At 40.9% G+C, this 230,686-nt stretch carries 193 protein-coding genes, 1 other RNA gene and 2 pseudogenes (1 of these 196 running past the window's edge); 125 read left to right on the top strand and 71 right to left on the bottom strand.

The window, feature by feature from the left end:
• Window positions 1-914: 914 nt before the first annotated feature.
• On the top strand, window positions 915-1,226 hold the full coding sequence (locus AC2CZC_RS20365; RefSeq protein WP_484583184.1) for a hypothetical protein: 312 nt from the start codon (window positions 915-917) through the stop codon (window positions 1,224-1,226).
• A 105-nt stretch (window positions 1,227-1,331) separates the two neighbouring features.
• On the opposite strand, the gene AC2CZC_RS20360 is transcribed toward AC2CZC_RS20365, so the two are convergent.
• Complete coding sequence (locus AC2CZC_RS20360) at window positions 1,332-1,802, bottom strand: DMT family transporter (protein WP_484583183.1); 471 nt, start codon at window positions 1,800-1,802, stop codon at window positions 1,332-1,334.
• Between the two features lie 298 nt (window positions 1,803-2,100).
• Between AC2CZC_RS20360 and AC2CZC_RS20355 the strand changes: the two genes are divergently transcribed.
• The 3 genes from AC2CZC_RS20355 to AC2CZC_RS20345 all read left to right on the top strand — a co-directional run bounded on the left by AC2CZC_RS20355 (window position 2,101) and on the right by AC2CZC_RS20345 (window position 5,162).
• Window positions 2,101-2,415 carry a hypothetical protein gene (locus AC2CZC_RS20355; RefSeq protein ID WP_484583182.1) on the top strand — a complete coding sequence of 105 codons (315 nt, stop codon included), beginning with the start codon at window positions 2,101-2,103 and terminating at the stop codon, window positions 2,413-2,415.
• Between the two features lie 1,007 nt (window positions 2,416-3,422).
• Window positions 3,423-4,151, top strand: a complete 729-nt coding sequence (locus tag AC2CZC_RS20350; protein ID WP_484583181.1) for an Ig-like domain-containing protein — start codon at window positions 3,423-3,425, stop codon at window positions 4,149-4,151.
• Window positions 4,152-4,412: 261 nt separating this feature from the next.
• Entirely contained in the window at window positions 4,413-5,162 is a 750-nt protein-coding gene (locus AC2CZC_RS20345) for an SDR family NAD(P)-dependent oxidoreductase (protein ID WP_484583180.1), read from the top strand.
• A 45-nt stretch (window positions 5,163-5,207) separates the two neighbouring features.
• Here AC2CZC_RS20345 and AC2CZC_RS20340 read toward each other — a convergent pair whose 3' ends face one another.
• On the bottom strand, window positions 5,208-6,188 hold the full coding sequence (locus AC2CZC_RS20340; protein ID WP_484583179.1) for an ATP-grasp domain-containing protein: 981 nt from the start codon (window positions 6,186-6,188) through the stop codon (window positions 5,208-5,210).
• On the bottom strand, window positions 6,188-6,532 hold the full coding sequence (locus AC2CZC_RS20335) for a MaoP family protein (RefSeq protein ID WP_484583178.1): 345 nt from the start codon (window positions 6,530-6,532) through the stop codon (window positions 6,188-6,190). Before AC2CZC_RS20335 ends, AC2CZC_RS20340 begins: the two co-directional genes overlap by 1 nt.
• 105 nt (window positions 6,533-6,637) lie before the next feature.
• Between AC2CZC_RS20335 and AC2CZC_RS20330 the strand changes: the two genes are divergently transcribed.
• Both AC2CZC_RS20330 and AC2CZC_RS20325 read left to right on the top strand, forming a co-directional pair.
• Window positions 6,638-7,510 (top strand): LysR family transcriptional regulator, encoded by an 873-nt coding sequence (locus tag AC2CZC_RS20330; protein ID WP_484583177.1) that lies wholly within the window; start codon window positions 6,638-6,640, stop codon window positions 7,508-7,510.
• Window positions 7,511-7,631: 121 nt separating this feature from the next.
• Window positions 7,632-8,138, top strand: coding sequence for a hypothetical protein (locus AC2CZC_RS20325; protein WP_484583176.1), 507 nt, complete (start codon window positions 7,632-7,634; stop codon window positions 8,136-8,138).
• A gap of 14 nt (window positions 8,139-8,152) precedes the next feature.
• Here AC2CZC_RS20325 and AC2CZC_RS20320 read toward each other — a convergent pair whose 3' ends face one another.
• Window positions 8,153-8,893 carry a spermidine synthase gene (locus tag AC2CZC_RS20320; RefSeq protein WP_484583175.1) on the bottom strand — a complete coding sequence of 247 codons (741 nt, stop codon included), beginning with the start codon at window positions 8,891-8,893 and terminating at the stop codon, window positions 8,153-8,155.
• Between the two features lie 164 nt (window positions 8,894-9,057).
• Between AC2CZC_RS20320 and AC2CZC_RS20315 the strand changes: the two genes are divergently transcribed.
• From AC2CZC_RS20315 to AC2CZC_RS20285, 7 genes are all read left to right on the top strand, one after another.
• Window positions 9,058-9,831, top strand: coding sequence for a substrate-binding periplasmic protein (locus AC2CZC_RS20315; protein WP_484583174.1), 774 nt, complete (start codon window positions 9,058-9,060; stop codon window positions 9,829-9,831).
• Between the two features lie 98 nt (window positions 9,832-9,929).
• Entirely contained in the window at window positions 9,930-11,438 is a 1,509-nt protein-coding gene (locus tag AC2CZC_RS20310) for a PAS domain-containing sensor histidine kinase (RefSeq protein WP_484583173.1), read from the top strand.
• The gene (locus AC2CZC_RS20305) at window positions 11,439-11,897 is read left to right on the top strand and encodes a response regulator (RefSeq protein WP_484583172.1); all 459 of its coding nucleotides are present in this window, start codon (window positions 11,439-11,441) and stop codon (window positions 11,895-11,897) included.
• A 123-nt stretch (window positions 11,898-12,020) separates the two neighbouring features.
• Window positions 12,021-12,677 carry an ABC transporter ATP-binding protein gene (locus AC2CZC_RS20300; protein ID WP_484583171.1) on the top strand — a complete coding sequence of 219 codons (657 nt, stop codon included), beginning with the start codon at window positions 12,021-12,023 and terminating at the stop codon, window positions 12,675-12,677.
• The gene (locus AC2CZC_RS20295; protein WP_484583170.1) at window positions 12,670-15,084 is read left to right on the top strand and encodes an ABC transporter permease; all 2,415 of its coding nucleotides are present in this window, start codon (window positions 12,670-12,672) and stop codon (window positions 15,082-15,084) included. Before AC2CZC_RS20300 ends, AC2CZC_RS20295 begins: the two co-directional genes overlap by 8 nt.
• Window positions 15,085-15,092: 8 nt before the next feature.
• Complete coding sequence (locus AC2CZC_RS20290) at window positions 15,093-16,169, top strand: lipocalin-like domain-containing protein (protein WP_484583169.1); 1,077 nt, start codon at window positions 15,093-15,095, stop codon at window positions 16,167-16,169.
• A gap of 158 nt (window positions 16,170-16,327) precedes the next feature.
• The gene (locus tag AC2CZC_RS20285; protein ID WP_046357933.1) at window positions 16,328-16,663 is read left to right on the top strand and encodes a zinc ribbon domain-containing protein YjdM; all 336 of its coding nucleotides are present in this window, start codon (window positions 16,328-16,330) and stop codon (window positions 16,661-16,663) included.
• A gap of 41 nt (window positions 16,664-16,704) precedes the next feature.
• Here AC2CZC_RS20285 and AC2CZC_RS20280 read toward each other — a convergent pair whose 3' ends face one another.
• Window positions 16,705-18,495 (bottom strand): two-component system response regulator, encoded by a 1,791-nt coding sequence (locus AC2CZC_RS20280; RefSeq protein ID WP_484583168.1) that lies wholly within the window; start codon window positions 18,493-18,495, stop codon window positions 16,705-16,707.
• A gap of 251 nt (window positions 18,496-18,746) precedes the next feature.
• Between AC2CZC_RS20280 and AC2CZC_RS20275 the strand changes: the two genes are divergently transcribed.
• From AC2CZC_RS20275 to AC2CZC_RS20245, 7 genes are all read left to right on the top strand, one after another.
• Window positions 18,747-19,370 carry a LysE family translocator gene (locus AC2CZC_RS20275; RefSeq protein WP_484583167.1) on the top strand — a complete coding sequence of 208 codons (624 nt, stop codon included), beginning with the start codon at window positions 18,747-18,749 and terminating at the stop codon, window positions 19,368-19,370.
• Window positions 19,367-19,840 carry a macro domain-containing protein gene (locus tag AC2CZC_RS20270; protein WP_484583166.1) on the top strand — a complete coding sequence of 158 codons (474 nt, stop codon included), beginning with the start codon at window positions 19,367-19,369 and terminating at the stop codon, window positions 19,838-19,840. Before AC2CZC_RS20275 ends, AC2CZC_RS20270 begins: the two co-directional genes overlap by 4 nt.
• A 122-nt stretch (window positions 19,841-19,962) precedes the next feature.
• Window positions 19,963-20,637 (top strand): response regulator, encoded by a 675-nt coding sequence (locus tag AC2CZC_RS20265; RefSeq protein WP_484583165.1) that lies wholly within the window; start codon window positions 19,963-19,965, stop codon window positions 20,635-20,637.
• Complete coding sequence (gene creC / locus AC2CZC_RS20260; protein ID WP_484583164.1) at window positions 20,634-22,079, top strand: two-component system sensor histidine kinase CreC; 1,446 nt, start codon at window positions 20,634-20,636, stop codon at window positions 22,077-22,079. Before AC2CZC_RS20265 ends, creC begins: the two co-directional genes overlap by 4 nt.
• 71 nt (window positions 22,080-22,150) lie before the next feature.
• Window positions 22,151-23,500 (top strand): cell envelope integrity protein CreD, encoded by a 1,350-nt coding sequence (gene creD, locus AC2CZC_RS20255; RefSeq protein WP_484583163.1) that lies wholly within the window; start codon window positions 22,151-22,153, stop codon window positions 23,498-23,500.
• A gap of 108 nt (window positions 23,501-23,608) precedes the next feature.
• On the top strand, window positions 23,609-24,241 hold the full coding sequence (locus AC2CZC_RS20250) for a LysE family translocator (RefSeq protein WP_484583162.1): 633 nt from the start codon (window positions 23,609-23,611) through the stop codon (window positions 24,239-24,241).
• 19 nt (window positions 24,242-24,260) lie between these two features.
• On the top strand, window positions 24,261-24,764 hold the full coding sequence (locus tag AC2CZC_RS20245) for a GNAT family N-acetyltransferase (protein ID WP_063363234.1): 504 nt from the start codon (window positions 24,261-24,263) through the stop codon (window positions 24,762-24,764).
• Between the two features lie 79 nt (window positions 24,765-24,843).
• Here the strand turns inward: AC2CZC_RS20245 and AC2CZC_RS20240 are convergent, their stop codons facing one another.
• Window positions 24,844-25,530 (bottom strand): tRNA (adenine(22)-N(1))-methyltransferase, encoded by a 687-nt coding sequence (locus AC2CZC_RS20240; RefSeq protein ID WP_484583161.1) that lies wholly within the window; start codon window positions 25,528-25,530, stop codon window positions 24,844-24,846.
• Window positions 25,531-26,136 carry a TetR/AcrR family transcriptional regulator gene (locus AC2CZC_RS20235; protein ID WP_484583160.1) on the bottom strand — a complete coding sequence of 202 codons (606 nt, stop codon included), beginning with the start codon at window positions 26,134-26,136 and terminating at the stop codon, window positions 25,531-25,533.
• Window positions 26,137-26,328: 192 nt separating this feature from the next.
• On the opposite strand from AC2CZC_RS20235, the gene AC2CZC_RS20230 reads away from it, so the two are divergent.
• The 3 genes from AC2CZC_RS20230 (at window position 26,329) to AC2CZC_RS20220 (ending at window position 28,240) form a co-directional block, all read left to right on the top strand.
• On the top strand, window positions 26,329-27,369 hold the full coding sequence (locus AC2CZC_RS20230; RefSeq protein WP_484584910.1) for an MBL fold metallo-hydrolase: 1,041 nt from the start codon (window positions 26,329-26,331) through the stop codon (window positions 27,367-27,369).
• 60 nt (window positions 27,370-27,429) lie between these two features.
• Window positions 27,430-27,792, top strand: a complete 363-nt coding sequence (locus AC2CZC_RS20225) for a nuclear transport factor 2 family protein (RefSeq protein WP_284018810.1) — start codon at window positions 27,430-27,432, stop codon at window positions 27,790-27,792.
• Between the two features lie 82 nt (window positions 27,793-27,874).
• On the top strand, window positions 27,875-28,240 hold the full coding sequence (locus tag AC2CZC_RS20220; RefSeq protein WP_484583159.1) for a hypothetical protein: 366 nt from the start codon (window positions 27,875-27,877) through the stop codon (window positions 28,238-28,240).
• 201 nt (window positions 28,241-28,441) lie between these two features.
• On the opposite strand, the gene AC2CZC_RS20215 is transcribed toward AC2CZC_RS20220, so the two are convergent.
• Window positions 28,442-28,771, bottom strand: coding sequence for a hypothetical protein (locus AC2CZC_RS20215; protein ID WP_484583158.1), 330 nt, complete (start codon window positions 28,769-28,771; stop codon window positions 28,442-28,444).
• Between the two features lie 271 nt (window positions 28,772-29,042).
• Here AC2CZC_RS20215 and AC2CZC_RS20210 point away from each other — a divergent pair, with 271 nt between their 5' ends.
• Together AC2CZC_RS20210 and AC2CZC_RS20205 are read left to right on the top strand one after the other, a co-directional pair.
• The gene (locus AC2CZC_RS20210) at window positions 29,043-29,963 is read left to right on the top strand and encodes a glycerophosphodiester phosphodiesterase family protein (protein ID WP_484583157.1); all 921 of its coding nucleotides are present in this window, start codon (window positions 29,043-29,045) and stop codon (window positions 29,961-29,963) included.
• Window positions 29,964-30,130: 167 nt separating this feature from the next.
• Window positions 30,131-30,874: a hypothetical protein gene (locus AC2CZC_RS20205; protein ID WP_484583156.1), complete on the top strand. Its 744-nt coding sequence runs from the start codon at window positions 30,131-30,133 to the stop codon at window positions 30,872-30,874.
• A 56-nt stretch (window positions 30,875-30,930) separates the two neighbouring features.
• On the opposite strand, the gene AC2CZC_RS20200 is transcribed toward AC2CZC_RS20205, so the two are convergent.
• Window positions 30,931-32,721, bottom strand: a complete 1,791-nt coding sequence (locus AC2CZC_RS20200; RefSeq protein ID WP_484583155.1) for a sulfite reductase subunit alpha — start codon at window positions 32,719-32,721, stop codon at window positions 30,931-30,933.
• 13 nt (window positions 32,722-32,734) lie between these two features.
• Window positions 32,735-38,164: a glutamate synthase-related protein gene (locus AC2CZC_RS20195; protein ID WP_484583154.1), complete on the bottom strand. Its 5,430-nt coding sequence runs from the start codon at window positions 38,162-38,164 to the stop codon at window positions 32,735-32,737.
• Window positions 38,165-38,713: 549 nt separating this feature from the next.
• On the opposite strand from AC2CZC_RS20195, the gene trpS reads away from it, so the two are divergent.
• Window positions 38,714-39,712: a tryptophan--tRNA ligase gene (gene trpS, locus AC2CZC_RS20190; protein WP_484583153.1), complete on the top strand. Its 999-nt coding sequence runs from the start codon at window positions 38,714-38,716 to the stop codon at window positions 39,710-39,712.
• A gap of 69 nt (window positions 39,713-39,781) precedes the next feature.
• Here the strand turns inward: trpS and vioE are convergent, their stop codons facing one another.
• The 6 genes from vioE to AC2CZC_RS20160 all read right to left on the bottom strand — a co-directional run bounded on the left by vioE (window position 39,782) and on the right by AC2CZC_RS20160 (window position 49,319).
• Entirely contained in the window at window positions 39,782-40,384 is a 603-nt protein-coding gene (gene vioE, locus AC2CZC_RS20185) for a violacein biosynthesis enzyme VioE (protein ID WP_484583152.1), read from the bottom strand.
• Between the two features lies 1 nt (window position 40,385).
• The gene (vioD, locus tag AC2CZC_RS20180; RefSeq protein WP_484583151.1) at window positions 40,386-41,522 is read right to left on the bottom strand and encodes a flavin-dependent violacein biosynthesis monooxygenase VioD; all 1,137 of its coding nucleotides are present in this window, start codon (window positions 41,520-41,522) and stop codon (window positions 40,386-40,388) included.
• A complete protein-coding gene (gene vioC / locus AC2CZC_RS20175; RefSeq protein WP_484583150.1) occupies window positions 41,522-42,811 on the bottom strand; it encodes an NADP-dependent violacein biosynthesis oxygenase VioC in 1,290 nt (429 codons plus the stop codon). The genes vioD and vioC overlap by 1 nt, the downstream gene beginning before the upstream one ends.
• Before the next feature lie 2 nt (window positions 42,812-42,813).
• Entirely contained in the window at window positions 42,814-45,849 is a 3,036-nt protein-coding gene (vioB, locus tag AC2CZC_RS20170; RefSeq protein ID WP_484583149.1) for an iminophenyl-pyruvate dimer synthase VioB, read from the bottom strand.
• A 52-nt stretch (window positions 45,850-45,901) separates the two neighbouring features.
• A complete protein-coding gene (gene vioA / locus AC2CZC_RS20165) occupies window positions 45,902-47,200 on the bottom strand; it encodes a flavin-dependent violacein biosynthesis tryptophan-2 monooxygenase VioA (protein ID WP_484583148.1) in 1,299 nt (432 codons plus the stop codon).
• Between the two features lie 736 nt (window positions 47,201-47,936).
• Window positions 47,937-49,319, bottom strand: a complete 1,383-nt coding sequence (locus AC2CZC_RS20160; RefSeq protein WP_484583147.1) for an MATE family efflux transporter — start codon at window positions 49,317-49,319, stop codon at window positions 47,937-47,939.
• A 287-nt stretch (window positions 49,320-49,606) separates the two neighbouring features.
• Here AC2CZC_RS20160 and AC2CZC_RS20155 point away from each other — a divergent pair, with 287 nt between their 5' ends.
• Both AC2CZC_RS20155 and AC2CZC_RS20150 read left to right on the top strand, forming a co-directional pair.
• On the top strand, window positions 49,607-50,002 hold the full coding sequence (locus AC2CZC_RS20155) for a MerC domain-containing protein (protein ID WP_484583146.1): 396 nt from the start codon (window positions 49,607-49,609) through the stop codon (window positions 50,000-50,002).
• A gap of 253 nt (window positions 50,003-50,255) precedes the next feature.
• Window positions 50,256-53,657, top strand: coding sequence for a hybrid sensor histidine kinase/response regulator (locus AC2CZC_RS20150; protein ID WP_484583145.1), 3,402 nt, complete (start codon window positions 50,256-50,258; stop codon window positions 53,655-53,657).
• Here the strand turns inward: AC2CZC_RS20150 and AC2CZC_RS20145 are convergent.
• Together AC2CZC_RS20145 and AC2CZC_RS20140 are read right to left on the bottom strand one after the other, a co-directional pair.
• Window positions 53,649-54,818, bottom strand: a complete 1,170-nt coding sequence (locus tag AC2CZC_RS20145) for a response regulator (RefSeq protein WP_484583144.1) — start codon at window positions 54,816-54,818, stop codon at window positions 53,649-53,651. The two genes, AC2CZC_RS20150 and AC2CZC_RS20145, sit on opposite strands and share 9 nt — an antisense overlap.
• A 253-nt stretch (window positions 54,819-55,071) precedes the next feature.
• A complete protein-coding gene (locus AC2CZC_RS20140; RefSeq protein ID WP_484583143.1) occupies window positions 55,072-56,613 on the bottom strand; it encodes a basic secretory protein-like protein in 1,542 nt (513 codons plus the stop codon).
• Between the two features lie 406 nt (window positions 56,614-57,019).
• On the opposite strand from AC2CZC_RS20140, the gene AC2CZC_RS20135 reads away from it, so the two are divergent.
• On the top strand, window positions 57,020-57,454 hold the full coding sequence (locus AC2CZC_RS20135; protein WP_484583142.1) for a GNAT family N-acetyltransferase: 435 nt from the start codon (window positions 57,020-57,022) through the stop codon (window positions 57,452-57,454).
• On the opposite strand, the gene AC2CZC_RS20130 is transcribed toward AC2CZC_RS20135, so the two are convergent.
• Window positions 57,449-58,345 carry a DMT family transporter gene (locus AC2CZC_RS20130; protein WP_484583141.1) on the bottom strand — a complete coding sequence of 299 codons (897 nt, stop codon included), beginning with the start codon at window positions 58,343-58,345 and terminating at the stop codon, window positions 57,449-57,451. The genes AC2CZC_RS20135 and AC2CZC_RS20130 overlap by 6 nt on opposite strands.
• Before the next feature lie 425 nt (window positions 58,346-58,770).
• Between AC2CZC_RS20130 and AC2CZC_RS20125 the strand changes: the two genes are divergently transcribed.
• Together AC2CZC_RS20125 and AC2CZC_RS20120 are read left to right on the top strand one after the other, a co-directional pair.
• Window positions 58,771-59,334: a lipid-binding SYLF domain-containing protein gene (locus tag AC2CZC_RS20125; protein ID WP_484583140.1), complete on the top strand. Its 564-nt coding sequence runs from the start codon at window positions 58,771-58,773 to the stop codon at window positions 59,332-59,334.
• Between the two features lie 149 nt (window positions 59,335-59,483).
• Window positions 59,484-60,407, top strand: a complete 924-nt coding sequence (locus AC2CZC_RS20120) for a GGDEF domain-containing response regulator (protein ID WP_063362661.1) — start codon at window positions 59,484-59,486, stop codon at window positions 60,405-60,407.
• 47 nt (window positions 60,408-60,454) lie between these two features.
• Here the strand turns inward: AC2CZC_RS20120 and AC2CZC_RS20115 are convergent, their stop codons facing one another.
• Window positions 60,455-61,708 (bottom strand): aromatic amino acid transport family protein, encoded by a 1,254-nt coding sequence (locus AC2CZC_RS20115; protein WP_063362660.1) that lies wholly within the window; start codon window positions 61,706-61,708, stop codon window positions 60,455-60,457.
• Between the two features lie 826 nt (window positions 61,709-62,534).
• On the opposite strand from AC2CZC_RS20115, the gene AC2CZC_RS20110 reads away from it, so the two are divergent.
• From AC2CZC_RS20110 to AC2CZC_RS20100, 3 genes are all read left to right on the top strand, one after another.
• The gene (locus AC2CZC_RS20110) at window positions 62,535-62,948 is read left to right on the top strand and encodes a flagellar basal body L-ring protein FlgH (RefSeq protein ID WP_063362659.1); all 414 of its coding nucleotides are present in this window, start codon (window positions 62,535-62,537) and stop codon (window positions 62,946-62,948) included.
• Between the two features lie 197 nt (window positions 62,949-63,145).
• Window positions 63,146-64,042: an alpha/beta fold hydrolase gene (locus AC2CZC_RS20105; protein ID WP_063362658.1), complete on the top strand. Its 897-nt coding sequence runs from the start codon at window positions 63,146-63,148 to the stop codon at window positions 64,040-64,042.
• Window positions 64,043-64,112: 70 nt separating this feature from the next.
• A complete protein-coding gene (locus AC2CZC_RS20100; RefSeq protein ID WP_063362657.1) occupies window positions 64,113-64,844 on the top strand; it encodes a DUF4097 family beta strand repeat-containing protein in 732 nt (243 codons plus the stop codon).
• A gap of 48 nt (window positions 64,845-64,892) precedes the next feature.
• Here AC2CZC_RS20100 and AC2CZC_RS20095 read toward each other — a convergent pair whose 3' ends face one another.
• Both AC2CZC_RS20095 and AC2CZC_RS20090 read right to left on the bottom strand, forming a co-directional pair.
• A complete protein-coding gene (locus AC2CZC_RS20095) occupies window positions 64,893-66,107 on the bottom strand; it encodes a M24 family metallopeptidase (RefSeq protein WP_484583139.1) in 1,215 nt (404 codons plus the stop codon).
• Window positions 66,108-66,138: 31 nt separating this feature from the next.
• Window positions 66,139-67,377 carry an NAD(P)/FAD-dependent oxidoreductase gene (locus AC2CZC_RS20090; RefSeq protein ID WP_484583138.1) on the bottom strand — a complete coding sequence of 413 codons (1,239 nt, stop codon included), beginning with the start codon at window positions 67,375-67,377 and terminating at the stop codon, window positions 66,139-66,141.
• Window positions 67,378-67,585: 208 nt separating this feature from the next.
• Between AC2CZC_RS20090 and AC2CZC_RS20085 the strand changes: the two genes are divergently transcribed.
• The 4 genes from AC2CZC_RS20085 to AC2CZC_RS20070 all read left to right on the top strand — a co-directional run bounded on the left by AC2CZC_RS20085 (window position 67,586) and on the right by AC2CZC_RS20070 (window position 71,850).
• Window positions 67,586-68,500 (top strand): dihydrodipicolinate synthase family protein, encoded by a 915-nt coding sequence (locus AC2CZC_RS20085; RefSeq protein WP_484583137.1) that lies wholly within the window; start codon window positions 67,586-67,588, stop codon window positions 68,498-68,500.
• A gap of 11 nt (window positions 68,501-68,511) precedes the next feature.
• Window positions 68,512-69,513 carry a 4-hydroxyproline epimerase gene (locus AC2CZC_RS20080; protein WP_063362653.1) on the top strand — a complete coding sequence of 334 codons (1,002 nt, stop codon included), beginning with the start codon at window positions 68,512-68,514 and terminating at the stop codon, window positions 69,511-69,513.
• A 33-nt stretch (window positions 69,514-69,546) separates the two neighbouring features.
• Window positions 69,547-71,052 (top strand): aldehyde dehydrogenase (NADP(+)), encoded by a 1,506-nt coding sequence (locus AC2CZC_RS20075; RefSeq protein ID WP_484583136.1) that lies wholly within the window; start codon window positions 69,547-69,549, stop codon window positions 71,050-71,052.
• 132 nt (window positions 71,053-71,184) lie between these two features.
• On the top strand, window positions 71,185-71,850 hold the full coding sequence (locus AC2CZC_RS20070; protein WP_063362651.1) for a GntR family transcriptional regulator: 666 nt from the start codon (window positions 71,185-71,187) through the stop codon (window positions 71,848-71,850).
• 76 nt (window positions 71,851-71,926) lie between these two features.
• On the opposite strand, the gene AC2CZC_RS20065 is transcribed toward AC2CZC_RS20070, so the two are convergent.
• Window positions 71,927-72,970 (bottom strand): type III polyketide synthase, encoded by a 1,044-nt coding sequence (locus AC2CZC_RS20065; protein ID WP_063362650.1) that lies wholly within the window; start codon window positions 72,968-72,970, stop codon window positions 71,927-71,929.
• 498 nt (window positions 72,971-73,468) lie between these two features.
• Between AC2CZC_RS20065 and AC2CZC_RS20060 the strand changes: the two genes are divergently transcribed.
• The 4 genes from AC2CZC_RS20060 to AC2CZC_RS20045 all read left to right on the top strand — a co-directional run bounded on the left by AC2CZC_RS20060 (window position 73,469) and on the right by AC2CZC_RS20045 (window position 80,027).
• On the top strand, window positions 73,469-76,045 hold the full coding sequence (locus AC2CZC_RS20060; protein ID WP_484583135.1) for a TonB-dependent receptor: 2,577 nt from the start codon (window positions 73,469-73,471) through the stop codon (window positions 76,043-76,045).
• A gap of 162 nt (window positions 76,046-76,207) precedes the next feature.
• Window positions 76,208-77,320 (top strand): response regulator, encoded by a 1,113-nt coding sequence (locus AC2CZC_RS20055; RefSeq protein ID WP_484583134.1) that lies wholly within the window; start codon window positions 76,208-76,210, stop codon window positions 77,318-77,320.
• Between the two features lie 249 nt (window positions 77,321-77,569).
• Complete coding sequence (locus AC2CZC_RS20050; RefSeq protein WP_063362647.1) at window positions 77,570-78,019, top strand: Hsp20 family protein; 450 nt, start codon at window positions 77,570-77,572, stop codon at window positions 78,017-78,019.
• A gap of 163 nt (window positions 78,020-78,182) precedes the next feature.
• Window positions 78,183-80,027 (top strand): peptide-N-glycosidase F-related protein, encoded by a 1,845-nt coding sequence (locus AC2CZC_RS20045; RefSeq protein WP_484583133.1) that lies wholly within the window; start codon window positions 78,183-78,185, stop codon window positions 80,025-80,027.
• A gap of 9 nt (window positions 80,028-80,036) precedes the next feature.
• Here the strand turns inward: AC2CZC_RS20045 and AC2CZC_RS20040 are convergent, their stop codons facing one another.
• Complete coding sequence (locus AC2CZC_RS20040; RefSeq protein WP_484583132.1) at window positions 80,037-80,618, bottom strand: FMN-binding negative transcriptional regulator; 582 nt, start codon at window positions 80,616-80,618, stop codon at window positions 80,037-80,039.
• On the bottom strand, window positions 80,615-81,190 hold the full coding sequence (locus tag AC2CZC_RS20035; RefSeq protein WP_484583131.1) for a GNAT family N-acetyltransferase: 576 nt from the start codon (window positions 81,188-81,190) through the stop codon (window positions 80,615-80,617). Before AC2CZC_RS20035 ends, AC2CZC_RS20040 begins: the two co-directional genes overlap by 4 nt.
• Window positions 81,191-81,353: 163 nt before the next feature.
• Between AC2CZC_RS20035 and pdxR the strand changes: the two genes are divergently transcribed.
• Window positions 81,354-82,790 carry a MocR-like pyridoxine biosynthesis transcription factor PdxR gene (gene pdxR / locus AC2CZC_RS20030; protein ID WP_484584909.1) on the top strand — a complete coding sequence of 479 codons (1,437 nt, stop codon included), beginning with the start codon at window positions 81,354-81,356 and terminating at the stop codon, window positions 82,788-82,790.
• 68 nt (window positions 82,791-82,858) lie between these two features.
• Here pdxR and AC2CZC_RS20025 read toward each other — a convergent pair whose 3' ends face one another.
• Window positions 82,859-83,053 carry a CVNH domain-containing protein gene (locus tag AC2CZC_RS20025; RefSeq protein WP_039609201.1) on the bottom strand — a complete coding sequence of 65 codons (195 nt, stop codon included), beginning with the start codon at window positions 83,051-83,053 and terminating at the stop codon, window positions 82,859-82,861.
• A 148-nt stretch (window positions 83,054-83,201) separates the two neighbouring features.
• Window positions 83,202-83,675, bottom strand: a complete 474-nt coding sequence (locus tag AC2CZC_RS20020; RefSeq protein WP_484583130.1) for a SixA phosphatase family protein — start codon at window positions 83,673-83,675, stop codon at window positions 83,202-83,204.
• 249 nt (window positions 83,676-83,924) lie between these two features.
• Between AC2CZC_RS20020 and AC2CZC_RS20015 the strand changes: the two genes are divergently transcribed.
• From AC2CZC_RS20015 to AC2CZC_RS19990, 6 genes are all read left to right on the top strand, one after another.
• Window positions 83,925-85,184, top strand: a complete 1,260-nt coding sequence (locus AC2CZC_RS20015; RefSeq protein WP_484583129.1) for an efflux RND transporter periplasmic adaptor subunit — start codon at window positions 83,925-83,927, stop codon at window positions 85,182-85,184.
• Between the two features lie 18 nt (window positions 85,185-85,202).
• Window positions 85,203-85,925: an ABC transporter ATP-binding protein gene (locus tag AC2CZC_RS20010; RefSeq protein WP_484583128.1), complete on the top strand. Its 723-nt coding sequence runs from the start codon at window positions 85,203-85,205 to the stop codon at window positions 85,923-85,925.
• Between the two features lies 1 nt (window position 85,926).
• Entirely contained in the window at window positions 85,927-87,240 is a 1,314-nt protein-coding gene (locus tag AC2CZC_RS20005; protein WP_484583127.1) for an ABC transporter permease, read from the top strand.
• Window positions 87,241-87,252: 12 nt separating this feature from the next.
• A complete protein-coding gene (locus AC2CZC_RS20000; RefSeq protein ID WP_484583126.1) occupies window positions 87,253-88,455 on the top strand; it encodes an ABC transporter permease in 1,203 nt (400 codons plus the stop codon).
• Window positions 88,456-88,516: 61 nt separating this feature from the next.
• Window positions 88,517-89,848 (top strand): sigma-54-dependent transcriptional regulator, encoded by a 1,332-nt coding sequence (locus tag AC2CZC_RS19995; protein ID WP_484583125.1) that lies wholly within the window; start codon window positions 88,517-88,519, stop codon window positions 89,846-89,848.
• A complete protein-coding gene (locus tag AC2CZC_RS19990) occupies window positions 89,848-91,140 on the top strand; it encodes a sensor histidine kinase (protein WP_484583124.1) in 1,293 nt (430 codons plus the stop codon). Before AC2CZC_RS19995 ends, AC2CZC_RS19990 begins: the two co-directional genes overlap by 1 nt.
• Here AC2CZC_RS19990 and AC2CZC_RS19985 read toward each other — a convergent pair.
• From AC2CZC_RS19985 to AC2CZC_RS19970, 4 genes are all read right to left on the bottom strand, one after another.
• Window positions 91,137-91,460, bottom strand: a complete 324-nt coding sequence (locus AC2CZC_RS19985) for a hypothetical protein (RefSeq protein ID WP_063362636.1) — start codon at window positions 91,458-91,460, stop codon at window positions 91,137-91,139. The genes AC2CZC_RS19990 and AC2CZC_RS19985 overlap by 4 nt on opposite strands.
• Before the next feature lie 179 nt (window positions 91,461-91,639).
• Window positions 91,640-92,284, bottom strand: a complete 645-nt coding sequence (locus tag AC2CZC_RS19980) for a 2OG-Fe(II) oxygenase (RefSeq protein ID WP_484583123.1) — start codon at window positions 92,282-92,284, stop codon at window positions 91,640-91,642.
• Between the two features lie 74 nt (window positions 92,285-92,358).
• Window positions 92,359-93,060, bottom strand: a complete 702-nt coding sequence (locus tag AC2CZC_RS19975) for a CTP synthase C-terminal region-related (seleno)protein (protein WP_484583122.1) — start codon at window positions 93,058-93,060, stop codon at window positions 92,359-92,361.
• 133 nt (window positions 93,061-93,193) lie between these two features.
• Window positions 93,194-93,670 carry a low molecular weight protein-tyrosine-phosphatase gene (locus AC2CZC_RS19970; protein WP_484583121.1) on the bottom strand — a complete coding sequence of 159 codons (477 nt, stop codon included), beginning with the start codon at window positions 93,668-93,670 and terminating at the stop codon, window positions 93,194-93,196.
• 266 nt (window positions 93,671-93,936) lie between these two features.
• Between AC2CZC_RS19970 and AC2CZC_RS19965 the strand changes: the two genes are divergently transcribed.
• Window positions 93,937-94,800, top strand: a complete 864-nt coding sequence (locus AC2CZC_RS19965) for a serine hydrolase domain-containing protein (RefSeq protein WP_484583120.1) — start codon at window positions 93,937-93,939, stop codon at window positions 94,798-94,800.
• Between the two features lie 52 nt (window positions 94,801-94,852).
• Here AC2CZC_RS19965 and AC2CZC_RS19960 read toward each other — a convergent pair whose 3' ends face one another.
• A complete protein-coding gene (locus AC2CZC_RS19960) occupies window positions 94,853-95,593 on the bottom strand; it encodes a carboxymuconolactone decarboxylase family protein (protein ID WP_484583119.1) in 741 nt (246 codons plus the stop codon).
• Between the two features lie 12 nt (window positions 95,594-95,605).
• On the bottom strand, window positions 95,606-96,379 hold the full coding sequence (locus tag AC2CZC_RS19955; protein ID WP_484583118.1) for an SDR family NAD(P)-dependent oxidoreductase: 774 nt from the start codon (window positions 96,377-96,379) through the stop codon (window positions 95,606-95,608).
• Between the two features lie 85 nt (window positions 96,380-96,464).
• On the opposite strand from AC2CZC_RS19955, the gene AC2CZC_RS19950 reads away from it, so the two are divergent.
• Window positions 96,465-97,382 (top strand): LysR family transcriptional regulator, encoded by a 918-nt coding sequence (locus AC2CZC_RS19950; RefSeq protein WP_484583117.1) that lies wholly within the window; start codon window positions 96,465-96,467, stop codon window positions 97,380-97,382.
• 153 nt (window positions 97,383-97,535) lie between these two features.
• Window positions 97,536-98,015: a hypothetical protein gene (locus AC2CZC_RS19945; protein ID WP_484583116.1), complete on the top strand. Its 480-nt coding sequence runs from the start codon at window positions 97,536-97,538 to the stop codon at window positions 98,013-98,015.
• Between the two features lie 47 nt (window positions 98,016-98,062).
• Here AC2CZC_RS19945 and AC2CZC_RS19940 read toward each other — a convergent pair whose 3' ends face one another.
• Window positions 98,063-98,536 carry a hypothetical protein gene (locus tag AC2CZC_RS19940; protein WP_484583115.1) on the bottom strand — a complete coding sequence of 158 codons (474 nt, stop codon included), beginning with the start codon at window positions 98,534-98,536 and terminating at the stop codon, window positions 98,063-98,065.
• Between the two features lie 167 nt (window positions 98,537-98,703).
• Here AC2CZC_RS19940 and AC2CZC_RS19935 point away from each other — a divergent pair, with 167 nt between their 5' ends.
• From AC2CZC_RS19935 to AC2CZC_RS19925, 3 genes are all read left to right on the top strand, one after another.
• Window positions 98,704-99,114, top strand: a complete 411-nt coding sequence (locus AC2CZC_RS19935) for a nucleotide triphosphate diphosphatase NUDT15 (RefSeq protein WP_484583114.1) — start codon at window positions 98,704-98,706, stop codon at window positions 99,112-99,114.
• A gap of 145 nt (window positions 99,115-99,259) precedes the next feature.
• Window positions 99,260-100,387 (top strand): YHYH protein, encoded by a 1,128-nt coding sequence (locus AC2CZC_RS19930; protein ID WP_484583113.1) that lies wholly within the window; start codon window positions 99,260-99,262, stop codon window positions 100,385-100,387.
• A gap of 65 nt (window positions 100,388-100,452) precedes the next feature.
• Window positions 100,453-100,914, top strand: a complete 462-nt coding sequence (locus AC2CZC_RS19925; protein WP_484583112.1) for a hypothetical protein — start codon at window positions 100,453-100,455, stop codon at window positions 100,912-100,914.
• Between the two features lie 26 nt (window positions 100,915-100,940).
• On the opposite strand, the gene AC2CZC_RS19920 is transcribed toward AC2CZC_RS19925, so the two are convergent.
• From AC2CZC_RS19920 to AC2CZC_RS19895, 6 genes are all read right to left on the bottom strand, one after another.
• Window positions 100,941-101,813, bottom strand: a complete 873-nt coding sequence (locus AC2CZC_RS19920) for a lipase secretion chaperone (protein WP_484583111.1) — start codon at window positions 101,811-101,813, stop codon at window positions 100,941-100,943.
• Entirely contained in the window at window positions 101,810-102,727 is a 918-nt protein-coding gene (locus tag AC2CZC_RS19915) for an esterase/lipase family protein (protein WP_484583110.1), read from the bottom strand. Before AC2CZC_RS19915 ends, AC2CZC_RS19920 begins: the two co-directional genes overlap by 4 nt.
• Before the next feature lie 255 nt (window positions 102,728-102,982).
• Window positions 102,983-103,414: a hypothetical protein gene (locus AC2CZC_RS19910; protein ID WP_484583109.1), complete on the bottom strand. Its 432-nt coding sequence runs from the start codon at window positions 103,412-103,414 to the stop codon at window positions 102,983-102,985.
• Window positions 103,415-103,512: 98 nt separating this feature from the next.
• Window positions 103,513-104,676: an NO-inducible flavohemoprotein gene (hmpA, locus tag AC2CZC_RS19905; protein WP_484583108.1), complete on the bottom strand. Its 1,164-nt coding sequence runs from the start codon at window positions 104,674-104,676 to the stop codon at window positions 103,513-103,515.
• Window positions 104,677-104,689: 13 nt separating this feature from the next.
• Window positions 104,690-105,898, bottom strand: coding sequence for an NnrS family protein (locus tag AC2CZC_RS19900; RefSeq protein WP_484584908.1), 1,209 nt, complete (start codon window positions 105,896-105,898; stop codon window positions 104,690-104,692).
• A 5-nt stretch (window positions 105,899-105,903) separates the two neighbouring features.
• Complete coding sequence (locus tag AC2CZC_RS19895; protein WP_484583107.1) at window positions 105,904-106,152, bottom strand: hypothetical protein; 249 nt, start codon at window positions 106,150-106,152, stop codon at window positions 105,904-105,906.
• Between the two features lie 162 nt (window positions 106,153-106,314).
• Between AC2CZC_RS19895 and norR the strand changes: the two genes are divergently transcribed.
• The 9 genes from norR to AC2CZC_RS19850 all read left to right on the top strand — a co-directional run bounded on the left by norR (window position 106,315) and on the right by AC2CZC_RS19850 (window position 117,959).
• Entirely contained in the window at window positions 106,315-107,886 is a 1,572-nt protein-coding gene (norR, locus tag AC2CZC_RS19890) for a nitric oxide reductase transcriptional regulator NorR (RefSeq protein ID WP_484583106.1), read from the top strand.
• A 213-nt stretch (window positions 107,887-108,099) separates the two neighbouring features.
• Complete coding sequence (bfr, locus tag AC2CZC_RS19885) at window positions 108,100-108,570, top strand: bacterioferritin (protein ID WP_063362616.1); 471 nt, start codon at window positions 108,100-108,102, stop codon at window positions 108,568-108,570.
• Window positions 108,571-108,573: 3 nt separating this feature from the next.
• Complete coding sequence (gene bfr / locus AC2CZC_RS19880) at window positions 108,574-109,065, top strand: bacterioferritin (RefSeq protein ID WP_484583105.1); 492 nt, start codon at window positions 108,574-108,576, stop codon at window positions 109,063-109,065.
• 189 nt (window positions 109,066-109,254) lie between these two features.
• Window positions 109,255-109,854 carry a TetR/AcrR family transcriptional regulator gene (locus tag AC2CZC_RS19875; RefSeq protein WP_484583104.1) on the top strand — a complete coding sequence of 200 codons (600 nt, stop codon included), beginning with the start codon at window positions 109,255-109,257 and terminating at the stop codon, window positions 109,852-109,854.
• Window positions 109,844-110,686, top strand: a complete 843-nt coding sequence (locus AC2CZC_RS19870) for an alpha/beta fold hydrolase (RefSeq protein WP_484583103.1) — start codon at window positions 109,844-109,846, stop codon at window positions 110,684-110,686. The genes AC2CZC_RS19875 and AC2CZC_RS19870 overlap by 11 nt, the downstream gene beginning before the upstream one ends.
• Before the next feature lie 74 nt (window positions 110,687-110,760).
• Entirely contained in the window at window positions 110,761-111,978 is a 1,218-nt protein-coding gene (locus AC2CZC_RS19865) for an ABC transporter substrate-binding protein (protein WP_484583102.1), read from the top strand.
• Entirely contained in the window at window positions 111,975-115,295 is a 3,321-nt protein-coding gene (locus AC2CZC_RS19860) for a response regulator (protein ID WP_484583101.1), read from the top strand. Before AC2CZC_RS19865 ends, AC2CZC_RS19860 begins: the two co-directional genes overlap by 4 nt.
• Before the next feature lie 68 nt (window positions 115,296-115,363).
• Window positions 115,364-117,532 carry an exonuclease domain-containing protein gene (locus AC2CZC_RS19855; RefSeq protein ID WP_484583100.1) on the top strand — a complete coding sequence of 723 codons (2,169 nt, stop codon included), beginning with the start codon at window positions 115,364-115,366 and terminating at the stop codon, window positions 117,530-117,532.
• Window positions 117,533-117,581: 49 nt separating this feature from the next.
• A complete protein-coding gene (locus tag AC2CZC_RS19850) occupies window positions 117,582-117,959 on the top strand; it encodes a DUF1294 domain-containing protein (RefSeq protein ID WP_484583099.1) in 378 nt (125 codons plus the stop codon).
• A gap of 97 nt (window positions 117,960-118,056) precedes the next feature.
• Here AC2CZC_RS19850 and AC2CZC_RS19845 read toward each other — a convergent pair whose 3' ends face one another.
• Window positions 118,057-120,171: a cation:dicarboxylate symporter family transporter gene (locus AC2CZC_RS19845; protein ID WP_484584907.1), complete on the bottom strand. Its 2,115-nt coding sequence runs from the start codon at window positions 120,169-120,171 to the stop codon at window positions 118,057-118,059.
• A 247-nt stretch (window positions 120,172-120,418) separates the two neighbouring features.
• Window positions 120,419-120,904 (bottom strand): aldolase/citrate lyase/malate synthase family protein, encoded by a 486-nt coding sequence (locus AC2CZC_RS19840; RefSeq protein ID WP_237136777.1) that lies wholly within the window; start codon window positions 120,902-120,904, stop codon window positions 120,419-120,421.
• Between the two features lie 265 nt (window positions 120,905-121,169).
• Here AC2CZC_RS19840 and AC2CZC_RS19835 point away from each other — a divergent pair, with 265 nt between their 5' ends.
• Complete coding sequence (locus tag AC2CZC_RS19835; protein ID WP_484583098.1) at window positions 121,170-122,672, top strand: DUF3612 domain-containing protein; 1,503 nt, start codon at window positions 121,170-121,172, stop codon at window positions 122,670-122,672.
• Between the two features lie 43 nt (window positions 122,673-122,715).
• Window positions 122,716-123,540, top strand: coding sequence for a substrate-binding periplasmic protein (locus AC2CZC_RS19830; RefSeq protein ID WP_484583097.1), 825 nt, complete (start codon window positions 122,716-122,718; stop codon window positions 123,538-123,540).
• 444 nt (window positions 123,541-123,984) lie between these two features.
• Here AC2CZC_RS19830 and AC2CZC_RS19825 read toward each other — a convergent pair whose 3' ends face one another.
• The 3 genes from AC2CZC_RS19825 to AC2CZC_RS19815 form a co-directional block, all read right to left on the bottom strand.
• On the bottom strand, window positions 123,985-124,554 hold the full coding sequence (locus AC2CZC_RS19825; protein WP_484583096.1) for a hypothetical protein: 570 nt from the start codon (window positions 124,552-124,554) through the stop codon (window positions 123,985-123,987).
• Window positions 124,555-124,574: 20 nt separating this feature from the next.
• The gene (locus tag AC2CZC_RS19820) at window positions 124,575-124,856 is read right to left on the bottom strand and encodes a helix-turn-helix domain-containing protein (RefSeq protein WP_284018887.1); all 282 of its coding nucleotides are present in this window, start codon (window positions 124,854-124,856) and stop codon (window positions 124,575-124,577) included.
• Between the two features lie 1,020 nt (window positions 124,857-125,876).
• On the bottom strand, window positions 125,877-127,445 hold the full coding sequence (locus AC2CZC_RS19815; RefSeq protein WP_484583095.1) for a hypothetical protein: 1,569 nt from the start codon (window positions 127,443-127,445) through the stop codon (window positions 125,877-125,879).
• 371 nt (window positions 127,446-127,816) lie between these two features.
• Between AC2CZC_RS19815 and AC2CZC_RS19810 the strand changes: the two genes are divergently transcribed.
• A complete protein-coding gene (locus AC2CZC_RS19810) occupies window positions 127,817-131,728 on the top strand; it encodes a hybrid sensor histidine kinase/response regulator transcription factor (RefSeq protein WP_484583094.1) in 3,912 nt (1,303 codons plus the stop codon).
• A gap of 53 nt (window positions 131,729-131,781) precedes the next feature.
• On the opposite strand, the gene AC2CZC_RS19805 is transcribed toward AC2CZC_RS19810, so the two are convergent.
• From AC2CZC_RS19805 to AC2CZC_RS19795, 3 genes are all read right to left on the bottom strand, one after another.
• Window positions 131,782-132,012: a hypothetical protein gene (locus AC2CZC_RS19805; protein WP_484583093.1), complete on the bottom strand. Its 231-nt coding sequence runs from the start codon at window positions 132,010-132,012 to the stop codon at window positions 131,782-131,784.
• A gap of 187 nt (window positions 132,013-132,199) precedes the next feature.
• Window positions 132,200-132,457 (bottom strand): hypothetical protein, encoded by a 258-nt coding sequence (locus tag AC2CZC_RS19800; protein ID WP_484583092.1) that lies wholly within the window; start codon window positions 132,455-132,457, stop codon window positions 132,200-132,202.
• Between the two features lie 369 nt (window positions 132,458-132,826).
• A complete protein-coding gene (locus AC2CZC_RS19795) occupies window positions 132,827-133,090 on the bottom strand; it encodes a helix-turn-helix domain-containing protein (protein WP_484583091.1) in 264 nt (87 codons plus the stop codon).
• A 234-nt stretch (window positions 133,091-133,324) separates the two neighbouring features.
• Here AC2CZC_RS19795 and AC2CZC_RS19790 point away from each other — a divergent pair, with 234 nt between their 5' ends.
• Window positions 133,325-133,597, top strand: coding sequence for a helix-turn-helix transcriptional regulator (locus AC2CZC_RS19790; protein ID WP_237136789.1), 273 nt, complete (start codon window positions 133,325-133,327; stop codon window positions 133,595-133,597).
• Window positions 133,598-133,931: 334 nt separating this feature from the next.
• Window positions 133,932-134,684, top strand: a complete 753-nt coding sequence (locus AC2CZC_RS19785; RefSeq protein WP_484583090.1) for a hypothetical protein — start codon at window positions 133,932-133,934, stop codon at window positions 134,682-134,684.
• A gap of 511 nt (window positions 134,685-135,195) precedes the next feature.
• Here AC2CZC_RS19785 and AC2CZC_RS19780 read toward each other — a convergent pair.
• The gene (locus AC2CZC_RS19780) at window positions 135,196-136,101 is read right to left on the bottom strand and encodes a DUF1444 family protein (protein ID WP_484583089.1); all 906 of its coding nucleotides are present in this window, start codon (window positions 136,099-136,101) and stop codon (window positions 135,196-135,198) included.
• Window positions 136,102-136,713: 612 nt separating this feature from the next.
• Between AC2CZC_RS19780 and AC2CZC_RS19775 the strand changes: the two genes are divergently transcribed.
• The gene (locus tag AC2CZC_RS19775) at window positions 136,714-138,093 is read left to right on the top strand and encodes a phosphoribosyltransferase (protein WP_484583088.1); all 1,380 of its coding nucleotides are present in this window, start codon (window positions 136,714-136,716) and stop codon (window positions 138,091-138,093) included.
• Between the two features lie 104 nt (window positions 138,094-138,197).
• Here AC2CZC_RS19775 and AC2CZC_RS19770 read toward each other — a convergent pair.
• Window positions 138,198-138,626, bottom strand: a pseudogene (locus tag AC2CZC_RS19770) (tyrosine-type recombinase/integrase); the annotation flags it as partial.
• Window positions 138,627-138,961: 335 nt separating this feature from the next.
• On the opposite strand from AC2CZC_RS19770, the gene AC2CZC_RS19765 reads away from it, so the two are divergent.
• From AC2CZC_RS19765 to AC2CZC_RS19720, 10 genes are all read left to right on the top strand, one after another.
• The gene (locus tag AC2CZC_RS19765; protein WP_484583087.1) at window positions 138,962-140,728 is read left to right on the top strand and encodes a MotA/TolQ/ExbB proton channel family protein; all 1,767 of its coding nucleotides are present in this window, start codon (window positions 138,962-138,964) and stop codon (window positions 140,726-140,728) included.
• Window positions 140,728-141,432 carry an OmpA family protein gene (locus AC2CZC_RS19760; protein ID WP_484583086.1) on the top strand — a complete coding sequence of 235 codons (705 nt, stop codon included), beginning with the start codon at window positions 140,728-140,730 and terminating at the stop codon, window positions 141,430-141,432. The genes AC2CZC_RS19765 and AC2CZC_RS19760 overlap by 1 nt, the downstream gene beginning before the upstream one ends.
• On the top strand, window positions 141,432-142,571 hold the full coding sequence (locus AC2CZC_RS19755) for an HNH endonuclease (RefSeq protein WP_484583085.1): 1,140 nt from the start codon (window positions 141,432-141,434) through the stop codon (window positions 142,569-142,571). The genes AC2CZC_RS19760 and AC2CZC_RS19755 overlap by 1 nt, the downstream gene beginning before the upstream one ends.
• Window positions 142,572-142,796: 225 nt before the next feature.
• Window positions 142,797-145,157: a type I restriction-modification system subunit M gene (locus AC2CZC_RS19750; RefSeq protein ID WP_211036028.1), complete on the top strand. Its 2,361-nt coding sequence runs from the start codon at window positions 142,797-142,799 to the stop codon at window positions 145,155-145,157.
• Window positions 145,157-146,512 carry a restriction endonuclease subunit S gene (locus tag AC2CZC_RS19745; protein ID WP_211036027.1) on the top strand — a complete coding sequence of 452 codons (1,356 nt, stop codon included), beginning with the start codon at window positions 145,157-145,159 and terminating at the stop codon, window positions 146,510-146,512. Before AC2CZC_RS19750 ends, AC2CZC_RS19745 begins: the two co-directional genes overlap by 1 nt.
• A complete protein-coding gene (locus AC2CZC_RS19740; RefSeq protein WP_211036025.1) occupies window positions 146,512-147,384 on the top strand; it encodes a DUF4145 domain-containing protein in 873 nt (290 codons plus the stop codon). The genes AC2CZC_RS19745 and AC2CZC_RS19740 overlap by 1 nt, the downstream gene beginning before the upstream one ends.
• 23 nt (window positions 147,385-147,407) lie before the next feature.
• Entirely contained in the window at window positions 147,408-150,680 is a 3,273-nt protein-coding gene (locus AC2CZC_RS19735) for a type I restriction endonuclease subunit R (protein WP_211036066.1), read from the top strand.
• Window positions 150,681-150,759: 79 nt separating this feature from the next.
• Complete coding sequence (locus tag AC2CZC_RS19730; protein ID WP_247686836.1) at window positions 150,760-153,378, top strand: McrB family protein; 2,619 nt, start codon at window positions 150,760-150,762, stop codon at window positions 153,376-153,378.
• Window positions 153,375-154,460 (top strand): 5-methylcytosine restriction system specificity protein McrC, encoded by a 1,086-nt coding sequence (locus tag AC2CZC_RS19725; protein WP_211036023.1) that lies wholly within the window; start codon window positions 153,375-153,377, stop codon window positions 154,458-154,460. Before AC2CZC_RS19730 ends, AC2CZC_RS19725 begins: the two co-directional genes overlap by 4 nt.
• A gap of 192 nt (window positions 154,461-154,652) precedes the next feature.
• On the top strand, window positions 154,653-155,897 hold the full coding sequence (locus AC2CZC_RS19720; protein ID WP_211036021.1) for a hypothetical protein: 1,245 nt from the start codon (window positions 154,653-154,655) through the stop codon (window positions 155,895-155,897).
• 384 nt (window positions 155,898-156,281) lie between these two features.
• Here AC2CZC_RS19720 and ssrA read toward each other — a convergent pair.
• The 3 genes from ssrA to AC2CZC_RS19705 form a co-directional block, all read right to left on the bottom strand.
• Window positions 156,282-156,639, bottom strand: a transfer-messenger RNA (tmRNA) gene (ssrA, locus tag AC2CZC_RS19715).
• 189 nt (window positions 156,640-156,828) lie between these two features.
• Window positions 156,829-157,485 (bottom strand): hypothetical protein, encoded by a 657-nt coding sequence (locus AC2CZC_RS19710; RefSeq protein WP_211036019.1) that lies wholly within the window; start codon window positions 157,483-157,485, stop codon window positions 156,829-156,831.
• A gap of 50 nt (window positions 157,486-157,535) precedes the next feature.
• Window positions 157,536-158,033, bottom strand: a complete 498-nt coding sequence (locus AC2CZC_RS19705) for a hypothetical protein (protein ID WP_211036017.1) — start codon at window positions 158,031-158,033, stop codon at window positions 157,536-157,538.
• Between the two features lie 217 nt (window positions 158,034-158,250).
• On the opposite strand from AC2CZC_RS19705, the gene AC2CZC_RS19700 reads away from it, so the two are divergent.
• The 3 genes from AC2CZC_RS19700 to AC2CZC_RS19690 all read left to right on the top strand — a co-directional run bounded on the left by AC2CZC_RS19700 (window position 158,251) and on the right by AC2CZC_RS19690 (window position 160,383).
• Complete coding sequence (locus AC2CZC_RS19700; protein ID WP_211036015.1) at window positions 158,251-159,168, top strand: ADP-ribosylglycohydrolase family protein; 918 nt, start codon at window positions 158,251-158,253, stop codon at window positions 159,166-159,168.
• Between the two features lie 335 nt (window positions 159,169-159,503).
• Entirely contained in the window at window positions 159,504-159,797 is a 294-nt protein-coding gene (locus AC2CZC_RS19695; protein ID WP_211036013.1) for a Bor family protein, read from the top strand.
• Window positions 159,798-160,005: 208 nt separating this feature from the next.
• Window positions 160,006-160,383, top strand: coding sequence for a hypothetical protein (locus tag AC2CZC_RS19690; RefSeq protein ID WP_211036004.1), 378 nt, complete (start codon window positions 160,006-160,008; stop codon window positions 160,381-160,383).
• A gap of 61 nt (window positions 160,384-160,444) precedes the next feature.
• On the opposite strand, the gene AC2CZC_RS19685 is transcribed toward AC2CZC_RS19690, so the two are convergent.
• Window positions 160,445-160,621, bottom strand: coding sequence for a hypothetical protein (locus tag AC2CZC_RS19685; protein ID WP_155731964.1), 177 nt, complete (start codon window positions 160,619-160,621; stop codon window positions 160,445-160,447).
• Between the two features lie 386 nt (window positions 160,622-161,007).
• Here AC2CZC_RS19685 and AC2CZC_RS19680 point away from each other — a divergent pair, with 386 nt between their 5' ends.
• The 18 genes from AC2CZC_RS19680 (at window position 161,008) to AC2CZC_RS19595 (ending at window position 184,508) form a co-directional block, all read left to right on the top strand.
• A complete protein-coding gene (locus tag AC2CZC_RS19680; RefSeq protein ID WP_211036002.1) occupies window positions 161,008-162,057 on the top strand; it encodes an energy transducer TonB in 1,050 nt (349 codons plus the stop codon).
• A gap of 191 nt (window positions 162,058-162,248) precedes the next feature.
• Entirely contained in the window at window positions 162,249-163,136 is an 888-nt protein-coding gene (locus tag AC2CZC_RS19675; RefSeq protein WP_211036000.1) for an ABC transporter six-transmembrane domain-containing protein, read from the top strand.
• The gene (locus AC2CZC_RS19670) at window positions 163,126-164,298 is read left to right on the top strand and encodes an efflux RND transporter periplasmic adaptor subunit (protein ID WP_211035998.1); all 1,173 of its coding nucleotides are present in this window, start codon (window positions 163,126-163,128) and stop codon (window positions 164,296-164,298) included. The genes AC2CZC_RS19675 and AC2CZC_RS19670 overlap by 11 nt, the downstream gene beginning before the upstream one ends.
• Window positions 164,282-167,374 carry an efflux RND transporter permease subunit gene (locus tag AC2CZC_RS19665; RefSeq protein WP_211035996.1) on the top strand — a complete coding sequence of 1,031 codons (3,093 nt, stop codon included), beginning with the start codon at window positions 164,282-164,284 and terminating at the stop codon, window positions 167,372-167,374. Before AC2CZC_RS19670 ends, AC2CZC_RS19665 begins: the two co-directional genes overlap by 17 nt.
• Window positions 167,375-167,455: 81 nt before the next feature.
• Window positions 167,456-168,355 carry a helix-turn-helix transcriptional regulator gene (locus tag AC2CZC_RS19660; protein ID WP_211035994.1) on the top strand — a complete coding sequence of 300 codons (900 nt, stop codon included), beginning with the start codon at window positions 167,456-167,458 and terminating at the stop codon, window positions 168,353-168,355.
• Window positions 168,356-168,447: 92 nt separating this feature from the next.
• Window positions 168,448-168,666 carry a DUF6500 family protein gene (locus tag AC2CZC_RS19655; RefSeq protein WP_211035992.1) on the top strand — a complete coding sequence of 73 codons (219 nt, stop codon included), beginning with the start codon at window positions 168,448-168,450 and terminating at the stop codon, window positions 168,664-168,666.
• Window positions 168,667-168,901: 235 nt separating this feature from the next.
• Window positions 168,902-171,088: an OsmC domain/YcaO domain-containing protein gene (locus tag AC2CZC_RS19650; RefSeq protein ID WP_063363021.1), complete on the top strand. Its 2,187-nt coding sequence runs from the start codon at window positions 168,902-168,904 to the stop codon at window positions 171,086-171,088.
• 196 nt (window positions 171,089-171,284) lie between these two features.
• Window positions 171,285-172,331, top strand: a complete 1,047-nt coding sequence (locus AC2CZC_RS19645; protein ID WP_484583084.1) for a S66 family peptidase — start codon at window positions 171,285-171,287, stop codon at window positions 172,329-172,331.
• Window positions 172,332-172,417: 86 nt separating this feature from the next.
• The gene (locus AC2CZC_RS19640; protein WP_211035987.1) at window positions 172,418-173,308 is read left to right on the top strand and encodes a helix-turn-helix domain-containing protein; all 891 of its coding nucleotides are present in this window, start codon (window positions 172,418-172,420) and stop codon (window positions 173,306-173,308) included.
• Window positions 173,309-173,414: 106 nt separating this feature from the next.
• Complete coding sequence (locus tag AC2CZC_RS19635; protein ID WP_211035978.1) at window positions 173,415-173,705, top strand: hypothetical protein; 291 nt, start codon at window positions 173,415-173,417, stop codon at window positions 173,703-173,705.
• A gap of 71 nt (window positions 173,706-173,776) precedes the next feature.
• Window positions 173,777-174,310: an RNA 2'-phosphotransferase gene (locus tag AC2CZC_RS19630; protein ID WP_211035976.1), complete on the top strand. Its 534-nt coding sequence runs from the start codon at window positions 173,777-173,779 to the stop codon at window positions 174,308-174,310.
• Between the two features lie 21 nt (window positions 174,311-174,331).
• On the top strand, window positions 174,332-174,964 hold the full coding sequence (locus tag AC2CZC_RS19625) for a Vat family streptogramin A O-acetyltransferase (RefSeq protein WP_211035975.1): 633 nt from the start codon (window positions 174,332-174,334) through the stop codon (window positions 174,962-174,964).
• Between the two features lie 3 nt (window positions 174,965-174,967).
• Window positions 174,968-175,387, top strand: coding sequence for a hypothetical protein (locus tag AC2CZC_RS19620; protein WP_211035973.1), 420 nt, complete (start codon window positions 174,968-174,970; stop codon window positions 175,385-175,387).
• 20 nt (window positions 175,388-175,407) lie between these two features.
• Window positions 175,408-175,512, top strand: coding sequence for an ATP-binding cassette domain-containing protein (locus AC2CZC_RS19615; RefSeq protein WP_211035970.1), 105 nt, complete (start codon window positions 175,408-175,410; stop codon window positions 175,510-175,512).
• 135 nt (window positions 175,513-175,647) lie between these two features.
• Window positions 175,648-182,190: a leucine-rich repeat domain-containing protein gene (locus AC2CZC_RS19610; protein ID WP_247686835.1), complete on the top strand. Its 6,543-nt coding sequence runs from the start codon at window positions 175,648-175,650 to the stop codon at window positions 182,188-182,190.
• A 140-nt stretch (window positions 182,191-182,330) separates the two neighbouring features.
• Window positions 182,331-182,894 (top strand): nucleoside/nucleotide kinase family protein, encoded by a 564-nt coding sequence (locus AC2CZC_RS19605; RefSeq protein ID WP_211035964.1) that lies wholly within the window; start codon window positions 182,331-182,333, stop codon window positions 182,892-182,894.
• Between the two features lie 244 nt (window positions 182,895-183,138).
• The gene (locus AC2CZC_RS19600) at window positions 183,139-183,741 is read left to right on the top strand and encodes a hypothetical protein (protein ID WP_484583083.1); all 603 of its coding nucleotides are present in this window, start codon (window positions 183,139-183,141) and stop codon (window positions 183,739-183,741) included.
• Window positions 183,742-183,902: 161 nt separating this feature from the next.
• Window positions 183,903-184,508, top strand: a complete 606-nt coding sequence (locus AC2CZC_RS19595) for a hypothetical protein (protein ID WP_484583082.1) — start codon at window positions 183,903-183,905, stop codon at window positions 184,506-184,508.
• Window positions 184,509-184,565: 57 nt separating this feature from the next.
• Here the strand turns inward: AC2CZC_RS19595 and AC2CZC_RS19590 are convergent, their stop codons facing one another.
• Both AC2CZC_RS19590 and AC2CZC_RS19585 read right to left on the bottom strand, forming a co-directional pair.
• Window positions 184,566-185,435 carry an RNA polymerase sigma factor gene (locus tag AC2CZC_RS19590; protein ID WP_484583081.1) on the bottom strand — a complete coding sequence of 290 codons (870 nt, stop codon included), beginning with the start codon at window positions 185,433-185,435 and terminating at the stop codon, window positions 184,566-184,568.
• 71 nt (window positions 185,436-185,506) lie between these two features.
• A complete protein-coding gene (locus tag AC2CZC_RS19585; RefSeq protein WP_484583080.1) occupies window positions 185,507-185,890 on the bottom strand; it encodes a YybH family protein in 384 nt (127 codons plus the stop codon).
• 404 nt (window positions 185,891-186,294) lie between these two features.
• Between AC2CZC_RS19585 and AC2CZC_RS19580 the strand changes: the two genes are divergently transcribed.
• Together AC2CZC_RS19580 and AC2CZC_RS19575 are read left to right on the top strand one after the other, a co-directional pair.
• On the top strand, window positions 186,295-190,104 hold the full coding sequence (locus AC2CZC_RS19580) for a hypothetical protein (protein WP_484583079.1): 3,810 nt from the start codon (window positions 186,295-186,297) through the stop codon (window positions 190,102-190,104).
• Window positions 190,105-190,282: 178 nt separating this feature from the next.
• Window positions 190,283-190,783 (top strand): GNAT family N-acetyltransferase, encoded by a 501-nt coding sequence (locus AC2CZC_RS19575; RefSeq protein WP_484583078.1) that lies wholly within the window; start codon window positions 190,283-190,285, stop codon window positions 190,781-190,783.
• Between the two features lie 73 nt (window positions 190,784-190,856).
• Here the strand turns inward: AC2CZC_RS19575 and AC2CZC_RS19570 are convergent, their stop codons facing one another.
• The 3 genes and pseudogenes from AC2CZC_RS19570 to AC2CZC_RS19560 all read right to left on the bottom strand — a co-directional run bounded on the left by AC2CZC_RS19570 (window position 190,857) and on the right by AC2CZC_RS19560 (window position 194,007).
• Window positions 190,857-192,608 carry an Ig-like domain-containing protein gene (locus AC2CZC_RS19570; protein ID WP_484583077.1) on the bottom strand — a complete coding sequence of 584 codons (1,752 nt, stop codon included), beginning with the start codon at window positions 192,606-192,608 and terminating at the stop codon, window positions 190,857-190,859.
• A 264-nt stretch (window positions 192,609-192,872) separates the two neighbouring features.
• On the bottom strand, window positions 192,873-193,415 hold the full coding sequence (locus AC2CZC_RS19565) for a redoxin domain-containing protein (protein ID WP_484583076.1): 543 nt from the start codon (window positions 193,413-193,415) through the stop codon (window positions 192,873-192,875).
• Between the two features lie 11 nt (window positions 193,416-193,426).
• Window positions 193,427-194,007: pseudogene (locus AC2CZC_RS19560) on the bottom strand (NAD(P)H-dependent oxidoreductase).
• 118 nt (window positions 194,008-194,125) lie between these two features.
• Here AC2CZC_RS19560 and AC2CZC_RS19555 point away from each other — a divergent pair.
• The 4 genes from AC2CZC_RS19555 to AC2CZC_RS19540 all read left to right on the top strand — a co-directional run bounded on the left by AC2CZC_RS19555 (window position 194,126) and on the right by AC2CZC_RS19540 (window position 196,744).
• Window positions 194,126-194,488 carry a winged helix-turn-helix transcriptional regulator gene (locus tag AC2CZC_RS19555; protein ID WP_484583075.1) on the top strand — a complete coding sequence of 121 codons (363 nt, stop codon included), beginning with the start codon at window positions 194,126-194,128 and terminating at the stop codon, window positions 194,486-194,488.
• Window positions 194,489-195,097: 609 nt separating this feature from the next.
• On the top strand, window positions 195,098-195,631 hold the full coding sequence (locus tag AC2CZC_RS19550; RefSeq protein WP_484583074.1) for a TSUP family transporter: 534 nt from the start codon (window positions 195,098-195,100) through the stop codon (window positions 195,629-195,631).
• Window positions 195,625-195,996 carry a TSUP family transporter gene (locus tag AC2CZC_RS19545; protein ID WP_484583073.1) on the top strand — a complete coding sequence of 124 codons (372 nt, stop codon included), beginning with the start codon at window positions 195,625-195,627 and terminating at the stop codon, window positions 195,994-195,996. Before AC2CZC_RS19550 ends, AC2CZC_RS19545 begins: the two co-directional genes overlap by 7 nt.
• A 532-nt stretch (window positions 195,997-196,528) precedes the next feature.
• Complete coding sequence (locus tag AC2CZC_RS19540; protein WP_211035948.1) at window positions 196,529-196,744, top strand: hypothetical protein; 216 nt, start codon at window positions 196,529-196,531, stop codon at window positions 196,742-196,744.
• Between the two features lie 41 nt (window positions 196,745-196,785).
• Here AC2CZC_RS19540 and AC2CZC_RS19535 read toward each other — a convergent pair whose 3' ends face one another.
• Window positions 196,786-198,093, bottom strand: coding sequence for a methyl-accepting chemotaxis protein (locus AC2CZC_RS19535; protein ID WP_484583072.1), 1,308 nt, complete (start codon window positions 198,091-198,093; stop codon window positions 196,786-196,788).
• 454 nt (window positions 198,094-198,547) lie between these two features.
• On the opposite strand from AC2CZC_RS19535, the gene AC2CZC_RS19530 reads away from it, so the two are divergent.
• Window positions 198,548-199,048 carry a hypothetical protein gene (locus AC2CZC_RS19530; RefSeq protein WP_211035944.1) on the top strand — a complete coding sequence of 167 codons (501 nt, stop codon included), beginning with the start codon at window positions 198,548-198,550 and terminating at the stop codon, window positions 199,046-199,048.
• A gap of 24 nt (window positions 199,049-199,072) precedes the next feature.
• Here AC2CZC_RS19530 and AC2CZC_RS19525 read toward each other — a convergent pair whose 3' ends face one another.
• On the bottom strand, window positions 199,073-199,969 hold the full coding sequence (locus AC2CZC_RS19525) for a LysR substrate-binding domain-containing protein (protein WP_484583071.1): 897 nt from the start codon (window positions 199,967-199,969) through the stop codon (window positions 199,073-199,075).
• A 152-nt stretch (window positions 199,970-200,121) separates the two neighbouring features.
• Here AC2CZC_RS19525 and AC2CZC_RS19520 point away from each other — a divergent pair, with 152 nt between their 5' ends.
• Window positions 200,122-200,886, top strand: a complete 765-nt coding sequence (locus AC2CZC_RS19520) for an isocitrate lyase/PEP mutase family protein (protein ID WP_484583070.1) — start codon at window positions 200,122-200,124, stop codon at window positions 200,884-200,886.
• 144 nt (window positions 200,887-201,030) lie between these two features.
• On the opposite strand, the gene AC2CZC_RS19515 is transcribed toward AC2CZC_RS19520, so the two are convergent.
• On the bottom strand, window positions 201,031-201,495 hold the full coding sequence (locus AC2CZC_RS19515; RefSeq protein ID WP_484583069.1) for a hypothetical protein: 465 nt from the start codon (window positions 201,493-201,495) through the stop codon (window positions 201,031-201,033).
• 665 nt (window positions 201,496-202,160) lie between these two features.
• On the opposite strand from AC2CZC_RS19515, the gene AC2CZC_RS19510 reads away from it, so the two are divergent.
• Window positions 202,161-203,792 carry a DUF342 domain-containing protein gene (locus tag AC2CZC_RS19510; RefSeq protein ID WP_484583068.1) on the top strand — a complete coding sequence of 544 codons (1,632 nt, stop codon included), beginning with the start codon at window positions 202,161-202,163 and terminating at the stop codon, window positions 203,790-203,792.
• Between the two features lie 57 nt (window positions 203,793-203,849).
• On the opposite strand, the gene rnt is transcribed toward AC2CZC_RS19510, so the two are convergent.
• Window positions 203,850-204,512, bottom strand: coding sequence for a ribonuclease T (rnt, locus tag AC2CZC_RS19505; RefSeq protein WP_484583067.1), 663 nt, complete (start codon window positions 204,510-204,512; stop codon window positions 203,850-203,852).
• Between the two features lie 228 nt (window positions 204,513-204,740).
• Between rnt and AC2CZC_RS19500 the strand changes: the two genes are divergently transcribed.
• Window positions 204,741-205,598 (top strand): flagellar protein MotY, encoded by an 858-nt coding sequence (locus AC2CZC_RS19500; RefSeq protein WP_484584906.1) that lies wholly within the window; start codon window positions 204,741-204,743, stop codon window positions 205,596-205,598.
• Window positions 205,599-205,631: 33 nt separating this feature from the next.
• On the opposite strand, the gene mnmC is transcribed toward AC2CZC_RS19500, so the two are convergent.
• The gene (gene mnmC, locus AC2CZC_RS19495) at window positions 205,632-207,614 is read right to left on the bottom strand and encodes a bifunctional tRNA (5-methylaminomethyl-2-thiouridine)(34)-methyltransferase MnmC2/FAD-dependent 5-carboxymethylaminomethyl-2-thiouridine(34) oxidoreductase MnmC1 (protein ID WP_211035938.1); all 1,983 of its coding nucleotides are present in this window, start codon (window positions 207,612-207,614) and stop codon (window positions 205,632-205,634) included.
• A 181-nt stretch (window positions 207,615-207,795) separates the two neighbouring features.
• Between mnmC and fabB the strand changes: the two genes are divergently transcribed.
• From fabB to AC2CZC_RS19480, 3 genes are all read left to right on the top strand, one after another.
• Complete coding sequence (gene fabB, locus AC2CZC_RS19490) at window positions 207,796-209,010, top strand: beta-ketoacyl-ACP synthase I (RefSeq protein WP_211035935.1); 1,215 nt, start codon at window positions 207,796-207,798, stop codon at window positions 209,008-209,010.
• Between the two features lie 212 nt (window positions 209,011-209,222).
• Window positions 209,223-209,660 carry a hypothetical protein gene (locus AC2CZC_RS19485; RefSeq protein WP_155731967.1) on the top strand — a complete coding sequence of 146 codons (438 nt, stop codon included), beginning with the start codon at window positions 209,223-209,225 and terminating at the stop codon, window positions 209,658-209,660.
• Window positions 209,661-209,680: 20 nt separating this feature from the next.
• Window positions 209,681-210,187, top strand: coding sequence for a hypothetical protein (locus AC2CZC_RS19480; protein ID WP_063363051.1), 507 nt, complete (start codon window positions 209,681-209,683; stop codon window positions 210,185-210,187).
• A 54-nt stretch (window positions 210,188-210,241) separates the two neighbouring features.
• Here AC2CZC_RS19480 and smpB read toward each other — a convergent pair whose 3' ends face one another.
• Complete coding sequence (gene smpB, locus AC2CZC_RS19475; protein ID WP_023401520.1) at window positions 210,242-210,721, bottom strand: SsrA-binding protein SmpB; 480 nt, start codon at window positions 210,719-210,721, stop codon at window positions 210,242-210,244.
• Window positions 210,722-210,862: 141 nt separating this feature from the next.
• Between smpB and AC2CZC_RS19470 the strand changes: the two genes are divergently transcribed.
• Both AC2CZC_RS19470 and AC2CZC_RS19465 read left to right on the top strand, forming a co-directional pair.
• On the top strand, window positions 210,863-211,297 hold the full coding sequence (locus tag AC2CZC_RS19470) for a type II toxin-antitoxin system RatA family toxin (RefSeq protein ID WP_211035934.1): 435 nt from the start codon (window positions 210,863-210,865) through the stop codon (window positions 211,295-211,297).
• Entirely contained in the window at window positions 211,298-211,612 is a 315-nt protein-coding gene (locus AC2CZC_RS19465) for an RnfH family protein (protein ID WP_211035932.1), read from the top strand.
• A gap of 57 nt (window positions 211,613-211,669) precedes the next feature.
• Here the strand turns inward: AC2CZC_RS19465 and AC2CZC_RS19460 are convergent, their stop codons facing one another.
• The 5 genes from AC2CZC_RS19460 to AC2CZC_RS19440 form a co-directional block, all read right to left on the bottom strand.
• Window positions 211,670-212,116 (bottom strand): DUF2069 domain-containing protein, encoded by a 447-nt coding sequence (locus tag AC2CZC_RS19460; protein WP_211035930.1) that lies wholly within the window; start codon window positions 212,114-212,116, stop codon window positions 211,670-211,672.
• Window positions 212,113-212,664, bottom strand: coding sequence for an NAD(P)H:quinone oxidoreductase (gene wrbA, locus AC2CZC_RS19455; RefSeq protein ID WP_211035928.1), 552 nt, complete (start codon window positions 212,662-212,664; stop codon window positions 212,113-212,115). Before wrbA ends, AC2CZC_RS19460 begins: the two co-directional genes overlap by 4 nt.
• A gap of 3 nt (window positions 212,665-212,667) precedes the next feature.
• Entirely contained in the window at window positions 212,668-213,015 is a 348-nt protein-coding gene (gene arsC, locus AC2CZC_RS19450; RefSeq protein WP_211035926.1) for an arsenate reductase (glutaredoxin), read from the bottom strand.
• Between the two features lie 122 nt (window positions 213,016-213,137).
• On the bottom strand, window positions 213,138-214,586 hold the full coding sequence (gene bepA / locus AC2CZC_RS19445; protein WP_211035925.1) for a beta-barrel assembly-enhancing protease: 1,449 nt from the start codon (window positions 214,584-214,586) through the stop codon (window positions 213,138-213,140).
• A gap of 1 nt (window position 214,587) precedes the next feature.
• Window positions 214,588-215,253 (bottom strand): hypothetical protein, encoded by a 666-nt coding sequence (locus tag AC2CZC_RS19440; RefSeq protein WP_211035923.1) that lies wholly within the window; start codon window positions 215,251-215,253, stop codon window positions 214,588-214,590.
• Between the two features lie 254 nt (window positions 215,254-215,507).
• Between AC2CZC_RS19440 and AC2CZC_RS19435 the strand changes: the two genes are divergently transcribed.
• From AC2CZC_RS19435 to AC2CZC_RS19425, 3 genes are all read left to right on the top strand, one after another.
• Window positions 215,508-215,756, top strand: coding sequence for a hypothetical protein (locus tag AC2CZC_RS19435; RefSeq protein WP_211035921.1), 249 nt, complete (start codon window positions 215,508-215,510; stop codon window positions 215,754-215,756).
• On the top strand, window positions 215,749-216,816 hold the full coding sequence (locus AC2CZC_RS19430; RefSeq protein ID WP_211035919.1) for an AI-2E family transporter: 1,068 nt from the start codon (window positions 215,749-215,751) through the stop codon (window positions 216,814-216,816). The genes AC2CZC_RS19435 and AC2CZC_RS19430 overlap by 8 nt, the downstream gene beginning before the upstream one ends.
• Before the next feature lie 149 nt (window positions 216,817-216,965).
• The gene (locus AC2CZC_RS19425; protein ID WP_484583066.1) at window positions 216,966-219,014 is read left to right on the top strand and encodes an aminotransferase class V-fold PLP-dependent enzyme; all 2,049 of its coding nucleotides are present in this window, start codon (window positions 216,966-216,968) and stop codon (window positions 219,012-219,014) included.
• A 17-nt stretch (window positions 219,015-219,031) separates the two neighbouring features.
• Here the strand turns inward: AC2CZC_RS19425 and AC2CZC_RS19420 are convergent, their stop codons facing one another.
• A complete protein-coding gene (locus AC2CZC_RS19420; protein ID WP_211035914.1) occupies window positions 219,032-220,093 on the bottom strand; it encodes a LacI family DNA-binding transcriptional regulator in 1,062 nt (353 codons plus the stop codon).
• A 368-nt stretch (window positions 220,094-220,461) separates the two neighbouring features.
• On the opposite strand from AC2CZC_RS19420, the gene pgi reads away from it, so the two are divergent.
• From pgi to AC2CZC_RS19390, 6 genes are all read left to right on the top strand, one after another.
• Complete coding sequence (pgi, locus tag AC2CZC_RS19415) at window positions 220,462-222,108, top strand: glucose-6-phosphate isomerase (RefSeq protein ID WP_484583065.1); 1,647 nt, start codon at window positions 220,462-220,464, stop codon at window positions 222,106-222,108.
• Window positions 222,109-222,423: 315 nt separating this feature from the next.
• Window positions 222,424-223,896 carry a glucose-6-phosphate dehydrogenase gene (zwf, locus tag AC2CZC_RS19410; protein WP_211035910.1) on the top strand — a complete coding sequence of 491 codons (1,473 nt, stop codon included), beginning with the start codon at window positions 222,424-222,426 and terminating at the stop codon, window positions 223,894-223,896.
• Window positions 223,896-224,606: a 6-phosphogluconolactonase gene (gene pgl / locus AC2CZC_RS19405; RefSeq protein WP_484583064.1), complete on the top strand. Its 711-nt coding sequence runs from the start codon at window positions 223,896-223,898 to the stop codon at window positions 224,604-224,606. The genes zwf and pgl overlap by 1 nt, the downstream gene beginning before the upstream one ends.
• A gap of 891 nt (window positions 224,607-225,497) precedes the next feature.
• Window positions 225,498-228,164: a TonB-dependent receptor gene (locus AC2CZC_RS19400; RefSeq protein ID WP_211035898.1), complete on the top strand. Its 2,667-nt coding sequence runs from the start codon at window positions 225,498-225,500 to the stop codon at window positions 228,162-228,164.
• 77 nt (window positions 228,165-228,241) lie between these two features.
• Entirely contained in the window at window positions 228,242-230,215 is a 1,974-nt protein-coding gene (locus AC2CZC_RS19395; protein ID WP_247686833.1) for a vanadium-dependent haloperoxidase, read from the top strand.
• 45 nt (window positions 230,216-230,260) lie between these two features.
• Window positions 230,261-230,686, top strand: the beginning of a protein-coding gene (locus tag AC2CZC_RS19390; protein ID WP_211035894.1) for a CRTAC1 family protein. 1,290 nt of this gene lie beyond the right edge of the window; only the first 426 of its 1,716 coding nucleotides appear in the window; the start codon lies at window positions 230,261-230,263; its stop codon lies off the right edge, out of view.

The following is a 230,686-nucleotide window of genomic DNA, read 5'->3' as shown; positions in this document are numbered from 1 at the left end:
AATAGTTGCTACTATATGTAATTATGAATCTCTTACAGGGGATGCACCATATGGCCTTCCGATTATAAGGCCTATAAGTGGTAAGGTGATCTGTAGAAGCCCAATTGTATATCCAGACCTAGACCGACCAGGAGAGTTTATCATATACATCTTAGCTAGTACTCGTTATATATATAACTGATAGATTATTTTTATAAAAATTGACTTTATTATTAAGGTGTAAAGTCAATTTTTCCGAGATTTTTTATAAATATCAGTATCATTAAGCTAAATCGTCAACTAATTTCTTTATAGCTTACTAAGGGCAAGAAAAACTTCCGTCATCATAAGAGTCAATTCGGCTATTCTTTTAATGTCCAATTTGAACTGTGTAATGCCAAAAAAATAAACTATTCAGTCAATTCCTTGGCAAACCAAGGGGTGATTGAAATATAAACATGGAAATTCCAGCTTCGAAACAAAGTTACGATAGTTAACCTTACACACAAAGTACTTTGGTCATACTCTTTGTATCAATTAATTCGATCCTCGCAATAAAAAACATTATAAAAAATAAAATTCTTCTTCGCGAGTGCTGTTTTTGTAAATTATTAAATTATAATTAAATGCTTTCAGATAGCATGTTCGAGGCTAAATCCCTGTAATAATGAGCGAGAATAAAAGGTTTAATATAACTTTTAAGTTGTTTTTAAATAAAGTGTTTTATTTTTATTTAGGTAGTTTTGTTGAGGTGATTGGTATGAACTTATTAATATTTGCTAAGTCTAGATTTTTCATTTTCTTATATATAAAAATGCGTTTGGGTGTCGTCTAGATTTAAATGTGATTATTCTAATAAATTGTAATTTTTATTTTGTTGACATTTATTTATTCTTAACCTATTGTGAATTTGATTTTTAATAAGGAGAATTAAAATGATAAAATCAAATAAACTAATCAAGATCCTTGCTGCATCATCTCTATTAACGGTGGCTTCTTTTTCTAGTAATGCGAGCACTGGCCTAGTTACAGAACCTACTAGTCCAACAGTTGAGAATATTTCTTCAACAAGAACAATAGTAGCTACTTTATGTACTTATGAATCTCTAACTGGATGGGGGCCGTGGGGTTTTCAGCGCACAATTCGTCGTGAAGGTAGGGCTATCTGCAAAGGTCCAATTAAGTTTAGGGATGGCGATTGGACTTACACATATGCTTTAGTCGATGTTGAGTATGTATATAACTAATAGTTTATATTAATAAAAAATTGACTTTATTTTATTGGGATAAAGTCAATTTTAACCTGTTCTATTTATACAGTAATATCAGTGTACTTTAAGCTAAATCCTCAATTAGCTCCTTTGTGGTTTGCTGAGTATGAGCAAGATCCCAACAACCATAAACACCACCCCAGCTAGCCTTTTAGCATTTAACTTAAACTGGGCCATACCAAAAAGGGCAAAGTGATCGATCAATGTCATTGCAATCAGTTGGCCAAGCAATACAAATGTAATGGCGTTGGCAACGCCAAACCTCGGAGCTACCCAAGTAATAGTCAAAATATAAAACATGACAAAACATCCCCCGAGATAAAAATACCAAGGTGTACCTTTTACAAAGAGTGATTTTGGTATGCCATTGCTACCAAATAAGTAGATAAGTGCAATACAAAACCCCACAAATAATAAAATCGTCGCAGCAAGCGCGGTGTTTTGTAACTTATTACCTAACCCGCCATTTAAAGCGGCCATGACTGGGATCCCAAGCCCAGCCACAAACATGATAAGCGCGTATATAGCAATACTATGTGAATTTTGCAGCATATTATAAACCTATAGATATATGTTGATGTGCAGACGTGTCTGCAGGTGAAGGCGTATTTACTTTTAAGAGAAACATAAGAGACTCCTTTTGGGAATTTTTTGTTAACATTTGTTTGTGTTTTTTGCTCCATTAATAGGCTTTAAGCAATGAATCGATCAAATATTCAGCGCACCTTTATTTATTTTATATGAAAATTTTAATTTAATTAAGTTTTGGTTAAGTTTTTGTGTTTATTTGGTTGACGTGGCGTGCTTCGTAAAATATCTTTAGGTTGGTTTTTTAATAAGGAGAATTAAAATGATAAAATCAAATAAAATAATTAAAACCCTAGCTGCAACATCTCTACTAACGGTCGCTTCTTTTTCTGGTAATGCATCTACAGGCCCAGCCATAGAGTCTACTAATCCAACGGCTGAAGTAGCTGCTTCATCAAGGTATGTAGTCGCGACTATGTGTGTATATGAGTCTATCAGAGGGGGCGGTCCAAAAGGTTTACAATTTGAGGTACGTCACGACGGTAGGTTTACGTGCCGAGGCCCAATTATGTATCCAAACGAATTTGGTGGTGCCCATGTCTATGCCTTAGTGAGTTCATATTATATATATAGATAAAATCTAATGTAATTTGATGTTGATTGGTTTTATTCTATGTTAATAAAGCCAATTTTTATGCTTTTTACTTATGATTTACCCTCACTTCTATCTTTTAAAACTGTATCTAAATAATTATTAGTCGTTTTTTATTACACCATAAAGACACCGTTTTTCGATTCAAATGCGTTTACCATATGGATAGTTGGAAGCCTGCTATTAAGAGTAAGAGAGTGTAAGGGTTTTTCCGTCAGCTGACTAATAGGCCTAGTAAAGGAATCATGCACGGGAGAACGTGTCTAAATGGAATATATTGCCTTAACCTGTCTAAAGGACAGTACCCGAAATCTTCAATACCTTCCCAGCCAAGGATCATAATAGAACATAATAAAGGGTAAGCGACCATTACTCAATGGGCGAATATCATCTATTGATTCAAGGTGTTTGGCTGAATGCTAGTAGATTCACTATTTTCTAGGATTTTAAAATTGGGGATAAGATCATATCTGACAATACAAAACTAGTTTCAATATGTGTTGGTTATAACCCATTCACGCCTCAACCCGTAGCCTGCGTTTATCAGGTTCTTAACTTATTAAACTTGTGTATTTTACTACTATTTTTTAGTGTGAACTTGGTCGTTCCTCGCGATGATTATGTATCCCTTTGATTATAAAATTAGACGGGATGGTCTGCATGGCTAAGTACCTCCGAGTTGAACTCGGGAGGCTATTGTCTTTCAAGATATAAACTATTGAGAAGGGGGGGAATGCTATCAATTTCCTTGAATTAAACGGCTTTTCATCGTCTTTAAAGTGGCCTTATCAAATTTATTATAAAACCAACAACACCGGTTTTTGGTGTGGCTGGCCTTTTTTGATAAGCAATATGAAGTATTCAGTATAGATTTTTCGTGTGTAAAAATATATTTTAATATGAATTTATTCATTATGAGAGTAGGTTTGCTACTTTTTCAATATGAATATTGTGTAGTTAACAATGAAAGATAAAGAAAAGGAAATTTTAAAATGAGGAAAACAACGTATAAGGCATTGGCTATTGCGCTGAGCACAGGTCTGCTTTCTAATTTTGTACAAGCTGCGCCAGTACTGAATAAAACAACTTATGAGTTCAATTCAGGCCTACAAATACAAGAAGAGTTCAATATATTTGGCAAAGATAATGTCACTGATCCAAATTACTCAAGCAACGAGCTTAGAATCCAATTGAATGCAGATAAGTCATACAATCAGATTGGTTTTTACGATCAAGTACGTACCGCTTATGGTCAAGCTGTTGCATATAATATTATAGATAGACGTTGGATAGAGTTTAAAGGCAAGCTCTTATATTATGCGGCGGTTTCAAACGGTACGAATAAGATAGAAACTATCCCGTTTCGCGTTATTAACCCTGCAGGCGAAACATCTGAATGGGGTGTGATCCGCATCAGTCTAGATGAAGCATTCAATATTGATTATGACTACTATCCAAGCGATGATAGCGCACAGACCTCAGCCAATCAGGCTATCACAATCACTGTGAAAGACAATGATGCAAACGTGCCATACTATTTTGGTGTTGAGGTCTATGCTTGGGCTGAAAATGGTCGTGTGACTGTAAATGATGATCACACCATCACGTATACACCCAAGGCTGGTTTTGTTGGCCAAGACTCGTTTAGATATCGAATTAAAGGCAATAACTTATATGATATTACCAGTGCACCCGCGACCGTAACTATTAATGTAAAATAAACTGAATATCATTAAAAAAGCACAGGTAAATACTTGTGCTTTTTCCTCTGACTTTAACTCTTTTGATTACCATATTATCGCCTTTTTCTTGTTTATTTATGATTGTTATGTCAATTTGTTTGAGAACAAGGACATGTTTTGAGTGCATGCCTACGCAAAGCATTGATGGCGCTTAGTATCTGTTTTATAAAAATGACTTTGATCTTTGCTACAGGAATTGCTCAAAGCCCACCAAAATAACAAAAAAGAGAAACTAACGTGGTGAAAAAAGCAATTATTATCGGTGCGACATCAGGGATTGGTAAAGCATTGGCGTTTAACATGGCACAACAAGGCTATATATTAGGGCTTACTGGTCGACGGGAAGCGTTGTTGGCTTCGTTACAGCAAACCATCACGAGTAAGACATATACGTGTGTAATGGATATTTCTACACCACATAATGCAGTTGAAAAGTTCGAGCAACTGATAGAAAACATGCAGGGCGTTGATTTAGTACTCATTAATGCAGGAACTGGGAGCTGTGAACCCGATTTCCCTCTGGAAGGTGAGCTAAATACGGTAGCTGTGAATGTATCAGGGTTTACCGCGATAGCAAATGCGGCCTATCACTACTTTACAAAGCAAGGACATGGACATATCACTGCTACCTCTTCGATTATGGCGCTGCGCGGCGGACCTTGCCCATCATACAATGCATCCAAAGCATATATGTCGAATTACTTAGAGGGATTATATTGTCGCGCTTACAAAGCAGGACTAGATATCAGTGTCACAGATATTCGGCCAGGGTTTGTTGATACGCAGATGGCTAAAGGTGATGGCATTTTTTGGCTCGCGCCAGTGGAGAAAGCCGCTGTGCAAATCTTAACGGCGATTGAGAAAAAAAAGCGAGTGGTTTACATTACAAAACGCTGGCGATTAATTGCAATCTTGATGCAAGTTTTGCCGTTTAGTGCCTTTGTGAAGTTGATGATGGGGACTAAGCAAAAAAGCACAAAGACATATTAAGTTTTTGCGCTTTAACCACTCTCACATCAATGGATGTTTACCAAATTAAACTTCGGCTTTAGGTTGTGTTTTGGATGGACTTTTCTTTGTCTCAACTTGCTTCGTATCCATCGGCATTTTGTCAAAAATACCAAGTCGAATACGAATAAAGTGGAAAATTTCTTTTGGTACATTAATATCCAATGCTGTTTCCAGCCCTTCAAAACCGGGAGAAGAGTTTGCTTCGCAAATCTTAAAGTGTTCTTGGTCAAACAACAAATCAATACCGGCTACATCTAAACCCAACACATTAGCTGTTTGTGTTGCTAACCATTCAATTTCTGGTGTGATTGGGTGAGGGCGACCCTTCGCACCTGCGCTGACATTAGCTTTGAAGTTTTCGCCATTGGAGTTTCGCTCCATACAGGCAACTGCGCGGCCACCGATAGTGAAGATGCGCAGATCTCTGCCATGACTGGCTTTCACAAATTGCTGCAAAATGATGTTGGCTTTAGGGTTGGTCGCCTCAATTAGTTGCATTAAGTCATCAAATTCGCCTTTTGACTTTGATAAAAATACACCACTGCCTTGAGAGCCAGATAGTGTTTTTACAACAACTGGAAAACCAATTTGTCTTTCAACCAAAGCAACATTGACCGGAAATTTAACCAGCATGGTGTCAGGCGTTGGCAGATTTTTTTGTGCCAAAATTTGTTGTGCAAACAGTTTATCTTTAACCGTCTCAATGGAGTTTGAGCTGTTGACACAATACACACCTAAGCGCTCTAAATGGCGAATAATAGCTAATGCAAAGTAGGTGGTGCCTGCGCCCATTCGCGGTAATACGAAGTCTGGGAGTTCATGTTTTTTACCGTCAATGAGGATACTTTTTTCATCATCACGGGTTACTGTTAAATCAAATTGATCTGGAGAAAATACTTCGAGCTCGATGTTTTCTTCTTTGGCAACTTCAACAAGCCTATGGATTTCATAGGCTTCTTGTCGAAGTAAGCTCGCATTTTCTTTGTAAATTATCCAGCCTCGCACTAATAACTTTCCTCTATTTCGTTATATGAATCTTGATTGTTTGATTTTGCAGTTGCGCTTAAAGTATGAATACTCCGCTTCTGCGTGAGTTTTTTGTATTTTTGCCACAGCAACTCGACTCTGGTGTCGCTTTCTTTGACGCCATCTACAGTCTTTAAAAATTGCTCTTCCACTTGGTTGGCTGGTGCTTGCAGCCTTTGTTCTAGTGCAAATAACCTGCGTCCAACCTGCGTGAGTAATTCAGATTCTTGAATCGTAAAGTGCCCACTGCGATTAAATCCATTTGGAAAATTGATATCATCATAGAAGTTACTTGATTTTAAAAAGCCGTGTAATAGTTCCATAACGCTATGCTCTTGTTGACAAACAATAGTATTTTCACGGAGTATGCGGCGCATTCTAGTTTGTGTACAACAATATAATTTTATCGTAACGATAAGAGGAAACCGGTGGATATTGAGCTTATAAAAACCTTCCTAGAGGTGAAGGATAGTCGTCACTTTGGCAAGGCTGCGGAAAATTTATATTTAACGCAAGCAGCTGTAAGTTCTAGAATAAGGCAGTTAGAGCAGTATTTTGGTGTGCAGTTGTTTGTACGAAATCGCAACAACATTCAACTGACTCCTGCCGGTGAACGGTTGGTAAGCCATGCTGAAACCATGCTACAAACACTGCGCATGGCCAAACAAGATGTGGCGTTGACTACGGAGCAATTAACGCAAATTAGTTTGGCGGGGACGCCAAACACTTGGGATACCTATATACATGATGCCATCTCAAAAATTTATGCCAGACATCCTAATTTAAGCTTGGTGGCTGAAATTCAATCTCGCGAGCAAATTACGCGTCATCTTCTTGAACGAACGCTCGATGTGGCGATTTTATTTGACCCTCCTAAAGTAGATGAGCTTAAAATTGAACACCTTCACACATTTGAGCTGGTGCCTGTGTCTACGTTTTCCGCTGAGGTTGAGAACCCCGAAGAAGTAAAACGCTACATCATGGTCGATTGGGGGACCAACTTTAATAGTTGGCATGCAAAAGCACTAAAAGATATCGCAACGCCCTCTGTACGTACGAGTACTGCGAGAATTGCACTTGATCTGATTTTGCAATGTGGAGGAAGCACTTATTTACCTGATGTGATTGTAGAGCCCTATATCGAGCAAAAGATGTTGTATCGCTTGGATGATTTACCAACATTCTCTAGAGAGCTGTTCGTTGCCTATCATAAAGAGAATGAAAATGCTGATAAGCTTCATGAGATCCGAAAAATGCTAGGAAAAGAAGAGCCTGAAGCTCCGTCGATTTTAACGCCTTAGATGCTGTTACAGCTCTGAGGTAAAACAAACGTATAATTTTCTCTGTTAGGCTTGTCAATCTTTGATAAATGGCTAAGATCCTGCGTTTGAATTGCCTTTAAACCTAACCGCTGAGCACAAGATGCCAAAATCGAGAACCAGTCAGTTGATTTACACTGTCGCATTAAATAGAGCTTTTTTATTATTCCCATTAGTTTTGATTTGTTTGCTAGTGACCAATATTACCGTAGAAGATTTACGCTTTTTATTTGGCCATATGGATGAACATGGCTATCAAAACATCATTGATAACGAAGCGACGATCACGATTTTACTGATTGGTTTTGGCGCAGTGATGGATGGCCGTAAAATCCTTTCAAAACGTGCTTGGGACAGTAAGCAAGATCCAAGTTTGGAGCAGCATAAGCTATTGAATGAAACCTCTGAGTATTACGGGTTTATGCTCATTGTGATCGGTATTTCGATAGAGATTGTTGACCAGCTAGCAAGTTACATGCGTAACTTTCAGGTTGAGTTACTCATGTTTGAAGCATGGTTCAGCATTGTATTGAACATAGTCGCAATTGGCGTGATGCTTAAAGCCGCTTATAAAATTGCAGTCATAGACAAGCAGGCACACCAGTTGTAATTAGGCTGTGCTAGTTAGTCATCAAGTAAGTATTTTAGACCATCTATTTTACTGGTGGTGAAAAATGCTTGCTGCTGCCAAATTGGATTAAGGGTTTGGTTTGTCCCGCCAACTATCCAAACAATATTGGCAAATTGTGTAGCCTTAAAGCCATAAATGGTTGTTTCAGGGAAAGTCTCGGTTAATACATCTGCCAGCTTACTTATCTGTGCGCGCTCGGTGAGTACCGTGTTAAGTGCTAGCCACCCTTGGTTGGTAAGTAGGCACTTTAGGTTTTGGTAAAAATCGGGTTCGAAAATAAACGGCAGTAGCGTTGTTGAATCAAATAAATCAACCTGTATTAAGTCAAAAGGCGTGAGGTCTTGTTGTTTAACGAACTCATAAGCATCTGTGCAGTGTATCGGGTTGTCACTGTTATTAGGGTTAAAAAACTGCTTGTATAGGTCTATTATTTGCTGGCTTTTTTCTACCGTTTCTATATGTGCTTTAGGGAATTTGTCATTGAGAAAGCGCAGCAACCCACCTCCGCCAAGCCCGAGTTCGAGTATCCGGTTGGTTTGTGAGAGTTCATAGGTTGGAATAGCCATAAATAACATATGGGGAAACACTAAGCTGTTTGGCTCTGATAAAGACATCGCAGATTGCATAATGCCATCAATGCTAAACCAACGCAGAGTTTCATTTTCAATGACTTGCACCTTTTGATTGTTGACTTCAATATCTAAAAGCGTTGTGGGTGTTAAAGTGTTACTCATAAGACCAGCAAGAAACAAAGCAGATAGTTTAGTTTAGCGTTTTATTTTATTTTTGTAATATAAATCATATAGATTGCCTTTGATAATGCGTGTGAATTTGCAGTAATAGTGTAGCCATATGTGTGTTGATCTTTTATGCAAAAACCGTCACACTCGGCACGTCTATGGCAAGAATAAAAAAAATGTTATTTCGCTTTTTTATCTATTTAAATATTTCAATCTTTAGTTTGGTCTGCTCATATGCTTACGCGAATGCCATCAGGTTTGTGGCTGAAGATTTACCACCGTATCACTATTTAAATGCACAAGGACAAGCAGATGGTGTTTTGGTTGAAATTGCCAGAGAGCTTCAGGCACATAGTGGGTTAGAAGCGAAGATTGACATATTGCCAATGGCCAGGGCATATCATGAATTGCAAACTAAACCAGATGTTGTGATGCTAGCTTGGCTAAAAACACCAAGTAGAGCCAAAAACTACCAATTTTTAGGGGTGATGTGTCAGACTTCTGCGTCATTAATGGGTCTAACTAGCAACCAAATACCTTTGTCTTCACTTGAGCAAGCAAAGCGGTATCGAGTGAGTACCATTAGGGGTTACTACAGTGAGCAATACCTCAAAAAAGCGGGCTTTTCTGAAGAGCATGATCTTGTATTGGCCTCGCACTATAAAAGCATGTGGCACATGCTGTATAAGGGTCGCACGGACTTTATATTAACAAACACCAGAACTTTGCAACGAGAGTTAGACGAGCTTGGGCTCGACCCTACATTGTTAGAGAGCAAACTGAGATTAGATGATTTCCCCTCAGAGCTGCACCTTGCAGCAAATTTACAGTTTTCTAAATCACAGGCTAAAAAGTTACAAGCGTCTTTGAATGCGATTAAAGCGTCGGGTCGTTATGATGAGATTGTTCGTAAATGGCGGTTGCTAGACTAGTCTCATCCTAGGGACTGATAATTAAAGAATAATCAGCGCGTGAGCACTTAGTTGACTACACTTTATTAACAAGCTCAACGTCAGGAAACGTTTAAAGCGTGACAAAATTAGGTGAGTTACAGTTAGACACTGTAATGGATGGGGTCATAGATGGAATTTTTATGACCAACAGGCAGGGAGAAATTCTAAGCTTTAATGCCGCTGCGACACACATATTTGGCTACAGTAAAGAAGAAGTACTAGGAAAGGGCATCACTTTTCTTATTCTTCAATCTGAGCAGGAAAAGTATTTTAAATATTTACATAATATCACGGACGAAAAAATTGCGGTTTTATACAGAAAGCCATGTCGTACTGGCATAGAGCTGATTGCCATCAAAAAAGACGCCACTGAGTTTCCCTTGGAGTTGTCTCTGAGTGTATTGCCTTGCAATGATATTGTGCTTTGCACTGTGCGAGATATTTCAGAGCGCAAGCAGGCAGACATGTCGATAAAGTCTTATGTAGAACACATAGAAACCATTATGGATACGGTTTTAGATGGCCTCATCACCATAGATATGAAAGGCGTGATCCATGGCTTTAATAGCGCTGCTGAAAATATTTTTGGTTACAGTGCCAGAGATGTGATTGGGCGAAATGTCAAAATGCTCATGCCAGAACCTTATCAATCTGAACATGATTCCTATTTAGATAATTATCATGCCACTGGAGATAAAAAAATTATTGGTATTGGGCGAGAAATAACCGGGCGGCGTAAAAGTGGTCACTTATTTCCGTTGGAGCTTGGTGTCAATGAGATGACTGTTCAAGGTAAAACCATGTTTGTGGGGACAGTACGAGACATATCTGAGCGAAAAGCAGCAGAATCAGCCATCGATTCTTACATTAGAAAACTCCAGATCAGTAACTCAGAGCTTGATCAATTTGCTTATATTGCTTCTCACGATTTAAAGGAGCCCCTTAGAGGGCTTGCGAACAATGCGCTTTTTTTAGAAGAGGATCATGCGGACACGTTAGACAGTGAAGGGTTGAGGAGAATTTCAAGAATTCGCTTTTTGTGTACGCGAATGGAAAAGTTGGTGGACAGTTTGCTGTATTACTCACGACTGGGGCGCCAAGATTTAGCGGTTGAAGAAGTGGATTTAAATGCATTGATAGACAATGTCGCTGAATTGACTTTACCTGAGGAAACAACACAAAGCGTCGATTTAGTGATCCCCACACCACTGCCACATATTACCTGCGACAAGCCTCGCGTATCTGAGTTATTTCGTAATCTTATTTCTAACGCGGTTAAATATAACCAGTCCGTACGTAAAAAAATCGAAATTGGTGTTAAAGCGAGTATGAATCCGCATACTCAGGTGCTAGAGCCGCAAGTTTTTTATGTAAAGGACAATGGCATTGGGATAGATACCTGTTTTTTTGAAGATATTTTTAGAATATTTAAACGGCTTAACGAAGAAGATGATGCCGTGCGTGGCACAGGCGTAGGCCTGACGTTTGTTAAAAAGATTATTGAAAGGCACAGTGGACATATTTGGGTCGAATCGGAACTTGGCCAAGGCAGTTGTTTTAACTTTACCTTAAAGCTAGGAGACTGAATGATGGATAAAGATTTAGGCCTGATTTTACTGGTTGATGACAACCCTGATGATTTTGAGGCGATACTGAGAAGTTTGCGAAAAAGCCACTTTATGAATCCAATTCAATGGTGTCAATCAGGGCAAGATGCAAAAGATTATTTATATAAAAGCGGAAAGTACAGCACGCATGAGCATTTAAAACGACCGGTATTGGCATTGGTTGATTTAAATATGCCGGGCTTGGATGGTAGGCAACTTTTGAGAGATCTCAAAGCGGATCCCAAAATGTGCTCAATCCCAATTGTGGTATTAACAACGTCGAGTGATCCTCAGGATATCGAATCTTGTTATGCTTTGGGCGCGGCGTCTTACATTCAAAAGCCCGTGGAATTTGATGATTTAGCAAACGCCTTTAAAGTCCTCAAAGACTACTGGTTTAAAGTTGCATTATTGCCCACTATCGATGGATATGATTAGCAGTTGTAATCGTGAGCTTTTTCAAAAAGTTATCTATATCATGTTACAAATTAAGCAGTGAGTTTGACTAGATCAAGCATGCCTTTGGAAGCATAATGAGTACGTTATTATCTAGAGGCTGATATGATCCAATTAAAAGATGTCGTATTTTCCAGAGCCGATGGTGAGGCTCAAAGGCGCATTATTGATAACGTGTCTATGACTATTCACGATGCACAACAGGTCGCATTAGTTGGGGACAGTGGTTCAGGTAAAACCACGTTACTAAATTTACTTGCAGGGCTATTGGTACCAGACAGTGGAGAAATTAATGTCAATGGTAGCGTCATTTCCGAATTTGATGAAAACCAATTGGCGCGCTATCGACGCCAAATCGGTGTCATATTCCAGCATTATCAATTATTAGAAGCACTTAATATCGCTGATAACATCACTTTTCAAGCGCGCCTAAATGGGTTACAAGTGACAAAACCTACGCTAACGGCGCTTGCAACTCGGCTTGGTATTGCACATAAGTTGTCGGCTTTTCCCAGTGAGCTCAGTGGCGGGGAGCAGCAGCGGGTAGGTATAGCCAGAGCCATAATCAATCAGCCAAAGGTTATTTTAGCTGATGAACCGACTGGTAATCTGGATAGTGAACGAAGTCAAGAGGTACTCGAACTGCTTCAAGCCTTATGTAAAGAGCACGAAATTAACTTAATTATGGTCACACATAGCGAAAGGTTAGCTGTGCAATTTGAAAGACAAATAAGGCTAAAAAGCGGACAGTTATATGACTGAGTTTAAGCTAATCTTCTTTGCTTTTTGCCAGTTTTATTTGAGGCATAAAGGCCTGCTGATATTATTTGTGCTCGGCTTTAGTCTAGGTACCGCTTTGATCAGTGCTATCTTTGGCCTTAACTTGGAGGCCTCAAAACGTTATTCAAATAGCAGTGCATTATTGGCAGTGCCAGTTACCCACTTTATCAAACCGAACCTTGGCACCGAGCGCTTACCTGTTGCTGTTAGGCAGCAGCTATCACGGCAAACTGAGACGCAATTTGAAGTGGTGCTTGAAGGCCGAGTACAGCTTGAGAGTGGCAAATGGCTCAATATTAAAGGGGTGAATTTATTACACTGGATCTCGCAATCAGGGACGGGCAAAAAAGAGTCTAATTATAGTGAGGTAGGAAGCCAAGCAAGCCCACTATTCGATACGATTTATTTGGACCCAAAGTTAATTGCACGGCTGGGTAGCAACACACTCAAATTAAATCACGTGAGTTATGCTGTTTCGCCTATTGAAGGTCTGGGCTTTCAAGCGCTGATGGACATCAGTTTGGCAGATAAATTGCTCAATGCGCAAGGTGAGGTGAGCTATCTAGAAGTATTTGATTTAGATGATGCTGCTGAGCTTGTTTTGACTGAATTATTAACAAGGCAAGCCCGAGTTGAGCGGGCAGATGCTCAGGCTTTCGATACACTCTCAGGGCCGTTTTTCTTTAACTTACAGGCCTTGGCGCTACTCGGCTATATCGTCGGGGCATTTTTAAGCTTTAATGCCATTAAATTGGCCTTTGCCTCTCGGGCCGCTCAACTCAAACAGTTATATTTATTAGGTTGCCAGCCAATTAGGCTAAAGCAAGCCATGTTCATTGAACTTGGCACTTTAGGATTATTATGTGCTTATTTTGGTGCGCTACTTGGCGTGACGCTTGCCAATATTCTGGTGGTCGATGTGACTCAAGTTCTGCGCAGTTTCTATCAATTGGATAGAAGTTTGACCGTTGAGTTAGACTGGACCATGGTGGCATTAGGATTTGCGCTTAATACAGCTGTTTTGTCGATCTTTTTCTTATCGAATCGTTTGTCTGAGGTGATAAAGCATAAGTTGTTTTTTTGGTTGTGCTTAGCTGCGCTTTGCATTGGCGCAGTATTGCTTGCCTTGCTGGCGCAAAGTAAGCTGTTGGCCTTACTACTTTGCGCGGTGATCTTGCTGATTTTCTTTTGTATCACGCCAGGCATTATCTCTAAGGTATTCTCTTGTCAGTGGCCGACGAACTCTGTACTGGTTTTATGGCTCAAAGCCGATAGTCAGGGTCAGATTAAATCGCTGTTGAGCGCCGTGCTTGCGACATTAATGGCCATGGGCGCAGCCATCGGTATGTTGGTGATGGTGAAAAGCTTTAGTCAGACATTGGATGGTCATTTAGAAAATCGTCTCAGTGCCGACCTTTATGTGCGCCCTGCAGCCGTGTCGAGCAGCATGCATCATACTCTTGAACAAATGGCAGAGATTGAACGCGTCGGGGTTTATTGGCAAGCTCGCAGTGAGGTTATTCGTGAAAAAGAGACTGTACCCATAAAACTGCTTAGTTTTGGACGCGATGCACACTTGCACCAGCAGGTTAAACTACTGGGCGGGAAAGCAGTCACAAGTGATCACTTGTCCAGTAAAACTGGCGCTATCGACCAGTGCTTAGTGAATGAACCAGGGTGGCGAATATATGGTTTAGATGTCGCTCAGGTTGTGCAAATTCAGCAGGGCTATAAGCAGTTTAGTTGTCAAATTACGGGAATTTTTTACGATTACGGAGAGCAAGAGGCAACACTACTTACCACAACCGGTGTGATTGAAAGCAGTGACTTTAATTATCAAGCGTTTGGTTTTTCTTTGACCTTAGCGCCTGATGTAGATATCAATGATATGACCAAGTACTTGGTAGAAAAGCTGTCCATAGAAAGCACCCAAATAAGCATAAATAAAGTATTTAAACAGTACGCAAAACAGCTGTTTGAGAATACTTTTAGTGTGACTCACGCCCTAAATCTGTTCATCATGTTAATTGCACTATTTGGCGTATGGGTGAGCTTTTTAACACTGGGTAGGCAGCAGCTTCAGCAAATGGCGACATTACAGACTTTAGGTGTAACGCGATTGCAGTTATTGGCAGCCAAGCTAGGCCAAACCTTAATTATATTGCTTGTTACCATCGCCTTGGCGATCCCATTGGGTATTCTTTTAGGGTGGGTGTTGTTGACATACGTGATGCCACTGGCATTTGGTTGGAGTATGGCCATGGTACTTGATTGGTGGGGGATATTGGTTTTTAGTTTAGTGGTGCTGGTGCTTGCCATGGTAGTAGGAACATTGCCAATATTACGGCTATTAAAGCGAAATGTTGCAGACAGTGTGGCTCAGTTGTAGAGAAGTGAATGAAAATACAAACGATAGTTCAATTATGCGTGTGGCTCTGTATCACCAGTTTATTGCAAGGGTGTAGCGAACCTGCCCAAAAGCTAGAATCAACCCATCCATTTTCGATGCAAAGTGGCGACCCTGTGAGTGCAGGCACGGTATTAACTTTTCCAGAAGATCATGGCGCACATCCTGCTCAGGGGATCGAGTGGTGGTACGTCACTGCAAACCTTAAAAGTGACAGCGGCCAAGATTTTGGAGTGCAATGGACCTTATTTCGCGTAAGCCGATCTGAACTGTCTGCGGATCCAACAGGACCTTGGTGGGATGGGCAATTTTATTTTGCGCATTTTGCAGTGCAAACCGATACACAACATGTCGCTTTTGAAAAATCAGGACGTGCTTCAGATGTGATTATTCAAGCATCGCCTTTTGAGGCAAGGCTGAAAAATTGGTCGATGCAAAGTACTGGGGACGCCTTTTTGCCGTTGAGTTTAAATGCCAGTCAAGATGGTTATCGTGTTGCGCTTAAAATGGATAATAGTCCCAGAGTACTGCATGGTGAACACGGTTTTAGCCAAAAAACGCAAGATGGCCATGCGTCCATGTATTACAGCTATCCATTTTTAGAGGTGAGTGGCGAGCTCGTTTTTGACCAAAAAGTGCATACTGTGTCGGGTCGAGCTTGGTTAGATAGGGAGTGGTCCGCTGCTTTTATTAACCCGAAGCAAACTGGGTGGGATTGGTTTAGTTTGCAGGGCGAGGACCCTCAAGATGGCGGCTTGATGGCATTTTGTATTTATGCTGCGGGTAAAGGGTATGAATACTGTAGTGCAACCTCTATTGACCCTGATGGCAAGACGCATGCATTTGGCAACGAGCAAGTAGAGCTGGTAGCAACCAAGCGCATAGAGTTGGAAGGCGTGGCTTACCCAATTGCATGGCAACTCTCTGTAGATGGTTTTGAACCTATTGAAATAAAAGCAGTAAATCCAGATTCGAGAAATAAACTCAGCATACCTTATTGGGAAGGTCGCGTAACGAGCTCAGGTGGTTACAGTGGTACAGGGTATGGCGAGCTGGTCGGGTATTAATGAATATGTGCAGCAATTCAGCTCGCCTTTTAGTTTGACCAATATCATTAAAATGCGTGTTTTAGCCTAAAAAATTGCATATTGCGGGGATTTTTCCTCGCGATGTCGGCGTCTAGGCATTATCATGCCCACAAAGAATGTTATATAGGCAGTAAAATATGTCGTGCCCTCCATGTCCAAAGTGTAATTCTGAGTATGTATATCAAGATCAAAGTCAGTTGATCTGTCCTGAGTGTGCATATGAGTGGGACCCGTCTGAGGTAGAAGAAGATGATACGCCGCAAGTCAAAGATGCCAACGGCACCTTGCTTGTGGATGGTGACAAAGTCACTGTAGTAAAAGATCTTAAAATTAAAGGTAGCTCACAAGTGATTAAGATTGGCACCAAAGCTTTGGTAAGACGTGTTCTAGATAAAAAAGACCACGAACTTGATTGCAAAGTAGACGGTGTAGGCGAAATGATGGTTACCGCAAAGTTTGTGAAAAAAGCCTAAATACATTATTAAAGAGCGCAGTTTGGCGCTCTTTACACAGTTTATAAGTTGTTATTCTTATCACTTGGCTGCTTAAGTGGTAATTCACTGTTTACCACAGATAAATGCCCTGAGCTTCGTTGCTCATCATCAAGTAACTGTTTTACTTTTTGCTCCGTCATGGGCTGATAAAACAAATACCCTTGCAAATAATGGATATTCAGCTCGTTACAGGCCGAGGTTTGTGGTGCTGTCTCTACGCCTTCGGCAACCATTTTAAAGTTAAGTTTGGAGAGCATGTAGGCCAACCCTTTGAGCATATCATGATTAGTTGAGTCCGGGTGTGAGATGCTTTGAATGATTGAGCGGTCAATTTTCACCATTTTGATGGGTGATTTCAGTAAATGGGGAAGTGATGAAAAGCCAGTGCCAAAATCGTCCAGCGCTAGATTCACCCCATGCTCTGACAGGGTGGTTAAAGTTTCATTGATGATGGAGCAATCTTGCAATAAGGCTGACTCTGTAAGCTCTAGGATCAATTTATTTGCTGGAATATTCAATTGGCTCAGTGCGTCAATTACCATATAGGAAAAGCCGCCAGTAGCAAGTTGATTTGCCGAGACATTTATCGCCAGCTTAAAGTCATAGCAGCCTGCTTTTAGCATATCCGCAAATTGCCCAAGGGCTGATTCTAGTACCCATTTACCGATTGATTGGATCAGATCTGTTTCTTCAGCGATAGGAATAAATTCATTTGGCAGTTGCGTCGTATGTGCAAAAGGCCAACGGATCAAAGCTTCTATGATCTCAATTTTTTCTGTTTTACTGTTGATGATGGGTTGGTAGTTGAGTTGAAAGTCTTGATTAAATGCAGCTTGCCTGAGCTCAGATTCTACCCTGTATTTGAGCAAAAACGTCTCTTGTACATTATCTTGAAAAATCTCAATATGCTCGCTATTTTGACGTTTGGCGCGATACATGGCGATATCAGCAAGTTTAATTAAATCTTGCGCGTGCTCGGCATTAATAGGGGCCAAAGCGATGCCAATGCTTGCAGTGCAATGGATGGCATGCCCATCTAACTCAAATGGGATTTCAAACGTACTTAAAATTCGTTTAGAAATGACTTTGGCTTGTGAAATACTGGTGAGCTCACCACAGGCAAAAGCAAATTCGTCACCACCTAAACGTGCCAACAACTCGTTCTCTCGCAGGATCTCTTTAATTCTGCCCGCAACGGCTATCAGCAGTCGGTCGCCAGCATCATGGCCAAAATGGTCATTAATGTGTTTAAACTTATCTAAGTCGAGCATCATCACCGCGACGATTTCTTCATTTCTCCTTGTACGGGACACTAGCAGGCGATTGAGCATCTCTTCAAAGTGAAAGCGATTGTGCAGTCCTGTGAGGGTATCTTTTTCGGCTAAATCTTTAATATGTTGATAGCTATCATGGAGTTGCTGCTCAAGCTCATGACGTTTTCTTGCTTGCAAGATAGAACGTGCAAGTTGTGAGCTGGTGATCTCATGTTTGAGTAAAAAGTCTTGCGCTCCGGCATTGATACAATCCAGTACAAGCTGTTGATCATAAAGATTACTGATCATCACAATGGCGGTATGCTTGAGGTGGTTGTCACCGCGCAGTTCAATGATGGCTTCAACACCATTGACCAAAGGCATATTAAAATCGAGCAAAATGACATCAAACTGCATGTCTTGGATTAATTGATAGGCTTCTACTAGGCTAGTTGCCTCTACGATATCGTAATGCTGTTGCTCGCCAGAGAGCGTCTTAATGACGGTTTTTCTGTCAATGGCATCATCATCGACGACAAGTAGCTTAGTATAAGTCATAAATATCTTTTCCCTGTTCAGTCCTTAACCAAATACAAATCAGTATTAATTACTATACTCACTCTTAACTCTAGTCCAAGGCTTGCAGAATTGTAGGGCTGCGCAAAATGTTTGGAATAAAAAATTCCTTAAAAATGATTTTTGTGGACACAATTGCTAAAGGTTGTCTTTTTTATATACAAACCTTGAACTAATGTGTATGAATATTAGGTAAATAGGTAAGTCGGCATTAACGAAAGGATTTAAAGAAGATGGAATACATCATCGCAGTGGCATTATTCGCCATTTCTACCTCAATTACACCAGGGCCAAATAATATTATGGTGATGACCAGCGGGGTAAATTTTGGTGTTAAAAAGACCTTGCCTCTGCTAGCCGGTATTTGTGTGGGCTTTAGCGTCATGCTGATGGTGGTAGGGCTTGGATTCGGTCGGATCTTTACGCTTTTCCCGAGTCTTCATTTCATCATCAAGTGTGTTGGTGTGCTTTATTTGTTGTATTTGGCATGGCTAATTGCCCGCACCGCGGCTGGTGAAATGGAACACAAAGCGCAAAGGCCCATGACATTTATCAATGGTGCGTTATTTCAATGGGTCAACGCTAAGGCGTGGGTTGTTGCAACAGGTGCCATTGCCGCTTTTACATCGGTGGGAGAAGGGTATATGGTGCAAAATATCACCATTGCATTGGTTTTTTTGGTGGCTGCATTTCCCTGTGTTGGCAGTTGGCTGTTATGTGGCACAGCGCTAAAGCGTGTGCTTAGCCAAAGTAGGGCAAGGCAAGTATTTAATTATGCCATGGCCGGATTGTTGGTGTTATCGGTTATGCCTGTGATTGGGGAAATAGTTACGCAAGTGGAGCAGCAGCTATTATGAGTATTGATGTCACCGTGGTACATGGCGATTTGTTGGAGCAAAAAGTGGATGCGATTGTAAATAGTTGGAATCGCAATATCATTCCTTGGTGGTTATTACTTCCGCAAGGCGTATCTGGGGCGATTAAGCGAAAAGCGGGGACTGTGCCTTTCAAAGAGGTTGCAAAATTTGGCGCTATTCCCCTTGGTGAAGCCAGGTTGACCTCTGCGGGCAGCTTGGATTACAAAGGTATTATTCATGTTGCCGGCATTAATTTATGCTGGTTTGCGACACAGTACTCAGTGACACAGTCTGTGAAAAGTGCCATCGCACTTGCAGAGCAGCAAGGCTACAAGCACATTGCGATGCCTTTGATTGGCGCCGGATCTGGTAATCGCTCTACACGATGGTCTTACCAATGTATTATGAATACACTTGAGCAGTTAGAGAGCCCTGTTGCAGTGAAGCTGGTGAAATTTACCGAAACTTGATTTGGGCTATAGGCATAACATCTGGTTTTTAATATGTTTTTTGTAGTTTATCATTTTACTCTCACCTATACTGTGCGCTTTAAACTCTAAGCATATTGACAGCCTGTTACAGCGGAGGCCTTTTGAATATAGTCATCATAGAAGATGAGCCAGCGATTGCAGATACATTAACACATGTACTTGAAATGGATGGTTTTCATGTCGTCTGGTTCAATACTGCGGGGGCCGGCCTTGCTCACCTAAAAACTAACCAGTCTGATTTGTTAATTCTAGATGTAGGCTTACCAGATGGTAATGGCTTTGAATTATGTAAACAGATCCGTGAATTTTCGGCACTGCCTATTATATTTTTAACGTCCCGTGCTGACGAAATTGACCGGGTTGTAGGGTTAGAGATTGGGGCCGATGATTATGTCACTAAGCCATTTAGTCCAAGAGAGATGCTCGCTCGAGTAAAGCTCAGACTCAAGCCTCGTCAGACATCATTACCCGCCGCGGCAAAGAAATTATCCAGCAGCTTAATATCTGAAAACTTCGATTTTTATAAAAATGGTGTTGGACTTGGTTTAACTGCGCTGGAGTTTAAGGTGTTGGACGCACTGGTACAGTCGTCACCGCGTATATTGAGCCGTCAACAATTGATGGATTTTGCCCAGATGCCAGCAGAAGAGGCTTATGAGCGTAATATCGATTCCCATATTAAAGCCATTCGTAACAAGCTTAAAGCGGTAGATATGAGCGAATACCTTAAAACCAAACGTGGATTTGGGTATTACTTCGAATACTCGGGGTCATGATGCAGCGATGGCCTAAAATCCCGCTTGGGATCAGATTATTTGTGCTCTATTTCGTTATTGTGATCATGACGACTTACTTCGTGAGCTCGACACTCATCAAAGAAATTAAGCCAACAGTTAGGCAGACCACAGAAGAAACCTTGGTAGATATGGCGAATTTGCTCGCGGTATTGGTTGCGGATGATTTGGCAAATGACACACTGCAAAACAGTAAGATAGCCGATTTACTCCAGCAGTTTGGCAATCGTAGTGTAGATGCGGCGATTTGGGGAGTTGATAAAAAGTCGATGACCCATCGTATTTATGTTACTGACAGTAATGGAATAGTCGTTGCGGACTCATGGCAACAAGATATTGGTAGCGACTTTTCTCGGTGGAATGATGTTTACCTGACTTTGCGAGGTGAATACGGCGCGCGTTCAACCGTCTCAGATCCCAATGATCCACGCTCAACAGTGATGCATGTGGCTGCCCCGGTTATCCATCAGGGTAAAACGATTGGCAGCTTGACGGTTGCTAAGGCAAATCGCTCTGTTCAGCCTTTTATAGACTTGTCTAAACAACGGGTTTTTAATTGGTTGGGCATAATGAGTGTGATGGTGTTGTTAGTTGGCGCTGTAGTGGCTTGGCGGATCAACTCCGCACTGAAAAAACTGTCTGTCTATGCTTATAAAATGGGACAGGGCGAAAAGGCGAGCAAGCCGGCATTTAGAGTATTTTACGAATATGCCCAGCTCAGTGATGCCCTCTCGGACATGCGCAACCAGCTAGATGGCAAAGATTATGTCGCCACGTATGTTGAAACATTAACTCACGAGCTAAAGAGCCCGCTCTCTGGGATTAAGGGCGCCAGTGAACTACTCCAAATGCCGCTTGAAGAGGACAAGCGACAAAGATTTGCAAGCAACATTGAGCGCGAGTCTGCGCGTATGCAATCTTTAATTGATAAATTATTGGTGTTGGCAAAGCTTGAAAAGCAACCGGAACTTGAGCAAACCAGTGATATTCGAAGTCGTGATTTAGTCAATTATGTAGCAGATATATTGAGCATCAAATTTGAACAAAAATCAGTGCAATATCAGTTTGACGACAGTCAAAATGTTGCCCTTGTGGGCGATGAGTTTTTACTGCGCCAAGCCTTATTGAATCTGTTTGATAATGCGTTAGATTTTATTGTCGAGGGTGGTGAACTCAGCGTGAACATTGAGCAGCGAGACAAGCATTGCTGCTTTGTGATTTTTAACCAAGGCGAACAAATACCCGAGTATGCATTACCTCGTTTAACAGAGCGGTTTTATTCACTGCCAAGAGCCAATGGCAATAAAAGCACAGGGCTTGGGCTGAATTTTGTTGAGCAAGTGGCCAAATTGCATTTTGGCTATCTAAATGTTTGTAATCAGCCAGAGGGCGTTGAAGTCACTCTCGCGATTAAATCTCCATAAAGACTCCATATTAACTCCACAGAGACACCAAACGAGATTGATACAGTGTTGGCAAACCTGAGGAGTTAATTATGAATAATCAAAATAAAGAAAAAATCGGAATTAAATTTGTCACGCTGATTGGGGTGATAATTTTTCTGATGATCCCCATCATGTTCATTGCCGATTTAATTGATGAACGAAGTTCAATACAGCAACAAGTGCAACAAGAAATTGCCAAAAGCAGCAGTGACGAGCAGCGTCTGATTGGCCCGTTTTTATATATAGAGTACGAGCGGGAAGTAACACGTAATCAGGAAACTAAAACCATTAAGAACAAAGCGTTTGTTCTGCCTGATACACTGAAAGTTCATGCAAAGTTAGATACGTTTGAGAAGTATCGTAGCATTTATAAAGCCACTTTATACCGCTCTATTAATACCATCTCCGGTGAGTTTTCAGTGGCGCATCTCAATGAGCTTGAGACAGACAAGGTGCTGTCAGTAAACTTGGTGTTTGGTATTCAAGATATTCGCGGTATAGGCCTTGATTCAGTGCTTAAAGTAGCGAACAAAGAAGTAGACATGTTGCCTGGCACCTTGCTGACCAGCATAAAAGAGGGAGTTCATGCGCCAATCTCTGTCTCTGCGTTATCACAAGAAACATTGGCTTTCTCTGCTGATTTACATTTACAAGGCATGATGCGTCTTGCTGTATCCCCGCTTGGCAGTGAAACACACGTAAGCATGTCAGCAAACTGGCCTCACCCTAGTTTTGAAGGAGAGTATTTACCACTGAGTTCAGACATCAGTGACGAAGCTTTTACAGCGCATTGGCAAGCTAGTTATTTTTCTACCAACATGCAAAGCATATTTACCAGTTGCGTGATGCGTAATGAATGTACAGAGCTTACGAACCGTACCATGGGCGTTGCCCTTGTTGACCCAGTTGATCATTATTTAAAAAGCCATCGTGCTATTAATTATGCACTTTTGGTCATTTTACTTGTAATGGCAAGCTTCTTTTTACTCGAATTGGTGCGCTCAGAGCCTATCCACCCTGTTCAATACGGTTTTGTTGGGTTCACCTTGGCCATTTTTTACTTGTTACTGATCTCACTGAGTGAGCATCTAGGTTTTGGCTTTGCGTATGTAATCTCTACATTGAGTGCAACAGGTTTGCTTGGCTGGTATGTAGCTGGAGTATTAAACAGTGCCAAATTAGGTGTGTACTTTAGCCTTGGCTTGACGATGTTATACAGCCTGCTGTATGGCATGTTAGGGGCGGAGGATTATGCACTGCTAATGGGTAGCTTGATGTGCTTTATAGTCTTGTCTTTGGTGATGATTTTAACTCGCAAAGTGAACTGGTATGGTTCGGCTCAGCAATCGGTCAGTAAAACTAGATGTGAAACCGATCATGCGCAGGCTTCTAAGACTTAACTCTACACATAAAATATAAAAATCAATCATTAAGACGTATTTATCTAAAGGGAGTACGTGTGGCAAACTTGTCGGTTTTTTGCAGTAATAACGATGGAGATTGTATTTATGCTAGAACTTTCAATTTTGCCACTTTTTGTGATGACCTGTTTAATGCTGGCTGTGTCACCTGGGCCCGATCTGGTGCTTATTTCTGCTTACGCGTCTGGGCAAGGTGTATTAGCAGGAGTGAGGATATCCATGGGTATTTTTTTAGCTGGCATTGTACAAACTCTTGCTGTCGCTTTGGGACTGGGTCAACTAATGCAACAGTTTCCTCCTTTGATCATGATTATAAAAATGCTGGGTGCGCTGTATTTGGCATGGCTCGGTGTGACTATGCTGCGCACATGGTGGGCGAATAATCAACAGCTTGAAAACTCGGCGCAAGTCCCGAGTCTATCGTCTAGTAATCTGGTTTTAAAAGGGTTTTTAAACAATTTGATGAACCCAAAAGCCATCTTATTTTTTAGCGTGTTCTTAGTACAATTTACCAATGATGCGCAGCCAATGAGTATGCAGATCATCACTTTAGGTGTGTTGCTATGTACGATTGTATTGCTGGTTAACTTTGTTTTTTCATTTATTTTCAGTAAGGTAGCAAAGGTATTTGCTAGAAAAATTAAGATCAGCCAACATTTTGATGGCATTTTAGGTGCGCTGTTTTTGGCGCTGGCAGCAAGGTTAGCGCTGTCAAAATAACATCACAACGGGATATGCAATGACAACAATTGAAACCTTGGACACTGAACGGCTCAGGCTAGTTGCGCCAAATGAAGCGTGCCTAGATGCCTATTTGCAGTTTTATACCGATGGTAGTGCATCAAAAATGTACGGCGGGCCGATTGAGCCAGCAAAAGTACTCGCTAGACTTAAAGCCGATCTGGGGTGTTGGGCTTTATATGGTTTTGGGGTGTGGGCTGTACAAGAGAAAGAAACTGGCCACTATATTGGCACGTGTGGTTTTTGGCGCGGATACAATTGGCCAACGGAGCTCACTTGGTGGTTACTGCCAGCGGGGCGAGGCAAAGGCTATGCCTTTGAAGCGTCTAAAGCGGCGATTAAATATGCTTATGATGTATTGGAGTTTACACAGGTTCAAACCTACATGAATGATGACAATACAGCCGCTCGGGCACTGGTTGAGCGTTTAGGAGGCGTGAAAACGGACAGACAATGTTTTCCCGATGGTTTACATCGCGATATTTTTACGATTAAAAAATAATAAGAATATTCCATTTTTGAGAAGGGCCGGTGGTTGCAATAAAACCATCGGCCATTTCGCCAGTGCAGCAAGCTCTGCACTAGTTTTTGGGCGTGACCTTCACACCTTCATACGCTGCAATAATATCTGACACGTCATTGTCACCGCGATTAATACGTTGGTAGTGAGCGATGGTTTTATTCAAATATGCTTTTGCATGTGCAGATGATTGCGCATCACTATATTGCCAGATTGCTTCACCTACAGGCGAGATAGAGTGTGTTGTAGCTGAATGGTCATTAGTGATTTTTAGTATTTCGTAATAACGCTTATTTTCACTAATTAATACCTCATCAATCAGATTCAAATTAAGGTGATTAAGCGCTTGTCTTAAGGTATAGAGATGATGGACTGGGCAGAGTAAAAACTCGATGTCAGAATTTGGGTTATTGGCGAGTATTTGTTTGATAAATCGACCACATAGGTCACCGCCAACACCGGCAATAATCACAAGATGCTTCCCTGGTTTTTCCTCAAGCGGGAGTTTTGCAACATCCATACAATGGGTTTGCCATTGAGTTTGCATGTGAGCGTAAAACTGTGCCAGTTTCGCGTCTAAGGCTTCCATTAAATGGGGGACAATATCAACAAAATGTACCTTTGCATCAAGGTTTTTATCAAGTAGATTGGCGCCCAGTAGGCCATGATCACAACAGCAGTCCCAAATATGTGTGTACTGGTTATCTACAAGCTGACTAATTTCTGCAAGTCGTTTACCTAACTTCATTTATCGCTCACTGTTAACTTGATAGCGGGCTAAAAACATATCGACGGTTTCTTCAATGACCTTGTCTTGGGTGATGTGAGCATCAAGCTTAAAACCATACAAGCGAGGGTAAAAAATAAAGGACTTTAACTGAAAGACAAATTGCTTGGCTGCGAAAGTAATATCATCGACTTCCAGTTGCTTTGCGGTTATTGCGTGGTCAATAAAGGTTTCGAAATAGCGCATACAGCCCACTTTGGTGTTATTTAAGTGTGCAGCCATATCTGGGTTTTGCAACAGCTCTAAAAATGCCACCCGCGCGATGCGCAAAAAGGGAGCAGAGGTTAACATGTCTGCCTCTGATTTTGCGATGTCGATAAGCTGATCGCGCATAGGTTTGTCATTCGTATAAACAAGCTCTTGGTCTTGGGTTACTTGGCTGAGCATGTTTTCAATCACGGCGTAAAGTAGTGCTTCTTTGCTATCAAAGTGGTTATATACAGTGCGTTTAGATACTTCTGCTGTTTGGGCAACCAAATCCATACTGGTTTGTTGCGCACCCTGTTCAGCAAATAAATGTTCTGCTGCATGAATGATTTGCAAGCGCTTTTTCTCTGATAGCTTCATCAATTAACTCCTCACTTTGATGGGGATAGTGTAGCTGAAATCAAAAAAACTTGCACTGTGTAGTTTACTTTTATTGATTATTGTGAAAAACTGCACCGTGTAGTTTACTTTTGGTGGTGGCGTATGAAAGCTAAATATAAAGTGTCTTTTGTAGCAGCACTATTATTTGGATTAACGGTCGGAGGATGTTCTATGGTGTCAAACTTAGACGCGCAAGTGAATGAAACGGGTTATCGCTCAACACAATTTAAAGAGGGGAAGTTTCACAACACCAGCGAAACCCAACCACCAAGTTTAAGTAAAACGCTGGGCATTTTTTGGCGCTTTATAACGGAATCAAAAGTATCGCCTGTGCCGAGCAAGCCATTACCCATGGTACAACAGACGCCATCTATGTTGGCACAGCTGTCGGACACACAAGTACATATGATCAAATTAGGTCACTCATCTATTTTGCTTAAAGTGTATGGCAAATATTGGTTGTTAGATCCGGTGTTTTCTAAACGCGCATCGCCATTTAGTTTTGCAGGGCCTGAGCGCTTTCAAGAAACGCCTATCTCTCTCGAAGACTTACCGCCTATTGAGCGCATTTTAATTTCTCATAATCACTACGATCATTTAGACAAAGACAGCGTGTTGGCTTTGATGGATAAAACGCAGGAAATTTTTGTTCCACTTGGCGTGGAAGGGGATCTTGCTCAGTGGGGAGTGGATAAAGCCAAGATTAAAGTATTTGACTGGTGGCAGGAGCATGTTGACAGTGAGGGTTTGGTCGCATTCGTACCGACACAGCATTTTTCTGGCAGGGGACTGGGCGATGGGAATAAAACGCTGTGGGGTTCATGGGTAATAAAAGCGGGTGAGCAAAGTCTTTATTTTAGCGGTGATTCTGGATATTTCGATGGCTTTAAAGACATAGGTCGACGCTATGGGCCATTTAATTACACTTTTATTGAAACTGGTGCTTATGACAAAGATTGGGCTGATATCCATATGACGCCCGAACAAAGCGTGCAAGCACATATTGATTTGAATGCAGAGGTCATGTTGCCCATTCATAATGGGACATTCGACTTGGCATTCCACGCTTGGTATGAGCCGTTAGAGCGTGTATCTAGAGCCGCTCAACAGCATCAAGTGACAATCAACACACCTATTGTTGGTGAAGTACTTACTGCTGGAGAGGCGCATAATAATGCCTTTTGGTGGAAATCTTTCATGTCTAACGGTTAACACTCGACATTTGTTTGTATAGTATACCGGTCCAAGTTAATAATAATTTGGACCTTCTTTATGCATACAGAAATAGAACAAGCCACCATTGCCATTGTCGACCGTCAACTTGAAGCCTATAACAATCAAGATATTGACGCTTTTGCAGCGACGTACAGCGATGACGTAGAAATTTATCAATCACAAACCTTGGTGTTCAAAGGCAAAGACGCCTTGATTGAACGCTATGGTAAAAAATTCGCTAGCCTAAGCTATTTGCACGCAACTTCATTAAAGCGCATTGTCCATGAGCACTTTTTGATTGATCATGAGTTGGCTGAGTCTTCGACATTACCAAGCAAAGAGGTAGACAACAGTATTAAAGTGATCGCAGCTTACGAAGTGCAAGACGGCCTTATTTGCAAAGTGACGTTTATGGGCTAATAACTTAGATGGTTTGTGACGTTTACAGAGTTTTTGATATTGATTATTATTATCAGTATCAAAAGCTAAGTTATGTTGGGTTATGAACTATCATCAGGTAATTGCTAAAGATGCATTTGAACAAGCATATGAGTCTGCCAGTGCGGAATTTGCAGTAAAAGCAATGATACTCAAGCATAGCCCCGCTAATATAGATAACCTTACAGATTACATTGAAGCTGGGCGTAAATTTATATCAGTGTGCTTAAGTGGCCACGATCCGTTACATACTGCACAATTACGTATGTGGTTTAGACGCAATTTGGTTTTAAATTCAAGCAGGGGCTCAGCAAATTTAAAGTTTAAACATATTTGCCGTGCAGAACTAAAGCGCTTAGATAAGCACTTAAAAGTCGTGTTTTCATACTATGGCAGTAATATTATCCCTTTGTTGCCGCAAGTGAAGTAATTTTGAGTACGATTGGCTATTGATCTTCTTAGCCGCTGCCGACAAGTCAAACTCGAGTTTCGCCAAATAGCTTCTATCGTATTGTTGCTTTCAGGCTTATTATGCTAAAGGGCGGGCAAGCCATCACCACATGCTCCTGTTTTGAACGTAAGCGTCACTTTTAGCGATTTAAAAGCATGTAAATATGCTCATTATTATGTATTAACTTTCAACTTTGGCCATGATGAACTGATTATTTTCTTCACGAAATAAGTAGAAAGTGAACGTATTATTTTGCTTTATTGACCCTGAGCTATAAATCATAAACGTCAGCGGAGAGTGTGTTAAATAGCGGTATTCAAATGGCGAGCCCCATTTGTCTAATGGTACGCTACTGAGTAGCTCGGGATGAAGTTCAGTCAGTGTTTTTAAAGAGTGCAAATTAGCTAAGTTATTGCCTGATTTGGTGTGATAAATAGTGAGCGCATCCGAAATTTTTAACACATTGGAGACGTCTTTGTTGGTTTGATTACTAAATAAGTTAGTAATCATTAGTAACAGCAAAATGAGTATCACTAAGGTGCTGTAAATCGTGTTTCTTTGTATTGTCATTGTTATAAGAAACAGTCTAAATAATAAGCGCGGCGGACATGCTTTTAAGTAAAATTCAGTAATATCATTAAGATGAATAAAAATAAAGCAAATGACGATATATTTAGGTAGTAACCAGCGACCATAGCGCTGTGATTAGAGGTTAGATAATTCCTTAAGCCTACTAACTTTGCTAAAATGCGAGGCTTAAAGGTTTATTTTTGAGGAATTCATGAAACATTGGGCTGTACGTTTATCCATTTTAATACTCATTATTTTAGCTGCAAGACAACCTGATCTTGAGCTACAAAACCCCGGAAAGGTTATCTCTTACAAAGGATTAGTACAACCTACTGACTACAGAGGTGTGACTAACGAAACTTGTACAGCAAGCAGGTTGACGTCTATTGAACATCCATTTATCGAAAATACGCTCCCCGCAATTGAGAAAGCATTTGAATTGGGGGCAGATACTGTGCACCTGAACGTACATGCGACAGCAGATAAAGAGCTGGCTATTTTTCATGATTGGACCCTAGGTTGCCGAACCAATGGCGAAGGGGTGACCTCAAAGCAAACTATGGAATACTTAAAAACCTTAGATGCAGGCTATGGTTACAGTGTCGGTGAAGAGGAAGTATACCCACTTAGAGGCAAAGGGGTTGGCCTCATTCCGTCATTAACTGAAGTACTGACACAATTCCCTGAAAAATCGTTTTTACTTAATGTGAAAACCGCAGGCCCAGAGTCAATAGAAGTCTTGGCAAGTCATTTAAGTAAGTTGACTACTGAGCAACGCAGCCGTATTAGCTTTATGGGTATTCAAAGTATATCAGAGGAGATTGTTGAGCAATTCCCTGAGCAAATGACTTACTCAAAAGAGGTCGGTAAACGCTGTCTTGTGAAGTACATTTTTATTGGTTGGTCGCGCTATTACCCGGGTTCGTGTAGTAATACAACCCTCGTTATCCCAGAGCAGTTTGGTAAGATTTTATGGGGATGGCCTGAGCAATTTGCAGCCCGAGCCCAGCAAAACGGCAGTGAAGTCTACCTTTATCAAACCAAGCAGCCTTACTCATCAGGCAGTGATTTAAGAGAGCAGGGAATTGGCCTGTTTACTGCAGATATGTATGGCTTATCTGGTCAAAAATGAGAACAAGATAATCGCATTTAATTAATAATACTAGATTAAATTTTTATTATAAATTATCGGGATATTAGAATATTAATATTCCGATTTTTTGTTTTTGATATTATTTTAGTCATTTTATTTGTGTTATAGTCGCCTTGATTATTCAACTATACATAAAAGGAATATGTATGAAACTCAGAAAAACACTGTCGGCTATCGCTTTACTTTTATCTGCATCTGGCGCTTCTGCACAAGATTATGTTGGTGGTTTAAGTATTGATACTGCGAGCTTAGTATGGTCATCAAGTAACAGTTACAGCAGTGGTCAGGTTGTTAGAGAGAGCAGTTCTGGAGATTTGTATCTAGCGAAGGTTAGTATTAATGCGAATGACAGTAATTTAACTCCTAGTGACGATTCGCGTTGGGTACTGTTGCTAAAAGGAGATGTTCACGCTGGTGATACAATTAAAGTGCCAGAGTCAGGCAAAGCGATATTTGTAACTAGCCAAGAGTATAGTGGCTTCAATGTTTATGGTAATGGTAAAGCAGATGAGTATTGTCAGACTGCTGCGGACGCTTCGCCAAATGTACCAAGTGGTGTATATACTGCGTGGAATATTTCAAATGCGGCTTCTCCGATTGCCACTTCTGCGGCGTATTATTTACTAGATGGCACTAAAGTTGTAAACCAAGGAAGTGATTTAAAGTTATATAGCTCTATTCTTCATCCAATTAACCTTGATGAGTCTTTGAGTCAAGTGAGTGCGAGTGTATGGACTGAAGCAGATTCTGCTTGGACTTGTAGAGTAGGTCCTGGTGAATATGCACCTAATATTGGTGGTGATTCTTCAAAGTCGGACAGAAATTGGGCTGCGGGATACAGCTCAAAAATGTGTTTCAATAAAGCGAGACTTTACTGCGCTCAAAAATAAAGAAGCGACGTATTGAGAGGTTGCTTAGCAACCTCTTCGCATTGATTTATCAAACCTTAGTACACGTCTCGCACATAACGTTTTTGTTTTTTAAGGCTTGCGACATATGCTTGCGCCTCTGCTTCATCAAAACTACCGTGCTTGGCAATGACATCATGCAAGGCCTTATCGACGTCTTTGGCCATTCTGAATGCATCACCACACACATAAAAATAAGCACCACGTTCTAACCAGCTAAAGAGCTCTGCGCCTTGTTCTTGCATTTTGTCTTGTACATAGACTTTTTGCGGCTGGTCTCGAGAGAATGCTAAATCTAAACGAGTAAGCAATCCACTTTGCTGCATTTGTTCTAGCTCTTCTTGGTATAAAAAGTCACATGATTTTTGTCTATCGCCAAAAAACAACCAGTTGTCACCAGAAGCTTCAGTGGCCGCGCGTTCTTCTAAAAAGCCCCTAAATGGCGCAATACCGGTTCCCGGACCGACCATGATGATCGGCGCTGAGTGATCTTCGGGTACTGAAAAGTGCTTGTTTGGCGCAAAGTAGCATTTCACCTTATCGCCGGGCTTACAGACGTCGGCCAAAAAGGTGGAACAGACTCCATTATGGGCGCGGTTTTCTTGCTCATAACGGACGCTGGCAATGGTTAAATGCACTTGATTTTCATGTTTTTTGATACTCGATGAGATTGAATAAGCTCTTGGCGCAAGTGGTTTAGATAAACGGATAAAGTCGCTTGCGGTGAATGCATTGGGCGCATAATTTCTTAGTAGATCAACACAATCTAGACCCCAGATAAAATCATTTAAGGCTTGAGCATCTTCTTCTAGTTTAGCGATAAATTGAGCATCACCACTACGAACAGCCACTTCAGCGACAAACTCTTTACTTGGTATTCTGATTTCTAAATGTTCACTAAAAATAGTTTGCAGTGCCAGCGTATGGCCATCGTGCTGCTCTTGCTGCTCAGGGCGCGCCCCAAGTAATGCGATGATTTCTTCAACCAAATCTGCACGATTAACAGGGATCAAATTAATGGCATCCCCTGCGTCATACACTTCCTTTGAATCAAGTAAAGAAAACTCGTAGTGGCATGTCTCTTTACCAGAGCCCGGCTTATTCAGTGTATACGCGTTGACCAATTCGGCTTCAAATGGGTTGTCTCGTGTGAATTTGGGTTTGGCTTTTTTAGTGGCCACAGGCGCACTAGTAGGAATAACTTCACTTTGCCCGTTACTGCCTTTTTGTGCAATGGTCGGCAAGGTTTCAGCAATCCACTCTTGCGCGGGCGACTCAAAGGCCACATCGCAATCGACTCTGTCTGCGATGCGTGTTGCGCCAAGCGCTTCAAGGCGCTCATCCCATTGAATACCAGCAAGGCAAAAATCATCGTAATTAGTATCACCAAGAGCCAGCACAGAGAAATAGGTGTTGTCGAAGCGAGGCGCTGTGTCACTAGATATATCATCCCACAGTGCCTGCGCGTTATCAGGCATCTCGCCTTCACCATATGTACTGGTAATAACCAGTAGCCGTTCAGCTTGGCTGAGCTGAGTCAATTCAGCATCATCCATATCAAGCACCACAGGAGAAAGACCGTGATTTTTGGCTATTTCAGCTGCTTCTTCGGCAACGCCCTCGGCGTTCCCTGTTTGAGAACCATAAATAATGGTGATGGGTTTAACCTGCTGTTGCGGCGCGCTGGTGGTTGATACATGCTCTTCTTTGACCAGCAAACGTGTATGCAGACCTGCTAAAAAGCCGCCTAGCCATTGTCTTTGATCGTCGTTAAATGGGATATCCTGTGGTAAAAACGGGACTTTTTTGTTGCTTTTAATGTGTTCCATAATCTTCTCCTACTTACGCAGCGTGTCTGACGGCTTCTGAAAGTACATGGCAATAATGTGTGGCGAGTAATTCATTTAAACTGCGATATTCAAGCAAGGCTTGTTGCACCGCTTTGTCTCTGTGAATGATCCACACACTTGTCCCAATCGCTGGTGAGTCACATACCTCTCTAAGAGAGAGGGCATCTTTGTAATCTTGCACACGTTTTTGCGCCAGCAAGCAACTAAGTGCTTGGTCGTCATAACTGGCAAGCGCTTCTTTGGCGTCTTTAGCTAATGCATCGATGAGCTTGTGATCTAACGTATCAAACAAATAATGTGCATTGACCTCTGTATAGCCTTGCGCATGTTGTTTTTGTACAAGTTGATCTGCCCTATGCAAAATGCCTGCGCTGCTGATATAGCGATAAACAAGCTCGGTATCACAGTCCCCATAATCGGGGAGTTCACCATCAAATAAGCTGATATTGGTGTCGTGATAGCCCTGATATGCATGCTTTATCGTTTTAACTGACTTTTCAGCCCAGCCTTGTGATAGTTCTTCCAACATGGCGCGTCTATTGAGCGTTTGCACAATGCGATCCGCACAGTGATACTGGAATAACGCATTCGGAATAAGCACATAAAAGTGTTGTTTGGTTGTTTGCCAATCATCTAAAAGCGCCTGAACTTTTAGGGAGCGTGTTGCTGTAACATGATCAGTTAAATGTTGTAATAGTGCTTGTTCTTGCCCTTTGCAAAGTGCATTGTCTTCTCCTAGGTGCAAAGCGGTGACTGAATCTTGGGAGCAGAGTTCACTTATTCGTCCTGACGGATCGTATTGATAAGCGGTGCCACCGCTCATACCGTTACCAAAGCCTTTGCCATATGCGCCAATATTCACAATGGCACCATTGGTCATATATTCGCAGCAAAAGTCGCCAACACCTTCAATCACAGCAACGGCTCCTGAGTTCCTAACACCAAATCTATCACCTGCTTGGCCGTTAACGTAAAGCTGTCCGCCCGTCGCACCAAATAAAGCAAAGTTTCCTATGAGGACATTTTCTTCTATAGAGTTATTAGCACTGGTAACGACGATCTGTCCGCCACTAGCCCCTTTTCCGACACCATCATTACAAGTCCCTATATGTTGCAGACACATACCTGAGTTATTAAAAGCACCGTAGCTTTGGCCCGCAGAACCGGTTGTATGCAGTTTAATGCTATTGGGTTTGAGCGTTTTACGACCATTTTCGAGGCGCATTATGGCGGGGTGGTTTTCAATGTCAGCATCCGATAAGCGGTAATTCAAAATACGCTCAATATCGATGGCCAATTGACCACCTACGGTTTTGTTGCAGTTGTTAAGCTTGACAGGTTCACTTTCAAACTGGGTGAGCTTAGTGTTAAGAAAATCACTTTTTAATTGCTGCAACCAAGCACTGTCGATGTCAAAGTTAGCTTCTAAATAAATTGGTGTAGTAATCTTTATTTCTTGGGCTGGCTTCAACATTGCTGCCATATCCAGCTTACCGACCATGGCTGGGTGAGATATCAAATGCAAAAGGTCTGAACGTCCTCGAACTTCAGCTAGAGAGCGATAACCAATCCTGGCTAAAATTTCGCGGACTTCGTGGGCTACATTCATAAAATACTGTGCAAGCGCTCTTGGGTCGCCTCGATACACTTCTGGATTTGTGGTCAATCCTGCAGGACATTTTAAATTACAGTTTTTGGCCATCACACACTTGAGCATCATCAAGGCGGTGGTACCAAATTCAAAGGAATCCCCTCCAAGCATCGCTGATTTCACCACGTCACTACCAGTTTGGTGTGCGTTAGAGCAGCGAAGCGTTATTTTGTCGCGTAGGCCATTTTCGGCCAGCGCTTGATGCACTTCTGCAATGCCAATGTCGGCAGCACGCCCCGTGTGTTTTAAACTGGTTACTTGCGCAGCCCCCGTGCCACCGGTATTACCTGCGACATTGATGACATCTGCGCCAGCCTTGGCGACACCCACAGCAATAGTACCAATTCCTTCAGAAGACACTAGCTTAACAATCACGCGTACGCGCGCGGCTTTTGCATCATGAATTAACTGGCCTAAGTCTTCGATTGAATAGGTATCATGATGCGGTGGAGGAGAGACGAGTTCGACGCCTGGCGTACCCCCTCTTGCTGCGGCGATAACTACGTTCACTTTTGGCGCGGGTAATTGTCCGCCTTCGCCAGGTTTTGCACCTTGACCAATTTTGATTTCGATTTCCTGTAGTGCAGGATCGGCAAGATAGCCAGTCCAAACACCGAAGCGCCCTGAGGCAAACTGCTTAATTTTACTGGCTTTGACCGTATTGTAGCGGCGCGAGTTTTCACCGCCTTCACCTGAGTTACTCATCGCACCTGCGATATTAGTACCTTGCGCAACAGCCTCGTGGGCCTTTTCTACCAAGGCGCCATGACTCATTGCGCCAGAGGCGAATGTCGCCGTGATTTCATGAGCGGGCTGCACATCAGTGAGAGAAATTTCATCTGCGCCGCTCACTAATTTGTTACACAACTTATCAAGCGTAGAGTTAGTTCGTGTTTCAATGAGTATTTTGTCATTGGCTGGCAGAACTTCATACACTTCTGCTTTGAATAGTTGATTGAGTGCCTCAGCCAGAAAGTTATTGGTATCTACATTATTGGCGCTGTGGCTCAATAGCCATTTGTGCTGTGCGATGGGTTCAACATTTAACCCTCTCACATGTACTTGGAAGGAGCCTGAAATCTCAATCAACTTGAGCGCATCAATGAAGGCTTGCGTGCTGTTAAGTTGGGTAAAGTCTAAGGGTAGGGCGAGCACGTCTCGCAGTGCTGCAGGCCGATGATGGCGTTCAACCAGTAAGTTGTGGCTAAACTCCCTGTAAGCTTGTGTTATCTTAAATTGAGCGATTTGCTCAGGCGTTCTGGCTTCGAAGCCTAAGTCTTTATAACCATCGTCCTCAGGCAAGATCACGCCTGTGTCTGTGGACTCCAGCTGTGATTCATCAATATATTGAATTTTCTCTTCTGTCATATTGATGTATTCACGTACGGCAGTTGTACCAAAACTGTGACCGGCTCCTTGCGCACGCTCTTTGAATAAACCGAGCACAGGTATTTGATCTTCAGCTTGCACTTCGAATACTTTTTTATGCCAGCTTACGGCACTTTCTACGAGGTCTTTAAAGCGCGCTCCGCCAACTGGTGAGTGAATATTCGGGAAAATGGCTTTGAGCAATGGGTCATGAGTATCTATGAAGTTGGCTTCAAAAAATTCACCGCCAATGTAGCTCTCAACGGTACACAAACCGAATTTACCCATGGTTTTCATCAAGGCTTTTTCTGCGGCTTTTTGATATCGAGCGAGTGCATCGAGTACCGCTTGTTCATTTTCGAATAGCTCAACGGCGCGATTGTAGACAGTAATAGGGCACACCGCGGATGCACCAAACCCAAGTAGGCAAGCAAGGTCATGGGTGCTGGCGGCTTGACCTGTATGGCAGACTAAACTGGTATTAAAACGCAGCCCTTCGGCGATTAGCTTTTGGTTAATGGTCGCAACAGCTAACAGTGCCGGAATAGCTGCCTGCTGATGGGTAACCTCTTGGTCACTCAAGATGATAATATCGCAGCCGTCCTGAGCTAATTGCTCGGCGCGACAAGCCAGAGTCTTGAGTGCATCAAGTAATTGTTGTTGATGGTCTGAATGCTCTGGGTCAACATTAAACAGCATAGGCAAAGTGCTCACCTTGAGTGCGGTTTGGGCACTGACCTTCGCCAAATCTTGAGGTTTTAAGAGTGGTGAATTGAGCACAATTTGGCGGTGACTTGTTGGGCTAATATTGGGTTTTGCTCCTAGTGCAACACGTAAAGTCATACCATCGACTTCGCGAATGCTGTCCAGTGGCGGGTTAGTCACTTGCGCAAAACGCTGACTGAAGTAACGTGATACTCCCCCCTCTTCACGAGTAAGTACGTTGGGCGCGAGGCCATAACCCATTGCTGATATTTTTTCAGAGCCATCTTGCAACATGGGATCAAGCATAAATTTAAAGCTTTCTTGGTTCATGCTATACGCAACATGTTGTGCTGCTATGTTGAGCTGAGTATTGTGAGTGACATCGCTTTGATTAACAGTGGGGAGCTCTGCCAGTGTGAGTCTTGCTTTGTTTAACATCGCCGCGTAATCGTGTTCAGCTGCGAGTTCTTCCATGATTTGTGCGGTGAGTTTTATCTCTTTTTTTTGATGGTCAAAGACAATCATGCCGCCAGCCTCAATACGGCCTCTGCGAATAATCTCCTCATCGGGAAAGTCAATTTGCCCAGCTTCACTCATTACTGCTAGATAGTCATGGGTTTCAACGCTGCGAAGTGGCCTCAACCCGAGTCTATCCAATCGTGCGCCAACTTTAACGCCGTCGCCAAAAATAAAGGCCGCTGGGCCGTCGTTTTTCTCTTCATATAGTGAAAAGTATTCAAGCATCGCGCGCACCGGCTTAGATAAGCTCTCATCGTTTTCCCAAGCCGGTGGCATCATAGCCAGTGCTGCTACATCAATCGGCATGTCGTCTTCGATAACGCGTCTTGCAAGGGTTTGGTCAAGCCTTGCTGAATCAGATTGACCAGCAGGGAATATCAAACGCTTGTTTTTATATTTAGCAATGGCGTTTTCACTGAGTCTATTTTTCCTGTCGGTATTTAACTCTCCATTGTGTGCCATACGTCTAAATGGCTGAGCAAACATGGGGTTAGGCGCAGTATTGGTTGAAAATCGAGTATGGAAAAATAACGTGTGAACTTGCTGTTCCGGATCACTGAGATCTTTGAAATAGGGGATCACTTCCCAGCTATTTAATCGACCCTTTAATACTTGTGTTTGTGAGCTCATTGATAGCGGATATAAACCACGAAGGTGCTCTGAGGTAAATGCATGCAGCTCAATCTCTTCCAGTGCTTGATGTATTAGCGACTCAAAGACTGGTTGGCTGCTGATATGAACGGGTCTTGAAAAAACAAATTGTCTTATAGCTAGCTGTGCTTTTTGGCTTTCAGGGTTGAGTACAGAGCTGTCTGTTGCAACATCTCGTGTTGTTATAATCTCTAGATTATGTTCAGTTAGAACACGGCTGATCAATGACAGTGCATCTTCACGATTGGTACTGTCATTGGGCAGAAAAAAGTTAGCGACGCCAAACGCACCTAATTCTAGATGTGGTTGTTTGGTCACTTTTCTAAAAAATGTGAGAGATAAATCAATATTTACACCAGCGCCATCGCCAATTCCTTCGGCATTCATACCACCTCTATGTGGGATCATACATAGTGCCTGATGTGCGTGTTGGATAAGTTGATGTGTTTTTAAGCTCTGCTTGTGAGTAATAAAGCCGACACCACAACTAGACTTATCGAGGTCTTTATCAAATAAATATCGTTTCATAGTGTACCCAATTCAGTAAAACGGGTGTGCTCATCTTGGTCATTAACTTTGAAAACGAGCTACACATTTTTTAAGCAGGCTTTCCAAGCTACTTCTTTGTGAATTTATATGCAAATGATAAATATTTGTATTCTCTTGTTGTTGAGTGTTTTTGTTTTTTTTGCACGGATTTTATAAGGATTTTTATGTGTAAGTGGCTAAATAGTTTCTATTTTTTGTGTTTTTGCCCATGATTTTAAAAAGAGTTGAATATTTTTCACGCTTGTGAATTTTTATTGTGTTAATCAGTTTCGCTTGAAGCTTTTTGAATCGCAGTAAAGGTAACGAAGGTGGGAGATTTGAGTTTAAAAAATAGTCTTGCTGAATTGCTTTCCCTGTGTTAGCTTAAACCCGTTATGAATACTTATAATTTTGAATTACTTATCAATTTATCTTGGTGGCGCTCTTAATAGAGCGGCGCTTGAATACGTGTGTTCAACTGCTGCCGAAAGGTGAAGGTTGATACATAAACTCTGTCTCTTTCGGTAGTAAATAAACAAGGAGACAGCTATGACACATACCATTCTTACTGGTGACAGACCAACCGGACCACTGCATTTAGGCCACTTTGTGGGTTCCTTACAGCATCGTGTATCTTTGCAAGAGCAGCACAATCAAACCATATTAATCGCTGACATGCAGGGATTGACTGATAATGGCCACAACCCTAAAAAAGTTGCAGACAACATCTTCAACGTCATGGCTGATTATTTGGCTGTGGGGATCTGCCCGACTAAAACGACGATTTGTTTGCAATCGGCATTACCTGCATTGGCTGAACTGGCTATGTATTATGCCAACCTCGTCAGTGTTGCGCGATTAGAGCGTAACCCCACAGTTAAAGCAGAAATCGCTAGCAAAGACTTTGGCGCTTCCATTCCGGCGGGCTTCTTAAATTACCCTATAAGCCAAGCCGCTGACATCACTGCATTTGACGCGACATTGGTACCTGTTGGTGAGGATCAATTGCCTATGATTGAATTGACCAATGAAATCGTGCGTAAGCTTAACCATGTTGCTGGTAAGCAAGTTTTAATCGAGGCCAAGCCGTTATTGAGTGAGGTATCCCGACTACCTGGAGTTGATGGTAAATCCAAAATGTCGAAATCTCTCGGTAATGTGATCACCTTTGGTAGTACTGATGATGACATAGTCAAAGCCGTGCGTGCTATGTATACAGATCCAAATCATATTCGTGTTGATGATCCGGGTCAGGTTGAGGGAAATGTTGTATTTACTTATTTGGATGCGTTTCACGAAGATAAAAGCTATGTAGCATCGCTTAAAGAGCATTATCGTCGAGGCGGATTGGGAGACAGTAAACTCAAAGGTGTATTGGCAGATTGTTTAGTGAATTTAATCACCCCAATTAGGGCTAGAAGAGCACAGTACATTACGGATCCTGCGCAGCTGAGAGCTGTATTATTGGCTGGCACAGAGCAGGCAAATCAAAAGTCACAACAAGTACTCGGGAGAGTGAAACAGGCGTTTGGTTTGAATATTATTTGAAGGATGATTATGTGACCGACCACCTATTAAATGTGGTCGGCACGCCTCATTCCCAATGCAGTTGGGTCATTACTCAGGTTGTTTTAATGGCACGTGTTGGAAGATTTCTGGGTCAATTTCACGGGTGTTGAAATTAGGAAAATCTCGAACGGAAGCCATTTTTTGAGGGTCACCTGTGACCATTCTCAATAGCTGATTGGTATCTGCTTTGAAGTAATATGTGGCAGGGCCTTTGCCATTCGGGCGTTGGAAATGCCAAATATCAGCCTCAAACCCCAGAACCTCGCAAGTTCCTTGGAACTGAGCATCACATAATTCCAGTACATCTTGCATTAGAATTAACTCGTGGCACGGGTCAACTTCGTCATTTAAGACTTGTTCTTTAAACGTGCTCTGCTTATCCATGTGCTCACGGCTATATGCCACTTTTGATTTGAAAGACTCATTGGTTGCAGGGTACATGATTTCAGACATCCACAATCTATGACCTGTTTTTTCTTCAGACCATGGATTGAAAAGGCCGTCGATTCTGCACACGTTGCGGGTATAGTCAAACCAGCAATAACCCGATGTAATGTGCTCGTCCGGTTGCATCGGCTGCCAGTAAGAAATGTAACTGGTGCTCCACTGCGTAGGTAGCTTTGGTCGCTGCTTTTGCTTTTGCAGGTCCATATTACTTCTCTCCACGAGCAAGCGCTCTTTCTAGTGCTTGGCCAAGTGCTGCTGGCAACGGCGGTAATTCGCTGCGGCGCTCTGCAAAGCTCTGGGCAATTTCTGGGGGAGATAAATGCATTCTGTCTTCGACAGTTTCAAACCACAAGCGGCTAATAGTGGCGTGTTGGTCAAATAAACGCATGATGGGCATGACATGTTGGTTAAAGTCAGTCAATGCTGCTTGCACATTGTCTGGGTTATCATACACGGCCTTTACTAAGATCTGTGCCCCAACCACAGCCATGGTGGTACCGTGACCGATTGAGAAGTGGCCTGATTGTAATGCGTCACCAAGTAGTGCGACATTACCATCAAACGCCTGTTCGTGGCTTAGAGTCATAAAGTTACGCCACTTTAAGCCTTCTTGTGCCATTACAGGGTTACCGTCTAAGTCATCTTCAAAAACTGATGCGATGAACTTTTCCGCATCTTGCGCTGACATTTCATCTAGGCCTGATTTTTGATAGGTTTCTTCGCTACATTCAACCACGAATGTGCTCATAGTACTTGAGTACTTGTAAGAGTGTGCGACAAAAATGCCTTTAGAATGAGATTTAAAAATCAGGTTCATGGCATCAAAAGTCTTAGTTGTGCCATACCACATGTAGCGGTTTTTACCGAACTCAATCTTTGGCTTTAGTGCATCACGGTAGTATGTGGTGGTGTGGTTGATACCATTTGAGACCACCACTAAATCATAGTCATTGCATAGCAGCTCAGCATCTTCAAGGGCTGGCTGTTCATAGTCAATGGTGATACCTAGGCTGACGCAAAGTTGTCTAAGCTCTCTGACCATAGACTTTCGCTCTGCACCACACAGTGTCACACCAGTACTTTTTAGCGCGCTTTGGTTGTGGTGAGTGAGTTTAAAGTCTTCTAAGTATTGCGCGTCAAGCGTTTCATGATTTGCTAAGTACGACAGCGGGTTCGCAGGGTGGTGCGGTGCACGTCCCGGTAATACCACGCCCCAGCCAACAACGTTTGCATCTGGATGATTCTTTTCAATGATGCGAATATCCCAATCTGGTTGTAATTTTTTAGTTTCACTTGCGAACATCAGGCCAGATGGGCCTGCACCAACGACTAAAATCTTCATTAATTCATTCTCCCTATTTTATACCAAACGTTTTGCTTTTCTTGCTTGTCTCTAAGTTCACTGTAACGCATTGAAGTGAAGTATAATTTTTCTGCCATATCTGGCGGGTAATGGTCTGGAAACTTTTGGTTCATGTAACGGGCAAAGCGTGCTCGCATGAAGAAGACTGGATCTGAGCAGCTAAGCACCTCGTAGTTTGCTCTGGCCATGTCTTGCATGGCATCGGCTTCAATTTTTCGAAGCTCTGTGAATTCACTCAGCACCTTGCCAAAGTCATCGCCATATTGCTCAAATAAAGTATCTAATACATATGCATCTTCAAGGGCCATATTCATACCTTGGCCCAAAAACGGTGCAGTGGCATGGGCTGAGTCACCAATCAGTAGCGCAGTGTTTTTATAGTGGAAGGTAGAAGAACGAACATTAATTAAGTCGTTGCTTGGCTTCACCATAAATTGCTCGAACATATCTTGGCGAATATCTTCTGGCACCATAGGGTAGTACTGATCGAAAAATGCACGCATTGCAGTGCTGTCATCACTGTGTAAGCTCACTTGCCCTGTATAAGGTAAGCACACAGCAAAACTAATACTGCCATCAGGTATAGTCGCTGCACGTCCAGCGAATTGACCGCCTGAGTCCATGCCAAAGAAGTAAAGTAGATCTTTGCGTAAGCCCACTTTTGAGGCATCAGGCACTACCAAAGTTTTGTAACCATGCTTAAAGAAAGACTGGTGGAACTCAAAGCGTCGACAGTTTGACTGCATCGCCTCTCGTACACATGAGCGCGCGCCATCTGCACCGATCAGTAAGTCGCCTTTATGAGTGACAAAGTTGTCATTACTGTCTTTGGTCATGACTGAGCTGTTGTCCAAGTTTACTTCAATACAACGCTGATCATAGTGGTAATGAACGCCTGCTTGCTCTGCGTATTTATTGAGTAAAACTTGAAATGCACTGCGACTTAATGACAGCGGTTTGAGCTTATCAAGCGGTGGCAGTTCACGTGTCTTAGGCTCACCTTTGATAAAAAATGACATACCAGATACTTCAACGCCACATGCTTGTAATTCCTCAACTGGGATCCCCGCAGCGACGACTGCTTCGATGCCTCTTACGGTCATACTCACCCCAATAGCACGTGAGCTAACTTGGTCAATATAGTCGGCTTGGCTTTGTAGGGGGTTTCCACGTTTTTCTATGATGTGTACATCGTATCCACGTTTTGCTAAGTATATGGCTGTCAGGCCACCGGCTAGACCGCCGCCAATGACGATTATTTTCTTCATGATTAAGCTTCCCTTGAAAGTTTGCCAGTTGCGATTTCATGCATCTGATTTTGAAAAAACTCTAATAACTCAATTTGTGTTGTTGGAGGTTTTGCACAGACCATAGCTCTGCCCATATCAGCAAGCTGTTTACACTGCTCTGATATAGCCATACACCCTTGCTCTAGGTCTGAAAATATATGTGTATTAATTGGTTCTGGTACGGGGGGGCCTGCATTTCGGCCCGGCGTACCTGATGGTAAGGTCATTAATAATACGGATAGTGGTCTTAAAATACCGGTCATTAAATCTATCGCACCATTCATTAAACGAGAGCGGCGCATACTACCCAGTGGTTTTATTGCAAAGTGCTGCATCATGAGCTGAAACATTAGTTCGTGGCAGCCTTTATAAAACTGCATAAGCTCTACGGCAGCCGGATCCGACACTAGGTTGCAACCCGTTCTTGGCTCAAACACCGGGTTTTTTAATACGGGGTAAGCTGGCTCGAATGGAATGTCGCTATTGGTTAAAGTCTTTGAGATGGCTCGAAGACGATTAAAGTGACTGACTTCAAATTGTGGTGAATCAGCAGCAACACCTTCACCTTGCTCGGTGACAAAATTAATGGCAAAAAGAGCCGTTTCTTTGTCGTATACCTCAAATTGATAACCCGGATATTCGCGATTGATAATTTCGTTTAAGAACAAGTGGTGCTCGCCACCGAGGTTGACCCGCTCTTTGCTGAATAAATCGGGTATCTCTTCAATGGCTTTGGTGATATCCGCGTAAAAATCTGCGATAGACTTCCCAACAGTTGGAAAAAATGCAGGCCATTCAAAGCGGACAAACTTTGCGATGATGTGTTCAGAGAAAGGCTCAAAAGAAAACTCAGTATCGAGACCAAACTTGTCTTTGGCTTCTTCCCCAAGTACGGGCTTACCTGGATAAAACGGCTCACCAAGTGCCATCAATAAGTTATTGACGACCAAATAATGGATCATCTCTTCATGGGCTATTTCGAGTAAAGCACCACGCCATCCGCTGTTTAAACGTCTATCTTCGCCACCGTTAACTAACTCAAGCTGCTGCTCGTTCCAGCGGCCCATCGATACCAAGTGTTCACCAATGGCATAGTTAGGTAACGAATAGGCACTGTAGATATATTGCAACATAATCGACAGTTCAAGATCAACGGCATCTTTTAACGCGTTAATCAGCTGTGCTTTGGTTTTTATATTGCCACTAATCTGTGCCTTTGCTTGCTCGGCAGGTAAAATTTGTGGCATAGCTGATTGTTCGACATTGCATAAGTACTTTAGAAATAGTTGCGCGTGCACCTCAGGCATTTCCCGTGTGCTTGGCATGTAAAAGCTTTTATCTCTGTTTTTAGGATCGCACATTTGCCACATTAAACGTGCATAGGTTTCACATTTGCATTTATCCGCCATACTAAATACGGCTTCGGTCATAAACGGGTAAAATAGTTCGTAGTACGCCATGACATGCTGATATAGGAAGTCGTAGTCAACTTGTTCTGTCGGTATATCCGCAAGTGCCCAAGCATCAGGGAGCACTCTCACTTGCACTGGACTGTAAAACTCACCTAAAAATAGCTCAGCGCCGCCTGCGGATAAACTCTCAACAATAATACTGCCATGGCCATCTTCGTTAGTATCAAGATAAGCAGAGCTGGTGACTGTGTCAGGTGCTAGCGAATGTGTTGTTAATTGAGATATTGACGCTGGCTTTCCGCGATAATAACTGCGCACACCTAACTCGATTATACTGGGCTCTTTGGTAACTGAGTTTGGGCTTTCCATGGCGATAATGTGTTGCTCAGCTTGGATATACCAATCGCTTTCATACCAAGTGTGACGTTCGGAACATAACTTTAACGATTGTTGCTCAAACTGGCTGTCAAACTCGGGGAGTGGGATGTCAATTACGCCTGAGTTAGTCATGTTATTAAGATAACTGTCTTTGGGTATGACGGCGATAACTTGACCATTATTTGACTTTAAATATAGGTCGCCAAGATCTACCTTTTCACTGAGTTTTGGTGGCATGCCATTTTTAACTGGCATGGTTTCTTCATATCGCTGGTGGGGCAAACTAATAGCGGTATTTAGGCTCAACCAGTTATCTCTTATTGATAACGCGATTGGTGCATATTGTTCGCTGTTATCTGGCCTTAAGACTCTGCCAGTAGGACAAGTGGCCATATCGTCGTCGTACCATAAACCAATGGTGCCGTGTAAGTCACAAAATACAGGCATATTAGGCGCTTTAGGTGGAGACAAGTTGCTTACGCAGTATTGAATAAGCAGGCCTTTTACCGCTGGGTCTTGCAGCTTATTTCTTAATTCAGTTAAAAATTCAGAGTCTAAACCAAGTTGGTTGAGTATAAAGTCTTTACTGTCTTTATTAACCGTGAATTGAAACAGCCTAGCTTCGCTCATTTCCTCATACAAAAAGTGGTTAATTGGCTCTTCAATATATCCACGATTAAGCCAGCGAACACCATGGGTGCAGTCTATATCCGCGGATAAAATATGGGCCGTATTGGCAGACGATTTAGGGTCAGTGATTGTAAGCTGACCTGCATAAATTAAGGCTGAATCTCGTCTAGTCGGATCGTTATCAACCCAACGTGCGCGATTAAATGAGGTTCTTAAATACTCGTTGTAATGCCCCCATAAAGACAGTTTATTACCCACAAGCTTGTCATCAGTGATGTATTCACCGGGACGTAACTGCACTGACGTAACTAGGGTATTTTCCCAGCTAAAGTGATTATTCCCGCGCATGTTATATCCTGCACTGAGGTTAAATTCACCTTCTTCGTCAAGTTTACCCTGAGCATTAAACTTGGGGCCAAGTGACTTTATATAGTCATGAAAGTCGCGTGGCGACTTAGACACATCAAAGGGTTTGCCATCCATGGTAGCCGTGTTATTCGATATATCTAACGTGTTGTTGATATTACGATTACCTGTTGGCACATTAACACGCGCAACCCCTTTAAAATGAACTCGGGGAAAGTCGAGAATACTCATTTATTTAAACTTCCTAGTTACTGGTCTTAATTATGTCTGTGTCTAATGACAGTTAAACGTGAGCAAGCTCACATTCTTTTTGTGCTTTGACTTGTCTTTGCTTCACTCTCTCAAGAAGCGTATTCGCCGCGCTGGTGCCGGCCATAATACCGCCTTCCATCCAACCGCAATGAGATGTGTAAGCATCTGATGCAGAGATGATGTGAGACTTTTTATGTGAGAGTGTTTTAGGGTGGTTGGGGCAAGACTCTTGCGAAAATTCAACGCCATGCACCCAGTGTTTATGAACATGGTTGCTCGGGTCTGGAAGTTGGCTCATATGACACTTTAATGCCTCGGCCATTAATTCTTTTACTGTTTGTAAGTAATGTGCTTCACCTTTTAATGTGGCGTCACGCCAAAAGTTGGCATAATCACTGTCGGTATAAAAAAATACATACTTGTTATCTTTAAAATACAGCTTTCGGATAGGGTTATTGGCTATCACCACATGATCCGCTAAATCCATATCTTGCCACCAAGGCGTATCGTAAAATAAGAAGCCTTTGAACAGCGGGATAGAGCCATAGGTATAGTTGCTCCAATCTTGCGGGAAACCGCAATTGAGCTTTTTCATCGCAGTCGGCGGAAAAGTTAAAATCATCTCGCCTTCATTGATAATCACTTCTTGCTGTTTTTCATTTTTTAATTTGAGTACAGGAGTTTCAGTATCAGCTTCGATGCTTGTTAATTCATGGTTAAAGTGAAATTCGACACCATGCGCAAGTGCTTGCTTATAAAGCTTCTCTGGTAATGCTGAAAACCCTTCTTTAAGGTTAAACCATTCATACCCAGCGTTTTCAGAAAACCCCTGGATCTCAGGGTGCTTTTCAATAATGTCGAAAGCAATATGTGGCGTAATATTAGGTAATGACAACGAATCATAACCGAGTGCATTGATCATCTCACGCGCTTGATTTCGGCCAACATAGATGGTTAAAAACTCTTCAAAGGAGTCATGCGCATGCTCGTCACACAAAGGTTTCAAATTTTTCAGAATGCTCTTTAAACTTTTATGCAATGCTTGTGGGCGCTTTAGTTGTGTAAAAGGGAATTTTTCATAGGCCAAGTTCAAGGATTTTACTTGCTCTTTGACATTATGATGAAGACCCGAGGAAAAGCGTCCAGCGCCGAGGTCTACATAAAGATCATTGACTTTTATCGCATGTGCGCGTCCACCGACACGATTTTTGTGTTCATAAACCCGAATGGTTTTCTTTTTACACTCATTTGATTTTGCTAACGTTAGCGCGCAAATGATGCCTGAAATGCCCGCCCCGATGATTGAGATTGTATTTTCTCTAACCGTCATGTTCCATGTTTCCTTGAGTTTTCCTAAAAACTTGTAGCTCTAAATGAAACTTCATTAATAATTAACATTATTTAAATATTAAAAATCATTGTTAAGCCGGTTTATTCACTGAAACACGAAAGTGTTAAATTCGTATTCCATAAAATCAATAGATTATGATTAATTAAACTCGCTGTAATTGCTGGGGAGAATGATATCACTATCGTTCGCAATAATTAACATTGATCACGAGAATGTTATTAAAATAATGATATTTTCGGTCTGTAATAATTTTTAAATTGTTTTGTTTATTGCAATTTGTGCATTTGCTTTATTGCGAAATTGGCTTTAATTTATTTTTTTAGAATAAAGCACTATGCCAGTTTCATGATTGGTACATGAATTTTTGTTTTCAATTTGGGGATAAATATGTAGGAAATGTGGAGGTGAAATTTCAACGCATTACACGAGTTGCTTTCTCCGGGTACAGAAAGTGTAAATAGGCTAATTGAAATATTGATTAAGCATATGAATCTTAATTGTTTTTTGTAAGTTCAGGAGGTGTTCAGTTATCTTGCAATGGTTCGCTTTGTGGGTGCGAGTATGACAAAAACTTGTGGCCGAAAGCTTGAATTTTACCGGTGAATTTGATTTTCATTTGTACCGATTACCTAAAGTGGTAAAACAATAGGTAAATCGGTATTTGTTTATTTGCAATGTAAAAACTAAGATGAATTTTTTATAACTTGGTATGGTTCTAATTCTTTTTCATTAGTCTTTTTAGTGTGTACAGTGAAAAAGCAAGTGCAAATAGTCCGCCAGTAGTATCTGCAATCGGGAAAGACCACCATAAAGCGTCGGGATTAAATGTATCTGGTAATATTGCCATCAATGGTAAAAGTACAATATAGGTACGTGCAGCATCCAACATAGTTGCAGGAAGTGCTCTGCCCATGCCTTGAAATAGCCCACTAGACATCATGCAAAATCCGGATAGGGCGAATGCACAAAATGAGATGAGAGCGATTTGCTTACCAAGTTCGATGACTTGCTGATCCTGAGTAAATAATGTAATAAGCCACTGTGCGTTAAACGCGAGTATAAAGGTAACGATAAGCCCCCAACCAAAGCTCACTGCACAGGCTACTATATAAGCTTTATATACGCGTTGATATTGGCCAGCACCATAATTGAAGCCTGCGAGTGTCTGCAAAGCAACCATCATGCCGATAATAGGCAGAAACAGAAACATATAGCTGCGTACTAATATCCCATGGGCTGTAATGAGCGGCTCGGAGTTGTTTGTAAATATGGTAGAGATTGAATATATCGTCGCAGCGAGGATAACTGAGAAACCGCCATGAGAGAGTAATACAGGTAAACCAAGACTTAAAATTTTGGTGTGTACCTTCAATGGACTAAATAGTTGCTGTTTGTCAAATTGGACTTTGCTCTCTCCTTTTATTTGTAGTTGAATCGCCATGATGAGAGCGATGCTGATAGCCGCGATAGTCGCCCACGCAGCGCCAGCTACTCCCCATTCGAATACAAATATAAAGACGGCATCGAGCACAATATTTAATACAGAGGCTGTTGTTAGCACTTGCATCATTGCTTTGGGGTTGCCAGAAGCCCGAAAGCCTTCTGTGATTTGATTGCAAACAAAGCCAACAACCCAAAATAATACAATGGGTGTGATGTAGCTGGTGGCTTGTGCTTTTAATGCTTCAGGCACCGCTAATAAGTTAAAAATGGCGTCTAGATTAAAATAGGTTAATGAACACAGCAGTAATGCAGACCCAACAGCGAGTAAAAAGGAGGCTGAGAATACTTGGTTTGCATCCTGTTGGCGCTTTGCGCCTAGGTATCTAGAGATCAGTGACGCCATACCACTACCGAGCATGGTGCTAATGGCGATTAATAGCATTTGGATTGGAAATACTGCCGAAACGGCACCCATTGCTTGCGTGCCGATACCTTGTGATATAAAGAGTGCATCCACAAAACTGTATAACCCGCTTATTAACATCCCTAAAATGGTAGGTATTGCCAAAAAGCAAAACTGTTTAAAAATGGGCGCAGTTAGCAACGGTGACTCTTGTTGTTGTGCTAACTCAATGTCTGCTGTGGTCGTACTCATAGATTATCCTTGTGAACTGTTGATTGCTTTCGCTAGTGTACTGAAAAAATTTTAATAAAGTTAATGGTTTGTATGATTAATTTTAATATTGTTGTTTTTGATTGTTTGGCTCAGGGTTATAAAAACGGATGACTGATAAAGCTTGATGATTATGCGGTGTACTTTTTATGACTATTTATCTAATACGCCGAGTTTAAGCCAATCTTGGCGTGAATATCAGTTGCTAATTAAAGCCCGTTTCTATATTTTATAGTGATGTTATATTGTATCTTTATTGAGAGGGTTAAATGCTAGGTAGTTTTCAACAAACTGGAGATAGAGTGTCTATAGGGCTTGCTTTTTTGTGTTTAGCTCACTGTCTCGTTTTACCTGTTGTTGTTTTAGCATTGCCGTTTGTAGCGACAAGTTTTTTGCAAGAGGAAGCTTTTCATCAAATGTTGCTTTTTGGAGTGTTAATTACCAGTATTGTCGCTTTATATAGTGGGTGTAAGTCCCATCAAAAGTGGAAAATATTTTATAGTGGTATTTTTGGGCTCGTTGTTTTGAGTGTTGCAGCATTTTTTGGACATGACTTACTCGGTGATGCTGGAGAGACTGTGTTGACTGTTGTAGGTAGTTTGGTTGTTGCATACAGTCACCTCATCAATATTAAGACATGTAGAAGTGATGAATGTCGCAGTTAAGTTATTTATTTTATCGTTGGGTTACTTGTCTTGGTATCCCAACTAACTCTTCAAGTTTGGTTGCATTCTCAAATATATAGTGACAAATATATAGTAAATAGGTGATTTAAACACTATGTACTATGCTCAATGCATAAGCAACTTTGTTGGAGTGTGCATTGGCTAAAACTTTCCCGCTTATTCAAGCCTTTACCTTGTTGGCTGCCACTATCGTAATGATATCAAAGTTCGCTATTGGTAATAGATAGTGCATTTGTTTAGCAAATTTGTTCGTATTCCTATCGCGCTTAAAATTTTTGTCGTGGTGGTATTTGGTTTACTCGCACAAGCGGCTACGCTGCAATTATTTACGCTCAAGCAAACGATCGATAATCATTTAGCGACACGTATTGATGAAGTCAGCAGTTTGTTTGTACAAGCAAAGTCAGCGATTGCATTTATGACGTCTGAAAACAGACAGGATGCAGTGGAAGAGTACTTGAGTTTAATGAAAACCCACTCGGATGTGGCCATTGCTTTGGTCTTTGACAGACAAGGTGCTGTAGAGACCAGTACGCATAATCATTATCAAGGCAGCTCAATTGAACAAGTTGTACATGACTTTGAGCTCTCTGATGATTACCTGCAACAAATATTAACGTCTAAAGTGGATTTTAAGGCGTACGATGAAAAATCAAAAAGGCTCGTATTAGCAGGCCCGGTTGCTCACCTGAAAACCAATAAAACTCAAAGACACTTGTTGATATTGGCTGATTATTCAAAAGCAGCAAGGTATATCCACAATTCTACGATGCACGCATTCACCCCATTGTTCGTTATTATGTTAATCACAGCATTATTGGTTGCAGTGATTTTTCATGTCTCAATTCAAAAGCGGTTACAGAAAATATTTCGTCATTTTGATACTTATAACTCTAAAGAAGGGGCAACTTTGATAGAGATAAATGGTATGGATGAGATCAGTGAGTTAGCGAGAAGGAGCAATCAATTATTTCAAGACCTTGCCAGTAGCCATGCGGCCACTAAAGAGCAAAAAGACTACTTTCAAGCTTTGTTTGAGGGTATCACTGATGCCGTTGTCATTGTGGATGAAAAAGGGCAGATTTTAGATATTAACCACATTGCGCTTGCCTATTTATCTGAACAGCCCGATAAATTTGCAAAGTTTAATGCGCATTTTAAGTTATCTCATTCTTGCGATGAATCTCAGCTCTTGAGTTTGTCGATTGAGGCTGAGAGAAACCGTGGACAGAGTAGTAAAAGCTTTTGGTTATATGAGGGGAAATGGCATGCAATTAACTTGTCAGTGACTAAGCTAAATATGAAAAAGCAGGTGCTGACGTGTTATTTGGTTGCTTTTGTCGATCAGCAAAAAGAGTTCGAGTTAAACCTACAGCTACAGCTAAGTGAGCGTAAGTTTTACTCTATAATAGAAAATATCCCTGAGAGTGTGTTTTTACTGCAAGAAAACGGCGAAATAGCATATTTAAACAGCCAACTGAAACAGTTTTTATCAATAGCAAAACCGATAAAAGAAGCTGCCCACTTATTCCAGGCATGTCCTAAAAATATTGCTGAATTTATTATGCAGCGGATGGAGTCTGTCATGCGTGGTGAAAGCTATATTCGAGAAGAAGTGCACTATAAGCACAAGGGAGAAACTTTTTACAGTGCAATTACGCTTTTCCCAATTGTGAAAAGATCGGATAGTAAATATGCCATGGCTGGCGTTATCTCGGATATAACAAATCAAAAACGCACGGATCATACACTACAGCAAACCCAAAAAAGATTGGCAGGACTTGTTAGGCATGCTCCACTGGCAATTATTGAATGGGATAAATCGTTAACCATTGTATTTTGTAATCAAGCCGCATCTACGTTATTTGGCGTAGAGCAAAGTCTCTTAATTGATAGCAACTTATCTGAAGTGGTGACATCTGAATTTAATACTGAACTGGAAAATTACCTAATAAGTACTATCTCAAATGAGCAATCAGCAAAGCAGCTTATAGCCATTACAGACGCACAAGGGCAGCAAAGAGTCACCGAATGGCAAAGCTTTATGGTGTTTGATAGTCCAAACGAAGCGCCCCGTTATGCCTCTTTGGTGTCTGATATCACGATGCTTCATGAAGTGATTGAATCATTGGAGTTAAAAGAAGCTGAAAAAGATGAAGTGCTACAGTCGATGGTGGATCCGGTGATCACCATCAATGATAAAGGGCAGGTTTTAACATTTAACAAAGCGGCGGAGGCTGCATTTCAATATCACGCTGATCATGTGATTGGAAAAAATGTGAAAATGTTGATGCCCGATGAGTTTGCGATGCATCACGATACTTTTATATCTAATTACATGACGACAGGGCATAAGCAAGTCATTGGTATTGGGCGACAGGTCTTTGGGCAGCGTGCCGATAGCAGTGTTTTTCCAATGCACCTATCTATCAGCGAGCTTCCTCTCATGCCAAATGGTGTAAGGCGGTTTATTGGTAACTGTGTTGATCTTACTAATATTAAAGAAAAAGAAGAGCAACTGAGGCGGTCAATGAAAATGGACGCACTCGGTAAACTGACCGGTGGAATTGCTCATGATTTTAACAACCTGATTGGTATTATGCTTGGTTACAGCGACATAATTTTAATGCAAGAGTCTTTAGATGAGGATATTCAAAGTCATGCTAAAGCAATTGTTAAAGCGGGGGAGCGGGCTACTAATTTGACGCAAAAGCTGCTGAATTTCTCAAGAAAAGAAAGTGAGCTCACAGAAATATTTTGTTTGAATAATGCATTATTGGATAGCCGCGAGTTATTAGAAAAATCACTTAAAGCGGATGTTAAATTAGATTTCTCTTTACATGAAGAATTGCCCAATGTCAGAGTTGATAAGCATGACTTTGATGACATGATATTGAATTTAGTTATAAACAGTGTGCACGCGATTGAAGAAGCAGGTATTGTGACGGTGGCGACGTCAATACACTGGTATCAAAATGACTTTATTAGTAGCTCCCCTAGCTTACATGTGAGGTGTGATGTTGCCGATACGGGAGTGGGCATTCCAAAAGAGTACTTAGATAGTATTTTCGATCCTTTCTTTTCTACAAAAGGGGACAAGGGTACTGGCTTAGGCTTGAGTCAGGTTTATGCATTTATCCAGCGTAGTAAAGGACAAGTTGAAGTGAAAACCAGCGACCAAGGGACGCAATTTTCAATTTACTTTCCTGTAATAGACTCAGAGATAAAGCAAAGCAAAGAAGTAAACATTGCATCAAATCAGGTAAGCCATAAGCTGAGTAAGATCTTGGTTGTTGATGATGAGTTGTCACTAGCAGATGTGGTTGCCAAACTGCTGCGCCAAGCTGGGCACCAAGTCGATATTTTTGAAAGTGGCACTGAAGCGCTTCAGGCCATGGAAGTGACACACTATGATTTACTTATTTCAGATGTGCTCATGCCTGAGTTAAATGGGTTTAGCTTGGCTAAAAGAGCTGCCGCAAAATATCCAGATATTAAAATTCAAATGATAAGTGGGTATGTGGATATTGAACAAGTAACGGACTTTAATCCAAATTTATATGAAAGCTTACTGCGAAAGCCGTTTCGCCCACAGGAGTTACTCAATAGAGTGGCACTGTTGAGCTCAAAATAGCTCAGGTTTTGTGGTGTTTAAATCGATATGCGTATCACTTTCAGGCGCGGATGTTTTTTCCATTGCAAAGTACTTGTCAGTTTGCTCAATGACACTCGTCAGGTTTGATTTAAGCAAGTCCATTTTTGGTTCGAGGGCACTGAGCTTTTTTGCTTCTTTGGCGATCAGGTTGGCAATAAAAAGCTCTTGTTCTTCGGTTAAGTCGAGAATATGAAAGCTCGATGATATTTGCTGATTTAGATCGTTCGTTACATCAAGAATTAAGCTTTTATATTCGTCAGAAATGTTTTGCAATGAGCTTATACCGCTAGAGATGTCTAACACAATTTGCTCCATCGCTTGCTGTCGACCCAAATCTAGCAGTTTAGACTCAACGCCTTCTATAATGGCGACGGAGATATCTTGTATTGCACCGCTTTCCTCAGGTGATTCAGGCATATTTTTAATTAAAAAAGACACATGTTTTTCATTGACAATCAAGCGTCTGCCAAAATGGTGTAAACGGCCTTTTGTGCATAGCAGCTCAAATATATTTTGTTCAATTGGACTAATTTGTGTACCAGCTGGACCGTAAAAATGCATTTTCTCTTGCTTTATCATGATACTGCTGAGCATGCCTAGTTGCTTCATCGTCGAAAAAAACTGATTCACGACTTGCTGTTGATCATTGCATTGATTAAGCAGTTTAAAAAACTGCATGACAAGGCTGTAGTGAGACGCCTGCTGCATTGATGACATTGCAAGGGTTATTGATTCTTGCTCACTGGCTTTGAGCAGGGTCTGAGATTGAATAAATTCACTGACTTTTTGAACTTTAGTGACCAGCTCTTTCATTTGAAAAGGCTTGGCAATGAAGTCATCTGCACCCACATCAAAGGCACGCAGTCTCATATCCAAGTTGTTGTATCCAGAGACTAAAAACACCGCGCAGTTAGTTGGTGATAGTTCGGTCTTAATTTTTTCGCATGCCGCTAAGCCATCTATACCAGGCATGCTGATATCCATTAAGACCACTTGAGGGGTAAAGTTGTCGAGTATGTCATAAGCTTCACTGGCTGATGCTGCCTGTTCACACACAAAGAAAGGTTTTAATGCCGCACTTATCATGTCTCTTACTGCTTGCTCATCGTCAACTATGAGCACCTTTGCTTTGTCTGTCATCGTACACCTACTCCTGCACTGAATTGTACTAGATAGTTAAACTTATTAACTCTCATCAGCATAGTGTACAACGGTATAATCTGCTAAGTATTCAGGATTGATTATTGGATTAAATATTTATGCTAGATATATAAAAGGCTGCGAGTTTTTGGTTAAAAGGTGCTTGAGGATATAAACAATTTACAAAAAGAGGTGGGCGGTGGGTTGGACTGTGTAAGGGAGTGAGCACATTCATGCTCACTCAAGTTGAAGCTTAGTATTCTAATTGGCCACCATTATTGATGAAAGTGGCGTATTCTTGCCAAAGGTCCTCTACACCTCTTCCTAAAATCTGTTGGAAAGCGGCATCAAAAGACCAGGTATAATTTCCCAAATCTTTTGCCGCTTTATTAAATTTGTATAGGAAGTCTGGATCGTGCGTTACACGGACATAGTTTAAAAAGAACCCTGTGGTGGTGTAACCACCTAGCCATTTTTTAGGGTCGTTCACATTAGGCGTGCGTGTTTTGTGAAGACCTTCTCCAATTCTGACTGCATCCGCAAGTCCTTCAGTATAAGCCCAATAAGCTTTACCATCTCCGTAATTATCATGAGTTAGCGGTGAATTGTTGTAACCGTGGGTGACTTCATGAGATAAAATACCATCAATCTCATTGCGGATCGCAGCGTCTGAATTACCGTTGTCACGGTAAATTTTCTCAAGGTGGCTCGTGCTCACGACTATGGTCATTTCACCAGAACCATCTTGGCCCATCTTGTATGCAACAAACTCATTACCCCAATGATCTTTTGCTCTGAGTTCGAATTGTAGGTTTCTGAAGCGATTGGACTCGACAGGATCGCGGTAAAGTATTTTTGCTACATCCACGCAGCGATTTGCCATATGGCCAGCAGGATCTGAGATGATACGTTTGAATAAAATAGCCCCTTGAGTTTGAGGGTCGACATCGACAAAGTTAACTTGTGGTTTTTTCCATTCACCTGTAGGAGGAGTGGTTGTTTCTTCCTTTATATTAATCGTGTAGCTGGTATTTGAGTAACCATATATTGAGACATATACGTCATTACCTTGTAATGTACATGATTCATTGGCATCGGGTGTGGTGCTGCTACAGTCAAATAACTGTGTTGTTGGCTGAGCTGTACGTCGCATATATAAATCGGCGTCTCCATTACCCGTTGTTGTCGCAATCACTTTGCCTGCAACATTAAATGGGCCAAAGTGCTGCCACTGGCCCGCGTTTAAACTATTGCTTTGCGAGATAGGTAAACTGCTCGGTGGGGTGATGTCGGCTGAAAACATTTCAATTTCAGCAAGCTGCAAAATATTAGCGCCCTTGGTTGATGAAATATCAACTTTTACAAACGAAAAGCTCTGTGGATTTGCAACGCTGAACTGCTTAGTTTGATGGCGAGCACTGAAAGATTGATTGTAACGTGTATCCAGTGTTGTCCAGTTTACACCATCATTAGACCCTTGTAATTGCCAATCTTGTGGATCACGATTTGGCGCATCATTGGCTGAAGTTAGCGTGTATGAAGTTATAGTTTGCGGTTGTGCAAATTGATAACTTATCCACCCTGAAGAGGTGAAAGTCAGCCACTTGCTGTACTTGTTATCATCAAATGCTTTAATTCGGCCTTCAAAGTCACCATTTTCGCCTGATGCACGAATGGCATTTGGATTATCTGAAGTGAGGTCTGTTTGTGCAATGGCTGCGGTCGATAATAATGCGCCAAGTAAACACGCGAGTTTGGTTTTATTTAAGGCATTGTGTGTAATTAGTGATTTCATGTGTATCCAACCTTGTATCGTTCCAATAAATGATTGTGGCTTGTTCCCTTATTAATTTTGACTCAAGTGATGTTTTTTATTTTTATGAACTCATTTCATGTCAAAAATAATTGGAACGGTTTAAATGATTGGTTGTATTTTAAACTTTGTCAAAGGTTTTTTTACGGTTTTGTAACTATTTGGTGTGTTGGTTGTTCAATTTGATCGAAATTTTTGAATTGTTTTTTACGGATTTAAGTCTACTTTTTGACTATTTTATTCATTCTCTATATATAAAAAAACACTATTTTTCAGGGCGATAAAATAGACAGTCATTTACAAGGAGAAAGGTAATTTATAAAATTGAATGAAAGAAATTAATTGTCATTTCATGCGTGTAAAGAAATGAAAATAGTGGGAGTATAAAATGAATTGGAGTATCGAACAGGGGAGCATTGACGAGGTCATTGAGATTGAAAATCAAGTGCCTGAGTTTGTAACCCCAAAAACACGAGCATTAATAGATGCGCGTTTGCAAAATAAAAAAACACTATTGCTTGTTGCCAAAGTAGATGGTCAGCCGGTCGCGTATAAGTTGGGTTTTGCTTTGGATGAAAAACATTTTTATAGTTGGCTAGGCGCAGTTATTCCTGAGTTTAGAGGTGCTGGGATCGCACAAGCCTTGTTGAATGAGCAGGAGCGATGGTGTACTTCACTGGGCTATGAAGCCATTAGTGTTAAATCAATGAATAGATTCAAGAATATGCTAATGATGCTTTTGAAAAACAATTATCAAATTGTCGCGTGCCACCCATTAGAAGATGGCACGGATAGCAAAATTCATTTTTTAAAGCAGCTATAGTTCATTGCCAGCGCGCTGAGGCTTTTTCGATGGCTTTGTGATAATTTTCTTTTCAAAATAGTAATTTATCAATAGTGCAAGACAAATAATGCCACTGCCAAGTGAGAGTGATAATAAATCGGCTTGGCGGTTCCAAATGAGTAGATTTACCAACACGCCTATGGGGATAAGCACATTATTCATTATGGCAAGAGAGCCAACAGAGACAAGCGTAGCGCCCTTATTCCATAAGAAATAACCTAGTCCTGATGCAATTAACCCGAGGTAAATGAGAATTCCCCATTGCAATTGAGTAGTTGGCAACTTTTCACTATTACCCAATATCATGTAACTTAAACCAGTAACGATAAGCGCGCCAAAAAAGAAAAAGCCAAAGCAAGTGTGTTGAGGGGGAAGCACGTTACCCTTGGGTAGCCTTTGATACAATACCTGACCTAGTGCAAAGCAAAAATTTGCCCCCTGTACCAACAGTAAACCAGTCCAAAAATCTTCGTTTACCTGTGCTTGGCGTATGGTTATAGCGCCCGCAGTTGCGAGCAATGCAACAAATAGATAGTGAAGATGCAGCCTTTTCTCTATCAAGTCATTGATAATGGTGATGTAAACCGGCGTCATAACGGTAAAGAGCAGGACCTCTGGCACACTTAAATATAAAAAGGAGTGATAATAAAAGCCATACATCAAACCAATTTGGATTGCGCCAATTACCATCAATTGCACCGCGACACGCGGGGTAACGCCAGAGGGCCTCGTAAAAGGCAAAAATATCAGTAAGGCGATAGCAACACGACTAAAAGCCGCAAACCAAGAGTCGACTTGACCGGCGAGATAGACCCCAATCAAACTAAATGAAAAGGCCCAAAGTAGAGTGACAAAAGAAAGGTATTGCATAGTATCCGGTTTGAGTTTTTGTCTATGGTAAAAGGTCATCAGGGATAAATCGAGCGATTAGCACAAAAAGTTAAAATTTATTGAGGACCCGTTTTGCACTTAGCCATACTGGTGCTGATTCATCGATAATAACGAACTAATTAACCGTTATAATATGATTTTAATTTACTACCTAGTCGCTACAATGAAGTTGTTTTCACATTTATCCCTTTCATGATTACCCATGATGTGTTAAAGGCCACCATTTATATGGTGGCCTTTTTATTTGCATGGTGAATTTATTGACTGCGCCTTTCTACGTTTTGCACTTTTTTAAATAATAACGGGTCTTTGTTCATCATACGCTAAACTTCAAACGTGTATCCTTTGCTTAAGTGGCATCGATAATGCTGATAGAAACTACCTGTCGTCGTGAGGAACAATATATGAAGCGGTTATTTGTTATGGGGTTGATATTGTCAATTACTTATCTGTTGGGCTGTGCCTCTATGGGGTCGGGGGATAATGCCCAAAAGCGTGCGCAAATAATAAAGATGAAAAACGACACTTTGTCGCAGCTCTATAAAGAAAAGCCAGATACTCGAGCGCAGTTACGTTCAGCTGTTGGTTACGCGGTGTTCTCAAATGCCAACATTAACTTACTATTGGTGTCTGCTGGCACAGGCTATGGGGTTGTTAAAAATAACCAAACAGGGCAATTCACATATATGAATATGGCCGAAGGCGGTGTGGGCTTAGGCCTTGGTGTTAAAGATTACCGTTTAATTTTGGTTTTTCATACTACAGAAGCGCTCAATGACTTTGTCAGTAATGGCTGGACTTTTGGCGGTAATGCTGATGCAGCTGCAAAAGCGTCAGATAAAGGAACAGCCATTCAAGGTGAGGTCTATTACGGTGGCATGTCGGTTTATACGCTGACGCAAAGTGGCTTGGCTTTACAGGCGACTGTTAAAGGCACTCGGTTTTGGCCAGATAGCTCTTTGAATTAACATCTTGTGCAAAGCGAGACTGCAAAAGTCATCTATAGCCCATTTGGCATAAACGTATTTTTTATAAGATTTCGCTTTTTGTTCTTGTGGGCTAAACAAGTATTCGCTATAAACAACGTAAGCATGTGTAAATATTTATAGAGGGTAACGTGTTTAAGGAAATTGACGACCTCAGTGATAGCTTAGTCTTGATCGTAGAGGACTCGGCATTAACGCAAAAAGTGCTTGGTGCTTGTTTGGATGGCTTATGCCGTGTAGATGCTGTAGACAGCGCTGAAGAGGCGATTAACTATTGTCTTAAATCACCCCCTGATTTGATCCTAATGGATTGGATCCTTGGCGGTATGACGGGGTTGGAAGCTTGTAAAAAAATCCAAGCGATGGATGAACTCAATGACATTCCTATCATATTTGTCACATCGAATACCAATGAAAATCAGCAAGAGTTATGTTGGGATGCGGGCGCAGTAGACTTTTTAGGCAAGCCTATTGTCGCGAGGACTCTGGTTAATCGTGTTAGAACTCACCTTAAGTATAAACGCCAAACTGATATCTTAAAGCAATACTCTTTCTTTGATGGTCTCACGGAAGTGTTTAATCGACGCTACTTTGATATGGAGTGTAAACGCTTATTTAGGCAAAACTTGCGGCAGCAACAGTGCTTAGCCGTAGTTATGCTTGATATTGACTACTTTAAGTTGTTCAACGATGAATATGGGCATTTGCAAGGGGATGATGCACTTAAAGAAGTGGCAAAAATTGCCGTTAAAATGGTAAATCGCCCTCTAGATAGCGTGTTTAGATATGGCGGTGAAGAATTCGCGGTTTTATTGCCCAATACCAGTGAGGATGGCGCTCTAAAGATAGCGCAGTCCATTGTACATGCGGTAAGAGGGCTTGAGATCCCACACGGTAAGTCAGAGTTTGACGTGGTCACCGTGAGCGCAGGTGTCGCTGTTGGCAAGTACGGTGTCTATGACAATGTTGAAGAGTTAATTCAAAAAGCAGATGAAGGCTTGTATATGGCCAAATCTAATGGCAGAGATCAGGCATTTTTATTTAATGAAAATTAAGGCGTAGAAGGTGCAATTCGCGTGATTGCACCTTCTAGATTGTGACTTTACATATTAAATAACAAGGCAGATACAGCGAGTAATCCAACGCTAAGCACGAAATAAGTACTTAATTTACCCTTGTACTTTTGCAGTGCTGGTACTTTGTAAATCGCAATGGTCGGCATAACAAAAAGGATTAACGCGATAATTGGACCTGATATTGCGCCCATCATATCTAAAATACTTGGGTTGATAACTGCACACACCCAAATAGAGATAAACATTAATACCACGCCAAGTTTGTCAGCTGTTTTATAGTTCATTGACGTCTGCTTAGTTACCAATCCATTAAAGCTCTCTCTCGCGCCTAAGAAGTGCCCTAGGAATGATGAGGTGATAGCAATGAAAGCGACGAGTGGCCCAAGTGTTTCAATGAATGGGTTGTTGTATACGTTTGCAAGATAAGATAGTACAGACACATTCGCTTCTTTCGCTTCGGCCATTTGCTCAGGTGTTAGTGAAAAAATACAAGAGAATACAAAAAGTAATACGAATGCGATGAGCATAAGTGCTGTGTTTCGCAAAATAGCTTCAGCCTTGACTGTTGCTTCTGATTTGTAGTGCCTACGCTGTGTATTGGCGAAGCTAGAAATTGCTGCAGCATGGCTGAATGAGAAGACAACAATAGGAACAGATAACCATAAAGTTTCTGTCAATGAGCCTACATCAGGTGTTGTAATAGTCGGTAATTGCCAGTTAGGTATTAAATATAAAGACAAAAATAACAAAACACCGACTAACGGGTAGACCAGAATTGCAAATGCTCTAAGTAGTAATTTTTCTCCGCCCAACATAATGGCAATCATACCCGCTACTAGCACACCAGACAGTAATACTCGTGGTAAAGACTCCATTTCTAGTTGGTTGACCATGAAGCTGTCTACAGTATTGGTCAGTCCCACACCATATATAAGTAAAATAGGGAAGATTGAGAAGAAATATAGGAGTGAAATCAAGCGACCACTGGTTGCGCCAAAGTGCTCTTCAACGACGTCGGTGAAGTCTGAATCACTCTTTTTTGAAGACAAGACAAATCGTGCAAGCCCTCTGTGTGCCAAATACGTCATGGGGAACGCAAGTACAGCCATGATCAATAGCGGCCAAAACCCACCTATACCGATATTAATAGGTAAAAATAAAATACCTGCACCAACTGCGGTACCAAAGAGGCTTAGCACCCAATTAGTGTCATGTTGGGTCCAGCCTGTATGGCTGGTGTTTACCGTGTTACCGGTATCTCCCGCTTGTGAATGACTCATACTTGTTGTCCTACGTTTTAATTTTAATCGCGCGGATGATATAGAAATTCACTTCTTGATGCATGTTTATTCGGTTTGTTTGGGTGTTTTTCATACAAAGCGAGGCTTTTGCGGTTAATAAGTATTCACAATGATAAAGTTGAATCTGCATTAGTTTGGCTTTGTGTACACTTGTATTGAAGTGTTGCGTTAAGGCACAGCAGCTTATTGTGTGTCTGGTTGAGTGAGTATTGCAGTTGTCGCTTGAACAATAAATGGTGACTAGGCTTGGGGTTTTGACACTGCCGATATAAAATCTTGGTGAATATTTATTTAGAGTTCAATTCTATTTAATAAAATCAGTAAGGTAGAACTTATATGAATATTTTTTATAAATGATGATTTAATTCATAACTTTTTCTTTTTACTAGCTTGGCACCTTAATCACCTTAATGTTAAGTGATATTATATAGCTCTATTCGATGTTATCTTTTTATCACTTTGATGGTTTTATAGGCGGTTATAACTTATGGTTTATTCTTTGTTTGTTTTATCATTTATTTGGTTTTGCTTTATTCTCTTTAAAAAAACAGGTGTGTTTTTTAAGTAATTTCATATATAAGTAATTGCAGTTATATGGGTTATTAAATTAAATAGCCTAATAATTAGCCTTCTCAGACAGCGTTCATAGCTTTGGAGACCTTGAATAGTCCTTTTGATGTTTTTTCAACCTCTTTGCTAGTTGTCAATTTCCTTGTTGCAAGTTTTACACTTTTACACATTCCCTGACTGATTCCTACACCGAGTTTAACTATGATTTACCCATCAAACATGATTGGGGAAAATAATGAAAAAGCTTTTAACAATGACAATAGTAGCGCTTTTGGCTAGTGGCTGTGCACATCACAATAACGTTAGACCTGCGCAAGATGGCAAGCATTATGTTAATTTGACCGCAGAAACAAGACAAAAAGCCGGAGAAGAAGCATTAGATCAAGCTAATTATTACTGCAGTGAAAATGGTGATACTCGTGCTTACATTATCAATGAAACCATCACTTACATGGGGTCAATGCCTGAGCAAGAATATTTAAAAAATCGCAATTTGGCTGAAGCTGTTGAAGTGGCAGGTGCGGGCATGTCCATTTTAGGCGGTGGTCATGTGGATGACGTAGGTACTGCCATGTGGATTGGTGGTGGCATTGCAGAAGACTCAATGGGTGAACCATATCAAATAAACTTATCTTTTAGTTGTAAGTGATAAGAGGTTTTTTCACTGTTTACTCTTAGTTCTATTATGTGTTTTTTTGAGCAAACGTTATTAAATAAAAAGTAACGTTTGCTTCTCAACTTATTTAATATACTCATATTAAATTCAAATACCTTTATTGCAAGTTATCTAATGCATTGTTATGTTCTATCTAAATTTATGGAATATTAAATTACAAGGCCATAACAATGATTAAAATAACAGCCTTTATCAGTCTTGCTATTTTACTACAGACATATTGTGCTTCTGCAAACATAGTCGCGCCCGCAGTGTCCAAGCATGTCGATGTTGGAGGGGTTAAGCTTTATATAGTTTGCTATGGCGAGGGCACTCCGAGTATTGTCGTCAATTCAGGATTTGGTGGAGCAGGGTCTCAAGGTGGTTGGGAGGAAGTTATCCGGCACATGAGCCCGTCAAACCAAATTTGCCTTTATGACCGCGCAAATTTAGGGAAAAGTGAGCCCTTTTCTGGCCATTATGACGTTGGAGTCATGGCTAAGCAATTAGGAATATTGCTCAAAAAAGCGCAGGTTCAAGCGCCACACATACTAGTTGGGCACTCTTATGGTTCCTATCCGATAAAATTATTTAACCACGCATTTCCAGAGCGTGTTGCGGCGATTTTACTGGTTGACCCGACTCAATACGGCATGTTCAATAATGCCATTGCTAAATGGGCACCAGAGCAAGACACTTATTCAGCCAGCTTTACTCAGCGCATGCAGGACGAGCTATCAGGGTGGCATAACCCAGATCAAAACCCAGAAAAAGTTGATTTGAAGGCCAGCGCTCAGTTAATAAAAGACAGTAGGGATTTTGGTGATACGCCGTATGTTTTACTGTGGTCTAAAAATGGTGTTTGGCGTGGTGGAGATGCCCCTGTTGACTGGCACCCAAAAGCTTGGCAAAGAATGAAGACAATGTACGCTGAGGCGATTGATAAGATGCATAGTTTGTCTTCGGATAAAAAAATTGTTTTTGCAAATACGCCACAGCACAACATTTTTCAATATGAACCGGAGTCAGTTGTTAAGGAGCTTCGATACTTACTTGATAAATTAAACCAAGCGCCTGAAAAAAACTGAACGTGCATTTAAACCTTTCTGTTATCTCTGGTCGTCAAAGTTTTTAAATAGAAAAAACAAGGACAACAAGATGAAAGCTTTAATGATGGCGGCTCTAGCAATATCTTCATTTTATGTTTCTGCAACTGCGTATTACTCCTCGGATTACAAATTTGTGAAAACAACCTCTTTAAGCTTACCTGCAAGCGAACTGGCACAGCTAAAAATTGATGCAGGGGCGGGTAGTTTGAAGTTGATTGGAGAACAGACAGATAAGATTAGTGTCACTGCTGAGATATATCAGCTAAGTGATGGAGGCGAGTATTGTTTAGATTTGACTGAGCAAGATAACAAAGCCTTGCTTAAAGCAAATGTTTGCCACCACAGGGAAAACGATACCTTGGTACACCTTTCAATCACTGTACCTCAAAACCTTGTGACTCATATTAAGGACGGCTCTGGGTCAATGAATGTCTCACATGCAAGTATTCAGCGCATAGATGATGGATCAGGCTCTATTATAATAAAGGACAACCTAATTTCGCTTGAGATAGATGATAATTCTGGCGGTATTGAGGTCTTGAGTGTGCAAGGTGAACTAGATATTGAGGATGGATCTGGAAAAATTCTTGTTGAGGACATCAAAGGCAATGTTCGGATAGAAGATGGATCTGGTAAGGTCGTTGTTGAAAATGTCACTGGAAAAGTCTCAGTCGATGATGGCTCAGGAAGTATCTCAGTGCGCAATGCGCAATCATTTGAATTAATAGATGACGGTTCTGGCAAGGTTAACTTGAGCAATATCCGCGACCAGCAAAATTAAGTCTTTGTAAACAACGCCGCAGACGAGATACTGCGGCGTTTTGTATTGCTACTTCTCTAGACCAAAAGGGTCATCAATACTATGACTTGGTTCCGTAAACCATTTAGGGCCTGACTCGGTGATGTAAAAATGATCCTCAAGGCGAATACCAAATTGGTCGGGAACAACCAGCATGGGTTCATTAGAAAAACACATACCTGGCGCAAGTGGTTGCGGGTTGTCTTTGACCAAATAAGGCAACTCATGGATATCTAGGCCGATCCCATGCCCTGTTCTATGTGGACAACCGGGCAGTTGATAATCTGGCCCCAAGTTTTGTTCAGCCAAGTAGGTTCTTGCAGCATAGTCTACATCACCACAGCTCGCGCCAATGTGCGCTGCATTGAAAGCGTGCAACTGAGCTTGCTTTTCATGGGCCCATATTGCGCGTTGATAATCTGTTGCTTCACCAAAGACATAAGTGCGGGTAATGTCACTTAGATAGCCATGTAACTTACAGCCTGTGTCTATCAATACAACATCGCCTTTTTTAAGTGTTTGGGGCGTCTTTACACCATGCGGAAATGATGTCGCTTTGCCAAATAACACAATACAGAAGTAATTGCCTGTAGCACCAACCTTTTTATGTGCTTGCTCTATAAATGCTTCCACTTCAGTGGTGGTGATACCTTCATGCAGTATGGAGGCAGCTGCTTTTTGCACAGCCAAGGTCATATCCATTGCGCGTTGAATTAAGGCAAGCTCATTGTCTGACTTATGCATGCGGCAATGGCCTGTAACACATTGCCCATTCATGATTTTTAAAGATGAGTTTGCTTTTTGAATGCCGTCGACAGTAAAAAAGGCCGTACTTTCATCGATTGCTAAGGTCGCAGAGTCTGGTAAGTCCAGTTCGGTTAACGCCTGTCCAAGTAACCGATATGGTGATTGCTCTTCTTGCCAAGCATATATTTTACCTTGGATGATTTGGTAATCACTGATGGTGCCTAATTCAAAAAATGGTGCAATGAAACATACATCGCCTTGAGCCGGAAGTATTGCACCAACAAGTCGCTCACTGGCCGACCAGCTTAAACCCGTAAAATACTTTAAGTTTGTGCCTGCATTTAGGTATAACGCATCAATATTCTGCGCGCGCATGAATGCTTGTGCTTTTTCCATCCTCTCACGATATTCATCTGCAGCAATGGGCTGTGCATCTTGGGTCATGTCTGTGAGGTTGGCAAGGGCCGCTTGTTTGGTTTGAAAACCGATACCTATCATAACTGTATCCTATTTTTTGTTTTATCAAGCATTACTGAAAACGCGCAATACTGTAGGGGGTAATATCAAATACTGTTGGCTGGTTTGCAACCAAGTTTGCGATGAGTTCACTGGTGATCGCGGCCTGTGTTAAACCCAAATGTTGATGGCCTAGTGCAAATAAAATATTGGGGTGCGTTGGCGCCTGACCTATCACAGGTAATGAGTCGGGTAGTGAAGGTCTGGGGCCCATCCAGTGCTCGCCTTGCTCTATATGGTTGAACTTTTTCAGCAGCGCTTGAGCGTGGGGCAGTAAAGATGCTGCACGCGCATAAAATGGCGGTCTGTGTAAGCCTGCAAATTCGACAGTGCCAGCTAACCTGAGACCTGCTTGCATCGGTGTCATAATGAATTGTCGATCTGCAGAGGCAACGGGCCGGCTAAGCACATGGTTACTAAGCATATTATGATAACCCCGCTCGGCTTCTATCGGTAACTTATAGCCTAATTGCTGGCAAAGTTGTTTGCTCCATGCACCAGCACAGATAATGACCTTGCTAACGTGTTTTGATTTTCCAAGAGAGTCTATGACACTCGCGTTATGTTCATGTTGTGCGACTTCTGCGACAGATTGCTGTACAAACTGACCACCTAAGCGAATAAACTCTTTATATATGTGCATTGATAGCTTTAATGGATCTGGCGTGTGTCCTACCTCTGTAAAGAGTAGGGCATAGCGTACTTTGTCACTTATTTGGGGCTCTAGCGCTGCGATAGCGGGTTTATCTAGCAGTTCAACTTTAACCCCGCTTGCACGATAAGTGTGCTGGATTTTTTTTATTGCATCTAAATCGTAATTTTCAAAGGTGAGCAAACTGCCTTTACAGATGATATGCGCATTAAAATTATCTCCTAAAAGGCGTTTGTATGCGTCAAGAGCGGCTTGGTTAAGGGCTTTTAGTGCTTTTGTGTGACGTGTGTAACGCGGTGTAGGCATATTTGCACAAAATCGGGCAAACCATGGCAAAGCTTGTAATAGATATCGCCAGTCAATTCTTAAAGGACTTAGCTTGTCGAGTAGCATACTAGGCAACTTTTTAAGTAGAGCGCGGTCGGCCAGTGGGAAAACTTGCTCAGTCGCAAAGTGACCAGCGTTTCCTTTTGAACATTGAGTGCCGATCCCTTTGGGATCAAACAGGGTCACTTGGTAGCCCAGCTGTTGTAGTTGCAGGGCATTACACAAACCTACGATACCTGCGCCTACGACTGCAATAGTTAAATCTTTCTTCATATTCTTTTCTCTATTTGCGATTGCATTTCTTTGATTTTTATCGGCTTAGTTTGGTTTTAAATGCTTTTTTATATTACTAATCAAGGTTTTACGTATTTTTCTTAGCGTTGATGAGAACCCATTTATACTTTTCAAAAATTGCATATTGATTATTGTATACAATATACCTATAGTAAAAAAAAGCAACAAACATAACAGAGGAAAAACAATGATCGTAGATTGGCAAGGGGTGTATCCCGCAGTAACCACACAGTTTAATGAAGATGAGTCAATTAACTTTGAAACAACCAAGGCCATGATCAACTCACTGATTGAAGAGGGCGTGCATGGCATTATTGTCCTCGGGACAGTCGGCGAAAATTGCGCATTACGTGCAGAGGAAAAGCGACAAGTTTTAAGTGCAGCGAAAGAGGTTGTGGCCGGTAGAGTGCCTTTACTTGCCGGCGTGGCTGAGACCACCACCGCATTGGCAGTTGAGTTTGTTCAAGACGCCGAGCAATTAGGTGCGGATGGCTTTATGGTGCTACCGGGAATGGTTTATCGCTCAACTGAGCGTGAAGCCATTTATCATTATCAGCAGGTTGCTCGAGCAACTTCCTTACCTATTATGATTTATAACAACCCAATTACGTATGGCGTCGATGTATCAATTGAAGGTATGCGCACGTTAGCGGCAGAGCCTAATATTGTCTCAGTTAAAGAGGCCACAGAAGATACACGCAGAATCAGTGAGTTAATCTCTGCATTTGGTGAGCGGTTCGTTATTTTTGGTGGCGTGGATGATGTTGCCCTAGAAAGTTTAATGTTGGGTGCAACTGGCTGGATCTCCGGTTTAACAAATGTGTTTCCTCGCGAGTCAGTGGCAATTTTTAAGTTGGCACAACAAGGTAGGTTTGCTGAAGCCACCGAGCTCTGGCGCTGGTTTTTACCGTTACTCCGCTTAGATACAGTGCCAACCTTAGTTCAGTGTATTAAATATGCTGAGCAACTTGCCGGGCGTGGGAGTGAAAAGACGCGTTCACCGCGTTTGAGTTTGACTGACAGTGAAAAAGCCTACGTGAGTCGATTGTATGATGAAGCGATGACTAATCGTATCGACCTCACTAAATACAATCTTGATTAAGGATGATTGCAATGAACAGGGGTACATTTTTTTGTATTGATGGCCACACCTGTGGCAACCCTGTGCGCCTTGTTACCAGTGGCCACCCAAACCTTCGGGGGGCCACAATGGCAGATAAAAGGCAGCACTTTTTATCCGAGTTTGATTGGATCAGAACCGCTTTGATGTTTGAGCCCAGAGGGCACGATATGATGTCTGGTGCTTTTTTATATCCTCCTTGCAGCGATGATGGTGATATCAGCATTTTGTTTATTGAAACTTCTGGGTGCTTGCCTATGTGTGGACACGGCACGATAGGCACTGTCACTTTTGCGTTGGAGCACGGCTTGCTGACACCGAAAGAGCCTGGGCTGGTCAAAATTGATACGCCTGCTGGTCGAGTCGATGCCAGATATGAACTGCATCAAGGCAAGGTGAAATCGGTGCAGTTGATCAATGTGCCGGCTTTTGTTGCTCATACTAATGTGCAAGTGGATATCGAGGAACTTGGCATGCTGACAGTCGACATTGCTTATGGCGGTAACTTTTACATTATTGTAGAGCCTCAGGGTAAGTTTAAAGGAATAGAACATACCGATGCTGATACGTTAATTAGGCTTGCTCGAGATATACGAGACGCAGTTAACGAACAAGTTGATTGTATTCACCCCGAGAACCCAAATGTTTTTGGTGCCACACATGTACTTTGGACAGGTAATTCGAAAAGTCCAAAAGCACATGCCGCCAATGCGGTTTTTTATGGAGACAAAGCCATCGATCGCTCCCCTTGTGGGACGGGTACAAGCGCACGTATGGCGCAGTTATTCAGTAAAGGGCAATTGGAGCTTCAAAAGGACTTTATTCACGAGAGCTATATAGGTAGTCAATTTATTGGTCGTGTAGAGGCGGTGACAGAAGTTGCTGGCAAAGCGGCAATCCGGCCAAGCATTCAAGGTTGGGCTGTGAGCACGGGTACCAATTGTATTACCGTGGATGACGATGATCCTTATGCATTCGGATTCCAAGTGATATAGCAACGCAATTCATATTAATAAACACAGGAGGTCATGATGGTATTTAGCGGATTGAGCTATATTGCAGGGGATTGGCAAAAGGGTTCGAGCAATGAGGTTTTTAAGGGGTTCTGCCCCGGAACAAATGAGTACTTACCGGCAGCATTTTATGAATCATGTGAGCAGCTTGTGCATCAAGCGGTAGTGTCCGCAGAAGCTGCATTTAAGCCATATCGCGCTATCTCCAATGCACAGCGCGGTGAGTTTTTAAATACAATTGCAGATGAGATTCTGGCATTGGGTGATGAACTTATCGAAGCCACCATGTTAGAAACAAATTTGCCTAGACAGCGGCTTGAAGGAGAGCGGGGACGTACAGTTAATCAGTTACGAGCGTTTGCTGAGGTGTTAAACCAAGATCTGAACCCACTGCATTTGAGCGTCAGTGAGGAGGCAGATGACAACAGGTTGCCTGTTGCCAAACCTCAAACTAGGCTAACCCATATTCCGATTGGCGTGGTTGCGGTATTTGGTGCATCAAATTTTCCTTATGCGTTTTCAACATTGGGCGGCGACACAGCAGCGGCGCTTGCGGCAGGTTGTCCTGTTGTTGTTAAAGCACATCCTGCGCATCCCGCAACCAATGAGCTGATGACGCGAGCCATTGATCGAGCAATTAAGCAATGCGGTATGCCAAGTGGACTATTCTCAATGCTGCAAGGGAGTCAACATTCACTCTCACATCAACTTGTGAGTGAGCCTCACGTCAAAGCTGTCGGCTTTACTGGATCGCTGGGTGCAGCCAGTGCTTTGCTAGACACAATCAATCAAAGAGTTGAGAAGATCCCTTTTTACGGTGAGCTTGGTAGCGTAAATCCACAAATTGTATTAAAGCAATATGCAGTTCAGCAAGGTGCTGTATTGGCAAAGCAATTGGTCAATTCAATGGCCATGGGTCACGGTCAGTTCTGTACAAGCCCTGGTGTGTGGTTGGTGCCGGATGACGCGCATCATTTTGAACAAGCCGCGACGGATGCTGTTAAGTCGAGTCCGTCAGACACCTTATTAACGCCGGGTATTCAAAAGGCATTTAAGCAAGCGACGGCATATTTAGAAGCGCACCCTGATGTTACCTTGTTAGCAAAAGGCCTTAAAAGTAAGAATTATCATGCTTGTGTGCAGTTATATGCCTGTGCCGCGAGAGACTTCATTGACGATACTCAGCTTCAAGAAGAAGTATTTGGTCCTTGTGCCATGTTAGTGAGATATCGCAATGATGAAGAACTCGAGCAGGTCGTAGATGTGCTTGCAGGTCAATTGACCGCCAGTGTCTATGGTGAGGCGAGCGAATTACAGCAAAAAAGCCACTTGATTGACGCGCTGAGCTACAAGGTTGGGCGAATTATTTACAACCAAGCTCCAACCGGGGTTGAAGTGTGTATGTCGATGAATCATGGAGGTCCATTTCCATCATCTACAGATGTGAAAAGTACGTCTGTAGGTACAAGGGCACTACTGAGGTTTTTAAGACCGCTTTGTGTGCAAGGGCAAAATCTTTAGGCAACTAGGTATCAAGCTCTGTGTCGTTATGGGCTTGATACTTATCAGACAAATATGGCTTTCATCTGGTCTGCGTGCATTTTCAATTTAGCCACGTATAATGTAACTCACTGTAAATTTATGATTAACCCCATGGCGATTGTACATAAAACTAGAACTCAACTTGTTGCCGAAGCGATCAGAGATAAGATTTTAAGCGGTGAAATTAAAGCTGGAGAGCCTTTGCGCCAAGCCGCATTAGCAGAAGAGCTTAATGTGAGCCGTATCCCCGTTCGCGAAGCTTTATTACAATTAGAAGCTGAAGGGTTAGTTAATTTTGAAGCGCATAAAGGGGCAACTGTGACAAGCCTCAGTGCGGAGCAAATAGACGAAATATTTGACCTGCGCGCTTTGCTTGAAGCTGAGCTGCTTAGCCACTCCATCACACACTTAACAAACCGAGATTTACTTGAAGCAGAAGCCATTTTAGCCGATCTGGAAGACGCCATTGCTGCTGGAGATTCGCAGTTGGCAACAGGCAAGCTCAATGCCGAGTTTCATGATAAGTTATACGCGCGTGCAAATAGACCTCAAACACGGGAGCTTGTTGCGGTATACAGTAAAAACTCAGAGCGCTATGTACGAATGCACATCTTACTTGCTGGTGGTATAAATACTGCACCTGAGGAGCATAGAAAGTTACTGCAGCTTTGCCGAGACAAAGACATTGTGGGTGCATGTGACTACTTAAAGCATCATATTTTAAGTGCCAAAGACGGTATTAAAGCATTGTTATTAAAACTCGAAGCAGATGCTTAGTCAGTTTGGCAAGCCATTTATCTCAGCTTGATGAGTAAAATGGCTCCTCCCATCATCTCTTCTTCGGTTGGCTTTATTACTGCCAGACCCCCACACTCATCTCAGATGTAAAACCCGGACCAAACGCGGCGAGTAAGCTGGTTTCTCCTTTTGTTGCATGTTCAAATGTACGCCTTAAAACATCGATAACCGCGACACTTGAGGTATTGCCAGTTTCTGCAAGGCAAGCCCGCGAATGCTTTACTTTGTCAGGTGCTAGGTCAAGACAGCGTTCTAGTTCATCTAAAATCCGTCTACCCCCAGTGTGAAATATCGTATTGTCTACATCATTGGCATCAATCTCTAATTTGTCTTTGCAAAAAGATTGAAGGTAGGGCGCAACGTGTGGAATTGAATGCATCACGTCTTTATCGAGCGAGAACTTAAAGCCTTTATCGGTGAGTTGATATTCAATATAGGGCATGGTGTCTTCAATTGTAACACTTTGATTGTGGGTTAGTCTGAGCCCAGATATCTGGTCGTCACCACGCATCACCACGGCTGCCGCACCATCTGCAAATAACGAGTTGCTGATAAAGTCCTGCAAGCGCCCCGCTTCTTTATGAAAACACAGAGACGAAGTTTCTACACAGACAATTAATACGTTTCTATCAGGGCGGTGTTCACAATACTCAAATGCACGTCCTATGGCTGATGCACCGGCAACACAGCCTAGTTGTGCAATTGGGATCTGTTTAGTATCGGGTCTAAGTGACAGACGGTTGATGAGATGCGCAGTGAGTGAAGGCATCATGAACCCTGTACATGAAGTCGCGATGACCATGTCAATCTCATCCATGCTGAGCCTTGCATTGTGAATCGCTTCTCGAGCGACGTTTTCAGCCATTTCAATGGCGGCATCCTGATACACTTTTGCACGTTCGCCAAAGTCTCCTTGCTTAACAACATCTGTCAGCGGCATGATCAGGTGCCTTTTTTTCACTTCAGCATTTTGGATCATGTCGAATGCGCGTTTTTTGTGTGGACTATTTGGATGACATAACTCAATAACAGTCATGATATCGTCGGCATTAACTTCATAGTTTGGATAGTAAGTTGCTGGTTTGCTTAGAGTTGTCATGAAATTTCTCTCCTTAATTGAATGACACTAAGCAAGACCTAACGTTGCTTTCTTTTATTTCACAAAATATTAAATTAATTTTTAAATTTGTTATTTTGTAATCATAAGTCATTGATATAAATAAATTAATATTTTTGATTTTTTTGTATTTTCAAACTCTAAGCTACAGACCCTCAGGTTGTTTGGATAGTGCGTCAGATAATTGCATTACTTGCATGTAAAAAGTCTTTAAATTGGTACTGGATAGCTAGAATAACATTGCTTTACAACCTAAAACGCATCTTTACGCATCTTTTCCTATCTTTTCATTAATCTTAAATGATTGAATTGTAAGTGGTTATTTTGATTTCAATTCTGTGTCTCAGCCTTTTTTCTTGGTTTTTGAAGTGTGGTGGGGTTTTATTGCGCTTTTATTAATTTTTCATTCATTTTTCTCGCTCTAATGTCCAGTTAAGCGCCATGGCAAGTTAAAAACAACATCTATTTAGGAAAGTATCTATGAGAAAAACCGCTATCAGTATTGCGATTGCAATGTCGACAGGAGGTGCAATAACGCCTGTATTTGCAAATGATCAAGCAACATCAATAGAAAAAATAGAAGTAACGGGATCGCGTATTAAACGCTCAGATATGGAGACAGCAAGTCCAGTTACATTTATTGGCGCTGATGCTATCCAAGCGAGTGGTGCCGTGAGCATTGATGATGTTTTGCAGGATATTACAGCCGCCGCTGGCGCTATGACTAATCCGGGTGTTAACAATGGCTCTGGCGGCAACGCAAGTATCAATCTGCGCGGTCTTGGCGCGCAACGTACTTTGGTGCTGGTGAATGGCCGTAGAATGATTAATTCGGGCACGGGGGCTGCATCAACAGTTGATTTAAATACGATTCCAGTTGCGATGATCAAGCATATTGAAGTCCTCAAAGATGGGGCATCGGCGGTGTATGGAACCGACGCGGTTGCAGGTGTGGTGAATATTATCCTTAAAGATGACTTTGAAGGGGCTGAGTTGAATGCGCAAACCGGTTTGTCTGGGGAAGGGGATGCGGAGCAGCATAATGTTGACCTGACGGTAGGTACCAGCTTTGATCGCGGTAACATGGTGTTCGGCATTCAATATATGGAGCGCGGATCGGCAAGCCAAGCTGATAGAGATTTTTCGTCTTGTCCAGTCAGTGAGGTCGATAACGGAAAGTCTCTGACCTGTGGCGGTTCAACCATTACCCCAAATGGTCATTTGTATCTTGAAAATGGCAAAGAATTACAAGGCGATACTGACGGAAACTACGCAGAGTACAACCCAGAGACCGATCCGTATAACTATGCATCTGACAGCTATTTATATACACCTATGCAAAGGCTTAATTTAACAGGTGTGCTCAATTATGAGCTTGGCAGTAACACGAATTTATTCACCGAAGCCATGTATTCAAAGCGTTGGTCGGAACAGCAAATGGCACCTCAGCCTGTGTGGTTTGATTTCACTTATACAGAAAGTATGGGTGATGATTTGATAGAGTATGGTGCTGAGTATGGCGATACAGTTCATTATCGCCGCCGTATGTCTGATACGGGAACTCGTGACTTTTCACAAGTTGTTGATACGGTAAGAACTGTGGTGGGTGTAGAAGGATATCTGGATAACGACTGGAGCTGGGATGTTGCAGTTAATTTTGGTCGTAATGACTCTGTTGATCAACTGTCTAATTTGCACAATATCGGCAGTTTGACCGAAGACATCGAGCTGGGTAAGTTTAACCCACTCGACCAGTCAGCGTGGTCGGCGGATAAAATGACTGATTATCTATACACTGAGCAAAATACAGGTGGTAGCCAGATGCTGAACTTCAGTGCGTCACTTGCCGGTGAGATTATGGCGCTGCCAGCGGGCTACTTGGGGTTTGCAACGGGTATTGAAAAAAGGACCGAAAAAGCCTGGTACGCACCCGACTCACTGACCTCACAAGGGCTGGCTAACGACCCAAAAGTTGAGCCGACCAGTGGCTCATATGATGTGAATGAAGCGTTTGTAGAGTTTGCTATTCCAGTGCTTGCTGATGTGGCTTTTGCGCAAAACTTAGATTTAAGTGCAGCTGTTAGAGCGTTTGATTACTCAAGCTTTGGTAGTGACTCAACATGGAAACTCGGTTTTACTTGGAAACTCAATGAACAGCTAATGTTTAGAGGTGTGAAATCAACCGCATTTCGCGCCCCGACGGTCGATGAGCTATACGGTGGTAAATCGCCATCCTTCGAGCAAATATCTCATCCTCACTTAGATAGCCAAGCTGAAGTAATTGTTGGGGGAAATGCGAACCTCACACCTGAAGAAGCGGATACATTAACATTTGGATTAGTATATGAACCAAGCTTTTTAGAGGGGTTGTCACTGACTTTAGATTATTACGATATCGCTATCACTAATGCGATCAGCGAAGTGAATAATCAATATATCATTGATAACTGTGTCAACAGCAGCGGGGATTTAATAAATCAAGATTCGGCTATGTGCTCTTCGGCAAATGTACAAATATCTAATGGCAAAGCGACATTTAACAACCAGTTGCAAAACATTGGCGATGAGACAACGCAAGGGTATGACATTAATGTTGCGTATGCGTTTGATGCTGCTGGGCTTGCGTGGAGAGCAGGGTGGGATACATCGATTTTAAAAGAGCGCACCATTACTATGGCTGGGGAAACCGTTGACTACACCGGTTTGATCACGTCAGGTTTAGGGGGATATGCAGACATAAAATCGAGTTTAAGTTTGTCTGTAAAAGCCGATACATGGGGTGCAAATTACAAGGTGAGATACTTATCGGGCATGGATAGCTTTAGCTGCTTAGATAACCTTACAAGTTGTTACGCACCAAGCACGCCAAGCGTGGTTTATCATGATATTTCTGGCAGTTATTTTGTCAGTGACACCATTAAGCTCACGGGCGGCATTAATAATTTGTTCGATAAGCAACCGCCTTATTATTCTGGTAACAATGACTCCAACACAGATCCATATACATACGATACTTTAGGGCGTTATGTGTATGCCGGACTGAACATTCAGTTTTAATTTTTAGATTCAAAAAAATTCGTTTTTCACACTCTCCTTAGAGAGACCAAAGGGTTTGCATGTGTTGCAGCCCTTTTTTTATTTAAAAAATTAAAGCTAAATACGGCACTGTTTCGTTTAACGTCTATAGTGTGAGATGAAAACAGATGAATGGGAGCTGGGATGAGCGTTCGTATTTTGGTCATTGATGATGACAAGACATACCGTACTTTACTTTCTCAGACGTTTGCGGATTATGAAGTGAGCGTCGCATCTAGCGGTGAAGAGGGGTTACAAAAAGCCATCGAATTGAAGCCGCATGTGATTTTACTCGATATCGTGATGGCAGGTATGGATGGATATGCTACCTGTTCAGAGCTGCGAAAAATAGAACACTTGCGACATACCCCCATTGTATTTATTTCTAACTTATCGTCCTCTGATTGTCGTCTAAAAGCGTTTGAAATTGGTGCCAATGACTATGTGTGTAAAACTACCCACCCTGATGAGCTTAAAGCCAAAGTAGTCGCTATTTTAGATGCTGATCATGACTATTTTGAAGCACATGCGGACATAGCACAAAAAGAGTCATTGTTATTAGATTTACAAAGACAAAATGCATGCATGAAGTCCATTGGCTTGTTTATGCAAGCAACCCATTATTGTAGTGATCTGGAAGTGCTACAAAAAATATTCATTAATACCCTAAACGCGCTTGGACTGCGTGCCATTATTCATTTCAAAAATCGCGCATTATTTCGCAGTACATCAGGCAGTGTTGCTAAATTAGAGCATGAAATGTTGTTGCACCACGAGGATTTTGAGCGTGTACATCAATTCGATCATGGTCCTATGGTGTTTAACTGGCGCAGTAGCATTTTGTTGGTGAAAAATGTCGGTGAGTTGAGTGATATTTGTGCCCATGTCATGGATGCGTTAGAGCTTGCTATCAGTAATTTAAATCGCAGAGCAGAGATGGTCGAGCAAATTCTATCAATAGAAAAAACCAATAAAGAAATTCTAGCAAGTTTAAAAGAAACGAAAAGCAAATCGAATACCACACTTAAGCAACAGCTATTTGATTCTGGGCTGATCTCACAGTTTGATCTACAAGACGAAAATGATCTTGACGAGCTTATCGCGAGCTCCAGTGATGAATTGGTAGGTATGGTTGAAGCGTTTGGTGATAATGCTGAGCGGATCAGCGCAATTTTAGGCAGTTTGAAAAAGCCCCCTCAAGAACTCAGATTCTTATTTAAAGAAAGTGCCAGCAATGCGGATACGACCCTGTTTTAGTTTTTATACTGCACTGTCATAAAAGTGGTGGTGCAGATAAAGATATGCTTTTTGATATACAAAACAGGGATTTATAAATTTATTTTGATTTTTTATAATAATTTTCTTGAAAACATTCCTCCTCGTCCATAGATAGAGTTATGAGGTCGCCGTAAGGGACTGAAATTAACTTAACACATTGTTTTATATGCCTATTAACTGCTTTTTAAAGAGTCAACAGGCTTAATATCGCTTTATGAGGATACCATTATGCGTACAGTAGATTTATCACCACTTTATCGTTCATTCATTGGCTTTGATCACCTAGCTACATTAATGGACTCGGCACAAAGAAGCTCAGAAAAACAGTCTGGTTTTCCACCTTATAATATTGAAGCTTTGGACGAAGATAAGTACCAAATTACTATGGCCGTTGCAGGATTCAGTGAGCAAGAGCTGTCACTAGAGTCAGAAAACAATACGCTCACAGTGAGAGGTGAGAAGCAGAATAAAGTCTCTGCTCAAGAGCGTAAATTCATTCATCAAGGCCTTGCTGAACGCAATTTTGAGCGCAAGTTTCAGCTCGGTGATCATATTAAAGTCATCGGCGCAGATTTAGAAAATGGCTTGTTAAAAATAGATTTAGAACGCGAAGTGCCAGAAGCCATGAAACCAAGAAAAATAGCCATTGGCTCAACGAAATTACTTGAAGAAGAATAACTAAACCCCTTATTTGCTTGTTATGTTGTTTCCAACCAGCCGCCGGTATGGCGGCTTTTTTGTGTTTAATAAAAATGCACTATTAAAAAGGAACAACGAGACTTTACATGTTTTGTCCATGTCCGTATGGTTGTGTTAATTTTATGTAACCAAGGAATGTGCGATGAAACTTACCTTTTTATTGCTGATGATATTTTTTTGCCCTAAGTTATTGGCAAATAGTGCATTAGCTACCACCCAGATACTGACAGAGTACACGTCATTTACACAGCATGGCGATCATAGCTTTGTGGTTGATTTATTATCCGCTGATCCCTCAGCAAAACACACCCTCGAAGTTGAACTTGGCTGCGCAGCGCAAGGTTGTAGCGATTGGGATTATACGGTGCGCTTTGAATGGCACCAAGGCGGAAACCGCTACGAGCTGGGGCGCTTAATTACCCCTTATGCTGGATATATGCAACGCGGCATGCATGGGTTTGACCGAAATTGGCGGCGCACTTTCTCTTTTGATGTTTCTCATTTGGCACCAGTGCTGACAGGTGAAGGCAGTTTAAATGTGCATTATGGTGGCTGGGGCGCTAAAAAGAGTGCTTTTGGTATTGCTGTCAAGCTGGTTTCACAGCCAAACTATCACACCAGAGCGGTTAAACGTATCATTCCACTTTATGAGTCCGGCTCTGAAGGCTGGCCATATAAAACAGCACAAGACTTTGCTGCTTTATTGCCAGCTAAAAACGTCGCCTTTGAAGCCGGTGAGCAATCTGCTGAGATTAAAATGATCGTCACAGCACACGGCCATGCTTTGTCCTATGACAACCCTGAAGGAAAAGCTGAGTTATGTGGTGAATGGTGCGATAGATATTTTACCTTGCATCAAGATGGAAACTTAGTGGTTCAGCAAAACCTGTGGCGTGATGATTGCGACCAAAGTGCCACTTTCCCACAAGGTGGCACTTATTTATTTGCGCGTGCAAATTGGTGTCCAGGAGAAGCCGTTACACCTTTTAGCTATCCTGTTGATATATCTAATGTGAATTCAGAGTTTGACTTGAACTGGCAGGCATATAGTTGGGCACCTTCTCAATATGGTAAAGATGCACCGAGATATATCGTTAATGCGGTTTTAGTCACCTATGGCGAGCAGACCGTTGAAGAAGATATCGCACTCACCACCATCGTTAAACCAAATGCTGCCATGCCAGATCGCATTGGTTTGTCATGTGGTGAGATAGAGGTTGAAGTAGCAAACCAAGGAAATACAAAAATCAATGAACTGTGGTTTGACTATGATGTTGAGGGACAGCAAGCGAATCAACATTACTGGCAGGGTGAAATTGCAGCAGGTGATAAGAAACGCATTACATTTAGCGCTGAATTTTTGGGGATTTTTAACACAGAGCAAGCGAAGTTGAATGTAACTGTGCGAAGTACAGATGATCAAAAAATCGCGAATAACAGCCAAACAGTTCGGTTTAATCGCCCGATTGCGATTGATTCCAGTGCGGTTTTACGGCTGCTGACAGGCAAGCAGGGCGACGAAACCCGTGTTTCTTTAATCGACCGCACTCAATCGACAGTAAAACACTGGGATGAATTTAAAGATGCCAGTTGGCATGAGCTGCCTTTGGATGTGCCGGTGGGTTGCTATACCTTGAAAATCCAAGACAGTGCGCAAGATGGCCTTGCATTTCCATTTTTTAATCAGCGCAAGGGTAAAGGCGAAATCGTGTTACATCACAGTCATGCCACTGAATCAGCCGTAACGGTATTACAGCCTGACTTTGGTCGTGAGCTAGCTATTCCTGTTACCGTCGGCTACGAAATGGGAGGCTGTGCTGCAACAGCTTGGCAAGCTGACATGGCGTACAATAAAAAAGGACAACAAGTCGCTTATAAAGGTGTGATCTATCAAGCTCGACATTGGAGTTACAATTTTGAGCCTGATAGAGCAGGACCTTACGACCCTTGGCAAGCAGTAAGCTATTGTGATGGTAGTGCACTCTAAAACACGGGGTTATTCGTAGTAGGAGCGCATTTCTGGGTTGGTGTTGCTTAACAGATCGGCAATGCCAGCCCGAGTTTCTGCTGTTTTATTCTGACTTAATTTAAAGTTGCCAGATAAAGCTTCAAGTTTTACCTCGAAAAACAATAAGCTTTTACACATGGATTTTAGTCGCTTTTCTGGCACAGCTGTTAATTGCCAAGGATTACGCTTATCTTCAAAGGCTTGCAGTATATGTCCCATTACCTCTAGTTGCTTGTCATAATCTTCGATAGAAATGAGCTTCCCTTGACCTTGCACTGTCACATAATCCCAAGTTGGTAAGCCAAGGCCCTCTACTTGGTTAGGAGAGAGGTAGGTATCCGGTCCTCTAAATACAATATCCACGGTGGTTCCGACAAAGTGCTTTATGGGGTTTGAACCCGTCGCATGGCCAAAGAGTGTTTTTGACCCTTTGCAAAGGCTAACGGGTATATGGCAAATATGTGTTTGATCCTCACTTTTACAAAAAAAAGTGGCTAAGGGGAAGCGCTGAATTACATCAAAAAGCGCGCTATCTTGTTGTTGAACATACTCTTTGAATGGGTATTTCATAGCCAAGACTCTAGACGCTGCTTAATGTCGGGCCACATATCATCTGTGATGCTAAAACGGGCTGTATTTCTAAAACTGCCATCTGGTAGTTTTCTATTTTTCAGATGGATAGCTTCAAAGTGTGCACCTAGTCGAGCAATTGCGCTGCGCGATTTGTGATTTAGCTCATGTGTTTGAAATTCAATTCTGACTAATCCTAGTGTTTCAAAAGCATGTTTTAATAATAAGTATTTTGCATGTGTATTGATGTGGCTGCGCTGCCAGTCTAAGCCGATAAATGTATGGCCAATTTCGGCTTGAAGGTTGTGGGGATCTAGTCTAAATATGCGTGTATTACCAGTCACTTGGTTAGTTGCAATATCAATAATGGCAAAGACGAGCTGCTCCTGTGGGTCAAATTGAGCGGTTTGCTCAAACCAGTCTTTTAATATCTCAGGGCTTTGACAATAGTTGGTCGGGACCCAGCGCCAAAGCACCTTGGCTTCACCAACTTTTTGTAATGCATCAAGGTGTGCATGGGATAGGGGTTCTAAGCGCACTTTGTTAGAGCACAGTGATATCGGTTTTAACATACATTTCTCCTTAGGCAATGACGATACATAGTTGCTATGAATTAAGATTACGCTTTTGTGGTCAGGTTTAAACAACCAGATCTTAAAAACTGCCTATACCAGCTTGCTAGCAGGCTGAGATTTTTATACGCTCAATAACACTTAATATTGCTGCGATAAAATGATGTTTACAGGGCGCCCATTAGATAAAAAAAATAAAGCAAAACATATTCAAATGGCAGAGCAAGTGCGCTCAGCAATTCAAAGTGGCCACATTAAGCCCGGTGAAAAGTTACCCTCAGCACGGGCTTTAGGTCAGCTTTTTTCTGTGAATCGTCATACCGTGATGAATGCATTGCAAAACTTGGTTGCTGAAGGGTGGTTGGTGTCTGAGTTACGAAAAGGCTATAAGGTTAATAGTCAATTGCCTATTGTGCACAGCACACAAGTCCATGAACAAAACGTGACATTTGAGCCTGTCACGCCACAATTTGCTGCGGTTATCCCTAAACATCCATCACCGCCTTTAGATGAATATACCTATAATTTTGCTGGTGGATTGCCGGATATAACGCAGTTTCCATTTGATGAGTTCAGGCGCAGTATCAATAAGGTGTGTCGTAGTAGCAATGCCCATGCACTTCATTATCAAAATGTGGCTGGAGAGCCCGAATTACGTGCACAATTAAAAGCATATTTACGCAAAGCGCGAGGATTACCTTGTGATGATGTACTGGTTTGTAATGGCTCACAGGAAGCCTTGTTTTTAACAGCGCAAGCGTTTTTGAACCCAGGTGAAGGGGTTGCAATGGAGTTAATTGGTTACCCGCCAGCAAGGCAAGCTTTTATGGCAGCAGGTGGCGTGATTTACGATATTAAACAAGATGAGCAGGGCTTGTGTGTTGAAGCCTTGGCGGAATGTTTTGCCAGCTCGGCTATTCGCTTATTGTATTTAACACCTTTGCATCAATATCCCACCACACTCACTATGTCGGTTGCGAGAAGAATGGCGATATATAAGTTATGTGTGCAGCACGGTGTTTTTATCATAGAAGATGATTATGATCATGAGTTTCACTACCGCTGTCCTCCACTTCAGCCAATGGCTGCGAATGACCCCGCACAAATTGTGGTTTATCTCTCGACCTTTTCAAAAATCATGTTCGCGGGCGCAAGGTTAGGCTATGTCACCGCAGCACCCGCTGTACTTGAACAGCTGGTAGGACTAAAAAGGCTGATAAATCATAAGAATGACGTTTTGATGCAGCTTGCTATCGCTGATTGGATGGCAACGGGCAACTTTGAAAGGCACTTGCGTCGAATGACTAAACTATATCAACAGCGTTGCGACTTGATGGCACAAAAACTCGGTGAACTCAAAGCACAAGGGTTTGACATTGAATTTAAACAACCAGATGGTGGGATGGCATTTTGGGTTGATTTAAAACGAGATCTATCAGACTTACCTGCCAAGCTTGAGGAAGCAAAGATATTTGCCCACACTGAACAGGCGTTTTGCCACACTAAAATAGAGAGAGAAACGCATATACGACTTGGCTTTGCAGGACAAGAACCAGAGAGAATAACAGCAGGACTTGATGCGATTTTTGCGTTACTTTGAAGGGAAAAAAGGGTCCATGCCTAGACCCGGTATCGACATAGAATTGCATGTGTTTATAAAAGGGAATACTACTTTCTATCTGGCGCCCATGTGAGCTTGCCATTGATATTTGCGATATCATACTTGAGTCTGCTTTCAACCCAGCTACCATCTTCTTTTTGACATAATGCGATGATATAGCAATCTTCCTCGCCGGGAATGCCCTCAAAATGGATATTACGGCAGCTCGATTTATAAGATCCCGGGGGTGAAATGAACGACATATCTCAAGTACTCCATTTTTCTGTATATAACGACGTCATTAAGTTGACTTAACGACGTCACAACGTGATGTGAGGATTATATTGAGGTTGTGCCTGTATAAACATTACACATTATTACACAGCAATTAGGTGCGGGTTTAGGTATTGCTTACTGATTTGAGCTATGTATCTTTAATTTAGCCATCTCATCTTCAAATGTTACAACAAATACCTTATCAAATTCATCTTCTGCTATTTCGACATCTCGACCTGTTAAAAGCTTCACTAGAACGGGTGTGGTATTGCTATGGCCCGCAACGATGATTGTTCCCGCCTGCTTCTTTAACATATGTGCAAATTCATCAAGCCTACCAGGGTTGTATAGTGAAATGTGTGTGTCAATTAAATCTGCAAGAGGTGCCAATGTTGCTTTAGTGCGATTGTAATTGGTTGAATAAAGTTTAGTGGGCTCATAAGGCAGCATCATTTGCGCAATGATTTGAGCGCGTTTAATTCCCTGCTGAGTTAAACTTGGATCGACACCTTTTTGTTTTTCGGCATGGCGAACCAGTATGATATTTTCCGGCATCGCTATGCTTGAAAAGCTCAGCAAAAAAACGATTATTATAATAAGAGTACGCATCGGGCTTCCTGTCAGTTTTTCTATCTACTACTATATCTTGTTCTCGTTATAACTGCACCTTTAGTAGCTTACATCGATTGCTGCGCCATAAATTTATCGTATTACACCAACCTGTCCGCTGCGGACACATTTTCTGTCCGCGGACGCTTTTAAATAACAATAAAAATAAAAAGTGTCTAATATTCAGTGGTTTAATTTTGGCATGCTATTGGTATCACTTGATCCACTAGGATAAAGCGAGAGGCTAAGATGATTAAAGATACCAGTGGACAGGATCAATATGTGCCAGAGCGCAGAGTATTTTTTCAGCGCAAGTCAGTGGGGGGAGCTGCGATATTAATCGTGCTCCTATTAACATTTTTGTGGGTATTTATGTCGCCACAAGCGCAGCGTTCTGTAGACAAAGGGTTACTTGATATTGCAACTGTTGAAGTCGGTAAATTAACACGAGAAATTGGTGCTCATGGGCGAATAGTTGCAGCACATGCACCAACTGTATATAGCCCGGAAGTCGGCGTGACGACTTTGCATGTCAGCGCTGGTGATAACGTTAAAGTGGGGCAGCTTGTTGCACACATACACAGTCCAGAGCTGAGCAGTGAACTCAAACAGCAAGAGTCTGAACTATCACGTCTTGAAAGTGAGTGGCAGAGACAGCAACTAGAAGCGCGTCGTCAAGCGCTGACACTTGAGAAGTCTCTTGATTTGGCAAAAGTGTCCCTTGAAGCTGCTGAACGTGAAAACCGCCGTGCTCAGCTGTCAATTCAATCTAGCTTAATTAGCCAGATTGACTTAGAGCAAGCGCAAGACGATTACGCAAAAGCAAAAGTTAACTTCTCACATGCGCAAAAAGAAGCGGAAATAGGCAGCGATACACTCAAGTTTGAACTGGCTTCTGCGAAGAGCCGTTTTGAGAGACAAGCGCTGGTGGTAGAGGAAATAAAACGACGCGTCAACAATTTACAAGTGCGTGCAACGGTGGATGGCATCGTAGGTAATTTGCTGGTGCAAAATAAAGCCGCAGTTAGCCAAAACCAATCATTGATGACATTAGTTGACCTGTCCGCTTATGAAGCCGAACTGAGAGTACCAGAAAGTTATGCCAATGAGCTGGGGCTAGAAATGGCCGTGCTGATGCGAGTTGGGGCAACAGAGTTTGTTGGTGAACTGAGTGCTATCTCGCCTGAAGTGAGCGACCGTGAAGTCACCGCCAGAGTTAAGTTCACCAATCAAGATATTACAGGCATTCGCCAAAACCAGCGTGTGCATGCCCGTATTCAATTAGAAAATAAAGAAAACGTACTGAAAGTCAGGCGTGGCCCATTTTTAAATAATGGCGGCTATTTCGCTTATCGATTGCGCGACAATTTTGCTCAAAAGGTTGAAATATCAACAGGTTCAAGCAGTTTAAAAGACATTGAGATCATCACTGGTCTACAAGAAGGTGACGAAATCATCATCTCTGGCTATGATGCGTTCAGCAATGCTGACTCAGTGCTAATTAGATAAAAATAAAGGAAACATATCATGCTACACATGCAAAATATTGGAAAGTTATACCAAACTGAAATGGTTCAAACACAGGCACTGAGAGAGTTTAATTTAACCGTTGAAGAAGGCGAGTTTATTGCAGTTACTGGGCCATCAGGCTCTGGTAAAACAACGTTTTTGAATATTGCTGGTCTCTTAGAGCCTTACTCATCAGGTCAATATATCTTAGATGGCATTGATATCGGTAAACTCAATGATAATCAACGCTCAGATTTACGTAATCAAAAAATAGGGTTTATTTTTCAGGGTTTTAATTTAATTCCCGATCTGGATTTATTTGAAAACATTGAAGTGCCTCTACGCTATCGCGGCATTAAAGCAAAAGAGCGCAAAAAGCGTGTTGAACAATGCCTTGAGCAAGTGGGTTTAGCAGGTCGAGCGCGTCACTTACCTCAGCAGCTCTCTGGTGGTCAACAGCAGCGTGTTGCAATTGCACGTGCACTGGCAGGAGAGCCGCGATTTTTACTCGCCGATGAACCAACTGGTAATCTTGATAGCTTAATGGCTAGACAAGTCATGACATTGCTTGAAGAGTTAAATCAATCCGGTACCACCATTGTGATGGTGACGCACGACCAAGAGCTTGCACGAAGAACACCGCGAAATATCCAGATTGTAGATGGGCAGGTTGCTGATTTTACACTTTATCAAGGTGGACATGTGGCTCGCGAGGCAATCAACAAAACGGTAGGGGCTTAATATGTTGCTACACTATTGCGATCTGGCTTGGCGAAATATCAAGCAAACGCCGTTTGTCAGCATGTTGATGATTATCGCTATTGGCATTGGTATCGGCGTGACTATGACGACACTCTCCGTTTATCACATGATGAGTGCAGACCCTATTGCACACAAAAGTGAAAAATTACACGCTGTACAATTGCAAGTACTAGATGACGGTTATACATGGCGGACAGAAGATGACGTGCCTTTGCAGTTAACTTATCCGGATGCCAAATATTTACTTGAAAACTCACCACTGGAAAAACGGGTTGCGATGGTCAAGTCCGGCGCTGCTGTGCACATTGACAGACCTGACAGTGTGCCCTTTATACAGGGGTTACGGGTAACCAGTCGCCACTTTTTTGAAATGTTTGATGTGCCTTTTTTGCACGGCAATGTATGGAATGAGTCTCAAAGTGAGCAAGCTGCACTGGTTGCTGTGATAAGTGAAGATCTCGCAAACAGGCTGTTTGGAAAAACAGATGTGCTTGGAGAGTCAATTTATTTAGGTGAGCGCCTACATGAAGTGGTTGGCGTAACAAAAGCTTTTCAGCCCACAGTTAAGTTCTACGATGTAAATAATGATCCTTTTGAAGCATCGGAGCAAGTATTTGTGCCTTTTACTCATATCGAAGCGTACAAGGTGCCAAGCTGGGGCAATACCAATGGCTGGAAAAGTGAGGATATTGATTCATTTGAGGACTTTTTAAACTCAGAAAACGTTTGGTTGCAATTTTGGGTTGAGTTTGATTCAGAATCGCAAAAACGCATGTATGGGCAATTCGTCATGGAGTATATGACGGAGCAGCAAAAGCTTGGTCGATTTAACAGAAAGGAACTTGATTACAATCTCAAGACGGTACCACAGTGGCTGGAATATAACCATGTAGTCAGCTCAGACAATAAAATCCTTGTCGGTTTGAGCTTTATGTTTTTGGCTGTGTGCGTCGCCAATATTTTAGGTCTGTTGCTGGCAAAATTTATGAAACGCGCACCGGATGCAGGGGTTAGACGTGCACTTGGTGCCAGTAAAACACAGATATTTAGTCAGCATTTAGTTGAGGTCGCATTACTTGGACTGCTTGGCTCGATTGTAGGGGTATTGCTGGCCCAAGTTGGCCTTGCTGGCATTCGAGGTACTATGAATGGGTATGACTTAATCGCGATAATGGATTGGAAAATGCTATTGATTGCTCCAGTTATTTCCATCTTAGCTTGCTTAATTGCAGGGTTATTTCCAGCTTGGGTGGTGTGTAAAACCTCTCCAGCAACACATTTAAAAGTACAGTAAAGGAGTGCGAATATGTCAGAAATTAAACCGATATTAAGTGCATTAAAGCGCTCTAAAACGGGGGCGATATTACTGGTATTGCAAATCGCGATTACCCTTGCTCTGGTCAGTAATGCCATGTCGATTGTGTTCGACAGATTGGAAAAGATGAATCAGCACACGGGTTACGATGAGCAAAGTATTATTTCATACCTTGTTGTGACGTATGATAAACGCATTGATAAGGCAAAGCAATTTGATGAAGATATTCAAAAATTAAAAGAACTACCGGGTGTGATAGAGGCGTTGGCGGTGAGTTCGGTGCCATTGACTCGAAGCGGCGGGGCATGGACGCTTAGTACGGATCCTGATGAACTCAAAGGCAAGTCTGTGGACTCAGGGTACCTATATGGCAATCATACCTTGGTCGGTGCGCTGGGCCTTGAGATAAACGAAGGCCGTAACTTTACCGAAAACGATGTTGTTTATGATAGAAAAAAAGAGTATCCAACCGTTGCAATTGTAAGTAGAACTGTGGCCAATGCGCTATTTGGGGAAGGCAAGGGTTTAAACGAGACTTTATATAGTGGTAACAATGCAGCGAAGGTGATTGGCATTATTGATACCATTAAAAGTCAGTGGCCTAAATCCAATATTGCCGACAATTTGGTACTTTTACCATTGCAAGATAGCACGGCATATCAAAAGTTCATTGTCAAAACAACAGAGCATCAACGCGCAGAAGTCATGAATAAGATTGAACCTCTGCTATTGGAATTAAGTCGTGGACGCGTGGTCATGGATGTTAAAACGTTGGATAAATCAAAAGCCGATACCTATGCCAGTGATAGGTTGATGATCAAGATGCTTATCTCGATAGTGGTCTTTTTAGGGGTCATTACGGCACTCGGTATTTTTGGCCTAACACATTTTAATATCAGCAAGCGCACCAAACAGATAGGCACAAGGCGTGCGTTAGGCGCTCGAAAATCAACCATCTTCAAGCATTTTTTATTGGAGAATGTAGTGGTGACTTCGCTTGGTATGCTGATAGGTGTAATAGGGGCATTGTTACTTGGACGAAAGTTAATGGGTATTTATGATGTGCCACCTCTGGAGAGTATGTCTATTTTATTAACTGCAATTGCGATGATAGTGATGAGCTTAATTGCTGTGCTTGTACCAGCTCAGCGTGCGGCGAACATTTCGCCAAGTGTCGCGACACGCAGTATTTAGAGTAAAGACGGAGCGATATTATGTTACACTCATTGGGGTGTAACATAATAAAAATAAGCACATGGATAAAATACTGATCATTGATGATAATCCTGCGGTTTTGCAGTCATTGTCACTACTTTTTGAATTACACGACTATCAAGTTGCGCTTGCTTCATCTCCTTTTGAAGCAGAGCAAATTGTGCGTTACCAGCGCATTGATTTAGCCATTCAAGACATGAACTTTTCTGCGGATACGACCTCAGGTGAAGAAGGCAAAGCGCTGTTTTATCAGCTTCGCGCTATCAATCCTAATTTGCCCATTATTTTATTAACTGCGTGGACAGAGCTGGAGATGGCTATTTCCTTAGTTAAGGCAGGCGCTGCTGACTATCTTGCAAAGCCTTGGAATGACGAAAAGCTGCTGATAAGCGTTGCTAACCTCATCGCACTTGGAAAAGCCAGCCAAGATAGTCAACAGCTGCACCGTCAAGAGCAAGAGCGATCAGACTTTAACGCAGATGCGCATCTATGCGGCTTAATTTATAAAAGCGTTGCGATGCAGCGCGCTGTTGAAATGGCACTGCAAGTGGCCAAGTCGGATGTATCGGTGCTTATTACGGGCGCAAATGGCAGTGGTAAAGAAAAGGTAGCCGAAATAATTCAGGCAAACTCTCGACTAGCCAATCAGCCTTTTATTCGCGTAAACGCTGGGGCTTTACCTGATAGCCTGATTGAAGCTGAATTATTTGGCGCAGAAGCGGGCGCTTATACGGGAGCGAATAAGCAGCGCATAGGTCGATTTGAAGCGGCCGATGGCGGTACGTTATTCCTAGATGAGATTGGTAACTTACCGCTCTCAGGTCAAATGAAGCTGCTTCGTGTGCTGCAAACCGGCGAGTTTGAGCGGCTTGGTTCGGTTGAAACACGCAAAGTAAATGTACGCGTTATATCGGCAACCAATGCGCAATTATTGAATGATATTGCCGCTGGGCGTTTTCGTGAAGATTTATATTATCGCTTAAATGTGATTGAAATTAACTTACCAAATTTAAAGCAAAGAACCGATGACATCCTTCCCTTGGTGCACCATTTTTTACCACAGAGGGCATTGTCATTGAGTGCAGAAAAAGCGCTTTGTGCGCACAGCTGGCCGGGAAATGTGAGAGAACTTGAAAATGCCTGTAAGCGTGCAGGTGTATTAAAGCCGCAAGGCGAGTTAGATGCGGTGGATTTTGGGCTTACTCAAGTTCAGACACAGACTGCGCAGATACATAATCACGAGCCTTCAAAGCAAGAATTACAGCAGGCAATGCATCAATGCGAAGGAGTGATAGCCAAGGTAGCGAGACAGTTTGGTATGAGTCGCCAAGCTTTATATCGGCGTTTGCAAAAGCACGGAATTGACTATTAATGGAAAATACCCAAAAGGTGTTAACTAAAAAAGCCTGTATTGCCATTGCCATAAGCACGCTATTGGCGAGCTTACCCGTGGCATTTTTTGTTTCTTGGTCAATGTGGTTTTTGACTGCTGTGTCTAGCTGGATACTTACCTGTGTATTGTTACGTTTATTTTTTAGCTCATTCTTGCAAGCACTCGATGCACTTCAGATTGGTCTTTTGAACTTTAAAGATGGTGACTTTTCAAATCAATTAGCTTACCAGTCAAAAGACAGCTTTGGGGACTTGTGTCGCTTATACAATGAAACCGCGAAGCAATTACGAAACGAAAAACAGTGGCTCTATCAACGAGAGATGATGTTGGACAAAATGCTGCAAAGTGCACCGCAAGCGCTGCTCTTAGTGGATGAAAATGAAACCGTGGTGTTTGCTAATCCTAGCGCTCAAAAGCTCATGGCGAGCTCAACAGCATTAGAGGGGAAGTCGATAAAAAGTCTTTGTCCAGAGACCCCGAGAGAGATCATTCATGCGATAGAGCAGGGGATCGATGGGTTAGTGAGTGTCACCCCTTCATCTGGCGAGGAGCAAATGTGGCACAGCACAGTGGGTAAGCTTTTATTAAATAATCAGCCCCATAATTTGTTTATTTTTAAGCATCTAACAAAAGAGTTAAACCGCCAAGAAGTGGCGGTATGGAAAAAGGTCATACGTGTTATCAGTCATGAGTTGAACAACTTTTTGGGGCCAATTTCATCCATGCTGCACAGTGGTAAAATTATTGCCAATAAGCTTGATGAAGCGCGACTCAATCGCGTGTTCAGCACGATTGATGAACGCATTGAGCACTTATGTGATTTTATCCAAGGCTATGGCACATTTGCAAAGTTGCCTGCGCCACAGATAAACCCCGTTGTACTCGCCCCTTTATTGGACGCACTGAAAATGCAGTGGTCCTTTACTGTGTCGTGTGATGTTGAGGTGATTTCAGCAGATAAAGGGCAGCTAGAGCAATTACTGATTAACTTATTAAAAAATGCCCATGAGTCTGGGACTGATATTGGCGCGATAGCACTGAGTGTTAATCCAACCAACGAAGGCATTAAAATTACGATATCAGATAGAGGCCCGGGCATGAGTGAAGCTGTGTTGACCAATGCACTGCTGCCGTTTTATTCAACCAAGTCCAGTGGAACGGGACTGGGATTGGCGTTATGCAGAGAAATTACCGATGCGCATAACGGCCAGATCTTTATCCGCAATAGAGCAAAAGGCGGACTCAAAGTTGAGGTTGTTTTTCCTTATTAAGATTGTGTACTTTTCTCAAGATTAGTTGCATCTAATGTTTCACATCCTCTACTTTGCTCAAGCCAAGAGAGTGTGTTTTGAGTCATAACAACGGTACCAGAAACCACAAGACTCGCAGCGGAGACGATGCCAGCACCGGCCATCACCATGGCACACGCTCTGCCTGAGCAATTTCCAAGCGAAGCCATTTGCTCTGTGCTTAAAACATGTTTGCGTTTAGTAATATGGCATTGCTCGTCATAATATTGCACCTCCTTTGATACGAATATACAGCCTGACAATAAACTTAACATCAGAATGGGTAGTAGCAATTTATACATGGTGTTTTCCTTAAATTTTTAGCCAAGATATATGTATTAGCTGCCATTTAAAAGTTAAATTTTGTAATGAAACGTTGAGGCATGGAATATGGCTAGATAGTGTACAGATATAGTGTGCAGAGATAGTGAACACTATCTTTGCACAGGATAAGAAGGTAGTTTGTTTTACTTATAACACGTTAACGTGGCGGGTCGATATGCGCAGCGGTACTGGCATTAACTCTAAACCACCCCGCAATTGAATATCTGGATTTATTGGCCGCTAACACTTCATGAGGAAATTCGTCACTTAAAAAAGTCACCAATGTACCTTGCTTTGGCAAAACACGGCACAGTTCTTTGTCATGATCTTCAGCTTGATAAATGACCAATTCGCCACCGTCATCATTACACCAGTCTTCATTAAGATAAAAGACCGTTGTGAGAACTCGGTTAGCTTTGCCTTTAAATGCATCGAGATGCTTCTTGTAAAAGGCACCTTGCTGATAATGTGCAAAGTGACTTTCATAGCTGAAGAGGCCCATGAATAAACGGCGGTTTAAGTAGTTTTTTAATTCATCCATCGCATCTAGGTAGCCGGCCTCTTGCGCATTGCCTCTTTCAAGCCAACGAATTTTATCTCGTCTGATCTGAGCATTTTTTTCGTGGTCACTTTGACGACCAATCCCTGCAGTTTGAAAAGTATCTTCTTCTAAACTTGCAATGCGTTCGTTGAGCGCTTGAATAATTTTGGGGTCAACGGCATTTTCGATAATGCTTAAGCCAGTTGAGCGCAAATCATCGGCTATTTGCGCATATATGTTTTCAATGTCAAAGTCAGACAATTCACACCTCCAGATAATGAGGTGGTTTTTTACCTAATCAAGCTTAAAAAGGCAAGCGTATCTTACCATTAGGCTTATAAACCTTGATTTTGCGCACAGGCATTAACAAATGCAGCAATAAGAGGAGAGCGTTTGTCACTTAATGCTGCGCGCTCAGGCTGGAAAAGTGTGGCAATAAAAAACGGGTGTATTGTCAATTCTACAGCGCGAACTTCAGTTGTATCGTCGTCTGCTGATGCAACTAAAGGGCCTTGAAGTAGGGCTTCACGAAAAGCTGTATTTAAACCGTAGCGACAGCGATACCCTTCATGAATACTTGGTGTGCCATAAATGCTAGCCAATTGACTGTGCTCAAATAGATTGATTTGCTCAGTTGTTTCAACTAATGCGCAGCTAAGTGGCGAGATGACTTGCCTGCTCGCATCTGGTTCCGACTCACCATGTGCAGCATCCGACCAACCAATGACATTTCTCGCGTATTCAACTACCACATGCTGAAAACCACCGCATGTACCAAGGAATGGTAGTAAGTTTTCTCTTGCATAGCGTATAGCCATAAGTGCGCCATCTGGATCGGCGTATGGGGTTTTAGGAACGCACCAAATGCCATCAAATTGCGATAGATCTGTGTCTTTAACCTTATCAGTACCAAGCCAAGTGGCTGTTACTTTGAGCTTGAGGTCCTCAGCTGCGATATCTAAAGAGAGTGGGATCCCTTGATGAGCAGGTACAGAAGGGTCAAAATCTCCAATTAAAACGAGGGATAGTTCTTTCATCTCTTTTCCTTAAGCTTGGGCTTATTTTTGGTATTTTTATTTTTGTGTATAGGCAAAATCATCCAGTTTTGCCTATCGATATTTTGGGTAATACAGTTTATTAGTCGTAAAGTTGTTATGTATGTAATCAGTATTATGATCTTAATAAACGCTGCACTATGCGCTCGCTGGCATTTTCTACCAAATCTAGTACTAACTCGAATCCATCACCTTGACCATAGTAAGGGTCGGGCACTTCTTGTTGTTCAGCGTTTGCATATTCTAAAAATAGATGTAACTTGTTTGTATGCTCTGAGGGACAAACAGCTTTTAAATCTGATAAGTTTTGCTTGTCGGCGCACAGGATAAGATCGAATGCTGCAAAGTCGTTTTGTGTAACTTGTCTAGAGTGAATGTTGGCAAAATTATAGCCTCGCTTTTCACCTGCTTGCACACTGCGTTTGTCTGGCGCATTGCCTTGGTGGTAATTGATGGTTCCAGCAGAGTCAATTTCAAGATTGAGATTATGTACATCCGCTTTGGCTTTTAAGACGGCTTCCATTGTTGGAGAGCGGCAAATATTTCCCATACAAACAACTAGGATATTTTGAACAGTACTATGTGTGGCCATGGTATTCGCCTATCAATATTGAGCTATCACTTTAAACAGACTAATAAACTAACATTCTCAACTGAGCAATAAAAGTAGGTGTGAGATAAATTCATCACAATACTAAATATTTAATATAATTATGGGTTTGTATTAAATTCTTGCGTGTTGGTGGTTGGTTTTTATACTTTGACCCTTGCATAAAACTAAATCTAGCACACTTAATTTATTTATCTTAAAAAAGTCATACATAATAATATGTTGTTTATTAATAGAGAAAAGCTTGGATGATTTACTGCGTTGTAGATAAAAACGGGGCCGCTTTGGAGCGTGGAGCTGGCATGGTGCCTTGGTGGAGCTTTACTAAAAGTGTCATTGCCACACTAGTAATGCGTTTAACTGCGACTGGGCAAATAAAATTGGATGACTTTTATCCGGACAAGCCTTTCACATATAAACAATTATTGAATCATAGTGCTGGCTTGGGAGATTACTCTTTTTTGCCTGAGTATCATCGTGCAGTTGCTAATAGTGACAAGCCTTGGCCGATAGAACTGCTGTTAGAAAAGGTTGATGTGGACGCACTACGGTATTCGCCTGGAGAGGGCTGGTGCTATTCGAATATTGGATATTTATTGTTACGCCAGCAATTAGAGCTACTTTATGATTTGGAGTTTGCGACATTAATTCATGATCTTTTAGTTAAAGATCTGGGTTTAAACAGTGCGCACGTCGTAAAAGATAAGCAGGCTTTTATGCTGCTAGAAGGCGGTGTTAATGGTTACGATCCCAACTGGTGTTACCATGGTTTGATAGCCGGTACGGTGAAAGATGCGGCATTGTTTTTACATTACTTACTCAATGGAGATATTGTGAGCACTCAAGCGCTTGCGCAAATGCAGTCTATGCAGCCATTGAATGTCGATGTGGGCAAGCGCCCTTGGACTCATCCGGCAATTGGGTTGGGGCTAATGTGCAATGATGATAATAGTCTCGATACTGTGGGGCATACAGGAATGGGGCCGGGGAGTGTCATTGCGGTGCATCACTTTAAGCAGCAGAGTCCTAAAACCATAGCCGTATTTACGCAAGGGCAAGATCAAGCAGAGGTTGAAAATAAAGCTGTGCAGCTTGCTATAAATGGGCTTTAAGTGAGTAACTCAAGTAACATGTGCCGCAGTAAATTAGTGCGACACATGGTTTTTATTCTGCATATGGGTTTTGCTTTTGTGACTCGGTATGTTGTTTAATTGCAAGAGCTAGATTGTAAGCACTTGGCATGCCGGAGTAATATTGGCTGATAGTCGCGATATCATAGAGCGTATTCACGGTTAAACCAACATGCAATGATGTACCAACATGAAAACTCAATTGGGGCTGGGCATTGCCAAGTGCAGTGAGGCAGCTGACTGTCACTAACTGCTTTTCTCTAATTGTGAGTGCTGGGTGGGAAAAAGCATCACCAAATAAAGGGTATGTTGTGGCGATTAGCTGAGGTGCAGCATCTCCAAACACAGCGTTTATGACTTGATAGCCTTTTGGGTCAAGCTTTTTATAGTATTTTTTCCCAACCGCATGGCGTATGTTCAATGTATCTTTTGGCAATTTTATCTGCGCTTTTTGTATTTTCTTCGGTAAACCCTCTATGATCGCTTCTATTTTTGGAAACCCCACATAACTGGTTAGCTGGGCAAGCAATGAAATTATTTGTTGAGGGGTCAAAGTTTTGGTGTTCAGTGCCGCTTGAATTGTTGTCACAGCGAGTTGCTTTTGATTAGCGCCGATTAATAATGCAATAGAGGCAAGAGACTGCTCTTTTTTTGACAATTGCGTATGTTTAAAGACATCTCGATACGCGCGTTGGCTGATATTATTCATGTTTTGCGCTTGTGCACTGGTTATCATGAATAGGAAAAAAAGCGTCATTAACAGTGGTTTTGTCATTAGAATATTCCTTTAACGTTGACCTGCAATGGCATAACCGCCATCGACAGTAATGGATTGACCCGTGATGTTCACAGCTGCATCGCTCAGTAAAAATGCGACAGTATTAGCAACGTCCAGGCAGGAACCTAAGCAACCTCTGGGGTGCTGGTTTGCAAACTTCTGAAGTACTGTCTCGTCATGATTAAATGCTTTTCGTGTCATTTGAGTATCAATACCTCCAGGGTTGATATTATTGATCCGTATCCCGTATTGACTTAACTCAAGAGCCGCTGGGCGAATAAAAGCGTCTAGTGCACCTTTACTCGCTGAGTAGCTGGTTGACCCGATCAGCCCACCATTTGCAAGCCAAGAAGAGGTATTGACGATAACGCCGCCATTTTGCTGCTCTTTAAAGTAGCGAGCTTGAGCTTGTACAGCGAGCCATATAGATTTGGTATTTGTGGTTAAAGTGCGGTCAAAGTCGGCTTCTGATTGATCTAGTAACGGAGCGAAATTTCCGATAGTGCCTACATTATTAAAAGCACCGTCAAACCGGCCATACTTTGCAACCGTTTGATCGATTGCTTGGTGGTGTACGTTGTGCTGATTAATATCGGCGACGAGATAACTTGCGTCATCCGTGTAGGGTTTGATCATCTCTAACGTTTGTAATAGCTCATTTTCACGTCTTGCCAAAATAGTCACTTTGGCGCCCAGTTTGGCAAGCAAAACCGCCGTTGCTTGTCCAATACCTGCACTTGCGCCAGTAACTAAAAATGCATGTTCTTTAATTCCTTCTAGCATGTTTTTACCTATTTGTTTGAAGTCGTATGCACTTTACAATAGATTGGTGTGAGGATAATCACCGTGTGATAAGGAAGAGAATTGCATGACACGCTATAATCAAGATGAAGGCTTACTGGGTCTTTACAGTACATTTGTGACCACAGCGCAAGCAGGTAGCTTTGTAACTGCAGCTCAGCTTTTAGAGTTATCGCCATCGACACTTGGGCGCAGGATAAAAAAGCTTGAATCTATATTAAAAACCCAGCTATTTACGCGTACAACAAGACAAGTCAATATCACAGAAGCTGGACAGCGATATTTTGAGGCTTACTCTGGTGTGCTGTCTCAATTGGACTCTATCGAGCAAGATATGGCGAGCGAAAATAGTGAGCCAAGAGGCACTTTGCGAGTCAGTATTCCCAATACATTTGGACGTTTGCATATCAGTCCATATTTGGGAGAATTTTTACGTTGTTATCCCAAACTTAAATTAGAGCTTATTCAAAAGGATAACTTTGAGGACTTAATGCAGCAGAATATTGATGTTGCAATAAGGATTGGAACCTTAAGTAACTCAAGTTTACGTGCTAAACGGATCGCCCCTAATATACGACGCTTGGTTGCCTCGCCTGATTATTTAGCACAAGCAGGCGTTCCTCAGTGGCCTGCCGATTTACAAAACCATCAATGTTTACATTTCTCGCATTTATCTCAAGGCAAAAAGTGGCAATTAACGAAAGACAAGGTCACGAGAAAAGTCGAGATTACACCCACACTCATGTGTGATGATGCGTCAGCATTATTGGCTGCGGCGGTAGATGGTTCTGGTATCGCACTGCTTGCAGACTTTATTACCTATTCCTATTTACAAAAAGGGACGCTCGTTGAAGTGTTACCGCAGTGGAAATTAAATCAATCTGATATTTATGCCGTTTATCCAAACACAGGGTTTCTCGCACAAAAATCACGCGTATTTATAGATTTCTTTGCGCAAAAAATTTCAGCAGCACTGTTGCTTTGAGTGAAAGTCTCTTTCAAATTTAGAGAAGTAGAAAACAAGCCATTAATAGCTTGTATGAATGGCAGGCGCGTTTTTTATTCACAATCAATATAAATTAATTGTAATTTTTATGTAATCATTGTGTTTTCTAGTAAAGGTTGAAATGAAGGAAACATGATGAAGCATATATTATTAGTATCAGGATTATTACTGTCTTTTGCAGCAAGTGCGCAAGTAAGAGTATCTGTTGATCCAACAGAATGTCAGCAGGTTGGGGGGTATGGAGAGATTGCTTTTGAAGAGGCGGGTGTGACAAACGACTCCTTGACTCATGATTTAACGATCCGATGTCCTATTCGCAACCAAGTCGGTTTAAAGTTTCAGGGGTTAGATATTTGGCACCAACCTCACCGTACGGTGTATTGTAGTTTAGTTCGCAGATATTGGTCACATTATGCAACTAAGCCCACTTTATTAAAGAAAGATTTTACCCTATCTAGCTATCCAGGGTTTTTATATCAGTCTGTCTCTGCAAGTACGATTGGTGACAGTAATAGAGATGTGGGCACAGCTTACAGTTTAGAATGTCGTTTAAGTAAAAAAGTGGGTAATCAACAAACTTATATAGGTGCGTATACGGTTAATTTTAGTTAATTAGATAGGCTGTGCTCGATTGTGGCACAGCCATTTTAATGTTTTACTCAATGAGATAAATATCTTGCATGTGTTGATTCTAATTCCACATATTGATCGATAATAACCAGACAGCGAATACTTTGGTTAAAGCGGACAAGCTCACATGCTAAGCAAGCAATACTCTTCAACCCATCCAAGGCTTTTTTTCTTATTTTTAATTCTCTTTGGCTTTGCACTAGTTTGATTAGCGTATCTGCTGCGGTTTCTAAAAAGCAATCATCATCAGAGTCGTCGAAGACGGGACAGTGATCAAAGCAGTAATTGCATACTTCCACCATACGGTTAATTGATACTCTATTTGCACTTGGTTGTTGTAATATTTTGAGACTAATTTTAAATGCATCATGATAGCAGTTAGCTGCTTTTTCTTGATGGCCAAACAGGTAAGCGGTTTGAGCACTGTCTATCAAACGATTGTATTTTATTGTTAATGAATTTGAGCTTGTAGATGAGACCAGTGTAAGTAATTGTGCAGACATGTTTATCCTTTATTCAATAAAGCAGTGAATTTGCCTCTCGTATCGATTTGTACAAATGATAATGAAAATAAGTATCACTTGCAAATGAGCGGGTTGGACATATTTGCCTTGCTTAACCTTTTCAGAAGTATAAAATCCAGCTCCACTCATTTATAAAAGGAAATCCCATGAGTAAAGTAGTCCGTGTCGGGGTTGGTGTTATCATCAAACGAGGTAATCAAGTTTTATTGGGTGAGCGCATTGGGGCTCATGGCGCAAATACTTGGGCAACACCAGGTGGTCATTTGGAATTTGGCGAAAGTATTGAGATTTGCGCAGCGCGTGAGGTACTTGAGGAGACCGGATTAACGGTTGTGGATGTCAAACAAGTTGGTTTCACTAATGATATTTTTGAGCATGAAGATAAACATTACATCACAATATTTGTCGAGGCGCGATGTGATGAAGGAGATGCGCAAATTTTAGAACCGCATAAATGTAAGCAGTGGCAGTGGTTCACATGGGATAATTTACCACAACCGTTATTTATTCCGATGGTGAATTTAATCAAAGAAAACCCCGAACTTTCAATTTCATAAAGTTAGTTTTTATTCCTTGAAAAAATAATTATAAATTATTTATTTTATTGCACAGTGTTTGCACAATCAGCTCCTATAGTTAAAAAAACAGCAATAGTTAACCATATTTGGTGACGACAGTTTCTTTCTCTATGGGAGTGTTGATATGAAGCAAGGTTCAATTGTTCATAACATATCTGTACTTACGGCAAGTGCGACTATGTTAATGTTGGCAGGGTGTGGCTCCAGTAGTAGTGATAACACACAAATTGAGTCAACTACACAGCAAAGTGTGAATAACACGACAGATACCAGTACATCTGGTAGCTCGAATAGCACTTCAGATACCAGCAGCAACACTTCAACATCAGACACGACAAGTGGTACCAGCACTGACAATTCAGGCGACACGAGTGGCAACACGGATAGTTCAGATGATGTTGATAATGGGACCGCTGCGACATCAGGTTCAACTGACGGTGTGTTATGTGATTATTTCTATAATGAGTTTAATGACTCTGCATCGGTCCAAGCGACAAGTAATGCAGATTGGAATTGCACAGGTAGTGCAAGAATATTAACAGCAAATGGTATTCCTGACCACCAAACAGGTACTTTCCCAAATCCAGGCAACCCTAATACGATCAGTGAAACGTCAGTGTCGGTCAGCTACTCGCTGACACCAACAAAAACTGAGACCACTTCAACGCTCGGTGGCCCAAGAGGTGCAACGGGTTATGTTTTGAATGGTGTAAAAATTGATGCCAATACAGCTGGCTCCTGTGATGACTCTGGCAATGATTGTTCACTAGTGGGGAATACAGGAAACTGGAGCATTGAGGCATTGGGTCAAACGAGCTTTGATTTTGGTACCGATGATAATAACGCTCATGTGCAACCGGATGGCTCATATCATTACCATGGTATGCCAGAAGGGGTTATAGCACTTCGCGGTGGTTCAGACACCACCATGACATTAATTGGTTGGGCGGCAGATGGCTTTCCAATTTATGCGCGATATGGTTATAGCGATGCTGATGATGCACAGTCCGCGCTCAAAGTGATCACAGGTAGCTATCAACTGGTTGAAAATGTCAGCAGCAATCGACCATCTACCTCAGTTTATGCGTTAGGCACCTTTGCACAAGATTGGGAATACGTAGCGGGTAGTGGAGATCTAGACGAGTGTAATGGGCGTTTTGGTGTAACACCTGAATTTCCTGAAGGCATTTATCATTACTATGCAACGGACAGTTATCCATATTTTCAGCGTTGTGTGAAAGGTGAAATATAAAAGAGGTAGATGTAATGACTTACTTTAAAAATCACTTTTGGTGTATTTGTTTTTTGGTGTTCAGCGTGTCTGCTAATGCACACCTTATGGTCGCTGAGCGTGGTACGCTTAACTTCGATGAAACAGGTGTTTATACCGTGATATCGCTATCGGCATCTAACTTTTTAGCGGCGGATACAGATAAAGATAGACACCTGTCTTTCACTGAGTTTAAGCAGGCAAAAGAGACTATTTTCAAGCAAGTACTGGCTGGCATTTATATGCAACAGGGTGAGCAAATCCAGTATTTGGAGGGATTGATGTTGTCTCCTCAAGCGTCTCACCATGGCAATGGCCGTGAGATAGACCAAATTATCGTTATGGGGAAGTTTATCAATGTGGATCACACAAAGAACCTGTCATTCCATAATGTTTTTTACGGTGATAATGCCCTTAGCTCTGTTGAAATAACAGCGAAATATAAACGGTTAGGACTGAAAAAAGCATTTGTTCTAACCTCGAAAAAACAAGGTGAGAGAGTATTTTAGCCTAACTTAATGGTGAGCAGATGCAATTATGGTGATTGAGCCTGCTCACCAGCCAAGATCACATCTAGACGCTTTAACTCATTGTTGTCGAATAAGTTATGTTTGAGAGTAGTGATTCTTTCATTGTGCTGTTCAAGTGGGGCTTGCGCCACAATCGCTTGGCGAGCTTGCTTGTAGTGTTTAATTCTGTCTAGCCATTGTTGTTGCTTAGATTGTAATGCAACAAGTCGCTGGGCCGCCTCATCACCAAAGTTTGCACTAAATTGGTTATGGTCCATTGCATGCCAATTGTTTTTGAGTTCAATGAAGCGCTGCGATGACTCAATTATCTGTCGCTGCGCGTCTGGCAGTTGAGAGGTATGTGCATCGAGTAGTGATTTGCGCATGTCATCACTGAGTGTTTTGTCAGAGAGAATGTGCCAACGTGCTAAAGTATGCACGTGCCAGCTGTTTTCATCTTGAAACCATGCATTGATAACCTGCTGAGAAAAGTATTTTTTTTGCAAGGCCGTTAAAGCATCAAAGCGTTCATGTATGTTTAAAAGTGGGTCTAATTCCGTGAGCGCCACTTTATAATGCATGTAATCATGGGCGAGTGACTGCAAGCAAGCTGGCAGCTGATGAATAAACTGAGGCCAGCTTTCAACTTGCTGTTTATGCTGCAAGGTAATTAACCAATCGTCAATGTATGCTTTGTGTGACTTTGTCACTGTGCTGCATATTGGTATGTGGTTTGAGCTAACAGGAACCTTGGTTGTTGCACGTGTTTTAGGTTTTTGAACAGTAGGATAGTGCAGTACGATTTGCTCAGCGCTTTGTGTGTTGGTATTGAAGTGCCACATAACTAAGGCGCATAGCGCCCCAGCAATCGTCAACGCTAACAGATGTTTTCCTTTCACAGGTTGAGCCCTTTTAAGCGAATGATATGTTGTCTGTATAAAGTTAACGGATCAGTTTCAAATAGATGGTGGATCCCTATGGTTTGATTGACTTGATCTAGATGGTTCATCTTAAAATCATTGCCTATGACTTGCCCTAAATTGCTCGAGCAGGCTGACACCAGTCCATCATTCGGCTCGTCAAAAACCTGTGAGATAAATGCCAAAGGGATATCGGCGGGGTCAAACACATTGGTCCATGCTTTAGCGCCACTCCAAGAAAAATAATAAACACCATTGTGCTCAAGTATGTTGCCTTGAGCACAATATTGGTTTGGTACGCCTTCAGGGTATTTTTGGTTAAATGCAAGGGTGCCTTCTGTGGTTAATGCTTCAAGTGCTTGTAAAGCATCTTTAGGTGCAGTGGCTTTTCCTGACAGCAGATCAATTAATCCGGCCAATGCATTGGCGAGCGATGCCAAAAACTGCTCAGAGAAAGAACCTCGGTCAACACCGCCTCTAACGACATCGGCAAATCGACTCCCCCAATTTACACCGCCAATACTGGTTACCGATGCAACCCACTGTGGTTTTACTGATGCCACATAGCGGATCGTTTGTGCACCTTGGCTGTGGCCGATTAAATTGACTTTGTCTTTACCCGTTAGTGCCCTGATCAAAGCGACTTGCTCAAGCAGTTGCTCACCTCTCAATTCTGAGTTATGAGCAGAGGAGACTTCTGCGACGAATACATTGCCACCTTCTTGTTGAATGATTGAGGGGACTCGATAAAAGTAATCAACACCGAGCAAGTTATCGAATCCAAATAAGCCATGTACCAGCACCACTGGGTATTCGAGGGTATCACGGCTATAAGCTAAGTGTGTAAAGCAAGACGTAAAGCCTAAAATGAGAATCAGAATGAACCTTTTCATGTATATGCTCCAATTGTTACAGTTTAGTAACATTAAAACTAGAGCAAGTACTTCAGAGATCAAGTGTGAAGGTTAAAAAATAGACAGAATATTGAGTTTGATGCGTATTTATATAAGCAGTTTTTACTTTAAGTTGTTGATATAAATTAGGTTAATAAAAGGGTAACTTCTGGTACATGCAATTATAGTTATAGGTGGTGATGAGCTTTGAACTGGGGGCAAACTGTCTTGATAGCAATTTGCCTGTCTGCATGATTAAGCATGTGTATTGGTACCATACTGATAGTGTTCAATTTTCTTAAGCAATGCTTCATGATTGTTCACCACATCAGAATTGGCCGGGTGCTGTGATTTTACATAAGCGAGGTCCTCACGCATTTGCTCTATCACGTTAAATGATTTGGTGTTAGCGTCATTTAACGTGGTACCGCCCAGTTGACCATCATGTTTAATAAGGCCATAACGACCGGTTAAAAATGCCATTTCACCCATGGTCAAATACCCTGATTGATAAAGTGTAGTTGCCGCCTCACTTTGCTCTTTTAAGGTCATATTGGTGAAATCAAATGCGCGTTCAGGGCGGTTTGTACTTGTTGATTGCGTTATTTGGTCGGTATTTTGTACGGGCGTTGTTAACGTACTTTGCCGTGTTGGCGCATATGTGTGTGCTGTATTTTGAATTTGCATATTCTGTCCTTGCATTTGCTTTGCTTTAAATTTAAGCAATTCACATTCCAAAAATATGAGGTGAATAAAAAAGAGCCGATTGGCTCTTTTTTAAAAGGTTATACTGCTTGGTGAGGGCCAAACACCTCGTAAAGAATACGGCTATCGTCAACACCCAAATCAATTAATTGGGTTTTTATAAACGCCATGAATGCGCTTGGCCCACAAAGGTAAAATTCACCGGTTTCTAATGGTAATTCAGAAGATATTTCAGCTAGATACATTCTACCCTCGCGGTGCTCGTTGGCATTATTCTCTATCCAATAATGGCTTTGCAGAGAGGAAATTTGCGGTTTGAAAGCTTCTACATTGTCATAAAATGCGTGCTCAGCATGCGTACGTGCCGCATGCAAGAACCAGCATGGTGTGTTTGATACGTTTGATTTGATTGTTTGCAGCATCGCCATCATTGGTGTGATCCCGACACCTGCACTGATCAATACCTTAGGTGCATCTGACGCTAACAGGACAAAATCACCAGCAGGAGGGTATGCGTCTATTTCGTCGCCTTCCTTAAGAGTGTGTAAATAGTTTGAAACCAGCCCCTCTTTTTTAACTGAAATACGATAATGATCGCTTTGACATGATTGCGACAATGAGTATTGTCTGATCTGACGATTTTCAGATCCTTGAATCTCACAATCAACGGCAAGGTATTGCCCCGCTTGATAGCTAGCCACAGGTCGTTTATCTAGGGGCGTTAGATAAAAACTCTTGATAACCTCTGACTCTTGTACAATCTTGGTAATTTCAAAGCGGCGACGACCGCGCCAGCCTCCAGATTTATGTTCATTATTTTGATAAATTGCTTCTTCTTGAGTGATGAATAAGTCAGCCAAAGCACCATAAGCTTGGGCCCAAGCATCAATGATCTCTGGTGTACATTCATTGGGAAACATTTCTTCTAATGTAGCCAATAGGTGGGTACCTACAATGGGGTAATGCTCAGGTAAAATGTTTAAACTGGCGTGTTTATGATTGATGCGCTCAATAGCCTGCGCCAATACCGCGGGATTATCTATGTAGGTTGCATAAGCCGCCAGTGCATTGAATAACGCAAACTGTTGTTTGCCAGTTTTTTGATTACTGATATTAAAGACATCTAATAACTCAGGGTTATGACTAAACATACGTTTATAAAAGTGATCAGTGACCGCAGGGCCAGCATTAGCAAGCAGAGGAATGGTGTCCTTGACCAGTTTAATTGTTTGAGTTGATAACATAGGTATTCTCCAATTAACCACGACGCCCGTCGAGGCGTTGTTTCATTAAAATAGGGGTGTAAATCGCAACGAAAATGGTAAATGCACCAGACCATAAAATAGCGCTGGCAAGCCAAGCATCGTGCGGGTTGATAAATAAGGGAAATAGACTTCTAAGCAGGGCTGATAGAGAACACAGTGCAAATGCGATACTCAGGAGCGGGTGTGCCTTGAGTGGTCTTGCGGTATGCCCCAGTGAAACTCTTGACATAATAGATAAAATCATCAGGCCCATTGCACCTATGGTGATTAAATGCAAAGCGTCTTTTGCTTGCCATGCAAAGTCCAAATAGGCACCACCAAACCCGACTAAGCCTATGCCCATCAAGCAATATGCGATATAGAGCGACCAAAGTAAGGGGACTTGCCAGATTGCGAATTTGAACCAGAACACGCTTCGAGCGATATGCAACAGGCCTGTTACTATGAGTAGGTAGCCTGGGTTTATAGGGCTATTAAATACATGGTGAGCAAAGAAACCGATAAGCCCTAATAAAGCACTCCAAAACAATGCTATGTTGAGCATAGGCGTTGTCGTTTGTGATTGCAGGTTTAGCCCTCTTGCAATAAAAAACGGTAATACGCGTCCTGCAATGATGCTGATTAAAAAAGTAAAACCAAGTACACCAATATGTGACAAAGTGAGTGCAAATAGGTAGCTGTGGGTTGCAACCAACCAGATAAAGGTCAAATTGACACTCGCCATAAGCGATAAAATTACGATAAATTGATAGTTATTTTTGCTCTTGGCTTGCACCAGTGTATTGGCCAGATGGGTAATGCTTAGCAACCAAAATAAGCATTGGCAGATAGCGAGCCAAATGTAAGGGCTATCGGACAACACAAAAATTAATCTTGCGGCTAACCACAGGCTGCACAGCAATAGCAGCTGAACGCCATTTATCGTTGGGATCTCCGTCCAGTTTTTTGAAGCGGTGAACAAAAAACCGATAGCGACGGCACTGGCAAAGCCAAATAACATTTCATGGGCGTGCCAAAGTGTCGCGGGTACTTGGCTTTGCCAAGAGAAAATGCCGGATAACACACCAGCCCAAATGAGCATGCTGATAACAGCCCAAGTCGCTGATAGCCAAAATAAGGGTCTAAACCCCAACATCAAAAAGGGCCAAGTAGATGGCTTTAACAGAATGGGTTTTGGTAGAGGCTCTTCAATTGGCAACATAGTCACTAGCGCACCTCCAAGCCTAAGCTGTACTGGCACAAGCACCGCACTACATAGCTAATTTTTAATAGAGTGGCGAACAACAAACTACCAATATGCGCGCTGACCTGTACTGGGATGGATAGCAGGTGAGAAAGTGGGTAACTGGCGATGATGGCGAGGCCAAAGCCGACTATACTGGCGACAAGTAGCCAATTCGAAGCGCTAAGTAAACGAGTAAAAACGCCCGTAAAGTTCTCTTGTTGTATTTGCATATGTACACCCACTTAGGTTGATTTCGTGTCATATACAGCGCACAAGGTGTGCCAACTTTTAAATTAAATAAAAACAAGTGGTTATGGTTTTTATAATTTACAATAGAGTCAATTTGACATATTTTAAATAAGGTCTTTTTGTATTCAATGGGTCAATATGACATGGATAAAAGAGAGTTATCCCAACTAATTACATTTAATCAATCACTTGCTGAGGCGTTGCCAAAAGATAACGAGGTTGATTTAGCGTCATATTGTGGCGCGGTGATGAATGCGCTTAAAGCCTTCATCGGTGCAGATGCGATAGCAGTACTTGGTCACGAGCAAGGGGCCTTGATTCCGCTGGCTGCAACAGGATTGGCGCCAGAAGTCATGGGGAGACGATTTCAATTATCAGAGCACCCAAGGCTTAAAGAAATAGCGCACAGCGCAACGGTACCGGTGATTTTTCCTGCTGATTGTCCACTGAGCGACCCCTATGATGGCATGTTGATTGCGGAAACGGGTGATTTACCCGTGCATGCCTGCATGGGCTTTGCAATGTACGAGCAAGATAAGTTATTGGGCGTGATCACATTTGATAGTTTAAGCCCGTATGCTTTCGATGGCTATGGTGCTTCTTTACTTACTATGGTGCAAGCATCGGTGTCTAGCCACTTTAGTGCAGTAGACAATATGCATAGATTGTCTAAGCGCGCCAAATCCGGGATTGCGATGTTAAATGAGCTGAGTCATCAGCAATACACCATGGTTGGTGAGTCTGTGCCGATGCAAAAGCTTAAGTCGGACATTAGCCTAGTTGCAAACTCTGATCTGAGTGTGCTTATTCAAGGAGAAACTGGCACAGGTAAAGAATTGGTAGCGCGGCAATTACATGCGCAATCTAATCGCAGTACCGGGCCATTTGTACAGGTAAACTGTGCATCTTTGCCTGACAATTTAGCAGAAAGTGAGTTTTTTGGTCATCGAAAAGGAGCGTTCACAGGTGCAGATAAGCACCGCGAAGGCAAGTTTTTGGTCGCCGATCAGGGCACGTTGTTTTTAGATGAAATTGGTGAATTACCGCTGCATATTCAAAGTAAATTACTGCGGGCATTGCAAAGCGGGGAGATCCAACCTGTAGGCAGCGATAAGCCGCATTTTGTGAATGTTCGGATTGTGGCTGCGACGAATAGAGACTTGCAAAAAGAAGTGGATGAGGGGCGGTTTCGCTCAGATCTGTATCATCGCTTAAGAGTTTTTCCGCTCCAGGTTCCAGCCCTTAAACACCGCAGCACAGATATCGTCCCACTCGCTGGCTATTTTGTAGAGCAGCTTCGTAAGAAGCTAGGAGTGTCTCAGCTTTTACTGGATGATGATTTGCTTGCAAGTTTAAAAGCTCATGACTGGCCGGGTAACGTTCGAGAATTGGAGCATGTATTAAGTCGCGCGGCGCTTAAAGCAAAGCATTCAAATTGGCAAAAAGACATTATCAAAATTATGCCTAGCCACTGTGAACTCAGTTTTGAATCTCCAAAGGGGGAGCTGGAAACACATACACGTGGTGCGCAGGAGATCATGTTACAGCCAATAAAAGAGGCCACAGAAGAATTTCAACGCAATCTTATTTTAAAAGCGCTTAACACCCATCAACTCAACTGGGCTGCGGCGGCCAGAGCACTTGATATCGACCGAGCAAATTTAGTCCGTTTAGCTAAGCGCTTAGGGGTCGAAACTGTAAAGAAAGTTAAGTAGCCAAGTTAGGTAATCGCAACGGCGTGTTTAAAGTGTTAATCGAGACCTTAATTCAATTGTTATTGGCAATGAAAATTGTTCTTAATTCTTTTATAAGTTATTTATTTTAAAAGGATATTAAAACTTTTTTGTTATTTTCATTTAGTCTTGCCAAGTACGAATATTGGACTAGTGTTAAATAGCGTCTAACTGATTTTGCCACTAGGGGGCCCTATGAAGGGTAGTAAGCAAGTAATTGTCACTTTGAATAAAATTTTGACACTCGAACTCACGTCGATTAACCAATATTTTTTACATGCACGCATGTACAAAAACTGGGGACTTGAAGAGTTAAACGAAAAAGCCTACAAAAAATCAATCAAGGATATGAAGCAAGCAGATGATCTGATTGAACGCATTTTATTTTTAGAAGGCTTACCGAATTTACAGCATCTCGAAAAGTTGCGCATTGGCGAGCACACCGAAGAAATGCTCAGCTGCGACCTTGCTTTTGAGCATGAGCAGTTACCAGCACTACGCGAAGCCATTGATTTGTGCGAGAAAGAGCAAGATTACGTCAGTAGAGAGTTACTCGAAGAAATCTTAGAGTATGAAGAAGAGTATGTGGACTGGCTCGAAACTCAAGACTTCTTAATTAAGAATACGGGTATTGAAAACTATCTTCAATCACAGATAGAGGATTAAAATATGCAAGGTTCCAACAAAGTTATCGACTTGCTAAATAAGCAACTCACCCTTGAACTCAGTTCAATGGATCAATATTTAGCACACTCCAAAATGTATGAAGATTGGGGCATGGCGCGTTTGCATGACAAATTGTCTCATGAATATGAAGAAGAGTTGGATCATGCTAAACGTATTACTGAGCGGATTTTATTTTTAGAGGGAACACCTGATACGGCTTCACGTGCGCCTATCAACGTAGGCAGTAATGTAAAAGAAATGCTCGAAAATGATTTAGCCGCCGAAGTGGTGGTGAAAGATCATCTGAAAAAGGTCATTGCCGTATGTGAAGAAGAGCAAGATTACGTAACAAGAGAAATCTTAGAAGCCTTGCTTGATGACACTGAAATGGATCACATTTACTGGCTAGAGCAGCACCTTGGCCTGATAGATTTAATCGGTATTCAAAATTACATCCAAAGCCAAATGAGTGGGGATGCAGGATCTGGCAGCTAACGTGGGTTAGCATGTTAAGCAAAGTAAAAGAGCGCTATATGCGCTCTTTTTTTGTGCCGTTAATTTTCTGTTTTTTAAGTGGTTTTAGAATAGATACACTAAACTGAGAAAAGACCACATTAAATAAACCTTGATCTCCCTAGAGTATCGATTAATATAAAACGAACGTTCGTTCTTTTTTTTGGTGTTGTGGGTAAAGGTAAACAAACTAAACAGCAAATTTTAGCCAAAGGCTTGGCATTGGCGTCTGAAACTGGCCTAAATGATCTGACAATTGGCATGTTGGCTACTGCATCAGGCATGTCTAAATCTGGGCTGTTTGGCCATTTTAACTCTAAAGAAACCATGCAGTTAAATGTGCTTGAATATGCATCTGATTTATTTAAAGAGCATGTCATTTTAGCCTGTGATAAAGATACGAGGGGCTTGGCAAAGTTAAACCAGCTTTGTCAAAACTGGCTTAATTGGTATAAGCCAGATGCGGCAACGTGTATTTTTATCAATGCGGCGGCGGAGTTTGATGACCAACCTGGCGCGCTTAGGGAGCACATCCAAGCCACTTTAAAAAACTGGTTAAGCTACTTACAACATATAGTCTCGCAAGCCATTCAAGATGGAGACTTTAATTCAGACACTTGTCCAAAACAGTTTGTGTTCGAACTGTATTCTTTATATCTCGGAAGTCAAAACCTGCGCTGGCTATCACTTGAAGATGATGAGCGTAGTCGTTTTCAAACTGGGTTTAATGCTTTGTTAGATAAATATGGAGCCAAAACGCATGAGCAGTAAAATATACTTTTCTGACAAGAATAAAAAATCTATGAGCTTCCATGTGACTAGAGGGGTGTCGAGTTTCATGGCCAAAGTTGCACCTAAGATGAGCTTAAACGCGACTCGAAAATTACTGTTAACACCAGCAGCTGGGCGCAAAGAGGTCGCAGTACCACAGCAGATGAGTCGCCGCAAACTAGAAACCCCCTATGGTGCCCTAAACTTAGTAGAGGGTGGAGAAGGTCCAAAACTTATTTTCACCCATGGTTGGTCTGGCGGCGTGAGTCAATTTTACCCATTGATGCAAAAAGTCATTGATGAAGGGTTTTCAGTGGTGGGCTTTGACCATTTTGGACATGGAAAAAGTGCTGGCAAGTTTGCAAATTTACCTCTGTTCATTAAAGGGCTCAAACATGTTTTGGCTGAGTATGAAGATGAACACGTTAAGGGCATAGTGAGTCATTCCATGGGCACAATTAGCGCAGTAAATGCAACTTGTGATGCCAAGCACGTCATGATTGCGCCTACATTTGATTTTTACAATTCATTTCAGGAGCGCATTTACTCGACTGGGATCACCGATAAACTGGTGGAGAGGCTACTTAATGAAGTAGAGACAGAGCATGGTATGGTTTTTAAGTCTCTACAAGCAGAAAATCACTTGGCTAAGCAATCTCAGCTTTTAATGGTTCATGACAAAGAAGATAAATACGCGCCATACCAGCATACTTTGGCGCAGGTTGAGAAACACAGCCATGCCAGTTTACACAGCACGCAAGGTCAAGGCCATGGTAGGGTCATTAACAGTCCACAGACTTGGCAAGCGATTAGACAATTAATTGATATTTAATACTTTGATGGAATTGTAATTCATAGGCAAGATAGACTAACTTTATAGTAGCTAAAAATAATTGATTAGTGCTTATGTTCAAATACTGTTGCGCCGTGCTCTTTGTCGTGTTGTCGACTTGCTTATTTGCAAAAGAAAAAAGCTTACCTGAATTACATATTTATCATGATTCAGACTACAGTACCCATCGACAGTCAGCTGTTGCGATAAAAATGGGTTTTTTGACTGCGTTAGATGAAGTAGACAACCAAGCGCAAGGTTTTAAAATTAAGCTGTTATCTCGAGACCATCGTGGTAACAGTAATCGCAGCTTTTTGAACTTCAAGCGCTTTTTAAAAGATCCATCTGGGCTGTTTGTGCTCGGTGGATTACATTCTCCCCCTTACATAAAATACCGTGAGTTTATCAATACTAATCAAATTCCATTGTTGGTACCTTGGGCGGCAGGTGGCCCCATTACACGGTATGATGAGGGCGAAAACTGGGTATTTCGCCTGTCAGTGGATGACACCAAAGCGGGTATCAAGCTTGTGGAGTTTGCTAATCAACGCGCGTGCAAAAACCCTCACCTTTTCTTAGAAAGAACGCCTTGGGGCAAATCAAATTACAAATCAATTGGTAAAGCTTTGGGTAACCCAGAGGTCACGGTGACTTGGTTTGATTGGGGTATGAAGGAAAGCAGTGCAAAAATTCATATCAGAGAAATGCTAGCAAAAGACAGTGATTGTATTTTGTTTGTTGGTAATGCCATTGAAGGCAAGCAGCTGGTCTCAGCCATGGCTGACTACCCAAAGGAACAACGAATTCCAATTATTAGTCACTGGGGTATCACGGGCGGGGACTTTTTTCAGCAGGCGAAAGTAGATCTTGCATCAGGCATAGATTTGCACTTTATTCAAAGCTGTTTCTCATTTCAGCGGCGCCCATTATCTGGGCAAGCAGATAAAGTGTGGAGCAATGCTAAACGCATGTTTCCTGATGAATTTGCAGAGCGTGATTTTTTATTTGCGCCTACCGGATTCATCCATGGTTATGATTTAGCAAAAGTTGCGTTAGCGGCCATCGAGCAAATAAAGCTAACCGGTGATATGTCCAAAGACAGAGTTGCATTTAGACGTGCCCTTGAGCAACTTGATAAGCCTGTTAAAGGGCTTATCAAAACTTACCAAAACCCTTATTCCAAATGGAGTAAACAAAATCCAGACGCCCATGAAGCTTTAGGGATAGATGATTTGTGCATGGCATATTTTGAGTCTAACGGCAGTACCAAAGTGCTGGTGGGTAATTCATGATCCGCTGGCTGAATAAAGTATTTAGTATGTCCTCAGACAGGGCTTTTTATGCCTTTTTGTTATGTAGCTTAGTTCTATCAATTCTTATTAGTTTGTCTTTGGTTGGTACTCGAGCGGATAGCTCAGTGAAAGAGCTTCAACTGCAAGCAAGACAAACCGAAGCAAAGTTGGCGGTCAGTAACCTTGGTCAGTTTGTATCAACACGTCTTATCTTATTAAAGGATTTAGCAAAAATCCCAATGCTTTCCAATGCAGTGATGGGCAGTGATATATCGCGCGCTTCACTGTCTGATTTTTTAAAAGATTATAAGGTGCTGGGCGGGCATGTACCTTTGCACCTGTACAATGTGCTTTCTGAGCCAGTATTTACAAATTCCCCTCTATACAGTGGAAAATTTAGTCGTGAACCGTGGCTGGATCAGATGCTATTGGGTGAGCTTGGGCAAGCGGTTGTCTTAAAACAAGAAGAACAACAGTTTAAGTTTATTTTGGCTGTGCCCATAGAATACAACGGTTTTACGGAAGGGGTACTGATCTCTGAATTTAAAACCGACCTAGCCTCGCTTTTGGCCATCGATATGAGGCAAAGTGAATTAGTGGTTGAACTTGCTGGTCAATGGGTTGAATACAGCAATGCAGAGGAGGGTCTAGAGTATTTACAGCTGTTCGAAAGCCGCTTACCAGACACAGATATAGAGATAAAATTTTCTATTGACCAACAGATTATTCAAAATAGCGTAAACACTTTTATTTTAGCCATCGCAAAAGCAGTTGTGATTAGTTTGTTATTGTCTTTCCTTTTGCTGTTTTTCTTTGGTCGTCAGCTATTGCTAAATCCATTTAAGCAATTACAGTTGTCCCAGAAAGAGACTCAAAAAAGTGAAGAACGATTTAAATTAGCAATTAAAGGCAGTAACGACGGGATTTGGGATTGGGACATAGAAAAGGGCAGCATGTTCTACTCACCCAGATTTCGAGAGCTTTTAGGCTATGGTGCTAATGATGTTAACGGGTTTCCTGATGTGTTTGATAGTTTAGAGCGAGCTATTCACCCAAAAGATAAAACCCATACATTCAGTGCTTTGAATACGCATTTGGAAAGCGGAGATGTGTTTGACGTTGAGTTTAGAATGCGTAATCACAACGGTGACTTTAGATTTTATCGTTCAAAAGGTTTGGCACTTCGTAATGAGCAAAATAAAGCAGTGCGTATGTCGGGCTCACTGACCGATATCACTGATCAAAAAATGTATCAAGAAGCGCTTAAAAAAGCGAAAGAGCATAATGATTTATTAGCTTATGCGATTGAGTCGTGTGATGTCGGTATTGTGATCACAGATGCTTATAAAAAAGACATGCCTTTGAGCTTTATCAACTCAGCCTTTAAGCGAATTACTGGATATGATGAATCAGTTATTGGTAAAAACTGCCGATTCTTACAAGGCGAGCAAACATCGAGTTCTGCTGTTGAGGCAATCCGTGAAGCGATAAAACTACAGCAACCGCACAGAGAAAAAATACTGAATTATCGCAAAGACGGTGAGCCATTTTGGAACAATATGCACATTGGTCCTGTGTTAGATGAAAACAAAAAATTGATCGCATATGTGGGCATTTTGCAAGATGTGACCGACCAAATTCGTCAACAAAAAGCTTTGGCTGATGCGAAAGTGCAAGCTGAGCAAGCGAGCGAAGCGAAAAGTGCTTTCTTGGCATCGATGAGTCACGAGATCCGAACCCCGATGAATGGGGTGCTGGGTATGCTTAACTTAATGATGAATAGTCCACTCGATGATGAACAAAAGCATCGTGCACGGCTTGCGATGAATAGTGCTAATTCGTTGCTTAACCTAATCAATGACATATTAGATTTCTCCAAAGTTGATGCTGGGAAACTAGAACTTGAGTTACTTGATTTTGATTTACGAGAGCTGTTTGGTGATTTCTCAGAATCCGCTGCATTGCAAGCTCAAAGCAAAGGCATCGAGCTCATTTTAGATATTGTAAAGGTCGACAGCTCAGTTGTGAAAGGCGACCCAAGCCGTTTGCGACAGGTGTTATCTAATCTTGTAGGTAATGCGATTAAATTTACTGATGAAGGCGAAATCATTATTCGCGCCGAACTTAATAAAGTAGACGACAAGCTTCGTTTAGACTGTTCTATTATTGACTCAGGTATAGGCATACCGTTATCAAAACAACATAAATTATTTGAAACCTTCTCACAAGTAGACTCATCTACTACAAGAAAATATGGCGGTACGGGTTTAGGTTTATCGATTGTTAAAAAGCTCTGTGAATTGATGGGCGGTAGTATTGGCGTGAAAAGTGAAGAGGGCTGTGGTAGTGAGTTTTACTTCTCTATTAGTTTAGGGATAGGAGAGCAAAATAACCGACCAATGCCAAAATTTGATATCAGCAAATTAGAGCTGTTAATCGTCGATGATAATCAAACAAACCGAACTGTACTTCGAGAACAATTGGAAATTTGGGGCGCCTCAGTTACAGAGGCTTCGTCTGCCATAGAAGCGCTTTCTCAATGCGAAACACGACTAAAAGACCCGAGTAAAACCTTATTTGATATTGCCTTATTAGACATGCAGATGCCTGTGATGGATGGCGCAAAGCTTGGTGCCGAGATGCAGGCTGATCCTAGGCTGAGCAGTATTAAGCTGATTATGATGACATCTATGGGACATCAAGGAGATGCGGCATATTTTGCAAAACGAGGGTTCTCTGGGTATTTCCCTAAACCTGCGACCACAACGGACTTACACAATGCATTATCGGTAGTTGGAGAAGATGGTGAAGCGCTTGCCAATGCAAAGCCGATTGTTACTTCTCATTACTTGAAATCGTTTAAAGATAATGATGCATCTGAGCCCGTTGTTTGGGATCCAAAACCCCGTTTATTGCTTGCTGAAGATAACCACGTAAATCAAATAGTCACAACAAGCATGCTGAAAAAGCTGGGTATTGAGTTTGTCGATGTTGTGACTAATGGCCAAGAAGCGATTAATACATTGCGTCACTGCCAACACTCAAAACCCTATGACTTGGTGCTTATGGACTGTCAAATGCCCGAAATGGATGGGTATGAAGCAACAGGTTTAATTAGACAAGGCCTAGCAGGGCATAGTAACCAAGAGATCAAAATTATTGCGCTTACTGCAAACGCAATGAGTGGCGATGAGAAAAAGTGCCGAGATGCCGGAATGGATGATTATTTAACAAAGCCAATTCAACCTGGGACATTATTACAGTGTCTCAAAGCGCATTTGAGTACACAAACTGCGCGCTCTGATGTAACAGAGTAAAAAATGAATGGCTATCTAGCGGGAATTTTGGCATATTTGAGTACTGTTTAAATATACAGGCTCTAATTTTGAAAACACTGCCCGAAAAATATTATCTCACGCACTTTTTTGAGCTGCTTGATTACTTAACGCAAACCAGCTGGGATTTGTTAAGTGATAAGCAGCGAGAGAAAATTAATGAGTTTAAGCGCCTTTCGCAAGATGCGCAGTGTTTATTAGTTCGGGTGATCAATCGAAAGCGTGATTTTGTGTGCGACTCTGATCTCGTTTACGAAGAAATCACAGACTATGATCAGGCTTATCAAACGCTAAAAACATGTGGCTGGATAAGTCATGCAATATCCAATTCAGAGCTTCAGGGCTTAATTTCAGAACTGAACAAAACCCAACTCATTGCACTTGTGAAAACTCATACTTTTGATGAACCACCTGTAAAATCCGCAAAAAAAGCACAGTGGCTTGACTATACGTTATCTCAGCTGGAAAATATCAACCCTGCATCAGCTGTCCTTCAAGAATATTTCTTTTCACCTTTCAAAGCGGATTTCTCCTATTTTTTGTTTTTATTTTTTGGAAAGTTAGGTGGTGCACTGTCGCAGTTTTCGATGCGAGATTTGGGGGTAATGCAAACGCAAAATCAAAGAGAGCAGGGCAATGCACATTTTGAGCACCGAGAAGAAGCACTCAGTGCTTACCAATATTGTAATTTGTACAGCGAGCTAAAATTATTGCCGTTTACTTCCTTGATAGAGAATGCGCGTAAATTAGTGTCAGGGGAATACACTTCCCCAGATGGCCAATTAGCAAAGGTAAAATACGACCATCTCTGCTATAAGTTAGCAAATTTAGTTGCCAGTGAAGATACAGATTTAAGCGATGCTTTACTGACGTTAAGTGCTCATCCTAAGGCGCAAGAAAAATATATCCGCCAACTGTACGCAAAAGGTCAGCATGACAAGTGTAAAGAGTTGATTGAGCAATTACTAGACGCGCCCGGTGACGAGCAACTGTTGTTTTTTGCTGAGGATTTCTACCGACTGAAATTTACCCAATCCCGTACTTCACTACTGACAGATATGTTAAGAGGCAGTGGTGCGCCGATCGCACTGGATGAAGCTTATGTTGGATACGTCGAACAAGGCCTAGTTGAGTATTATGGCCGTTTAGAGGTTCAAGCTTATCACTGTGAAAATAGGCTTTGGCGCACCTTATTTTGTTTAAGTTTTTGGCACGAGTTGTTTGAAGATTCAAGAAATGCGTTCTCAAATGAGTTTGAGCGCACACCCAAGTGCATTAAAGATAACTCGTTTTATCAAGTATTTGAGGTGGAAATAGAGCAGCGTTTAAGTACGTTTTCGAGTAACTCACAGTTATTAAATTGGTTAGTTAAGCAAGCGTCTGAAAAGTTTGGTTCTCACAATCGTTTGATGCATTGGCATCCTGATGGACTTGCTCAGCTTTTTGAATTTGCAAAACACGCGTCTCTTGATGCTGTGTGTAAGCATCTTCGTGCTATGAGTAAAGATTTCAATGGGCTCAAAGACGGCTACCCCGACCTGATGCTCTGCCAAAATTCAGTCAAGTTTGTTGAAGTGAAAGCGCCCGGCGATAGTCTACGTCGTAACCAACTGATCACGATTAAAAAACTGATTGAGTCTGGGTTTGATGTGTCCGTTCAAACCGTTCAGTGGCAAGTTCAGCCAGATCAACCTTATGTCATTGTAGATATAGAGACAACAGGAGGTAAAAAAGAGCATGATAAAATCACCGAGATTGCCATGATTAAAGTGCTCAATGGTAAAATTGTTGGACAATGGCATAGTCTGATTAACCCACAACGGCGGATCCCGCGTTACATCACTGAGCTTACAGGTATAGACAATGACATGGTGAGTGATGCCCCAATTTTTAGTGAAGTGATTGATGACATTGATGCTTTCAGCCAGCAGGCCATTTTTGTTGCGCACAATGTGAACTTTGATTTTGGCTTTATAAAAGCGGAATTTGCCCGCCAAGAGCGATACTTTAAACGTGCGAAGTTATGCACAGTCCAATTGGGACGAAAGTGGCTTCCTGGCCATGCCTCTTACTCGCTGGGTAAAATCTGTCAGGATTTAGGGATTGCATTAAACGGTCATCACCGAGCCTTAAACGACGCAATGGCAACCGTTGAGTTGTTTAACTTAATTAATCAAAAACGACTTAGTGATAATCCACAAGAGATAAAAGGCGGTTAATAAATGTCACTATTTGACTTTAGCTTGTGTAAGCAAAGAGAGGGATACATTGTTTAATACTTTAGTGATGTTTATCAGCAAGTGTGGGGTTGCAGTGTCTTTAGTTGCCCTTGTTATGCTATTTATGCCAATACTGGGGAATAACATGACCTTGCTATTGATTGTGATTGGTACACTTATATTGTTAAACATACTAATGTGTGCGGTTTTTTATAAAGATAAATCAAGTGCTAAGAAAGAGGCGCAAAGGGTACCAGAAAAGACACTCATTTTTTTGTCTGCATTAGCGCTGCATAGTACAACGCATTTAGTGATGCACTTTACCCGACATAAAACCAATAAAGTGTCGTTTCAAGTTAAACTGCTAATGGCGATTGCTATTCAATTTACGCTAAGTGTAGTTGGTTTTGTGCACATTTATGTTTGAAGCTAAGTGACCTGTTTAACTTGTATTCAATCATGCAATAAAACGCCAGTAAGGTGATAAACTTAACTGACTGGCGTTGTTTCTTATGAGCACTTTACTATTCAGTTAGCTCGTCAAGCAATGACCAACGGTGCTCTTTAACTTGTGTGCCTTTACCTAAGATCCAGTAATCATAATTGCTTTTTATGGTGCCTTTGCTTTGTTGAATAGACAGCCAGGTATTGACGTAATTAAGAATATCTACATTGCGTTTCGCTACCGCAAAGCCAACAGGATATTTTAGCTCCGCACCATTTGGCACAACCACACCGTATTCAGGATAGAACATGCTCCATGCGAAGCCGGCTTCAGCACTAATCACTAAGGCATCAAAGTCACCACTTTGTTCAAAAAAGGATTGGTGATTACCAAGTTGCTTGACCTTAATATGCTGATATTGTCTTGCCACATCACGCATTAGTGGCTGATACTCGACATGAGCAAGGCTAAGACCGTCTTTATTCAGTAGCTGATCTTTTGAAGCAAATTCTTTGAGCCTGTGATCTTTGGCAACCAAGGCTAATTGCAGCTCCATAACCGGATTGGTAAAGCGAACACGGCTTAAGTCCAAAACGCTCATTTCAAGGCCTGACATAGCGATGTCAAAGTATCCTTTGTTGAGATACTCAGCCAGTTGATGCTTTTTAAAAGGAATAAACTCAACCTTAACTTGTAAGTCAGACGCCAACTTATGTGCTAATCCAATATCGAAACCAACCAGCTCGCCTTTTTGATTGAAATAACTAAATGGCACGTTGTCGACTAGATAGCCGACCCGCAATAAATTGCGTTTTTGGATAATATCAATATTGGTGAGTGACAGTTCACCGCTTTGATATGCTTTTGGCACATGATTTAATACATCGCTTGGCACTTGATCTGACACCACCATGTTTGCAATTACATCGTCTGCGCCTTTGCTGCTTTTTGCCAAATAGTTATTGGCGGTAAAACTCAATACCATAAATGCAGGCAGGAACACTGAAAGCAGCGCTAGATAGTATAAAGAGCGGATGCGTTTGAGGTGCAACTGCTTTTTGTTGTAAAAAATACACAGCAGGGTAACCGCGAAGATATACACAACGGTAGTTGGAGAGACCACTTTAGCCGTTAAAACGGACATAGATAAATACAATTGATAGCTGTCCGCTGGGATTTTTAAACTATCAAGCATATAAGGAATCGCGATGTGGACGTTTGCAAAGTAACTCAGCATTGCTGAGAGTGTGACATTTGGAATTTGCTCTAATGAAATAGGGTTCCCAGTCAACCATGCTGCAAAGGTGACAAACATTAAGGTCGTGAGTTTCCCTAAACTTGGGAAGGTGTACGCAATAGGCACTAAGACCTCGGCAATATGATCAGACTCTTCATCGCTGCGTTTTATTTTTTGTAAGTGTGCTTTAATACCTTCAGTGATCACTGGCAGCACAATAAACACGTTACCTGTACTAAATGCCGTTATCCACGCATTGCGCATGACTTTTATCAGATCTCGATATTTCACGGGTGTGAGCGCTGCGACCAGCATAGGAAGCAGAGCAAACATGAGATAAAAGCCCAAGCAAATGACCAATACTAAGTATATTTGCAAGTTGCTAAGCTCTTCTTGACCGATAGTACCCGCAGTGCTGGCAGTCATAGAGAAGATCCCGATTGGAAAAAATTTGATGACCTTTTTCGACATCACAGTCAAGCCTTGACCGACCACCTCTAGTACATCTAATAATTGATTTTTTCTGCCATTAGGTATGAGCGCCAAACCTAATGCGATGCAAAATATGACCAATGCAGGCACGTTGCCATCTGCCATTGAAGCAAAGGGATTTGATGGAATATATTGCTGTACAAAGTTTACTTCAGGCGCTTGTGCGACGAGGGCAGGGGAGAAGAACGTACCCGCGTCATGGCTTGGTAAAGTTAAGGTAAAGCACCAAATAACGGCAAGGCCAATAACCCAAAGTGCAACCATGGTAATGGCGGCTTTGGCTAAGACCGTTTTGACCTGATCAGAACTGAATTTACCGAGTCCGACAACAAGACTGACTACGATATAAGGAAATATGGTGATTTGCATTAGGCTGACAAAGCCTTCGCCAATGGGTTTTAAAAATGCTACACGTTCACCAAAAATGAGCCCAGTGGCAATACCGAGGATCAATGCCCACAGCATCCAGTTCATGCTTTTAATCCAATCGAATACTCTATTCATTGTTACCCGCCGCAGTTAAATAGGTGCGCGATTATATTGAGGTTAGCTGAAATTAATCTGAATGCATGAAATGAAATAAAACAAATGCTTTGTAAGCTATGAAAAAATATAGATTTGATGTGAGTAAGTATTCACAAAAGGCCGCAAATTGTCGCCGCGGCCAGAGTAAAAATGCATGAAGAATAAATTGTGAAATTTACGGAAGGTTTTAGATTTCGTAATCTTCACCATTTTTGCTGCGATAGCACTTGCAGCGAGATTCATCGAGTAAAGTGTGCTGAACGCCATCGATAAAGCTCATCCATAACTTGGTATGCTGACGGTTTTGTGTATCAATGGAGCTAAACGGTGTTTCGTACTGTACATCATTAATATGGGCTTTGTCGTACTTGCCATTTTCTCCCGCGATGTTAAAGCTGAGCTCGATATGCAGGCCATCGTCTTTTTGCAGTAAAATAGTCGTGGGCTCTTCTTTATGACCACAAAGCGCTACAAATTGCTTGGTATTTTTCAATCCACAGTGTTGCCCATCTTCAAAAAAGACCATTAGGTGATTGTAATAAACAACATAAGCACTAACTTGTGTATGTGAACCAAACTCAAGCGGACAGTGTTGATCTAAAAATTGCTTTGCAATTACGAGCTTTTGACATTCTTCACTTAGCGGTGGTGTTGTTTGAAGTTGTGCTTTCATTGATGTATCCCCAGTTACCGAAATTAAATTGTTGTGAACGTTATGGCTGTCTCATAACGTGCGCTGATTAATTGACTACAATTTCAGTGTATAAAAAATTATCAATAAATTTCACAAAAAGAATTTTACAGTGTAAATTTTACAAAATCTGGTCTGACCTCTTGTTGTAAAATGGTCGAGTTTATGCTCTTTTATATCGTGCACATGTTCAAAAACAGTCGTCAATATTGATGAAAGTCGCTTAAATTAGAAGGGTTGGTATTAAATGAAAAAAACATCAGAGCTGATGCGTAAGTCTCACTTTCTTGGTACCAAGATCCGCAACTTACGAAAGCGTAATCATTTGACGCTTGAGGATCTCTCTGCTCGTTGTATTCGCGTAGACCCTCAAACCGCGCCTTCAGTTTCATATTTATCCATGATTGAGAGAGGGAAACGTACGCCAAGTAGTGAGATGTTAGAGAATTTTGCTGAAGTTTTTCAAAAGCCGCTAGCTTGGTTTTTAGATACGGACCCTGAGCCTGACGCAATTACCCCACAAAAAGGGCGCTCTGGTGGAATTGAGGGTATGGCACTAGAGCCTAATTTCCTATTTTCTAATGATATTTTACAAATAGCGATACCAGAGATGCTATCTCAGACGGGGATCAGTGGCAGACAGTTTGCGCATTTATTGATCCGAGCGCATCAAGAACATCATCAAAATCACTTTCCGGACCTTGAGCGTGCAGCAGATGAAGTGGGTGGTAAAAATCTATATTTAACGGTTGATGACCTTTTGCAATTGATAAAAAAACACGGTCTAGAGATTAAATGGTTTGATAAAGTACCTAACGAAGTGATGGATGATAGCGGCCATGTATTCAATCACCTCATTACATCTTATTTTAGCGAACCGAATGTGGTTCATCTGAATAGAGCGTTAGAGAAAAATCCGGCCCGATTAAAATACGACTTAGCCGTGCATATAGGACATAGTGTATTGCACGAGCTGGAAGGCTTGCGCTGCGTTTTACGTACAGGTGGGTTTAATACGGCAGTATTACCAGCTACTGACACCACGCCAAACGCACAAGATATTTTGACGGCTTGGCATGACTTTGAATCTAGCTTCTTTGCTGGGGCGCTGCTTTGCCCTAAGGTTGCGTATCGACAGTTATTAGATTCTTATGGTTATGAAATTGATATTCATCAGCAATTGAATATATCGCCATCAGTCGCCATGCGTCGCATGACAGTGGTGTCACCTTATCCACACTGGCATTATTTTGATGCTTACTTACCAGGCAAGTTAAAGGCGGTGTATCGAGGAAACGGTATTCCATTGCCTTGGGGGAATATGCGCAGTGTGGAAGACCCCTGTCAACACTGGGCTGTGTTTAGAAAGTTTGTCGCGCAATCTCATCACTCAAGTGCACAATTATCAATTCTAAACGTTAATGGTAAGCCTCACTTATATTGCTGCGAGTCTCTCAAGGTCAATGATCTGGTTGAAAATGCACATGTGTTGTGTGCAGGTATAGATTTGAACCCCGCGATAGACGCGCAAGGTATGAATGCTGACGAGGTTGTTCAAGAACTTCAGGCGTTGTGTATCAAGCAAGGAGGGGCGAGTGTGGTGCCATGGCATTTGAAAAAACAACTTATGAGCGTGGCAAAAATCCTCAATATTAACTGGATAGAGCGTGGCATTAATAATGATGTAAGGGTAATTTGCACACGAGGGACAGCATGTCCAAGGCAGCCAAGCTGTTATGAATCAAGTTAAGGTTTATAATGTAAAGTAGCATGTTTACAGGGTAACAATACGATTGATTAGAACAGTACTAGCAAGCGTTGGTAAAGGGTTACATATTGCGTGTGTATATACCTTTATTCTATTGATAGGGGGTTTAAGCTACGCCAAACCTCAATGCGAGCAGACCTTGAGAGTGAGCACCAGTGGTAATTGGCCACCATACTCTCAGCGTATTGATGGACAATATGTTGGTCTTGAAGTTGAGATTGTAGAGCTTGTATTACGTGAGGCAGGTTTTTGTTGGCAGTACGTGGAATTACCCTCCTCAAGTCGCGCATTTAAACAGTTTCAAGAGAACCAAGTAGATATTATTCCTGCGGCAAGCTTTACGCTGTCTAGGCGTAAATATGCTGAGTTCAGTCTACCTTATCGGCAGGAAGTGATGCAGTTGTTTGCGCATACCCAAAACATGCGTGAGTTTAGTACGCCAAAAAATGTAAGTACGCCCGCTTTGCTTTTGAACTTTGGTGATAACCTCATTGCTGTAAGTCGTGGCAGTGTGTATGGAGAGCACTTTGCTAATTTTCGCCGGTTATGTGAAGACTGCGTTGTTGAAACGAATTTTGCGGATGAGCGCTTTAATCTAGTTAAAAAAGAGCGCGTTGAGTATGCAGTGGAAGATTATTTAACGGGGGCGTATTTACTACAAAAACCTGAATACGAAGGTATGGTTAAGCCTACTTCGATACGAATATATGAAAACCCAATCCATTATATGTTGCGCCCAGGCATGTTGAGTGAAAAGCAGCTTCAACGACTCAATTTAGCAATTATAAAAAGCATTGAACAAATTGAGCGCCTCATTGATGACTATCAAAACCAATATGGATTAAAGTGATAACGCATTCAGAGGTTTGAGTAAAAAGAGTGCATGTGGAAAAACAAATTTGGTGACTTCAAGTTCATAAATTGCATCCTTTACAGGACACAAACTTATTTTCGGGATCTGTTGGAGTCTTTCAGTGCTAGGTAGTTGATATACTTAGCACTTAATTTTTATGGAGTACCAACACAGATTATTTTGGCTCTTCCGGTTGCGGTCCACTCGTACCACCACCGGCTGCCCCTACAACTTTTTTCGCATCAGAAAGTGAAAGCTCTTTAAGCTTTTTAACAACAAGTTTCATACTATTCCTCTATTGTAAAGTTAGTCTTAAACGATGACTGTATGTTGCCTTTTTAGGTCTATAAATTAAATTTTAATGATTACAGTAACTATTTAATCTAAGAAAACTTTAAATTGAGTAAGAGTTGTTCATTTTTTTGAGCGATTTAATCTTTCTTAAGTTGAATAGCTTCTGTTTTTCTTTGCCTTTTTTGATTTATTAACTGTAAACACCCAGTTGCCTTTAGCTGCTAAACTTAATACCAAAAAAGCTTCCAGAAGATGAATTAACGATAGTGTAGGACCATAAACATTATTTATAATAGGGGGTGATTGTATTATTGCAGCTGTATATAGAGATGCTTCTATAAAAGCGATAAAGCTAATTAAAGTTGCCAAGGCATAAAGAAATATGAGTCCTCCTTCTTGTCTCGTAAAGACATACTGAGACTGTATTTTTTTAAATACTTTAATTCTCGAACTTAAACTAGCCGCTATTAGCCTTCTTCCTAGTACAGGTATTAGGAATAAAATACTTGCAAATGTCACCCATAAATAATAGTAGTTACCTAAGCTGAAAGCGAAGTCTATAGTTAATGCATCTAGTGTTTCAATGACCAAGATCACGCTTATTAAATAACGGACATTTATACTTTTCCATGCCAATATAAGCGCGATGATATACAAAGGTACTAGCATGTATGCTATCGCATCATATATTTCAGAAAAATTTTCGTAGGCAAACATCAGGTATATCCTTAATCTCTCTAGTTTCTTTTATTTTCAGGTTGTTGACTATCGAGTAGTTGCTTCGTTTTTTCTTCTGGACTAAAACCACATATAAAGCATATTAAAAAGTAGCTCGTTAATGGTACAGGGGTTTTGCCTGTTTCCCAATTAGATATAGTTGCCTGATCTACTGCTGGAATAAGTTTTTGCCCTAACTGACTTTGGGTGAGGCCAGCATCTTTTCTCATCGATCTTATCGACTTGGCTGCCTCTCCCCATAAGCCATTAAACAATCCTAGTTGTCGAATCTTAAATTTCATATGTCCCAACATTACCTTTTCATAACAAATTTAACAAAAGCTATCACTTAAAACACTGTTATTGCAAGCATTTAGAGACGACTACTAGCCTATATTAATATAATCATGTTTTGACTTTTAAATTAAAGATTTTCTTAGATTTTGATGTATTTGTTATATTAAAATTTTCATTTACTTCTCTTATCATATCAAGGTGTTTTTTATAAATAAACCTTGCGGATGAAATTAATTAAAAATTTTATAGCTTCATTGGTAATGAAAAAGTCTTGATATTTTCCCTTCAGGTCTTATTTTTGTTATGAGAATTGGGGTTATGGATAGTTTTTTCTTGATTTAAGAGGCGCTATTTACTTAATTGGTCAGAGTGTTGCAGTAATGGGGGGATGTAAAACACAGAGGTGGGTAATTAGACTTCATTCTTAATCATACTATTGACTTGGTTTATAGCCTTAACTGGTTTTAATTTCATGAAAAAGTAGGTTTAATAGCGGTGTTGTTGATTTTTTGATGCGGTTTCACGTCTTCATGTGTCTGTAAACTTGTTTTCTGATGCAGAGTCAGTGCTATAACAATAAACTTTTCTTTAGAATGGCCCTGTTTTTTAAACGCAAATGTGAGAATGAGTTTATATGGAAAAAGCATTGTGTAATGATAAGTTTTGAGGTTTGTAACGTAACCAAATAGTTGTGTTCGCGTATAGCGAAAACTAGAGCAATAAAAAGAATTTAAAACCCTAGCTTTTGGTTCAGGTGACAAAAGTATCGAGCTATCTAGGGATAACGACAGGCCTTTCTATTCCACCAGATATTTACGTAAATCCTCTGTATTTAATTTTATCACAGTACGTTTCCCTAAGTTTTTTATTTTAAATTCTATCGTAGTTAAACATGTCAACTGACTAATGTAAATTGGTGTAAGGTGCCAGAAAAAGTGACCTGAATGTTTTATATAAGTATAAAACGGTGTAACACGCTATGCTTTACACCGTTTAAAGGGAGACTATATATGTTTTAGTTTTACTTAATTTGGTTTTTCACAGTTTTCCCATGTTTCACCATCGATGCTGCAGTGCATGATATATGTGCCGTCATCTTGATAAGTTTGACGAGTCCATGTGCCATCACTGTGTTTAGATGTTGTGACGCGATTGTCGCCAGAATCATCTGTAATACGCTTGTGCCAAGAGAAAAATGGGATAGTGACATCCTTATCAAATTCATACCCTGATTGCGCGAAGTAAAGTGCTAGAATTAATATATCTAATATGTCTGGCTTGTCATCTAAGTTGATCCAGTCGTCTAATTCAGTTTTTGTATTACTATCTTGTGTAAACTCAGCTAAATAATTGATTGGACCTTTACTGTAGTCGACCGATAAGCCTCGGTGAACGGCATCGCTAAAGTCGACATCGTTATCGCAAAGCTGGCTTTGTGAAGTCCGGTCAACAGATTTGTAGTTATCGAGTGAATAGGTAATTCCATCAATTGTAAAACTGAGCTTTTCTGAGTAATGGCAAAGACCGAGGTCTTCAGAACTATTTTTGACCATATCAACCGTTCGGCTATATGAATGGCCTTCTCCCCACGGGCTTTGCTCTATTTTACGATCGTAATGGACGAACAAAACATGCTCTAAATCTTCATCCATCCTTACAGTTTCATCTACGATGGCTTGATCGCCCTCGCCAAAAATAAGCACACGTCGATACCAAACTAGTTGGTTGCTTTGTGATTGTTCTGATGGCGTATCTTGATAATGAAGTACACGTATCTCATGGGCGTCTAGGTATTCTTTTGCTAACGCCAAGTGTTTTTCGATACTAGCTTGTAACCCTTTTACGATATCCTCGGCTAATTTTTGTAAGCTTTCATCACCATTTTCAATGTAATCGCTAAACAGCTGCTCTTCAGAGATATTGTAATGCTCGATAACTTGAGCAGTACTTTCTTGCATAACTATCTGTAGTTGCTCTTTAAGTTGATTGTTTGCAATGATTTCGGCACAAGTTGAATTATTAAATTCATCTGTTTTATCCAGCGATTGCCAAAGTACAGTCGTGAGCGGTGTGATGTGCAGCATCTCAGAGTCTTCAATACTGTTTAGCGTTGGAGGTAATACCATTTGATACGCTTTAGTGACCTCGCCTAAATCTTCATCAATCGCACCTACTGGAACGTCCACATACGTTGGTACGTACGCTGCACACTTTTCTTGCTCCTGTGTTAATTCAAGCTGATAACTCCCTTTATCTGTGGAGATTGCGAATGGCTCATCTTTATCTTGTTGTGCGTTGCTATTTAAGTCTAGCCATACCGTTGCCCCCGAAACGTAGCCATCAATAACTCTGCCGCGTCTAGCATATCGATTCTCTTCAGTTGTGACTGGCGGCTTTGTATTATCTACGTTGTTATTTGATTGGTCAGAGCCTGTATCGGCTTGGCTTGTGTTATCACTATTTGGTATGTTGTTTGATGTCTTGCTATCTAATTGTATAGATGGGCCGCTTGTACCGCCGTTTCCACCACATGCAGTGAAAAGAGAGCTACATAAAAGTGCTACTGTGAGTGATTTTAATTGAGGTGTAAACATGCATGTTCCTTGTTACGCAGGTTTATTAAGTAACTGCTTAATCATTTATTTTTAGTATTGCCTTGCAAAATTATCTGGTTCGCAACGCACTGATGAATGAGCATAATTTTACGTAATATGGGCGAGTTGGTGGTAGCTCAAAACAGACAAAAAAGTATAATTATCTGCCTAAATTTAGTGTTTAGATTCTTGTTTAACATTTATTATGTTGTTGCTATTATGTCAACTAGGAACAGGGGTTTGCAACCTGAAGTTATAAAAATAAGTATATATAACAATAATCTGTCATTATGATTTTCAATTATCTATTGCGTGTGTTCTTTATTTACTTAGTTATTATTAGCGCCTTTTTTTGTGCTAATAGCACCGCTGTGTCTAACTTATCATCCGTACTAGGTGTAGGGGATGGTTTACCCAGTAATCGTGTATTCGATATAGAGCGCGATGAGCTTGGGTATATGTGGTTGGCAACAGAGCAGGGCATTGCGCGTTTTGATGGCACGCAAGTAATACGTTTCTCCGTACATGAAACACCTGAGCTGAGCCTATCTCTGAAAGTTCGTGACTTATTATTTGATTCAAGTGGGCAGCTTTGGGTCGCTGGTAACCAGGGTTTGGAAGTACTTAAACCGCGTAGTGAGCGGTTTGAGTCAATAATGCCCTCCCAGAAAAGCGATGCATTTAATGTATACAGTTTATTTGAATCAAAAGACAAAGTGATTTGGGTCGGGACAAAAGAAGGGTTGTATAAAGCCTCCAATACAGTGCTTGCTCATGTAGAGCTAAAATTAAACGGATCTGCGATAGTCCCTCATGTTTTATCAATTGTTGATACCGAAGATGATAAGCTCTTGCTTGCTACCGATACAGGTATCATGTTGGTCGATAAAAATAGCTTCGGTGTCAAATATGTCACCGATGAAGCCGGAGAAATTGTTTTTGCAGATAAAATGTGGCGCTTAGCTGATGGTTCTATATGGCTTGCGATGCACGGGGTGGGACTTGCGACTTATGATCTGAATAACCACATTGCCAAATTGCGTTATGTAGATGAAAACGAATTTGATACCGTTGGCTATGTATTTGATTTATTACAAGGTGATGACCATATATTGGCTGCATCTTTAAATACGGGGTTGCTCAAATTAAAAGGAGGCGAAGTTGAGACAAGTAAAGGCTTGCCTCCTTTACTGACGTTATTTCAAGATAAGCAAGTCACTGTATTTGGCAGTTTTAGTGAAGGAGTGACGCTCGATACCGCCAATAAACAAGCGACAAAAAATAGTCTATTTGTTCACCCCAGTGAAACTGAACAATATGAAATCAACGATATTCTCGCCGTAAAGAGTGATTTGTGGCTTGCAGATCAACTGGCAGGGGTTTGTCGCTACTCAATTGAGGGAAATTTTAAGTCTTGCCTTGAAACGCAAGATTTATCAGCGCAGGCATTGGCGCTCTCGCCAGATGGAAGTGTTTGGGCAAGTTTGTATAAAAGTGTTGTACAAATTGACTCAACTTCAATGTCGGTGATTCAGCAGTTTGACTTAGCAAAATCTAAAGTACCTGATGCAATATACTCCATAGCGATTCAAAACGAGCATACATTATGGCTTGCTCATAGTTTTGACGGGTTGACACGATTGAATAGTATAACAAACCAAGTATCTCGTTTTCATACAGATAATTCAGCTTTGGTTAGTGATGAAGTGCACGATATTGTACTTTTCCAAGACACTTTATGGGTAGCAACCAGCAATGGCTTACAAGCTTTTGATATCGCCTCTGATAAGCTAGTTGAAAAAGAAGAGTATGCTCTAAATATTCAAAATGCCGTGTATGACCTTATTATTAGTCCAAGCGCCGATTTGTTTGTGCAGACTAACCTTGGCTTGCATGTGTTTGATTTAAATTCAAAGCGATGGCGTACCTTGCCTGATAGAATAAGTTCAATGACTGATACGAGCATCGCATTTGATAATAAAGGTGATGCTTGGTTTGCCAATAGCCATGGCATACTCAGCTGGTCTGCTCATACTAACCGAAATGAAATTCGCTATTTTGATAAGGGAGATGGGTTATATGCGCAAGGTTATTTAGCGAGTGCTGGGGCAGGTTTAAGTGAGCAAGTTGTCTTTGCAAGTGCTGATGGCTTAAGCATTTTAACCCCTGACCAGCTAACATTTTCGGATGCATCGCCAAAAGTCAGCGAATTTGAATTAACGCTACCCGATGGAAAGACATTAAAGTATTTTAATCAGTCTAGCTTAACCGCCTTACCTTATGACCATGCCAGTATGCGGTTTGTATTAGCAAACACAAATTTCTCAAGCCCATCTAAACAGCGATTTAAGTACAAGCTCGAGGGGGTTTCAAATACTTGGATTGAGCTAGGTAAGGGCCGTATCTTGATGATCCCCAAGCTTAAGCACGGTACATATAAATTATTACTACAAAGCACAGATAGTAATGGCAATTGGTCAGCAAAGACTGCGCAATTTTCATTTGTTATTCAAACACCTTGGTATGCAACTTATTGGGCATATTGTGCGTATTTGTGTCTGGTTGTGCTGGGTTTATTAGCGATTTATCGAGCCAGAATTAATGCACTTAGACGCATTCAGTTGGCGTTGGAAGCTGAAGTTGCCGCGCAAACGAAAGAGATCAGCCAGCAAAATACATTACTTACACAAAAAAGTGATGCATTGGCGTTGGCACAAGCGCAGCGAACGACACTTTTACGAACATTGTCACACGAACTCATGACACCTGTTTCACTCATTCAAGGTCCAGCAGAGCAATTGGTGAGGCTTCAACATGCTGATGAGCGTAGTCAGATGGCTAATATTGTGATAAGCAACGCCAAGAGACTTAAAATATTGATTGAGCAGTTGATGCAGGTGTCTAATTCCGAAAAACCGCTTTCTCAGATAGACAAGCGAACTGAGTTATCAACAATGCGTTTTAGCTTGTCTCAAATATGTGCCGAGCAGGTTGCTGCGTTTACTCCTTTGGCGGAAAAAAGACAAATAACACTTGTTGCTAATATTGATAAAGACATTGCAGTTGAAGCACTCGCCGATCAGCTCGAAAAATGCGTCAGCAATCTTATCAGTAACGCCATTAAATATAGCCATGCGGGCAGTGAAGTTTTGGTTGAGCTTCAAGTTTTGGAAGCTAAGCCTAATCAAAAGTGTTGCTTGCGAGTTAAAGATCAAGGAATTGGCATTGAGGAAGCAGAGCACAAAGCAATTTTTACACCTGAATATCGAACAAAAAGCGGGCGCGAAACAGGTGTAGGTTTAGGCATTGGTTTAAGTGTGGTCAAAGCGGTAGTGGATGAATTGGGCGGTGTTATCAATGTAAAGTCAGCATTAGGAAAAGGCAGTGAATTTTGCATTATTTTTGATACTTTACCTAGTAAAGAAGATTTAGCACCCCCAATATCAGCCACAAATACGCCAGCACAAACGAGCGAGAAAACGCTGCTGATTGTGGATGATACTCCTGACATGTTAGAGCTTTTAAACAGTGTGTTTGAGCCCCATTATAAAGTGGTGCAAGCGGTGGATGGCGTGCAAGGTGTTAATATAGCGACTGAAATACTACCTGATTTGATTATCTCAGATGTGATGATGCCGAACTTAGATGGATTTGGCTTGCTAAGCAGAGTTAAGCGTGATCCGCTAACCGCACATATCCCGGTAATTTTATTGACTGCAAACCTCAATGAACAAAAAGAGCTCGAAGGCTTGAGCCGCCAAGCGGATGACTATATTACCAAGCCGTTTAGTGTTAAAGCTTTAGAATTAAAAGTACGCAATGTCTTTTTAAATCAAGCCGCACATTTAGCTAAGTGGCATGCGCGCATCGATTACAAAGAGAGCAAAAGTACAGATTTACCCATGTTACCTAAACTTAAGTTTAAAGATGAGCCGCATATTTATGACTTTTTAGATAAGTTAGATAAAGTGATCCATCAGTGTTATCACCACCCAGATACAGCGGTTGCTCAGCTTGCAAAAGAAATGGCTTTGAGTGAGCGTCAATTGCATCGTAAGTTAACAGCGGTATTATCAATGGGCGCCAATGAATATTTACGCACTTATCGCTTGTATCAGGCCATTACGCCGCTGCTTCAGGGTAAAAGTGTTGCACAAGCTGCTGACTTGGTTGGGTTTAATTCCTCATCATATTTTAGTGCTTGCTTTAAGAAGCACTACGGCATGACAGCTAAAACGTATGTTCAGAAGCAAAGAGATAAACACAAAATAGCGATAGAGTGAGATCGCTTTTTAAAAGAGGTGTATGCACCTCTTTTTACTCGATTCAGCTACTGTTATAAGTATCTAACGTTAGAAATTCCGCCTTCCATCCGACATTCATACTGTAGCGTTCTGACATCTCTCTCATTGTATACAATTTCTTGCCAAATCGGGTGAAGAGAAGAGTACGGATCTTCACAGGTAAACATGATTACTGGCGAGTTAGCGGCACTTGCTTGGTGGCTCAAAGATACTACACATGTTAAAGCTATGGCAGCTCCCGAGATAATAGATGCTAATTTCATTTTACTTTCCTTATTGATTAGCGTTTATTTCCTTCTTACGACGTATGAAATTAGGAAAAAATAAATAGTTTGTACCCAAAATGAGATTTTTCATTTTAAAAGGCATCGGATGCGCATTTTCACCAAATGTGCTGGGTAAACGAAGCGCTACCCAACACAGAGCTAAATATCAATAGATTAAAAAACATTAGCGTAATGGGAGTTCTGTTACGTCGGGAGTGCCTCTATTCATATAGCAACTTCGCTTCATATAACTCATTTGAGCTTCGCCGACTGCCAAACCACGCCACAGCACTATGCCAGAGTTATCTATCCCCCCGCCAGTATAACAAGTGATCAAATACCCTTTTTCTGATGTAGTTGTTAGCTCATTGGACTTTGCAGAGTTTGAGTATGCTGTAGATATCGTTAGCGCTGCGCCTATAACGAAATAAGATAACTTCATATTATTTTCCTTATTGTTTATTAACTATCCTATATACAACGAGTATCAAGTAGAAAAAAACACCAAGAAGAGCAATAAAAGTAACATGAGTTACCTGTAGATTACTTACACTAAACTAGTTTAGTTAAACGGCTTGTAGTAATTAACTTATGATTTTATAGCTTATATTGCATAAATGATGCTAGTGGAATTGTTTAGAGGGGGAGTAAAATAAAAATTTTAATATTTATTGAGTTATAAAATAAGAAGGAGCTTATGGTAATCTTGCAGTGAAGAGGGTAATTTATCTAAAAAAAGTAATTATATGGTTTTGAAAATAAAATTGCGGCTTTTTATAAATTAAATAGTTCAATTTACAAGGTTTTGCCGCTACTTTATTTTTTTCTTTGTGTGATGAGCTCTTTTAACACTCCCATTAACCTGGTTCTGAATTTGATCGATCTGATTCACTAAAGATCGAGTATCGATTTTGCAAAATAAAAGCCATTTCAAGAAGTCCCTCATTTTGGGCTGACCCACGTCTAACTCATAGTTACTGACGGTTTCTCTTGAGATACCGAGCTTATCAGCCATCTCTTTTTGGGTTAAACCTGCATTGACTCTCATGCTTTTTAGGTCATCACCACTTATCACTTTCCTTATCCTCTTCCATTTTATTTCTTTCGGAGATTTTTCCGCATGCCAAGTTTCATAATATTAACATTGATTTTTCATAAGTAAATATTTGAATGTTTTATCGACTTAAACATCGCTTTGACAAAAAGCAAAAGCTGTATGTAAATCGATTAAACAGTAGGGATTAGAGATTGTAAGTACTAAGAATCAAATTTTGCTTTTTATCGACAGCCAATTCTATAAGGAAAATGTATGGTTAGTAGATTTATGAGACATGACGCAGTGAGACGCAGATTAGTCGTTAATAAGTTAATGTTAGAAATGCAGCATAACTTAAAATTCATTAGGAAACGTAATAACTTAACGCAAAAGCAGCTAGGCGATAAGCTTTGTGTCGACCAGGCGACAATCAGTAACTTTGAAAACGGAAAAACTTATATGACGATAGAGCTGGTTTATGAAATGTACTTAATATTTGGCAATGATTTTTCGTTGCCCTGTATCAAGTACCTAGGTGACAAATAACGAATATTGTTTGAATCGAGCTGGCTTGGAGGTCATGAAAGGGCTGTATGTTGAAGCTAATAACTTGCATGAGTACCTTATGATTGAGGGAGGTGTACGTGTTTAAAAGTAATTACTTTTAACATATACATACTGTATACAGGTGATAAAAGGTTTCACGATGGGTTGTATGAAACTTACTTAAGCTTCATTGCATAGCATCTTATGGAAAAATTAGAAATTAGCAATATAGATCATATTGACAGATGGTGACTTGGAAATATAGTAGGAACGCAGCGTCTGTTTATTGAGCAGTTTTGGCGCCGCTTCCACCCAAAATTATAAAGGAATTATTATGATTAATAAAATAGCTGTAATATCTGCTGTAGTCTCTATGTCAGCCGTTTCTAATGAAGTGATCTACGATGCAGATGCACAAGCAGGTATAACTACGCAATATACACATGGTCCAATTTCTGAAATTGAAGTACAAAGCCGCAGTGCATTGCACCTTTCAGCGCGGTTTTTTGTAACGGATGCTGATGTAAACTGCTCCAATGCGCAGGTAATAAATGAAAATACATGGCAAGTGTTGGCAGAGTTACCTGTACAAGGCAATACTGCTATTACTGGCACATTGCCAAGTGGTGTTGAGAGCATTCCCAAGTCTTTGCAAATCACTTGTCATAGTGACAGTAAAACCTATACGGTATATCACAAAATCCCTGCTGCACCGGCCATTAATTGGGAAAGTCAGGTGACAGTATCAGGTTGGGTAAATGGTAGTCATGCAGGGTATTATGACAATATAAATTATGTATCAGCCGCCTTCGTAAATAATAAAGCACCAGATGGACAGTGCACTTTCTCCAATTTAGTCGGGCAAGCCCCCAATGTTATTGAAAGCAAGCAAGGACTGGCTTTTAACAGTGCGCATTTTAGTACAGAAGGCGAAGCCTTGGCGGATGGACAATATGTATATAGATACGTTGTATCTGAAATTATTTGCAAAAATGCAGGTGGGACGACACGTGCTGTGGAAGCTTGGGACTTAGGTTATGATCATAACCCAGCGCCAGATAGAGATTATTCAGTGTATTCATACTAACTCCGTTAAGAAAGGCTAACCACTTAATTTTAGATGGTAAGTAGAGGTTTTTATAAAGCCTCTACTTTCTAATACAGGCTGAAATTGTAGAGGTCTTTGTGGTGTATCGAATTAAAAAAGTTTCATAGGGGTTTTGAACGGTGATTAAAGAGGTTGGGGGAGCTGCTCGGAAATAACCACAATATTAATACTCAGTGTTGGTATATTAGAGGGTGTTCAAAGGTTTATATGAGGGTCTAGCTAATACCCAAAAGTATTGCTCCAGAGTTTACTTGTAGGTAACTCTGGCTGGGTGTTGGTTCTTCATTGCGTGCAATACTCAAAAAGCGTAATACCAAAAAAACTGCCTGTCACTTAAGTACAAATTTGTGAACAGAGAACACCATTAGGAGATGCTTAAACACTTTAAACGACAATGGCTTATTGGCATGGCGTGTAGCTTGACTGTATTTGTAAATGTAAAAAAGCGAATGGCGCTATCAGTATCATTACAGGCACGCCATTTGTAAGCTTAAAACTGGATGCGTTTCAGCTCACCATCATGATATTCATACGCAAATGGTGACACGTTATATGATAGGTTTGGATACTCAGAGTAAGCAAGCATAGCAATTTGATAAAGGCCTGCTTCGTCATCCATAGGAACAACTAGAACACTGCTTCTATTGGGTAATACAACTGCGATAGGTCCCTTAAAGGTGGCTTTAACTTGTTGCTTAAAGTAATCACTAAATACTGCACTTGCTTCGTAGATTTCATCTGCAACAAACATATATAAATTGCTGCTTTCGTCTTTTTGATCAATCTTTTGAAATTTAGCATCTATCTTTTCTAAGTATGAATCTAAATTAGCTCGAGCAATCTGCTTTAATTGCTCTGGGGGTAAGTTGAATTCATCTAACTTTTCCTTACCAACATACTGAATACTTGTGGGGGTATCTATGGCTAACATCAGTACAAGTTCATCATTAATGGGTTCATAGTAAAAAGGAAAAGGAACATTTTTATCACCGGATTGATTAATTTTAGCGGTGAGCCCTTCAATATAAGAGGTCGGCTTTATGACAGGCTTTAATTGGCTAATTTGTAATTTAGACTCATCAGTTAATAAGTTAACACTTTTACTCGAATTGATATGATCTGCAAATATATCTGTAAGTAAACCTCTCTCCTGAGAGTACCTCAAATACGCATTGGTTAAATCTGTAGAGAGGGTGATGCCTTTGTCATAAGTGATCTCAAGTAATAAGTCACCGGTTACTTCGACTTTTGCATCTTTAAAGTGTTTTTGTGCCTCTTTCAAGTAGGCCTGTGTAAATGCCTGTTCAGATAGTAGTGAATTAGAGCTTGGTGACGAGAGGGCATAAAAAGAAGATGATAATCCCATCGCCACAGAGAAAAGTAGGGCTTTTTTCATTATTTAAATCCATATAAAAATACTTCTAGTACATAATATCGGTAATTGCCTTTAATGTCTTTAGTTATTGTTTTTATTATATTTTTAATAATCTAGTGAGGCGGGATAAGCTGGAGTAGTTACAAGCTTTTATGAAGTTGTCTGACAAACTTGGTCTGGTTTTGTCGGGGGAGCTGCTTACGACCCACCAATGCTTATTAACTTGAGTGTGATGGATAAAGCAAAAACAAAACAGCCAGTTAAAGAAGCTCTCTAACTGGCTGTTTTATAAAACTTAATGTGGTGGAGCTGGGGGGATTTGAACCCCCGTCCAGAAAGCGTCGATAATCGAACACCCATAAGAGAAACAATGACTTACCTATTTTTCAATAAGTTAGAATCTTATTGTTACCAGTTGATTCTAGCGATTGCTTACTAAAGTGGATGGAAATTGGATGTTATAAGCTAAGTTTACTTTATTTTATAGTATTACCCTCATTTATTTGTGGAATATAGTATTCTAATTCGGTGAGGTTTTGTTTTATTATTAAAAGTAGCTTAAATCACAAACTTTTGATGATTAGTCAACTGAGGGCTATATACACTTGAAAAATTTCAACAACGGAGATGAATTTGAAATACCCAATAGAGATTGAAAAGAGGCTTGTAGATATAGAAGATGTAATTTCAGCGTGGCCTACTAAAAAGAATATAGATGATGTAGTCACATGGATGCTCCAATTTGATAATGAAGACTTTGACCTTGCCTTTAGAATTATTAAAAATTTGAATGTTATTGGACCTGATGAACTAAATTCCGCTCTGGCGATATCTTACTCTAAACTGATGAGGAGAGCTAAAGCTAAAGGTATCAATATATCACTAAAAAATACTATGTTTGCAGCTGTCGGTGGAGCAAGCAAAAGTGGAGCAATGATTGCTTATAACTTTCGACTTATTAATGAATTGGCTTCTGCTAATTTTTTAGATGAAGAAACTATAAAATACATAGAGGAGGGGGAAGTAGAAAATCTGGTATTGGTAGACGATATTATTGCTACCGGAGACCAATCATCCGAAGAACTCAGAGAAGTGGCTGACTTAATGATACCTTTGGGTATCAAAAACATTTTTGTTTTAACTGCTGTGGGGATGAAAAAGGGCATTAAAAAAGTACAGGAGACAGAGTTAGCCGAAGTTTTCTCTGCTCTGGAATATGATGAAAAAGATACTTTGAAATCATACGATGCCAAGTTTTACGACGGTTTGTCTTATGAAGGTAGGAAAGATGTATTTGAGAAAATCTCTGGCTATGGAGGTTTGGGATATGGTGGAATCGGTGCTCTCATCACTTTCTATTACAATACCCCTAATTGCACGGTACCGTCAATCTGGGGGAATAGACATGGTTGGATTCCGCTATTTAACAGAGTTTCTGGAATAACAGGTATAGATAAACACTATCCAAAGTTAGCGAAGTATAAACCCGCTAAGAAACCACAGCAGGATAATCAAAACTCATTTACCATATTTGTTGAAAGTAAAACCGAAGAGCTGTTTTTTGACCTCCTTGCTGAGAAATATGATAACTTTGGATTTGACGTTTTTGATGCTATTTCCATTGGTCAGATGAGCACCGGAAAGCTACTAAACTCTCTAGGTAAACTAGCTAAACAGTATTTAGTCGCTCGTGTTGGAGATAAACGAATAAAGAGTTATATTGAAAACTTAAAAAAAGAAGTTGGAGAGGAACGTTATTTAGAAATTGAAGATATTATAGAGTATGCTGATATCAAAGCGATAATGGCTAGTGATGAGTTTGCAACATACTTCGGAAGAGGTGAGTTTGAATTCGACGAAAGTATATCTTCGAAACATATAGAGATAGGATTAATTAGAAGAACTCCTATAGCAAAAAGGGAGCGAAATCTTACTATTATTGTTGAACGATATCTTAATGAAAAGAAAATTAAGTCACTAATCGACATCATAAAAAGTAAAGCAAAGAAATAAAATTTAAAGATTGCTTTAAGGTTTATCTATGAAGCTAGTCAAGAATAAAATTTTAATTAATGAGCTTTCTCCTGAGCTCTAGTAGGCTAAACCTTACTCAGTTTTTACTTCGAATTTGCCAACGGATTCAACCTAACAGCATCCTCATAGTGGTTTGGGGCGAAGTGTGCATATACCATCGTTTGTTCGATTTTAGCGTGCCCTAAGACCTTCTGTAGTACCAAAATGTTGCCGCCGTTCATCATAAAGTGGCTTGCAAATGTATGTCTCATTACATGAGTGCATTGGCCGTCTGGTAGTTGTATTCCGGCTCTGTTAATAGCTCGCTCGAATGCCTTTCTACAATCTGTGAATAGTGGGCCTGTTTTTTTGGGTATCTCGTCGTACAGCGATTGACTGATTGGTACGCAGCGGTTCTTTTTGCCTTTGGTGTTTATGAAAGTAACTTTATAAGTATTACCTGATTTAATTACATGAGACCCATGTAAACCACATGTCTCTGATATTCTTGAGCCAGTGCTTAAACAGATTTTGTTGCAGGTGTTTGGTGCAGGTGATTGAGTGTCCCATAGCTTTCACATACCAATTTCATTCGTTCGGCGGAGGGAAGCGACTTTATGTAAAAGCCAAGTTGTAACTACCGATACACTCTGTTTTAAATTATACCTCCCCATATTTTCTATTTGGTTTATTTATTCTTAATTTCAATTAAATAATCAATTGATTCATGAGGTTGTGTTCTAGGTTCGGTTGATAATTATACTTTAACTCTACTGTAATATACTGTAATGTTTTTGAAACCCTGATTTGGGTAACATCCTGCGCATTTGGCTATAAATATTTTTATTTGAGTTGAAAAGGACCTTTTATGCAATCGGCAGTATCTAACAGTTTTATCGGCTCTAGCGCTGATTTAGTCACAGCTATTATTTGTGGTGTGCTTGCGGTTATTTTCTTTTTTGGCTTTTGGCATGCTAAAAATAAAAAATCCCCCGAGTTTGTTAACTATGTTCCTACTTTACTTACTACAATGGGTATTTTTGGTACGTTTCTGGGTATAGTTTTAGGTTTATTCCACTTTGATCATACGCAAATAGACTCAAGTATTACTGCATTACTAGATGGGCTGACAACCGCCTTTATTACCAGTTTGCTGGGGTTGTTGTTATCCATTATTTTTAAGTTCACCCAAACCACATTTTTTAAGCAAAGTGAGGTCGAAGCTGTATCGAACGCTTCGCCAGAGGCCATTTTAGCAGCCATCAAAGCGCAAACGGTTGCAACCAGCGAGCTAAAAGATGCACTAGTCGGAAATGAAGAAAGCACTTTGCTGGGCCAAATTAAATTATTGCGATCAGATGGCAACCATAATTTTATGCAAGCACAAGCATTGCAAAAAGAGCAATTTGAGGCACAGTCGCAAAGGCAAACAGAATTTGCAGATAAGCTTTGGATCAAACTGCAAGATTTTGCAGATACATTGTCTAAATCGGCTACAGAAGAAATTATTGCCGCTTTAAATAACGTGATTGCCGACTTTAACCAAAAGCTCACCGAGCAGTTTGGCGACAGCTTTAAACAGCTTAACGAGGCAGTCTTTAAACTCGTTGAGTGGCAAGAAAACTACCGTATTCAACTCGAAGAAATGAAAGCACAGTACAGCCACGGGGTTGAAGCCATTGTGAAAACCGAAGGATCAGTGGCAAGCATTAACGAGCACGCAAAATCAATTCCGCAGTCTATGGATACCCTTACAGATGTCATGGAAGTCAATCAGCATCAACTGGCTGAACTAGAAAGGCATTTAGCCGCGTTTGAGCAAATGCGCGACAAAGCTGTGGAAGCAGTGCCTCAAATACAGCAACATGTTCAACAAACCGTACAGGATATTGGGGCTGCGGTAGAAGAAGCAAGCATACATTACACATCATTATTAACGCATTCTGATGAATACATAAATAAACACATAAGCTGCTCAGAAGCGCTATTGGATAAGTTTGTTAGTACTACTGAGCAAGGTATTGACGCCGTTGGCAACAAACTGATCAGTAGCTCAGAAAATATGGGTAAAGCGCTGGATATTGCCAGCACAGAGTTTACACATTCAGCCTCCAGAACAAATGAAAGCTTGCAAACCAGCTCAGATCACTTAGCCGATGGCAGTGACAAGATGCAGCAGCACATTAAAGATGCGGTTTCTGATTTAAATAACAACATGCGTGACTTAATTGAAAAAGTGGTCGTTGAAGCGCGTACCATGACCACCACGTTTAAAGAGGCAAATTCGGAGCTTGCGCAAGGTACCAAACAAGCAAGGGATACCTTTGTTACAACCAATAATGAAGTCTCCGAACATATTAAACGCATTGTTGAGCAAGTAGCTCAAGAACAAATGCAACAAACCCAGCGCACGTTTGTGGCCATTGAAGAAGCCGCGAACCAACAACTCACTAAAACACATGAAACCGTTGAAAATCAGCTCAAAATGATTGACCAGTCGATGCAAGAAGAACTCACACGAGCACTGCAGTTGATGGCTAATTCGCTGGGCCAAATCTCTGGTAAATTTGCAGATGACTACCAAGTGCTAACACAGCAAATGAAGCGGGTAGTTGACCAAGGAGCGACGGTGTAATGGAGCATATTTTTGGTAAGCGCAAAGCGCCAGAAGAGGGCGGTGAGCATTGGCTGTCTATCTCTGACTTGATGGCAGGCTTAATGATGGTGTTTTTATTTATCGCCATTGTATTTATGCGCCACACTATGAAAGAAAATGAAAAAATAAAGAGTGTTGCGGTCGCTTATCAAGAAAATCAAGTCGCCATTTATGACTCGCTGATGAAAGAGTTTGAAAAAGACCTAGCAAAATGGGGCGCTGAGATCGACAAAGAAACACTGGCTTTTAATTTTCAATCACCAGATGTGTTGTTTGACGGCGGCGAAATTGACTTTAAACCACGATTTGCACGCATACTAGATGACTTTTTCCCGCGATATTTAAACGTACTCAAGCCATTTCGTAGTTCAATTGACGAAGTCAGGATTGAAGGCCACACCAGTAGCGAGTGGAACAAAGATAGCACCGAAGAAGAAGCTTATTTTAAAAATATGAAGCTGTCACAAGGCAGAACTCGGGCGGTTTTAGCCTATTTATACAACTTAGTGCCAGAAGAAACGGCTTGGATCAAACGCAATATTGCGGCGGTTGGCTTTTCTTCGTCGCGTTTAATTTTGACTGATAACGGCGAAGAAGATGCCGAGCAATCACGGCGAGTGAGCTTTAGGGCCATCACCAATGCACACATTCAGATTAAGCGCATTTTAGAGGCGCAAGAGTAATGGAAATTGAAATAGACCTCAGTGGGCTACAAGCAGCCGCAGCTAGAATGGGGGCGCCAGATAAACAGATTAAACTCGAATCAGGGCTGGGTCGATTAAATGAAATCGATAGTGGTCTTGGTAAAGGTCTGGTGTTAGGGGAAGATTTACAATTAACTGAAATTGATAACGATAATGGGGTTTTATCATATAAGGGTCGGCAAGTTTTACTCTACATACCTTTGCAAACACTACCCATTGAAGACGTAATAAAAAATGGAAAGTTAAAAAGAGCTAAACGTCTACACGTCGCTGAGTGTAGAACATTGGAAGCAATGAGGAACGATGGCCGTTATGATAGTTATTTTGTGACTAATGATATTAATGGAAAATATTTAGTTAAAGGAAAAAGCAAAATAACTAAAGGAGAAGTCGAAGGAATAGCAGAATTAGGTGTATGCATGAACTGTTTAGAGGTTCTTAATTATAAGGGCTATGCTGATAAAAATTATAATGAACGAAATGAAATTTTCCAAAGCCTAAGATTACCTGAATTGTTTTCAACCTATAGCTCTTACTTCAAATACTATCCTACACAGAAGACATCAATAGGTAGTTATACGCAAGACTGGAAACAAATATCTAGACAATATAGACAAACACAAAATTATACATGTGAGCAGTGCGGCGTTGACTTGAACCAATACAAGTGGCTTTTACAAACACATCATATTAATGGGGTAAAGACAGACAACTCCAGTAATAACTTGCGTGCACTGTGCTTAGATTGCCATAAAAAACAACCAAAGCATGAACATATGAATGTGACTCACAAAGACCAGCTTTTAATAAATCAACTCCGAAGAGAGCAACATAAATTTGACTGTAGTGAATACTCAGATGTCCTGCAATATGCAGACTCAGCATTAGAAGGATTATTGCTAAAGTGCAGAAAGCACAACTTACCCACGCCTGAGTTAGGTATTTGCATAAAACTTGGCAATGAGCTGATATCGATTGACCTCGCTTGGCCACGTAAAAAGTTTGCCGTGGTGATAGAGCACTCACAACTAGTAGCATTAAGAGCATTGGGTTGGGATGTATGGTTAGCCAGTGACGGGCTTGCCAACTTTTATGCGATGCAAAAATACATCCGGTAGGGCTCAATTTTGGGTAGCAAAAAGGGTATGATATTGCCATTAAAAACAGCTGGTTTGGTTTTCAGCCAGCAAACAAGGTCAATTGCCTAAGTGCGTAAAACCAAAATTAGATGGCATCTGTTGGAACGAATTAACAAATCGGTTGTGGCATATCAGTTAATGGAATCACGACCGGAAATAAATTAAAAGACATTGCTTAGCTGCAATGACTTGTTGGAAAAATAAATGACGAATAATAACTTCTCTCAAACCGCTGCTTTTCTCTGGTCAGTCGCTGACTTACTTCGCGGTGACTTTAAGCAATCACAATATGGTCGCGTTATTTTACCTTTTACGCTACTACGTCGCCTTGAATGTGTATTAGAAGAATCAAAAGACGCTGTTGTTGCACAGGCTGAAAAAATAAAGGCCATGAATCTGCCTGAAGACGCACAGGAAAAAATGTTGCTACGTGCGACTCAAACAGAAAAAAACAAAGGCGGTTTGTCATTCTTTAATACTTCGCCAATGAACCTCAGAAAAATGGGTCAGAGTGATATTAAAGACAACCTTGAAAACTACATTCAGTGCTTTTCAAAAGATGCCCGTGAAATCTTTGAACACTTTAAGTTTGATGAATTTGTTGGCCTGCTTGACGATGCTAACCTGCTTTATAAGGTGGTTGAAAAGTTTTCTAACACTGACTTAAGCCCTAAAGCGATTTCAAACCACGACATGGGTTTGGTGTTTGAAGAGTTAATCCGTCGATTTGCTGAAAGCTCAAACGAAACCGCAGGGGAGCACTTTACCCCACGTGATATCGTACGTTTAACTACGTCATTAGTCTTCATGGAAGACGATGACGCCCTAACCAAAGACGGGATTATCCGCACCATATACGATCCAACCGCAGGTACAGGCGGCTTCCTATCGTCAGGCATGGAATATGTGCATGAGCTAAACCCGAAAGCAGTGATGCGTGCCTTTGGTCAAGAGCTTAACCCAGAGTCATACGCTATCTGTAAAGCCGATATGTTGATTAAAGGGCAAGACGTCAGCCGCATTAAGTTGGGCAATACCCTATCAAACGATCAACTACCGATCGATCAATTCGATTATATGTTATCTAACCCACCATTTGGTGTGGATTGGAAAAAAATCGAAGGTGATATTAAAGATGAGCACATTCTAAAAGGCTTTGATGGTCGCTTTGGCGCAGGTCTTCCCCGTGTATCAGACGGCTCTTTACTATTTTTAATGCACTTAATCAGTAAGATGCGTGACACTACCTCTGTTGAAGGCAATATCAGTGATGGTGGGCGTATTGGTATTATCTTAAATGGCTCACCACTCTTTACAGGTGGAGCAGGCAGTGGCGAGAGCGAGATCCGCCGCCATATTTTAGAAGCCGACTTACTAGAAGCCATCATCGCCTTGCCAACCGATATGTTCTACAACACAGGCATCGCCACGTATGTTTGGGTGTTATCTAATAAAAAAGAGGCTGAGCGCAAAGGCAAGGTACAGTTAATAGATGGCTCTAATTTGTGCGGTAAAATGCGCAAATCACTTGGCTCTAAACGTAACTTGATGAGTGATGATGATATTAAAACCATCACCCGCGCTTTTGGTGACTTTGAGGTAATAGATGCTCGACCTGTTGATAAACCCGTCTCTTCACAAGGGCAAGAAAAGTCTAACCGTGGGCGTCAATCAATGACCCCTAAAACAGAAGCGCCGAAAACCTTTGCCAGCAAAATTTTCAATACCTACGAGTTTGGCTATCGCCGTTTAACCATCGAACGACCTCTACGTTTATCTGCACGAATCACCGACCAAAAGGTAGAGTCATTACGCTTTGCACCTAAACCGTTTAACGCAGTGATGAAGTCTGTTTATGACTTGTTTGAAACTACGTGGACTGAAGAAACATATGGTGATTTAAAGCCTTATGAAGATGAAGTACGCAGGCTGGTTAAATCCGACTTTCCAGAGCTGAAAGAAAAACAGATTAAAGATTTGATCAACAGTAAAATTTGGTTGTTCCAAAAGTCATTGATGGAAAAAGCCCAAAAACTTAAAACAGAAGTCGGCACAGAGCAGCATGATGATTTTAATCAGTTTGAACGCACCCTAAAAGCAGCCTTTAAAGCGACTGATGTTAAATTTGATGCCAAAGAGAAAAAACAATTCCTTGATGCAATAACTTGGAAGAACCAAGACGCCGAGCCAGTCATAAAAAAGGTAATGAAAGATGAAGCCGCTCCACTTTATGGTTCATTTGAATACAAAGGTAAAGTAGTTGAGTTCCAGCAAGATGGCGATCTGCGTGATAACGAGAATGTACCGCTTGACCCAAGTGTAACCACATCTGATTTAATCGAAACCTACTTTAACAAAGAAGTTGCTCCACACGTTGCTGATGCTTGGATTAATGCCACGAAGCGTGATGAAAAGGACGGTGAAATAGGTGTAGTGGGCTATGAAATACCTTTTAATCGCCATTTTTATGTTTACCAACCGCCTCGTGCACTGGAAAAAATTGACGAAGATTTAGACTCAATTAGTGTTGACATTATGAAGCTACTTCAAGAGGTGCATTCATAATGAGTAAATACAAGCCATATAAGGATTATAAAGTCTCGAATGTTGATTGGCTTGGTGATATCCCAAGTCACTGGATATGCACAAATTTAAAACGATATTGCAATGTAACTGACGGAAGTCACCATTCACCTAAAATTCAGGAGAATGGTTATCCATTTATTTCAGTAACTGACGTAGGTATCAACTCGATTAATTTTGAGGCAGCAAAGAAAATCTCAGAAAAAGACTATATTCGTTTGGTTAAAGAGGGCTGTAAACCAAAAATTGGTGACGTATTACTTACGAAAGACGGAACGATTGGAAGAGCGTGCATCGTTGACGGTGATATGCAAGATTTTGTTATCTTGTCTTCATTGGGTTTGCTCACTCCAAGTGATAGATTAGCTAACCGCTTCCTATACTATTATTTAGTTTCAGGTATCAATGTTGATCAGATGAATAGCATGATTCACGGTTCTGCCTTACGCAGAATGACAATCAGTAAAATTGATCAGTTGATAGTTACGTTCCCTCCTTTTAATGAACAAGAGCAAATCGCCAACTTCCTCGACCACGAAACCGCAAAAATCGATATCCTAATCGAAAAGCAGCAACAGCTTATTAAGCTGTTAAAAGAAAAGCGCCAAGCGGTGATCAGCCATGCCGTAACCAAGGGTTTAAATCTCGAAGCGCTGATGAAAGACTCTGGTGTGGAATGGTTAGGCGAAGTGCCTGAGCATTGGGATACATCAAAATTGAAGTACCTTACCACGCAAATAGTTGATGGAGCACATTTTACGCCTACATACGTAGACGATGGTATACCATTCCTTAGGGTTACTGATATTCATAAAAAAGAAATAGACCTTAACAATATTAAATTTATTCCTAAAACAGAACATGAAGAGCTTATTAAGAGGTGCAAACCAATAAGAGGCGATTTACTTCTATCAAAGAATGGCACAATAGGTGTTCCCAAAGTTGTAGATTGGGATTGGGATTTCAGTATCTTCGTCAGTCTGTGTCTAATTAAATTTAATAAAAAAATTGATGTTAATTATGCATATTACTTTTTTAAAACACATGAAATTCAAGAGCAAATATTCGGTCAAATAAAGCAGAGTACAGTTATCAATTTGCATTTAGATAAAATTGCGAAATTCGTATTTACAGTTCCACCTATAAATGAGCAAAAAGATATAGTTGAGTATTTAGATGAAATAATTGGGAAGTACGATCTACAAGTTATAAAAGCAGAGGAAATGAACGATTTACTCAGAGAACGCCGCACAGCGCTTATATCAGCGGCAGTCACAGGCAAAATTGATGTACGTAATTGGCAAATGCCTGAAGTGAGTGAAGAGGAAGTGGCGTAATGGATTTAAACTTATGGAAGGGAATTTCTAGTTTTGTTGCAATTGATAAATATCCGACACTACCTTGCCCATATTGCGCTGAAATAGGCTTGAAGTTAGAACAGTCGAGTATTCAAGCACGCGTTGTTACTGAAGGAAAGCTCCTTGAAGCGAGCAAGCGATATCAAAGGGACAAAGATGAAAGTGAAAAAAAGCGCAAAGAAAGGCATAGCAATACCGAAGAATCAGACCCATTTTTGGTCAAGCTAATTTTGGCCGCATTTGATTATTATTCAGAGGCTACCTCTCCAATTAACGGCGTGCCTCATCTTTTTAATAGTTTTTACCATTGCGAAAAATGTAATGGGAATGTATCAGCTTCAGGCGTATTGCTTAAGCCTAAAATGGGTTTAGAAGACAAGCCAAAACCTGATTTTGTTAAGGTTGAGCATTTTTCTCCAACAGTGCCAATTTTCAACCTTTCTGAAAATACACCTCATGAAGTAGGTAAAGAGTTATTTGATGCCTTTAAGCATTTCCATTTTGATACGCCTTCATCTGCGTCTAAATTAAGACGCGCTATAGAACGGTTTTGTGATGATATGAAGCTTGACGGAAAAGTGCTACATAGTCGGATAGATCAATTAAAAAAAACGTACCCTGAGGAAGCTAAACAATTACTTGCTCTCAAATTGATAGGTAATGAAGGAACTCATGGCTCTGGTGTAGATGAACTTGATTTGCTGTATGCATTTCAGATTTTTCAGGTGGTATTAGAGCTTTATGACCGTAAAGCTAGGCTCGACTCAATCCAAATTTGTTATAAAAAGTTAGCAGATAAATACGATAAGAAAAAGCAAAAACAACTAGTGCACAAAACTCCTGCGGTATAACTAAATAGTTAATGGAATTAATGATGAATGACGCAACCCAAGAAAAAATTTTTCAAAACGATATTATCACCCAAATGGTGGCAAATGGTTGGGTGCAAGGCCAACCTGAACACTATAATCGTGAGTCAGCCTTATATGAGCAAGATGTCCTCACTTTTGTAAAAGAAACACAACCGAAAGAGTGGCAAAAGTTTTGTAAGGTTTACCCGATTGATTCAGAGCGCCACTTTATTGATGCGCTCGTGGTACAGCTTAAAAAAGCGGATGTAAATGCAACTGATAAGGCATCACGCACTTATGGTACTTTAGGTGTACTGCGTCACGGCTTAAAAATACGTAATGCGCGTTTTTCATTATGCCAGTTTAAGCCAGAGCATGATTTAAACCCTGAAACCCTTGCCCGTTACCAGAAGAATATTTGCCGCATTGTACCTGAGCTTGTGTACAGCCCATATGCAACAAAAGAGCATTTAGCTGAGACTGGCAAAAAAGCTAAGGCATGGCGCATTGACTTGGTGCTGTTTGTTAATGGCTTGCCTGTATCAACTTTAGAGCTTAAGTCTGAATTTAAGCAAGCAGTTGAAAAAGCCATTAAGCAATATAAGCGCACTCGTTTACCAAAAGACCCTGCGACCAAGAAGCCAGAACCACTATTAACCTTTAAACGCGGTGCGTTAGTGCACTTTGCTGTAAGCCAATATGAAGTCTATATGGCAACTAAACTGGCAGGTGACGATACCTTCTTCTTACCGTTTAACAAAGGTACAAGCGAAGGTGGCGCGGGTAATGATATTTCAACGCGCTCTAATGAAAGGGATCTAAACCGCTATGCGACAGATTACTTGTGGAATGAGGTTTTAACGCCGGATAACTTACTCAATATAATTGGCCGCTTTATTCACTTACAGATTGAAGAGGTCGAGGATTGGGAAGGTCGCAAAACCAAAAAAGAAACCCTGATATTCCCGCGTTATCACCAATGGGATGTAGTGACTAAGTTGATTGGTGCTGCCATAGAAGAGGGCACGGGCAATAGATACCTTGTGCAACACAGTGCAGGGTCAGGTAAATCAAATTCGATTGCTTGGACAGCACATCAGCTTTCAACCTTGTATGATACAAACGGCAACAAGCAATTTCATTCAGTGATTGTGGTAACAGACAGAACAGTTCTTGATGATCAGCTACAAGATACCATTTATCAATTTGAACATGCTGATGGTGTGGTTCAAAAGATAAACACTAAGGAAGATAAAGGTCGTTCTAAATCTGAAAAGCTTGCTGAAGCTTTAGAGAATTCAGCGCCGATTATTATAGTAACTATTCAAACCTTCCCGTTTGTATTACGTGCAATTGAAAACTCTACCTCGCTCAAAGAGCGTAACTATGCGGTCATTGCTGATGAAGCGCACTCATCGCAAAGTGGCTCTACAGCGCGTCAGTTAAAAGAAGTATTAATGACTGATGAAGCGGATGATGATACAGAACTCAACTCTGAAGATATTCTAGATGCAACGATTGCCGCTCGCCGTGGTAGCGCCAACTTAAATTACTATGCCTTTACGGCAACACCCAAGGCTAAAACACTAGAGTTATTTGGTCGCAAACCCAACCCTGAGTTACCTGCATCTAAACAAAACAAGCCAGAAGCGTTTCATGTTTATTCAATGCGCCAAGCCATTGAAGAAGGCTTTATTCTTGATGTATTGAAAAACTACACCAATTACCAAGTCGCTTATCAATTAGCACAAAAAATAGAAGCGGCTGATCAAGAGGTAGATAGTAAAAAGGCCAAAGTAAAACTGAATCAATGGGTGCGCTTGCACGAATACAACATCTCACAAAAGGTGAAGGTGATTGTTGAGCATTTTAAAGACAACGTGATGGGCTTATTGGGCGGCCAAGCAAAAGCCATGGTTGTGACTAGCTCTCGTAAAGAAGCGGTGCGCTATAAACTAGCTTTTGATAAATATGTGACAGAAAACGGCTATCAGTCTATTCGCGCTTTGGTGGCGTTTTCAGGTGAAGTTGAATTTAGCAAAGATGATCCTGACTCTATTGCTTTGCTTGATCAAAAGTTCACTGAAAAAAGCATGAATCCAGATCTTAAGCAAGATATGCGAGAGGCGTTTGACACCGACAGCTATCAACTCATGCTAGTGGCTAATAAGTTTCAAACAGGATTTGATCAACCGAAGCTTTGCGCCATGTATGTGGATAAAAAACTGGGTGGTGTTGAGTGTGTTCAAACGCTATCTCGTTTAAACCGTACTTACCCTGGTAAAGCGCAGTGCGGCACGTTTGTACTCGACTTCTTCAATGACCCTCAAGATATTTTAGATGCCTTTCAGCCTTACTATCAAACAGCAGAACTCGCTGATGTAACAAACCCTGATGTGGTATTTGAGTTAGATGAAAAGCTACGCACCAGCGGCATATTCCTATGGAATGAAGTTGAACAATTCTGTGAAGCATTCTTCACTAAAAACAAATCAAATGCAGCTATCAGTAATATTTGCAAGCCTGCGGTAGACCGTTGGCAAAAACGCTATAGCTTAGCGGTAGACGCATATATTCAAGCCAAAGACATGTTTGAGCGCACCAAAAAAACAGGTGACGCAGTGCTGATTGCCAATGCTGAAAATAGCTTTAAAGAGTGTAAGCAAGAGAAAGATCGCCTTGAAATCTTCAAAAAGGATTTAGGTAGCTTTACTCGCTTTTACGAGTTTATGTCGCAGATAGTCGATTATGACGATAAAGAGCTAGAGAAGCTAAGCCTTTATGCAAGACATCTACGCCCGTTATTACGCGAAAAGGTGATTGAAGAAGATGATATCGACCTTGATAACGTAGTCATGAGTCATTACCGCTTATCTAAAATTCGCCAGCAAGATATTAAATTAAAAGAAGACAGTCCCGAATCCCAGCTTGAGCCAAGCAGTGATGTGGGTAGTGCAAAGGCGAAGGACAAAAAAGAAGAGTTTATGTCTAACATTCTTGCACGCCTGAATGAGGTGTTCATCACCGACAACCTCACTGACAAAGATATGATCAACTATGCATTCACCGTGCGCGACAAGCTCACTGAAAATGAGTCGGTAATGAAGCAAATAGCCAATAACTCCCGTGAGCAAGCCATGCTCGGCGACTTCCCTCAAGCCATTGATGACGCGATCTTGGACAGCAGTACTGCTCATCAAGAGCAAATGATGCAGTTGTTGTCTGACCCATCGAAAACAGCGCAGTTTGCACGGGTGGTGTTTGATATGTTGAGTGGGCCTTTAAAAACAACCTAAAGTGGTGCGAGATATATATTTTTAGCGATGTACAGCCCATTTATCGCTGCAGTATAAGAATGTGTTTAAGGATTAAATAATGATAAGTAAAGAACACCTGCGAACTATAGTGGAAAAGGCACTGCTAGAAAACGCGTTGCCTGTGAATCACTCTGTTTTAACGCCACATCTTGAAAATATATATACGGAGCTGAAAGGCATTATTGCTTTACCTTCTTGGGATAATAAAAAAGATACTTTGGCGCAGATCAGCGCGTTAATTTTGCAAATTAATTCAAATGATGGCTTTAATGAGCAGTTAAAAAGTAGCTTAATTGAATCTTTAAAGTTAAGTGTAACCGAAAGCAGACCTTGCTGGTTTGTGGGGGCGAGTTGGGGCAAGCAAAGCGTTGACCAAACCCAGCGATTTATTGAGCAAGGAATTTGGGAAAACGGCTATGAAGACAAGTACACTCAAGATGTAAAAAGCATCAAGGTGGGCGATAGAATCGCTATCAAGTCTGCGTATACAAGGCGTAAAGACTTACCTTTTGAATCTCGAGGTAACACGGTTTCTGTCATGGGGATCAAGGCCGTCGGGGTAGTGACGGGCAATAAAAAGGATGGACGGCAGCTTCAAGTCGATTGGCAAAAAACCTATTCACCAGCCAAAGAGTGGTATTTTTATACAGGCAGAACCACAGTATGGCGAGTAGAGCCGGGTGAGTGGATCACCGATGCGCTGATTAAGTTTACATTTGAAGGCGCTGAACAAAATTACAAAAAGTTTGCCAATCATGCCTCGTGGAAAGAACGGTTTGGCGACATACCCGAAGACGATATTAGATTTAAATGGACTGGTTTTTATGAGGCCATTGCCAATGAACTAAGTGGTTATAAAACCAATAGAGCAGCTTTAATTGATTGGATGATGACGGTTGCACAAAAATACGACCTATCTTATATCATGGGTAAAAACCTTGAAGATATTGACCCATTTACAGTTATAGGCATTTTCAATCGTAATATAAGACCTGACACCCGCAAAGAGATCGCTCACGAGCTTGCTGACTTTTTACAGCTAGATATACCGGTACCGGAGTCTTTTGAAGCGATCCCTGTATTGAATAATCAAAGGTCTTGGTTTTTTTCCTCTAAAGAAGAAAGAGGAGAAGAGGACATCAATAATCTTTGGGCTTTATTTGATGCTGCCAGAGATTTAGCGGATGAAAATAGTGAAGATGATTCGGTATTTGTGAATTTATACAACAAAGTGGCGGCCCAGCATGGCATACGCTGGAACTTGTCGATGGGATTGTATTGGATAAGGCCATGGAGCTTTCCGACGCTTGAAAAGCAAAGTAAAGCGTATTTGGCAACACTGTCTATTAAACCGCAAAGAAATGGCCCCGATAGAAGTTGCAGTGGTCGTGATTATTTGTCAATTAGAGAAGATTTACAAATCAGGTTTGCAGAGCCTGAATTTCCAGTGCATTCATTTCCTGAGCTGTCGCTTTTGGCTTCGCTAAAACCAATTCAAAAGAAAGAAAACACGCGTTTAACATGGAAAACAGAGGTATTGTCCCGAGTTAAAGACCTTTGTCATGAAAAGCGCAGCGCGTTTTTTTCACGCGTAGAGTTCAAAGCACGTTACCTAAAAGAGTTAGAGGCTTTATTCCCTGAAAACAACAGCGCTGAGTTTTCGATTGATAGCAATATGCAAAAGCTGCGTGATGAAGATGAGATCCGTTTTGTCACTGGTGGTAACTATGAGTGGTTGAGTTACGAAGAGTCTTTAGAAGATGATGAGCAGCAAGAAGCGTTTAAAGGAAAAGAATATACGGTAGAAAGCATCGTTGAGGAAGGCTGCTTTTTATCACAAGATGCGCTTGAAGACATGTTGTATTGCCTAAAAGAAAGAAAAAACCTCATTTTACAAGGGCCGCCGGGAACCGGAAAAACATGGCTTGGAAAGCGTTTAGGCTATGCGTTAATTGGACAGGAACAGCAAGATTTTATAAAAGCGGTGCAATTTCATCCAAATATCTCTTATGAAGATTTCATCATAGGTTGGCGACCAAATGAAGACGGTAATCTGTCGCTATGTGAAGGACCATTTTTAGAGTTTGTTAGGCTTGCGCAACAAAATGCTAAAAATAATTATGTTGTGGTAATAGAAGAAATTAACCGAGGCAATCCCGCGCAAATTTTTGGTGAAATGCTGACCTTACTGGAAGAAGGTAAACGCACACCGCGAGAAGCTTTGGAGTTGAGTTACCGTATTAAAGGTGACGAGCCTGTATATATCCCTGAAAACCTTTATGTGATTGGTACTATGAATGTGGCTGATAGATCCCTTGCCATGGTTGACTTAGCACTACGCAGGCGTTTTTCATTTATTGATCTTGAACCTACTTTTGGCAAGCCATGGCGTGACTGGGTGCACCAAGAAACAGACATTGACTTGACCAGCTTAGAAGCAATTGAACGCCGTATCAATGCGCTAAATAAAGTGATTGCTGCAGACGAGAGCTTGGGTGAGCAATTTAAAATAGGTCATAGCTATGTAACCCCAGCGCGCGGCCGTAAAATTGAAGATGTAGGTCGCTGGTTTAAATTAGTGGTAGAAACCCAGATATATCCAGTGTTGATTGAATATTGGTTTGATAAGCCAAGTAAAGCAAAGCAGCAAAAAGACGCGTTATTAAAACCGCTATGAGTATTGTAGAAACCGTTAAGTGCAATACGGCTGCGGGAATACCCGTCAGAAATTTATGGCTTTTGATGCTGTATGCGTCTGATTTTCGCTATTTGCTGCATCAAAAAGGTGACAAAGAAGACATTGATGAAGATGTTGCGAACTTGGTTGCAGAGGTGTTTTGTAGTGAGGTGAACACTAGGCTAAAACGCCAGTTAAGTCATGGCTATAAACGCACCTCAGGTGAATTGAATCGTGTTCGAGGTCGCATTAATACGCTAGAGACGTATTCAAAAGGTTTACTTAAAAAAGGTAAAGTGAGCTGTGCTTTTGAGACGTTATCTGTCGATACGGCCAGAAACCGTTTTATTTTGGGGGCGCTACAGCGTTTGCTTTGCTTGGTCTCAAGCAAACAGTTAAAGCAAAGTTGTGTAAGCCTTGTTAAGTCAATGAAGCAGCATGGCGTATCAGATAAGCTCGATAGACAATATCACCCTAAATATGAGCGGTTTGGCAAGCATGAGATGGCTGATCGCAAGGTATTACAGTTGGCTGCGCTGGCTTTTGATCTAGCGCTTATAAATGAGTCGGCGGCCAATCAACTTTACCCATCTCCAGACAAGCAAGCATATTGGGTAAGAAAGTTGTTTGAAAAAGCCGTAGCAGGCTTTTATACCGCTAAGCTAGGTAAGGGTTGGTCCGTTAGACGAGGTAAGCGCTTAAATTGGCGTATAGATGGTGCATCAGAGTTAATTGATAAACTTATGCCATCGATGCAAATAGATATGCAACTTGAAAACTTAGTGGCCCAGCGGCGGTTAATCATAGACACAAAATACACATCAATAACCACACATAATTATTATGGTGGAGAAATATTCAAAAGCGGTTATATCTATCAACTCTATACCTATTTAAGGTCACAAGAGTGTACCAATGATCCTTTATCTTTGACCTCATCGGGCATGCTATTACACCCTTCGATTGGTGAACATTATGATGAAGTTGTTAGCATACAGGGGCATGATATACGCTTTTGTACGGTTGATTTGACTGAGTCAGCCGCTGAAATAAATCGTCAGCTGATTGGGTTGTTGGGGTAGTTTGTAATTAGCCTGTTAAGTTTGAGGTCGGATGCTGTAGTAGCGAATGAGCTACGGTTGGTGATCATCAGGACGCTATCTTGGATCATGTGCAGTTAGGTGTTACGTGAATCAGACCTTATTGATAAAGCCTCGGCTTTATATAAATTTTTTACATTAACCAGAGCTTAAATGCGCTAGGAAGCCATAATAATGGGAAACAAGATTCAACTAAACTTAAAGAGCAAACTAATCATTGTCAGTATTCTAATGCTGGTGGTTATTTCTTGGTTGGATGTATTGGACAATTTGTCGAAAGACTTTTTGAACGACTCAATCACTCAGGCCGGGCTTACTTTTGCGAGTGCAAAGGCAATAAATGCTTCGGTTTCTGTTATGCAAAGCTTTAGCGTCGACTTTGGGGTGTCTATTTCACCTGGAGAGGTGTTAGATCCTGTTAACGATATGGTTGAAGACTTTTCTACGTTGATGAAGTACGCTTTGGGTTCTTTGTTACTTCAAAAGCTGTTAGTTGAAATAGTCTCCATGGGCTTTTTCAAAGTGTTGTTAACTTTAACAGCTGGGGTTTCAATACTTTATATCATTAATCCGGCATTACGGCTCAAAGCTTTTGTTTTCAAACTGCTAGTGACTTTTGTCGCACTGCGCTTTTTTGTTGTATTGCTAGTCATAATAAATAGTTTGGCTAGCCAGCTATTCTTGGATGACAAAATAGATAAAGATATCGTTGCGCTCAATGTATCGTCGTCTAACCTTTCTGAGCTGCAAGGGACTCCAAGTGGCCTGCCAGACCATATCCGTAGTGACCTAACAAGAGATGTACAAGAAAGGGAGGTTGAAGTAGGTAAACTAACCCGAGAAGCTTCAAGGCTGGACGCAGAAATAACCCAATCTAGAGAAGAATTAAATAAACTCGAAGCGCTATATGCAAAAGTGCCCGTAAAAGAAAAGTACCTCGTTAATACGCAGGAAGTTACAAGCCTTAAACGTGCTATGAATGATGCTGAAAATGATATTCGTAGGCTGCAAGATCACAGAGACAGAACACAAGATAAGCTTGAAGATATTAATGATGAAATTGAAGTACTTAGCAGACAGCTAAATGGGGAAACGTCATTCTTTGAAGATATTGGCAAGGCAGTGTCGGGGGCATCAGCGCAGTTTATCAAGTTTAAAAATAAGTTTTCTTATGATGTTTTAAAAAATACCATCGGCGATACGATTGATACTATGCTAGGCGCTATGATCCCGTTCATTTTAAAAACTCTATTATTACCGTTTTTGTTCATTGTTGGATTATTGAAGCTTTTCAAGGGGATTTGGGCCATTGATTTGGGAGCTGAAACTCGAAAAGTGAGTGATTCAATTAACGAGACTGTTAAAAGTCTAACTGAGAAAGAGAACGAGCAAGCTCAATTGCCCATCAGTAAAGAGTAAGAATCGAATTTTGAGGAGCCTCACAAAGGGGCTCATCATTCTTATGTTGGGATTTATTACAATTTGATGGGTGCTTTAAGTATTGATTGTGATGTCTAGCAAGGAGCTCTATTTACCTATCAAATTGACTAGTTAGCTTAGGGGGAAGTGGCTAGTTTGTATTTTTATGATGTGGTTTAGTTCCTTCTCAGTGAACTTGTATAGCCTCTCTGTAGTGGGTATTGGATGAGTGCACAGCCGGAGGTGGTTGGCCATTCTATTTCAAATAGGCCATTCAAAATACTTCAGTTTATGGGGGAGCTACAAGAATGTGGACACTTTATTTCAGACACAAAAAAGCCAGTTAAAGAAGTTCTCTAACTGGCTGTTTTATAACACTTAATGTGGTGGAGCTGGGGGGATTTGAACCCCCGTCCAGAAAGCGTCGACCCTCGGTCCTACATGTTTAGTATCGTCTATTGGTTAACCTTTAAATCTCGGACGAACACGATAAGTAAAGGCGAGGCCGCTTATATTTAGCCCTTCAACCCCGGCCAGGGTTTCCGTAGCGATCTTATGTAGGGTGACACTCCAAATCCAGAACCACAAGCATTTCTTGGAGGAGTGCTAGCGGGCTTATTATGCCGCTAGAGCGTAGTTATCGTCGTTTGCGATTACTTTAAATGCGGCTTTTTTACGAGGCCAACCGCCCCTCGACATGCACCTCAGGCTTCATGAATCCTGTCGAATCCTAATCAGCCCCTGAAATCTTTCATTCAGTACATAACAGTTTACTTTTAATTCTAAGTTAAGCTGTTATTTTCGGGCATTGTAGCCCTAATATATTGGCTTAGCAATAGTTTTTATGGCTTTTGTGTGACGCTCGCGGTTAGTTGCTGATTAACTAACCGCTTTGTTTGTAAAGTATCCTGAACTGTATCCGTTCATGCCATTAATGTAATGCATGCTGTTTAAACCGGCTATGCCAATCTACTTGGTTAAGTTGTGAAAGCTGCTCGTCGCTTAATATTTGTGCCAGTTGCTCGGTTTTTATTTGGTTAAGGCGCTGCATTTGTGCGGTAAAGTCTGCAAATGTGGGGTAAGCGTCGGTATCAGCAATGACATAAGCGGCTTCTACAAAGTTGTCTCGCAAAATTGAGAACACCTGCTGTTGCTGGCTTTGTGTCAATGGATTGCTTTTGGCTAAATGCTCGACCATCATGGTGGCTTTTTTGTCTGAGTCGGTGTGTAAAGTGGGTAAATACTTTTCTTGCCACTGGGTTCTGCCTGCTAAAAACTCTTTTTCTACTCTGTCTTCATCTGAAGGTGGTGCTTGGTTTGTGTTTGGCTTTTTAGTTTTAGTGATTTTTTGGTCAGTAAAAGCGTGTTGTGATTGCTCAAGTGTAAGTAGACGGCTTTGTATATCTGCTAGCTCTGCATCTAAATTTGATTCGGATGGGCTCTGCTTTTGTGATTTAAATGCTAACTGCGTCTCAAGGTTTGCGATCCGCTCGGAGAGGGCGGTTAACTCAAGCTGGGCTGCAATATTTGCGAGCAGCAAGATAAAAGTGAGTAGAATAAACAAATACTGGGTTTTGGTGTATGTCATGTTTGCTTCCTAATAGGTATCAGCCCAATTGAGCTGATACCTGAATGGGGTTATTTACCGTAGCCTTCCTCTTTTTGATAGGTATACCCACCGGAGTGTGTTGCATTAAGCATCTCAGTTACACTGGTAGTATAAAAGTGATTAATGAGTTCGCTGTGATAGCCGCGATAGATAGTTTTGGCTTGAGATCGAGTGGTATAGCCCTCAGTGCTTTCATATTCATAGCCTAAAGACTTGATATTTAATGCCTCATTGAGATCTGATGTATAAAAGTGATTGCCCCCAGGGCCTGCATTGGGGTTGTGCATACGATAAAATGCTTTATCAGCATCGTTGTCATCATAGCTGACTAAAACAACAGCAATACCCTCATAAGTAAATCCGCCTGAGTGTGTCGCGTTAAGCATGTCTGTCACATTGGTTGTATAGAAGTGATTTCCATGTTTGTAGGCTCGATATAATGTTTTGTCAGCAGCGAGAGTCGACAAGCTGGTTGTGGCTAACAGGGCGCTTAGTAATAAAGCAACTTTTTTGGTTTTTCTGTTCATCTTCATTCCTTGTATTTATCTAATTAGGGGTCAAACCTAAAACGATAATAACATTTAAAATACACTTAATAACATTAAATTTACATTTGGGTGGGGGTTGGGTATTTAAGTCATTGAAGGGTCTAGAGGTTTTAAAGTGCTTTCATTCAGTATTCAGCTAAAATTAGGTATTAATTTTAATTGTCTAGCCTGTTATGAAAACCTTTGGAGCCCATACATGATAGAAAAAAGCCAGTTTGTAGGTTGTTTTAAGGGCCTTGCTATTGGTGATGCTTTGGCGGCTTCCTATGAAGGTGGGCCGATTGAGCGTCTGCTTTGGCGCTTTTTAGGTCGAACAAAAACAGGGCAAAGAAGGTATACAGACGATACGCAAATGTCCATAGATATTGCTCAGTCTTTTTTAACCTGCAAGCACCTTGATCAAACACATTTGGCGCAAACTTTTGCCAACAGTTACCGGTGGTCTCGCGGATATGGGCCCAGTGCAGCTAACTTGCTAAAAGGCATTAAAAATGGTGGGTCATGGGAGCAGCTAAATCGGAAAAAGTTTGCAGAAGGCTCTATGGGTAATGGTGCTGCTATGCGAGCCCCCATCGCCGCGTTATGTAGTTTAAGTTGTCATGATGGGCTTAGGGATTATGTATCTAAGAGCGCTGAGATCACCCATGCTCACCCTCAAGCCATAGAGGGGGCACAGCTCATTGCACACGCAACACGCTTAGCATTGCTGGGTGTCGAGAGCATAGGTATTTTGCAGGCCTTATGTGTCAATGTGGTAGCGCCTGTTTATAAGTTTAAGCTCAGTAAATGTCTTGGCTATGTAGCTGGGGGGAAGTTACAGCCTATTCCAGTTATAAAGGCCGAACTTGGCAATGGTATGCTGGCAAGCGAGTCTTGCGTTACCGCTCTTTATTTTGCGTTTATGTATAGGCGCTTGGCATTTTCTGAAATGCTACAAGCGATTTGTGATTTAGGTGGGGATGCCGACACAATTGCAGCAATGGCGGGCGCAATATGGGGGGCCAGTAATGGTGGTCTGTCACTGATTGAATATGATAATCGAATTGAAGATTTAGCCACAATAGAACAGTTAGCAAGCAGTATTTATTTTCGTTATCAAGAGATGGGACAGTGAGTAGATTAAAGTGTCTTGAAGTTGCTTATTAACAAAGCATCAATCGCATTATTGATTTCATACCCATTGAATTTTTTGCTTTAAATATATATTCCTTTCTATTGCATCACTCCATTTAGCTATGCCATTTGTTATATTTTGCCGTGTGGTTTTGCTCGATATATGAGCGATATGGTGTGTTTTTAACTAATTTATTCGAGAAATACAGTTTCTTACAAATTTTTAGATTAATTAATGTTACTGTGCGCGCCCTGTTTCAAGTTAGCACGAATACTTAGTCATTGGTTGAAAGCTTATTTGATTCAGTACTTAGCAATATTACACTTGGGATTAATATGAAAACTAAAGTTATGGGCGCAATTTTTGCGGCGTCACTACTATCGGGTTGTGCAGCACAAACATTTAATGTAAATGGTTCTACAGGTGCTAAGCCAACGGTTCAAAAGACACAAACGTTTTTCATCAGTGGTTTAGGGCAAGAGCAAGTCATCGATGCTGCTGCTGTATGTAATGGCGCTGAAAATGTGATTAAAGTGGAAGCTCAGCATACGTTTTTAAATGGCCTAGCGAGTATGATCTCATTTGGTCTTTATACACCGCGTGATGCAAAGGTGTATTGTAAAGCTTAAGCTCTTCATTTTAGTGAGTGAGCATTTTCGTTTATAAGAGCCTTATGGCTCTTTTTTTATTTGCATATTTAATAGTAAGCTAATTAGTAAGGGGAGTATCGAGAGACAATATCTATTTGTACTGATAGAAAGTATTAAAATTGTTTTTTTAACTCGTTTTGATATTTATAGTGAGTACTAATTGCACTCTTTTAAGCAGGGAATGTGTATGAATTATTGGGTTTTTGCAGCAGGTATATTGGCATTATTGACAGCGATGATACATATTATTGCAGGTCAATTAGATCCGATCAGGCCATTTTTAAAATCTAAGTTAGACGAAGTCGTTAAAGCGACCTTATTGGCTTGTTGGCATATGATATCTTTATTATTACTTGTAAGTGCTGCATTTTTAATTTTTGCGAGTTGGCAAATGCAGCCTGATTTGCAGCTATTTGTTCAAGTCGTGGCATCCTTATATATTTGTTTCTCCATTATATTTATCACAGTTGGGGGTTATTTCTTTAAATTTCAAGCTATGTTGAAATTGCCGCAGTGGACACTTCTTTTGCCTGTTGGCTGCTTAGCGTTTTATGGTGTCTATTAACTCCTAAATACATGATAAAAAAGCCACGATAATGCAGTGGCTTTAGCAGCTTTCTAGACGATTATTGGCAATAACGGCTGTAACAAGTACCTTGCGAGCAACACGCTAATGTATTGCCAAAGCAATTAGTCCTGCCTGTATTACAACCACCTGCAACATCCGGAGTTTGCGCGTTAGGTAATTCTTGTGTGTTTTTACTTAGGTCTTTAATGCGTTTCTTATCAAGTGTTAGTTTCATAATGCTTCCTTTTATCTTATCCAAACTTGTTGAGGTATTTTCACTTTTTGTACACCTATGTACATAAAGTGAATTTGAGCATATGTGTAAAACCTAAATAACTCTAATGAAAATTTATCATGTTGTTTAGATTGATTGCTCTAAATCTTGGTTGTTTACCTGTATCATGCTTGTTGTTACTTCATTTTAAACGCTAACTTACCTAAAAAAGGTTCATGTTGTGTTTATTTCTATTGTTGCATTATGAGAAAATATAAAAGCCAATAATCAAGCCGGTGAACTTTGGTGTGTTTGAAGTACACTCATGCTTATCGAGCTACTTTTACAACAAATATGGTGAGTTCGGCTTATCTGTTTGTGGTTTTGATAATTCAAAAAGGAAGCATATGAACCTAATTTCTGCAATGCTGCTTGTGACAGCATCCGCTCAAGCTAATGCTGAACTTGCGACGCAAAAGGACGCAGTTTTAGATGGGAAAGTGATCGATGCCGTACCATTAGATAGGCCAGCAGCAATATATCCTAGATTGGCCGCTGAACGCGGTAGAGAGGGGTGGGTGCAACTAAGTTATGTCGTTAATGAGCAGGGTGAAGTAGAGTCTGCGGTGATAGAGAAGTCATCGGGAGAAGCGTCATTTGAACGCTCTGCGCTAAAGGCGGTAAAACAGTGGCAATTTAAGCCTGCGTTACAAAATAATAAACCAATAAAGCAATGTAAAAACCAAGTGCAATTGATGTATCACTTGCCAGAACCTTACCGTGGCGTGTCGCGATCGTTTTTGACGCGTTATAAAAAGATTGTTAAACGCATTGACAAAAATGAGCTCGAATCAGTACCTGAATTGTTTCAAGAGATTGAAGAGCGTAAGCTGAAAAACTTCACGGAAGATAGCTATTACTGGGTAGCCAAAGCACGCTACTTTGCTAAGAAAGATGAAAGAGAGAATGAACTTCGCGCGATCGTTCGGATCATACAGCTTGATCAAGGGTATATACCTGACGATATGTACATTGCCTATTTAACTCGAGCAATCGTATTAAATATGGAGCAAAGTAAGCTCAAGTATGCGCTATCTACCTTCGATCGTTTGTCTAAAATATCCGGTGCTGAGGCTTCAGTTGAAATGCTTGCACCCTATATAGATAAGGTTCACGCATTGATAGAAGATGACAGTAAAACGATTTGGGTGAATGGAAAAATAACCAAGTCATTATGGAGTCATCAGCTGGTTAGAAATGCATTCTCTATTTCAGATATTCAAGGCAATTTGGACACGTTAGAAGTGAGATGTGATAACCAGTTTTCAAGCTATGAGGTAAAAACAGGCTTACAGTGGAATATTCCTAAAAGCTGGCAAGGTTGCCAAGTCTACGTGTACGGAGAGCAAGGCGCATCATTTAACCTCGTTGAAACGGCCGCTGCAAAAAAGGTCTAACAGGCTTGTCTTAGTATAAAGATAAAATTATTGATAATCGGCGCGCTTAAATTATGAGCGCGCCTGGATATCCCTTATTCATAACTTGAATGCAGCTTTTCTTGCTGTGAGATTTAAATACAGCAAGTGAGGACACTTTTTATTTCCTCTAATTGGTCATACTGCGCGTTAGTAGTACTTAGGAGCGCGTTATGTCCAATCAAAATTCTATATCACTGTATTCAGTCGTCAGGTTAAGCCCAATAAAGGTGGCGATAACTTGGTTTATGGTGATAGCAGAAAATATCCTGTTAATTTTACTTCCTTTATTAATTGGTTATGCCATTGATGGTGTGCTGTCAAAAGACTTTCAGCCGTTAGTGGTCTTTGCCGCTTGTTTATTTAGTTTGGTGGTCGTGAGTGTGATACGCCGATTTTACGACACTCGCGTGTATGGGGGCATTCGCGTTAAGTTGGCCGAGACGGTTGCGCATAATTTACGTGGCGCGGATATCTCTGCCAAAAATGCACGTCTTTTGATGTCCAGAGAGCTGGTGGATTTCTTAGAAAATGATTTACCCGCATTGATGACTGCGGGGATCCAACTGGCTTCAATTGTGATCATACTCGCGACATTTCATAGCTACTTTGCCTTGAGTGTGTTAGCGGCCAGCTGTGCCATGTTGATGGTGTACGGATTTTGTCATGGCACTTTTAAACGTCTTAACGGCAAGTTGAACGACCAAACCGAGCAGCAGGTGCATATCTTAAGTCACAAGCCTTTTGCAGCTTTAAGCGCCCACCTAGAAAAACTCAAAAAGCATGAAATTGCACTTTCTGATACCGAGGCACTGGTATATGGCTTGATATTTTCACTGTTGTTTGTCTCTGTACTTGGCAATTTATGGTTGGTGAATATGTTGCCAAACCCTTCCACAGGCGACGTATTTTCGATTCTTACCTATTCACTAGAATTTGTTGATACAGCAATTATGTTGCCCGTAACACTGCAGGTATTGTCTCGCTTAGATGAAATTACACAGCGCTTAAATCGAAACGAATTGGCACTCAATGATAAGGAAGCAAGCTATGAAGTATAAAAAAATAATGGCGATATCGGCAGGGCTATTTTCGATATTTGTCGCACTGGTGATTGTTGAACAATTGGCTGTTGAAGCAAAGCCTAACGTTGTCAAAGAACCAGTGAAACAACCAGTCTCAACAGTGACCGTTGTGGCAAAGGCACATCATCCTGAAGTGACGCTCATTGGCAATACAAGGGCGCGTTTTTTGACGCAATTGAAAGTAACCAGTGATGGCCAGCTAGATTGGCTAGATACGCACTTGGAACCAGGTAACTTAATTAAAAAGCAGACGCTGTTAGCCAAATTGGATATGACGCATTTAAAGTCTGAATTAGCAGAGGCAAAAAGTCGTGTTGAGCATGCCAAACTTGAATTAGAGCGTCAGCTGCATGAGCAGTCGGTTGCATTGAGTATGCTGTCGCCGAATAATCAAAGTCCATTCGCCAAAAGAGAGCCACAAGTCGCAGCAGCAAAATCAGATTTAACACAAGCAGAGCAAGCACTTAAAAGCACTGAAAAGCGAGTGCATGAAGCAAAAGTGAGTGCACCATTTGATGCCGTTATTTTATCAAGGTTTGTGAGTCCAAATGATTGGTTAAGTGCAGGGGAGGCTTTGTTTGAAGTGGCAGCAAGCGACAGCATAGATGTGGTTGTGCCGGTGTCCGAGCCTGTTTGGCAAATGCTACAAGGCAAGCTTAAAGATAAAAAAATAACAATGCATGTCACAGATCGTGCTAATAAACGCTGGCCTGCCTCGCTCAGGTATATTGCGCCCAATTTGGACGTAACCACTCGGCAGCGCCGAGTCGTTCTGCAAGTTACTAATCCTTATGAACAGCCTGCTCCGCTTTTGCCAAATCAACCAGTGCAGGTGAGCATGGCATTTTCAGAGCCTGTTTTATCTTATCAAGTGCCGCAAAGCGCGGTGACGCGAGACGGGTATATTTGGACGCTAGGTATTGATAATACTTTACAAAAAGAAGCCATTGAGGTGCTTTCTAAAAGCTCAGATGCTGTGCATATTCGCTTTGAAAAAAGCAGTGAGAATGCCAAGCAAGTGGTTGTTTATCCTTTACTTAGCATGATAGCTGGTACACATGTTGAGCCGATATCACAGGATATGCAACTAGCAGACAACACAGGAGCAGGGGAGGTGTCTGATGAACTGGCTCACTAAATGGTTTATTGATAATACGGTTGCAGCAAATTTGTTGATGTTTGCCATTATAGCCAGTGGCGTTTTAGCACTTGGGCAACTGCGGGTTGAGTCTTTTCCGCAAATCCCGGCTTCGACGATTTCAGTGTCTGTGTCGTATCCAGGTGGCAGTGCCGAGCAAATTGATGCGGGGATCACCCAGCGCGTTGAAGAGGCCATTAGCGGTATCGCTGGTGTGAAACAAGTGGTGAGTGAGTCCAGTGCAGGGAGCTCAACGGTGAGCATTCGTAAAACACCTGATACGGATATTGAACAGCTATTGAGTGAAGTGCGTAATCGGGTTAATGCCATTGTGGGGTTTCCGACACTGGCAGAAAGACCGATTGTTAGTAAAGACGAGTTTACTAATTTAGCGGCGTTTGTGATTGTCTCTGCACCCAGAGCTAATGCGGATTTACAGCCAATTGCCAGACAAGTCGAAGTGGCATTGAAAAAACACTCAGATATTTCATCTGTCGATAACTGGGGCAGTCGCAGTCCGCAATTGGTGATTGAACCAGATCCAATAAAACTTGCTCAGCTTGGCTTGTCACTTGAAAGCGTGGCGGTGGCGATAGAGCAGGCTTCTTTAGAAACCAGAACCGGAGAACTTGAAAACAAAAGTGGCCGCTTATTGCTGCGTGGTGATGGCTATGCCGATAGCACTGAACTATTAAAACATATCCCCGTTGTGGCGACTGCGCAGGGTACGGTTAAATTATCTGATATCGCGCAGGTATATCGCGACTTTGCCCAAACCAGTTCTATTGTGCGTAACAACGGAGAAAATGCCATTGCGCTGCTGGTCAGTACCAGTCAGTCAGATAACTTACTGCATGTGAGCAAAGCGGTTAATGACACGCTTGAACAAATGCGCAAACACCTACCAGCTGATGTGCAGCTAAGTACCATGGCTGATATGGCTCCGTATATAGAAGATCAATTATTTAGATTAGGTCACAACGCATGGCAAGGGCTGCTCATTGTGATTGTATTACTTGGTATTTTTTTAGACTTAAAATTGGCATTTTGGGTATCTGCGGGTATTCCAGTCGCGCTGTTTGGTACTTTGGGTGCATTGCAGCTGACTGATCACAGTATTAATGACATTACCTTATTTGGCTTTATTTTAGTCTTGGGTATTTTAGTCGATGATGCGGTGGTTGTCGGAGAAGCCATTCATGAAAAGCGGGGAGTACACAAAAACAGTCAACTTGCTGCATTTAAAGGCGTACAATCAGTGTCGGTGGCGACCATATTTGGCGCTTTGACAACCATCGCTGCGTTTTCTCCTATGCTTTGGATAAATAATGATTTGGCCAAGCTACTAGCAGGCTTTTCAGTGGTGGTTATCCTCGCTTTGCTGTTTTCACTGATAGAGAGCAAGTTTATTTTACCTGCTCACCTGAGCACTTCGTCCACGCGTCAATCCAAAAACGGGTCGTTGGTTAGTTGGGTGCAAATGCAAGCTCAGAGCTTTTTACTTACCTTAAAAACCAAGGCTTACCAACCAGCCCTTGGCTTTGCAATGAAATATAAAGTAGCCAGTTTATTGTTCTTCTGTGCGTTTATTACATTAGCCTATGGTATGTGGTCCACAGGGACGATCCGAAGCGCGGTTTTTCCAGAGATCCCTGGGCGTTACATTACCGCTAAGGTGTCATTGCAAGATGGCGCGCCTTTACCACTGCAAGCGAACGCGTTAAACCAATTAGAGCGCGCTGCGACGCAAATATCAGATGTCATTCAAGCAGAGCACAAACTGGAGAAAGCGCCATTTGTGAATGCATTGGCTTGGTCTGATGGCTATGGTGATATTGAAATTACTTTGGAGCTTTCAAATGAAGCGCTCAGTGCAGTCCCCAGTCATGAGTTAACCGATAGCTGGCGTTTGCAAACTGGTGCCATCGAGGGGGCCGATTCAGTGCAATTTTCGGCATCGGAAGCACCTGCAGGTGGGACGTTTGTATCGATTATTGCGCCTGAAAAAGCGCAAGCTCAGCAAGTGAGTGCACTGTTATCAGATGCATTGGCTTTGCAGTTGGGCGTATCAGATATTTATGACGACGCCAGTGGCGGGCAGTGGCAAGTACGTATCAAGTTAAATGATTATGGTCAGCAATTAGGACTTACTCAGCATCACATTGCTCAATTTACCGGAGATGCATTTGGGCATAGGGAAATACACCGATTGCTAGATCAAGGCCAAGAGAGCAAAGTCATAGTGCGTTATGCGCAGCAAGAGCGGCAAAGTATCGAGCAGTTAAAGCACAGCATATTGACACTAGAATCAGGACATAGCGTGCGATTAGCAGATATCGCCACGCTGAGTTTTGAGCAAGTGCCAGAGACGATTTATCGACGAGAGGGCGAGGAAGTCGTCAATGTATATTGGAAGCAAAACAGACATATCCAATCGCCAGAAGAGGTGATGGCAAATTTACAATCAGAGATCAGTCATCTGGAGCAAGCGTATCCAAGTGTAAAAATAAAAGCAGGTGGAGAGTTCGAAGAGATATCAGAGGTGTCTAAAGGGTTTAAATCTGCCATGTGGATGACGGTGATCCTCATTTATATTTTGTTGGCAATTCCGCTTAAATCTTATTGGCAGCCTTTGATCATTATGGCGGTGATCCCGTTTGGTTTTGCTGGGGCTATTTTTGGGCATTACATTATGGACCTGCCAATTAGTTTATTGTCGATGTTTGGCATGATGGCGATGACGGGTATAGTGATCAATGACTCATTGGTATTGATCACCCGCTTTAACCATTTATACCGAACTGGCACACCATTGAATGAGGCTTTAATTCAAGTTGGGTTAAGTCGTTTTCGAGCTATCTTTCTTACCACAGTGACGACGGTATGTGGTTTGCTGCCACTGCTATTTGAACAAGCGGAGCAGGCGCAATATTTAAAACCAGCGGCGGTGTCATTGATTTTTGGCGAGTTGTTTGCAACCTTGGTGACCTTGATATTGATCCCGATATTACTTGGGCTGTTTTGTCGCAAACAACCTACAGTGCAGGTGACTGGGTTATTGCAGCAAGGTACCTAGTTACAATTGCTTACACGGTGAGATTTGCTTTTCCTTGAAGAGCGCGAGATAGTTGCGGCATTCGTCACAATTATCTCGCTTATGTCTGATCAAAAACCAACGCCGTTTGTATTAGTGCCTGAGTATGCGTTGCTCGACGCTTTGCCTGAAAACGTGCAAACTCGTTTTGCTACTGCTTTGACGTTAATGCATGAAGACTTATCCTCCGGGTTAAGTTGGGAGCAAATCGCGACACAAAGTGCCATTTCTCCTTTTCATTTTCACCGTCAATTTACTGAGTTATTTAATGAAACGCCGGGGCAATATTTGAGTCGTTTACGCTTGCAATATGTGGTGCATTTCCTCTTTGCTGAGCAAGATTATAAGGTTATTGATATTGCTCATGAGTGTGGGTTTTCGTCATCTCAGTCTCTGGGTAAAGCGCTTAAAAAAGCCATCGGATTAACCGCAAAACAAGTGAGGGCGCTTGGCGTCAGTGGCACCCCTCGTCAAACGGCTGAAATCATTGGCAAGCTTGCTCACCCCGCTGAGCAGGGCACGATTGAAAACAAGCTAGCAGCTAAGCTGCCTTGTGAACTGGTGTGGTATCCGCAAAGGGGAATGAAGTATTTGCCGCATGTGAGCAATGACTGGGATACGATTTTTGATACTTTTGGTGAGAAGTCGACGCGGATCATGGCGACGACGTCAATCAACCAATTAGAAAAGAGCTGGCAAGATATCGAAACCCACATTGGTGATTGGCAAGCCTCTGCATCTGAGCACACTCGAACCGTGGCTGAAGGGCACTATTTTTGCTGTGATGTGTATGTAGTGTCAGATGCGGGATACAGCGCTGCGCTGGAGCAGCTATTTAATATCATCGAGTCTCAAGGCTATCAATTGGATGAAAAGGGGTATTTGGTTGAAATCATTCGTGATATCGAAATGACAGACACAGGTGGGGTAACGTTTTCATTTCAAGTACCTGTAAAGGTGTAAAGGTGTAAAGCTGCAAAGCGATAACTGATAACGATTGAGTAAAGGGCGCAATGCAAGTAACATGGCGAAAACTTTAAAATAATAAAATTATTATGAGACAAAGCCTTAGAGATAAAATCATTCAAGTGTGTGAACAGAAAATTGAGAAAAAAGGAGAGGGCGTCGGGGTATCATTTTATGCTTTCTTTGCGAACAAAAATAGCGATCCCGAGCTATTGATGGAAGCGGCAACATGGTGGATCCAAACGCACCAATTAGATCATTTTGAAAAAGCACTGAAAATAAAAGAGATGGTGCAGCAGGGCCTCTAATATGCCCTCAGTTAATTTGGTGATTTAAGTGCTCTTTTAGGGTACTTGGTTAAGTCTAAGTATGAATTTCACCCAGAACTCTGTTGTTTGGTAGATAAAAGCCAACTTTATTTACTGATATTTGCAATTAACCCAAGACTAATGGCACGAAAAAGAAGATAATTGCACAGTTAAGATAATTTTTTGCTGTTGGGGCGCGTTTCCGAGCAGCTGCACAAAACTGTGGAAGAATTCAATGGAAATTAAAGTTAATTTTCTCGACAACCTTAGACTTGAAGCTAAGTTTGACGATTTTAGTGTCATTGCCGATCAGCCGATCCGTTATAAAGGTGATGGTTCTGCACCGAGCCCATTCGATTATTTCTTAGCTTCATCAGCACTTTGTGCGGCTTACTTCGTGAAGGTTTACTGCGTATCTCGTGATATCCCTACAGACGGCATTCGCGTATCGCAAAACAACATTGTTGACCCAGAAAACCGCTACAACCAAATCTTTAAGATCCAAGTTGAGCTTCCTGAGAGCATTTCTGAAAAAGACAGAAAGGGTATCCTACGTTCAATCGACCGTTGTACGGTGAAAAAGGTCATTCAAACGGGCCCTGATTTTCAAATTGAAGATGTTGAAAGCCTAGATGATGATGCGCAAGCTATGTTGATGGTGAACCCTGAGCAAGATGCTAATACATTCATTCTTGGTAAAGATCTGCCATTAGAGCAAACGATTGCCAATATGACGGGTATTCTGTCTGATTTGGGTATGAAGATTGAAGTGGCGTCATGGCGAAATATCGTACCAAATGTGTGGTCACTGCATATCAGAGATGCGGCGTCGCAAATGTGTTTCACCAACGGTAAAGGTGCAACGAAAGAAAGCGCACTTTGCTCTGCTCTGGGTGAATTTATCGAGCGTTTGAACTGCAACTTCTTCTACAATGACCAATTTTTCGGTGAAGAAATCGCAAACAGCGACTTTGTACACTATCCAAATGAAAAGTGGTTTAAGCCGGGTCCAAACGATGAATTACCGAGCGAGATTTTGGACGAATACACGCGCGATGTATATGACGCAGAGGGCGAATTGAAGGGCTCAAACCTGATAGATACAAACTCTGGTAATGTTGAGCGTGGTATTTGCTCAATTCCATATACGCGTCACTCAGATGGTGAAACGGTTTACTTCCCGTCAAACCTTATTGAAAACATGTTCTTAAGTAACGGCATGAGTGCGGGCAACAACATGGCAGAAGCCAAGGTACAGTGTTTGTCTGAAATCTTTGAGCGTGCAGTTAAAAAGCAAATTATAGAACAAGAAATTGTATTACCAGATGTACCTGAAGAGGTGCTTGCTAAATACCCAGGTATCGTAGACGGTATCAAGGGGCTTGAAGCGCAAGGCTTCCCAGTAGTGGTCAAAGATGCGTCATTAGGCGGTCAGTTCCCAGTGATGTGTGTGACGCTGATGAATCCAAAAACAGGGGGCGTATTTGCGTCATTTGGTGCACATCCAAGTTTAGAAGTTGCGTTGGAGCGCAGTTTAACTGAGCTACTGCAAGGTCGCAGTTTCGAGGGCTTAAACGATGTACCTCGTCCAACTTTTAACAGCATGGCAGTCTCTGAGCCAGAAAACTTTGTTGAGCACTTTATTGATTCAACCGGTGTGATCTCATGGCGCTTCTTTAGTGCGAAGAAAGACTATGACTTTGTTGAGTGGGATTTCTCTGGCACAAACGAAGAAGAGTGCGACAAGCTATTCGGTATTTTAAAAGATCTTGGTAAAGAAGCATATATTGCTGAGTTTACAGACTTAGGTGTGGCTTGCCGTATTCTTGTACCGGGCTATTCAGAAGTATATCCAGCTGAAGATCTTATTTGGGATAACACCAATAAAGCACTGCAGTACCGTGAAGATATTCTTAACTTACACAGACTGTCTGATGAAGAGTTGGCGGATCTGGTGAATCGTTTAGAAGAGAGCCAGCTAGATAACTACACAGATATTATCACCTTGATCGGTATTGAGTTTGACGAAAATACAGTCTGGGGTCAGCTAACCATCCTAGAGCTGAAATTGCTGATTTACTTGGCGTTAGGTGACTTAGAAGAAACTATGGACTTGGTTGAGTCTTTCCTTCAATACAACGACAACACAGTTGAGCGTGGACTCTTCTATCAAGCGATGCACACAGTGCTTGAAATCGCCCTAGATGAAGAGCTAGAGATTGAAGACTATATTCATAACCTGACTCGCATGTTTGGACAGGAAAACATGGACAATGTGATTGGCTCAATCAATGGTGACGTGAAGTTTTACGGCTTAACAGAGACAAACACGCAGTTAGAAGGTCTAGATAAGCACCTTAAACTGATTGAAAGCTATACCAAGCTGCACAAAGCGCGTGCAGCCATCGCAGCGAATAAATAAGCTAAATATTAAAAAGCCCTAACTCAGTTTAGGGCTTTTACATCTCACCTTTAACCATAATCTTATCTCCTTTTATTTAGTATTGGCTTGTGCTTTTACACTGACCATTTCATCTATTACGATGGCTGTTCCCTTTACCTAGTCAACTGATTAAGATAGACAGTATATTGAAGTTTACAGATTAAAAGGGATGTGAATGATTAAGCCAAAGCCGTTACAAAAAGGCAGTAATATTGCCATCTTGGCACCATCCGCTGGGCTGTCTTGCGTTTTTCCGCATATCTATCAAATGGGAATTAAAAACCTCACTGAAATGGGGTTTAATATCCTTGAGTACCCGACGACTAAAATGAGTGCTAATGACGTTTTTGAGAACCCAAAAGCCCGAGCGGAAGATATTAATCACGCCTTTGCAGATGATAATGTGCACGGCATTATTTCATTGATTGGTGGAGAAGACGCTGCGCGTATACTGAAGTATTTAGACCCTGAAATTATTCAAGCGAATCCCAAGTTATTTATGGGTTACTCTGACTTTTCTGCGGTGTCAGTGTTTTTGAATCAGTTAGGCTTAGTAACATTTAATGGGCCGTCCGTTATGGCGGGATTTGCTCAGCTGCACAATCTGTCTGACGAGTATCGAGCGTACGTTAAAGCGTTTTTGTATGGTGAACTTGTGGACGCAATCTTGCCAACGTTTTCGCATTTTTATGACGGGTATCCAGATTGGTCAGACGCTTCAACAGCTGGTCAACTAAACCCGATACAAAAGAATGTTGGGCCAAGGTTTTTTGGTGGTAATTTGGCTGATACAGACAAAGTGTCTGGGCTGCTCTTTGGTGGCTGTATTGAAGTACTCGAAATGTTAAAAGGTACGCAGTTTTGGCCTGCTGCTGATTTTTGGCAAGGCAAAGTGTTATTTCTAGAGACCTCCCAAGAGAAACCTTCCCTTGACTATGTGAAATACTGGTTGCGCAATTATGGTGTGATGGGCGTATTTGAACAATTATCTGGGTTATTGGTCGGTCGTGCTCGGGATTACAATGCAGATGAAAAAGCACAGTTGGATGAGGTGATTATGTCTGTTGTTCGAGAAGAGTTTGAGTGCCATAGCTTGCCGATTGTCACCAATTTGGACTTTGGACATACAGATCCTCAGGTGATTTTACCGCTGGGTTGTGATTTACAGATTGATGTAAAAGCCAAGCAAATTAAATTATTGGGAAGTGCGTTTAATTCTTAAATCGTACTTCACTAACCGTAGTAAAATAGTCTAAATTAGCTGCATGTAACTTATTTGTCATTTTTCAAGGTTATAAGGCGGCAAGGATGAATACGGCAAACTATTGTCAGCAGAATATATTGGTGATCCCACAGGCATTAGGGGCACTTTCTGATGTGTGCAAGCTGGCTGCATTGAACGGCTCGGCTATTTATAGCAAAGACTTAGAGCAGAACTTACTTGATATCGAGTTTTATACTAACCAGCTTTGCTTAGTCTATGTGGAGGCTGGCGCAGAGACACTCACCTGTTGGGATAATCAAGCTATTGAGCTCAGTAGTGGGCAGTCAGTTTTGCTCTGTCAGGGGCAAAACTTGCACTCTGATTTTGTACACAGTGCGCAAAATTTAAAGGCTTGGTTGGTGTTTTTTGATAGGAGCATTATCGAGCAGTTTATATTTTCTAATCAGCTCATGATGCCAAAAGGGCAGAAGCAAATTAATCCTTCAGTACACATGGAGCATAGTTTGATCAGTGGCTATTTTGAACAGCTGAGCATGTGTGTAGATGAGGGGATAGATATCACGCCTATATTAAATCTTAAACTCACTGAGCTATTGCACCTATTGCTACACGTACTGGGCGATGAGCTAGTCTCGATTTTGAATATTGCCGATCATTCTCTACCAGCGAGAAGAAACCTCAAGAGGTTACTGGAGAATAAAGCAGTGTTAAAGTTTTCAGTTGCAGATATCGCGAAACTATCTGGCCGCAGTGTTTCTGGCTTTCAAAGAGATTTTAAACAGTTGTTTAACGAGCCGCCTAAGCAATGGCTCATCAAGCAACGGGTGATGTATGCAAAAACATTGGTTGAGCAAGGGAATTTATCCATCACAGATATCGCATTAGAAGTAGGGTACACCAATATTTCTCACTTTATTAAAGCGTATAAAAGCCAGTTTGGTGAAACGCCAAAGCAAGATGGTATTAAGTTTTAACCGAAAAAGTCGGCTTTGACCGAAAAACGGCATTTTTTTGTGTTAGCAGCATTCAATAATTTCGTCATAGATATACTCACAACCACTTTCATAAATCGGAGCGAGTATGTCTATAAAAGTAGTGATAGAGTGTAACCTGACACAGGGTAAAACTGGTGAATTAGACACGTTTTTATTGGCCAATGTACCTACTGTACGAGGTTTTTTGGGGTGTGAGCGAGTCAGCATCAGTTTTGATGAGCAAAGCGCTGTGATGGTAATTGATGAAGACTGGCAAAGTGTTTCTCATCATCAAAAATACATGCAATTCATTAGTGATAACGGCGTCTTAGAGCAGCTTAAATCGTTTATGTCGGTTCCGCCAACGATTAGATATCTTCAGCTAAGTCATTACTGAGGTAATTTTCAATTAATATTTTATAAAATAGTGCTTAATTTATCCTCGTAATTAGGATAAATTAAGCACTGATGAATAATAAAAAAATATCTAAATACCTAAGTCTAGTTTTACGACATAAGCCGGGGCTAGCAAATCTTCAATTAAATAATCAAGGCTGGGCCTTAATCGATGATTTAATCAATAACTCTCATGAACACGCTTTATCTCTAGAACTTATTCAATCGATTGTTGATGCTAATGATAAACAGCGCTTTGCCATCAGCGAAGATGGCAAAATGATACGCGCTAACCAAGGGCACTCGATTGATGTTGATCTGGCATTAGAAGCCACCATACCTCCTGATATCTTATTTCATGGCACTGCAAGTCGATTTATTGAGTCAATAAAAGAGACCGGCTTGATAAAAGGTCAAAGGCACCATGTGCATTTGACAGAGTCGAAAGACTCGGCAATGAAAGTCGGTAGGCGTTACGGCAAGGCAATTTTACTGGGCATTGATACCAAAGCAATGCATATACAAGGTGTAAAATTTTACAAAACGCAAAATCAAGTCTGGTTGGTTGAACATGTACCACCAGAAAAACTACATTTTGATCTATAACAACACAGTAAGGAAGAACTTTTGACAGGACCAAATCCAAATAACAAACATCCGTTAGCGGGCTTTCCTCAAGTAGGTTTTTTAAGAAACTTTATCACATCAGACAATATCAATGTTGGCGATTTCACTTACTACGATGACCCTGAGGGGCCTGAAAACTTTGAGAAGAACGTTTTATATCACTTCGATTTTATTGGCGATAAACTAAATATTGGCAAATATTGTGCAATTGCCACTGGCGTGAAGTTTATTATGAATGGCGCGAATCATAAAATGTCAGGCTTTTCGACTTATCCTTTTCAAATTTTTGGCAATGGCTGGGAGAAAGTCATGCCGAAGGATGGTGAGTTACCTTTCAAAGGCGATACAGAAATAGGCAATGATGTCTGGATTGGGTATGAATCTACCATTATGCCGGGGGTTAAAATCGGTAATGGGGCCATTATTGCTAGCAAGTCGGTGGTTACCCAAGACGTGCCTCCATACAGTATTGTTGGAGGAAATCCAGCCAAGGTGATTAAAATGCGCTTTGAGCAAGACGCAGTCGATATGCTTCAAGATATTGCGTGGTGGAATTGGCCAGTAGAAAAGGTGACTGAGCACCTAGATGCCATCGTTGGCAATGATTTAGAGACGTTAAAAAGGGCAAAGTAAGTCATGCAGTTAGAAGTTGAAGGCCGGCTTAAAAAATTAAAAAGTTACAAATCAAATTTTGTATTACTTGCAATAACGGCCTTATTAAGTCTAGTTACCTTAATTTTATTTGTAACAGAGAGCGATAGTTTTATTAATATAACGGGTTATATTAAAGCAGGTTATATGGCTTTTTTAGTGGGGTTATATGTATACATTTTATATCGCTGGAAATATACCCCTTTACGAATGATAAAACCAATATTAGTTCTTTGTTTACTGCAAATAGCAACAGTCAAATGGGGTGAGTCGAGTATCGGATTGAATCCATATTCTGCCATCGGGGCATCATTTAATTTTGATGCTTTTTCTATCACCGTTAATTTGCTGGCAATAGTCATGGTTGGGCTTACATGGCGCTGTAAATTATTTGCCAAACATTAATATGCGGTATGGATTGTTAAATGCTAAAAACACGGGTTATTGCGATAATTGGAGCATCAGGCTGTGGCAAAACATCCCTGATAAAAGCTGTCTCAGATAAGCTTAATTGCCCATATTTACTTTGAATAGTAAAGAGGACTTTTTGTATATATGAAGTAATTAACGTTTTATTTGTGAGTAATATATAAGATTTTGATAAAAAACTTGTTTAGTGTAGTATTCTCCTGTGTTTAAATTTGGTACAGTCAAGGAAGTTTAAGGTGAATAGACATTTATTAGTACATGTTTTTATTTTGTTCTTTTGTATGTTTACGCTGTCAGCATGTGGCGGCGGGGGCGATGGAAATTCAACTGAGTCGGGTTCAATTAGTACGCCGGATTCAACAGATACGTCGGACTCAACAGATACGCCGGACTCAACAGATACGCCGGACTCAACAGATACGCCGGACTCAACAGATACGCCGGACTCAACAGATACGCCGGACTCAACAGATACACCGGACTCAACAGATACGCCGGATTCAATAGATACGCCGGATTCAATAGATACGCCGGATCCCACACCGCCAGATAGTATTAGCAATGAGCCTCCACAGGTAGAAATCTCAGGCGAAGAAGCGGTGCTGGCGCAAACTGAGTTTACGCTTTTGGCAAATGCTTCTGATGATAAAGCCGTTGTAAACTATCAATGGGTATATGAAGCGAATGGGCATACTCTAAATATCAGCGGTGAAAAAAGCGCTGAATTGGTAGTCTCTAGCGATGATATTGATAGTGATATTGAAGTCACTTTTACCGTAACTGTTGTTGATGGTTCTGGGCTGGAGGCAACCGCTACGCATGCAGTTACCATCGTTGCGCCAGAAAATAGCGCACCCACAGTATCAATCACGGGAAGCACTAGCCTGCAAGAGGGAGAAAAAGAAGTCTTAACAGCTATCGCAGCAGATCAAGATGGCTTAGTCGCTAATTATCAGTGGCACTACCCTAATGACGCCCCAATTTTGGTGAGTGGAGAAAATAGTGCTCAGTTAACCGTTGAAACGACTGATATTTCGTCAAACAGCCAAGTGACCTTAGAGGTGAGCGTTACGGATAATGAAGGTGCTATTGCAAAAGCACAAGTTTCGCTTTCGTTAACGCCTTTACCTAATCAAAAACCCGTGGTGCAAATAATCTCTGGGCAGTCAACAATCCTAGAAAAACAAGCCTTCACTTTGCAAGGTGAGGCGCAAGACAATGATGGCCATATCGAAAGTTATCAATGGCAACATAATGGCCCCGCAGAGTTGCAACTTTCAGGTTTAAATAGCGCAGTTTTAAATGTGCAAAGTCATGATATACAAGAAGACTTACCTGTCACTTTCACCTTGAATGTAACTGACAACCAAGGTGGCAATAGCCAAGCTACTTTTGACGCGACGATTAAGGCGATTAAACACCAGCTGACGTTAGCCGGTACCATCACGGATGAGCCAATTGGACATGCAAACGTAGAAGTTCAAATCGGCACTGAGAAATTTCTAACACAAGCAAATAGTGCTGGCGAATATACAATCGACGTAAATATCGATGAGTCGCAGGTTAATGCAATGACGACGATTCATGCTACTGGCATTAATGCACAAAGCCATGTTGAGTTAATCTCATTGCTTGGTGAGGCCGGCGAGCTTACGATAGCTGCTGGCGACGATGGTGTTTTAAACTCTGAAGAAGTCTTTGGCGTGAATGTAACGAACCTGACAACCATTGAGTATGGCCTGATCCAAGGTGCTGGAATAGAGGTATCAGATCAAGCTTCTTTGAATAATGCTAGAAAAAATATTGATCCTGATGAAAAGTTGTCGCTAGCGGCAGTCGTTAAAGCCGTGATTGATCATGGTCATGCGCTGCCTGATGGTATTAACTCGACGCTTGATCTTGCGAAAGATTTACCTAAAGCAAGAAAAATGCTTAGACGGCTCAAGTCGTCAAATCCAGATTTATTCAAACAAATCAGGCAAGATATCAAAAAAGATAAACAGCTGATGCAGGAAGCTGAGTTTATTCCTAATGGTACTTATGTTTTATCTGAGTTGAGTCATTTTAATGGTTTTACAGCCAAGTTAATTTTTGACAATGACAATACTGGTCGCTTAGAAGGAACTGCGATAAGGGAGTTTACTTGGTCACAAGCAGGGGCCAAACTTATACTGAATTTAGCTCAGCCACTGGATATTTATGAGTCGGGCAGTTACTACAGACCTGACTATCAAGTGGATCAGATCTCATTGGCATTGTTTAATAGTAGCGAAGATACTTTTTCAGCTGACGTATCTATGCGTACAGTTACAAAAACTGATGAACCTGTAATAGAAGCAAGTGGGTTCCATGGCTACTTTGCCCCATTCTCGTCTCTACCCACTTATTCGGAGTCTGATTTCTTAGGTAAGTGGCATATTAATATGCAATACAAGAGACGAATAGCCTATGCAAAAGGCATTGAATTTTTAGCGAACAACATTGCAGATGTCACGTCTGTAAAGAGCCCAAGCAGAATTCGCTGGTCGTTTAATAATAATCAATTGAACTATTACTTTGAGTCCTCTAATTATAAAGTCACGGTTTTACGAGAGTTTGAACTTGGATTTCAAGTATTGATGGAACAAGACTCATTTTTTGCACCTAAACAAGTCTTTCCAGCCATATTAGTGAAGAATCAAAGCACTAACTTTAACGATATTAATTATGTAAAAACATGGTCACCTGAAAAATTAAAAGGTGAGACTGAATCATTTTTAGTCGATGAAAATAACGACTTTCAATACCGATGGAGACGCGATGTTTATGCGCGAATGCAAGATGGTAAATTGATGCGTCACAATTACAGATTTGCGGGTAAGGACGTTGAAAAGTGTGACATTAATTTAGAGCAATGTATTACAGAACACAATTTTGAGTTTAAATTACTTGCAACCAAAGGTGATTTAATTGCAGTGGAGTATTCTTCTATTGACTTGCGTGGTGAGTCTCCTAATTTCATTGTCAGTCAAGTGTATATTTTTAGATTAAGTGACGATGGGTTGGAAACCAGCTCTTTTACAGAGTCGTTTATTTCAAATAACAATCATTACTTTGTATTTGGCAGTAGACCGAGTTTGTATCAAACCTCGGCTGAGGGAATTACACACTTGCAGGGAAAACGACACTGCCACACAACAGCAAGCAATAACACCATCTGCGGCGATGCGCTGTATATAGGTGCTAACAAATACTGGATCTCCCGTGAAGGTGACTTGCTGTCGCTAACCAATATAGAGTCGGACGAGCAATCGTATTTTAAGCTTATTAGCTCAGATGATGCTGGTATTTTTCTTTGTCACTTTACTGATAGTGCTATTTGTACAGAGCAAAATACAGAATACTTCTTTTTTAAAAAACCTGCACTTAACATAAATATCACGCAAGAAGGGGTAGGACAGGTAACGCCGTCAGTGAATGCTTTTGGATACAAAGAGAGCTTTAAACTATTACTCCAGCCGGATGATGACTACACTGTCAGCGAGGTAAGCGGGTGTGAGGGTACATTAGAAGAGCTAGATGACCAGAGCTTTATCTATTCAGTTATGGCGCCAGTATCAGACTGTGATATTCATGTTACATTTGAGTTGAAGCCGCCATTTTTCGGTGAAATGCTGTTTGTGGATACAGCGTTAGACATCCCACATAGCTGGTATTTTCAGTTCAACATTGATGGAACTGGTATTATGAATGCCAATAACAACCTAGTTAAGTTTACTATTGAGCAAACAAGTACATCTGAATATCAAGCTGAGTTTCTAAAGCGATACGCCTTTGTTAATGGCCGCTATGTAGCCCATAACCGCTATACGGTCCGAGTCGGGGATGGTCAGTATATCACAGCAACCGGTTTTAAGTTGAGTTATCGTGACGGTGGGGTCTACCTTGTTTGGAAAGGTGTTGGGGGTGAGAATCATACGCCATATGAATCTTTACCTGTGTTATTGACTAATAGCAAAGATATTCAAGCGATAGATGTTGCACCTGAGGATGTAATAGGGACTTGGACATTAAGCTATGGTTTTTATAAAGAATCAAGATATTCAAACACAGCGCAAAATATTGAAATTACCTTGAACGACGACCAAACAGGGGTCATTTCTACCGGCCACAATAAAGGATCACCCAGAGAACAGGCAATATCTTGGGAAATTACCAGTGATAAAAAGCTTAGACTGTTTCAAGAGCAATACGGCAATGTTGCTGAGCTGAAATTGGTAAACTCTTCTGACCTAGGTTATCAATTCTTAATTGAATATGTAAAAGACTCAGTTTCAAATGGCTATAATAGTAGCTGGCTGCAGCATGGGAACGGTGTTTTATTTAAACATCGTGATTATACTTTTTTGGATATTTCTGGAAAGTGGCGATTTAAAGATGGAACTATAGAAAAAGGGTTTGAGTTACACCCTGATGGTACTTATATAACGGCAAACCTCAATGGGGCTGCATCAGCTAAGTGGGAAGCGAATACGTTATACCTAAGCGTTAAGTTTAATCAAAAGTTTTTTATTTCTGACCCTGTTTGTGATCTGCAAAGTGAGTTTTGTATTGAGCGTTCGTTAGCACAGTATAAGGTCTTAGGGCAAGACCGTAGGTATCTCTATGTATTAGATAGAAGATGGGTACGTCATGGTAATTATGATGAATCGAAATTGATTAAGGTTGAACTGGATGCTGACCCTATTTTGAAAGAATTTGAACCTCATATGTTGGGCAACTTTAATTTATATGAAACTGATTCTGCACTAACGAGGTACTGGCGTATTTATGTGGATTCAAGGAGGCTTAAATTAGACGTTGAAGGGGCTTTTAACGTGCCAGTTTCGTTAGAAGCCGGAAAGCTAAAGCATGAAGTTGATGATGTTACTTACTGGGTTGAAATTGTAAATAGCAATCAAAATGGGATATGGGTTTGCCGCTATGCCCAAGGTGAAAGTTGCAATGAGTCAAATCAACACTTTTTGCGTTACGAAATTCCTTCATATGAAGTTAAAATTACGGCTAGCGAGGGCGGACAAGTTAATACAAACCTAATTGGTGACTACCAGCTATATAATGAACCTTTGGAAATGGAAGTTGAACCAGAGGAGGATATGTATGTCGTGCAGCCCAGAGAGTGTGATTTACGCTTAAAATATGTAGCAGGTGATGGTTTAGTATTTCACAACACTACGCTTAGTCAGGCTTGTCATCTCAATATTGAATTTAAGCCATGGGAAAAAGTGCAATCTGAGCGATTGGGGATAATAGATCCCTCATTGGCCGCTTGTGTAAATAGATATAATAACCTCTCTAATCCTCATATTGAATATATGGATTCGCTTCGGTGTGACAATAGCAGTAGCATGTGGGATAGCTTAGTCGAGCTGGATAAGTTTGAATATTTGACAAAACTAACTTTTGAGAATGTATCGAACTTTAGTGAGCAATCTCAAGCTCAGTTAGAAGGCATGACGCACTTGAAAGCGTTAAAACTGAAGTCTGTGGGTCTTGATGAATTAGATTTGTCTCAACTAACGGATCTGACATCGTTAGAATTATTGTCAAATGATCATCTGAATTCTCTTATTTTGCCTGAAAAGGGGATTTTAAAAAGGCTTACAATTGCTGACGGGGGACCGCGTAAATTGAATGTAGTTAACAATGAGCACCTGCAGTCGATACAGATTTCTGATAGTGATGTAGAGGTGCTTGATGTGACAGGCTCGAATAACGTTTACGAAATCAATGCAAAAAACAGCCAGTTACAGCAGATTCTGGGCGTTACCAAACAAAATAAATTGTCAACTCTTTATTTAGATAACACGCCTATTACGGAATTAGACTTATCAAACTACGTTAATTTATTTACATTACGCACCGTTAAAACGCAAATTACAGACTTGGATATTACAGGATTGAATCGTTTAAAGTACTTATACGCAAGTGAATCCGCACTGCAAAATTTGACGGTGAACGATGAGAGCAATTTGTATCTCTTACATGCATGGAATACTTTTATATCTTGGTTAGATTTCTCGAAGTTACCAAAGTTATATGACTTAGAGATTGATAATTCTAAGTTAACATCTTTAGATTTAACAGGTGCACTAGGTTTGCAACATTTGTCTGCTAACAACAACCAAATAAAGTCAGTTGTGATCCCTGTTGAATCACAGCTTTTTAGCTTGGCATTACAAGGCAACGAAATTTCAGATTATAAACTGGTGGGCGAAGGAAAAAACAGCAGTCTTTACTGGATTAATATGGATAATAACCTGATTAATCACTTTTCTGATGAAAAGTTGGGCAGACTTAGGCATCTATATTTATCAGGCAACCCTTTAAGTAGTTTAGAGCTGAATAACAAACCTAACTTTATGGGATTGAAATTAAATGATACGCAATTGACTTCATTTGATACAACCGGTTTTGACTATCTACAAATGTTGTATCTTGATAATACGCGCATCACTCAAATTGACATACCGGTAAGTATACAGAAATTAAGCCTAAATAATACGAGGATAACAACTTTGAATCTGCCTTATGGTTTACATAATAGTAAAATTTACTTTAGCGGTAATACATTGGATACTTTACAAGGGGAAAAAGCTTCAGGTCGGGTTCGTCTAAATTTAACAGAAACACAAAGAAGCGAGCAGGTTGAGCGGTACCTTCAAGAAAATAGCTCGTTTATTTGGGCCTTTGAGTGCGAAGAAATAGAAGGAAAACACAGGTGCTCAGATATAAATTGATAATAGAGCCTATAAATATACCTTACCTCTGATTTAGTTTTTAAAAAAACGCTCGGTTAATAAAAGCACATTTTATGTGCTTTTATTTTTTATCATGCGTTTAATCCAGGTCGAACCTTCACTGTTTATATTGGAATATTATGATAACCCCACAAGTAATCGCGATAAGTGGAGCATCAGGCTGTGGCAAAACATCCCTAATAAAAGCTGTCTCAGATAAGCTTAATTGCCCATATTTACTTTTTGATGAGTACACAAACGCGCATACTTACCCTAAGGATATGAAGGCATGGTTAAAAGCGGGTGTCAATCTCAACGAGATTAAAACGCCCGCTTTTATCAAAGCTCTTGAAGAGCTTACACTGTCATGTGGGGCGCCTTATGTCTTTATAGAAGAGCCTTTTGGTCGGTGTAGAGCTGAGATATCAAAGTATATTGACTATGTTATTTTGCTCGATGTGTCTTTAGAAGTTTGCTTGTCCCGTGTGATCACCAGAAATATCAATACGCCACATATTAATTCACGTAATGCCATATCAAAATATCTCTGTGTTTATGATGACTATTTAAGCGCTATTTATGCAAATGTGGTTGAACAAGTTCGTCATACCTGTGATTTGACAGTGACTGGGGTATTACCTCTTTCAAAGACTGTTGACCTCGTCGAGCGCTGGTTAGCTAGACAGCGCATTTCTCAGTCTTAACTGTGTTTTATACACTGTGAAATGTAGGTCACTCTTTCAATTTATATCGTCCCTTTGAGCACATCGATAATCGGTTGTTTTCAATCTAGTTAATTTCCTTCTCTATAAGTTACTGAAAATATTTGTAATAAAAAGACCGAACGGGCCCATTAGAACGCTTATGGCCATTTTTTCCCACATACTGAGCTCATCAAATCACGGGATGTGATGATTAGTAACTAACTAAATACCAGTGGGAGAAAAGATGATGAACACACATAACACAGGACATTGCGCAACACGTTGGGATACGAGATTGTTTTTGATAGCAGGGTGCTGCATGTTAATTAATACAGTTTGCTTGTGGATGAGGCATTTTTCAGGTTATCAGATGTCTTTACTATGGGCTGCAGTGCCTGCAATTATCGCATTGGGCTCCTGTACATTGGGTGTTTTGAAACTTTACCCTAGAGCGGTGAGCCAAGCTCGTAAACTTGCCATTGGCGGGGCATGTTTTGCGGTCATGTCACTGACGTCATTAGTACTTGCGTCCATGTGGATATTTGTTTTATCGGTTTTTGGAGACGGTATTACTGGTCGGCCATCAACTGGGTTTGCGGTTTTGATTGGGGCATTTATGGTGTTCATGATGATATCTTTTGCTTTTAACTCGGTTGCATTCCTAGTAGAACGTACGACTCGCAATATCGGACTTTTATTACTTGTTCCTGTCAGCTGCTGGGCACTCATGTTGATTGTTGCCTTACTTAAAAGCTTTGAAGCTGGTTTATCTCTTGATTTTTATACCAATGGGGTAATGGGCGTTGCATTTTTACTGGTCGCATTTGTTCTGAAAAAGCGTCAATAACATTTACAGCATATAGTGGAATAAGGGATTGAGTATTGATGCATATTACAAATACGCAATCCTAACCTCCTTATATTATCATTCATCTTATGTTTATAATAAGTGTGTATCCTTTAGCGCAAATAAAAAAATAAACAGGATTTACAATGATAAAGAACACGATGTTTGCACTTTTACTTACTCTACCATTTATATCCAATGCGAATATTTCAATAAAGACGGCAAGTGGAACTGATAAAGAAATAAAAATAGAAAATGCCTTAAATAAACTCATTGATGAATATGATATTAAGCAGTGGCTTTATACAAGTAAGGTATTAGTCAATGAAAAGGCAAGGGTACCCCACAGTCATCCAATACTTACAATGAATACGGCAAGGCCTTATTTAGAAAGTGATATAAGAGTACTTTCCACGTTTCTTCATGAGCAGTTTCACTGGCATGTGGTTTTAAATGGGAAAGGTAGCATTGATGAATTCCGCGGTGCGATAAAAAGAGAGTTTCCGGTTGTCGAATATAAAAGGCCGATGGGAAGCGGGGATGAAGGGGGCACACTGACGCATTTAATCGTCTGTTATTTAGAGTACCGAGCGATGGCGTCATTAGTCGGTGAACGTGAAGCAAGAGCGCTGCTTGAAAGCAACCCTTATTATACGTGGATATACAAAACAATTTTGAATCAAGATAACCACCCCAAATTAGATAAATTAGTGAAAGAACTAAACCTCACTATTTTTAACCAAGACAAAAATGTTAAACGAATTTAACTGGACTAAACCTCTTTGATAGTTATGCGATTTAGTACAAAACTAAATCGCATAATGTTAATTCAGAGATTGTTGATAATAAGACTTTGCTTGCTCTAGTGTGTGTTTGAGGATATGGCTAAGAGATGCGGGGCTTTCGAAAGCTTGAATTGAACGCTGAGAAAGCAGCGCTTTTAAAGTGTCTGTTGTATGTGATAAGCGCTTTTCAACTTCGATAAAATCGATTTGCCCGTTGCTTGCAAAACGCAGTTTACTTGGGTTTACACATCCTCTTTTACAGGTACCATGTAACTTTCTGCTGCAGTGACACAGGGCTTGTTTATTAACAAGGCCGCAGCTTTGCTGGGTAAACTCGACGACTTCATTTCTAGCTCGCTGGAGCTGCTTACGATAGGTTGCAGGGGAGCAGGCTAAAATATCACTAGATTGTGCGTGGTCCAGCTCAAAGATCTCACCCAAAATGTATACTAACCTTGCTTTGGGCTTTAGGCATAATAGCATGGCCATAGTGCAAGATATTCTAAGTTCGTTCAGTAGAACCTGGTAATCCATCCTTGATGTATATTCTTCACTGGGAAGCTCTAAATCCGACTCTAAATCTGTTTTAAAAGTCTCGAACGATAACTGTAGTTCAGCACGTCTGGCTTTGTTGCTATTCATGAGGTAGTTTGCTGCTACGCGATATACCCAGGTTTCGAATTTACTCTCAAAACGAAATGAACTTAAATTGGTCATTATTTTTATTAAAATATCTTGGGTGATGTCCTCGGCCTGTTGGTGGTCTACCAGCATGCGAAGTGCCAAATTAAATATCTTATCTTTTATACTGGCAATTAATTGAGCGAGTGCATTTTTATCCCCATCTACTGCGGTGCGAATTAATGTGTACATTTCTTGTGAGTTTTTCTGCGACAAGTGAGCGTTCATTTTTTTATCCTTGTTCTTTTGAACAAAGGCTTCATATTTTGAAGCCCATTAATTATTTTTATATTGTGTGGTTATTTGTCGGCATGTGGATTATCAATGACGATAAGCCAATTACCGTTATCCTGTTTTCTGAGCGTTGCGACCGACAAGCCATTTTCTTGTATTGCTTCCCCAGAAGGGAGTATCGCGTTCATAACCCAGTTTGCAGTATGTGTGGCTATATCTCCAGCAATAGTTACTTTGTGTGTGTCTGGGTATGTAAATGTTGGTTTGATTGCGAGTGCCTCTTTAAAGCATTCAGAAATCGTTTTCCGACAATGTATCCATTGATTAGGTTCAAAGGCCACAGCTGCTTGAGTTTCATATTGTGCCATGACAGTTTCTAACTCCCCTTGATTAAAAGCGTTTGTCATTCGTTTAATCGTTGCCAGTACATCTAATTCTTGATGGTTCATAATAAATCCTTTGCATTAATTATTTTATAAAGACCTTATTGGTCTAGGTGTTTTTAAAGTAATGAGCCTCTACTTGATGATTATTGGAGTAGAGGTCAAGCTGAGTAGCTACATATATTTAGACAAAACCCAAATGCAAGGTGTGACAGGAAAAATGTTTTTTAGCTTAAAAATTATGATGGGAAATAATAATTAAATTTTTTTAATTTTTATTGTTTATATAATAAATGGCATATAAATCAGCGGTTTATTTTTTATTTCTAATGCTTTTTGTTAGTATTTATTGTGGCCTGTTTTTATTTTGTTTTATTTTCAAATGTGTTTTGTTAGTATTTCTCCGTTGCAGTGTTGCGAATAGGTTAATAATAACAGGAAGTATTAAGTTTAACTTAGTTGGTTGAAATATGTACATAATAAAAAAATTTAAAATGCCCATTTTGGCATCTACAATTGCGGCTATCATGTTGACTGGGTGTGGTAGTTCAGACTCAAATGATAAACCAAAAATTAACTCATCAGTAGCATCTAATGAAGAGGGGTCAAAACCAGATAAAGACCTCTTACCGCCTGATACAGACCCTAAACCTCCAGTCATTTTAATTTCAGGCCCTCAACAAGTTGAGGAAAAGAGCTCTTTTAGATTAGAACTTAAAGTAGAGGATGATGGCGAAATTAAGTCGATTAATTGGTCTCATGACTCTAATTTAGATTTGGCAATGGTGCTGGATGAGCAAGACAATCCAACATTTACCGTGCCAGACATTAGCCAAGATGATACGGTTAACTTTACTGTTTCAGTAACGGACGATGATGGTGAGTTAGTCCAAGAGACACACGCAGTGTCGATTAGTCGTATAACAAAAAGCTTGGCATTCCATGGTGTTGTAACTGACAGCCCAATCAAATATGCCTCAGTTCAAGTTATTGCAGGAAGTGACCGTGTTGAAGTCGAAGCGAATGAGGCTGGTGAATATAAAGCAACGCTTGAAGTGGATGAAATCGCAACTAATGAGATGCTTAAACTCGTTGCTTTGGGCTCCAATGAGCAGCCTGAAGTTGAATTCGTATCTCAGCTAGGAACATTTGATGAGCTTCGTGTTCAGGCTGGAGATGATCTTATACTCTCCAGTGACGAAAACTTTTCAGTAAATGTGACTAATGTTACAACAGCTGAATATGCACTTTTACAACGTACTGGTATTGAAATAGTTGATGATAGCAGCCTACTCAATGCATTGCAGGAAATAGATGGTGAGGAGTTACTAAATCTAGCAACTATCATTAAAGTGGTAGTTGATTCTGATAAATATGACTTACCAGAGGGGATCTCTTCGACGTTAGAGCTTGTTAGTGATAAGACACATTCTTCTTCTTTTGAACAAGTAATAAAGTCACAGGAGCACGCTTATTTTGAACAAGTTAAGCAGCAAATCTTAGAAGATGAAACCTTAGTTTCCAAGCAGCTACCTTCGCTTGAAGGTGAGTTTGTGTTACATCAACCAAGATACTATAACCTGCCTGTGTATCATTTATCGCTTGATGAAAATGGACAGGGCAACTTTGTCGCTGAGAATAAAGTGGCAGTAAATGAAGTTAGTTTATTGAATAATGAATTTGTAATTGAACTTGGTGAACCTGCAATTCTTTACCGCTCTAGTAGACGTAAGCTTGACGAAATGGGGGAAGAGGTTAGGGATCAACTCGGTAACCCTGTCTATGAACAAATTATACGTAAATCGTCAAAGTTAACACTACAAACATTACATACTAATCAATCGTCTAGTATTGTAGAGGTCAACTCACATGCTGAAGAGTTTATCGATGGTGTGTTGAACCCTGATGCTGAGCTAAATACCTTAACAACCTATAAATTAAGAGATAAGAAGCTAGCCCTGAGTTTAAGTGCTGAGGAGCTTACGGGGAAAACTTGGCTCATTGAGTTGAACGATAATGATCATTTTGCTGAAAACAGACCAATTAAACGTTACCAGTTTAACGAAGATGGTAGTGTTACTTCAAACGGTCAATTGATAAATGCGACTTGGGAATTGCAAGGTCAATCACTGACGGTTAACTACAAAGAACAGGAAGAAGATACGAAATTACAGTTTTGGTTAACTAAACCTACCGTAGCTGGATATTATTTTGTTGCCCAAGAGCTTAATATGCAAAGCGGATCAGCTACCTCTTTTTCAGGGCTTATGGTCGCTAAGCAGAATGACTTGATAGTGACACAACAGGACATCGAGGGAAGTTGGACTGGATTTATTGGTCGTGCTCAGAGAACGCATCAGCTCCGTATAAACGAGCGCTTGGACGCGAGAGTTGGTATTGCAGAGCGTTCTCCATATCTTCATGGCAAGTGGGATAATAATCGTTTTTACAGGCAGTGGTACAGGGATGGAAGCAATGGTGGTCGTACTTGCTATCAACTGACATCGAAATGTGAGCTGAGTGCACATATGGAATATGAGTTCTTAGCAATGCAAGATGGCAATTATCTGGTTTATCGCAAAGTGATTGAATATCCTAACACCGCTTGGGAGTTTATGTCTGGTGAAGGAATATTCCACTATGTTTACACACCAGATTATGAATATTCTGAGTTTAACTCTGTGATGCTCTCAGATCACGCTAGGTTTTTTGTAGAGTCAGAGTTTGGTTACCACCCGCAAGTTAATATCGAGCAGCCTAATAGCATAGATGCGGTCAGCACTATTTCTTTGAATAATGAGATTTATCCAATGTCCATCGTTAATGGACATATCCAATATGAAGCTGATGGTAGACTTATGCATATTTCTTTATTGAAAGAAGAAGCGGACTTTATAGAAGTTTGTCTATTTGAGGCGACAGTAGGGTGTAGTGAGGACGATAAGCAAGTTTGGTATTCAAACCATGAAGCCCTACCAAAAACAGCCAGTTATTTTTTAAATACTGATGCTGACTACCAATCACATTACATACTAGAAGAAATGTCTGATGGCTTTGTTCAATTCAAGAGTCCGTTTGACCCTTACTACACCATGGAAGCAGAGGTGTCTGGTGAAGATATTCTTCTAACAAGCACTATTAATGTTCCCGTTGAAGATTACTACTTTAGACTCCTTAGTAAAGTGGAAGTAAAAGATCAAGGTGAGCAAATTGTACTAACTAAAACACACGATATTTATGAATATGGACAAATTGTACATACAATAAAAACTGATGAAATTTTTGCTCTTCGTGTAGATGCCCATAAAGGTATTAAAACGTCAGTAGAAACAATTATTGGTGACTGGATTGTTAGTGTTGGTCAGTCTTTATATAGCTACAGTTTTGCTGATGGTGTTGGGGCAAAAGCGCTACATGATAACAGTGAGACCACTGAGTTCACTTGGTCTATCATTGGTGGCAACGTGCTTTATATTGTATATGCAGATGCTTCTGTCGAGCGATTCACTTTAATAAGTGAAAGTAATGACTTGGAATACGCCCTTATTATGGAGAATGGTGAGCATTATCCATACAGCCTGTTCGATAATGGTACCACTGGCAGCATGGTAAAGTCGCAACCGTTGGAGCTAACATCGGAAGAGTATGTTGGTAGATGGTTCGTCAAGTCTCTTGATAAAGCGCTAAATGATTTCAATAGCACTATGGAAATATATGAAGATATGACAGTACACCATAGTGTCAAAACGTCAGAACCCCAAGGCTACTTTGAAAATGGTCTATTTAAATTGGGTTTATATTATGATCATAATCTAGCGCGTCATGTGAGACAGTGCGATGACCTTTCTCAGTGCTCGACATATGAAACGATTACTTATACACCGGTAGCGCGTATTGGAAATGATGTATACCTTATTAAAGAAAGTCAATTTGATGAGAAAGAGCTGATAATGCTTCGTAAGCAAGAGATAGCTTTTGAAGACGGCTTTTCTGATTTTCATGTTCAATTTAACTTATTAGATAATAACGGTGAAGTATGGTCGGGAGATATTAATCACTATAGTCGTTATTTGAATATACCTAATCGAGGGGAGTTTGAGTATACACTTATGGATGGGAAAATACTTTTAACTCTGGAAGATGGCTTTGAACATGTGTTAGAAGTGGTTCCAGAAAGTAACACCGTGGACGGAATTACATTTTGTATGTACCAAAATACAAAAACGTGTACAGAGCAAGATAAATTTCGTTTACGTTATCACCACCCTTATTTTGACTAAGTGCTATTCTTAATAGATTGAAACGCCACTTTTATAAGTGGCGTTTTTTATTTTATATTATGCAAAAAGTGCAATGAACTAATTTTAAACTATGTAATAATATTTCTGCTATTAGATTTATAAAATTCAAACTTCTTATAAAAAAGAAAACTAAATTCGCTAAAGGAGTATCTAGAGAATGATTCAATATAGAATAGCTGAAGTAGCAGAGTTACCTGCACTGAAGTCTTTACTGTGGAAATACGGCCCCAATGAATGGAACTACCTAACGCAAGCTGGTGTTGATGAAGAATTTACACTCATTGAACAGCGAGATGCTAAGGCACTCGTTGCGTTAGAAGGTGAGCAAATTGTTGGCTTTGCTGTTTTGATAAATGGCAATGTGAGTCCAGACTACCTGAATCAATATTGCTGTCTAGATGAGATAGCGTTTATAGGCGATGTGGTGGTGTCGGCAAATCACAGCGGTAAAGGCATTGCTACGCAGCTTTTGCGTCACTGTATTGATTTGGCGAAGGATAAAGGCGTTGGCTCTGTGTTGATTGAGCGTCATGAAGAAAATTTAGCGTCAGCAGGTATGATGAAAAAAGCAGGATTTTCCGTGATTGATACTTTTTATGACCCGAAAAAACGCGCAGCTGGTTCGCAAAAGAGCGTGATCCTGTCAGTTACGCTCTAACGCATTTATTAAAACAATATACTAAAAATATGGCAGTACTTAGGTTGTTGAGTATTGCCATGTTAAATATTACTTAATCAATATAGCCAAGTCCGACTAACTGATGTTGGCGATGCAGTAGCGGATCTTGCAATTTGCATCGGCCATCATATTTACTGATTTCCCAGTTGGTATAAGTACATAGTTTAGGTGTCATTATATTTTGAATCTCTTTAATTACGCTGTTGTCTAATGCTTTATCTGGAAATTGTGTTTGTTTGATATGTATAGCCCATGAAAGTGCCAAAGGGCTAAACCAAGAAGTACCATGACCGGTGATTGGCGCATATGTCAGGCCAAACTGTGACGTAACCATCATGGGGGTTTCATTGTAAGGAAAAGGACGTTTATCAATAACACCAGAATTTACAAATAAGTCTATCCACTGCTCATTATTTGTAAAGCTAGAACTGAGCACTGACGCAATACCATGTAGTTGACCATTCACAGGTAATCGTGAATTAAGATCCTCAAAATAGGCAACTAAAGTACGATTTTCGAAGCTTTTATCTATATCCAGTGCGTTATTATACTCAGTCATATTAATACCACTGGCTTGGAAACCCATCACTCCCTCAGTATTAAACAAGGCGTCGTAAAAAGGGCGAATGGTATCGTATAAGCGTGCAAGAACCTCATTCGATGGTTTGGGGCCTTCACAGTTTTTTATCCAGTCACTAACAAGGGCTCTTTGGACTGTATATCCTGCCGAAAAGTTAATATACTCCACTCCTTGATCTTGTAATACCGTTTGCTTGAACTGCTCTGCCACTTGCTGAGTATGTGATTTAAGTAACTTAATATTTTCATCAGTTGGGTTGCAATACAGGTCATATCTAGAGGAGTATAACTTGGGAAGTGGGCCTACAACCAACTCTGCATGCGGGTTATGTTCTAAGAGGTAATGAAGTGGCTGTGAGCCGTGACCATTATCAGGTGATTCATAACTTTTATATAAGGCCTGATGAAACTCATCAATGAACCAAGCGGCAGGTATAAAAGATGCTTTACCAGAGTTATCTGTGAATTGGTCTACTTGCTTAAGCGTATCACGTACAATTTTTGGCACGAGATAAGTGGGATCAAATGATTGAGAAGAGGCTTGTTGATAAAAGCCTTGCTTATCAACGTAAAATAAACTCTTTATTCGGCTTCTATAGCGTAGAGTAGAGGAGAAGTTTACTCCCTCATCTTCAAGAATTAAGATGGTTTGTTTGGGGTCTGCTTTACTTTGATCAAATTCACCATTTGAAAATTTAACCTCGACTAGCTCACAGTATTCAGAGGAGTTATCTGATAAGCAGGCAATATTATTGTCGTTTAAAGTATCAAGTGTTTCACTGACAACGGTATCAACACGCTGTTTTAACGCAACTAAATACTCGTCTTTCGTTTGTTGTACCAGGCCATCAATGATGCCTGTCGCCGTTGCGTTTTTATCGTCTGAAATAGTATAAGTAAGTGAAAAGTCACCGACATAGTTTTGCTCAGGCGTGATGATTAAAGCGTTATTTTCAATTTTAGTAGTGACATTCCCTATGTCGACGACTACATCAATAAGCGTTATAGGGTCGCCATCTGGATCACTGTCATTGGTCAGTGGATTGAAAGTGATTACTTCATTTGTTTGCGTGGTGACTGAATCCTTATTCGCAACTGGGGAGTGGTTTGTTTCTTCTGGTGGCTGTTTGGGCTGAGTATTTTCTTGAGGAGCGTCACTGCTTCCACCGCAGCCGGTTAATACTAAAAGCAAAATGCTTAGACCACAGCTTTTTATTCCGTTCATTTTATTTCCTTGAAATTATTTTTCTATTGAATGAGTCGATTTAATAAATGCCTTATTAATACATCACACAGGGCCACGAGAGTTTGTTACTTTTTGTTATTTGCAGGGTGTTTTTTGTACATTATATGGGGGCGGAGAGGAAAGATTCTTACCTGAATTTTGAACAAATATTAATTAAAGAGACTCACCTTGAAAACAGCTTTTTACGTATTTAGGCATGAGCACATGTGGCTGATACGCTTATGCTCATGCCAAAATGAAAGCTTAACGGTGCATACCGCGTATTGGGTAATTGTTGTCAGGGTTTCTTATCCAAGTTAGACCATTTATAAGTGCGGTAAGCTCGGGTCTAACAAATGGGTTGTTTGATATATCGATAACTTGGATATTCCCCTTGTCGTTAACAACAAAAAGGCCCGGCTCAGCAAAGGGGTGATCGGTTTCTTGTTTTGAACGAGGATCTGAAATATACAAACCAAGTGTTTTCATTTGCGCAAGCGATAAACCGTAAGCAATATCAAATTGAACGTCTAATTGAAGCTGGTGCTCTGCCAGTTGAGTTTGGCTATCACCCGAGACTGCAATCACGTCTACATTAATAGCAGAAAGGCTTGCAATGTGGCTTTCTAACTGGTTTAGGTACTTTGTACATAAAGGACAATGCTTTCCGCGATAAACTAAAACAAGTTGCCAATCGAAACCAGATCTTGGCTCCCCTAATGTAACAGTTTGACCATTGGGTAAGGTGACGGGCAGCTTTGGAAACTTGCTGCCAGCATGAAGTTTGTCTGTATAGTGTTGAGACATGGTCTTATCCTTTAAAAGTATTTATTGATATGTGTTTTAAAACGGGCTAGGTCATTTTCAATATCTGCATTTTTCATCACACAAAACACACGAATGTGGGTAAAGCAGCCAAGTTGAAAAATTTAAAGTTCATATGCATTGGAAAGAGTAGATCATCCACTGACTTTCCATCAAAAAACTCAGCTGCATCATTAAAAGCCTGTTTTGGGGCGTTAAATGTGACTGACATCATATATTTTTTACCTGAAAGAGCACCGCCACTGCCATAGCCTTCAGTCGGTGTAGATGCACTGCGCCCGTCTCCTTTGCATAGTGTACCCGCCATACCTGCTGTATAAACTTCATCCATATACTTTTTAAATGACCATGTAACGCCCATCCAGTTAATAGGGGATTGAAAGATTATGGCGTCAGCCCATTGATGCAGATCGAGTTGCTGTTCGACATTTATGTTTTCTTGCATAGTGACAATACGTGTTGTGTACCCTTTGTTTTGGAGTAACGTAACCGCTGTATCGACGAGCGTTGCATTTAGCTTCCCTTCAGAGAATGGATAATACTGATGCCCATTGATGATTAAAATATTGCTCATGACCTCTTCCTAACTCGTTTGTTTATTAACTAGGTTGTTTAAGGTATAGTTTGTAAACCTAAAGTAAAATAACAACTAGTATACTTTTAGTAACCTAATGTTTATGGTGGTATAAAAATTGAAAAGTTCAGTTAAAACAGATGCTAAAGGGCGAAAAAAAGTTTTGAATATGTGCGATGAACCCTGTGCAATTGAAAAGGGGATGAGGCTCATTGGTGGGAAGTGGAAGGGCTCGATAATTTACCATCTAAAAGATGAGCCTGTACGTTTTAATGATTTAGCACGAATGCTAGGTGGTGCGACTAAGAAAATGGTGGACCAGAGACTTAAAGAGCTAGAGCAAGAGGGTATGGTTGTTCGCAAAGTGATCAGTGATAGACCGGTTGCAGTTACATACGAGTTGACAGAATTTGGACGCTCAGCACTAGATATTCTTGAATCGCTTAGAGTTTGGTCTGAGTCTCACAATATTCAAATTTGAATGAACATAATTGTTGTAATTACTTTGCGTTAGCTAAACCCCAGTTCTTTACTCAATGTCATTGCTGGTGGTTGCTTTAGTGTCCTGAAAAAGCTCTTTTGCTCAATGATAAAAGCGAAATTGCTTTTAGTATCCTCGACCACTCTTTTGTAAAGTCAAAAAATATATGTATTCTTCATTACAGCTATGATTTTGAACATGCATTAACTTGGTAATTCACAATTTTGATTTTTATTTGACAGTGAAAGTTTAGTTAATTTATCGATTATTTAAATTAGGTATTTAATTGTTATCTACAAATTTGAATTGAATATATGGTAAGTAGGTATAAAAATTTGTGGGTGTATTTCAAGGGTGGGGGTTGTTGTTTTATTTTTTATCGCTTTAACAAAGGCGCGTAAGGCTTTCCTTATATATCAAGCTGATCTAAATGAAGAGACAAAGCGTATTTGATAATTTTTTTGGGTTAAAAAATGGATGAACCGAGAATGAAAAGCCCGCAAACATGGTTCAACCAGACTAGAAAGCGCACTTGCTACCCTTTATTAAATTGTAAGTTAAAGATCTAGGAATAAGCCTTGATTCAGATTATAAGGACAAGAAGTTGTTATGATTGAGAAGTTAAGGCGGCCGTCAACTTGGCCGCTGTATTTTATATTGCTGATATACGTATCCTTGATTTGGATGCAAGGGCTGTCTAGTACCATGTTGCAAGTATTACAAGAAATAGAAATTGCACTGACTATGGCGCTGGGCTCGTTTGTCGCTGGTGGCACAGCTTTGGGAGGCGGTGCAGTAGCCTTCCCAGTTATGACCAAGGTATTGGATATTGAGCCTAGTACGGCGAAAGTGTTTTCACTGGCGATTCAAAGCTTTGGTATGACAGCAGCAACTTTCACTATTTTGTGCCGTCGTATTCCTATCTATATTAATTTAGTATTGCTTGCGCTGCCAATGTCCGCATTAGGCGTTATCATAAGCTTACTTTATATTGCGCCTATTGCACCGCGATTGTTAGTTAAATCTATTTTTAGCTTCTTACTTTTATGCTTTGCAATCACTATGTTAATACGTTGGTGGAGAAAGCACATCACCAACACAGTGCACAAAAAATACAGCCTAGTACACCTCGTTTTATGTTGATGGCTTTTATTGGGGGCGTTGCCAGTGGGTTAGTGGGTTCTGGTTCTGATATTGCTTTATTCGCGCTTTTAGTGATTGCATACAATGCTGATATTAAAAAGGCAACAGCGACTTCTGTGATTGTTATGGCATTTACCTCATTGGTAGGTAGCGCGATGAATGCGTGGTATTTGGAGGCTATAACGCCACAGATTGAAAGCTATTTGCTTGCAGCAATTCCTATTGTTGTCGTGGGCGCACCTTTAGGGGCCTATGTTTGCTCTAAAGTCAAAGTCGGACAATTGGTGAGCTTTTTACTGTTTCTTATCGTCTTAGAGGTATCTTTCACAAGTTATGAGCTTTACTCTAGCAATGGATTAACGTGAATAAAGTTAAAATGTTTATTTGAATATGAGTTGTACTTTTTAGTCAATTAACGAGTGAATCAACAAAAATAAATACCTAAGGTGGAATTAAATACTATTTAGGTGGTAAAGAAATTGAAGGTGTTCATGCAGTTCAGTTTGATGTACTAACTCGTTGTTGGCTAGGGCTAACGCTTTTCTGGGGTGAAGACTTATGCCTTATAATTTCTGTGTCTAAAAAAGAGGGCAACATTTATTCACTTGAGATAGTCCAGAGGCAGATTCTGGCGCGCAATAGCGAGTTTAACGTGCGTGCATATTATAAAATGTGTCAAATTGCTCCGTAAAAATATTTTGGTGAGTTAGAATAGGGCATTAGGGCAGTTATTCGGTAAGTATATTATTCATATTGTGCTAGCGCATAAGCTTGAGCTTTCAATATATTGCATGCTGTACCTGTTAATTAGTAGAAAAAAACAGATGTTTAGGGTGGCTTTTTGAGTGTAATTGAGGATAATTTAATTGAGTATAAGAAAGTACAAAAAGGAAGTTTATGATGGAGTTTTCGATTAGTCGTTTTGAAAGCACTTTGGGTATTTTTAAAGTGCTCGGCAACTGTCAGTCCCCAGATAAGATTGAAGTCTTGAAGCTAGAAATGATGAGCACTGATGGGTGGGTTTTGATGGATATGCACCAAGCCACGACACAAAAGATAATTAATCAGTTAATTACTGAGTTAAGAAACCACCCTAAGTTGGGAAGTCTATAAGGCTCCCCTATCGGCCGTATTCATGCTTTATATGTATTTACTTAGCTGAGTCTTGCGACCGTATTTACAATACTATCCACTTGTTGGTTAATTTCATTGATGGTGGTGTTAAGCTCCTCGATAAGAACGACACCAGAGGCTACTTGCTCAGCGCTTTTTCTCATTGAGGCGGAGGCCTCAGAAGAGTGTGCCAAGTTTGCTTTGACAACATCGGCGATTTCAGTCGTTGAACTACTTGTTCTTGCTGCAAGTTGACGCACTTCATCGGCTACAACAGCAAACCCTCTGCCTTGCTCACCAGCCCGGGCTGCTTCAATAGCGGCATTGAGTGCCAGTAAATTGGTTTGCTCTGCAATGGCGCTGATGGTAGATACAATATTACTGATTTGGTCTGATTGCTTGTTCAAAGCCTCTATTTTTGTCAATGCCGTATTCATGTCATCGCTCAATATTTGCATGAGATCAATGACACCTGTGACAGACTCAGAGCCAGTTTGAGCTGCGTTATCAGCAAGGCTTGAGGCATGACCAACATCTTCTTGCGTTTGGCGTGTACCGACAATGCGCTCGGTGATATCAGAGGCAAATTTAGTTACCTTAATGACTTTACCGTTTTTGTCTATGATAGGGTTATAACTGGCTTCAAGCCACAACTCGCTACCTAGCTTATTTTTCCTTTCAACTTGGCCACTGAAATAGTGGCCAGCAGCTAACTGGCTCCAAAGCGCCGTGTAGTCACGAGATTGAACGATATGCTCTGGACAAAACAAGCTATGGTGTTGACCTTTGATTTCGTCTAAGCGATAACCTGTTGCCGCCAAGAAATTCTCGTTGGCACTGAGCACATTGCCTGAGATATCAAATTCTATGACTGCCATTGAACGGTACAGTGCATCAATCAGGTTTTGTTGAGATACAGCGGTATGTTCACGCTTAGTGACATCAGAAGCAAATTTGATGATCTTAACTAATTGACCGTCGATATTCAAAACTGGGTTGTAGCTGGCTTCAAGCCAAAGCTGTTTTCCAGAGCGAGTGAAACGTTCTATGGTGCCAGAAAAAAACTCGCCTCGATTTAGGTTTTGCCAAAGATGTTGGTAATCTGCCGAACTAGTATATTGTTTGTCACAAAAAATACGGTGATGTTTACAAACTAACTCATCTAATTCGTATTCCATTACTTTGAGAAAGTTATCATTTGCGGTAATGACTTTTCCATCGGGGGTAAACTCAATGATGGCAGTGGAGCGCCCTACAGATGCTAGCGTTTGCTCAAATGCTTGTTTCTCACTTGTGACTTGATCAAGCGATTGCTGCAGTGCTTTTCTTTCTTTGCCAAAACTAAACATTGATGTTCAAAACCCTTAAGATGATTATTTAGGGTTATCGAATTATTATTATATGCAATTGAAAGTCAATTAGTATGTTTAAATATCATGAATTAGTATGTATTTTGTACCTTTTATAGTTTATTTAATTTTGTAATTTTCATTTAAAACAATTACTTAAGTGTTTATAGATATTGTTTGAATTAGATTGCTTTTATGTCACCAAAGAAATCTGCTAGCGCTTTGAAATGTTGCTTTTTGTGTATTTTATTGAACTCCAGGGTGTTTTTTGAACAAAGTGTGTTTAAATATTTTTAATGGAGAAGTGTTGTGTGTATTTTGTGCAAAGAACGGGGGACACAAATTAATTTAGGTGGAACGGTGCCTTTAGACACTTTAGATGTATGATATTGTTGAAATTGGTACAAGATAAGTGATAAACATAACTGTTTAATAAAAATAATAAATGGAGCATATGATGCGGTTTAGCTTTATGGTTTTGATACTCGTCTTATCGTTTGGTACCCAGGCAAATGATACACCTGAAAAAGCGGTTAGCTCGTTGTTCTCCGCGCTCTCACACGCGGCAAAAGAAAAGCCAAATATCCCAATGCTTAAGAAGCTATTTCACCCTGAGGCAAAAGTTTATGGTGTCCATTTTACTAAAGACACACCGAGTTTGATGGCCATTTCTAGTACCGAGTTTATTAAATTGCTTGATAAAGTGCCTGAAAAAGGATTTTACGAATGTGAGGTGGTGAGAAAAGTGCAAACATATGACCGTTTTGCACAAGTATACAGCGTGGCAGAAACTCGGTTTAATAGAGAGCAAAAGCAGCCTGACTTTACAGGGGTAAATAGCATTCAGCTTTATAAACACGACAATGAATGGCAAATATTATCCTTGTATTATCAGATAGAAAGCCCTAGCCACCCCATAAACTTAGAGGGCGCTAAAAGTGGGGTGTGCTTGTAACTAGAGCTAAGAGCAACAAATGGCTTAGCAGTGCTTCATTTCGTTGTTGAGCCAGTCGGTAAATATTTGTAGCCTTGCTAGTCTGGAAGAATTTGTATCGTAGACAAAATATCGCTTAACTTTGTTTGGATGTGGCAGTTTGTAGGGAATAACAAGGGTTCCACTATCCAGTTGCTCTTGACATAAGTACGATGCCGCCAGTGTAACGCCATGACCACTAGAAACCGCACTAATTGCCATATCCGTCGAGTTGACTTTTGTCCAAAGTGTGTGATGTTCAACCCCTTCCACTCCGGCTGCATTAAACCAGCTAGGCCAATCGTAGGGACCTGCATGCGTTAAAGTAACTATATGTTGGGATAATAGATTGGCGGGGTCGTTTAAATTGAGTTGTTTCGCTAAGCCATTTGAGCAAATAGGGTAAACGGGTGACTCACCAAAATATTCGCAGCTAAAGTTATCCGGTGTATGTTGCTCAACCGTGGTACCAAATCGTATTGCTAGGTCTATATGTGCTTGTTTCAAATCAACAAAGTTTGCTGATGAAGAGACGTTAATTTGAATATTTGGGTAACGTTCTGTAAAGCCCTGCAACCTTGGCATCAACCAAAGCGAAATAAAAGCCTGCGTTGAGGTGATAGTCAGCTCACCGTCAATACCCTCTCTTTGAACTTGGTTGATCCCTTTATTTAATATCGTGAGCCCTTTTTGAGCATGTTCGAATAGGGCTACTCCTTGTTGGGTCGGGAGCATTCGCTTTCCTTTGCGAACGAACAGGCGGCTATTGAGCAAGGCTTCGAGTTGACGTATTTGTTGACTGACAGCAGCTTGAGATATACATAATTCCTGTGCTGCTAGGCTATAGCTATTGTGTCGTGCTGCACATTCAAACGTGACTAACAAGTTGATATTTTTAAACACTTGAAGTTTATAATTCTTGAATTTATCTTGGTATTATAAGCAGAGCTTATAATAAAAGTCGATTTTCATCGTTGGTCTTTTTTAATTGGGGCTGTAAAAATGCAGCCATTAACACGCATTAATACAATTACTAAATATAAGACAAGGACATAATGATGATTGAATTTAAACAGCTGCACCAGCAGAAAACGCCACTTTTGTTGGCAAACGTTTGGGACGCAACCAGTGCAAAATGTGCTGAAGCAGCTGGCTATCAAGCAATGGGTACCTCTAGTGCAGCTTTGGCTGCGGTACTTGGTTACGAGGATGGTGAACATATACCTTTCGAAGAGCTATTGTTCGTTGTTAAAAGGATCGCAGCATCTAGCAGTTTACCTTTGAGTGTTGATATTGAGTCTGGCTTTAGTGCAGAACCACATATTATCGCCAACCATATTCAGCAGCTGGCTGAGTTGGGTGTAGTGGGGGTTAATATTGAAGATAGCCAAATACAAGACACACGTACATTATGTAATAAAGATGAGTTTGCGACCTTGTTGCAGAGCGTGCGTGCTGAGCTTTCCGCGCGCGAAGTGCCTATGTTTATCAATGTGCGCTGTGATACATTTTTACTGGGCGTGGATAATGCAGTAGATGAAGCATTGAGCAGAGCGAGTAGCTATCAAGCCGCCGGTGCGGATGGGCTCTTTTTCCCATGCATTTCTTGCGAACAAGATATTACTCGAGTCGCCGGGGCAACATCATTACCGATTAATGTGATGGCCGTCCCATCTTTACCTGACATACCAACATTGGCACAGCTTGGTGTTAAGCGCATTAGCACAGGCAATTTCGCGCAGATAGCAATGAATGAGCAGTTGAGTACTAAGCTATCACAAATTAAAGCGCAAGGGAGTTGCTCCATACTTTTTGAGTGATGGTAATTTTAGCTGCATTTTGAATAAGGTGTAATGTACATGTGCTCTATTGAAACCATCAATGAGCACATGACGGGATATGCAGCCGTACTGTGATTGTCAAATAAAGATAACGCTCGCATTTTAAATGGTTCAAAAAAGCTGTTATGAAAGCGGTTCACTTAACTGCATATTAGAATGATGGGGTATGTCGCACATCGTCACTGCCAAACGATTAAAGTCTTGGTTACAAGGTGGTGTTGCATATAGGATATTTGAGTTATCTTTAAAGGCAGAACGGCTCAAAATATTGATTGTTCTTTGACCATGTACAACTGCATACATGTTACTTTGGTCTATTCTCCAAGCGCAAATCTGCTCCATTTCAGGATTCTGAGCTTGTGTAATTTTGACGACATTTGACGCGACAGATAAGTCCATGTAGCTTGTTTGGCTGCGTGCGATTTTGTAATAAAAGGCACTACAATCTCTGCTACAAGGTATAAGTTCAAACTCAGCCGCATTTTCGACTAAACTATTGCCATAAAATAAGCCGGATATTTCATTACTAATTGTTATATAGCCAAAATCTTGACCTTGAGTTACTAGTTTTAGGTGTTGTTTGTTCATGATTTATTACCCACAGTGATTTGACATCATCTGTATGGCACTCTCTTTAACTCATGCTAATAAGACGAATGCCTTAATGAGAACATTAGAGATCCTTTATTGAGTAAATATGACATTAGGTCAAAACTTTTGTGTTGATACGAATAAGTTTTGATAGAGTTTATCTGACCGTCAGTATAACTTCTTACTTCCTCCACAATTTGTTGATAACGTCTCCTTAGTCATTTAAAACCCTGTAAACGTACCAATAAACAGGTCTGTGTTCCGAGCAGTATAAGAACGCTTTTTGATGGCTTAATAAATGCATAAAATTCCACGATAGATTTTACTAATTAAAAAAAGATGTGAAATTGAATTAAGGCATTTTCAAACAAATATGATGTTAAAGTTGGTAAAGCTGTTAATCAAATGACAGGTTTTGGGTGTGTACCCAGCTAATAATAAAGTCTCATATTATGGATTTTGCTAAAGAAATCACGCATTTTTCCGATAAATTTAGTAATAATAGTAACTTGTACTATTTTGGCATTAAGTGTGTTTACAATCATTCATAAACTGCCTAAAAAACGGCCGATTTTAACTTAACATTGTAAGGGCTATGTGCTGAAATGGTGGAAGTTGCATAAAAAAAAGTAAAATATGCAAGAGTATTTAGGAAGGAAGTGATGTCGTTGTTTAGTTTTGATGAGGAATCTGGGTATGTTTCTATGAAGGAACATCCTGCACACTCGGGGTTTCCCGCTAGTGCTGCACAGCTAGTTGAGCTGCTAGAACAATCCTCTTATGCCGACTTTGATGTCATTCATGCCAACATTGGTCAATTATTTGCCCCTTCTGATGATAGAGATAAAGACGTCCTTATCGTTGCAAGGGCGGTTGACGCTTCCATTACTGTTCGTGTTGAAGAAAATAACATGTTAGCGGAAGCCAGACTTACCACTGCCAGAGGTGGTAAGTTAATCACGATTGATGAAGCAAGAGATGCTTTGACCAATGCAGGTGTGGTAAAGGGTATAAATGAAAGAGCACTTGATACATTTTTGGGCCAGCAGTTTGAGCAATCCCCCGGTAGTGTGTATTCAGGTATAGTCGCCCATGGTGTCAGAGCAAAAGATGGTACGGATGCACGGTTTGTTCGGTTATGCATGACTGCACAGGATCGCGTATTGAGCCCCCAGGAAAAATCCGGTGGCAAGGTTGATATGCGAGATTTGGGAGCCATCATTACTGTTAAACCAGGCAGCCCATTAATGAAAAGGGTCCCGCCAACTCCTGGTGAAGAAGGTTTTTCTGTGTTCGGTGATGTGTTAGAGCCAAAACCAGGTAAAGACTATGCACTACAGGTATCTGAAGGGACAAAGATAAGTCCAGATGACCCCAATTTACTGATTGCTGACGCAAAAGGCGTTCCAGTGGCTGTGCCGCGCGGTATGCGTGTTGATGATGTTTTATGTTATGACAACGTGGACGTAACGACTGGACATATCGAGTTTGACGGCAGTGTGGTCGTCAGCGGTGATGTTAAAGATGGCATGAGAATCAAGGCATCTGGTGATATTACTGTCATTGGCTTTGTTGAGTCTGCACTGTTAGAAAGTGAAAGTGCAGTGACTGTAATGCTTGGGGCAATAGGGCGTAAACGCATAGAGGGCGAGGATTTTTCTTGCATCATTAAGGCTAAGCGTACAATTTCAGTTGGATACGGACAATACTGCCATATTGAGTCTGAGCAGGATCTATTTATTGAGCGCCAAGCTTTACATTGTGACTTGAAGTCTAAACGGCTGATCAGAGTGGGCAAGGGGAATACACCTCGCGGAAAATTGATTGGCGGCAATGTGTATAACGCGATGCGCATTGAGGCAGGTGAAGTTGGGGCGCCTTCAGGAACAAGAACACGTATTGTCCTTGCACAAGATTGGTATGATTTGAAGAAAAAAGAAAAGGAATTTAAAGAGCTTGATAAGCTGTTATCAGACAAGATACTCGCTGTGAAGCGGGCGCAAATTAAAGCGAAAAAGACACCAGCTTCAGATAAGCGAGATAATTACCTGAAAAAACTGGCTGTTACAGAGCAACGTCTTGATACACACTACAAGCGTAATGTCCGTAATTGTAAGTTAGTTGCGCAAAAGTTATTGCGCTTGGTTAAACTAAGTCGTGTAAAAGTGAATGAGCTAATGCATCCGGGTATAGAATTGACTATCGCAAAAGACAGTCGGTCTTTTTCCAGAATTTACCCACCTCATTCTGTTAAGTTAGATGCTGGGAAAATTACCCAGGAGTTCCAAAACTAAAAAAAGCAGCCTAGGCTGCTTTTTTTAGTTTTAATGACTTGTTTTAAGTAGCGTTACTTAATCTTGCTCAGTACTACTCGGCTCTTCGCTTTGAGGTAGTGGCCACCCACCTAACGCTTGCCATTTATTAACGATGTAGCAGAATAGTTCAGCTGTGCGTTCAGTGTCATAAAGTGCAGAGTGTGCTTGAGAGTTATCAAATTCTATTCCAGCAGCTCGACATGCTTTCGCAAGTACAGTCTGGCCTAACGCCAGTCCTGACAAAGATGTGGTATCGAAGCTAACGAAAGGGTGAAAAGGTGTGCGTTTTATATTATTACGCTCAATTGCCGCGTTCAAAAAGCCATGGTCAAACGCCGCATTGTGAGCAACAATGACAGAGCGCTGACATCCAGCATCTTTTTGTGCCTTTCTGACTGCTTTGCAGATTTCTTTGATTGCTTCGCTTTCTTCTACTGCACCACGTAGCTCAGAGAAAGGGTCAATGCCGTTAAACTCTATGGCAGATTGCTCAATGTTAGCTCCCTCAAAAGGTGCTACATGAAAATGGATGGTTTTATCAATGCTGAGCTCACCTTGGCTGTCCATTTTTAATAAACTGACCGCAATTTCTAGCAAGGCATCAGTTTCTTTATTGAAGCCTGCTGTTTCAACATCAATTACTACGGGGAAAAAGCCTCTGAAGCGTTTTGCGAATAGGGTTTGCTCTTGTTCTGCCATGATTAACTTGGATTTCTAAAATTAGCCGCCTATTATACTGATCATAAGGCAAGATGCTAATTAGGATCGGGTCAACAAGCAGATATTTTTAGTTTCTGTCGATTTATTGTCTCGAAAGACGGTATGTTTATTGCTTTCATGTATTTTGAAATATGATTTAGACACTAAAAAGTTGGCCTATTTAGTTGTTCATAGGCTTGGAGAAGCAAAGTGAGTTTACATTTCAATATCTTAGCGACAGTTGTTACATGTGTGTTTGCGACAAGTGCGCACAGTGCAATGCGGCAATATAGTGCCTCTGTTGATAACTCCAAGTGGATGGTGGATAGAACAACACGGTTATCTTGTACACTTTCTCATGCTGTTCCATATTACGGTGAAGCCATTTTTAGCGCGACGGCAAGTAAAAACAAAGATCTCACCTTTAATCTTGATATGGTTATTCGACCTGAAGACTATGATTTTGCAGGGCTTGAATCTGTGCCGCCAAGTTGGCGTGCAGGGCTGCCTGCGCGTTCAATGGGCGAGATGGCTTTACTTAAAAAGTTTGACGGAGAATTATCTAACCCAGTCGCTTGGGAAATGCTTACAGAGCTTGAAAAAGGCTATCAACCGACCTTCTACTATCAAGATTGGAATAACAAGCATGACCAAATTGCCGTTTCATTATCGTCTGTCAACTTCAAAAAATCATATTGGGACTTTTTACAGTGCAGAGATAACTTGCTGCCTTATAGTTTTGAAGACATCGCATTTGTGGTGATGAATTACCGTAAAAATTCGAGCGACTTGACTAAGTCATCACGCAAGCGACTGGATATGATTGGAGAATACTTAAACAATGATCCAGATATCGATTCAATTTATATTTCAGCCTACTCAGATAGTTATGGCGGTAAAAACGTCAACTTGAATCTATCTAAAAAGCGCGCGATGGCGATTAAAGAATATATGGCCAGTAAAGGCGTACCGGCTGAAAAAATAATGACCGATGGTTTTGGTGAAAAGCGTCATGTTGCGATAAACACGACGCCGATAGGGCGTGAAGCGAACCGTCGAGTAATTATACAAATTTCCAAGCCCTAATAGCGGGCTTGGTAACATCAGTTCATTCAATGCTTAGATTTTATTCCTGATCATATCTCTGATAACTAAACGGGCAGGGTGCAGTGCCTCGTGAACTCGTTCGCTAAATGGCAAAGGTTCTTGGGTCAAACTTGCAACCAGATGCTCTGTAACAAGTGGTGCAGTACACAGCCCTCTTGCGCCAAATCCGGTGACTACATGCAGTCCTTTATGAGGTAAGTTTTGGGCTTTAAAGTCATAGAATTTGCCTCTTTTGATATTCTCGTACGCTTGTAGTAAATCATGTTTGTCTTGGATCTGCCCAATCATAGGGGTATGGTCGTTAAAGCAGCATCTCACAGCAGCTTTAGCGCTTTCAATTGAGCCTAAACAATTGTCGAAGTCAGTACCTTGATAAAAGCCAGCAAGTTGTTCACGGTTGGTGATGTTATCTTGCTCAGTGACTTCTCTTGATTTGCTATGTTTTTCAAAAGTTGCGCCCATGCAATGTAGGCCATTAAGGCTCGGAGTAAAGTAGCCTTTATGGCAAAGTACTGTAGCCAGTTTAGATGAGGTATCTCCCTCGTAGATATGAGAGACCTGTCCGCGGACGCCGTGAATGCCAATGTCTTTTGTTTGCTCAAACCGGTCTGAGTGTTCACCTGCGCAAACAAATACATCTGAAAATGGACCGAATTGACCTTCGTTTGTCGTTAGGTACCAACCATCCTCTTTCTTATCTAGCTTTTCAACGTGAGTATTAAAGTAGCACTCGCTAGCTTGAAGATCTTGTGCTGCATTAAATACAGCTTTGGTGAGCTCTGGAGGGCTAACCCATCCGCCAAGTTCAATAAATAGTCCACCGTACGGCGTATCAATATTGGCAATTTCTTGTGCTTCGGTTTGATCAACCGCTTTGATCAGCTGCTCTGGAAAAATGCTGCTCTTGGCCACTTTGTTGTGTTGTGTCTTTTTATTGTCGTTAATGCTTTGTAGCAAAACACCGCACCATTGATGGTCAAAGTGGTAGCCAGTATTGAGAAGTTGGTCGTAAAAGCGTCTGGCATATAAAAAGCTATGCGCATAAAACTCAGATGGGATCCCAAACTCACTTTGTAGGTTTGGATAAACGGCACCTTGCAGGTTGTGTGAGGCACCTTGGGCAAGTGCGTCATCTTCGCAAAATAGGTGTGTTTCGATGCCGCGTTTTGCCAAATGATATTGCAAGCAACTACTTGCTATACCACCGCCAATAATTGCAACATTAGATAGTTCAGCCGCATGTTGCTGATAGTACAATGGAGTTGTTGCCTGTTCGGTCGTCGTATTAAGTTTACCAACAACCATTTCTCGTTTTCGGCCATAGCCTTTGACTTTTTTACACTCAAATCCTGCACTTTGTAAGCCTCTACGAACAAAACCAGCAGCGGTAAAAGTTGCAAAGGTAGCGTCTTTTTGACTCAAATGCGCCATTGCGTCAAAAAGGGATTGTTGCCACATATCAGGATTTTTGCTTGGTGCAAAGCCATCCAAATACCAAGCGTCTACAACGCCTTTGCTCTGATAAGCTATTTGTGGCATCGAATCTTGAACATCTCCAAACCAAAGATCCAAAACAACGCGACCTTGCTCAAATTCAAGTCTATGACAGCCTTGCAGCGCAAGCGGGTATTGCTCACACAATTGCTCCGATAGCGATGTTAATCCGGGCCAAGCTTTTAAAGCTTGCTTTAAATCGTCAAGCTTAATGGGGTATTTTTCAAACGACATAAAGTAAAGTCGTTCAACAGCTAGATTCTCTGCTTGTTTAAAGCGAGCCCACGTATTTAAAAAATTCAGCCCTGTGCCAAATCCAGTTTCTGCGATCACAAAGTGTTTTCTAGGATGGTTTGTGAGTCTTGTTTGTAGTTCATTTTGCTCAAAGAAAACATAATTTGACTCAGCCAACCCATCGTCATTGGAAAAATATACGTCGTCAAAGTTGTCGGCAACAGGGGTACCTGAATCATTAAAGTGGATTTGTGCGTTACTTATCATATAAATACGTTGGTATAATGCTCATTGATAGCTGGTATTTTACTGCTTTTATTTGCATTAGTCCGTTGCAATTTCACAAATATCAGTTCAGAGTACGTGTGTACGCTGGAAAGCTGACCACTTGATCAGTATTTTACGCGTAGAATACACCTAAATTTTTTAAGTCCTAAGGGAATTACCCATGAGAAGAGCCGTAATTACGGGGATCGGTGTTGTTTCAAGCATCGGTAACAACAAGCAAGAAGTATTAGAATCTTTGAAAGCGGGTAAAAGTGGTATTGCTTTTAACCAAGAGTTTGCTGACATGAATTTGCGCAGCAATGTGTCAGGCAAAATTGATATTGATGTGAAAGCGTTAGTAGACCGTAAGGCGCACCGCTTTATGGGTGATGCAGCTGCTTATTCATATATTGCGATGGCACAAGCTATCGAAGACTCAGGTTTAGCTGAAGACCAAGTTTCAAATGAACGTACTGGCCTTGTAGTTGGTTCTGGTGGTGGTTCTTCTAAGTACCAAGTAGAGGCAGCTGATATTTTACGTGAGCGCGGTGTTAAGCGCGTTGGTCCTTACATGGTACCGCGTACTATGGCGAGCACAACATCGGCATGTCTAGCAACACCTTTCAAGATTAAAGGTGTAAACTATTCAATTAGCTCTGCATGTGCGACATCAGCACACTGTGTTGGTCACGCGGTTGAGCAAATTCAACTTGGCAAACAAGACGTTATTTTTGCAGGTGGCGGTGAAGAACTACACTGGACACTGGCAATGGAATTTGACGCAATGGGTGCGCTATCAACTAAATACAACGAAGAGCCAGAAAAAGCGTCACGTACATATGATGCAAACCGTGACGGTTTTGTTATCTCTGGTGGTGGCGGTATCATGGTGATTGAAGAGCTTGAGCACGCGCTTGCTCGTGGCGCGCATATCTATGGTGAAATCGTAGGTTACGGTGCGACTTCTGATGGTTACGACATGGTTGCACCATCAGGTGAAGGCGCAGTTCGTTGTATGAAACAAGCAATGGCAACCGTTGAAGGCGACATTGATTATTTGAATACGCACGGCACATCAACACCAGTTGGTGATGTAAAAGAGCTAGGCGCAATTCAGGAACTGTTTGGCGATAACTCACCTGCAATCAGTGCGACTAAAGCAATGACTGGTCACGCGTTAGGTGCAGCTGGTGTTCACGAAGCTATTTACTCAGTACTTATGCTTGAAAATAACTTTATCACTCCATCAATTAATATTGACGAGTTAGATGAAGAAGCAAAAGGCTTAGACATCGTAACTGAACGTCGTGATGTTGAAATAAATACTGTGATGTCAAACAGCTTTGGTTTTGGCGGCACAAATGCAACGCTTGTTGTTCAAAAATACAAAGGTTAATTTTTTAAATTAGCTAATTGATAAAAAGCCCGAAAGGGCTTTTTTTATACCTAAATTATTATATTTATTAATCCTCATCATAATTTATATCTCTACACACCATCAATTTATAAATATATTTATCGTGTATTTTACCTTGTTGAATAAAAAATTTTGCTGTGCTAAAAAGTGTGCGTACATACAAGGTGTACTTAGTTATAAAAGGGATAATTATGGAAGATATATACGAAGTAGATGTTGATGGAGATGGTATCAGTGATGGCGTAGTCGCTGACTTGGACGGCGATGGGTATATTGATACTGTGGGCGTTGATCAAGACGGTGATGGTTACATTGATACCGTTGCAATGGATACTGATGGAGATGGCTATGTAGATACCGTCATGGTTGACGAAGACGGTGATGGCGTGGTCGATGCTATTGCGATGGATACAGATGGTGACGGTTATGTAGACACTGTAGGTGTTGACTCTGATGGTGATGGCGTCATCGATACTGTGGCTGTAGATACCGATGGTGATGGGGTAATTGACGTTGTCGCCATGGATCTGGATGGTGACGGTGATGCAGATGCGGTGATCGCTGACACCGACTTTGACGGTGAGGCGGACACCATGATTATTGAAGACGATGGATTTGACGATTATTAATTTATTAAAGGGATTTAACTATGTTCAATAAAATAAAAGAAACAGCAGCAAAAAACTTCACCGATGAAGAAGGGAATAATCAATTGGGTGTTAATTTAAAAGAAAAGGGTGAAGGCTTAACTGCTTCTATTAAGCAAAAAGCGACAGATGCGAAAGATAATATCAAAGATATATCTGTCATGAACAAAGTAAAAGAGTTTACCAAAGCATCTGTAAAAACAGTTGAAGATATTGATAACGATTTACTGGCGAGTAATTCACAGTATGAAATCAATAACTTTAGAGTTTCAGCAACGGCTGGTGTTACAGCTGGTATGACCTTAGATATTCACTTTGTGAAAAACCAAGGTGCGAAGGAAATTGCGCAGAAAGCATCGCGCTTTTTGATTGTGGTTAACCCGGATACTGGCAGCAAAATCCAAGTACCACGAAGTGCACTAGTGAATAAAGAAACAGCGAAAATTAAAGATCCCAAAACAGATGCTGTACTAACAATTGATGCTAAAACTGGCGCGATACTGGCTTAGTTATAAAGCAAGCAAACATATACAGCCTAAGCACTAGGCTGTATATTCCATGTGTTAAACCTTATGCTTCATGAGCCTTTCTTTATCGCGAGACCAGTCTCTGTCTTTGATGTCTGCGCGCTTGTCGTGCATTTTCTTACCTTTTGCTAGGTGAAACTCTAATTTTACCCAACATTTTTTCCAGTACATTGCAGTAGCGACTAATGAAAAGCCATCACGTTCTGTGGCACCGATTAACCTGTCTATTTCACGCTTATTGAGAAGTAGCTTACGATAACGAAGCGGATCGCAGATAACATGTGTAGAAGCACTGTTTAAAGGTTGGATTTGAGAACCAAGCAAAAAGGCTTCACCGTCTTTTAGATGGATATAAGTTTCTGAGATATTCACTTTACCTGCTCGGATACTTTTAACTTCCCAGCCTTGTAGTTCCATACCTGCTTCGAACTTATCGTGTAAAAAATACTCATGACGCGCCTTTTTATTTAACGCGATGGTATTGCTTGTTGATTTATTTGATTTTTTCTTTGCCATAATGGCTTAGTCTACCTACAAATCGAATTGGAAAACAGTGTTATTTAATTTATCTGCGATATTTTCGCTCACAGTGGCGCTGCAAACAAGATAAATCTTGAAAAGCTTGGTAAAATTGGCACAGTAAAGTTTGGAGATTGTATGCCACAAGTAGAAAAAAGTGCATTGGTGATGTACAGCACACAAGAAATGTTTGATTTAGTCAATGACGTAGATGCGTATCCTGATTTCCTGCCAAATTGCTCAGGTGCAAAAGTACTAAACAGTTCAAATGATGAGATGACAGCAAGCTTGGAAATATCAAAAGCGGGCCTGACCAAGTGGTTTACGACAAAAAATCAGTTTGAAGGTAATCGAGTTAAAATGCAGCTTGTTGATGGGCCGTTTAAATCATTGCAAGGCTATTGGGAGTTTATTGAGTTAGATGACCAAGCGTGCAAGGTTAATTTAAAATTGGAATTTGAATTTGCAAGTAAACTTATCGAACTGGCTTTTGGTAAGGTCTTTAACGAAGTGGCAAAAAATATGGTCACAGCGTTTACCCAACGTGCTAAGTCTGTCTACGGGGTTAGGTAAATGATAAAAGTTGAAGTTGTTTTTGCACTTCCTGAAAAAGCGACCAGTGTAACCGTAGATGTGGCTGAGGGCACTTCTGCTGAACATGTAGTCATGCAATCGGGTATTTTAGATAAGTGCCCGGAAATTGAGCCAACCAATCTAAGCCTTGGTATTTGGAATAGAACGGTAAAGTTACATCAGGTGGTAAAAGAAGGGGATCGAATAGAAATTTATAGACCTCTAATTGCTGATCCTAAAGAGGCTAGGCGTCGCAGAGCTGATAAGGCAAAAGAAGAAGGTCGTGCAAATAAGATCACAGGTGGTCGAGCATAAAGATTATTTGATAAAAAGCCACGTCATTACGTGGCTTTTTAATATTAGATAGTTAGTCTATTTTATATTGTCTTCACTTTGCTCATGGGCTGCTTTTTCATCAGCCAAGTCTTCCTTTAACTTTCTGATTTTTAAACCAAGCTCTTGCCCTCTGTGTCTTGCGTAGTATGTACAGCCAATAAACATAGCTGAGGCAAAAGTTAACTCTAAAGCTATCCATATTAGCTCATCAGTTGCTATCCAAAGCAAAGTGAGTCCGTGTATAAAATATATAATGACGATGAAGTTAGCCCATGCAAAGGTATAGGGCTTATCTTGTACTATGCCTTTTAATGGCAGTAACAATGGAAGAATGTAAACTGCAAATACAAACCCTTCGCTGTAACCCTCTCTTGGTGATGCTACAAACAACCATAGGGGCATTAGTAACAACAAACCAAAATATCCAAATAATGCGAGTCTATGGAACTGCTTTGTTTTTGGTTGCTTGGGGATCTGAGTCATAATAACTTACTGGCCACTCTGTAGAGTCGAACGGCGACCGCTCGACAGATTTTTACTTCGGTTTCAGTTAACTGGGCACTATTTTCTAGACCTGCAACATGTGTTGCGCCATAGGGTGTCCCACCACTTTCTGTAGAAAGTAACTCAGGTACATCATAGGGTACTCCCATTAACATCATGCCATGATGCAATAAGGGGAGTGATAGGTTTAAGAGTGTTGCCTCGTTACCACCATGCATGCTGCTGGATGATGAAAAAACACAGGCCGGTTTATCAATCAGTTGACCTTTTAACCACAAATCGCTGGTTGTTTCCCAAAACGTTTTTGCTTGTGCCGCCATCATGCCAAAACGTGTTGGTGTGCCAAATGCTAGACCATCACATTCTATAAGGTCTTGTTTAGAAACCACGATATCATGAGGATGTTTTTGTACAAATGTACGCAAACGCACAGTCGCACCTTGTGCGCTCAGTGTATCGGCGATTTCATTGGCCATAGACTCTACAGAGCCATGGCTAGAATGATACAAAACTAAAATAGTTGGCATAGTTTAGATAATGTCTAGTACTGATTCAGGAGGACGTCCCAGCGCTGCTTTGTCGCCTTTAACAACAATAGGGCGCTCAATCAGCTTTGGATTATCTAGCATAGCTTGTCTTAAAGTCGTTTCATCGCTGTCTTTGCTTAGACCAAGCTCTTTGTATATTGCTTCTTTATTTCGAACTAACTGGTGTGCAGAATCAAAACCTAGCTTAGATATAAGTGTGTTTAAGGTTTCTGAATCAATAGGCGTTTTTAAATACTCAACTATTTCAGGTTGAATTGAGTTTTCTTCTAACAAAGCAAGTGTTTGTCTTGATTTAGAACAGCGCGGATTGTGATAAATAGTGACTGACATAATGAACCTTTTAAAACGGTAGCCAATAATCTTAACGGTAATTGTAACTGATTGATTTCAGTGTGCCTATCTTCTGTGCCCGCAGGTTGGCTACGAGTTAGGAAGAGATAGGCACTTATTTTTTATAATTTAGCGAGCTCTTTTTGCATATTTCGATACTTAGCAAGTAGGGCTTTCAAACGAAGTTTTTTAATTTCGTCTTCTTTTTCAATAAAGTTAAGCGCTTTTTGCACCTCATCTGCAGCTTTCATGAATGCACCATAGTGAGAGAGTAAACTCGCACGAGATTCATGATATGCGGCTTTATTTTTACTGAGCTCATAAGTTTCTGTTAAAAGCTGCTTGGCAAGTACATGATTTGGTTTTTCTAACAAGAACACTTTAAGAAGCTGCTCAGCTTTGTCATATTCTTTCGCTTTAATCGCTGTGTTTGCTAGATTTAAAGTAATAACTTGATTGTTAGGGCGCAATTTATGCTTTTGCTCTAACACTTTGATTGCTGGCTCAAATAGCTTTTGCCCAATTTTGATATCGGTATAAACGTCCAGATAAAACAGGTTATTAGGTTGTGCTTTTACTAATTTATTGATGATTTCTTCTGCTTGGTCATATTTCTTCTGATCAAGTAAAGAGATTGCAAGCCCATATTCATATTGGCTTTTATCTAAATCTGAGGTAGTTCGTAAAGTATTCTCAAAATAGGCTTGTGCGTCTTGAGAGTCCATGTGGTAGCGTGCGATCACTCGACTTTTCGCATAGAGGAAATCAGCACTGCTAGGAACATACTTCTTTGGATATTGCTGGGCTCTTAACCGAACATCTGATACACGCGAGTCCGGTAAAGGGTGAGTGAGTAAAAAAGCAGGTGGTTTATTTTTAAAGCGAACTTGAGCCGCGAGTTTAGTTAAAAATTCACTTGCAGCATAGGGATCATAACCGGCTTTTTGTAGCGTTTGCATCCCAAACCGATCGGCTTCTTGCTCGGCTTTTCGACTATGAGTAAGCTGACTTAATGCTGCTTGTGTACTGTTGGCTGCAAGTATCGCCATACCTGCGTCAGGCGCGACAACGGTGGCCAGAATGCCTGTGATCATACCGGCAATGGTCAATGCGCTATTATCTTTGGCGCTTTGTATGCGCCTTGCTAGGTGTCGTTGCGTAACGTGTGCAATTTCGTGTCCCAGCACTGATGCAAGTTGACTTTCATTATCAGATTGAGCAATTAAGCCTGTGTGGACGCCAACGTGGCCTCCATAGAATGCAAATGCATTGATAGCTTTGTTATTTATCCAGAAAAACTTAAATGGAAATCTTACGTCATTGGCACTTGCAACCAGCTTATTGCCAAGGGATGATAGATATTCATTGAGAACAGGATCTTGAACAAGTGGCGAACTAGAGCGGATCTGCATCATCATCACTTCACCTAATGCTTGCTCTTTCTCAATAGGCAACACTTGTACCGCGGATGTTCCAAGGTCTGGTAACTTAAAATCTGAAGCTGTACTGGCCGAAGTGTAGCTCAGTCCGATAGCACAAAATGTAGTAATAAGCGCTTTTCTAAATTGCATCCTAATCCTTCTTTATATCTTCACCGAGCATGATCTTAGCGAGGTTTAACTCGTCTTCACAAGCTCGGGCGTCTTTTTCACATAATTGATAAAAATCTTTTATTGAGACACCGTCAACACACACAACGTTCAACTCTCTTTTCAAAAGAGAGATAGTTTGATGTACTACTTTGTGTGCATGAAGTATGAGTGCTTTATCTGCGATATCTCCTCGCTCAAAATAAAAGCCTATAAATTTATGAAGTTGACTAAATCTTATCAATGATTTCATTGTATGGGGGTCCCATACATTGAACTCAAGATATTTATTGTCCTTTAGATAGGTATCGACCTTAACGCCACGAGCAAGCGGAAAAGCCCACAGCTCATAGCCTCTGTCTGTAAAAGCTTGATGAAGGCTGATTTTAGGTGCACTGTTACAATGTACAATCCCATTGTCATCCTCATAGCCATCTAATAGCTGAAGGTTCCAATTTCGCTTATCGAGTATTCTTTTTATCGCATTATCAAAGCCATGTTGAAATATTCCTTCGCTTTCACTTACTGAGGATGCGACAAGATGATAAAAGGGTGGCAGCTCCCCCCAATTGATTTGCTTTTTATACCAATTGATTTCTTTTAATGTTGGGTTGGCCGGTAAACTTGCCTTGTTATTTGCTCTTGGCATGTGGTTTCCCGTAAAACTTGTTGTTCTTATAAGAATAAACCATTGGTAAAGTACAAGCTACAGAAAGGCGCTGTAATGTGCGTAAAATACAATATTATTCTCTTGCTATTGAGTGCTTAGGTGCCTTATAAACAAGAAGCGTATTATAGTCGTAAATGTTATAGGTTTATAATTGGTTTCTAATGTTTTAAAAGTGTATAAAATGCTACTTTTTGTTTGTTTTATCTATCCTGTTTGTAACGAGGTGAGTGCTTTTGAAGCTGGTTGAAGAGCAATATATTGAAGCAAGTGCCATCGATTTGAGACAGTATCAGTGTCCACAGTTTTTTGTTCAGTTTAAGTGGCATTTAAAAAACTGCCCCGATAAAAGTATTCAGTATATTTGTACTGGCGAGCAAGACCTGTCAGATGTTAAGCGGTATTTGTGCAACAACTCCTATCATTATGACTTTATAGAAGAAGGTCAATTACATTACATTAAGGTGTACATCACGGATGTTTGAGTTAATTAAATCTTGGTATCAAGATAAATTTTCGGATCCCGATTCAGTTACGTTGCTATTAATGCTCGTTTTTACAGCAACAATGCTGTATTTCTTTGGTTCATTTGTTATTCCTGTGCTTGTTGCCTTAGTTATTGCATATCTACTTGATTGGCCAGTCACTCGATTACAAAAGTTAATGCCCAGTCGGCTCATGGCGACCAATTTGGTGATGTTAGGTTTCATTGGCATCGTGCTAGCCTTGCTACTGGTGATAGTGCCCGTTTTGTGGTCTCAAGCGAGTAACTTAGTGCAAGAAGCGCCAAGTATGATTGAAAAGGGTCGAGATTATTTGCTGCATCTTCCTGAAGATTATCCTAATTTGGTCTCTGTACAGCAGGTACAAAATATTGTGGCTGGGGTTGAGAGCAAAGTGCTTGCTTTAGGCGAACTCATTGTTTCTGTATCCCTAACGTCGATTAAGGATTTAGTGGCTTGGTTAATTTACTTGATCCTTGTTCCCTTACTTGTCTTTTTTATGCTCAAAGATAAAGAATCTCTAACTACGGGCATCAAGCAACTTATTCCAAAAGATAGGAAGTTAATCACGCAAGTATGGGAAGAGATGGACCATCAAATCATGAATTATATACGCGGTAAAGTCATTGAAATTGTAATTGTTGGTGGTACTAGTTTTGTGGCTTTTGCTGTATTGGATTTACGTTATGCTGCTTTACTTGGCACTTTAGTAGGGCTGTCGGTTTTGATCCCATTTATCGGTGCTGCATTGGTCACCATCCCAGTAGCTGCGGTGGCATTATTTCAATTTGGGGTAGCGCCAGAATTTTGGACCATCTTAATTGTATACGGTATTATCCAAGCTCTTGACGGTAACTTATTAGTACCTCTGTTGTTTTCAGAAGCCGTTGACCTAAACCCCGTTTATATCATCGTAGCGGTACTATTTTTCGGCGGTTTATGGGGGTTTTGGGGAGTTTTCTTTGCTATCCCTCTAGCATCATTAGTGAAAGCATTAGGAAATGCTTGGTCAACTAGCCATAGGCGAGTACAGACAAGTTAGAATGAAATAGATATTAGACAAGGGAGCTTTTAGCTCCCTTTTTTCATTTTAGCTCTTAATTGTCAAAACAAAGAGAAATCAAAGTTAACTCCCAGTCGTTTTTTGTGTAATATGGAATATCTTAGTTCATATAGTTATAAGCGGTATCCATGACCCCCTCGACCTCTACTGAGTTTTATCTAGATGCAAACGCAACAACACCAGTTTTAACACCTATTTTAAATAGTGTAATTGACGCGATGACAGATAATTTTGGTAATCCTTCAAGCGCACATACCACAGGGTTATTAGCTAAGGATCTTCTTGAGCAAACCAGAATTAAGGGAAAAAGTATCCTAGGAACGAAAGAGGGGGAGTTACTCTTTACATCAGGAGCAACGGAGGGAATTCAAACTGCTGTAGTTTCGTCGATTAGTCATCATATGCGAACTGCAAATAACACAATTGATAAACCCATATTGATGTATGGCGCTACAGAGCATAAAGCGGTGCCAAATACTTTAAAGCACTGGAATGAAACTTTAGGGTTACATGCTGAACTGATGGAAATTCCAGTGAATAAAGATGGAAAGCTTGACTATGCATTTATTGCACGACACGTGCCTCAAGCAGTCATGATTTGTACAATGGCAGTGAACAACGAAACGGGTGTAATGCAGGACTTATTTAAGCTTGAAGAGGTTATCCGGAAAAATAACTCAGATGTTTCTTGGTTAGTGGATTGTGTTCAGGCACTTGGTAAAGTAAGCATTAATATGGATGCTATATCCATTGACTATGCCCCGTTTTCTGGTCACAAACTATATGCACCCAAAGGAATCGGCTTTTTATATGTTAGGAGTGGTCAACCGTATGTGCCTTTTATTGCCGGTGGTGGCCAAGAGTCCGGCATGAGATCAGGCACTGAAAACTTACCTGGGATTGCGGGTCTAAATACGCTATTTTCACTACTTGCAGAGGAAGAAGGTGTTTTTCATACAACGAAACAACTTGAACAGCATCGACAGATGCTCATTGAGGCCTTGTTAGATACTTTTCCAGACGTCTCTTTACACGCTAAGTGCGAGGAGTCTGTACCGACTACGATTAACTTTTCGCTAGACCATTATACATCTAAGGAAATCATTGACTTATTTGATGCAACAGGTGTCAGGGTAAGTGGTGGCTCCGCTTGTAGTTCGGGAGTTTCAAGTAGTTTTGTGCTCGAAGCGATGGGGTTTGATGAATGGCAGTGCAATAATGCCATAAGACTGTCATTTGGTCCTGCAGATAGCACAGAGTTTATTGAGAGCGCATGTACAGCAATTCGATCTGTTAAACCATATTTATCAATAAGTGATGGGGTAGGTGATAAAGATGCGCATCTGTTATCTAACTGGCAAGGTATAACTCAACTAGTTTATCAAAATGAATCAAGTTGGGTATTTGCTTCAGAGGATAAAGAAGTTCTTATTGTTAACCCGAACCCTCAACTTTTCCCTAAGATAAAGCGTCTAATTAATGAAGACGAAATGTGTATAAAGACATGTATTCTTAATAGCTTAAGTGGAAATTCTAAAACGTTAATAGAGAATGTTAAATCTACTTTTGGTCAATCAGTGTGCATTTATCACCACGGTGATAACCAGTCTTCAGAGGTACTTTTATCTGGAGAACACTGGGAAGTTAGATCGGTAGCTTCAAAGCAGGGCAATTTGGTTTGTTTGTATGGTAAAGGCGAGACAGAATTATCAGAACAGGTTTTAAACTCAGAGAAAGTCCCAAGCCCATTTGATTGTGAAGTCGGCAAAACAATGGTTATCTCCAATAACAGCATTGGGCTTTATTGTGAAGAAAATAGCAGTATGCAAAACCCCTGCTTAGCAAATATGAACAATAGCGTAGAACTTCAAAATGGTCTTTCAGCAATAAACTGGATTAAAGCGCATGATGCGGTGGTAATAGATGTTCGGGAGTACGCAGAGCATAAAGCTTCATCGTCTCTAATAAGTAAAATATCTCAAGAATGTGCTGCAAATGTGATTAATATACCTGCTAGTCGACTTGTCAATGCAGTTTTTGACGGAACACTTTCTCAAGATACTGCTTACCTGATATTGTGCCGTAGTGGTAAGCGTTCTAAACAACAAATTAAAGCGATGCAATCGTTAGGTTTTACCAGCCTTGCAAATCTAACAAAAGGTTTGGCGCTGCTCTGAGCACCAAACCTAAAAATTTACACAGGTGCAGGTCCGGTACTTTCGCGAACCACAACGGAAGGTGTAAAGGTTGTGATGATGTCTTTATCTTGTTTTCTACTGCCTCTTGTCTTAGAAAACAATAATCTAGCTGCGTGTTCTGAAATAACACTATTGGCTTGATGTGCCGTCGTTAACTTGGGCCAAGTCTGTCTTGAGAACGGTGAGTCCTCGAATCCTGAAATTGACAGTTGTTCAGGAATGGCAATATTCATAAGACGAGACGCAAAGAGCGCGCCAGCTGCAATTTCATCGTTACCACCCAAAATAGCAGTAATTTTAAAGGCATTATTATCCTTCAGTAGCGCTTTAGCACCTTCAACACCAGACTCGAACGAATAGGTTCCTTCATAAATTAAATCTTCATTTAAAGTGAGATCATGATCTTTAAGTGCTTGTTGATACCCGGCTAAACGTTCAGTGGTTGATTTGTGTTCGGCATCTCCACAAGCAAAGGCGATGGTTTTGTGACCTAGTTTAATGAGGTGTTCTGTAATCTCATATGCAGCAGCATAATCGTCAACATAAATACAGTTATTAGCTTTTATCTCTTCATCTTTACTTTCACTGGGTGCTGACGCATTACTTTGACCAGAAAGCAATCTTACGTACGCAACGCCTAAGTTATCAAGCATATCAATAATGTCTTGCTGCTCAGACAGAGGGGGAGTTAATACTAAACCCGCAAGTCTTGAGCGCTGTATCATGGTAGCGATTTCTTTGTGCATATCAGGATCTTGAGCACAGCAAGGGTGGATAACCAGCTCGTAACCTTCTTCTTTGCACCTTGATAGCACACCATTTTGCATATCAATGACATAATAGGCATTGGGGTTGTCATAAACTAGGCCAATGGCAAAGGAAGAGGTACCCGCCAAATTTCGTGCAGCGGTATTTGGTTGGTAATTTAGCTCTTCGACGGCTTGCATAACCAAATCGTAAGTTTTTTTCCTGACTGAAGGCTCTTTATTGATGACCCTTGATACAGTTTTCATAGAAACGCCTGCATGTTTTGCGACGTCGTTGATGGTTACTTTCATTTTTTTTCTTCTATATGAATAAGGCTAAGCTTTGGCCAAAAATTGAGTGCTTTACTCTCAGAGCCCTTTAAATGCTGGCTTTTAATACAAAATAATATGGAACAGCATTACGTGTAAGGCAATATAGTATATTTCAGCTTTTCATGAAACGATCAAATTTGTACTCTGCAGTTTTTTAACATTAACTGAATAACTTTAATTTATTTTATGATACCGGTGTCAAAAAATAAAAAATCAGTTATTATATGCAAAGTAAAATGAGGAACATGCAGTTTGACAGCGTTGTCATTTTAACTTATGGTTAACGCTCGAATATGTTTATGTGTGTATTTATGTGTTTGCACACTATCATCGCTAGGGGAAAAATTATGAATTGCCGTACAACATTACCAAGTTGGCAAGCATTATCATCAGCATCAGAACAATTAAAAGAACAGCATTTAAAGACCCTTTTTGAGACTGATAATGGACGCTTTGATAAATTTTCTCGTCAGATCCCGGGCGTTCTTTTTGACTTTTCGAAGCAACTTATTGATAGCAGTGTATTTGAACAGCTAATTACGCTGGCTAAAGAATCAGATATCGCGACTTGGCGTGATAAAATGTTTTCTGGTGAGAAAATAAATATCACAGAAGACAGGGCTGTATTACATGTCGCTCTTAGAAACAGAGATGCTTCTGGGATTTATGTCGACGGTGTCAATGTGACCGAGCAAGTTCAAGCAGGACTTGAAAAAATAAAGGTTTTCACAGACCGAGTCCGCAGCGGTGAATGGACTGGTTATACAGGTAAAGCTGTTAAAGACATCGTTGCTATTGGCGTCGGTGGCTCAAATTTAGGCCCGCAAATGGTGACTGAAGCACTTGGTGCTTACAGCGATGGCAATTTAAACGTTCATTACGTTTCTAATGTTGATGGTGTTCAACTTGGTGAAGTGTTGAAAAAAGTACACGCTGAAACCACCTTGTTCGTTATCTCGTCAAAGACGTTTACGACTTCTGAAACGATGAATAATGCACGCTCAGCGGTTGCTTGGTTTTTAGAAAGCGCAAATGATCAAAGTGCAGTTGCGAAACATTTTGTAGCAGTGAGTACAAACCTTGAAAAAACCCGCGCTTTTGGTATCGCAGATGAAAACGTATTTACAATGTGGGATTGGGTAGGCGGACGATTCTCTTTGTGGAGTGCTATTGGGTTACCAATTGCATTGTATCTTGGTTATGAAACGTTTGTAGAAGTACTCGAAGGTGCGTTTGAGGTTGATACGCATTTTAAAACAGCTGAGTTTGAAAATAACATACCGCTAATCATGGCGCTTTTGAGTGTATGGAATTCAAGCTTCTTAGGATATACATCTCAAGCCATTTTGCCATACGATCAGGCGTTGCACATGCTGCCTGCCTATTTGCAACAAGGCGAAATGGAAAGTAATGGCAAACATGTCACATTTGATGGTCAGACTGTACCGTATACGACTGTGCCAATTATTTGGGGTATGACAGGTATTAATGGTCAGCATGCATTTTATCAATGTTTGCACCAAGGCAATGTTATTGTGCCAGCTGATTTTATTGCTTCAGTAGAGCCGCAAATTGCTCTGGGTAAACATCATGACGTGCTGCTGTCTAACTTCTTTGCTCAGACAGAAGCCTTGATGGCGGGTGTGAATGAACAGCAAATTCGTGAAGATCTAGCTGCAAAAGGCAAGTCTGAAAACGAGATTGAAAAGCTGGTTGCGCATAAAATACATCAAGGTAATCGTCCTACAACATCAATGATCCTAGATAAAGTGGATGCAAAAGCTGTAGGTAGACTGATTGCGCTTTATGAGCATAAGATTTTCTGTCAAGGTATTATCTTAAATGTATGTTCTTTTGACCAATGGGGTGTTGAGTTGGGTAAAGGCTTAGCAAGTAATATTGAAGCAGAACTGACACAAGAAAACGTAAATCATGAGCATGATAGCTCTACGTCTGGGTTAATCGCTTATTACAAGCAAAAACGAAATAAATAAAATCGTAGCACTTGGCTACGATAGTAAAGAATACCTTTGAACGGGTAGCGCTGGAGTACTTAGGGCCTGTATTTTTGTGAGAGGAATTACAGAGCCCCTAAGACTCATTTTAAAAGACTACTAAAACAATAAATATGCAATTGCTACTAGGTAGGCTTCACCTGAATCCTAAGCAAGATTGTGGTCTGAGAACGAATTCAAACCTATAAATGAAGTTATGTTTGGCATGTTTTCCAAAAACACCAAACGGTTTTGATTGTAGCGCGTGTTCTCTACAGAGTAATGACCGCGCACCTAACCTTGTGAGAAATAATTATGCTTAATCCTTTTGATATCGTAATTTTTGGTGGGGGTGGCGATTTAGCGTTAAGAAAATTGTTGCCTGCTATGTATCGTGCATATCAAGAAGGCAATCTGCCTGAAGGTAGCCGCATTTTACCTACCGTTCGAGAAGAAAGTAAAAAAAATGAATACGTAGAGAACGCTGGCAAAGCACTCCAGGAGCATTTAGGAAAAGGCGAATATAACCAAGCTGACTGGAATGCGTTTTCTCAGTATTTGGTTCCTGTTGTGGTAAATGTTACAGAGGCTGATGATAATTGGGACTTACTTCGAGATATTTTAGAACAAGATGACTCTAGTAAATCTCGCGTTTTTTACCTCTCTCTTCCTCCTGCTGTTTATGGCACGTGCTGTGAATTATTATCTAAAAAATCTTTGATCAGTGAAAATTCTCGTGTTGTCGTTGAAAAGCCTATTGGCTATTGTGGTGAATCAGCTGAAGAAATCAATGCCAAAATCGCCGAGTATTTTGAAGAAGATCAAATTTTCCGTATAGATCACTATTTAGGTAAAGAAACAGTACAAAACCTTATGGCGCTGAGATTTTCAAATGTTCTATTTGAAAATTTATGGGATGCAAAGACCATTGATAATATTCAAATCAGTATTTCTGAAACCGTGGGTTTAGAGAGCAGAGCTGGATTTTACGATAAAGCAGGCGCGCTTCGAGATATGGTGCAAAACCACCTTCTTCAGCTATTGTGCCTTGTTGCAATGGAATCCCCTCATAAACTCAATGCAAATCGAATCAGAAATGAAAAGCTGAAAGTGTTAGAAGCTTTACGTCCACTTACAGATGAGTTAGTAGACGATAATGTTGTTCGAGGACAGTATGTACCTGGTGATTTGAACGGGAGTTTAGTACCTGGTTATTTGGAAGAGCTAGGTGAAGGCTCAAGCACAACGGAAACGTTTGTTGCAATTCGCGCTCATATCGATAATTGGCGCTGGTCAGGCGTACCTTTCTATTTAAGAACGGGTAAGCGTATGAAGCAACGTTGTGCCGAAATCGTCGTTGAGTATAAACCAGTTTCTCATAATGTGTATGATGATACTGTTGGTCCAATTTTGCCAAATCGTTTAATTATAAGACTTCAACCAGAAGAAAGTATCCAACTGACTCTAATGTCAAAGAGATTAGATAATTTGGAGATGCAACTTGAACCAGTCACACTTAACATTGAACTGAGTGAAAAGTACAGTAATGGTTTCCATTCAGATGCTTATAAGCGTTTGATGCTAGATGCTGCAGCGAATAATCCATCATTATTCATTCACCGTGATGAAGTAAGACAAGCTTGGAAATGGATTGACCCAATCATTGCTCGTTGGCAAGAGAAGGGCACGCCTGCATTATATAGAGCAGGCTCTTGGGGACCAGAATCGGCGGATGAATTATTAGAAGAAAAAGGTCACGCTTGGTTTAATGTTGGAGAGAAAAATTAATGGCAATCTTAAACGAAAAGTTTTTTGATTCTAAAGATGAGATGACAGAGCACTTGGCTTCGGTATTGGAAAATACATTGAGCCAAGCAATTCAAACTGACGCTGCTGCGAGTATATTGGTTTCTGGTGGTTCTTCACCTGCGCCAGCTTATAAGCGACTTTCAGGTTTGGACTTGGATTGGAGTAAAGTCACCGTTGCAATGGTTGATGAGCGCTGGGTTGCGCCAAATCATGAAAAGTCAAACGAAGCGTTTATTAATTCGACATTGTTACAGGACAAAGCATCAGGTGCGCCTTTTGTAACGATGAAAAATGAACAGCCGTCAGCTACCGAAGGCCAAAGTGAAGTTGAAGCACGTTATCAGTCTTTAAAACAGCCATTTGATGTAACTATTTTGGGTATGGGTCCAGATGGCCATACGGCATCGCTTTTTCCGCATGCTGATGGTTTAGAAGATGCACTTAAAACAGAACAGCTTGTTTGCGCAATTAATGCAAAAGAGAGTGATGTGACTGGAAGTATTACTGAGCGTATGAGCTTGTCACTAGCTGGTATTGCGAACACCAAGCACGCCATTTTGTTGATAAGCGGTGAAGCGAAGCGCGCTATTTATGAACAAGCAAAAGAGCAGGGCTCTGAATTAGATATCCCACTTAGAGCTGTATTGGGACTACCTGAACTAAAGTTAAGTGTTTTTTGGTGTCCTTAATTCGTTTTATTGAAAAACGCGTGCTTAGCGCGTTTTTCTAACCTGAAGTCACTATTTATACTCTTCCTCTTTTAACCTATAACCTACATTGCAATCCTTTTTATTGAAAATAGTTACTGTTGTTTAAGAGAGTCATTTCATTTGTAAAAGCTTACGTGTTTCTCTTATTAGACATTAATAGTAATTAACAAGTCGATAAGTAACATAATTTAATCAAGAGTAGAGCTGCCTCATATTAATGTAAGAAAACATTAGTACCGATTAAATCTTAAAATTATCTGATTGGCTTATAAAAATACATACTTTATTAGTATTTGTTATATATGATTTTTGCTACCTGTATGTAATTAAGCTGATCTTTATTGCGTTAAATGAGATTTTTGCATTCGAGGGGAAAATTAATTTCTTAATTTTCAATTGGATCCAATAAGTTTTGTTTTTTGTCCCGCAAGGGTCTTTAGGTTCACGCTTTTACTGGACATGGAAGTAAAATTCAACTAAAATGACAGCGTTGTCATTGAGAATTGTTATCACCTTGAACAGCTTCTGCCCAGGCTATTATTTTGACTAACTCTTCTTTTACTGCATTAAAATTATGCAGTTTCTTAATTAGATACAAATAATTCGTATCATTCACCCCATAAACTACAGATTTATGCATCTAATGTGGTATATTAGTCCGCGTTTGTAACAAAGTATGACCAAGCTTTATATAATCCATTATTATTCAAGAGGTTAGTACCTCTAATGAAAATTTTTAAAGTTTTTGTTTAAAAAACATGTAGCGATTATGTAATTTTGGGTGTATTGTTTGTTATTAGATGACAGCGTTGTCATCATCACTGGGCAGAAGTGATTTTAAAACCAACAAAATGATTCAAGGGGAATCCTGTGTTAGCTAATAATTTTAAGAAAAGTTTACTAGCTGCAAACATTGGTCTTGCGTTAACCGCAGGCGTATCTGGTGTAGCAGTTGCTGATAGTGGTACTCAAGTCAAAGAAGACGTAGAAGTAATTGAAGTACGTGGTATTCGTCGCTCTTTAGAAGCATCACTGAATACAAAACGTTTTGCGACTTCGGTTGTAGATTCAGTGTCTGCAGAAGACATTGGTAAGTTTCCAGATAAAAACGTTGCAGAAACGCTTCAGCGTATTCCTGGCGTATCAATTTCTCGCCAATTTGGTGAGGGTTCTGAAGTTTCTATCCGTGGTGCAAGTAAAAACTTGACGCTAACAACGTTAAACGGTCAATCTGTTGCTTCAACTGGCTGGTATACACTTGATCCTATTAGCCGTTCATTCAATTACTCTATGCTTCCATCTGAACTAATTTCAGGTGTTGATGTATTTAAAGGCTCACAAGCCGACCTAGTAGAAGGTGGTGTTGGTGGTTCTGTTAATGTTAAGACCCGTAAGCCGTTAGACCTTGAAGCAAATGCAATCTTCGCTTCTGTTGAAGGCCAATATTCAGGTGGTTCTGAAGAGTGGGATCCGCAAGTATCTGGTCTATATAGCTGGAAAGACGAAGACGAAAGAATCGGTTTCCTTATTGCTGCTGCAAAACAAGACCGTACAATGAACCGTAAAGGCGTTGAGGCTGCGTGGCAATGGGCTGCAGGTGAAGGTTCTTTCTATCAAGAACGTGAGCGTGAAGCAATTAACTTCACTGCACAATACCGCCCTACAGACTCTCTAGAACTTGGTGCTAGCTACCTTTCTCTAGAGCTGGGTGCTAACAATGTAAACACTGCATTCTGGTATTTCCCTAATGGTGATAAAACAACAGCTACTGGCCCTTCAGGTGCTACACAAGGTGGCTTTGGTGGTCATGAGCCGCTAACTTGGTTGTATCCGACGCAAGCTGATGGCACTGCTGCTGAGGCATACTTAGACGTACGTCCAAGAAGTGCGACGATGAAATCAGATACATATGATTTTAATCTAAAATATGAAGGTGACAGCTACACTATTACAGCACAGGTAGGTACAACTGACGCTGAAGGTGGTACTAACTTCGAGTCTAACTACACTGGTGTTGTTACTGGTGATTTAGCTCGTGGCTCATATGATGCAACTGGCAAAATATTCCAGTTCGGTACGCCGAATACAGGTATCACAAATGGTGATTTACTTCAGGTCTTGAATCAGACTGGTCAGTCAGTGATTCAACCAAATACAGATAAGGAAGATTACTTCCAAGCTGATATTAAGTTTGATGTTGACTACGGTGCAATTACAGCAATCAAAACTGGTGTTCGTTTTACTGACCACAAAGTAACTCAAACTCGCCAAACAGGTATTGCAAAAGAGAATGTTAGCACTGATGCAACGTCAATTGTTGGTCAGTTAACAAATGGCTCAATTGAGGTTGGTTTTGATGACTCATTGGTTCCATTCTTTGACCATGATAGTGCTCAAGCACATGCTCGTTCTTTACTAAGCGGCTTCGAAGTTGATAAAGGTGGTGAAGTAGAACTAGAAGAAGAGAATTTCTCGGCTTACGTCATGGCTGACTTCTCTGGAGAAGGCTTCCGTGGTAACTTAGGTGTACGCTATATCAGCACTGACGCAAAAGCAGGTTATTACGGTGTAGGTCTTGATAGTGCAGGTGCTTTCCAGTTTACTGATTGGACTTACTCTGAGCACGACTACAATGATGTACTACCAAGTGCAAACATTGTATTTGACATCTCTGAAGATGTAATTGTGCGTTCATCAATCGCTCGTGTTATCACTCGTGCACGTTACCAAGAAATGTTCATGAGCTTAGGCGGATTCAACACTGCAACAGATGGTCAAGCTGGTAATGAGTCGTTAGATCAAGGTAGTATCGCACTAGAGCCGTTCTCTGCAACTCAGTTCGATGTATCATATGAATGGTATTTCTCTCCATCATCTATGTTTAGCTTGGGTTATTTCCACAAGAATATCGATACTTTCTTCCGCATTGATACAAAGAGAGAGCAGCAAATTGGTTTAAGTGCGGCTGATTTAGAAGCTGATCCGGCAAATATTCCGGGAGGCTGTGAGGGCAACACTGACTGTTGGACAGTGAACTCATTTAAGAATGGTGCAGGTGGTACTCTACAAGGTATTGAAGCACAGATCTTCCATGACTTTGACAATGGCTTCGGTACTACAGCGAACTACACATTCTCTGACTCGGACATTGATGAAGAAAACTTCTCAGATCGTCGTGGTTACTTCTCGAATAGCTCTAAGCATCAGGTAAATGTATCTGCATACTATGAGAATGACATTTACCAAGCGCGTCTATCTTATAACTGGCGTTCAGAGTACATGTTAAGAGAACCTGGTTTCTACGGTAACCGTGAGCAAGATGCTTATGGTACTTTAGACTTCAGCGCTCAATACTCTGTAACTGAGTATATGGATTTAACATTCAACGTTACTAACATTCTTGAAGAAGACTTAGTAACAGTAGGTAACGATAACCCGTCACTTGAAGGTTCAAATGGTTATCGTCATGCTGGCTTCCCATTATTTGCTTATGCAGGGGAACGTCGTATGGTATTTGGTGCTAGATTCTCATTCTAATCTAAAGCCATTTAATCAAATCTATGATGCCCCGTATTTCTAAAATGCGGGGCATTTTTTTTAAAAAGACCAATAAAATGATAAAATTACTACTTCCAGTCACTATTTTGGCGACATTGGTAGGTTGTGGTGGTGATTCAAAAGATACTCCTACTCCTACAACGACACAAACCCCTTCAGAGCCTACGATTATTGACAAGCCAATCGTAGAACCAGATAAATCTATGGCTAGGCAGTGGAACGAAGTGACACTTGAAGCTATCAGAAATGATTACGCACGTCCTACAGTTCATGCTAGAAACCTCTTTCATATATCAGCAGCCATGTTTGATGCTTGGTCTAGTTATGAGCACAGCGCTAAAACATATTTATTAGGCAACACATTGAATGAATACCAATGTGGCTTCGATACATCAAAAATCTCTGTAGACGGTAATGTTTATACTGAACAAGAAACTGCGATTAGCTTTGCTGCGTATAGGCTAATAGAGCATCGGTTTGAAAAGTCAGCTTTTCCCCATGAGACAATGGAGCTAGCGAAAAGGTTAATGACTGAAAATGAATATGACTATACATTTACAAGTACCGATTACAGTGAAGGGGATGCTCGAGCGCTTGGTAATTATATTGCAAGCTGCTACATCAGTTACGGCTTCACTGATGGTTCAAATGAGCAAAATGGGTATGAGAATCGATATTACAAAGCTGCAAATGAAGCATTGGTTGTTAATAAGCCAGGGAACCCAAATCTTGTACATGTAGATCGTTGGCAGCCATTACGCCTTGAACAATATATAGATCAAGCAGGTAATGAAGTGAGTCAGCAGCCTGACTTTTTAAGTCCTGAATGGGGAGAGGTATCAGGATTTGCGCTTACCAATGACAATAGGCAGATAAAGTATAGAGACTCACATGAATTTAAAGTGTTCATGGATCCTGGAGCGCCACCGAGCTTACTAACTGAAACAGAGTTTTTTCAGTGGAATTTTGAGCTTGTATCTATTTGGTCGAGTCATCTCGATATAGCTGATGGTGTAATGATTGATATTTCTCCTAATAATATTGGCAATATACAGTCGCTGCCTGACACTGAAGCGGGATACAAAGATTTTTACAATCTATTAGAGGGGTTGGACGCGAGTCAAGGGTACAAGATTAACCCGATCACAAATCAACCTTATGAAAAACAAATCGTACCACGTGGTGATTATGCAAGAGTACTTGCTGAGTTTTGGGCAGATGGGCCTGATTCTGAAACACCTCCCGGCCACTGGTTTGTTATTTTCAATAAAGTCACTGATCATCCAATGCTTGAAAGAAAGATAGAAGGCGAGGGTGAAGTTGTTACCAAACTTGAATGGGATGTCAAAGGATACTTTTCTTTGGGTGGCACCATGCATGATGCTGCTATTTCAGCGTGGAGTGTCAAAGGGTTTTATGATTATATCAGACCTGTTTCCGCTATCAGATACATGGCAGGTTTAGGACAAAGCACAGATCCAAACTTACCAAATTACCACGAGCAAGGTTTGAATTTAAGAGATGGTCTCATTGAGCTTGTGACCGAGGGTGATGAACTTGCGGGTGCCCAAGGTGAGCATATTAATAAGATCAAACTTTACACGTGGCGTGGCCCTGATCATATTGAAGACTCATTCGAAGACACTGCAGGTGTAGGTTGGATCCTTGCTGAGAATTGGTGGCCTTATCAGCGACCCACTTTTGTAACCCCTCCTTTTGCGGGTTATGTATCTGGCCATTCAACATACTCTAGAGCCGCTTCTATTGTTATGACTAAGTTTACGGGCAGTGAATTTTTTCCTGGGGGTATGAGTGAGTTCAAAGTTGAAAAAGATAAGTTCCTAGTATTTGAAAAAGGCCCAAGTGTAGACTTGGAGTTGCAATGGGCAACATATCAGGATGCAGCTGATCAGTGTTCGCTTTCTAGAATTTGGGGTGGGATCCATCCTCCTGTCGATGATATTCCGGGACGCAAGATGGGTGAAAAGATCGGAACTAATGCATTTAATTTTGCCAAGTCGCTGTTCTAAATCAGCTTTCGTATGATACATGTATAAAAATAAGGGTAGTTTAAAATGAAAAAATCATTGATTGTAGTTGCTCTTCTATTAGCAGGCTGCGGGGGCGGAGGATCAAGTGAAAGCACTGCACCTGCGGTAAGTGATCAAGTGGACCAAGATAAGCCGACCGTAACTGAGCCAGTCCCAGTCGCTGAAGAGCAGTTTTTCTTTATTGAAAAAAGTGAAGAGTCAAATATTACTTATGCGCATGACTTTAGTCTCGATAGAGATGCAACAATTTCAGAAGCTTTTGTGGGCGGTATTGCAGCAGGGGATATAGATAATGATGGTGATCTTGATATTGCATTACTTGGTGAGCATTTAGTTGTCTTAACAAACGATGGCAAAGGCCAATTTACAGATGTGTCTCAAGCTATGGGTGTGTCTAATATCAGTGGGATGTTGACAGGCTTATCTTTTGGAGACGTTGATGCTGATGGC

It is taken from the genome of Pseudoalteromonas sp. MMG033 (assembly GCF_057197785.1).
The sequence above is the reverse complement of the archived record's forward strand: the minus strand, read 5'-3'. Positions and strand labels throughout refer to the sequence as shown.

Excerpts from the sequence above, each read along its gene's own strand:
- AC2CZC_RS19780 (WP_484583089.1), bottom strand. The coding sequence starts at position 136,101 with ATGAAAAAAGCCCTACTTTTCTCTGTGGCGATGGGATTATCATCTTCT.
- AC2CZC_RS20365 (WP_484583184.1), top strand. The coding sequence starts at position 915 with ATGATAAAATCAAATAAACTAATCAAGATCCTTGCTGCATCATCTCTA.
- AC2CZC_RS19515 (WP_484583069.1), bottom strand. The coding sequence starts at position 201,495 with ATGAACAAACAACACCTAAAACTAGTAACTCAAGGTCAAGATTTTGGC.
- AC2CZC_RS19945 (WP_484583116.1), top strand. The coding sequence starts at position 97,536 with ATGATGAAGCATATATTATTAGTATCAGGATTATTACTGTCTTTTGCA.
- AC2CZC_RS19565 (WP_484583076.1), bottom strand. The coding sequence starts at position 193,415 with ATGTCTCAACACTATACAGACAAACTTCATGCTGGCAGCAAGTTTCCA.
- AC2CZC_RS19550 (WP_484583074.1), top strand. The coding sequence starts at position 195,098 with ATGATTGAGAAGTTAAGGCGGCCGTCAACTTGGCCGCTGTATTTTATA.
- AC2CZC_RS19710 (WP_211036019.1), bottom strand. The coding sequence starts at position 157,485 with ATGACATACACCAAAACCCAGTATTTGTTTATTCTACTCACTTTTATC.
- AC2CZC_RS19985 (WP_063362636.1), bottom strand. The coding sequence starts at position 91,460 with ATGTATAAATTGCTACTACCCATTCTGATGTTAAGTTTATTGTCAGGC.
- AC2CZC_RS19440 (WP_211035923.1), bottom strand. The coding sequence starts at position 215,253 with ATGCCAAGAGCAAATAACAAGGCAAGTTTACCGGCCAACCCAACATTA.
- AC2CZC_RS19640 (WP_211035987.1), top strand. The coding sequence starts at position 172,418 with ATGAATACGGCAAACTATTGTCAGCAGAATATATTGGTGATCCCACAG.
- bfr (WP_484583105.1), top strand. The coding sequence starts at position 108,574 with ATGCAAGGTTCCAACAAAGTTATCGACTTGCTAAATAAGCAACTCACC.
- AC2CZC_RS19585 (WP_484583080.1), bottom strand. The coding sequence starts at position 185,890 with ATGAACCATCAAGAATTAGATGTACTGGCAACGATTAAACGAATGACA.
- AC2CZC_RS19465 (WP_211035932.1), top strand. The coding sequence starts at position 211,298 with ATGATAAAAGTTGAAGTTGTTTTTGCACTTCCTGAAAAAGCGACCAGT.
- AC2CZC_RS19575 (WP_484583078.1), top strand. The coding sequence starts at position 190,283 with ATGATTCAATATAGAATAGCTGAAGTAGCAGAGTTACCTGCACTGAAG.
- AC2CZC_RS19730 (WP_247686836.1), top strand. The coding sequence starts at position 150,760 with ATGATAAGTAAAGAACACCTGCGAACTATAGTGGAAAAGGCACTGCTA.
- AC2CZC_RS20335 (WP_484583178.1), bottom strand. The coding sequence starts at position 6,532 with ATGGAACTATTACACGGCTTTTTAAAATCAAGTAACTTCTATGATGAT.
- AC2CZC_RS20195 (WP_484583154.1), bottom strand. The coding sequence starts at position 38,164 with ATGAAACGATATTTATTTGATAAAGACCTCGATAAGTCTAGTTGTGGT.
- AC2CZC_RS19530 (WP_211035944.1), top strand. The coding sequence starts at position 198,548 with ATGATGCGGTTTAGCTTTATGGTTTTGATACTCGTCTTATCGTTTGGT.
- norR (WP_484583106.1), top strand. The coding sequence starts at position 106,315 with ATGGATAAAAGAGAGTTATCCCAACTAATTACATTTAATCAATCACTT.
- zwf (WP_211035910.1), top strand. The coding sequence starts at position 222,424 with ATGCTTAATCCTTTTGATATCGTAATTTTTGGTGGGGGTGGCGATTTA.
- AC2CZC_RS20295 (WP_484583170.1), top strand. The coding sequence starts at position 12,670 with ATGACTGAGTTTAAGCTAATCTTCTTTGCTTTTTGCCAGTTTTATTTG.
- AC2CZC_RS19720 (WP_211036021.1), top strand. The coding sequence starts at position 154,653 with ATGGGAAACAAGATTCAACTAAACTTAAAGAGCAAACTAATCATTGTC.
- AC2CZC_RS19860 (WP_484583101.1), top strand. The coding sequence starts at position 111,975 with ATGATCCGCTGGCTGAATAAAGTATTTAGTATGTCCTCAGACAGGGCT.
- AC2CZC_RS20130 (WP_484583141.1), bottom strand. The coding sequence starts at position 58,345 with ATGCAATACCTTTCTTTTGTCACTCTACTTTGGGCCTTTTCATTTAGT.
- AC2CZC_RS20280 (WP_484583168.1), bottom strand. The coding sequence starts at position 18,495 with ATGACTTATACTAAGCTACTTGTCGTCGATGATGATGCCATTGACAGA.
- trpS (WP_484583153.1), top strand. The coding sequence starts at position 38,714 with ATGACACATACCATTCTTACTGGTGACAGACCAACCGGACCACTGCAT.
- AC2CZC_RS19800 (WP_484583092.1), bottom strand. The coding sequence starts at position 132,457 with ATGAAGTTATCTTATTTCGTTATAGGCGCAGCGCTAACGATATCTACA.
- AC2CZC_RS19805 (WP_484583093.1), bottom strand. The coding sequence starts at position 132,012 with ATGAAATTAGCATCTATTATCTCGGGAGCTGCCATAGCTTTAACATGT.
- AC2CZC_RS19425 (WP_484583066.1), top strand. The coding sequence starts at position 216,966 with ATGACCCCCTCGACCTCTACTGAGTTTTATCTAGATGCAAACGCAACA.
- AC2CZC_RS20200 (WP_484583155.1), bottom strand. The coding sequence starts at position 32,721 with ATGGAACACATTAAAAGCAACAAAAAAGTCCCGTTTTTACCACAGGAT.
- AC2CZC_RS20235 (WP_484583160.1), bottom strand. The coding sequence starts at position 26,136 with ATGAAGCTATCAGAGAAAAAGCGCTTGCAAATCATTCATGCAGCAGAA.
- AC2CZC_RS20080 (WP_063362653.1), top strand. The coding sequence starts at position 68,512 with ATGAACAGGGGTACATTTTTTTGTATTGATGGCCACACCTGTGGCAAC.
- AC2CZC_RS20240 (WP_484583161.1), bottom strand. The coding sequence starts at position 25,530 with ATGAAGTTAGGTAAACGACTTGCAGAAATTAGTCAGCTTGTAGATAAC.
- AC2CZC_RS20000 (WP_484583126.1), top strand. The coding sequence starts at position 87,253 with ATGTCAGAAATTAAACCGATATTAAGTGCATTAAAGCGCTCTAAAACG.
- AC2CZC_RS19590 (WP_484583081.1), bottom strand. The coding sequence starts at position 185,435 with ATGAACGCTCACTTGTCGCAGAAAAACTCACAAGAAATGTACACATTA.
- AC2CZC_RS20275 (WP_484583167.1), top strand. The coding sequence starts at position 18,747 with ATGGAATACATCATCGCAGTGGCATTATTCGCCATTTCTACCTCAATT.
- AC2CZC_RS20215 (WP_484583158.1), bottom strand. The coding sequence starts at position 28,771 with ATGATTACTAACTTATTTAGTAATCAAACCAACAAAGACGTCTCCAAT.
- AC2CZC_RS20115 (WP_063362660.1), bottom strand. The coding sequence starts at position 61,708 with ATGAGTCATTCACAAGCGGGAGATACCGGTAACACGGTAAACACCAGC.
- AC2CZC_RS19870 (WP_484583103.1), top strand. The coding sequence starts at position 109,844 with ATGAGCAGTAAAATATACTTTTCTGACAAGAATAAAAAATCTATGAGC.
- creC (WP_484583164.1), top strand. The coding sequence starts at position 20,634 with ATGATGCAGCGATGGCCTAAAATCCCGCTTGGGATCAGATTATTTGTG.
- AC2CZC_RS19825 (WP_484583096.1), bottom strand. The coding sequence starts at position 124,554 with ATGTTTGCCTACGAAAATTTTTCTGAAATATATGATGCGATAGCATAC.
- AC2CZC_RS20135 (WP_484583142.1), top strand. The coding sequence starts at position 57,020 with ATGAATTGGAGTATCGAACAGGGGAGCATTGACGAGGTCATTGAGATT.
- AC2CZC_RS19665 (WP_211035996.1), top strand. The coding sequence starts at position 164,282 with ATGAACTGGCTCACTAAATGGTTTATTGATAATACGGTTGCAGCAAAT.
- AC2CZC_RS20095 (WP_484583139.1), bottom strand. The coding sequence starts at position 66,107 with ATGATAGGTATCGGTTTTCAAACCAAACAAGCGGCCCTTGCCAACCTC.
- AC2CZC_RS19460 (WP_211035930.1), bottom strand. The coding sequence starts at position 212,116 with ATGACTCAGATCCCCAAGCAACCAAAAACAAAGCAGTTCCATAGACTC.
- AC2CZC_RS19835 (WP_484583098.1), top strand. The coding sequence starts at position 121,170 with ATGAAAAAAACATCAGAGCTGATGCGTAAGTCTCACTTTCTTGGTACC.
- pgi (WP_484583065.1), top strand. The coding sequence starts at position 220,462 with ATGAATTGCCGTACAACATTACCAAGTTGGCAAGCATTATCATCAGCA.
- AC2CZC_RS19845 (WP_484584907.1), bottom strand. The coding sequence starts at position 120,171 with ATGCTGTGGGCATTGATCCTCGGTATTGCCACTGGGCTCATTTTTGGT.
- AC2CZC_RS19520 (WP_484583070.1), top strand. The coding sequence starts at position 200,122 with ATGATGATTGAATTTAAACAGCTGCACCAGCAGAAAACGCCACTTTTG.
- AC2CZC_RS19510 (WP_484583068.1), top strand. The coding sequence starts at position 202,161 with ATGTCGTTGTTTAGTTTTGATGAGGAATCTGGGTATGTTTCTATGAAG.
- AC2CZC_RS19485 (WP_155731967.1), top strand. The coding sequence starts at position 209,223 with ATGGAAGATATATACGAAGTAGATGTTGATGGAGATGGTATCAGTGAT.
- AC2CZC_RS19790 (WP_237136789.1), top strand. The coding sequence starts at position 133,325 with ATGGTTAGTAGATTTATGAGACATGACGCAGTGAGACGCAGATTAGTC.
- AC2CZC_RS19535 (WP_484583072.1), bottom strand. The coding sequence starts at position 198,093 with ATGTTTAGTTTTGGCAAAGAAAGAAAAGCACTGCAGCAATCGCTTGAT.
- AC2CZC_RS20290 (WP_484583169.1), top strand. The coding sequence starts at position 15,093 with ATGAAAATACAAACGATAGTTCAATTATGCGTGTGGCTCTGTATCACC.
- AC2CZC_RS19765 (WP_484583087.1), top strand. The coding sequence starts at position 138,962 with ATGCAATCGGCAGTATCTAACAGTTTTATCGGCTCTAGCGCTGATTTA.
- vioD (WP_484583151.1), bottom strand. The coding sequence starts at position 41,522 with ATGAAGATTTTAGTCGTTGGTGCAGGCCCATCTGGCCTGATGTTCGCA.
- AC2CZC_RS19470 (WP_211035934.1), top strand. The coding sequence starts at position 210,863 with ATGCCACAAGTAGAAAAAAGTGCATTGGTGATGTACAGCACACAAGAA.
- AC2CZC_RS20305 (WP_484583172.1), top strand. The coding sequence starts at position 11,439 with ATGATGGATAAAGATTTAGGCCTGATTTTACTGGTTGATGACAACCCT.
- fabB (WP_211035935.1), top strand. The coding sequence starts at position 207,796 with ATGAGAAGAGCCGTAATTACGGGGATCGGTGTTGTTTCAAGCATCGGT.
- AC2CZC_RS20350 (WP_484583181.1), top strand. The coding sequence starts at position 3,423 with ATGAGGAAAACAACGTATAAGGCATTGGCTATTGCGCTGAGCACAGGT.
- AC2CZC_RS19580 (WP_484583079.1), top strand. The coding sequence starts at position 186,295 with ATGTACATAATAAAAAAATTTAAAATGCCCATTTTGGCATCTACAATT.
- AC2CZC_RS20100 (WP_063362657.1), top strand. The coding sequence starts at position 64,113 with ATGAAAGCTTTAATGATGGCGGCTCTAGCAATATCTTCATTTTATGTT.
- AC2CZC_RS20145 (WP_484583144.1), bottom strand. The coding sequence starts at position 54,818 with ATGACAGACAAAGCAAAGGTGCTCATAGTTGACGATGAGCAAGCAGTA.
- AC2CZC_RS20140 (WP_484583143.1), bottom strand. The coding sequence starts at position 56,613 with ATGAAATCACTAATTACACACAATGCCTTAAATAAAACCAAACTCGCG.
- AC2CZC_RS19570 (WP_484583077.1), bottom strand. The coding sequence starts at position 192,608 with ATGAACGGAATAAAAAGCTGTGGTCTAAGCATTTTGCTTTTAGTATTA.
- AC2CZC_RS20070 (WP_063362651.1), top strand. The coding sequence starts at position 71,185 with ATGGCGATTGTACATAAAACTAGAACTCAACTTGTTGCCGAAGCGATC.
- AC2CZC_RS19420 (WP_211035914.1), bottom strand. The coding sequence starts at position 220,093 with ATGAAAGTAACCATCAACGACGTCGCAAAACATGCAGGCGTTTCTATG.
- mnmC (WP_211035938.1), bottom strand. The coding sequence starts at position 207,614 with ATGATAAGTAACGCACAAATCCACTTTAATGATTCAGGTACCCCTGTT.
- AC2CZC_RS19635 (WP_211035978.1), top strand. The coding sequence starts at position 173,415 with ATGTCTATAAAAGTAGTGATAGAGTGTAACCTGACACAGGGTAAAACT.
- AC2CZC_RS19600 (WP_484583083.1), top strand. The coding sequence starts at position 183,139 with ATGATGAACACACATAACACAGGACATTGCGCAACACGTTGGGATACG.
- AC2CZC_RS19660 (WP_211035994.1), top strand. The coding sequence starts at position 167,456 with ATGTCTGATCAAAAACCAACGCCGTTTGTATTAGTGCCTGAGTATGCG.
- AC2CZC_RS20085 (WP_484583137.1), top strand. The coding sequence starts at position 67,586 with ATGATCGTAGATTGGCAAGGGGTGTATCCCGCAGTAACCACACAGTTT.
- smpB (WP_023401520.1), bottom strand. The coding sequence starts at position 210,721 with ATGGCAAAGAAAAAATCAAATAAATCAACAAGCAATACCATCGCGTTA.
- AC2CZC_RS19630 (WP_211035976.1), top strand. The coding sequence starts at position 173,777 with ATGAATAATAAAAAAATATCTAAATACCTAAGTCTAGTTTTACGACAT.
- AC2CZC_RS19930 (WP_484583113.1), top strand. The coding sequence starts at position 99,260 with ATGAAGCAAGGTTCAATTGTTCATAACATATCTGTACTTACGGCAAGT.
- AC2CZC_RS19605 (WP_211035964.1), top strand. The coding sequence starts at position 182,331 with ATGATAACCCCACAAGTAATCGCGATAAGTGGAGCATCAGGCTGTGGC.
- AC2CZC_RS20245 (WP_063363234.1), top strand. The coding sequence starts at position 24,261 with ATGACAACAATTGAAACCTTGGACACTGAACGGCTCAGGCTAGTTGCG.
- arsC (WP_211035926.1), bottom strand. The coding sequence starts at position 213,015 with ATGTCAGTCACTATTTATCACAATCCGCGCTGTTCTAAATCAAGACAA.
- AC2CZC_RS19840 (WP_237136777.1), bottom strand. The coding sequence starts at position 120,904 with ATGAAAGCACAACTTCAAACAACACCACCGCTAAGTGAAGAATGTCAA.
- AC2CZC_RS19965 (WP_484583120.1), top strand. The coding sequence starts at position 93,937 with ATGATTTACTGCGTTGTAGATAAAAACGGGGCCGCTTTGGAGCGTGGA.
- AC2CZC_RS20155 (WP_484583146.1), top strand. The coding sequence starts at position 49,607 with ATGCTAGGTAGTTTTCAACAAACTGGAGATAGAGTGTCTATAGGGCTT.
- bepA (WP_211035925.1), bottom strand. The coding sequence starts at position 214,586 with ATGCAATTTAGAAAAGCGCTTATTACTACATTTTGTGCTATCGGACTG.
- AC2CZC_RS19430 (WP_211035919.1), top strand. The coding sequence starts at position 215,749 with ATGTTTGAGTTAATTAAATCTTGGTATCAAGATAAATTTTCGGATCCC.
- AC2CZC_RS20020 (WP_484583130.1), bottom strand. The coding sequence starts at position 83,675 with ATGCGTACTCTTATTATAATAATCGTTTTTTTGCTGAGCTTTTCAAGC.
- pdxR (WP_484584909.1), top strand. The coding sequence starts at position 81,354 with ATGTTTACAGGGCGCCCATTAGATAAAAAAAATAAAGCAAAACATATT.
- AC2CZC_RS19650 (WP_063363021.1), top strand. The coding sequence starts at position 168,902 with ATGGAAATTAAAGTTAATTTTCTCGACAACCTTAGACTTGAAGCTAAG.
- vioC (WP_484583150.1), bottom strand. The coding sequence starts at position 42,811 with ATGAAGAAAATAATCGTCATTGGCGGCGGTCTAGCCGGTGGCCTGACA.
- AC2CZC_RS19995 (WP_484583125.1), top strand. The coding sequence starts at position 88,517 with ATGGATAAAATACTGATCATTGATGATAATCCTGCGGTTTTGCAGTCA.
- AC2CZC_RS20035 (WP_484583131.1), bottom strand. The coding sequence starts at position 81,190 with ATGTTAAAACCGATATCACTGTGCTCTAACAAAGTGCGCTTAGAACCC.
- AC2CZC_RS19755 (WP_484583085.1), top strand. The coding sequence starts at position 141,432 with ATGGAAATTGAAATAGACCTCAGTGGGCTACAAGCAGCCGCAGCTAGA.
- AC2CZC_RS20160 (WP_484583147.1), bottom strand. The coding sequence starts at position 49,319 with ATGAGTACGACCACAGCAGACATTGAGTTAGCACAACAACAAGAGTCA.
- AC2CZC_RS19395 (WP_247686833.1), top strand. The coding sequence starts at position 228,242 with ATGATAAAATTACTACTTCCAGTCACTATTTTGGCGACATTGGTAGGT.
- AC2CZC_RS19970 (WP_484583121.1), bottom strand. The coding sequence starts at position 93,670 with ATGGCCACACATAGTACTGTTCAAAATATCCTAGTTGTTTGTATGGGA.
- AC2CZC_RS19695 (WP_211036013.1), top strand. The coding sequence starts at position 159,504 with ATGAAAACTAAAGTTATGGGCGCAATTTTTGCGGCGTCACTACTATCG.
- AC2CZC_RS19540 (WP_211035948.1), top strand. The coding sequence starts at position 196,529 with ATGATGGAGTTTTCGATTAGTCGTTTTGAAAGCACTTTGGGTATTTTT.
- AC2CZC_RS19865 (WP_484583102.1), top strand. The coding sequence starts at position 110,761 with ATGTTCAAATACTGTTGCGCCGTGCTCTTTGTCGTGTTGTCGACTTGC.
- AC2CZC_RS19760 (WP_484583086.1), top strand. The coding sequence starts at position 140,728 with ATGGAGCATATTTTTGGTAAGCGCAAAGCGCCAGAAGAGGGCGGTGAG.
- AC2CZC_RS20210 (WP_484583157.1), top strand. The coding sequence starts at position 29,043 with ATGAAACATTGGGCTGTACGTTTATCCATTTTAATACTCATTATTTTA.
- AC2CZC_RS19910 (WP_484583109.1), bottom strand. The coding sequence starts at position 103,414 with ATGCAAATTCAAAATACAGCACACACATATGCGCCAACACGGCAAAGT.
- AC2CZC_RS20125 (WP_484583140.1), top strand. The coding sequence starts at position 58,771 with ATGAAGCGGTTATTTGTTATGGGGTTGATATTGTCAATTACTTATCTG.
- AC2CZC_RS19740 (WP_211036025.1), top strand. The coding sequence starts at position 146,512 with ATGGATTTAAACTTATGGAAGGGAATTTCTAGTTTTGTTGCAATTGAT.
- AC2CZC_RS20225 (WP_284018810.1), top strand. The coding sequence starts at position 27,430 with ATGCATACAGAAATAGAACAAGCCACCATTGCCATTGTCGACCGTCAA.
- AC2CZC_RS19950 (WP_484583117.1), top strand. The coding sequence starts at position 96,465 with ATGACACGCTATAATCAAGATGAAGGCTTACTGGGTCTTTACAGTACA.
- hmpA (WP_484583108.1), bottom strand. The coding sequence starts at position 104,676 with ATGTTATCAACTCAAACAATTAAACTGGTCAAGGACACCATTCCTCTG.
- AC2CZC_RS19700 (WP_211036015.1), top strand. The coding sequence starts at position 158,251 with ATGATAGAAAAAAGCCAGTTTGTAGGTTGTTTTAAGGGCCTTGCTATT.
- AC2CZC_RS19960 (WP_484583119.1), bottom strand. The coding sequence starts at position 95,593 with ATGACAAAACCACTGTTAATGACGCTTTTTTTCCTATTCATGATAACC.
- AC2CZC_RS20315 (WP_484583174.1), top strand. The coding sequence starts at position 9,058 with ATGGCAAGAATAAAAAAAATGTTATTTCGCTTTTTTATCTATTTAAAT.
- AC2CZC_RS20355 (WP_484583182.1), top strand. The coding sequence starts at position 2,101 with ATGATAAAATCAAATAAAATAATTAAAACCCTAGCTGCAACATCTCTA.
- vioE (WP_484583152.1), bottom strand. The coding sequence starts at position 40,384 with ATGGACCTGCAAAAGCAAAAGCAGCGACCAAAGCTACCTACGCAGTGG.
- AC2CZC_RS19690 (WP_211036004.1), top strand. The coding sequence starts at position 160,006 with ATGAATTATTGGGTTTTTGCAGCAGGTATATTGGCATTATTGACAGCG.
- pgl (WP_484583064.1), top strand. The coding sequence starts at position 223,896 with ATGGCAATCTTAAACGAAAAGTTTTTTGATTCTAAAGATGAGATGACA.
- AC2CZC_RS19545 (WP_484583073.1), top strand. The coding sequence starts at position 195,625 with ATGTTGATGGCTTTTATTGGGGGCGTTGCCAGTGGGTTAGTGGGTTCT.
- AC2CZC_RS19955 (WP_484583118.1), bottom strand. The coding sequence starts at position 96,379 with ATGCTAGAAGGAATTAAAGAACATGCATTTTTAGTTACTGGCGCAAGT.
- AC2CZC_RS20325 (WP_484583176.1), top strand. The coding sequence starts at position 7,632 with ATGCCAAAATCGAGAACCAGTCAGTTGATTTACACTGTCGCATTAAAT.
- AC2CZC_RS20075 (WP_484583136.1), top strand. The coding sequence starts at position 69,547 with ATGATGGTATTTAGCGGATTGAGCTATATTGCAGGGGATTGGCAAAAG.
- AC2CZC_RS19670 (WP_211035998.1), top strand. The coding sequence starts at position 163,126 with ATGAAGTATAAAAAAATAATGGCGATATCGGCAGGGCTATTTTCGATA.
- creD (WP_484583163.1), top strand. The coding sequence starts at position 22,151 with ATGAATAATCAAAATAAAGAAAAAATCGGAATTAAATTTGTCACGCTG.
- AC2CZC_RS19685 (WP_155731964.1), bottom strand. The coding sequence starts at position 160,621 with ATGAAACTAACACTTGATAAGAAACGCATTAAAGACCTAAGTAAAAAC.
- AC2CZC_RS20320 (WP_484583175.1), bottom strand. The coding sequence starts at position 8,893 with ATGAGTAACACTTTAACACCCACAACGCTTTTAGATATTGAAGTCAAC.
- AC2CZC_RS19785 (WP_484583090.1), top strand. The coding sequence starts at position 133,932 with ATGATTAATAAAATAGCTGTAATATCTGCTGTAGTCTCTATGTCAGCC.
- AC2CZC_RS20300 (WP_484583171.1), top strand. The coding sequence starts at position 12,021 with ATGATCCAATTAAAAGATGTCGTATTTTCCAGAGCCGATGGTGAGGCT.
- AC2CZC_RS20025 (WP_039609201.1), bottom strand. The coding sequence starts at position 83,053 with ATGTCGTTCATTTCACCCCCGGGATCTTATAAATCGAGCTGCCGTAAT.
- AC2CZC_RS20230 (WP_484584910.1), top strand. The coding sequence starts at position 26,329 with ATGGTGTCAAACTTAGACGCGCAAGTGAATGAAACGGGTTATCGCTCA.
- AC2CZC_RS19820 (WP_284018887.1), bottom strand. The coding sequence starts at position 124,856 with ATGAAATTTAAGATTCGACAACTAGGATTGTTTAATGGCTTATGGGGA.
- AC2CZC_RS19615 (WP_211035970.1), top strand. The coding sequence starts at position 175,408 with ATGCTAAAAACACGGGTTATTGCGATAATTGGAGCATCAGGCTGTGGC.
- AC2CZC_RS20055 (WP_484583134.1), top strand. The coding sequence starts at position 76,208 with ATGAGCGTTCGTATTTTGGTCATTGATGATGACAAGACATACCGTACT.
- AC2CZC_RS19940 (WP_484583115.1), bottom strand. The coding sequence starts at position 98,536 with ATGTCTGCACAATTACTTACACTGGTCTCATCTACAAGCTCAAATTCA.
- AC2CZC_RS19620 (WP_211035973.1), top strand. The coding sequence starts at position 174,968 with ATGCAGTTAGAAGTTGAAGGCCGGCTTAAAAAATTAAAAAGTTACAAA.
- AC2CZC_RS19895 (WP_484583107.1), bottom strand. The coding sequence starts at position 106,152 with ATGCAAATACAACAAGAGAACTTTACGGGCGTTTTTACTCGTTTACTT.
- bfr (WP_063362616.1), top strand. The coding sequence starts at position 108,100 with ATGAAGGGTAGTAAGCAAGTAATTGTCACTTTGAATAAAATTTTGACA.
- AC2CZC_RS19915 (WP_484583110.1), bottom strand. The coding sequence starts at position 102,727 with ATGAAAAGGTTCATTCTGATTCTCATTTTAGGCTTTACGTCTTGCTTT.
- vioA (WP_484583148.1), bottom strand. The coding sequence starts at position 47,200 with ATGACGGTTAGAGAAAATACAATCTCAATCATCGGGGCGGGCATTTCA.
- AC2CZC_RS19735 (WP_211036066.1), top strand. The coding sequence starts at position 147,408 with ATGAATGACGCAACCCAAGAAAAAATTTTTCAAAACGATATTATCACC.
- AC2CZC_RS19935 (WP_484583114.1), top strand. The coding sequence starts at position 98,704 with ATGAGTAAAGTAGTCCGTGTCGGGGTTGGTGTTATCATCAAACGAGGT.
- AC2CZC_RS19675 (WP_211036000.1), top strand. The coding sequence starts at position 162,249 with ATGTCCAATCAAAATTCTATATCACTGTATTCAGTCGTCAGGTTAAGC.
- AC2CZC_RS20250 (WP_484583162.1), top strand. The coding sequence starts at position 23,609 with ATGCTAGAACTTTCAATTTTGCCACTTTTTGTGATGACCTGTTTAATG.
- AC2CZC_RS19745 (WP_211036027.1), top strand. The coding sequence starts at position 145,157 with ATGAGTAAATACAAGCCATATAAGGATTATAAAGTCTCGAATGTTGAT.
- AC2CZC_RS20045 (WP_484583133.1), top strand. The coding sequence starts at position 78,183 with ATGAAACTTACCTTTTTATTGCTGATGATATTTTTTTGCCCTAAGTTA.
- AC2CZC_RS20060 (WP_484583135.1), top strand. The coding sequence starts at position 73,469 with ATGAGAAAAACCGCTATCAGTATTGCGATTGCAATGTCGACAGGAGGT.
- AC2CZC_RS20360 (WP_484583183.1), bottom strand. The coding sequence starts at position 1,802 with ATGCTGCAAAATTCACATAGTATTGCTATATACGCGCTTATCATGTTT.
- wrbA (WP_211035928.1), bottom strand. The coding sequence starts at position 212,664 with ATGCCAACTATTTTAGTTTTGTATCATTCTAGCCATGGCTCTGTAGAG.
- AC2CZC_RS19645 (WP_484583084.1), top strand. The coding sequence starts at position 171,285 with ATGATTAAGCCAAAGCCGTTACAAAAAGGCAGTAATATTGCCATCTTG.
- AC2CZC_RS20010 (WP_484583128.1), top strand. The coding sequence starts at position 85,203 with ATGCTACACATGCAAAATATTGGAAAGTTATACCAAACTGAAATGGTT.
- AC2CZC_RS19680 (WP_211036002.1), top strand. The coding sequence starts at position 161,008 with ATGAACCTAATTTCTGCAATGCTGCTTGTGACAGCATCCGCTCAAGCT.
- AC2CZC_RS20220 (WP_484583159.1), top strand. The coding sequence starts at position 27,875 with ATGAACTATCATCAGGTAATTGCTAAAGATGCATTTGAACAAGCATAT.
- AC2CZC_RS20110 (WP_063362659.1), top strand. The coding sequence starts at position 62,535 with ATGAAAAAGCTTTTAACAATGACAATAGTAGCGCTTTTGGCTAGTGGC.
- AC2CZC_RS20105 (WP_063362658.1), top strand. The coding sequence starts at position 63,146 with ATGATTAAAATAACAGCCTTTATCAGTCTTGCTATTTTACTACAGACA.
- AC2CZC_RS19975 (WP_484583122.1), bottom strand. The coding sequence starts at position 93,060 with ATGAAAGAACTATCCCTCGTTTTAATTGGAGATTTTGACCCTTCTGTA.
- AC2CZC_RS20005 (WP_484583127.1), top strand. The coding sequence starts at position 85,927 with ATGTTGCTACACTATTGCGATCTGGCTTGGCGAAATATCAAGCAAACG.
- AC2CZC_RS20065 (WP_063362650.1), bottom strand. The coding sequence starts at position 72,970 with ATGACAACTCTAAGCAAACCAGCAACTTACTATCCAAACTATGAAGTT.
- AC2CZC_RS19750 (WP_211036028.1), top strand. The coding sequence starts at position 142,797 with ATGACGAATAATAACTTCTCTCAAACCGCTGCTTTTCTCTGGTCAGTC.
- vioB (WP_484583149.1), bottom strand. The coding sequence starts at position 45,849 with ATGAGTATTCTCGACTTTCCCCGAGTTCATTTTAAAGGGGTTGCGCGT.
- AC2CZC_RS20040 (WP_484583132.1), bottom strand. The coding sequence starts at position 80,618 with ATGAAATACCCATTCAAAGAGTATGTTCAACAACAAGATAGCGCGCTT.
- AC2CZC_RS19655 (WP_211035992.1), top strand. The coding sequence starts at position 168,448 with ATGAGACAAAGCCTTAGAGATAAAATCATTCAAGTGTGTGAACAGAAA.
- AC2CZC_RS20050 (WP_063362647.1), top strand. The coding sequence starts at position 77,570 with ATGCGTACAGTAGATTTATCACCACTTTATCGTTCATTCATTGGCTTT.
- AC2CZC_RS20205 (WP_484583156.1), top strand. The coding sequence starts at position 30,131 with ATGAAACTCAGAAAAACACTGTCGGCTATCGCTTTACTTTTATCTGCA.
- AC2CZC_RS19480 (WP_063363051.1), top strand. The coding sequence starts at position 209,681 with ATGTTCAATAAAATAAAAGAAACAGCAGCAAAAAACTTCACCGATGAA.
- AC2CZC_RS20285 (WP_046357933.1), top strand. The coding sequence starts at position 16,328 with ATGTCGTGCCCTCCATGTCCAAAGTGTAATTCTGAGTATGTATATCAA.
- AC2CZC_RS19595 (WP_484583082.1), top strand. The coding sequence starts at position 183,903 with ATGTTTGCACTTTTACTTACTCTACCATTTATATCCAATGCGAATATT.
- rnt (WP_484583067.1), bottom strand. The coding sequence starts at position 204,512 with ATGGCAGAACAAGAGCAAACCCTATTCGCAAAACGCTTCAGAGGCTTT.
- AC2CZC_RS19990 (WP_484583124.1), top strand. The coding sequence starts at position 89,848 with ATGGAAAATACCCAAAAGGTGTTAACTAAAAAAGCCTGTATTGCCATT.
- AC2CZC_RS19725 (WP_211036023.1), top strand. The coding sequence starts at position 153,375 with ATGAGTATTGTAGAAACCGTTAAGTGCAATACGGCTGCGGGAATACCC.
- AC2CZC_RS20015 (WP_484583129.1), top strand. The coding sequence starts at position 83,925 with ATGATTAAAGATACCAGTGGACAGGATCAATATGTGCCAGAGCGCAGA.
- AC2CZC_RS20270 (WP_484583166.1), top strand. The coding sequence starts at position 19,367 with ATGAGTATTGATGTCACCGTGGTACATGGCGATTTGTTGGAGCAAAAA.
- AC2CZC_RS20090 (WP_484583138.1), bottom strand. The coding sequence starts at position 67,377 with ATGAAGAAAGATTTAACTATTGCAGTCGTAGGCGCAGGTATCGTAGGT.
- AC2CZC_RS19705 (WP_211036017.1), bottom strand. The coding sequence starts at position 158,033 with ATGAACAGAAAAACCAAAAAAGTTGCTTTATTACTAAGCGCCCTGTTA.
- AC2CZC_RS19815 (WP_484583095.1), bottom strand. The coding sequence starts at position 127,445 with ATGTTTACACCTCAATTAAAATCACTCACAGTAGCACTTTTATGTAGC.
- AC2CZC_RS19900 (WP_484584908.1), bottom strand. The coding sequence starts at position 105,898 with ATGTTGCCAATTGAAGAGCCTCTACCAAAACCCATTCTGTTAAAGCCA.